General features: G+C 70.4%; 194 protein-coding genes, 15 tRNA genes, 3 rRNA genes, 1 other RNA gene, 8 pseudogenes and 1 riboswitch (2 of these 222 only partly in view). Of the genes and pseudogenes, 108 read left to right on the forward strand and 113 right to left on the reverse strand.

The features are described 5' to 3' along the window. From rpsF to rplI, 4 genes are all read left to right on the forward strand, one after another. Positions 1-155 carry the 3' portion of a 30S ribosomal protein S6 gene (gene rpsF, locus OG542_RS20465; RefSeq protein WP_030847098.1) on the forward strand. 136 nt of this gene lie to the left of the window's left edge, so 155 of the gene's 291 nt are visible here — the last part of the coding sequence; the start codon falls outside the window, past its left edge; it ends in the stop codon at positions 153-155. A 76-nt stretch (positions 156-231) separates the two neighbouring features. Beyond that, positions 232-828, forward strand: coding sequence for a single-stranded DNA-binding protein (locus OG542_RS20470; protein ID WP_184593846.1), 597 nt, complete (start codon positions 232-234; stop codon positions 826-828). Between the two features lie 44 nt (positions 829-872). Then, entirely contained in the window at positions 873-1,109 is a 237-nt protein-coding gene (gene rpsR, locus OG542_RS20475) for a 30S ribosomal protein S18 (protein WP_003949403.1), read from the forward strand. A gap of 18 nt (positions 1,110-1,127) precedes the next feature. Then, complete coding sequence (gene rplI, locus OG542_RS20480) at positions 1,128-1,574, forward strand: 50S ribosomal protein L9 (RefSeq protein WP_193479136.1); 447 nt, start codon at positions 1,128-1,130, stop codon at positions 1,572-1,574. A 201-nt stretch (positions 1,575-1,775) separates the two neighbouring features. On the opposite strand, the gene OG542_RS20485 is transcribed toward rplI, so the two are convergent. Further along, the gene (locus OG542_RS20485) at positions 1,776-3,113 is read right to left on the reverse strand and encodes an MATE family efflux transporter (protein ID WP_328412810.1); all 1,338 of its coding nucleotides are present in this window, start codon (positions 3,111-3,113) and stop codon (positions 1,776-1,778) included. Between the two features lie 460 nt (positions 3,114-3,573). On the opposite strand from OG542_RS20485, the gene dnaB reads away from it, so the two are divergent. Together dnaB and OG542_RS20495 are read left to right on the forward strand one after the other, a co-directional pair. Next, on the forward strand, positions 3,574-5,055 hold the full coding sequence (dnaB, locus tag OG542_RS20490) for a replicative DNA helicase (protein ID WP_193479134.1): 1,482 nt from the start codon (positions 3,574-3,576) through the stop codon (positions 5,053-5,055). An 80-nt stretch (positions 5,056-5,135) separates the two neighbouring features. Then, a complete protein-coding gene (locus OG542_RS20495) occupies positions 5,136-6,521 on the forward strand; it encodes a serine hydrolase domain-containing protein (RefSeq protein ID WP_328412812.1) in 1,386 nt (461 codons plus the stop codon). Between the two features lie 57 nt (positions 6,522-6,578). Here OG542_RS20495 and OG542_RS20500 read toward each other — a convergent pair whose 3' ends face one another. Beyond that, positions 6,579-7,031 carry a GNAT family N-acetyltransferase gene (locus OG542_RS20500; protein ID WP_311126620.1) on the reverse strand — a complete coding sequence of 151 codons (453 nt, stop codon included), beginning with the start codon at positions 7,029-7,031 and terminating at the stop codon, positions 6,579-6,581. A gap of 39 nt (positions 7,032-7,070) precedes the next feature. Beyond that, complete coding sequence (locus OG542_RS20505) at positions 7,071-7,535, reverse strand: MarR family winged helix-turn-helix transcriptional regulator (RefSeq protein WP_311126619.1); 465 nt, start codon at positions 7,533-7,535, stop codon at positions 7,071-7,073. Positions 7,536-7,677: 142 nt separating this feature from the next. On the opposite strand from OG542_RS20505, the gene OG542_RS20510 reads away from it, so the two are divergent. Then, the gene (locus OG542_RS20510; protein WP_328412816.1) at positions 7,678-8,886 is read left to right on the forward strand and encodes an MFS transporter; all 1,209 of its coding nucleotides are present in this window, start codon (positions 7,678-7,680) and stop codon (positions 8,884-8,886) included. A gap of 15 nt (positions 8,887-8,901) precedes the next feature. After that, a pseudogene (locus OG542_RS20515) lies at positions 8,902-9,147 on the forward strand (heme-binding protein); the annotation flags it as partial. An 86-nt stretch (positions 9,148-9,233) separates the two neighbouring features. On the opposite strand, the gene OG542_RS20520 reads toward OG542_RS20515, so the two are convergent. Further along, a complete protein-coding gene (locus tag OG542_RS20520) occupies positions 9,234-10,100 on the reverse strand; it encodes a GNAT family N-acetyltransferase (RefSeq protein ID WP_328412818.1) in 867 nt (288 codons plus the stop codon). A 554-nt stretch (positions 10,101-10,654) separates the two neighbouring features. Between OG542_RS20520 and OG542_RS20525 the strand changes: the two genes are divergently transcribed. After that, entirely contained in the window at positions 10,655-12,256 is a 1,602-nt protein-coding gene (locus OG542_RS20525; protein ID WP_328412820.1) for a globin domain-containing protein, read from the forward strand. Between the two features lie 13 nt (positions 12,257-12,269). On the opposite strand, the gene OG542_RS20530 is transcribed toward OG542_RS20525, so the two are convergent. The 5 genes from OG542_RS20530 to OG542_RS20550 all read right to left on the reverse strand — a co-directional run bounded on the left by OG542_RS20530 (position 12,270) and on the right by OG542_RS20550 (position 16,021). Further along, positions 12,270-12,752, reverse strand: coding sequence for an NUDIX domain-containing protein (locus OG542_RS20530; protein ID WP_184593824.1), 483 nt, complete (start codon positions 12,750-12,752; stop codon positions 12,270-12,272). An 88-nt stretch (positions 12,753-12,840) separates the two neighbouring features. Next, positions 12,841-13,746 (reverse strand): LysR family transcriptional regulator, encoded by a 906-nt coding sequence (locus tag OG542_RS20535; protein WP_311126615.1) that lies wholly within the window; start codon positions 13,744-13,746, stop codon positions 12,841-12,843. A 197-nt stretch (positions 13,747-13,943) separates the two neighbouring features. Next, the gene (locus OG542_RS20540) at positions 13,944-15,149 is read right to left on the reverse strand and encodes a cystathionine gamma-lyase (RefSeq protein WP_328412822.1); all 1,206 of its coding nucleotides are present in this window, start codon (positions 15,147-15,149) and stop codon (positions 13,944-13,946) included. Next, on the reverse strand, positions 15,146-15,637 hold the full coding sequence (locus OG542_RS20545) for a low molecular weight protein-tyrosine-phosphatase (RefSeq protein WP_328412824.1): 492 nt from the start codon (positions 15,635-15,637) through the stop codon (positions 15,146-15,148). Before OG542_RS20545 ends, OG542_RS20540 begins: the two co-directional genes overlap by 4 nt. A 6-nt stretch (positions 15,638-15,643) precedes the next feature. Continuing rightward, positions 15,644-16,021: a phage holin family protein gene (locus tag OG542_RS20550; RefSeq protein WP_189727216.1), complete on the reverse strand. Its 378-nt coding sequence runs from the start codon at positions 16,019-16,021 to the stop codon at positions 15,644-15,646. Positions 16,022-16,081: 60 nt separating this feature from the next. On the opposite strand from OG542_RS20550, the gene OG542_RS20555 reads away from it, so the two are divergent. The 4 genes from OG542_RS20555 (at position 16,082) to OG542_RS20570 (ending at position 18,372) form a co-directional block, all read left to right on the forward strand. Continuing rightward, on the forward strand, positions 16,082-16,399 hold the full coding sequence (locus OG542_RS20555) for a cupin domain-containing protein (RefSeq protein WP_184593813.1): 318 nt from the start codon (positions 16,082-16,084) through the stop codon (positions 16,397-16,399). Positions 16,400-16,555: 156 nt separating this feature from the next. Further along, the gene (locus tag OG542_RS20560; protein WP_020271174.1) at positions 16,556-16,768 is read left to right on the forward strand and encodes a DUF5326 family protein; all 213 of its coding nucleotides are present in this window, start codon (positions 16,556-16,558) and stop codon (positions 16,766-16,768) included. 336 nt (positions 16,769-17,104) lie between these two features. After that, on the forward strand, positions 17,105-17,839 hold the full coding sequence (locus OG542_RS20565; RefSeq protein WP_311130337.1) for an IclR family transcriptional regulator: 735 nt from the start codon (positions 17,105-17,107) through the stop codon (positions 17,837-17,839). A gap of 98 nt (positions 17,840-17,937) precedes the next feature. Further along, on the forward strand, positions 17,938-18,372 hold the full coding sequence (locus tag OG542_RS20570) for an SsgA family sporulation/cell division regulator (RefSeq protein WP_311126611.1): 435 nt from the start codon (positions 17,938-17,940) through the stop codon (positions 18,370-18,372). A 190-nt stretch (positions 18,373-18,562) separates the two neighbouring features. Here the strand turns inward: OG542_RS20570 and OG542_RS20575 are convergent, their stop codons facing one another. Then, the gene (locus OG542_RS20575) at positions 18,563-20,194 is read right to left on the reverse strand and encodes a YibE/F family protein (RefSeq protein ID WP_328412827.1); all 1,632 of its coding nucleotides are present in this window, start codon (positions 20,192-20,194) and stop codon (positions 18,563-18,565) included. A gap of 254 nt (positions 20,195-20,448) precedes the next feature. Between OG542_RS20575 and thiC the strand changes: the two genes are divergently transcribed. Then, positions 20,449-22,251: a phosphomethylpyrimidine synthase ThiC gene (thiC, locus tag OG542_RS20580; protein WP_328412829.1), complete on the forward strand. Its 1,803-nt coding sequence runs from the start codon at positions 20,449-20,451 to the stop codon at positions 22,249-22,251. A 261-nt stretch (positions 22,252-22,512) separates the two neighbouring features. On the opposite strand, the gene OG542_RS20585 is transcribed toward thiC, so the two are convergent. Continuing rightward, positions 22,513-23,310, reverse strand: coding sequence for an NPCBM/NEW2 domain-containing protein (locus OG542_RS20585; RefSeq protein WP_328412831.1), 798 nt, complete (start codon positions 23,308-23,310; stop codon positions 22,513-22,515). Positions 23,311-23,710: 400 nt separating this feature from the next. Further along, on the reverse strand, positions 23,711-24,001 hold the full coding sequence (locus tag OG542_RS20590; protein WP_328412833.1) for a hypothetical protein: 291 nt from the start codon (positions 23,999-24,001) through the stop codon (positions 23,711-23,713). 406 nt (positions 24,002-24,407) lie between these two features. Between OG542_RS20590 and OG542_RS20595 the strand changes: the two are divergent. Further along, positions 24,408-25,141: pseudogene (locus OG542_RS20595) on the forward strand (phosphotransferase); the annotation flags it as partial. A gap of 135 nt (positions 25,142-25,276) precedes the next feature. On the opposite strand, the gene OG542_RS20600 reads toward OG542_RS20595, so the two are convergent. Next, the gene (locus tag OG542_RS20600) at positions 25,277-26,707 is read right to left on the reverse strand and encodes a recombinase family protein (protein ID WP_408057775.1); all 1,431 of its coding nucleotides are present in this window, start codon (positions 26,705-26,707) and stop codon (positions 25,277-25,279) included. On the opposite strand from OG542_RS20600, the pseudogene OG542_RS20605 reads away from it, so the two are divergent. Further along, positions 26,683-26,793 (forward strand): annotated as a pseudogene (locus OG542_RS20605) (thiamine biosynthesis protein ThiC); the annotation flags it as partial. The gene OG542_RS20600 and the pseudogene OG542_RS20605 overlap by 25 nt on opposite strands. A 144-nt stretch (positions 26,794-26,937) precedes the next feature. Here the strand turns inward: OG542_RS20605 and OG542_RS20610 are convergent. From OG542_RS20610 to OG542_RS20620, 3 genes are all read right to left on the reverse strand, one after another. After that, positions 26,938-27,807, reverse strand: a complete 870-nt coding sequence (locus OG542_RS20610; protein WP_328412837.1) for a hypothetical protein — start codon at positions 27,805-27,807, stop codon at positions 26,938-26,940. 183 nt (positions 27,808-27,990) lie between these two features. Then, positions 27,991-29,082 carry a metallophosphoesterase family protein gene (locus OG542_RS20615; protein WP_328412839.1) on the reverse strand — a complete coding sequence of 364 codons (1,092 nt, stop codon included), beginning with the start codon at positions 29,080-29,082 and terminating at the stop codon, positions 27,991-27,993. 308 nt (positions 29,083-29,390) lie between these two features. After that, on the reverse strand, positions 29,391-30,503 hold the full coding sequence (locus OG542_RS20620; RefSeq protein WP_193479117.1) for a LacI family DNA-binding transcriptional regulator: 1,113 nt from the start codon (positions 30,501-30,503) through the stop codon (positions 29,391-29,393). 431 nt (positions 30,504-30,934) lie between these two features. Here OG542_RS20620 and hisC point away from each other — a divergent pair, with 431 nt between their 5' ends. Next, the gene (gene hisC / locus OG542_RS20625; protein WP_311126608.1) at positions 30,935-32,014 is read left to right on the forward strand and encodes a histidinol-phosphate transaminase; all 1,080 of its coding nucleotides are present in this window, start codon (positions 30,935-30,937) and stop codon (positions 32,012-32,014) included. Positions 32,015-32,037: 23 nt separating this feature from the next. Here the strand turns inward: hisC and OG542_RS20630 are convergent, their stop codons facing one another. Beyond that, positions 32,038-32,424, reverse strand: coding sequence for a cyclophilin-like fold protein (locus OG542_RS20630; protein WP_328412842.1), 387 nt, complete (start codon positions 32,422-32,424; stop codon positions 32,038-32,040). Positions 32,425-32,563: 139 nt separating this feature from the next. Between OG542_RS20630 and OG542_RS20635 the strand changes: the two genes are divergently transcribed. The 4 genes from OG542_RS20635 (at position 32,564) to OG542_RS20650 (ending at position 39,767) form a co-directional block, all read left to right on the forward strand. Next, positions 32,564-34,072, forward strand: coding sequence for a cytochrome ubiquinol oxidase subunit I (locus OG542_RS20635; RefSeq protein WP_193479114.1), 1,509 nt, complete (start codon positions 32,564-32,566; stop codon positions 34,070-34,072). 20 nt (positions 34,073-34,092) lie between these two features. After that, positions 34,093-35,097, forward strand: coding sequence for a cytochrome d ubiquinol oxidase subunit II (gene cydB / locus OG542_RS20640; protein ID WP_193479113.1), 1,005 nt, complete (start codon positions 34,093-34,095; stop codon positions 35,095-35,097). Positions 35,098-35,109: 12 nt separating this feature from the next. Further along, positions 35,110-38,598 (forward strand): thiol reductant ABC exporter subunit CydD, encoded by a 3,489-nt coding sequence (gene cydD, locus OG542_RS20645; RefSeq protein ID WP_328412844.1) that lies wholly within the window; start codon positions 35,110-35,112, stop codon positions 38,596-38,598. A 116-nt stretch (positions 38,599-38,714) separates the two neighbouring features. Then, positions 38,715-39,767: a M23 family metallopeptidase gene (locus OG542_RS20650; protein WP_328412846.1), complete on the forward strand. Its 1,053-nt coding sequence runs from the start codon at positions 38,715-38,717 to the stop codon at positions 39,765-39,767. A 37-nt stretch (positions 39,768-39,804) separates the two neighbouring features. Here OG542_RS20650 and OG542_RS20655 read toward each other — a convergent pair whose 3' ends face one another. The 4 genes from OG542_RS20655 to OG542_RS20670 all read right to left on the reverse strand — a co-directional run bounded on the left by OG542_RS20655 (position 39,805) and on the right by OG542_RS20670 (position 44,225). Continuing rightward, positions 39,805-40,674 (reverse strand): Cof-type HAD-IIB family hydrolase, encoded by an 870-nt coding sequence (locus OG542_RS20655; protein ID WP_230529386.1) that lies wholly within the window; start codon positions 40,672-40,674, stop codon positions 39,805-39,807. A gap of 105 nt (positions 40,675-40,779) precedes the next feature. Further along, complete coding sequence (locus OG542_RS20660) at positions 40,780-41,682, reverse strand: LLM class flavin-dependent oxidoreductase (protein ID WP_311126601.1); 903 nt, start codon at positions 41,680-41,682, stop codon at positions 40,780-40,782. An 83-nt stretch (positions 41,683-41,765) separates the two neighbouring features. Next, entirely contained in the window at positions 41,766-42,314 is a 549-nt protein-coding gene (locus OG542_RS20665; protein ID WP_328412848.1) for an RNA 2'-phosphotransferase, read from the reverse strand. Between the two features lie 153 nt (positions 42,315-42,467). After that, entirely contained in the window at positions 42,468-44,225 is a 1,758-nt protein-coding gene (locus OG542_RS20670) for an SDR family oxidoreductase (RefSeq protein ID WP_328412850.1), read from the reverse strand. Positions 44,226-44,393: 168 nt separating this feature from the next. Here OG542_RS20670 and OG542_RS20675 point away from each other — a divergent pair, with 168 nt between their 5' ends. The 6 genes from OG542_RS20675 (at position 44,394) to OG542_RS20700 (ending at position 48,666) form a co-directional block, all read left to right on the forward strand. After that, a complete protein-coding gene (locus OG542_RS20675; protein ID WP_328418026.1) occupies positions 44,394-45,362 on the forward strand; it encodes an ABC transporter ATP-binding protein in 969 nt (322 codons plus the stop codon). Then, positions 45,352-46,269: an ABC transporter permease gene (locus OG542_RS20680; RefSeq protein ID WP_261681004.1), complete on the forward strand. Its 918-nt coding sequence runs from the start codon at positions 45,352-45,354 to the stop codon at positions 46,267-46,269. Before OG542_RS20675 ends, OG542_RS20680 begins: the two co-directional genes overlap by 11 nt. Then, a complete protein-coding gene (locus OG542_RS20685) occupies positions 46,266-47,177 on the forward strand; it encodes an ABC transporter ATP-binding protein (RefSeq protein WP_261681005.1) in 912 nt (303 codons plus the stop codon). Before OG542_RS20680 ends, OG542_RS20685 begins: the two co-directional genes overlap by 4 nt. A gap of 9 nt (positions 47,178-47,186) precedes the next feature. After that, positions 47,187-47,906: an ABC transporter permease gene (locus OG542_RS20690; RefSeq protein ID WP_311126598.1), complete on the forward strand. Its 720-nt coding sequence runs from the start codon at positions 47,187-47,189 to the stop codon at positions 47,904-47,906. Positions 47,907-48,008: 102 nt separating this feature from the next. Continuing rightward, a complete protein-coding gene (locus OG542_RS20695) occupies positions 48,009-48,293 on the forward strand; it encodes an SGM_3592 family protein (protein WP_328412852.1) in 285 nt (94 codons plus the stop codon). Positions 48,294-48,561: 268 nt separating this feature from the next. Further along, positions 48,562-48,666: transfer RNA gene (locus tag OG542_RS20700), tRNA-OTHER, on the forward strand. 36 nt (positions 48,667-48,702) lie between these two features. Here the strand turns inward: OG542_RS20700 and OG542_RS20705 are convergent. The 9 genes from OG542_RS20705 to OG542_RS20745 form a co-directional block, all read right to left on the reverse strand. Continuing rightward, positions 48,703-49,506, reverse strand: coding sequence for an HAD family hydrolase (locus OG542_RS20705; protein ID WP_328412854.1), 804 nt, complete (start codon positions 49,504-49,506; stop codon positions 48,703-48,705). Then, entirely contained in the window at positions 49,503-50,780 is a 1,278-nt protein-coding gene (gene serS, locus OG542_RS20710; protein WP_193479103.1) for a serine--tRNA ligase, read from the reverse strand. The genes OG542_RS20705 and serS overlap by 4 nt, the downstream gene beginning before the upstream one ends. A gap of 552 nt (positions 50,781-51,332) precedes the next feature. Beyond that, positions 51,333-52,265, reverse strand: a complete 933-nt coding sequence (gene pheA, locus OG542_RS20715; RefSeq protein WP_311126594.1) for a prephenate dehydratase — start codon at positions 52,263-52,265, stop codon at positions 51,333-51,335. A gap of 62 nt (positions 52,266-52,327) precedes the next feature. Next, the gene (gene efeB, locus OG542_RS20720; protein WP_328412857.1) at positions 52,328-53,617 is read right to left on the reverse strand and encodes an iron uptake transporter deferrochelatase/peroxidase subunit; all 1,290 of its coding nucleotides are present in this window, start codon (positions 53,615-53,617) and stop codon (positions 52,328-52,330) included. Between the two features lie 6 nt (positions 53,618-53,623). After that, positions 53,624-55,624, reverse strand: a complete 2,001-nt coding sequence (locus OG542_RS20725; RefSeq protein ID WP_328412859.1) for a copper resistance CopC/CopD family protein — start codon at positions 55,622-55,624, stop codon at positions 53,624-53,626. A gap of 13 nt (positions 55,625-55,637) precedes the next feature. Then, entirely contained in the window at positions 55,638-56,123 is a 486-nt protein-coding gene (locus OG542_RS20730) for a copper chaperone PCu(A)C (protein WP_328412861.1), read from the reverse strand. Then, complete coding sequence (locus OG542_RS20735; RefSeq protein WP_193479098.1) at positions 56,120-56,773, reverse strand: SCO family protein; 654 nt, start codon at positions 56,771-56,773, stop codon at positions 56,120-56,122. Before OG542_RS20735 ends, OG542_RS20730 begins: the two co-directional genes overlap by 4 nt. Positions 56,774-56,868: 95 nt before the next feature. Further along, positions 56,869-57,612, reverse strand: a complete 744-nt coding sequence (locus OG542_RS20740) for a YcnI family copper-binding membrane protein (RefSeq protein ID WP_328412863.1) — start codon at positions 57,610-57,612, stop codon at positions 56,869-56,871. 161 nt (positions 57,613-57,773) lie between these two features. Then, complete coding sequence (locus tag OG542_RS20745) at positions 57,774-58,589, reverse strand: hypothetical protein (protein WP_328412865.1); 816 nt, start codon at positions 58,587-58,589, stop codon at positions 57,774-57,776. A gap of 244 nt (positions 58,590-58,833) precedes the next feature. On the opposite strand from OG542_RS20745, the gene OG542_RS20750 reads away from it, so the two are divergent. After that, entirely contained in the window at positions 58,834-59,301 is a 468-nt protein-coding gene (locus OG542_RS20750) for an ATP-binding protein (protein WP_328412867.1), read from the forward strand. A 120-nt stretch (positions 59,302-59,421) separates the two neighbouring features. Here the strand turns inward: OG542_RS20750 and OG542_RS20755 are convergent, their stop codons facing one another. Beyond that, positions 59,422-62,415: a glycine--tRNA ligase gene (locus OG542_RS20755; protein WP_328412869.1), complete on the reverse strand. Its 2,994-nt coding sequence runs from the start codon at positions 62,413-62,415 to the stop codon at positions 59,422-59,424. Positions 62,416-62,649: 234 nt separating this feature from the next. On the opposite strand from OG542_RS20755, the gene OG542_RS20760 reads away from it, so the two are divergent. Continuing rightward, positions 62,650-63,474: a triphosphoribosyl-dephospho-CoA synthase gene (locus tag OG542_RS20760; RefSeq protein WP_328412871.1), complete on the forward strand. Its 825-nt coding sequence runs from the start codon at positions 62,650-62,652 to the stop codon at positions 63,472-63,474. A gap of 54 nt (positions 63,475-63,528) precedes the next feature. On the opposite strand, the gene OG542_RS20765 is transcribed toward OG542_RS20760, so the two are convergent. Together OG542_RS20765 and OG542_RS20770 are read right to left on the reverse strand one after the other, a co-directional pair. After that, the gene (locus OG542_RS20765; RefSeq protein ID WP_408057776.1) at positions 63,529-65,031 is read right to left on the reverse strand and encodes an aminopeptidase P family protein; all 1,503 of its coding nucleotides are present in this window, start codon (positions 65,029-65,031) and stop codon (positions 63,529-63,531) included. 67 nt (positions 65,032-65,098) lie between these two features. Continuing rightward, positions 65,099-66,613 (reverse strand): PP2C family protein-serine/threonine phosphatase, encoded by a 1,515-nt coding sequence (locus OG542_RS20770; RefSeq protein WP_328412875.1) that lies wholly within the window; start codon positions 66,611-66,613, stop codon positions 65,099-65,101. A gap of 501 nt (positions 66,614-67,114) precedes the next feature. Between OG542_RS20770 and OG542_RS20775 the strand changes: the two genes are divergently transcribed. Together OG542_RS20775 and OG542_RS20780 are read left to right on the forward strand one after the other, a co-directional pair. Then, positions 67,115-67,780, forward strand: coding sequence for a bifunctional DNA primase/polymerase (locus tag OG542_RS20775; RefSeq protein ID WP_311126584.1), 666 nt, complete (start codon positions 67,115-67,117; stop codon positions 67,778-67,780). Positions 67,781-67,835: 55 nt separating this feature from the next. Beyond that, a complete protein-coding gene (locus tag OG542_RS20780; RefSeq protein WP_328412877.1) occupies positions 67,836-68,471 on the forward strand; it encodes a hypothetical protein in 636 nt (211 codons plus the stop codon). A gap of 243 nt (positions 68,472-68,714) precedes the next feature. Here the strand turns inward: OG542_RS20780 and OG542_RS20785 are convergent, their stop codons facing one another. The 3 genes from OG542_RS20785 to OG542_RS20795 all read right to left on the reverse strand — a co-directional run bounded on the left by OG542_RS20785 (position 68,715) and on the right by OG542_RS20795 (position 71,422). Then, the gene (locus OG542_RS20785; protein ID WP_193479088.1) at positions 68,715-69,680 is read right to left on the reverse strand and encodes a DUF5926 family protein; all 966 of its coding nucleotides are present in this window, start codon (positions 69,678-69,680) and stop codon (positions 68,715-68,717) included. Positions 69,681-69,802: 122 nt separating this feature from the next. Beyond that, complete coding sequence (locus OG542_RS20790) at positions 69,803-70,441, reverse strand: ATP-binding protein (RefSeq protein ID WP_184593748.1); 639 nt, start codon at positions 70,439-70,441, stop codon at positions 69,803-69,805. A gap of 153 nt (positions 70,442-70,594) precedes the next feature. After that, the gene (locus OG542_RS20795; protein ID WP_328412880.1) at positions 70,595-71,422 is read right to left on the reverse strand and encodes a glycerophosphodiester phosphodiesterase; all 828 of its coding nucleotides are present in this window, start codon (positions 71,420-71,422) and stop codon (positions 70,595-70,597) included. A 287-nt stretch (positions 71,423-71,709) separates the two neighbouring features. On the opposite strand from OG542_RS20795, the gene OG542_RS20800 reads away from it, so the two are divergent. The 3 genes from OG542_RS20800 to OG542_RS20810 all read left to right on the forward strand — a co-directional run bounded on the left by OG542_RS20800 (position 71,710) and on the right by OG542_RS20810 (position 74,183). Continuing rightward, a complete protein-coding gene (locus OG542_RS20800) occupies positions 71,710-73,167 on the forward strand; it encodes a S1C family serine protease (RefSeq protein WP_328412882.1) in 1,458 nt (485 codons plus the stop codon). A gap of 63 nt (positions 73,168-73,230) precedes the next feature. Next, positions 73,231-73,317 (forward strand) — tRNA-Ser (locus tag OG542_RS20805). 107 nt (positions 73,318-73,424) lie between these two features. After that, positions 73,425-74,183, forward strand: a complete 759-nt coding sequence (locus tag OG542_RS20810) for a glycosyltransferase family 2 protein (RefSeq protein WP_328412884.1) — start codon at positions 73,425-73,427, stop codon at positions 74,181-74,183. 19 nt (positions 74,184-74,202) lie between these two features. Here OG542_RS20810 and OG542_RS20815 read toward each other — a convergent pair whose 3' ends face one another. The 3 genes from OG542_RS20815 to OG542_RS20825 all read right to left on the reverse strand — a co-directional run bounded on the left by OG542_RS20815 (position 74,203) and on the right by OG542_RS20825 (position 75,748). Beyond that, a complete protein-coding gene (locus OG542_RS20815; protein WP_328412886.1) occupies positions 74,203-74,958 on the reverse strand; it encodes a PIG-L deacetylase family protein in 756 nt (251 codons plus the stop codon). Positions 74,959-75,027: 69 nt separating this feature from the next. Beyond that, a complete protein-coding gene (locus OG542_RS20820) occupies positions 75,028-75,237 on the reverse strand; it encodes a ferredoxin (protein WP_328412888.1) in 210 nt (69 codons plus the stop codon). 43 nt (positions 75,238-75,280) lie between these two features. Further along, positions 75,281-75,748 carry a hypothetical protein gene (locus OG542_RS20825; RefSeq protein WP_328412890.1) on the reverse strand — a complete coding sequence of 156 codons (468 nt, stop codon included), beginning with the start codon at positions 75,746-75,748 and terminating at the stop codon, positions 75,281-75,283. Positions 75,749-76,126: 378 nt separating this feature from the next. Here OG542_RS20825 and OG542_RS20830 point away from each other — a divergent pair, with 378 nt between their 5' ends. Next, entirely contained in the window at positions 76,127-80,272 is a 4,146-nt protein-coding gene (locus tag OG542_RS20830) for an nSTAND1 domain-containing NTPase (RefSeq protein WP_328412892.1), read from the forward strand. Positions 80,273-80,447: 175 nt separating this feature from the next. Here OG542_RS20830 and OG542_RS20835 read toward each other — a convergent pair whose 3' ends face one another. The 4 genes from OG542_RS20835 to OG542_RS20850 all read right to left on the reverse strand — a co-directional run bounded on the left by OG542_RS20835 (position 80,448) and on the right by OG542_RS20850 (position 83,009). Further along, complete coding sequence (locus OG542_RS20835; RefSeq protein WP_328412894.1) at positions 80,448-81,020, reverse strand: GNAT family N-acetyltransferase; 573 nt, start codon at positions 81,018-81,020, stop codon at positions 80,448-80,450. A gap of 35 nt (positions 81,021-81,055) precedes the next feature. Next, on the reverse strand, positions 81,056-81,613 hold the full coding sequence (locus tag OG542_RS20840; protein WP_328412896.1) for a DinB family protein: 558 nt from the start codon (positions 81,611-81,613) through the stop codon (positions 81,056-81,058). A 9-nt stretch (positions 81,614-81,622) separates the two neighbouring features. After that, positions 81,623-82,081: a hypothetical protein gene (locus OG542_RS20845; RefSeq protein WP_328412898.1), complete on the reverse strand. Its 459-nt coding sequence runs from the start codon at positions 82,079-82,081 to the stop codon at positions 81,623-81,625. A 61-nt stretch (positions 82,082-82,142) separates the two neighbouring features. Continuing rightward, positions 82,143-83,009, reverse strand: coding sequence for a bifunctional DNA primase/polymerase (locus tag OG542_RS20850; protein ID WP_328412900.1), 867 nt, complete (start codon positions 83,007-83,009; stop codon positions 82,143-82,145). Between the two features lie 354 nt (positions 83,010-83,363). Between OG542_RS20850 and OG542_RS20855 the strand changes: the two genes are divergently transcribed. From OG542_RS20855 to OG542_RS20880, 6 genes are all read left to right on the forward strand, one after another. Beyond that, entirely contained in the window at positions 83,364-83,690 is a 327-nt protein-coding gene (locus tag OG542_RS20855; RefSeq protein ID WP_328412902.1) for a hypothetical protein, read from the forward strand. Between the two features lie 161 nt (positions 83,691-83,851). Beyond that, on the forward strand, positions 83,852-84,781 hold the full coding sequence (locus OG542_RS20860) for a bifunctional MaoC family dehydratase N-terminal/OB-fold nucleic acid binding domain-containing protein (protein ID WP_328412904.1): 930 nt from the start codon (positions 83,852-83,854) through the stop codon (positions 84,779-84,781). Next, positions 84,778-85,209 carry a MaoC family dehydratase gene (locus tag OG542_RS20865; protein WP_328412906.1) on the forward strand — a complete coding sequence of 144 codons (432 nt, stop codon included), beginning with the start codon at positions 84,778-84,780 and terminating at the stop codon, positions 85,207-85,209. The genes OG542_RS20860 and OG542_RS20865 overlap by 4 nt, the downstream gene beginning before the upstream one ends. A 76-nt stretch (positions 85,210-85,285) precedes the next feature. After that, positions 85,286-86,494, forward strand: coding sequence for a lipid-transfer protein (locus tag OG542_RS20870; protein ID WP_328412908.1), 1,209 nt, complete (start codon positions 85,286-85,288; stop codon positions 86,492-86,494). 96 nt (positions 86,495-86,590) lie between these two features. After that, on the forward strand, positions 86,591-87,151 hold the full coding sequence (locus OG542_RS20875) for a SigE family RNA polymerase sigma factor (RefSeq protein ID WP_328412910.1): 561 nt from the start codon (positions 86,591-86,593) through the stop codon (positions 87,149-87,151). Positions 87,152-87,288: 137 nt separating this feature from the next. Continuing rightward, positions 87,289-88,968, forward strand: coding sequence for a long-chain fatty acid--CoA ligase (locus OG542_RS20880; RefSeq protein ID WP_328412912.1), 1,680 nt, complete (start codon positions 87,289-87,291; stop codon positions 88,966-88,968). 96 nt (positions 88,969-89,064) lie between these two features. Here OG542_RS20880 and OG542_RS20885 read toward each other — a convergent pair whose 3' ends face one another. From OG542_RS20885 to OG542_RS20895, 3 genes are all read right to left on the reverse strand, one after another. Then, on the reverse strand, positions 89,065-90,495 hold the full coding sequence (locus OG542_RS20885) for a recombinase family protein (RefSeq protein WP_328412914.1): 1,431 nt from the start codon (positions 90,493-90,495) through the stop codon (positions 89,065-89,067). 157 nt (positions 90,496-90,652) lie between these two features. Beyond that, positions 90,653-91,219: a GNAT family N-acetyltransferase gene (locus OG542_RS20890; RefSeq protein ID WP_328412916.1), complete on the reverse strand. Its 567-nt coding sequence runs from the start codon at positions 91,217-91,219 to the stop codon at positions 90,653-90,655. Between the two features lie 132 nt (positions 91,220-91,351). Further along, positions 91,352-92,563 carry an MFS transporter gene (locus OG542_RS20895; RefSeq protein WP_328412918.1) on the reverse strand — a complete coding sequence of 404 codons (1,212 nt, stop codon included), beginning with the start codon at positions 92,561-92,563 and terminating at the stop codon, positions 91,352-91,354. Positions 92,564-92,739: 176 nt separating this feature from the next. On the opposite strand from OG542_RS20895, the gene OG542_RS20900 reads away from it, so the two are divergent. Continuing rightward, a complete protein-coding gene (locus OG542_RS20900; protein WP_328412920.1) occupies positions 92,740-93,318 on the forward strand; it encodes a TetR family transcriptional regulator in 579 nt (192 codons plus the stop codon). Positions 93,319-93,340: 22 nt separating this feature from the next. On the opposite strand, the gene OG542_RS20905 is transcribed toward OG542_RS20900, so the two are convergent. Together OG542_RS20905 and OG542_RS20910 are read right to left on the reverse strand one after the other, a co-directional pair. Next, positions 93,341-98,011 carry a PAS domain-containing protein gene (locus OG542_RS20905; protein ID WP_328412922.1) on the reverse strand — a complete coding sequence of 1,557 codons (4,671 nt, stop codon included), beginning with the start codon at positions 98,009-98,011 and terminating at the stop codon, positions 93,341-93,343. Positions 98,012-98,351: 340 nt separating this feature from the next. Next, positions 98,352-98,867, reverse strand: a complete 516-nt coding sequence (locus tag OG542_RS20910; protein WP_311126554.1) for an SSI family serine proteinase inhibitor — start codon at positions 98,865-98,867, stop codon at positions 98,352-98,354. 165 nt (positions 98,868-99,032) lie between these two features. Between OG542_RS20910 and OG542_RS20915 the strand changes: the two genes are divergently transcribed. The 3 genes from OG542_RS20915 (at position 99,033) to OG542_RS20925 (ending at position 100,476) form a co-directional block, all read left to right on the forward strand. After that, positions 99,033-99,123 (forward strand) — tRNA-Ser (locus OG542_RS20915). A 184-nt stretch (positions 99,124-99,307) separates the two neighbouring features. After that, positions 99,308-99,380, forward strand: a tRNA-Arg gene (locus OG542_RS20920). Positions 99,381-99,822: 442 nt separating this feature from the next. Then, positions 99,823-100,476, forward strand: a complete 654-nt coding sequence (locus tag OG542_RS20925; RefSeq protein ID WP_328412924.1) for a class I SAM-dependent methyltransferase — start codon at positions 99,823-99,825, stop codon at positions 100,474-100,476. Between the two features lie 48 nt (positions 100,477-100,524). Here the strand turns inward: OG542_RS20925 and OG542_RS20930 are convergent. Beyond that, positions 100,525-101,859: pseudogene (locus OG542_RS20930) on the reverse strand (MFS transporter). A 136-nt stretch (positions 101,860-101,995) separates the two neighbouring features. On the opposite strand from OG542_RS20930, the gene OG542_RS20935 reads away from it, so the two are divergent. Continuing rightward, positions 101,996-102,355, forward strand: a complete 360-nt coding sequence (locus tag OG542_RS20935; protein ID WP_184593660.1) for an ArsR/SmtB family transcription factor — start codon at positions 101,996-101,998, stop codon at positions 102,353-102,355. Positions 102,356-102,795: 440 nt separating this feature from the next. Beyond that, positions 102,796-103,062 (forward strand): hypothetical protein, encoded by a 267-nt coding sequence (locus tag OG542_RS20940; RefSeq protein ID WP_328412926.1) that lies wholly within the window; start codon positions 102,796-102,798, stop codon positions 103,060-103,062. Between the two features lie 18 nt (positions 103,063-103,080). Here OG542_RS20940 and OG542_RS20945 read toward each other — a convergent pair. Next, positions 103,081-103,313, reverse strand: a pseudogene (locus OG542_RS20945) (NUDIX domain-containing protein); the annotation flags it as partial. A 35-nt stretch (positions 103,314-103,348) separates the two neighbouring features. Here OG542_RS20945 and OG542_RS20950 point away from each other — a divergent pair. After that, a complete protein-coding gene (locus OG542_RS20950) occupies positions 103,349-103,900 on the forward strand; it encodes an NUDIX hydrolase (protein ID WP_328412928.1) in 552 nt (183 codons plus the stop codon). On the opposite strand, the gene OG542_RS20955 is transcribed toward OG542_RS20950, so the two are convergent. Beyond that, the gene (locus tag OG542_RS20955; RefSeq protein ID WP_311126549.1) at positions 103,842-104,318 is read right to left on the reverse strand and encodes a MarR family winged helix-turn-helix transcriptional regulator; all 477 of its coding nucleotides are present in this window, start codon (positions 104,316-104,318) and stop codon (positions 103,842-103,844) included. The two genes, OG542_RS20950 and OG542_RS20955, sit on opposite strands and share 59 nt — an antisense overlap. Positions 104,319-104,421: 103 nt before the next feature. Here OG542_RS20955 and OG542_RS20960 point away from each other — a divergent pair, with 103 nt between their 5' ends. From OG542_RS20960 to OG542_RS20995, 8 genes are all read left to right on the forward strand, one after another. After that, on the forward strand, positions 104,422-104,808 hold the full coding sequence (locus OG542_RS20960; RefSeq protein ID WP_328412931.1) for an HGxxPAAW family protein: 387 nt from the start codon (positions 104,422-104,424) through the stop codon (positions 104,806-104,808). Between the two features lie 154 nt (positions 104,809-104,962). Further along, complete coding sequence (locus OG542_RS20965; RefSeq protein WP_328412933.1) at positions 104,963-105,835, forward strand: DUF2797 domain-containing protein; 873 nt, start codon at positions 104,963-104,965, stop codon at positions 105,833-105,835. A gap of 155 nt (positions 105,836-105,990) precedes the next feature. Further along, the gene (locus OG542_RS20970) at positions 105,991-106,731 is read left to right on the forward strand and encodes a response regulator transcription factor (protein ID WP_193482962.1); all 741 of its coding nucleotides are present in this window, start codon (positions 105,991-105,993) and stop codon (positions 106,729-106,731) included. After that, positions 106,728-108,383 (forward strand): sensor histidine kinase, encoded by a 1,656-nt coding sequence (locus OG542_RS20975; protein WP_328412936.1) that lies wholly within the window; start codon positions 106,728-106,730, stop codon positions 108,381-108,383. The genes OG542_RS20970 and OG542_RS20975 overlap by 4 nt, the downstream gene beginning before the upstream one ends. Positions 108,384-108,397: 14 nt before the next feature. Next, positions 108,398-109,843, forward strand: coding sequence for a bifunctional glycosyltransferase family 2/GtrA family protein (locus OG542_RS20980; protein WP_328412938.1), 1,446 nt, complete (start codon positions 108,398-108,400; stop codon positions 109,841-109,843). After that, on the forward strand, positions 109,840-112,062 hold the full coding sequence (locus tag OG542_RS20985) for an ArnT family glycosyltransferase (RefSeq protein ID WP_328412940.1): 2,223 nt from the start codon (positions 109,840-109,842) through the stop codon (positions 112,060-112,062). The genes OG542_RS20980 and OG542_RS20985 overlap by 4 nt, the downstream gene beginning before the upstream one ends. Before the next feature lie 118 nt (positions 112,063-112,180). Next, on the forward strand, positions 112,181-113,677 hold the full coding sequence (locus OG542_RS20990) for an MFS transporter (protein ID WP_328412942.1): 1,497 nt from the start codon (positions 112,181-112,183) through the stop codon (positions 113,675-113,677). Between the two features lie 126 nt (positions 113,678-113,803). Beyond that, positions 113,804-114,559 (forward strand): TetR/AcrR family transcriptional regulator, encoded by a 756-nt coding sequence (locus OG542_RS20995; RefSeq protein ID WP_311126542.1) that lies wholly within the window; start codon positions 113,804-113,806, stop codon positions 114,557-114,559. A gap of 13 nt (positions 114,560-114,572) precedes the next feature. On the opposite strand, the gene OG542_RS21000 is transcribed toward OG542_RS20995, so the two are convergent. Next, complete coding sequence (locus tag OG542_RS21000) at positions 114,573-115,043, reverse strand: PPOX class F420-dependent oxidoreductase (RefSeq protein ID WP_261679335.1); 471 nt, start codon at positions 115,041-115,043, stop codon at positions 114,573-114,575. Positions 115,044-115,053: 10 nt separating this feature from the next. Next, positions 115,054-115,407, reverse strand: a complete 354-nt coding sequence (locus OG542_RS21005) for an STAS domain-containing protein (protein WP_408057872.1) — start codon at positions 115,405-115,407, stop codon at positions 115,054-115,056. A 216-nt stretch (positions 115,408-115,623) separates the two neighbouring features. On the opposite strand from OG542_RS21005, the gene OG542_RS21010 reads away from it, so the two are divergent. Both OG542_RS21010 and OG542_RS21015 read left to right on the forward strand, forming a co-directional pair. Next, positions 115,624-116,346 (forward strand): ANTAR domain-containing protein, encoded by a 723-nt coding sequence (locus tag OG542_RS21010; protein WP_193482969.1) that lies wholly within the window; start codon positions 115,624-115,626, stop codon positions 116,344-116,346. A gap of 56 nt (positions 116,347-116,402) precedes the next feature. Next, positions 116,403-117,113 carry a GAF and ANTAR domain-containing protein gene (locus OG542_RS21015; RefSeq protein ID WP_328412948.1) on the forward strand — a complete coding sequence of 237 codons (711 nt, stop codon included), beginning with the start codon at positions 116,403-116,405 and terminating at the stop codon, positions 117,111-117,113. Here OG542_RS21015 and OG542_RS21020 read toward each other — a convergent pair. The 3 genes from OG542_RS21020 to OG542_RS21030 all read right to left on the reverse strand — a co-directional run bounded on the left by OG542_RS21020 (position 117,096) and on the right by OG542_RS21030 (position 121,055). Then, entirely contained in the window at positions 117,096-117,917 is an 822-nt protein-coding gene (locus tag OG542_RS21020) for a YceI family protein (RefSeq protein ID WP_328412950.1), read from the reverse strand. The two genes, OG542_RS21015 and OG542_RS21020, sit on opposite strands and share 18 nt — an antisense overlap. 89 nt (positions 117,918-118,006) lie before the next feature. Continuing rightward, the gene (locus OG542_RS21025) at positions 118,007-120,553 is read right to left on the reverse strand and encodes an MFS transporter (protein WP_328412952.1); all 2,547 of its coding nucleotides are present in this window, start codon (positions 120,551-120,553) and stop codon (positions 118,007-118,009) included. Positions 120,554-120,566: 13 nt separating this feature from the next. Further along, positions 120,567-121,055, reverse strand: coding sequence for a MarR family winged helix-turn-helix transcriptional regulator (locus tag OG542_RS21030; RefSeq protein WP_328412954.1), 489 nt, complete (start codon positions 121,053-121,055; stop codon positions 120,567-120,569). 214 nt (positions 121,056-121,269) lie between these two features. Between OG542_RS21030 and OG542_RS21035 the strand changes: the two genes are divergently transcribed. Beyond that, positions 121,270-121,470, forward strand: coding sequence for a hypothetical protein (locus OG542_RS21035; RefSeq protein ID WP_328412956.1), 201 nt, complete (start codon positions 121,270-121,272; stop codon positions 121,468-121,470). Between the two features lie 393 nt (positions 121,471-121,863). Here OG542_RS21035 and OG542_RS21040 read toward each other — a convergent pair whose 3' ends face one another. The 8 genes from OG542_RS21040 to OG542_RS21075 all read right to left on the reverse strand — a co-directional run bounded on the left by OG542_RS21040 (position 121,864) and on the right by OG542_RS21075 (position 126,814). Further along, a complete protein-coding gene (locus OG542_RS21040; RefSeq protein ID WP_184593621.1) occupies positions 121,864-122,766 on the reverse strand; it encodes an RNA polymerase sigma factor SigF in 903 nt (300 codons plus the stop codon). 268 nt (positions 122,767-123,034) lie between these two features. After that, positions 123,035-123,901, reverse strand: a complete 867-nt coding sequence (locus tag OG542_RS21045) for an RNA polymerase sigma factor SigF (protein ID WP_184593619.1) — start codon at positions 123,899-123,901, stop codon at positions 123,035-123,037. A gap of 154 nt (positions 123,902-124,055) precedes the next feature. Further along, entirely contained in the window at positions 124,056-124,349 is a 294-nt protein-coding gene (locus OG542_RS21050; RefSeq protein WP_328412958.1) for a Dabb family protein, read from the reverse strand. Then, positions 124,349-124,525, reverse strand: a complete 177-nt coding sequence (locus tag OG542_RS21055) for a hypothetical protein (RefSeq protein ID WP_328412960.1) — start codon at positions 124,523-124,525, stop codon at positions 124,349-124,351. Before OG542_RS21055 ends, OG542_RS21050 begins: the two co-directional genes overlap by 1 nt. A 116-nt stretch (positions 124,526-124,641) precedes the next feature. Beyond that, a tRNA-Ser gene (locus tag OG542_RS21060) sits at positions 124,642-124,726 on the reverse strand. Between the two features lie 45 nt (positions 124,727-124,771). Next, positions 124,772-125,203: a tRNA adenosine(34) deaminase TadA gene (gene tadA, locus OG542_RS21065; RefSeq protein ID WP_328412962.1), complete on the reverse strand. Its 432-nt coding sequence runs from the start codon at positions 125,201-125,203 to the stop codon at positions 124,772-124,774. Between the two features lie 56 nt (positions 125,204-125,259). After that, positions 125,260-125,796: a tRNA adenosine deaminase-associated protein gene (locus OG542_RS21070; RefSeq protein WP_328418028.1), complete on the reverse strand. Its 537-nt coding sequence runs from the start codon at positions 125,794-125,796 to the stop codon at positions 125,260-125,262. Between the two features lie 784 nt (positions 125,797-126,580). Further along, entirely contained in the window at positions 126,581-126,814 is a 234-nt protein-coding gene (locus OG542_RS21075) for a hypothetical protein (RefSeq protein WP_311130334.1), read from the reverse strand. Between the two features lie 131 nt (positions 126,815-126,945). Here OG542_RS21075 and upp point away from each other — a divergent pair, with 131 nt between their 5' ends. Beyond that, complete coding sequence (gene upp / locus OG542_RS21080; RefSeq protein WP_193482977.1) at positions 126,946-127,581, forward strand: uracil phosphoribosyltransferase; 636 nt, start codon at positions 126,946-126,948, stop codon at positions 127,579-127,581. Between the two features lie 50 nt (positions 127,582-127,631). Here the strand turns inward: upp and OG542_RS21085 are convergent, their stop codons facing one another. Together OG542_RS21085 and OG542_RS21090 are read right to left on the reverse strand one after the other, a co-directional pair. Continuing rightward, positions 127,632-128,249, reverse strand: coding sequence for a LytR C-terminal domain-containing protein (locus OG542_RS21085; protein WP_328348076.1), 618 nt, complete (start codon positions 128,247-128,249; stop codon positions 127,632-127,634). Between the two features lie 130 nt (positions 128,250-128,379). Then, entirely contained in the window at positions 128,380-128,676 is a 297-nt protein-coding gene (locus OG542_RS21090) for a type II toxin-antitoxin system VapB family antitoxin (protein WP_003999914.1), read from the reverse strand. A gap of 106 nt (positions 128,677-128,782) precedes the next feature. Between OG542_RS21090 and OG542_RS21095 the strand changes: the two genes are divergently transcribed. Beyond that, complete coding sequence (locus OG542_RS21095) at positions 128,783-130,402, forward strand: helicase HerA-like domain-containing protein (protein WP_328418030.1); 1,620 nt, start codon at positions 128,783-128,785, stop codon at positions 130,400-130,402. Positions 130,403-130,436: 34 nt separating this feature from the next. Here OG542_RS21095 and OG542_RS21100 read toward each other — a convergent pair whose 3' ends face one another. The 4 genes and pseudogenes from OG542_RS21100 to OG542_RS21115 all read right to left on the reverse strand — a co-directional run. Beyond that, a complete protein-coding gene (locus OG542_RS21100) occupies positions 130,437-130,577 on the reverse strand; it encodes a hypothetical protein (RefSeq protein WP_311126533.1) in 141 nt (46 codons plus the stop codon). A gap of 78 nt (positions 130,578-130,655) precedes the next feature. Further along, positions 130,656-130,994: a hypothetical protein gene (locus OG542_RS21105; protein ID WP_328412964.1), complete on the reverse strand. Its 339-nt coding sequence runs from the start codon at positions 130,992-130,994 to the stop codon at positions 130,656-130,658. Positions 130,995-131,117: 123 nt separating this feature from the next. Continuing rightward, positions 131,118-131,711, reverse strand: a complete 594-nt coding sequence (locus OG542_RS21110) for an HhH-GPD-type base excision DNA repair protein (protein WP_328412966.1) — start codon at positions 131,709-131,711, stop codon at positions 131,118-131,120. 50 nt (positions 131,712-131,761) lie between these two features. Further along, a pseudogene (locus OG542_RS21115) lies at positions 131,762-132,313 on the reverse strand (IS630 family transposase); the annotation flags it as partial. Between OG542_RS21115 and OG542_RS21120 the strand changes: the two are divergent. The 3 genes and pseudogenes from OG542_RS21120 to OG542_RS21130 form a co-directional block, all read left to right on the forward strand. After that, positions 132,312-132,755, forward strand: a pseudogene (locus tag OG542_RS21120) (GNAT family N-acetyltransferase); the annotation flags it as partial. The pseudogenes OG542_RS21115 and OG542_RS21120 sit on opposite strands and share 2 nt — an antisense overlap. Then, positions 132,752-133,219, forward strand: a complete 468-nt coding sequence (locus OG542_RS21125; RefSeq protein WP_328412968.1) for a cupin domain-containing protein — start codon at positions 132,752-132,754, stop codon at positions 133,217-133,219. The pseudogene OG542_RS21120 and the gene OG542_RS21125, both read left to right, overlap by 4 nt. A gap of 219 nt (positions 133,220-133,438) precedes the next feature. Continuing rightward, the gene (locus tag OG542_RS21130) at positions 133,439-135,271 is read left to right on the forward strand and encodes a copper resistance CopC/CopD family protein (RefSeq protein ID WP_328418032.1); all 1,833 of its coding nucleotides are present in this window, start codon (positions 133,439-133,441) and stop codon (positions 135,269-135,271) included. Here OG542_RS21130 and OG542_RS21135 read toward each other — a convergent pair. Continuing rightward, a complete protein-coding gene (locus OG542_RS21135) occupies positions 135,171-136,148 on the reverse strand; it encodes a DUF72 domain-containing protein (protein WP_328412970.1) in 978 nt (325 codons plus the stop codon). The two genes, OG542_RS21130 and OG542_RS21135, sit on opposite strands and share 101 nt — an antisense overlap. A gap of 212 nt (positions 136,149-136,360) precedes the next feature. Between OG542_RS21135 and OG542_RS21140 the strand changes: the two genes are divergently transcribed. The 4 genes from OG542_RS21140 to OG542_RS21155 all read left to right on the forward strand — a co-directional run bounded on the left by OG542_RS21140 (position 136,361) and on the right by OG542_RS21155 (position 141,631). Continuing rightward, positions 136,361-136,846, forward strand: coding sequence for an MSMEG_6728 family protein (locus OG542_RS21140; RefSeq protein ID WP_328412972.1), 486 nt, complete (start codon positions 136,361-136,363; stop codon positions 136,844-136,846). Positions 136,847-136,994: 148 nt separating this feature from the next. Beyond that, entirely contained in the window at positions 136,995-139,169 is a 2,175-nt protein-coding gene (locus tag OG542_RS21145) for a hypothetical protein (RefSeq protein ID WP_328412974.1), read from the forward strand. A 4-nt stretch (positions 139,170-139,173) separates the two neighbouring features. After that, positions 139,174-140,796: a type 1 periplasmic-binding domain-containing protein gene (locus OG542_RS21150; RefSeq protein WP_328412976.1), complete on the forward strand. Its 1,623-nt coding sequence runs from the start codon at positions 139,174-139,176 to the stop codon at positions 140,794-140,796. Positions 140,797-140,980: 184 nt separating this feature from the next. After that, positions 140,981-141,631 (forward strand): restriction endonuclease, encoded by a 651-nt coding sequence (locus tag OG542_RS21155; protein ID WP_193483009.1) that lies wholly within the window; start codon positions 140,981-140,983, stop codon positions 141,629-141,631. A 70-nt stretch (positions 141,632-141,701) separates the two neighbouring features. Here OG542_RS21155 and OG542_RS21160 read toward each other — a convergent pair. Further along, a tRNA-Ser gene (locus OG542_RS21160) sits at positions 141,702-141,789 on the reverse strand. Between the two features lie 72 nt (positions 141,790-141,861). Between OG542_RS21160 and ffs the strand changes: the two genes are divergently transcribed. From ffs to OG542_RS21190, 6 genes are all read left to right on the forward strand, one after another. Next, positions 141,862-141,960, forward strand: an RNA gene (gene ffs, locus OG542_RS21165) — signal recognition particle sRNA small type. A gap of 46 nt (positions 141,961-142,006) precedes the next feature. Continuing rightward, positions 142,007-144,451 (forward strand): DNA polymerase III subunit gamma and tau, encoded by a 2,445-nt coding sequence (locus OG542_RS21170; RefSeq protein ID WP_328412981.1) that lies wholly within the window; start codon positions 142,007-142,009, stop codon positions 144,449-144,451. A gap of 107 nt (positions 144,452-144,558) precedes the next feature. After that, positions 144,559-145,809 carry a phosphoribosylamine--glycine ligase gene (purD, locus tag OG542_RS21175; RefSeq protein ID WP_328412983.1) on the forward strand — a complete coding sequence of 417 codons (1,251 nt, stop codon included), beginning with the start codon at positions 144,559-144,561 and terminating at the stop codon, positions 145,807-145,809. A 380-nt stretch (positions 145,810-146,189) separates the two neighbouring features. After that, positions 146,190-148,094, forward strand: coding sequence for a hypothetical protein (locus OG542_RS21180; protein WP_328418034.1), 1,905 nt, complete (start codon positions 146,190-146,192; stop codon positions 148,092-148,094). 223 nt (positions 148,095-148,317) lie between these two features. Next, complete coding sequence (locus OG542_RS21185) at positions 148,318-149,793, forward strand: N,N-dimethylformamidase beta subunit family domain-containing protein (protein ID WP_328412985.1); 1,476 nt, start codon at positions 148,318-148,320, stop codon at positions 149,791-149,793. A 70-nt stretch (positions 149,794-149,863) separates the two neighbouring features. Next, positions 149,864-150,763 carry a phosphoribosylaminoimidazolesuccinocarboxamide synthase gene (locus tag OG542_RS21190; protein ID WP_328412987.1) on the forward strand — a complete coding sequence of 300 codons (900 nt, stop codon included), beginning with the start codon at positions 149,864-149,866 and terminating at the stop codon, positions 150,761-150,763. 59 nt (positions 150,764-150,822) lie between these two features. On the opposite strand, the gene OG542_RS21195 is transcribed toward OG542_RS21190, so the two are convergent. The 8 genes from OG542_RS21195 to OG542_RS21230 all read right to left on the reverse strand — a co-directional run bounded on the left by OG542_RS21195 (position 150,823) and on the right by OG542_RS21230 (position 155,474). Beyond that, a tRNA-Gly gene (locus tag OG542_RS21195) sits at positions 150,823-150,898 on the reverse strand. 22 nt (positions 150,899-150,920) lie between these two features. Further along, entirely contained in the window at positions 150,921-151,541 is a 621-nt protein-coding gene (locus tag OG542_RS21200) for a response regulator transcription factor (RefSeq protein WP_328412989.1), read from the reverse strand. Beyond that, positions 151,538-152,860 carry a sensor histidine kinase gene (locus OG542_RS21205; RefSeq protein ID WP_328412991.1) on the reverse strand — a complete coding sequence of 441 codons (1,323 nt, stop codon included), beginning with the start codon at positions 152,858-152,860 and terminating at the stop codon, positions 151,538-151,540. The genes OG542_RS21200 and OG542_RS21205 overlap by 4 nt, the downstream gene beginning before the upstream one ends. Before the next feature lie 22 nt (positions 152,861-152,882). Then, positions 152,883-153,698: an ABC transporter permease gene (locus OG542_RS21210; protein ID WP_328412993.1), complete on the reverse strand. Its 816-nt coding sequence runs from the start codon at positions 153,696-153,698 to the stop codon at positions 152,883-152,885. Continuing rightward, positions 153,695-154,666 carry an ABC transporter ATP-binding protein gene (locus OG542_RS21215; RefSeq protein WP_328412995.1) on the reverse strand — a complete coding sequence of 324 codons (972 nt, stop codon included), beginning with the start codon at positions 154,664-154,666 and terminating at the stop codon, positions 153,695-153,697. The genes OG542_RS21210 and OG542_RS21215 overlap by 4 nt, the downstream gene beginning before the upstream one ends. Before the next feature lie 130 nt (positions 154,667-154,796). Then, a tRNA-Gly gene (locus tag OG542_RS21220) sits at positions 154,797-154,869 on the reverse strand. An 81-nt stretch (positions 154,870-154,950) separates the two neighbouring features. Next, positions 154,951-155,022 (reverse strand) — tRNA-Gly (locus OG542_RS21225). Between the two features lie 134 nt (positions 155,023-155,156). Then, positions 155,157-155,474, reverse strand: a complete 318-nt coding sequence (locus OG542_RS21230) for a histone-like nucleoid-structuring protein Lsr2 (RefSeq protein ID WP_261680213.1) — start codon at positions 155,472-155,474, stop codon at positions 155,157-155,159. 322 nt (positions 155,475-155,796) lie between these two features. Here OG542_RS21230 and purS point away from each other — a divergent pair, with 322 nt between their 5' ends. Genes purS through purL form a run of 3 tightly spaced genes read left to right on the forward strand, consistent with a single transcriptional unit; the run spans position 155,797 to position 159,010 of the window. Beyond that, positions 155,797-156,060: a phosphoribosylformylglycinamidine synthase subunit PurS gene (gene purS, locus OG542_RS21235; protein ID WP_010045045.1), complete on the forward strand. Its 264-nt coding sequence runs from the start codon at positions 155,797-155,799 to the stop codon at positions 156,058-156,060. Then, entirely contained in the window at positions 156,057-156,737 is a 681-nt protein-coding gene (gene purQ, locus OG542_RS21240; protein ID WP_193483504.1) for a phosphoribosylformylglycinamidine synthase subunit PurQ, read from the forward strand. The genes purS and purQ overlap by 4 nt, the downstream gene beginning before the upstream one ends. Beyond that, positions 156,734-159,010 carry a phosphoribosylformylglycinamidine synthase subunit PurL gene (purL, locus tag OG542_RS21245; RefSeq protein ID WP_328412998.1) on the forward strand — a complete coding sequence of 759 codons (2,277 nt, stop codon included), beginning with the start codon at positions 156,734-156,736 and terminating at the stop codon, positions 159,008-159,010. The genes purQ and purL overlap by 4 nt, the downstream gene beginning before the upstream one ends. A gap of 119 nt (positions 159,011-159,129) precedes the next feature. Here the strand turns inward: purL and OG542_RS21250 are convergent, their stop codons facing one another. Beyond that, positions 159,130-159,708, reverse strand: a complete 579-nt coding sequence (locus OG542_RS21250) for a hypothetical protein (RefSeq protein WP_328413000.1) — start codon at positions 159,706-159,708, stop codon at positions 159,130-159,132. Between the two features lie 210 nt (positions 159,709-159,918). Here OG542_RS21250 and OG542_RS21255 point away from each other — a divergent pair, with 210 nt between their 5' ends. The 6 genes from OG542_RS21255 to purM all read left to right on the forward strand — a co-directional run bounded on the left by OG542_RS21255 (position 159,919) and on the right by purM (position 165,615). Continuing rightward, positions 159,919-160,422 carry an ArsR/SmtB family transcription factor gene (locus tag OG542_RS21255; protein ID WP_328413002.1) on the forward strand — a complete coding sequence of 168 codons (504 nt, stop codon included), beginning with the start codon at positions 159,919-159,921 and terminating at the stop codon, positions 160,420-160,422. A 20-nt stretch (positions 160,423-160,442) separates the two neighbouring features. Continuing rightward, entirely contained in the window at positions 160,443-161,276 is an 834-nt protein-coding gene (locus tag OG542_RS21260) for a M23 family metallopeptidase (RefSeq protein ID WP_328413004.1), read from the forward strand. 10 nt (positions 161,277-161,286) lie between these two features. Then, positions 161,287-162,084: a maleylpyruvate isomerase family mycothiol-dependent enzyme gene (locus OG542_RS21265; protein ID WP_328413006.1), complete on the forward strand. Its 798-nt coding sequence runs from the start codon at positions 161,287-161,289 to the stop codon at positions 162,082-162,084. Between the two features lie 37 nt (positions 162,085-162,121). Continuing rightward, the gene (locus tag OG542_RS21270) at positions 162,122-162,898 is read left to right on the forward strand and encodes an META domain-containing protein (RefSeq protein WP_193483498.1); all 777 of its coding nucleotides are present in this window, start codon (positions 162,122-162,124) and stop codon (positions 162,896-162,898) included. Between the two features lie 63 nt (positions 162,899-162,961). Next, positions 162,962-164,491, forward strand: a complete 1,530-nt coding sequence (gene purF, locus OG542_RS21275; protein ID WP_311126507.1) for an amidophosphoribosyltransferase — start codon at positions 162,962-162,964, stop codon at positions 164,489-164,491. 44 nt (positions 164,492-164,535) lie between these two features. Further along, a complete protein-coding gene (gene purM / locus OG542_RS21280) occupies positions 164,536-165,615 on the forward strand; it encodes a phosphoribosylformylglycinamidine cyclo-ligase (protein WP_328413009.1) in 1,080 nt (359 codons plus the stop codon). 84 nt (positions 165,616-165,699) lie between these two features. Here the strand turns inward: purM and OG542_RS21285 are convergent, their stop codons facing one another. Continuing rightward, entirely contained in the window at positions 165,700-165,954 is a 255-nt protein-coding gene (locus OG542_RS21285; protein WP_311126505.1) for a DUF3073 domain-containing protein, read from the reverse strand. 320 nt (positions 165,955-166,274) lie between these two features. Then, positions 166,275-167,378: a Leu/Phe/Val dehydrogenase gene (locus OG542_RS21290; protein WP_328413011.1), complete on the reverse strand. Its 1,104-nt coding sequence runs from the start codon at positions 167,376-167,378 to the stop codon at positions 166,275-166,277. A 223-nt stretch (positions 167,379-167,601) separates the two neighbouring features. Here OG542_RS21290 and OG542_RS21295 point away from each other — a divergent pair, with 223 nt between their 5' ends. After that, entirely contained in the window at positions 167,602-168,447 is an 846-nt protein-coding gene (locus OG542_RS21295) for a hypothetical protein (RefSeq protein WP_193483493.1), read from the forward strand. A 596-nt stretch (positions 168,448-169,043) separates the two neighbouring features. Beyond that, on the forward strand, positions 169,044-169,250 hold the full coding sequence (bldC, locus tag OG542_RS21300) for a developmental transcriptional regulator BldC (RefSeq protein WP_003949541.1): 207 nt from the start codon (positions 169,044-169,046) through the stop codon (positions 169,248-169,250). Between the two features lie 380 nt (positions 169,251-169,630). On the opposite strand, the gene OG542_RS21305 is transcribed toward bldC, so the two are convergent. The 3 genes from OG542_RS21305 to hrpA form a co-directional block, all read right to left on the reverse strand. Continuing rightward, positions 169,631-169,840, reverse strand: a complete 210-nt coding sequence (locus tag OG542_RS21305; RefSeq protein WP_311126503.1) for a DUF6274 family protein — start codon at positions 169,838-169,840, stop codon at positions 169,631-169,633. Positions 169,841-170,049: 209 nt separating this feature from the next. Continuing rightward, positions 170,050-170,124, reverse strand: a tRNA-Asp gene (locus tag OG542_RS21310). 94 nt (positions 170,125-170,218) lie between these two features. Further along, on the reverse strand, positions 170,219-174,187 hold the full coding sequence (hrpA, locus tag OG542_RS21315; protein ID WP_328413014.1) for an ATP-dependent RNA helicase HrpA: 3,969 nt from the start codon (positions 174,185-174,187) through the stop codon (positions 170,219-170,221). Positions 174,188-174,338: 151 nt separating this feature from the next. On the opposite strand from hrpA, the gene OG542_RS21320 reads away from it, so the two are divergent. Then, complete coding sequence (locus tag OG542_RS21320; protein ID WP_328413016.1) at positions 174,339-175,850, forward strand: FAD-dependent monooxygenase; 1,512 nt, start codon at positions 174,339-174,341, stop codon at positions 175,848-175,850. 11 nt (positions 175,851-175,861) lie between these two features. On the opposite strand, the gene OG542_RS21325 is transcribed toward OG542_RS21320, so the two are convergent. The 4 genes from OG542_RS21325 to OG542_RS21340 form a co-directional block, all read right to left on the reverse strand. After that, positions 175,862-175,935: transfer RNA gene (locus OG542_RS21325), tRNA-Phe, on the reverse strand. A 24-nt stretch (positions 175,936-175,959) separates the two neighbouring features. Continuing rightward, positions 175,960-176,034, reverse strand: a tRNA-Asp gene (locus tag OG542_RS21330). A 37-nt stretch (positions 176,035-176,071) separates the two neighbouring features. Then, positions 176,072-176,144 (reverse strand) — tRNA-Glu (locus OG542_RS21335). An 80-nt stretch (positions 176,145-176,224) separates the two neighbouring features. Next, on the reverse strand, positions 176,225-177,799 hold the full coding sequence (locus OG542_RS21340; protein WP_328413018.1) for a metallophosphoesterase family protein: 1,575 nt from the start codon (positions 177,797-177,799) through the stop codon (positions 176,225-176,227). Positions 177,800-177,881: 82 nt separating this feature from the next. Here OG542_RS21340 and OG542_RS21345 point away from each other — a divergent pair, with 82 nt between their 5' ends. The 4 genes from OG542_RS21345 to OG542_RS21360 all read left to right on the forward strand — a co-directional run bounded on the left by OG542_RS21345 (position 177,882) and on the right by OG542_RS21360 (position 181,637). Beyond that, complete coding sequence (locus OG542_RS21345) at positions 177,882-178,232, forward strand: metallopeptidase family protein (RefSeq protein WP_311126499.1); 351 nt, start codon at positions 177,882-177,884, stop codon at positions 178,230-178,232. Between the two features lie 87 nt (positions 178,233-178,319). Further along, entirely contained in the window at positions 178,320-178,853 is a 534-nt protein-coding gene (locus tag OG542_RS21350; RefSeq protein WP_311126498.1) for a hypothetical protein, read from the forward strand. 333 nt (positions 178,854-179,186) lie between these two features. Continuing rightward, positions 179,187-181,349 carry a DEAD/DEAH box helicase gene (locus OG542_RS21355; protein ID WP_328413021.1) on the forward strand — a complete coding sequence of 721 codons (2,163 nt, stop codon included), beginning with the start codon at positions 179,187-179,189 and terminating at the stop codon, positions 181,347-181,349. 215 nt (positions 181,350-181,564) lie between these two features. Then, positions 181,565-181,637: transfer RNA gene (locus OG542_RS21360), tRNA-Lys, on the forward strand. A gap of 59 nt (positions 181,638-181,696) precedes the next feature. On the opposite strand, the gene OG542_RS21365 is transcribed toward OG542_RS21360, so the two are convergent. After that, a complete protein-coding gene (locus tag OG542_RS21365) occupies positions 181,697-182,557 on the reverse strand; it encodes an RNA polymerase sigma factor SigF (protein ID WP_311126496.1) in 861 nt (286 codons plus the stop codon). A 204-nt stretch (positions 182,558-182,761) separates the two neighbouring features. Further along, a complete protein-coding gene (locus OG542_RS21370) occupies positions 182,762-183,265 on the reverse strand; it encodes a MarR family transcriptional regulator (RefSeq protein WP_193483485.1) in 504 nt (167 codons plus the stop codon). Between the two features lie 144 nt (positions 183,266-183,409). Between OG542_RS21370 and OG542_RS21375 the strand changes: the two genes are divergently transcribed. The 5 genes from OG542_RS21375 (at position 183,410) to OG542_RS21395 (ending at position 187,574) form a co-directional block, all read left to right on the forward strand. Continuing rightward, the gene (locus OG542_RS21375; protein ID WP_328418036.1) at positions 183,410-184,579 is read left to right on the forward strand and encodes a PP2C family protein-serine/threonine phosphatase; all 1,170 of its coding nucleotides are present in this window, start codon (positions 183,410-183,412) and stop codon (positions 184,577-184,579) included. A gap of 139 nt (positions 184,580-184,718) precedes the next feature. Beyond that, positions 184,719-185,636 (forward strand): STAS domain-containing protein, encoded by a 918-nt coding sequence (locus OG542_RS21380; protein ID WP_328413023.1) that lies wholly within the window; start codon positions 184,719-184,721, stop codon positions 185,634-185,636. Then, on the forward strand, positions 185,633-186,052 hold the full coding sequence (locus OG542_RS21385) for an STAS domain-containing protein (RefSeq protein ID WP_230529737.1): 420 nt from the start codon (positions 185,633-185,635) through the stop codon (positions 186,050-186,052). Before OG542_RS21380 ends, OG542_RS21385 begins: the two co-directional genes overlap by 4 nt. Further along, entirely contained in the window at positions 186,052-186,495 is a 444-nt protein-coding gene (locus tag OG542_RS21390) for an ATP-binding protein (protein WP_311126493.1), read from the forward strand. The genes OG542_RS21385 and OG542_RS21390 overlap by 1 nt, the downstream gene beginning before the upstream one ends. Beyond that, a complete protein-coding gene (locus OG542_RS21395) occupies positions 186,495-187,574 on the forward strand; it encodes an ATP-binding protein/SpoIIE family protein phosphatase (RefSeq protein ID WP_311126492.1) in 1,080 nt (359 codons plus the stop codon). The genes OG542_RS21390 and OG542_RS21395 overlap by 1 nt, the downstream gene beginning before the upstream one ends. A gap of 18 nt (positions 187,575-187,592) precedes the next feature. Here the strand turns inward: OG542_RS21395 and OG542_RS21400 are convergent, their stop codons facing one another. The 3 genes from OG542_RS21400 to OG542_RS21410 form a co-directional block, all read right to left on the reverse strand. Further along, a complete protein-coding gene (locus OG542_RS21400) occupies positions 187,593-188,117 on the reverse strand; it encodes a MarR family winged helix-turn-helix transcriptional regulator (protein WP_328413026.1) in 525 nt (174 codons plus the stop codon). Positions 188,118-188,235: 118 nt separating this feature from the next. Then, the gene (locus OG542_RS21405; protein WP_311126490.1) at positions 188,236-188,877 is read right to left on the reverse strand and encodes a GTP cyclohydrolase II; all 642 of its coding nucleotides are present in this window, start codon (positions 188,875-188,877) and stop codon (positions 188,236-188,238) included. Positions 188,878-189,042: 165 nt separating this feature from the next. Further along, complete coding sequence (locus tag OG542_RS21410; RefSeq protein ID WP_328413029.1) at positions 189,043-189,558, reverse strand: MarR family winged helix-turn-helix transcriptional regulator; 516 nt, start codon at positions 189,556-189,558, stop codon at positions 189,043-189,045. Between the two features lie 90 nt (positions 189,559-189,648). Between OG542_RS21410 and OG542_RS21415 the strand changes: the two genes are divergently transcribed. The 4 genes from OG542_RS21415 (at position 189,649) to OG542_RS21430 (ending at position 193,545) form a co-directional block, all read left to right on the forward strand. After that, complete coding sequence (locus tag OG542_RS21415) at positions 189,649-190,776, forward strand: dihydrofolate reductase family protein (protein WP_328413031.1); 1,128 nt, start codon at positions 189,649-189,651, stop codon at positions 190,774-190,776. Positions 190,777-190,868: 92 nt separating this feature from the next. Continuing rightward, positions 190,869-190,942 (forward strand) — tRNA-Met (locus tag OG542_RS21420). Positions 190,943-191,237: 295 nt separating this feature from the next. Continuing rightward, a riboswitch (cyclic di-AMP (ydaO/yuaA leader) is annotated at positions 191,238-191,394 on the forward strand. An 11-nt stretch (positions 191,395-191,405) separates the two neighbouring features. Continuing rightward, on the forward strand, positions 191,406-192,437 hold the full coding sequence (locus OG542_RS21425; RefSeq protein ID WP_328413033.1) for a M23 family metallopeptidase: 1,032 nt from the start codon (positions 191,406-191,408) through the stop codon (positions 192,435-192,437). Positions 192,438-192,600: 163 nt separating this feature from the next. Beyond that, positions 192,601-193,545 carry an aldo/keto reductase gene (locus OG542_RS21430; RefSeq protein ID WP_328413035.1) on the forward strand — a complete coding sequence of 315 codons (945 nt, stop codon included), beginning with the start codon at positions 192,601-192,603 and terminating at the stop codon, positions 193,543-193,545. A gap of 27 nt (positions 193,546-193,572) precedes the next feature. Here the strand turns inward: OG542_RS21430 and OG542_RS21435 are convergent, their stop codons facing one another. The 4 genes from OG542_RS21435 to OG542_RS21450 form a co-directional block, all read right to left on the reverse strand. Beyond that, positions 193,573-194,964 (reverse strand): PrsW family intramembrane metalloprotease, encoded by a 1,392-nt coding sequence (locus OG542_RS21435; RefSeq protein WP_311126485.1) that lies wholly within the window; start codon positions 194,962-194,964, stop codon positions 193,573-193,575. Between the two features lie 58 nt (positions 194,965-195,022). Next, positions 195,023-195,886 (reverse strand): tRNA (guanosine(46)-N7)-methyltransferase TrmB, encoded by an 864-nt coding sequence (trmB, locus tag OG542_RS21440; RefSeq protein WP_328413037.1) that lies wholly within the window; start codon positions 195,884-195,886, stop codon positions 195,023-195,025. A 98-nt stretch (positions 195,887-195,984) separates the two neighbouring features. After that, positions 195,985-197,181, reverse strand: a complete 1,197-nt coding sequence (gene lhgO, locus OG542_RS21445; protein WP_408057777.1) for an L-2-hydroxyglutarate oxidase — start codon at positions 197,179-197,181, stop codon at positions 195,985-195,987. Between the two features lie 79 nt (positions 197,182-197,260). Next, positions 197,261-198,685 (reverse strand): MFS transporter, encoded by a 1,425-nt coding sequence (locus OG542_RS21450; protein ID WP_328413041.1) that lies wholly within the window; start codon positions 198,683-198,685, stop codon positions 197,261-197,263. Positions 198,686-199,410: 725 nt separating this feature from the next. On the opposite strand from OG542_RS21450, the gene OG542_RS21455 reads away from it, so the two are divergent. Both OG542_RS21455 and OG542_RS21460 read left to right on the forward strand, forming a co-directional pair. Then, positions 199,411-201,525, forward strand: a complete 2,115-nt coding sequence (locus tag OG542_RS21455; protein ID WP_311126482.1) for an asparagine synthase-related protein — start codon at positions 199,411-199,413, stop codon at positions 201,523-201,525. 7 nt (positions 201,526-201,532) lie between these two features. Then, positions 201,533-201,779, forward strand: a pseudogene (locus OG542_RS21460) (ATP-binding protein); the annotation flags it as partial. A 51-nt stretch (positions 201,780-201,830) separates the two neighbouring features. Here the strand turns inward: OG542_RS21460 and OG542_RS21465 are convergent. Both OG542_RS21465 and OG542_RS21470 read right to left on the reverse strand, forming a co-directional pair. After that, positions 201,831-203,804: a sigma-70 family RNA polymerase sigma factor gene (locus OG542_RS21465; RefSeq protein WP_328413043.1), complete on the reverse strand. Its 1,974-nt coding sequence runs from the start codon at positions 203,802-203,804 to the stop codon at positions 201,831-201,833. Between the two features lie 235 nt (positions 203,805-204,039). Then, positions 204,040-204,810, reverse strand: a complete 771-nt coding sequence (locus OG542_RS21470; RefSeq protein WP_328413046.1) for a TetR/AcrR family transcriptional regulator — start codon at positions 204,808-204,810, stop codon at positions 204,040-204,042. A 331-nt stretch (positions 204,811-205,141) separates the two neighbouring features. Here OG542_RS21470 and OG542_RS21475 point away from each other — a divergent pair, with 331 nt between their 5' ends. Both OG542_RS21475 and OG542_RS21480 read left to right on the forward strand, forming a co-directional pair. Continuing rightward, a complete protein-coding gene (locus tag OG542_RS21475) occupies positions 205,142-206,566 on the forward strand; it encodes an NAD(P)/FAD-dependent oxidoreductase (RefSeq protein ID WP_328413048.1) in 1,425 nt (474 codons plus the stop codon). 172 nt (positions 206,567-206,738) lie between these two features. Next, positions 206,739-208,406 carry an ATP-binding SpoIIE family protein phosphatase gene (locus tag OG542_RS21480; protein WP_328418038.1) on the forward strand — a complete coding sequence of 556 codons (1,668 nt, stop codon included), beginning with the start codon at positions 206,739-206,741 and terminating at the stop codon, positions 208,404-208,406. A gap of 15 nt (positions 208,407-208,421) precedes the next feature. On the opposite strand, the gene OG542_RS21485 is transcribed toward OG542_RS21480, so the two are convergent. Next, a complete protein-coding gene (locus OG542_RS21485) occupies positions 208,422-209,687 on the reverse strand; it encodes an MFS transporter (RefSeq protein ID WP_328418040.1) in 1,266 nt (421 codons plus the stop codon). Between the two features lie 122 nt (positions 209,688-209,809). Here OG542_RS21485 and OG542_RS21490 point away from each other — a divergent pair, with 122 nt between their 5' ends. The 4 genes from OG542_RS21490 to rrf all read left to right on the forward strand — a co-directional run bounded on the left by OG542_RS21490 (position 209,810) and on the right by rrf (position 216,179). Next, entirely contained in the window at positions 209,810-210,358 is a 549-nt protein-coding gene (locus tag OG542_RS21490) for a MarR family winged helix-turn-helix transcriptional regulator (RefSeq protein ID WP_184593498.1), read from the forward strand. Between the two features lie 663 nt (positions 210,359-211,021). Then, a 16S ribosomal RNA gene (locus OG542_RS21495) occupies positions 211,022-212,547 on the forward strand. 302 nt (positions 212,548-212,849) lie between these two features. After that, a 23S ribosomal RNA gene (locus OG542_RS21500) occupies positions 212,850-215,971 on the forward strand. Positions 215,972-216,062: 91 nt separating this feature from the next. Continuing rightward, positions 216,063-216,179 (forward strand): 5S ribosomal RNA (rrf, locus tag OG542_RS21505). Together the 16S, 23S and 5S rRNA genes form the textbook arrangement of a ribosomal RNA operon. Before the next feature lie 58 nt (positions 216,180-216,237). Here the strand turns inward: rrf and OG542_RS21510 are convergent. From OG542_RS21510 to OG542_RS21525, 4 genes are read right to left on the reverse strand one after another with little or no spacing between them, the layout of a single operon-like run. After that, positions 216,238-216,909, reverse strand: a complete 672-nt coding sequence (locus OG542_RS21510) for a response regulator (RefSeq protein WP_193479594.1) — start codon at positions 216,907-216,909, stop codon at positions 216,238-216,240. After that, positions 216,906-218,150, reverse strand: a complete 1,245-nt coding sequence (locus OG542_RS21515; RefSeq protein ID WP_328413051.1) for a sensor histidine kinase — start codon at positions 218,148-218,150, stop codon at positions 216,906-216,908. The genes OG542_RS21510 and OG542_RS21515 overlap by 4 nt, the downstream gene beginning before the upstream one ends. Before the next feature lie 23 nt (positions 218,151-218,173). Beyond that, on the reverse strand, positions 218,174-218,953 hold the full coding sequence (locus OG542_RS21520) for an ABC transporter permease (RefSeq protein WP_311126477.1): 780 nt from the start codon (positions 218,951-218,953) through the stop codon (positions 218,174-218,176). Then, positions 218,950-219,870 carry an ATP-binding cassette domain-containing protein gene (locus OG542_RS21525; RefSeq protein ID WP_328413054.1) on the reverse strand — a complete coding sequence of 307 codons (921 nt, stop codon included), beginning with the start codon at positions 219,868-219,870 and terminating at the stop codon, positions 218,950-218,952. Before OG542_RS21525 ends, OG542_RS21520 begins: the two co-directional genes overlap by 4 nt. Before the next feature lie 94 nt (positions 219,871-219,964). Between OG542_RS21525 and OG542_RS21530 the strand changes: the two genes are divergently transcribed. Continuing rightward, on the forward strand, positions 219,965-220,507 hold the full coding sequence (locus OG542_RS21530) for a GNAT family N-acetyltransferase (RefSeq protein WP_328413056.1): 543 nt from the start codon (positions 219,965-219,967) through the stop codon (positions 220,505-220,507). A gap of 11 nt (positions 220,508-220,518) precedes the next feature. On the opposite strand, the gene OG542_RS21535 is transcribed toward OG542_RS21530, so the two are convergent. From OG542_RS21535 to OG542_RS21565, 7 genes are all read right to left on the reverse strand, one after another. Continuing rightward, complete coding sequence (locus OG542_RS21535) at positions 220,519-222,048, reverse strand: type IV secretory system conjugative DNA transfer family protein (RefSeq protein ID WP_328413058.1); 1,530 nt, start codon at positions 222,046-222,048, stop codon at positions 220,519-220,521. 11 nt (positions 222,049-222,059) lie between these two features. Beyond that, positions 222,060-223,469 (reverse strand): ATP-binding protein, encoded by a 1,410-nt coding sequence (locus OG542_RS21540; RefSeq protein ID WP_184599264.1) that lies wholly within the window; start codon positions 223,467-223,469, stop codon positions 222,060-222,062. 6 nt (positions 223,470-223,475) lie between these two features. Continuing rightward, entirely contained in the window at positions 223,476-225,032 is a 1,557-nt protein-coding gene (locus OG542_RS21545) for an SCO6880 family protein (protein ID WP_193479600.1), read from the reverse strand. Then, positions 225,029-226,363: a hypothetical protein gene (locus OG542_RS21550; protein ID WP_328413060.1), complete on the reverse strand. Its 1,335-nt coding sequence runs from the start codon at positions 226,361-226,363 to the stop codon at positions 225,029-225,031. The genes OG542_RS21545 and OG542_RS21550 overlap by 4 nt, the downstream gene beginning before the upstream one ends. Beyond that, complete coding sequence (locus tag OG542_RS21555) at positions 226,353-227,183, reverse strand: hypothetical protein (RefSeq protein WP_328413062.1); 831 nt, start codon at positions 227,181-227,183, stop codon at positions 226,353-226,355. Before OG542_RS21555 ends, OG542_RS21550 begins: the two co-directional genes overlap by 11 nt. Before the next feature lie 208 nt (positions 227,184-227,391). Further along, positions 227,392-227,700, reverse strand: coding sequence for a hypothetical protein (locus OG542_RS21560; protein ID WP_003991275.1), 309 nt, complete (start codon positions 227,698-227,700; stop codon positions 227,392-227,394). A 535-nt stretch (positions 227,701-228,235) separates the two neighbouring features. Continuing rightward, positions 228,236-228,388: the 3' portion of a TetR/AcrR family transcriptional regulator gene (locus OG542_RS21565; RefSeq protein ID WP_184599268.1), read on the reverse strand. The gene runs 450 nt beyond the window's last position; the window shows 153 of its 603 coding nt (coding positions 451-603); the start codon falls outside the window, past its right edge — the gene reads right to left on this strand; the stop codon is at positions 228,236-228,238.

A 228,388-nucleotide genomic window follows, 5' to 3' on the forward strand; every position in this document is an offset into this window, starting at 1 on the left:
GTCGTCTCGCGTACGAGATCAAGAAGAAGCCCGAGGGCATCTACTCGGTCATCGACCTGCAGGCCGAGCCTGCGGTCGTCAAGGAGCTCGACCGCCAGATGAACCTGAACGAGTCGGTCCTCCGGACCAAGGTCCTCCGCCCCGAGACCCACTGAGCCCTCCCGCTCAGCTGGTCCCGGGATTCGAGTAGCAGCACAAGCAGCCAGCAGCAAACCCGCCGAGAGGTTCCCCATGGCAGGCGAGACCGTCATCACGGTGGTCGGCAATCTTGTCGACGACCCCGAGCTGCGCTTCACCCCCTCCGGTGCGGCCGTCGCGAAGTTCCGTGTCGCGTCCACTCCCCGCACCTTCGACCGCCAGACGAACGAGTGGAAGGACGGCGAGAGCCTCTTCCTGACCTGCTCGGTCTGGCGTCAGGCGGCTGAGAACGTCGCCGAGTCGCTCCAGCGAGGCATGCGCGTCATCGTGCAGGGCCGGCTGAAGCAGCGGTCCTACGAGGACCGCGAGGGCGTCAAGCGCACGGTCTACGAGCTGGACGTCGAGGAAGTCGGCGCCAGCCTGCGCAACGCCACGGCCAAGGTCACCAAGACCACCGGCCGCGGTGGCCAGGGCGGCTACGGCGGCGGCAGCGGTGGCGGTGGCGGCCAGGGTGGCGGCGGCTGGGGCGGCGGCCCCGGTGGCGGCCAGCAGGGCGGCGGCGCTCCCGCTGACGACCCGTGGGCCACCGGCGCTCCCGCCGGTGGCAACCAGGGCGGTGGCGGCGGCTGGGGTGGAAACTCCGGCGGCGGCCAGCAGGGCGGCGGCTACTCGGACGAGCCCCCCTTCTAGGGCGGGTTCGCACCCAAACTTCTTGATCACACAGGAGAATCACCATGGCGAAGCCGCCTGTGCGCAAGCCGAAGAAGAAGGTCTGCGCATTCTGCAAGGACAAGGTCACGTACGTGGACTACAAGGACACGAACATGCTGCGGAAGTTCATTTCCGACCGCGGCAAGATCCGTGCCCGCCGCGTGACCGGCAACTGCACGCAGCACCAGCGTGACGTCGCCACGGCCGTCAAGAACAGCCGTGAGATGGCGCTGCTGCCCTACACCTCCACCGCGCGATAAGGGAAGGGTGACCGACACATGAAGATCATCCTCACCCACGAGGTCTCCGGCCTCGGCGCCGCGGGCGAAGTCGTCGACGTCAAGGACGGTTACGCTCGCAACTACCTGATCCCGCGGAAGTTCGCTATCCGCTGGACCAAGGGCGGCGAGAAGGACGTCGAGCAGATCCGTCGTGCTCGCAAGATCCACGAGATCCAGACCATCGAGCAGGCCAATCAGGTGAAGGCCCAGCTCGAGGGCGTCAAGGTCCGCCTGGCCGTCCGTGCCGGCGACGCCGGTCGCCTCTTCGGTTCCGTCACCCCGGCCGACATCGCCTCGGCGATCAAGGCTGCCGGTGGCCCCGAGGTCGACAAGCGCCGCATCGAGGTCGGTTCGCCGATCAAGTCGCTGGGCGCTCACCAGACGTCCGTGCGTCTGCACCCCGAGGTTGACGCCAAGGTCAGCATCGAGGTCGTCGCGGCCTGAGTGCCGCGCTCGCTGATGCAGTGAGCGATGGGGCCGCACCCTTCGGGGTGCGGCCCCATCGTCGTATCCGGACGCGTCTCGTCGTATCCGGATGCGGCTCGTGGCATCGGGATGCGGCGCGTGGCATCGGGATACGCCGTATCTGGTTTCACGTGAAACACCGTGTTTCACGTGAAACAGTCCATCGGCCGAGGCCGTTCGTCAGCGGGTCGCGCCCGTCACGATCCAGCGGCCTGAGCGGCTCCGGAGCCACAGGGTCAGCATCCGCATGGTCATCATCAGCGTCATGGTGGCCCAGAGGGCGGTGAGTCCACCGCCCAACACCGGAACCAGCAGGGCGACCGGGGTGAAGACCGCCAGGGTGAGCACCATCGCCCAGGCGAGGTAGGGACCGTCGCCGGCGCCCATCAGGACTCCGTCCAGGACGAAGACGATGCCGGAGATCGGCTGCGAGAGGGCGACGATGACCAGGGCGGGCAGGGCCGCGTCCTTGACCGCCGAGTCACTGGTGAACAGGGGCAGGAACGCCGGTCGGGTGAGGATGACCAGGACACCGAGGACGACCCCGACGGCGATACCCCACTCCACCATGCGACGACATGCGGCGCGGGCGCCCTGTGTGTCACCTGCTCCGAGGTAGCGCCCGATGATGGCCTGCCCTGCGATGGCGATGGCGTCGAGAGCGAAGGCGAGGAGATTCCACAGGGAGAGGATGATCTGGTGAGCGGCGATGTCGGCATCCCCGAGTCGGGCGGCGACCGCCGTGGCGATCATCAGGATCGCCCGCAGGGAGAGGGTGCGAACCAGCAGGGGCACACCGGCCTGAGCGGAGGCCCTGATCCCGGCGGCGTCCGGGCGCAGGGAGGCCCCATGCTTCCGCGCTCCACGCAGAACCACCGCGAGGTAGACCGCGGCCATGCCGCACTGGGCGATGACGGTGCCCCAGGCGGAGCCGGCGATCCCCAGGCCTGCTCCGTAGACGAGGCCCGCGTTGAGCGCGCCGTTGGTCACGAAACCGATGATGGCGACGTAGAGCGGGGTCTTGGTGTCCTGCAGGCCGCGCAGGATGCCTGTCGCGGCGAGGACGACGAGCATGGCCGGTATGCCGAGCATGGAGATGCGCAGATATGTGATCGCATAGGGGGCTGCCGCGTCCGAGGTGCCGAAGAGGTCCACGAGGTGGGGTGCCGTCGGCAGGGCGACGGCGACGACACCGGCACCGAGGAGCAGAGCCAGCCAAATACCGTCCATGCCCTGACGGATGGCGGCCGGGAGATCACCCGCGCCGACGCGGCGGGCGACCGCCGCTGTTGTGGCGTAGGCGAGGAAGACAAAGATGCTGACGGAGGTCATCAGCAGGGCCGAGGCGACACCGAGACCGGCGAGTTGGGCCGTGCCCAGATGGCCGACGATGGCGGTGTCGGTCATGAGGAAGAGGGGCTCGGCGACGAGGGCGCCGAAGGCCGGCACGGCGAGTGCGACGATCTCTCGGTCGTGCTGTCTCCGGCCGGCTCGAGGGCGCGCAGGGGCCTGTGTCATGTGCACCAATCTAATCGTCCACAGGTAAGAGATGCAAAGCTTTTGTGACCCTTACCATTCGTCCAGAGGTGCGCACTGCTGTGCACCATTCGAAGCGATCTTGGGCCGGTTGGGGAAGTTTTTCTTCTGCACAACCGGTGGACGGCAAAGCCGCAGGTCAGCGCGGTTTCTCTGGAATGGGTGGGTGCTTGTTCACAGGCCTGTCCACCGAGTCGTGCACAGGTTTCGCCGAGTTCTCCACAGCATCTGGGCCGTCGTCCACATGGCCTGTGGATAACCAGATTGGCTGACGGTGCCGACGGGCCTACGGTAGTCCGGCGCCCGCTCCGTCCGTCGGTTGTGAAAACGTCACAAAACCGGCGTCCAGTAACCGGAGTTGGGCCTCTCATTTGTCAGTGCCGTGCCGTAGAAAAGAGAGGCACGGCGAGGTCTGCTGCGGCGGACGGGAGGAGGTGGCTCGGTGAGCATTTCCGAGCCCTTGGACGACCCGTGGGCCGACAGTGGGCCCAGTGATCGTCTGCCCTCCTCCCGCCGGCGTGGTGACGGCGGGCGGGGCCGCGACGAGCAGCACGAGCGCGGCAGGGACAGCGGCGAGTGGGACGGTGGCGGAAGCACGTCGTTCGAACGGGTACCGCCGCAGGACATCGAGGCCGAGCAGTCCGTCCTCGGCGGCATGCTCCTGTCCAAGGACGCCATCGCCGACGTCGTCGAGATCCTCAAGGGTCACGACTTCTACAAGCCGGCCCACGAGACGATCTATCAGGCCGTCCTCGACGTCTATGCCAAGGGCGAGCCGGCCGACCCCATCACCATCGCCGCCGAGCTCACCAAGCGCGGTGAGATCAACAAGGTCGGCGGGGCCTCGTATCTGCACACCCTCGTCCAGACGGTGCCCACGGCGGCGAACGCCGCCTATTACGCGGAGATCGTCCACGAGCGTGCCGTCCTGCGGCGCCTGGTCGAGGCCGGTACGCGCATCACCCAGATGGGATACGCGGCCGACGACGACGTCGACGAGATCGTCAACCGCGCCCAGGCAGAGGTCTATGCGGTCACCGAGCAGCGCACCAGCGAGGACTACCTGCCGCTCGGCGACATCATGGAGGGCGCGCTCGACGAGATCGAGGCGATCGGCTCGCGCAGCGGTGAGATGACCGGCGTGCCCACTGGGTTCACGGACTTCGACTCGCTCACCAACGGCCTGCACCCGGGCCAGATGATCGTCATCGCCGCGCGTCCTGCCATGGGTAAGTCCACGCTCGCGCTGGACTTCGCGCGAGCCTGCTCGATCAAGAACAACCTGCCGAGCGTGATCTTCTCGCTCGAAATGGGGCGCAACGAGATCGCGATGCGTCTGCTGTCAGCCGAAGCCCGGGTCGCCCTGCACCACATGAGGTCCGGCACGATGACGGACGAGGACTGGACGCGTCTGGCCCGTCGGATGCCGGACGTCTCCGCGGCGCCGCTCTACATCGACGACTCCCCGAACCTGTCGATGATGGAGATCCGCGCCAAGTGCCGCCGCCTCAAGCAGCGCAACGACCTCAGACTGGTCGTCATCGACTACCTCCAGCTGATGCAGTCCGGTGGGTCCAAGCGGGCCGAGAGCCGCCAGCAGGAGGTCTCGGACATGTCCCGTAACCTCAAGCTGCTGGCCAAGGAGCTGGAGCTCCCGGTCATCGCGCTCTCCCAGCTGAACCGTGGTCCCGAGCAGCGCACGGACAAGAAGCCGATGGTCTCCGACCTGCGTGAGTCCGGCTCCATCGAGCAGGACGCCGACATGGTCATCCTGCTGCACCGCGAGGACGCCTACGAGAAGGAGTCACCGCGCGCGGGCGAGGCCGACCTGATCGTGGCCAAGCACCGAAACGGCCCGACGGCGACGATCACGGTCGCCTTCCAGGGTCACTACTCACGGTTCGTCGACATGGCGCAGACCTGACCTGAACGCGGTCCTGCGATCGCGACGCCAGCCCGGAATGTGCTCGACGCGGCGAGGCCGGGACGGGTGGACTGGGGCCCATGACGACATCTCAGGGAGAGCTGCTTCCCGGCACGCGTCGCGCACTGCTGCACCGGATCGCCGTGGCCCAGGCCGAAGGACGGGCGCCGTCGCTCGTCGCGGCCGTCGTGCGGGACGGGAAACCGGTGTGGACAGGCGCGCGGACCTCGGTGGAGGGACATGCGCCGGACGAGAACGTGCAGTACCGGATCGGCTCGATCACCAAGACCTTCACGGCGGTTCTCGTCCTGCGGCTGCGCGACGAGGGCGCGCTGGACCTCGGGGATCCGCTGGAGAAGCATCTGCCGGGCACCGGTGTGGGGGAGGCGACCGTCGCCGAACTGCTCGCGCACGCTGGAGGGCTGGCGGCCGAGACGCCGGGGCCGTGGTGGGAGCGGAGCCCCGGATCGCTGCGGCCCGAACTCGCCGACGTGCTGGGCGAACGGCCCCTGCTGTCTCCGCCCGGCCGCCGGTTCCACTACTCGAACCCGGGCTACGCGCTGCTCGGCGCGCTCATCGAGAAGCTGCGCGGCGCCTCCTGGGAGGAAGTCCTTCGGCGCGAAGTGCTCGAACCCCTGGAGTTGCACCGCACGAGTGTGCGGCCTCAGGCGCCCCATGCGGGTGGCTGGGCGGTGCATCCCTGGGCCGACGTGATGCTCCCGGAGCCCACCGAGGACCTGGGGCGCATGGCCCCGGCAGGTCAACTGTGGTCGACCACGGGTGACTTGGCGCGCTTCGCGGCCTTCCTGGTCAACGGTGACGAGCGGGTGCTGAGCGCCGAGTCGCTGGCGGATATGAGGACACCGGCAGCGCCCCACGACCCGGCGGACGTGGCGAGCGGTTACGCCTACTGCCTGGGGATGGAGATCCGGCGGCGGAACGGGCGGTCCCTCGTCGGGCACACGGGTTCGCTGCCCGGCTTCCTCGCGTGCCTCATGATCGGTGTCGAGGAGGACGTGGCGGCGGTCGTCCTGGCCAACTGCACCTCGGGCCCGCTGCTGTTCTCCGTTGTCGCCGACCTGGTCCGTATCGTCGCCGAGGCGGAACCACGCATCCCCTCCCCGTGGAAGCCGCTGAGCGATGTCGACCCGTCGATGCTGGAACTGACGGGCCAGTGGTACTGGGGGACGCACGCCTTCGCGCTGCGGCTGACGGCCGACGGGCTTGTCTCGCTGGGGCCGCTGTCCGGCAGCGGCCGCCGCTCGCGGTTCCGCCCGAACGGCGACGGCACATGGACAGGGCTGGAGGGCTACTACGCCGGCGAGCTCCTGAAGGCCGTACGGCGGCCGGACGGATCCGTGAGCCATCTGGACCTCGGGTCGTTCGTGTTCACGCGTCAGCCGTACGACGAGGGGGCTCCTGTGCCGGGTGGGGTCGACTCGGAGGGGTGGCGCGGGATCGGGTAGGCAGCGACGACAAGGGGGCTCTGTTTCACGTGAAACAGAGCCCCCCGAGCGTGCCGGTCACAGCGGGAGCTTGAAGCCCGTGTGGGAGGCCGTGAAGCCGAGTCGCTCGTAGAAGCGGTGGGCGTCGGTGCGCGATGTGTCGGAGGTCAGCTGGACCAACTGGCAGCCCGAGTCCCGGGATTCGCTGATCGCCCACTCGATGAGCTGTGTTCCCAGGCCGCTGCCGCGCTCATCGGCGTGGATGCGCACGCCCTCGATGATCGACCTGGTCGCACCGCGCCGGGACAGCCCGGGAATGATCGTGAGCTGTAGCGTGCCGACGACCCGGCCCTCCCGGACCGCCACGACCACACGCTGGTTCAGGTCGGCGTTGAGCCGCTCCAGCGCGGTCAGGTACGGGGCGAGGTCGTCCGGTGACTCGCGCTGTGCGCCCAGGGGGTCGTCCGCGAGCATTTCGACGATCGCCGGAACATCGTCGGCCACGGCGGCACGTATCTCAAGATCTCCCATGGACGCACCCTACGCAGAGATGACCGGCGCAGAAGTATCCTAAGCGGGCACCGGGGCCTTCAACGTCTCGACAACCCGGACCAGTGGGGCCAGCTCGGGGTTCTTCGCCGCCTCGTCCAGAGCCTCACGCAGGGCGGCGTCACTGGTCGGCCGCGCCGTTTCCAGCAACTCCAGGCCCTCCTCGGTGACGTTCGTGTAGATGCCCCGGCGGTCGGTGGGGCACAGATAGCGCTCCAGGAGCCCGCGGTCCTCAAGGCGGGTGACCAGACGGGTGGTGGCGCTCTGGCTGAGCACGACCGCGTCGGCGACCTGCTTCATCTGCAGATGGCCTCCGTCCCCGTCGTGCTGCCGGCTGAGCACGTCAAGCAGGGAGTACTCCCGCGCGCTCAGGTCGTGCTTGGCCTGAAGGGCGCGCTCGATGTGGCCCTCGATCCTCCCGTGCAGGAGGGAAAGGGCGCACCAGCCCTGGGCGAGCGCGGTGAGCGCGGGATCCGTCGCTGTCATTGGCGTTTCCTCCGTCCCGGAGCGGCTGACACCCAGGATAGAGCAGCATCGCGATTGACGGCGTTTGCCTATAGCCCGCGTGTGCAATTATTGTCGGCGCACGCAAAGCGCTCCTGCAATCTTCTGGGAAGGTAACCCCTCCATGCCTCTCGCGCTTCTGGCCCTCGCGATCGGGGCCTTCGGGATCGGAACGACAGAATTCGTGATCATGGGCTTGCTGCCCCAGGTCGCGGGCGACTACGGGGTCTCGATCCCCACCGCCGGATATCTGGTGACCGGCTACGCGCTCGGTGTCATGTTCGGCGCCCCGCTGATGACCGTTCTCGGCACCAAGGTCTCCCGCAAGCGGATGCTGATGGCGCTGATGGGCCTGTTCATCGTCGGCAACCTGCTCTCGGCGCTCGCCCCTGCCTTCTCCGTCATGCTGATCGGCCGGATCGTCGCCTCGCTGGCCCATGGCGCGTTCTTCGGTATCGGCTCGGTCGTCGCGGCCGAACTGGTGGCCCCGGACAAGAAGGCCGGAGCCATTTCGATGATGTTCACCGGCCTGACCGTCGCCAACGTCGTCGGCGTCCCGCTGGGCACGCTCGTCGGACAGTCCGTCGGCTGGCGCGTGACCTTCGCCATCGTCGCCGCCCTCGGCGTCGTCGGTCTGGCCGGCATCGCCCGGCTCGTCCCCGACATGCCCAAGCCGGAGGGCGTGCGCCTGCGGCACGAGCTGGCCGCCTTCAAGAACGTGCAGGTGCTGCTCGCGATGGCGATGACCGTCCTCGGCTTCGGCGGTGTCTTCGCGGCCATCACCTACATCGCGCCGATGATGACCCACGTCACCGGCTTCGCCGACGGTTCCGTCACCTGGCTGCTGGTCCTTTTCGGCCTCGGCATGGTCGGCGGCAACCTCCTCGGCGGCAAGTTCGCCGACCGCGCCCTGATGCCCATGCTGTACGTCTCCCTGGGCGCCCTGGCCGTAGTCCTGGCGCTGTTCACCCTCACCGCGCACGACAAGCTGCTGTCGGCCGTCACGATCGCGCTGATCGGCGCCCTGGGCTTCGCCACCGTCCCGCCGCTCCAGAAGCGGGTCCTCGACCAGGCGCACGGCGCACCGACCCTGGCGTCCGCCGTGAACATCGGCGCCTTCAACCTCGGCAACGCCCTCTCCGCATGGCTCGGCGGCCTCGTGATCGCGGCGGGCTTCGGCTACACCGCACCCAACTGGGTCGGTGCCGCCCTGGCCGCGGGCGCCCTGCTCCTGGCCTTCCTCTCGGCCGCTCTGGAGCGCCATGCCGGTGCCCCCAGCACCGTCGTCACGCGAGCCGCGCCGGCCGAGCAGCGGACCGCCGTCCACCACTGAGCGACCGGGCCTGCCACCAGCGCCCGCAAGGCCTACACGGCTCTCCAGCTGAACGCGCCCACCGCCGACCTCGTCGAGGCCGTGCAGCCCGGCGGCCCCTTCCACACGCTGCCGACCGCGCTCGACCGGCCGCTGCTGTTCATCGCGGGCGGCGTGCCGGTGCACCGCGAAGGTCGCCTGATCGGCGCGATCGGCGTCGGCGGTGGTGCCCCGGAGCAGGACCACACCTTCGGCACGACCGCCGTGGAGGCCCTCGCCTGACCCGGCCCCGCAACGCGCCGGTTCCCCGATCCCCGGGGAGCCGGCGTCGCTGTATCCGGCGTCCTCAGCCCGCGTATCCGGGGCCCTCAGCCCGCCGCGACCGTGACCGGTGCGAACCGGCGGGTCCAGTCTCCGGGCAGCTCGGTGATCCCGTACGACATCACCGAGTTGAAGGCGATGGGTGCCAGGCCGCGCTCCTTCGCCCAGGTGAGGAGCTCTTCGTGCCGCACGTCGATATCGGTGCGCAGAGGGCGGTCGGTGTGGGCCGCGAGGGAGGCGATGAGCGCCTTGGCGACCGCCGTGTCGCGAGCGATGAGCGGGCCGACGACGTGAGTGTCCATGTTGGGCCAGGCAGCCGCGTACCCGATGATCCGCCCGTCCTGCTCGGCCACGCGCAACTGGTCGGCGAAGGCGGGCAGTCGCGTGACGATGTGCGTGCGGTCGGTCCCGAACGCCTGCTCGTCGAGCCGGAGGATGGCGGCGAGGTCCTCGGCGGTCGCGGCACGGGTGGCGACCTTGGGATCCGGTCCGCCGGGAGTGAAGTGCCCGCACACCATCTCCGCCCGCCCGGCGACCTTGAAGCCGAGTTCCTCGTAGAGGGGGCGGCCGTTCGGTGTCGCGTGCAGGGTGAGGGGCGTGGGGCCCATCGCTGAGACGATATGGCGCATCAGCCGGCGGCCCACGCCCTGTCGCGCATGCCGTTCGGCGACCAGGACCATGCCGATCGCCGCGAGGGCGGGGTGCTCGTGCGGCCCGTACTCGGTGACGACGCAGGCGCTCACGAGGCCGCCGTCGGGGTCATCGACGCCGTAGCCCTTCCCGGCTGTGAGGAGGAAGCCCCACTTGTGCTCCTCCCGTGGCCACCCCCGGTCCTGAGACAAGTCGGCGCAGGCGTCGAGATCGCGGAGCGTCAGACGGCGGATGGGCAGAGAGGCAAGGGAAGGAGTCGGCACGCAGGTCAGGCTGTCCGACAGGGGCCCCTGACGTCCACCTCTTTCCCCGGACCCATACGAGCTTTTGGCCAGTTGTAGCCGTCTGCACAGAGAGCGGTCAGACGCCAGACGTTTCACGTGAAACACGGGCGCGATGTCCAGTAGTTGGCGGTACTGATGATTCGCGCGGTGCCCTCATTCGTGACGAGGGAAGGGGGGACTTGTGTGCACGGCGGTGGCCGGTAGGGTCGACTCCGGTTCGCATTCGGGGCGGGTGACCCGTTCCGTGCGGGCCGAGTGCAGGGCAATGCAGCCTAGTGGGACGGAGAGATCGAAGACCCGCGTTTTCGGTTACGCGACTGAGCCGTCCAGACGAGTGGGAAGCTCGGGTGAGAGCACTGCGGGCAATGTCACACTCTTGCCTACTTGTCCGTACGGAGCCGAAATACGGGTTGAATATGGCCGCATTGGCCACGACATGGATGGGAACGCAGACCGTCCACGGGGGAAAGCAGGCACCTTCCTACTAGGGAAGTGCGCAGACCGACCGAAAGATGCTCGAGGCGAGGCACACCATGGACGCTCCGACCACCACGTCGGCCGACAACGGCACTTCCGGCGGCGGAGGCGGTTGGTTCACGCCCCGCAAGAAGCCGACGACGACGCCGGACAGCGAACCCGGTACGCCAGAGGGGCGTCGCCCGGCCGCGATACGCCCCGTGGGCAGGCCCACGGCCGCACCGGAGACCCCGGCCGACGGCACGGCGGTGCCGCCCGCTTCGACGACCGGCAGCGCGAGCACCGGTGGGCCGGAACAGGGGCGTGAGCCCCCGGAAGCGATACCCACGCCCGCCCCCCTGGCCGCACAGCACGCCTCGTCCCCGGCGGCAGCAAGCGTCGGCGCGGCCTCGTCAGCAGGTCCCGTGCCCACAGCGCTCACACCGGCGCCCTTCGCCTCCACCGCTCCCTCCGCAACCGGCCCCGACGAGTTGCGGGTCCCCGCCCAGCGGCACACCCCCGCCTCGGCCCCGGGCCAAGCCGCCTCCGCCCCGGCCAGGGAAGCGTCCCCGGACGCCATCCTCATCCGCCGCGCCATGGCCGAGGTCGCACCTGTGGCCGAGAAGGTCACGTCGTACTTCTACGCCCTGCTCTTCGTCCGCTACCCGGACCTGAGGCCGCTGTTTCCGGCCGCGATGGACACCCAGCGGGACCGGCTGCTCAAGGCGCTGCTCACGGCCGCCGAGCACATCGACAACACCGACGTCCTCGTCGACTACCTGCAGAACCTCGGCCGGGGCCACCGGAAGTACGGAACGCGGGCCGAGCACTACCCGGCCGTCGGCGAATGCCTCATCGGTGCGCTGAGCAAGTACGCCGCCGAGGTCTGGAACGAGGAGATGGAGGCGGCCTGGATCCGGGCGTACACCACCATCTCGCAGGTCATGATCGACGCGGCGGCAACGGATGAACTGCGTGCCCCGGCCTGGTGGTACGCCGAGGTCGTCACGCACGACCTCAGAACTCCGGACGTCGCGGTCATCACCGTCCGCCCCGACCAGCCGTACCCGTTCCTCGCCGGGCAGTACACGAGCGTGGAGACGCCCTGGTGGCCCCGGATCTGGCGGCACTACTCCTTCGCTTCGGCGCCCCGCTCCGACGGCCTGCTGTCGTTCCACGTGAAGGCCGTCCCGGCGGGCTGGGTCTCCAACGCCCTGGTGCACCGCGCCCGACCCGGCGACATCATCCGGCTCGGCCCGCCCGCCGGCGCCATGACCGTCGACCACACCACTGAGAGCGGCCTGCTCTGCGTGGGCGGTGGCACGGGCATAGCGCCCATCAAGGCACTGGTCGAAGACGTCGCCGAGCACGGGGACCGCCGGTCGGTCGAGGTCTTCTACGGGGCCCGCACCGATCACGACCTGTACGACATCGACACCATGCTCCGCCTCCAGCAGAGCCATCCCTGGCTCGCGGTCCGCGCGATCATCGACCAGCAGGCGCACCAGCAGCTGCCGGACGCGATACGCGCCTACGGGCCATGGGACGAGTTCGACGCGTATCTCTCCGGCCCGCCCGGGATGATCCGCAGCGGTGTGGACGCCCTGAGGGACGTCGGCATCCCGTCGGACCGCATACGGCACGACTCCGTGGAGGAACTGGTCGCGGCCGGGTCCTGAACCGCAGTCGGCGTCAGCCCAGGTCGGGGGCGTGCATGGCGCGTACGCCCTCGATGTTGCCGTCCAGGTAGTGCCGCAGAGACAGCGGCACCAGATGGACGGAGGCGATCCCGACGCGGGTGAAGGGCACGCGCACGATCTCGTACTCGCCGACGGGTTCGTCCACCTCGGGGCCATGGCGGAGGGACGGGTCCATGGACTCCAGGTGGCAGACGAAGAAATGCTGCACCTTCACACCGGTCGCGCCGCCGTCCTCTCCGATGTGCTCCATCGTGTCCACGAAGCAGGGCACCACATCGGTGATCTTGGCGCCGAGTTCCTCGTACACCTCTCGGTGCAGGGCGTCGACGACGGTCGAGTCGTCGGGCTCGACCCCGCCGCCGGGAGTGAGCCAGTAGGGATCCATGCCCGGCTTGGTGCGCTTGATCAGGATCAGGTCGTCACCGTCCAGCAGAATGGCACGGGCGGTGCGCTTGACCACGGGTCGGACGGTCATGTGTGAAATGTGGCCCGGCTGGTTCCACGTGAAACATCGCGAAACGTCACCGGCCGAGCCCTCAGAGTGAGGCACGGTCCCGGGCGCCTCAGCACCAGTCGGTCGAGGCGCGCTGCAACCACTCGTGGGCCCGCGCTATATGAGGCATCGCGAGCGTCCCGGTGCGGACCACCAGGAAGTAGGTCCGCAGCGGCGGCACCGCCGGCTCGTGCAGGGCGACGACGTCACCCCGCTCCAGCGCGGCCGCACACAGATAGCGTGGGAGCACCGCCAGGCCCGCCCCCGCGACCGCGCATGCCAGGACCGCGCGCAGGTCGGGAACGATGACCGTGCCCGGGGCGGCGGGGCGCGAGTCGAAGACGGAGGCCCAATAGCGGGAGAGGAAGGGCAGGGACTCGTGCACCTCCACCACGGGCACCTGCTCCAGGGACGGTTCCGGCTTACGGTCCGGCTGCCCTGCGCCTGTCTGTTCGGCCCAGCGTGGGGCGGCGACCAGGACATGCTCCTCGTCGCAGAGCGCAGTCGCCGTGAGCAGGGCGCCCCTCGGCTGGGCCGTGCTGATGGCCAGATCGTGATGCCCGGCGGACAGTCCTTCCAGCGTTTCCTCGGCGTTGCCGAAGGAGGCGCGCAGGGCGAAGCCCTGACCGTCCTCGCCGATCAGCTCCGTGAGCGCGGGCAGGGCTCGTTCGGCGGTGAACTCCGGAGGTCCGGCGAGATGCAGCGTCCGTAAGGAGGAGTCGTCGTCGAGGCCGGTCTCCGTTATCTCCACCAGGGCGTCGAGATGCGGTGCGGCCTTGTGGGCGAGTTCGTCGCCGATGCTCGTCGGGGTCACGCCGCGGGCCTGCCGCAGGAACAGGGGGCGGCCCAGCTGCCGCTCCAGCGTCCGTATCTGCGAGGTGACGGCGGGCTGGGAGAGCCCGAGCAGGGCGGCGGCGCGGGTGAAGGAGCCGGCCCGGTGCACGGTCACGAAGGTCCGCAGCAAGGCCAGATCCACCGCATGCTCTCCCCTCTTCGGCCCCGCTCCTGGCCCTCCGGCCGCGCTCAACTATAAATAAGTCGATAGGTCTCTGTCGCTACTGTGATTGGACACTGACAGAGAGTCAACTAGCCTTGGTCGCGCGGTTCTTGCGCGCGGAACCGGGGGACGGTCCGAGCCATGAGGGGGGAGGCTCGGACCGTCCGTGGGGATGCTCAGGCCGTCGACATGTCCAGTGCGCGCAATACGTCCGCCACCAGGTCCTCCGGGTCCTCGGCGCCGACCGACAAGCGGATGAAGCCCTCCGGGACCGCGTCGCCGCCCCAGCGGCCACGTCGTTCGGCCGTGGACCGTACTCCGCCGAAGCTCGTCGCGTCGTCCACGAGCCGCAGCGCGTCGAGGAAACGGTCGGCGTGCGCACGCGTGGGCAGGGTGAACGACACCACGCAGCCATAGCGCCGCATCTGCTGAGCCGCGATCTTGTGCGCGGAGTCGTCGGGCAGTCCGGGGTAGCGCAGTCCGGTCACCTCAGGACGCTCGCGCAGCGCTTCGGCGACCGCCAGGGCGGTCGTGCTCTGCCGGTCGACGCGCAGCTGCAGCGTCGCGATCGAACGGTGCGCGAGCCAGGCCTCCATGGGCCCGGGAATCGCTCCGACGATCTTGCGCCAGCGGCGTACGGCGGCCATGGCCTCGGCGTCACGGCCGACGACGTAGCCCAGGAGGATGTCGCCGTGCCCCGTGAGCTGCTTGGTGCCGCTGGCCACCGCGAAGTCGGCGCCGAGCTCCAGGGGGCGCTGGCCGAGCGGTGTCGCGAGGGTGTTGTCGACGGCCACCAGGGCACCACGCGCGTGTGCGGCCTCGGCGAGCCGCCTGATGTCGCACACGTCGAGCCCGGGGTTCGACGGCGTCTCGATCCACAGCAGCTTCGCGCCGTCCAGTACGTCGAGCTGGGCGTCGCCGCGGGTCGGCGCGGTGCGCACCTCGATGCCGTACGTCTCCAGCTGGGCGCGCACCAGGGGCAGCGCCTGATAGCCGTCGTCGGGCAGGACACACACATCGCCGGCGCGCAGCTGGGAGAAGAGCACCGCCGAGGTCGCGGCCATGCCCGACGCGAAGACGAGCGTCTCGACATCGTCCCGGCCGGGCGCCTCCAGCTCGCCGACGGCGCGCTCGAGCAGTGTCCAGGTCGGGTTCTCGTCACGGCCGTAGGTGTACGGGCCGGTCGGGTCGCCCGGCAGATGGAAGTGGGCGGCGAACACCGGTCCGGGCAGCGTGGGCTCGTACTTGACCGCCTCGGGCAGCCCGGCCCGTACCGCCCGCGTGCCGTCACCGGCGTCGGCGGCGACCGGGCCCGCGTCGATCGACGCCCGGGCCGTCTCGCCGGTCGGTCCGCCGTGGTCACCCGTCGCGGATTCACTCATGCCACTCGTCCCTCCACGTCCGCCCGCACCGCGGCGAGCAGACCGGCGCTCGCCGCCTTCACCATCTCAAGGCATTCCCCGAAACCGTCCGCGCCCCCGTAGTAGGGGTCCGGTACGTCCAGGTCGTCGCCGGCGGCGGAGTCGTACGAACGGAGGAGCCGCACCTTCCGCGCGTCCTCTTCCGTGGGCGCGAGGCGGCGCAGGGCGCCGAGGTGGCCGGAGTCGAGGGCGACGACCAGGTCGAGGCGGGAGAACCACGACGGCTGGAACTGCCGGGCCGTGTGGCCGGTGGCGTAGCCGTTCTCCTCCAGGACGGCCACCGTACGCGGGTCGGCGCCGTCGCCCTCGTGCCAGCCGCCCGTGCCGGCACTGTCGACCTCGACCAGGCCGTCGAGTCCGGCCTCCGCCACGCGGGCCCGGAAGATGACCTCGGCCATCGGGGAACGGCAGATGTTGCCCGTGCAGACGAAGCAGACTCGGTACGTCATACGCGCTCAGTCTCCGTCCGGCAGGACGACGTTCAGCGCCCAGGAGACGACAGAGATGATCAGGCCGCCCAAGACGGCCGTCCAGAATCCGTCCACCTGGAAGCTCAGGTCGAACTGGTCGGCCAGCCACGAGGTGAGCAGCAGCATCAGCGCGTTGACGACCAGGGTGAACAGGCCGAGCGTCAATATCAGCAGCGGGAGGCTGAGCAGTTTGACGAGCGGCTTGACCAGGAAGTTCACCAGGCCGAAGATCAGCGCGACGATGATCAGGGTGCCGATCTTCTTGCCCGTGCTGTCACCGGTCAGGGTGATCTTGTCGAGCAGCCATACGGCGACCGCCAGGGCACCGGCGTTGGCGATCGTCTTGACTACGAAATTCTTCATGTGTCTGATCGTGGCAGACCTGATCGGGCACGGGCACTAGAGGCAGGGGCGGACTAGGCGATGAAGGCATTCCGGCTGGACGAACTGGAGGCGGAGCGCGCCGCCAACGAGGGCGCCTACCTGCAGTTTCTGCGGGCGCAGAACATGTCGGTCGGTCTGTACGCCCTCGATGCGGGCGAGCAGGATCCACAGAAGCCGCACAATCAGGACGAGGTCTACTTCGTTGTGAGCGGCCGTGCCGCGATCACCGTCGGCCTGGAGACGACCCAGGTGGCACGCGGCAGCGTGGTCTACGTGCCGGCGGGCGTCGCCCACAAGTTCCACCACATCACCGAGGACCTCAGGGTGCTGGTGGTGTTCTCTCCGCCCGAGAGCTGACGGACCGTCTCGGGGTTCCCTAGGGGTTCGGTCAGGGGAGGACAAGGGGTGCGAAGCCCCCGCCCGACCCCCTCCCGGACCTAGCATCGAGTGCAGAACATCAGGAGACCGACAGGACCCGGCACTCGAACGGGTGGAGAGGTAAGGACGAGGGCGATGCGAGAGATCTTCACGGGACTGCCGTGGTGGGTGAAGTGGATCGCGGTGCCGGTCATCGCCCTGGTCGTGTTCGGCGGGCTGATCGCCAGTGTGGTCGGGTTCGTCATCGGACTGCTCTTCAAGGTGCTGGTCTTCGTGGCGCTGGTCGGCGGACTGATCTACGTCGTACGGAAGTTCACCTCGAGTTCCTCGTCGCGCAGCGACTGGTGAGACCGGTGGGAAACCGGTGGGGGTAGCGGGAAACGCTTGGAATCACCCGTTCCCTCGGGCGGGGGAAGTTTCCCGGCAGGGCCGTCTGCGTGCGGTGGCAGACGAATAGAGTCCGGCTCGACGCGGGGACATCCCCGCGAGCGGCATAGACCCCCACCCGTGTTCCTCCGCACGGGTCGGCCCCTCGCGCTTCGGGAGTGACCCTTGACCCCGGCTGACACCGCACCGGCCCACCTGCGCAGCGTTCCCGCGCAACCACGCTCGGCGGCACCCTCCGAGTCACCGCCTCCCACCACACCACCGCCTCCTGCCGTACCCCCGCCTCCGGCGACCCTCATCGGATCCGTACAGCGCGCCATGCGCCTGCTGGAAACCGTCGCCGGGCACGTCTACGGCGCCCCCGCCAAGCAACTGGCCCGCGAGACCGGGCTGGCGCTGCCCACGACCTACCACCTGCTGCGCACCCTCGTGCACGAGGGCTATCTGCGCCGTGACAAGGGCCTGTTCTTCCTCGGTGAGGCCGCCGAGCGGCTGAGCAGCAGCGGGGCGCGGCAGAAACGTCGCAGCACGGTGGTCGACACGCTCGCGCAGTGGCGTGACCTGCTCGGCGTCCCTGTCTACTACGCGGCGTACCGCGAGGGCGAGATCGAGGTCATGTGCGTCTCCCAGACCCCGGGCATCCCGGCGGTCGAGGAGTGGGCCGACTTCCGGGAGACCGGGCACGCGCACGCCATCGGCCAGTGCCTGCTGTCCCAGCTGGACGGGGAAGCCCGCCGCGACCACCTCGACCGCTACCCGGTGCAGCCCCTCACGCCGTACACGGTGCGGGACAACCACAGCCTGCTCCGGCGTCTGGAGCGGATGCGGCGGATGGAACCCGTGACCGAGCGTCAGGAGTACGCCTTGGGCGCGGTCTGCGCGGCGATCCCGCTCACTCTCGGCACCACGGCCGCGACGATGGCCATCTCCCTGCCCGCCCACCAGGAGGACCGGCTGATGCCCGCGGCCCGGCAGTTGCAGAGTGAGATCGGGCGGCGACTCGGGTCGCTGGCGCTCTCTATCAGTATGTGAAAACTCACTCCTTGTGATCTGCTGTGTACGTTCAGCAAGATTCCACCAAGTGTCAGAGGTTCGTTCCCGGCCAGTCACGGCGAATGACGGGGTTAGCGATGCGCGAGTCCGTACAAGCAGAGGTCATGATGAGCTTTCTCGTGTCCGAGGAGCTCTCCTTCCGCATTCCGGTGGAGCTGCGCTATGAGACCGGTGATCCCTATGCCGTCCGGCTGACGTTCCACCTGCCCGGTGACGCCCCGGTGACGTGGGCTTTCGGCCGGGAGTTGCTGATCGACGGCGTCGGCCGACCGTGCGGCGAGGGCGATGTGCGGGTCGCCCCCGTCGAACCGGACACGCTGGGCGAGGTGCTGATCCGGCTTCAGGTAGGCAGCGACCAGGCGTTGTTCCGGTCCTCCACGGCACCGCTCGTCGCCTTCCTCGACCGCACCGACAAGCTGGTGCCGCTGGGCCAGGAAGGCTCGCTCGCCGACTTCGACGCCCACCTCGACGAGGCGCTGGACCGCATCCTGGCGGAACAGGGCGCCGGGTGAGACACCCGTCGGGCGACACGGTGGAGTAACGCTTCACCGGATGCCGCCGAGCCGCGCGGGAACGCTTCGCCGCACGGCGGGGCAGCGGCTTTCGGCGTCAGAGCGGCTGGAACCGTCCGAAGTACCCGGGATACCCGAGGCCTCAGAGGCGCCTTGGCTCAGAGACGTCGGCCTCGCGGGCCTCGAACCGTCAGCGCTTACGCCTCCGGCCCCTCCCCCCGCGTGCCGGGGCCGGGACCGCCGAGGCTTCCACGGCGCGCTCTTCCCCGGTGCGGTCGGCCGAGACCACGAGCGCGGCCAGCACGGTGGTGACCGGCACCGAGGCGACCAGGCCGATCGAACCGACCAGCGTGCGCACGATCTCCTCCGCGACCAGCTCGCTGTTGGCGACCGTCCCCACACCGCTCTGCGCGATGGAGAACAGCAGCAGCAGCGGCAGCGCGGCACCCGCGTAGGCGAGGACGAGCGTGTTGACGACCGAGGCGATGTGGTCGCGGCCGATCCGGATGCCCGCGCGGTAGAGCCCGCGCCAGCCCATCGACGGATTGGCCTCGTGCAGCTCCCAGACCGCCGAGGTCTGTGTGACCGTCACGTCGTCGAGCACACCGAGCGAACCGATGATGACGCCGGCGAGCAGCAGGCCGCTCATGTCGATCGTCGGATAGAGGCCGTGGATCAGACCGGTGTTGTCGTCGGTGTTGCCGGTGAGCGCGGCCCAGTCGATGAACAGCGAGCCGAGGATGCCGATCAGCAGCAGGGAGATGAGAGTGCCGAGCACCGCCACGGAGGTCCGTGCGGACAGTCCGTGACACATGTACAGGGCGATGAGCATGATGGCGCTCGCGCCCACCACCGCCACGATCAGCGGGTTCGAGCCCTGCAGGATCGCGGGCAGGATGAAGAAGGTCAGCACCAGGAAGCTGATGGCCAGTGCGACGAGGGCCATGACCCCCCGCATCCGCCCGACGACCACGACGGCGAGCGCGAAGATGCCGGCCAGCAGGCCCATGGGAAGACGGCGGTTGACGTCGGTGACCGAGTACTGCAGGTCCTTCGGCGCGGAGGGCTCGTAGGCGACCACGACCTTCTGGCCCTCGTGCAACTGGCGGGACTGGTCCGGCTGGATGATCTCGGTGAAGGTGCGGCCCTTGTCCTTGCCGCTGTCGACCCGGATCGTCGCCCGCTTGCAGGTGCCCTTCTCCTGTTGCTCCGCGGAAGAGCCCTCGGCGGTGGAGGTGTCGCCGGTCGGCGGGACTCCCGAAGCGCCGGCCTCCTTGCAGCTGATCTCCACGACCTTGGTGACCGAGGCTTGTTCGGTCTGCCGGTCGAAGCCGACGCCGGTGCGCTCGTGCGGTGGGGCGCCGCCCGGCCACAGCACGACGAGACCGACCAGCACGGCCGCGCCGAACGGGATCAGGATCGCCGCGATGATCTTGCGCAGATGCATGGAGACGGGCGCGGCCGGGCCGTGGCTGTGCGAGTGCCCGTGCCCGCCACCTGGCGCGGGGCCGGAGCCGTGTCCGTGGCCATCGCCTCCGCCGGTTCCGGAACCATGCCCGTGCCCCCCTCCGGCGCCCGGTCCCTGCCCGTCGTCGGGACCATGCCCACCGGCTGACCCGCCACCCTGGCCGTTGCCCGGCCCGTATCCCCCGGCAGAGCCGGAACCACGCTCACCGCCGGCCCCGGGCCCGTAACCGGCCCCGGGCTCATACCCGGCTCCGGGGACGAAATCGTGGCCGTCTCCCCGGCCGCTGCCGTTTCCGGCGCGGGATCCGCGAGGCGGCTCGGGCGGTGGGTAAGGGGGACGCTGCGTCGTGGTCACCGACCGATCATCGCAAGAACGAGGGGGGCCCTCTGTTCACCGCGCCAGAATTGCCGCTAGCGTGGAGGCACCTTTTGTACACGCGGGAGCTCGGAGCACCGGGCTGAGAGGGCGCTGACCTCCGTCCCAGCGATGTTTCACATGAAACATCACCGAAGTCGAGTGATGTTTCACACGGAACGTCGGCAGACGGAAGCCGCTGCGTCGACCGCCGAACCTGTTACCGGGTAATGCCGGCGTAGGGAGTAGGTCTCATGACCAACAAGGACGCACGCACGCCTGCCTCCGTTCCGGACACACAGTCCGAGGAGGCCGGGAAGTCCATCGGCTGGCACAAGGCGTACGTCGAGGGCTCTCGCCCCGACCTGCGCGTGCCGGTCCGTCAGGTGCATCTCACCAACGGGCAGGCGGTCACGCTGTACGACACGTCGGGCCCGTACACCGATCCTTCCGTCGACACCGACGTCCGCAGGGGCCTGCCGCCGCTGCGCGAGAACTGGATCATCTCCCGCGGTGACACCGAGGAGTACGCGGGCCGTCCCGTCCGTCCCGAGGACGACGGCATCAAGCACACCTCGCCCCGCGGCGGCCTCCGCAATCTCGACGCCGTCTTCCCCGGTCGCCCGCGCCAGCCGCGTCGCAGCCGGGGCGGCGAGGCGGTCACGCAGCTCGCGTACGCCCGCCGCGGCGAGATCACGCCCGAGATGGAGTACGTGGCCATCCGGGAGAACGTTTCGCCCGAGGTGGTCCGCGACGAGATCGCAGCGGGCCGGGCGGTGCTGCCGGCCAACGTCAACCACCCGGAGATCGAGCCGATGATCATCGGCAAGCGGTTCCTGGTGAAGGTCAACGCCAATATCGGCAACTCGGCGGTGACGTCCTCCATCGAGGAGGAGGTCGAGAAGATGACCTGGGCGACCCGCTGGGGCGCCGACACGGTCATGGACCTGTCCACCGGCCGCAACATCCACACCACGCGTGAGTGGGTGCTGCGCAACTCCCCCGTCCCCATCGGCACCGTGCCGCTCTACCAGGCCCTGGAGAAGGTCGACGGCCGGGCCGAGGATCTGACCTGGGAGGTCTACAAGGACACGGTCATCGAACAGGCCGAGCAGGGTGTGGACTACATGACGGTCCACGCGGGCGTGCGCCTGGCCTATGTGCCGCTGACGGCCAACCGCAAGACGGGCATCGTCTCCCGCGGCGGCTCGATCATGGCCGCCTGGTGCCTCGCGCACCACAAGGAGTCGTTCCTGTACGAGAACTTCGAGGAACTGTGCGAGATCCTCGCCGCGTACGACGTCACGTACTCACTCGGCGACGGCCTGCGGCCCGGCTCCATCGCGGACGCCAACGACGAGGCACAGTTCGCGGAACTGCGAACTCTCGGGGAACTCAACCGGATCGCCAAGCGTTTCAACGTACAGACCATGATCGAAGGCCCGGGCCACGTCCCGATGCACAAGATCAAGGAGAACATCGACCTTCAGCAGGAGATCTGCGATGAAGCTCCGTTCTATACGCTCGGCCCGCTGACCACGGACGTCGCGCCGGCGTACGACCACATCACCTCCGGCATCGGTGCCGCGATGATCGCCTGGTGGGGCACGGCCATGCTGTGCTACGTCACGCCCAAGGAGCACCTGGGCCTGCCGAACCGTGACGACGTCAAGACCGGCGTCATCACCTACAAGATCGCCGCCCACGCAGCCGACGTCGCCAAGGGACACCCGGGTGCCCAGGAATGGGACGACGCGCTGTCCGACGCCCGCTTCGAGTTCCGGTGGGAGGACCAGTTCAACCTCGCCCTCGACCCGGACACGGCACGGGAGTTCCACGACGAGACCCTGCCGGCGGAACCCGCCAAGACGGCTCACTTCTGCTCGATGTGCGGTCCTAAGTTCTGCAGTATGAAGATTAGCCAAAGCATCACAGAACGGTTTGGTGGTGATGTGGGTGAGGGGGCCACGACTGAGGAGGTCGCCGAGGGCATGATGCGTAAGTCACAGGAGTTCGCGGAGGCGGGGCACCGCGTGTACCTGCCGATCGCCGACTGAGACTCCCCTGCGGCTGGTCCGCGCCTCCGGCTGGCCTCAAACTCGGTCGGGAGCGCGGACCGTAGCCGTCTTCCTCGGCGAGGGCTGAACGCTGGGAGTCAACGTTTCGGTCGATGTGCCCACAACATCGGGGCGGGATGGGCCCTTTGCTCGGCGAGTACGATGCCAACGTGGCTCCCGTCTGCGCGCATCTCCTCGAAGTGAGGAAGGCGGGAAGGACGTCGGCTTGGCCATTCCCAACCCCACTGATCAAGATGCCATCTACGTCACACACTTCACCGTGAAAGGCGGATCCTTCGGTGCGGCATTGATGGGGTGCGCATTTCCGAACTTGACCCCGTAGAAGAGATCACAGGCTTCATCCCATGTGAGATTTCTCAAGCCCTTCGCGTCATTTGTGATCGGCATGGACCGATCGTCGCTGACACACTCCCAGTCGCCGACACTCCTGACACTCGCAGGATCTGAGGAGTCTTCAAACCCCTTGGCCTTGCAATAGGACGGAATATCAGGTAGTTCGCCCAACACGCGGACGCGTGGGGCCGATGTGCTAAGCCGAGCGTCTCCCCACACGCCGTAGCTATATGTGTCTATATCCTTGGTCGAGACGTAGGAAATTTTCAGCATCAGCCGCAGTTTTCCTGATACATTCATGGAGATCTTGCTAGACTCTCCGACTTGCATCCTTTCCTCGTGTAGCCTACTTCCGTCTGCGAAGACCTCAAACTTCAATTCCGCTGCACTCGGAGAATCATCACGTAGCCCGATAGTGGCATCAATGCTGCGCCACTTTCGCCCAAGGTTGTATTCGGCATCGCCATAGGGTACGGAGCTCTTATCGGCTCGCATGACGACGCTATGCGGATACTGCTTGCCATTGCTTTCTGCAGGCTCGTTCGCTACTCCAAATTCGGACCTCAATGGATCCATATTGCTTAGGTATTCTACTTGAGTCCCTTGGTTGAGCATTGCTGCTTCCGAGGTGGAAGTAGTGGAAAAAGAAAGCCCGATCATCGCGGCAAGCATAATGGTCGCAAAGTTTCCCATCTTCGTTTTCATGGCCACATCTTTCTCTGTGTGCCATTCGTAAATGGGCCGCAGGCTGTCGCCGCGAAGGCGATCGCGGCGATTACAGTGCTAGCTACGAAAGACCTAGTCAGCTGTGGCTTCGCAGAGGCCCCTTTGGGGCGTCGGTCCATCATCCTCAGCTCCTCGACGAGATTCACGCAGTCATGCGTGCGCCATCCGGTCCAAGCTCGCCAGCCACGGCTCCGCTATGACAGGACGGCAATAACCGAAATGATGACGATGAGTGCCACGACTATCGCTGCCACGATCACGAGCGTTTTGAGACCTGGAGACATCTGTCGCTGGGGCGGTTTGGGAAGCCAGTCCGGCCGGTGCGGCTCTTGCCTTCGTCGTTCCCGGTCTGGTTCAGGTGGCTGATTGCTCATCGAACTCACAACTCCTGCCGGAGGACCTGCCCGTACTCGTCGACCGTGAGAGTAACTGCCTTTTTGCCCGACTCGGACACAATCCAGAGGACGAGCCACACCAGACCCCAAAGTCCGCACGTGAAAAACGTGATGAGCAAATGTAGCTTGTGATCGACTTCCTTGCCGTATCTAATTACGGCAGTGTAGTCACTTTGAGACTCTACTCGGCCCCCACTTGCCACCTCTTGCTGCACTGCCGAAGCCAGATGGCTCTTTCGCGCATCTGAGCTTGCCTGGGGAAGCTCATCACTCATGACTGCCTCCTGTATCGACTAATCGAAGCGTAGGAACGCGTTCACTTACGGAGGGGGTCACGGCCGGGGGTCGGCCTGCGTCCCTGGCGGTTACTGCGCCAGGGGCAGGTGATCACCCCACCATCATGCCGCCGGCGGGTTGGCAGTGCATCTTGAAGCGTGAGGACCGAGGCACGGCAGCGGCCACCAGGGCAGACAACGACCAGATAACCGGGCCGCGCCTGGAGTTCTTATTAAGGGGCGGATCCCAGCGAAGCGAACCGCCCACTCGGTGGTGCGTGAAGTTGCCTCTCGTCGCAGCTCCAGCAAGTGGGTACGGTCGTGGTCGTGTCTGGCGCACGCCGGGGTTGGTCACCAGTAGGCGTGCGCCGGTTGATCGCGCGCGACTAGGGGAGCTGGTACGGGCATGGCGCTTGACGCTGCTCGATCGCGGGAGGGGTTCACATCAACGAGGGCCGCGCAGGTGATGAGCGCGGCATGCCGGGCGGCTGGGTTGGGTGACAGAGGGGCAGAGCTGATCCATCTGGGAGAGAACGCGCTCTTCCGCCTTGACGCAGAGCCAGTGATCGTACGAGTGGCGCGGGGAGAGCAATGGCTGCACAAAGCCCGTGTCGAGGTGGCCGTTTCAAATGGTTGGCCGAGGAAGGGTTCCCTGCCGCGCGCCTGGTCGACGGGCTGGAGCAGCCGTTCCTGATCGCTGGCCACCCAGTGACCTTCTGGCGGCTCATCGTCGAGGGCAGCCGTAAGGCCACGTATGGGGAACTCGGTGGCATTCTGCGGGACCTGCACTCCATGACGTTGCCGGCCGGCCTGGAGCTTCCCTCGTTCAACCCCTTCGACAAGCAGGAACTGCGGATCAGCCAGGCGGCGATCCCGGAAGACGACAGGGTCTTCCTCCGTAAGCGCTGGAGCGAGCTGCGCGGCCAGTTCGAGGAGTTGGGGTTCGAGACTCCGAAGGGGCCGGTGCGCGGTGACGCTCACGTGCAGAACCTAATGGTGAACGACCGGGGAGAAGTCATCCTGATCGACTTCGAAGCCTTCTGCTTCGATCACCCCGAGTGGGACCTGATGGTCACGTCGGTGGAGCACCACAGCCTGGGGTGGCAAACCGACGAACAGTACGCCGACTTCGTGAGGGCAGTGCTACTTCGGCGAAGGCCAGCGCTGAGCGCGAGGAAGCAGCAGTACGAGCGTGGATCGAGCGGTAGCTACGCGACTCTCCCCCACTCTCCGGTGATCAGCTGCGGAGCGTGGGGGAGATCCTCGGACTTCAGCTCATTCGGAAGTCCGCCACACAGGCTTGAGTAGCTCAGGGTCGAATGTCTTGTTGCCCTTGCCACCTGGCACTGCGATCACGGCGCTCAGCACCTTCTTGATTGCCTCGCGCTTCTGCGTGAGCGTCTTCGACCCCCACGAGTTCCTGACGTCTTCCTTGGCCTCCTCGGCCTCGGCCTTCAATGCTTCGTGCGCCCGCTGGTCCGCACGAAGATCCTTGATCCGCCGTTCGAGGACCGGGAGATTACGGAAGAACGTCTCATCGTCGATGTCCGTGTCCTCGTCGTCGTGCCAACGCCGCTCCAGCTCGTTGCGGCTCCTGACGGCTCGCTCCAGGACATAGGCCTTGTCCCAGTCCGGAACGTCTTGGGCCTTGCTCGCCGCATCGCGCTCCAGCTTGGCGATGACCAGTTCCTCGATGGCCTTGTCCGTCTTGTCGCCCCGCTTGTAGGTCTTGTTGCAGCCGCCGTCCACGGTCTTCTTGCACATGTAGGCGTGCCGGTACTTGAGCCAGTCGTTCGCCTTCATTCCGATCATCTTGTTGTTGCAGACCGTGCCGTCCACCAGCACGAGGCCACATCGCAGGATGCCGGTCAGCAGGTACTTGTGGACCAGGCCACCGCGCGGCATCCCGGTTCCGCGGCCACGCTCCCTGATCTTGGCCGTGACCGCGAACCACTCCTTCGGAGTGATGACCGGATCCCACTCGCCCGTGATCGGCTGATCGTCGCCGTCGCGGACGAGCTCGCCCTTGATCTCGCGGTATCCACACAGCCGCGCGTTCACCAGGACCTGCTTGACGGTCTGGTACTGGAAGGCGTTCCCGCGACTCGTGATGTACCCGGCCTCCTTCCATCGGCGCGTGATCTCGGAAATGGAGGCACCCGCAATCACGTCCTTCACTGCCTGGCGGATGGCCTCTGCCTCGTCCGGGCGCAACGAGACCTTGTCGTCCTCCCATCCGAAGGGGCGCCATGACGCTACCGACTGCCCACGGATCGCCCGGCTGCGGTGGCTGTTCCTGCTCCTACGCTCCTTCTTCCTCGTCTCGCTGAGGGACATGGCGACCCCCAACAGCCCCTTGATCTCGAAGCCTTCGGCGTAGAGGTCCTGGATGCCGTTCGAGTCGTGGTAGACGCGTCCTTCCTGCGTGGTGAACGCCTTCAGGTACCGCTCCCAGTCACTCGGGCGCCGGTACAGCCGGTCGTCGTTGACTGCCATGACGCCGTGGATCGGGTACCCGTCCGGCGTCGTCCCGGCAGCAAGATCGGCGAGCAGCTGCTCGAAGTCATCGCGAACGATGTTCTCCTTGCTCGCGCTCTTGTCGTTGTCCGTGTAGCGGTAGACGACGAGCCATCCGAACCTTCGGGCGGTCTCGGTCATGTCCCGGTGCTGGTCCTCGACGCATCCGCCGTGAACACGGCGGCACACGGACCGAGATCGAGGAGGGCATGGCCCAGAAGTCGAAGGAGTTCGCGGCGAGCGGGAACCGGGTGTATCTGCCGATCGCGGACTGATCCGGCCGCACACAGGCCGCGAGGACCGAGGGCTGGGGACACATGGTCCCCGGCCCTTGGTCCCTGGCCTGTGGATCGGAACGCGGAGCGGAACGGGCACGACGTCACCTGGCCGGACATCGCCTGTCCGGTCCGGGACCCCGGCTACTCCGGCTGGTGTTCCGGTCCTCCGTAGTCCGGGCTGGTGTAGTCCGGGCTGCTGTAGCTCGGCCGCGAGCCGCCGCGGTGGCCTTCGTCCGGGCTGGTGAAACCCGGGCGGTCGTAGCCGAGGTGCGGGATGCGGCTGATCGGCGTGGACGAGGAGGTGTGGTGCAGCGCGGCGGCCGCGTCCGGGCTGACGAGTGCCTCCCGCAGGAAGGGCAGGATGCCCCGCTCCAGCAGGGCCTCGTGCCAAGCCTCCCTGGCCAGGGCCACCTCCCCTTGCAGTTCGTCGTACGGACCACCTTCGGCCGTCGGCTTGTTGCGCAGGGCGGTGAGCAGCAGTCCCACCGCGGCGACGAGGATCGCGACCGCGGTCACGGCGCCGAACACCCAGCCCGTGGTGAGCATGGTCCGGGCGAACGCCTGCTGGGGGTCGAGCATCTGCAGGATGTAGCCGACGAGCAGGAAGATCGCGGCGGCGGTTCCGGCCAGGACGGGTGCGAGGACGGCGACGATGGCGACGGCTCCCGCGCCGGCGGTCTCGGCCACCTCTCCCATGGCGGCCGCCAGCCCGGCCGGGCCCGTGCCCGGCTCGGAAGAGCGGGACTCGCGCACGGCCGGCGGGCTGGACGATGCCGGCTCGCGCAGTTCCTCACGGACCTTGACGTAGTGCTGGTATTCGGTCGACGCGGCTGCCGTGATGAGCGTGGTGGCGTTCAGCGCCATGGTGCGCAGTTGTTCCGAGTTCAGCCGCTGTCCGACAGCGGCCAGTTCCGGACGGTGTGGTGCGGAGCGCAGCACCTCATCGAGGATCCGCTCGTATTCCTGGCGGTCCTCGCTCAGCAGGTGCTGCGGAACGCTGTTCATGTGCATCCCCCGATGCTCCGTAGGGCTTGGGGCTCGGCATGCTGACGAGCCGTCGGGCAGAAACGGAGGGGAGCCTGCTACGGATAAGCCGATGGTAGAGCCGTGGAGGTAGGCGGTGACAGGGGGTTTACCGAAATTGGCCCTTCACCCGTCCGGTCCTGTGACGGGAAACGCCTGCCCGGTGAACGTTCACGTATCCAACGGCAGTTGCTGGACCAGCAGTTTTCCGGCCATGGTCACGCCGCCGTCCATCGCGATGGCGAGTCCGTCGGCGTAGAGGTGCGGTCCCTCGATCACCGGGTCGCTGTTGTCCTCGTCGTCTTCTGAGCCGACCTCGCCCAGCAGATACGGAATCGGGCTGTGCCCGTGAACGATGCGGGTGCCACCGTACGTATCGAGCAGGGAGCGCACGGCGTCCGCGCCGCCCTCGTCGCGGAAGGAGAACCGCTTGGTGAACTTGCGGAACAGGTCCCAGACCTCGTCCGCGTCGTTGCGTGTGATCGTCTCGCGGACGACGTCGTTGACCTCTTCGATGGAGCGGCCGTAGTCGAGGTAGGCGGTGGTGTCGGAGTGGACGAGCAGGTGGCCGTCGACCTCCTCGACGGCGTCGAGCCGGGCCATCCACTGCAGGTGGTGGTCCTGGAGGCGGTCCATGTCGGTCTTCTGGCCGCCGTTGAGCAGCCAGGCCGCCTGGAAGGTGGCGGTGCCCGCGCCGGAGTTGACGGGGGTGTCGCCGAACCGCTTGGCGCCGAGCAGCAGCAGCTCGTGGTTGCCCATGAGCGCCTTGCAGTAGCCGCCGGCTGCCGCGGCCTCGGCGGACAGCCGCATCACCAGGTCGATGACGCCGATGCCGTCCGGGCCGCGGTCGGTGAAGTCGCCGAGGAACCACAGCCGGGCGGTGCCCGCGCACCAGTGGCCGTCGGTGTCGAGGAGGCCCTTCTCCTGCAGAGCGGCCACCAGCTGGTCGAGGTAGCCGTGTACGTCGCCCACGACGTACAGCGGGCCCTGTCCGGTGTTCGGGGGCGGGGCCGCGGCGGTTTCGGGGTCGACGGTCACCTGGACAGTGTCACCCCGGTTGACCACGGGAAGGTCGCGCTGGGTCGGCGTGTATCCCTCGGGATAGGTCTCCTCGGGAGGCGGAGCGACCTCGCCGGGGCTCGCGCTCTGGACGTACGGACCGGTCTCGTGGACGTACGCGGGCACCCGGAAGTCGCGCAACGTCGCCGTGCGCTCCACCTCGGGTCCCTGACCGGCCCCCTGAGTCATCGACCCCTCCACCATCAAGCCGCATCTGCACCGCATCGGACTGCCTGGTCGTAGCGGCCCGCCGGTGTCGTGGGCCCATCATAGGAATGCGGATCGCGCCATGTGATGACCCAGGGGTGGTGAATCAGAGCAAGAGTCCAGTTCACTGCGGCTTTCGCCCCGATTGGGCCGGGCTTTGACCACCGTGTGACCGTCCTCGCTCTCCTTCTCTTCGCGAGAACGATCCCTTCTCTCCGGGGGACCGGCCCTGTTTCTCCAAAGGACGGGACTTCCCCTCGCCCCGGGTCCGAGGTGCCGGACCCGGGGGTTGCCGGGTACCGGACCTAAGCCCCTTCGGGGGATCGCGGCGGGCTGACCGTCGTGCGCGGCGGGCGTCGCTGGGACGACGTGCGCACGATCAGCTCCGTCGGTATCACCTGCTCCACCGGGCGGTCGGATTCCACTCCCTCGATGGCGTCGATGAGGAGCTGCACCACCGCCGTGCCGATGCGGCGCGGTTTCAGGGAGAGCGTGGTGACGGGGGGCTCGGTGTTGGCGTACACGGTGGACTCGCTGCAGCAGACCAGCAGCAGGTCGTCCGGTACGCGCAGGCCGTAGCGGCGGGCGGCGGCGAGCAGGTCGGTGCCGTTCGGGTCGAACAGCCCGTAGACCGCGTCGGGCCGGTCGGGGCGGGCGAGGAGCCGGTCGGCGGCGACGGCGCCCGCGCACGGATCGTGCGCCGGATAGGCCTCGTACACCGGATCCTGGCCGACACGCTCGCACCAGCGCAGGTACGCGGTGGTCGACAGGTGGGTGTACGTGTCCGTCGTCGTGCCGGTCAGCAGGCCGATGCGGCGGGCGCCGGCGTCGGCCAGGTGGTCGAGGATGCCGAGGACGGCGGCCTCGTGGTCGTTGTCGACCCATGCCGTGACCGGCAGGGAGCCGGCCGGGCGGCCGTCGGAGACGACCGGCAGCCCCTGCCGGACGAGTTCGCTGACGACCGGGTCCTGGTCGGAGGGGTCGATGACGACCGTGCCGTCCAGGGCGACGTTCGACCACACGTCGTGGCGGGAGGTCGCGGGCAGGATGACGAGGGCGTAGCCGCGGGCGAGCGCGGCGGAGGTGGCGGCTCGCGCCATCTCGGCGAAGTACGCGAACTCTGTGAAGGTGAAAGGTTCATCCCCGTACGTCGTCACGGTCAGGCCGATGAGTCCCGACTTGCCGGTACGGAGTGTCCGGGCGGCGGCCGAGGGCCGGTAGCCCAGCCGGTCGGCCACCTCGCGGACATGGCGCCGGGTGGCGTCCGGGAGCCTGCCCTTGCCGTTGAGGGCGTCGGAGACGGTCGTGATGGAGACTCCGGCGGCGGCGGCCACGTCCCTGATACCCGCCCGGCCCGGCCGACTGCCTCGACGTGAGGTTTCCGCGCGGCTCACCTGGTGCTTCCCTGCTGCTGTCATGGCGAGCCGATAGTAGGGCTCATGCGGTGGGGTAGTGCGGACGCATATGCACACGTTGACAGGCACGTTTTTGCATGATCATTTATCCCCAATTGCTTTGGAAACCAAGGGAGTTAAGCGCTCCCATGCCAGTACGTGACTTGTCGGCGCGCACAGGCCTGCCAAGTGGGCGAGGTTGCGAAGAGGTCTCAACTCACCTGCACGGGGGATGCGCGCCACGGCGTGCACCACCGGCGCGTAGATATATGTACGGCGCGCCCCCGAATTCGTACGCCTTCGTGCGGCGATGCCCCTGATGCCGGTGGGGCGTGGGAGGCCGGCGTTCACCGCTCCGCCGTGGGTGTACGCAGCGGGGCCGAATCCTCATAGGGTGAGGAGTATTGGATGTCGGCGGCGGTCATGGGCCGCCGGTCTTCGCGAGGAGGACTGCGGTGAGCGAGACGAGCCCCAAGCTGCGCGGCGAGCTGGAGGGAATCCCCACCTACAAGCCGGGCAAGCCCGCTGCGGCAGGCGGGCCGGTGGCCTACAAGCTGTCCTCCAACGAGAACCCCTACCCGCCGCTGCCGGGCGTGATGGAGACCGTGACGGCGGCGGCCGGCAACTTCAACCGCTACCCGGACATGGCCTGTACGGGGCTGATGAACGAGCTGTCCGAGCGGTTCGGCGTGCCCCTCTCCCACCTGGCCACCGGCACCGGGTCGGTCGGTGTCGCCCAGCAGCTGATCCAGGCCACCTCGGGTCCCGGCGACGAGGTGATCTACGCCTGGCGGTCCTTCGAGGCCTACCCGATCATCACGCAGATCAGCGGCGCCCGGTCGGTCCAGGTGCCGCTGACCTCCGGTGACGTGCACGATCTCGACGCGATGGCCGACGCGATCACCGACCGGACCCGGCTGATCTTCGTCTGCAACCCCAACAACCCGACCGGCACGGTCGTGCGGCGAGCGGAGCTGGAGCGCTTCCTCGACCGGGTGCCGGGAGACGTGCTGGTGGTGCTCGACGAGGCCTACCGCGAGTTCATCCGCGACCCCGAGGTGCCGGACGGTGTCGAGCTCTACCGCGACCGGCCCAATGTCTGTGTCCTGCGGACCTTCTCCAAGGCGTACGGCCTGGCCGGACTGCGCGTCGGGTTCGCCATCGCCCACGAGCCGGTGGCGGCGGCGCTGCGCAAGACGGCGGTGCCGTTCGGGGTGAGCCAGCTCGCACAGGAGGCGGCGATCGCCTCGATGCGTGCCGAGGACGAACTGTTCGGCCGGGTCGGTTCGCTGGTGTGTGAGCGTGTACGCGTGGTCGACGGGCTGCGCGCCCAGGGCTGGACGGTGCCCGAGACCCAGGCCAACTTCGTGTGGCTGCGGCTGGGGGAGCGCACGGTGGCGTTCGCGCAGGCGTGTGAGCAGGCGGGCGTGGTGATCCGGCCGTTCCCGGGTGAGGGTGTGCGGGTCACGGTCGGTGAGACCGAGGCGAACGACATCTTCCTGAAGGTGGCGGAAGGGTTCCGCAAGGAGCTGTAGCGCTCCGCGAGCCAGGCCCTGGGTCAGGCGTCTACGAGTTCCACGCGCACGGGGTCGCCGCCCCGCACGGTCGCGAGCAGGCCGGGGTCGCCGTCGATGCGGCCCAGGACGTTGCACGGGCTTGCGAGGCGGCACTCCTCGCCCTGTGAGATCGGCGTGGGCCCGTAGGGGAGGGCGAGGGCGTCGCCGTCGGTCCAGAAGGTGACCGTGCCCGGCTCGACGACCTGTCGGGCGTCTGTTTCACGTGAAACAGACACTCCTGTGTCGAAGTACACCTCCTCGCCCCAGGTGCGGGCGGTGGAGACGAGGGGCAGTTCCTGGGCGAGAGCCTGGGTGGTCGGGGTGTCGTCGAGGGTCGCGGTGAGGTGCCCTGCGGGCCAGGAGATCCGTATCCGTAGCGGTGTCTGCATGCCGTCGATTCAACAATATGTTGAAGTTCGCGCCAAGGGGTCGACCGCGACAGGGGCCCCCTTTGGGGCTCGAAAGTCCGTGCTGCATAATGGCTTGTGAATGTGAACGCTTTCACAAGCGTAGTTAAGGAGCGGCGACGTGGACCTGGCTTTGGCGCCGGAGACCCTGGCGCGATGGCAGTTCGGCATCACCACCGTCTATCACTTTCTGTTCGTTCCCCTGACGATCTCGCTGGCCGCCCTCACGGCCGGACTGCAGACCGCCTGGGTGCGGACAGAGAAGGAGAAGTACCTCCGGGCGACGAAGTTCTGGGGCAAGCTCTTCCTGATCAACATCGCGATGGGCGTGGTCACCGGCATCGTGCAGGAGTTCCAGTTCGGCATGAACTGGTCCGACTACTCACGCTTCGTCGGTGACGTCTTCGGTGCGCCACTCGCCTTCGAGGCGCTGATCGCCTTCTTCTTCGAGTCCACCTTCATCGGCCTGTGGATCTTCGGCTGGGACAAGCTGCCCAAGAAGATCCACCTGGCCTGCATATGGATGGTCTCGATCGGCACGATCCTGTCGGCGTACTTCATCCTCGCGGCCAACTCCTGGATGCAGCACCCGGTCGGCTACCGGATCAACGAGGCGAAGGGGCGCGCCGAGCTCACCGACTTCTGGCTGGTGCTGACCCAGAACACCGCGCTTGCCCAGGTCTTCCACACGCTCACCGCTGCCTTCCTGACCGGCGGCGCCTTCATGGTCGGCATCGCCGCCTTCCACCTGGTCCGGGGGAAGCACGTCCCCGTGATGAAGACCTCGCTGCGGCTGGGCCTGGTCACCGTCGTCATCGGCGGCATGCTCACCGCGATCAGCGGCGATGTCCTCGGCAAGATCATGTACGAGCAGCAGCCGATGAAGATGGCCGCGGCCGAGGCACTCTGGGACGGCGAGGAGCCCGCGCCCTTCTCGATCTTCGCCGTCGGCGACGTCGACAAGGGACACAACAAGGTCGCCATCGAGATCCCCGGCCTGCTGTCCTTCCTCGCCAAGGACGACTTCACCTCGTACGTCCCCGGCATCAACGACGTCAACAAGGCCGAGCAGGAGAAGTACGGCCCCGGCGACTACCGGCCCAACATCCCGGTCGCCTACTGGGGCTTCCGCTGGATGATCGGCTTCGGTATGACGTCGTTCGCCATCGGCCTGGCCGGACTGTGGCTGACCCGCAAGAAGTTCCTGCTGCCACAGCATTTGAGGGTGGGCGAGGACGAGGTGCCGCATCTCGTGCTCCTGCCGAAGAAGGCGCTCGGTCCGACCCTCACCAAGTGGTACTGGCGCATGGCGATCCTCACCCTGGGCTTCCCGCTGATCGCCAGCTCCTGGGGCTGGATCTTCACCGAGATGGGCCGCCAGCCGTGGGTCGTCTACGGCCTGTTCCAGACGCGTGACGCGGTCTCCCCCGGCGTCTCCCAGGCCGAGGTCATCACCTCGATGGTCGTCTTCACCACGCTGTACGCGATCCTCGCCGTCGTCGAGGTCAAGTTGCTGGTCAAGTACGTCAAGGCGGGCCCGCCCGAGCTCACCGAGGCCGACCTGAACCCGCCCACGAAGATCGGCGGCGACTCCAGTGACGCCGACAAGCCGATGGCCTTCTCGTACTAGGCCGAGGGAGCTGCACAGTCATGGAACTGCACGACGTCTGGTTCGTCCTGATCGCCGTCCTGTGGACCGGCTACTTCTTCCTGGAGGGCTTCGACTTCGGGGTCGGTGTGCTCACGAAGCTGCTCGCCCGCAACCGGCCCGAGAAGCGGGTGCTGATCAACACCATCGGACCCGTCTGGGACGGCAACGAGGTCTGGCTGCTCTCGGCGGGCGGTGCCACCTTCGCCGCCTTCCCCGAGTGGTACGCGACGCTCTTCTCCGGGTTCTACCTGCCCCTGCTGCTCATCCTGGTCTGCCTGATCGTCCGGGGTGTGGCCTTCGAGTACCGCGTCAAGCGGCCCGAGGAGAGCTGGCAGCGCAATTGGGAGACGGCGATCTTCTGGACCTCGCTGCTCCCCGCGTTCCTGTGGGGTGTGGCCTTCGGCAACATCGTGCGGGGCGTGAAGATCGACCAGGACTTCAACTACGCCGGCGGCGTCCTGGATCTGCTCAACCCGTACGCGCTGCTGGGCGGTCTGGTCACGCTGGCGCTGTTCACCTTCCACGGGACGGTGTTCGTCGGGCTCAAGACCGTCGGGGAGATCCGGGAGCGGGCACGGACGCTGGCGCTGCGCGTCGGGCTGGTGACCGCCTTGCTGGCCCTCGCCTTCCTGCTGTGGACGCAGGCCGACCGCGGTGACGGGGCGTCGCTCGTCGCGGTGGTCGTGGCCGTCGCGTCTCTTCTCGTGGCGCTGGTCGCGGCACGGGCCGGGCGTGAGGGCTGGGCGTTCGCCCTGTCGGGGCTCACCATCGTGGCCACGGTGGCGATGCTCTTCCTGACGCTGTTCCCGAACGTCATGCCGTCGACGCTGAACCCGGAGTGGAGCCTGACGGTCACCAACGCCTCGTCCAGCCCGTACACACTGAAGATCATGACCTGGTGTGCCGGGATCGCCACCCCGATCGTCCTGCTCTACCAGGGCTGGACGTACTGGGTGTTCCGTAAGCGGATCGGTACGCAGCACATCGCCGAGACCGCGCACTGAGGTGTGTTTCACGTGAAACCAATCGATCCGCGTCTGCTCCGGTACGCCCGTGCCACCCGGGTCTTTTTGGGGGCGGTCGTCGCCCTGGGCGCCGTCGGGGCGGGGTTGGTCATCGCGCAGGCGATGCTCATCGCCGAGGTGGTGGTCGGCGCCTTCCAGCACCGCATGGCTGTGGCGGAACTCGGCACTCCCCTGCTGCTGCTGGCCGCCGTCGCGGCCGGCCGGGCGCTGGTCGGCTGGCTCACCGAGCTCGCCGCGCACCGGGCGAGTGCGGCGGTGAAGTCCGAGCTGAGGGGGCGGCTGCTGGAGCGTTCCGTGCGGTTGGGACCCGGATGGCTGAGCGGGCAACGGACCGGTTCGCTGGTCGCCCTGGCCACCCGGGGTGTCGACGCCCTCGACGACTACTTCTCGCGGTATCTGCCGCAGTTGGGTCTCGCGGTGGTCGTGCCGGTGGCGGTGCTGGCGCGGATCGTCACCGAGGACTGGGTCTCCGCGGCCATCATCGTGGGCACCCTGCCGCTCATCCCGGTCTTCATGGTGCTGATCGGCTGGGCCACCCAGTCCCGGATGGACCGTCAGTGGCGGCTGCTGTCCCGGCTGTCCGGGCACTTCCTGGACGTCGTGGCGGGGCTGCCGACGCTGAAGGTCTTCGGCCGGGCCAAGGCACAGGCCGAGTCGATCCGGCAGATCACCGGCGAGTACCGGCGGGCGACCATGCGGACGCTGCGGATCGCCTTCATCTCCTCCTTCGCACTGGAGCTGCTCGCGACCATCTCGGTGGCGCTGGTCGCCGTGACGATCGGCATGCGGCTGGTGCACGGCGAGATGGACCTGTACATCGGCCTGGTCATCGTGATCCTGGCACCGGAGGCGTATCTGCCGTTGCGGCAGGTCGGGGCGCAGTACCACGCGGCGGCGGAGGGGCTCGCCGCGGCCGAGGAGATCTTCGAGGTCCTGGAGACGCCCGTTCCGGCGTCCGGGTCCGAGGCCGTGCCCGCGGGCGCGCTGGCGTTCGAGGGAGTGACGGTCCGGTACCCGGGGCGCGCGGCGGAGGCCGTGGCGGACGTGTCCTTCACCGTCGAGCCCGGGGAGACGGTCGCGCTCGTCGGGCCGAGCGGGGCCGGAAAGTCGACGCTGCTCAGTGTGCTGCTGGGCTTTGTGCGGCCGGCCGAGGGGCGGGTGCGGGCCGGGGGAGTCGACCTGGCCGATGCCGACCTGGAGCAGTGGCGTTCCCGGATCGCGTGGGTGCCGCAGCGTCCGCATCTGTACGCCGGGACGCTCGCCGAGAACGTACGGCTGGCGCGGCCCGACGCCGACGACGACGCTGTACGGCGGGCGCTGCGGGACGCCGGGGCACTGGAGTTCGTGGATGCCCTGCCGGAGGGCGTGGACACCGTGCTCGGCGAGGACGGGGCCGGGTTGTCGGCCGGGCAGCGGCAGCGGCTCGCGCTGGCCCGGGCGTTCCTCGCGGACCGGCCCGTGCTGCTGCTCGACGAGCCGACGGCCGCGCTGGACGGGGCCACCGAGGCCGAGGTCGTGGCCGCGGTACGGCGCCTGGCGGCCGGGCGGACGGTGCTGCTCGTCGTGCACCGGCCGGCGTTGCTGGGGGTGGCGGACCGAGTGGTGCGCCTGGCCGGGCCCGAGACGACCGCTGTGCCGCTCGCTACGGCCTCGGCCCCCAAGCCGGGCTCCGTCGAGGGCGCTCTGCCCGCCCCGGTCGATCCGGCCGAGCCCGACGGGGAATCCGCCTCGGGCGATGTCCTCACACGCGTTCGCGCCATGTCCGGCGCCCGGCGCGGACGGCTGGGACTCGCGCTGCTGCTCGGCAGCCTCGCGCTCGGGAGCGCCGTAGGGCTCATGGCCACCTCCGGGTGGTTGATCTCGCGGGCCTCGCAGCAGCCGCCCGTGCTCTATCTGATGATGGCCGTGACGGCCACGCGGGCCTTCGGCATCGGCCGGGCCGTGTTCCGGTACGCCGAGCGGCTGGTCTCGCACGACGCCGTGCTGCGGATGCTGTCGGACACCAGGGTCGCGGTGTTCCGACGGCTCGAGCGGCTGGCGCCCGCCGGGCTGCGCCGGACCCGCCGGGGCGATCTGCTCTCCCGGCTCGTCGCGGACGTGGACGCGCTGCAGGACTACTGGCTGCGGTGGCTGCTGCCGGCCGGGGCGGCCGTCGTCGTGTCGGCCGCGTCCGTCGGCTTCACGGCGTGGCTGCTCCCCGAGGCCGGGGCCGTGCTCGCGACCGGGCTGCTGGCGGCGGGCGTGGGTGTGCCGCTGATCACCGGTGCCGTGGCGCGGCGGGCCGAGCACCGGCTGGCCCCCGCCCGCGGCGTACTGGCGACGCGGGTGGCCGATCTGCTCACCGGCACCGCGGAGCTGACCGTCGCCGGTGCCCTGCCCGCACGGACCGCCGGGGCACGCGAGGCCGACGGGGCGCTCACCCGGATCGCCTCGCGCGCCGCCACCGCCACGGCCCTCGGCGACGGGCTCACCGCGCTGATCTCCGGACTGACCGTCACGGCCGCCGCCCTGGTCGGCGCTCAGGCGGTCGCGGCCGGGCGGCTGGACGGCGTGACCATGGCCGTCGTCGTCCTCACCCCGCTGGCCGCCTTCGAGGCCGTGCTCGGGCTGCCGCTCGCCGTGCAGTACCGGCAACGGGTGCGCCGGAGCGCTGAGCGGGTGTACGAGGTGCTGGACGCCCCGGAGCCCGTGGGGGAGCCGGAGCGGCCCCGCCAGGCGCCCGCGTCGCCGTTCCCGGTCGCCGTCAAGGGGCTGACCGCGCGGTACGAGGGGCAGGACCGGGACGCGCTCGCCGGGCTCGACCTGACCCTTGAGGAGGGCCGCAGGGTCGCCGTGGTCGGACCGTCCGGCTCCGGCAAGACGACGCTGGCGCAGCTGCTGCTCAGGTTCCTGGACGCGCGGGCGGGTGCGTACACGCTGGCGGGCGTGGACGCGTACGCGCTGCACAGTGACGACGTCCGGAAGCTCGTCGGGCTGTGCGCGCAGGACGCGCACCTCTTCGACAGCTCGCTGCGCGAGAACCTGCTGCTCGCCAAGAAGGACGCCACCGAGGACGAGCTGCGTGCCGCGCTGGGCCGGGCCCGGCTGCTGGACTGGGCCCAGGGCCTGCCCGACGGGCTCGACACGCTCGTCGGGGAGCACGGGGCGCGGCTGTCCGGAGGGCAGCGGCAGCGGCTGGCGCTGGCCCGCGCGCTGCTCGCCGACTTCCCCGTCCTGGTGCTCGACGAGCCCGCCGAGCACCTCGACCTGCCGACGGCGGACGCGCTCACCGCCGATCTGCTGGCCGCCACAGAGGGCCGTACGACCCTGCTCATCACGCACCGGCTGGCGGGCCTGGAGGCGGTCGACGAGGTGCTCGTGCTGGATCAGGGACGGGTGGTGCAGCGCGGGTCGTACCCGGACCTGGTGGCGGTGGACGGGCCGTTGCGGGAGATGGCGGAACGGGAGGCGGCGTCGGAGGAGCTGGCGGGGGCGCGGTAGCGGCGTGCCCCACACCCGGTCGGGTCCGCGCGCACTGATCCATTCGGAGGAGCCGGTCCCCCAGCTGTACGACGTGAACAGGACCGGGCCCGCCGGGCTGGGCGAGGATCGCTGACATGCGCTCATACCGTCGCTGTCGCCTGCTTGTTCCGGTCCTGCTGTGCGCGCTGGCGGCCCTCGCGGCACGGCCGACGGCGGCGGACAAGGAGCCCGGGGCAGGCGGGGACACGGGCATCAGCGCCGAGGTGGCGCGGCTGTACGAGGACGCCGCGGTGGCGACCCAGCAGTACGAGGCCGGCCGCAAGGAGGCCGATGAGCAACGGGCCAAAGCGCAGCGGGCGGAGGCTCTCCTGGACACTCAGCGGCGGCACATCGCGGGCCTGAACGAAGATCTGGGCCGGATCGCCCGTGCCCAGTACCGGAGCAGCGGTGGTCTGCCGGTGGCCGCACAGCTGATCTTCGCCGACAGTCCCGACGACCTGATGCGAGGTCAGCATGCCTTCTCGCAGACGAACCTCGCCGTGAACAACGCGATCTCCAAGAGCCGCCGGGCCGAGGCACGGCTCACCGCGGACGAGGCCAAGGCCGCAGCCGAATGGCAGGCGTTGGAGAAGCGGAACATCCAACTGGCCGACCTGAAGGCGGGCATCGAGCTGAAGCTCGAAGAGGCGCGCTCGCAGCTCCAGGGGCAGGCGGACGCCTCGGTCGCCGCCGGGGCATGCCGGGGGGCCGTCCGGCTCGACCAGCCGGAGACCGCGTTCACGAGTGCGTGGGTCGCGCCCGTGGAGACGTACGAGCTGTCCGCGTCCTACGGCAGCGGCGGGGCGCGGTGGTCGAGCCGGCACACCGGGCAGGACTTCGCGGTGCCGATCGGCACGCCGGTGCGGTCCGTGGGGACGGGCCGGGTGGTGAGGGTGTCCTGCGGTGGCCCCTTCGGCATCGAGATCGTGCTGAAGCATGCGGGCGGCTACTACACGCAGTACGCCCATCTCGCTTCCGTCGCGGTCGACCAGGGGGAGCACGTCAGCCCCGGCCAGTGGATCGGCCAGTCCGGCACCACGGGCAACTCCACCGGACCGCACCTGCACTTCGAGACCCGGGTGACACCGGAGATGGGATCGGCGGTGGACCCGGTGTCGTGGCTGGAGGCGCGCGGGGTGTCGCTCTGACGGAGCGCTCGACCGCTTCCGAAGGAGCAGGCGACACCTACACCCGCTCGGCCACCAACTGCTCGATCACGACCGCGACCCCGTCCTCGTTGTTCGCGACCGTCCGTCCCGAGGCCGCGGCGATCACGTCCGGGTGGGCGTTGCCCATCGCGTACGACCGGCCGGCCCAGGTCAGCATCTCGACGTCGTTCGGCATGTCGCCGAAGGCGACGACCTCCTCGTGCGAGATGCCACGCTCGGCGCAGCACAGGGCGAGCGTGCTGGCCTTGGACACACCGGGGCCGCTGATCTCGAGCAGGGCGCTGGGGCTGGAGCGGGTCACATCGGCGCGGTCGCCTATCGCGAGCCGGGCCAGGGTCAGGAAGGCGTCGGGGTCGATCTCCGGGTGGTATGCCAGGATCTTCAGCACCGGCTCCGCGGCCGCCCGGTGGTCCGGGCCCAGGAGTGTCTCCGCCGGGGCGAGGCTGTCGGGGATCTCCATGTGCAGCTTCGGGTACGCAGGCTCCTGGTAGAAGCCGTAGGTCTGCTCCACCGCGTACACCGTGCCCGGCGCCGCGTCGCGTAGCAGCCGTACGGCGTCCAACGCGTTCTCCCGCTCCAGCTCCCGTACCTTCACGAACTTGTGGGCGCCGGGGCCGCCGTGCAGGTCGACCACGGCGGCGCCGTTGCCGCAGATCGCCAGCCCGTGGCCGTGCACGTGGTCGCTGACGACGTCCATCCAGCGGGCCGGGCGGCCGGTGACGAAGAAGACCTCGATGCCCGCCTCCTCGGCGGCGGCCAGCGCGGCCACCGTGCGGGGGGACACCGACTTGTCGTCGCGCAGCAGGGTGCCGTCGAGGTCGGTGGCGATCAGCCGCGGCGGGAGGGTCTCGGCCGCGGTATCGGGCTGTCGGGTCGCTGAGGTCACCGGGTCATTGTCCCGCAGATACCCGCACGGGCGTGCGGGGCTCCGCGCAGGTGAGTGAATGCCGCTCTCACCAGGGCTTTCCCGAGGAACCCGGCCCCAGGGGCCTCAGCGCAGCTGCGCCGGCGCCTCCATGGCGATCTGCTCGAAGACCTTCTCGTCCGCCGCGAAGGGCGAGTCCGGAATGGGCCAGTGGATCACGAGCTCCGTGAAGCCCAGTTCCGCGTGCCGGCCGGCGAAGTCGACGAAGGCGTCCAGCGACTGGAGCGGTCCGGTGCGGTCCGGCGTGAACCCGCTGAGCAGGACCCGGTCGAGTCCGGTCATGTCCCGGCCGACCTCGGCGCAGGTGTCGGCCAGCTTCTCGGTCTGCCCGCGCATGGCCTGAATCGACTGTTCAGGGGTGCCGTTCTCGTACAGCTTGGGGTCGCCTGTGGTCACCCAGGCCTGGCCGTACCGGGCGGCGAGCCGCATCCCGCGAGGACCGGTCGCGGCGACCGCGAACGGCAGCCTGGGGCGCTGCACACAGCCGGGGATGTTCCGCGCCTCGTGAGCCGAGTAGAAGTCGCCCTCGTACGACACCGCGTCCTCGCTGAGCAGCCGGTCGAGCAGCGGGACGAACTCGGCGAACCGGTCGGCCCGCTCGCGCGGCGTCCACGGTTCCTGGCCGAGCGCGGTGGCGTCGAAACCGGAGCCGCCCGCGCCGATGCCCAGCGTGACCCGCCCGCCGGAAATGTCGTCCAGGGAGATCAGCTCCTTGGCGAGGGTCACCGGGTGCCGGAAGTTCGGCGAGGTCACCAGCGTGCCGAGCCGGAGCCGCTCGGTGGCGGCCGCGGCGGCGGTGAGGGTCGGCACGGCACCGAACCACGGGCCGTCCCGGAAGCTGCGCCAGGACAGATGGTCGTAGGTGTACGCGGTGCGGAAGCCGAGCTGCTCGGCGCGCGTCCAGGCCGTACGGCCGCCTTCGTTCCAGCGACGGTACGGGAGGATCACGGTGCTCAGATGCAGACTCATGGCAACGAGCCTAAAGGAGCCCTGCGGGTCGCTCGTGTTTCACGTGAAACAGTCACCGTCGGCGGTTGGTCACGCACATCAGGTCAGTGGGGTGCGGGGAAGCGGAGATACCGCGGCGGTACGGCCTCGGTCAGCCACACGCCGTTCGCGCTCACGCGGAAGACATGACCGTCGCGGTGCATGGCGGCCGTGTCCACCGTCAGGACGATCGGCCGGCCACGGCGGGCACCGACGCGGGTCGCAGTCTCGCGATCGGGTGAGAGATGCACATCGTGCCGGTTCATCGGCCTGAGCCCCTCGGCGCGGATCGCGTCCAGGTGGCGGGCGACGGTGCCGTGGTAGAGGTGCGCGGGCGGGGTCGCCGGCGGAAGCCCGAGGTCGACCTCGACGCTGTGGCCCTGGCTGGCGCGGATCCGGGTGCCTTCGACGGCGAAACGGCGCTTGTCGTTGGAGGTGACGACATGGTCCAGTTCCTCGCGGGTGAACCGGAAGCCGTGCGCGGCGGCCGCGGCCATCAGCGTGTCGATCTCCACCCAGCCGCCCTCGTCGAGCGCCAGCCCGATCAGCTCCGGCTGGTGACGCAGATGCTTCGAGAGGTACTTCGACACCTTGACGGTGCGTCTTTCGTCCATCCCACCAGAGTGCGGGAGAGACGGGAATCACGCGATCGAGTATTGCTTCCGAGGTTTGATCCACAGACAAGTACGGTTATCCACAGGGGGAATTGCGGGTTCTGTGGACAACAGGCCCTCAAAAGCGCGGACTTGGGCCCTCCGCACGGGCTGTCACACCGGCGGCTTCACCCGCGCGATCCCCCGCAACACCCCCGGGGCCAGCCGCGACAGCACCCGCGCACCCCGGGCCTCCGGCGTGACCGGAACCACCGCCGCGTCGCGCACCACCGCCCGCAGGATCGCGGCGGCCACCTTCTCCGGCGGGTAGTTCCGCAACCCGTACAGACGGGCGGCGCGCTGCTGGAGCCTCGTCTCCTCCTGGGCGTCGACCCCGGCGAAGTGCGCCGTCGACGTGATGGCGGTGTTGACGATGCCGGGGCAGACCGCCGTCACGCCGATACCCCGCCCGGCGAGCTCCGCCCGCAGGCACTCGCTGAGCATCAGCACGGCCGCCTTGGAGGTGCTGTAGGCGGGCAGTGCCCGGGACGGCTGGTACGCCGCCGCAGAGGCCACGTTGACGATGTGGCCGCCCTGCCCGCGCTCGGCCATCCGCCGGCCGAAGAGCCGGCAGCCGTGGATCACGCCCCACAGGTTGACGTCAAGGACCTTCTTCCAGTCCTCCGGCGTGGTGTCGAAGAAGGACCCGGACAGTCCGATCCCGGCGTTGTTGACCAGGACGTCCACCACGCCGTACTCGAGGGTGACCTTCTCGGAGAGCTTCTCCATGGTCTGCTCGTCGGAGACGTCTGCCGTCTCCGCCCAGGCCGCTGAGGCGCCCATGAGACGGGACGACTCGGCGGTGCGGGCCGCCGCCTCCGCGTCCCGGTCGACGGCCACCACGCGCGCGCCCGCCTCCGCGAACGCGAGCGCCGTCGCCCGCCCGATGCCGCTGCCCGCCCCGGTGACCAGCACGAGCTGCCCGGAGAACCGCTCGGCGTGCTTCCCGCTCGTCGCCGCCGGGAGCCGGCCGTCCTCGACGGACGTCACGAAAGCCCCGATCCACGAAGCGAGTTGATCCGGACGGGTACGCGGGATCCAGTGCCCTGCGGGGAGCGTCCTGCGGGTCAACCGCGTAACCCACTGCTCCAGCTCGTCGTGGAGCCGCTCCGACAGGAACCGGTCCTCCAGGGGCGTGATGAGCTGTACGGGCGCGTGAGCGTGCGCGTCCGGACGCGGCCTGCGCAGCCGGGGCCGCACGTTGTCCCGGTACAGCCAGGCACCGTGCGCCGCGTCCGACGGCAGGGACGAGGTCGGGTAGCCGCCGCGCGGGACCTTCTCGACCCGCTCCAGGATCTTCGGCCAGCGCTTGCCGAGCGGGCCGCGCCAGGCCAGCTCGGGCAGCACGGGCGTGTGCAGCAGGTACACGTACCAGGACTTCGCGCCCTGCCCGAGGAGCTGGCCGACCCGGCGTGGGGTGGGCCGCTTCACGCGCCGGTTGATCCAGTGGCCGAAGTGGTCGAGGGACGGCCCGGACATCGACGTGAAGGAGGCGATGCGCCCCTCGGTGCGCCGGACGGTGGTGAACTCCCAGGCCTGCACCGAGCCCCAGTCGTGCCCGACCAGGTGCACGGGCCGGTCCGGACTGACCGCGTCCGCGACGGCCAGGAAGTCGTCCGTCAGCTTCTCCAGCGTGAACCCGCCCCGCAGCGGTCGCGGCGTCGTCGACCGGCCGTGGCCGCGGACGTCGTACGCCACCACGTGGAACTGCCCGGCGAGACGCGCGGCGACCTCGGACCACACCTCCTTGCTGTCGGGGTAGCCGTGCACGAGGACGACCGTCGGGCGACGCGGATCGCCCATCTCGGCCACGCACAGCTCGACTTCGCCGGTCCGTACCCAGCGCTCCCGCGCGCCCGTGAGCAACGTCATCCGGCGAATCTGGCAGTTGTTAGAGACTTCGTCAATAGGAGGTTCCCGGTCGTGGTAACTCTCGAGAACCAGGCCCCCTAGGGGCCCGTAATACTCAGGGCTGACCCGAATACAGCTCTGCGGAGTGACGACCGCCGTGCTCACGACCCCTACCTTCGGAGGGTGACTGTGATCGCGACCGAAAGCCTGAGCAAGCGGTTCCCCAGGGTGACCGCGCTTGACCGGCTCTCCGTGGACGTCGGGCCCGGTGTGACCGGACTCGTCGGAGCCAACGGAGCCGGCAAGTCCACACTGATCAAGATCCTTCTGGGTCTGTCCCCCGCCACCGAGGGCCGCGCCGACGTGCTCGGCCTCGATGTCGCCACCAAGGGCGCCGACATCCGCGAGCGGGTCGGCTACATGCCCGAGCACGACTGCCTGCCGCCGGACGTCTCTGCCACCGAGTTCGTCGTCCACATGGCGCGCATGTCCGGTCTGCCGCCCACCGCAGCGCGCGAGCGCACGGCCGACACGCTGCGCCACGTCGGGCTGTACGAGGAGCGCTACCGCCCCATCGGCGGCTACTCGACCGGCATGAAGCAGCGCGTCAAGCTCGCCCAGGCCCTGGTGCACGACCCACAGATGGTCTTCCTGGACGAGCCGACCAACGGCCTCGACCCGGTCGGCCGCGACGAGATGCTCGGCCTGATCCGCCGGATCCACACCGACTTCGGCATCTCGGTCCTGGTCACCTCGCACCTGCTGGGCGAACTGGAACGCACCTGCGACCACGTCGTCGTCATCGACGGCGGCAAGCTCCTGCGCTCCAGCTCCACCACGGACTTCACCCAGACCACGACGACGCTCGCGATCGAGGTCACCGACACCGACGAGCACCCGGACGGCACCCGCGCGGTGCGCGACGCGCTGCACGCGCGCGGGGTGAGCGTCGAGGACGGCAGCGGCCTGCCGGGCGCCGGCCATGTCCTGCTGCTGACGGCCCAGGGCGAGCAGACGTACGACCTGGTCCGGGACGTGATCGCCGACCTCGGACTCGGCCTGGTGCGCATGGAGCAGCGCCGGCACCACATCTCCGAGGTCTTCACGAGCAGCGACGAGCACGAGCAGCGGAAGGAGGCGGTCGGCCATGGCGGTTGAGCACTCCACGGGGACATCCGCCCCGGCACCGGGTGACCAGACCCGCATCCACAACATCGGCTACCGCAGCTACGACGGCCCCCGCCTGGGCCGCGCCTACGCCCGCCGCTCCCTGTACTCGCAGTCCCTGCGCGGCTCCTACGGCCTCGGCCGCTCGGTGAAGTCCAAGGTGCTGCCGATGCTGCTGTTCGTGGTGATGTGCGTGCCCGCGGCCATCATGGTCGCCGTCGCGGTCGCCACCAAGGCCAACGCCCTGCCCGTGGACTACACGCGCTACGCGATCGTCATGCAGGCGGTCATCAGCCTGTACGTCGCCTCGCAGGCGCCCCAGTCCGTCTCGCGCGACCTGCGCTTCAAGACCGTGCCGCTGTACTTCTCGCGGCCCATCGAGACCGCCGACTACGTCCGCGCCAAGTTCGCGGCGCTGGCCTCGGCGCTGTTCGTCCTCACGGCCGCTCCCCTGCTCGTGCTCTACGTGGGCGCGCTGCTGGCCGAGCTCGACTTCGCCGACCAGACCAAGGGATTCGCACAGGGACTGGTCTCCGTGGCACTGCTCTCACTGCTGTTCGCCGGTATCGGCCTGGTCATCGCGTCCTTCACCCCGCGCCGCGGCTTCGGCATCGCGGCCGTGATCGCCGTGCTGACCATCACCTACGGCGCGGTCTCCACCCTGCAGGCCATCGCCGATGTCCAGGGCAGCAGCGACGCCGTGCCGCTGATCGGGCTGTTCTCGCCGATCACGCTGGTCGACGGGGTGCAGTCCGCGTTCCTGGGCGCGACCTCCGCCTTCCCCGGCGGGGTGGGCCCGAGCAACGCCGAGGGCGTCGTCTTCGTCCTCGTCGCCCTGGGCCTGATCGCGGCGAGCTACGGCCTCCTGATGCGCCGCTACAAGAAGGTGGGACTGTGACCACGCTCTCCATCGACCACGTGTCCCGCTGGTTCGGCAACGTGGTCGCCGTCAACGACATCACCATGACCATCGGCCCCGGCGTCACGGGCCTCCTCGGCCCCAACGGTGCCGGAAAGTCCACCCTCATCAACATGATGGGCGGCTTCCTGGCCCCCTCCACCGGCACGGTCACCCTCGACGGGCAGCCCGTGTGGCGCAATGAGCAGATCTACCGGCACATCGGCGTCGTCCCCGAGCGGGAGGCGATGTACGACTTCCTCACCGGGCAGGAGTTCGTCCTCGCCAACGCCGAGCTGCACGGCCTAGGCGCCAAGGCGGCGCAGAAGGCTCTGGCCACGGTCGAGATGGAGTACGCGCAGGACCGCAAGATCCAGACGTACTCCAAGGGCATGCGCCAGCGCGTGAAGATGGCCTCCGCCCTGGTCCACGACCCGTCCCTGCTCCTGCTGGACGAACCCTTCAACGGCATGGACCCGCGCCAGCGCATGCAGCTGATGGACCTGCTGCGCCGCATGGGCGACGAGGGCCGCACGGTGCTGTTCTCGTCCCACATCCTCGAAGAGGTCGAGCAACTCGCCTGGCACATCGAGGTCGTCGTCGCCGGCCGGCACGCCGCCAGCGGTGACTTCCGCAAGATCCGGCGCCTGATGACCGACCGGCCGCACCGCTACCTGGTGCGTTCCAGCGACGACCGCGCCCTCGCGGCCGCGCTGATCGCCGACCCATCGACGTCCGGGATCGAGGTCGACCACGCCGAGGGCGCACTGCGCATCCAGGCCGTCGACTTCGGCCGCTTCACGGCCTTGCTGCCGCGTGTGGCGCGCGAGCACGGCATCCGCCTGCTCACGGTCTCGCCGTCCGACGAGTCCCTCGAGTCCGTCTTCTCGTACCTGGTCGCGGCGTAGGAGGCCCTGATGTATGACCCCACAGTCGCCCGACTCACCTACCGGGCCCTGCTCGGCCGGCGCCGGGCCCTCATCCTCGGTGCCCTGCCCCTGCTGTTGATCGTCATCGCCGTGGCGGTGCGCGGTCTCACCGGGGCGGACGACCAGACGGCCTCGGACCTGCTGGGCGGGCTCGCGCTCGCCACGATGGTGCCGCTGATCGGCGTCATCGCCGGCACCGGCGCGATCGGGCCGGAGATCGACGACGGCTCGGTGGTGTACCTGCTATCCAAGCCGATCAAGCGGCCGACCATCATCTTCACCAAGCTGATCGTCGCCGTCGCCGTGACGATGGTGTTCTCCGCGGTGCCGACGCTCATCGCGGGAATCATCCTGAACGGCAACGGCCAGCAGATCGCCGTGGCCTACACGGTGGCGGCGCTGGTCGCGTCCATCGCGTACGCCGCCCTGTTCCTGCTCCTCGGCACGGTCTCCCGGCACGCGGTGGTGTTCGGTCTCGTCTACGCGCTGGTCTGGGAGGCCCTGTTCGGCTCCCTGGTGCCGGGCGCCCGCACGCTGAGCGTCCAGCAGTGGTCGCTGGCCGTGGCCCAGAAGGTGTCCGGCGGGGACCTGGTGACCTCGGACGTCGGCCTGACGACGGCGACGGTGCTGCTGGTGGCCGTCACAGTCCTGGCCACCTGGTTCGCCGGTCAGAAGCTGCGCTCGCTGACGCTCGCCGGCGAGGAGTGACGTCGCCCGGCCTTGACGGGGGCTTCACCTCTGTCGGGGCACACTGGGCAAACGGGATGTAGGGGAACCACACGGGAGTTGGACGGCTGGGAGGAGACGGGAATGGCGGGCGAGAGGGCTCAGTACGAGGACGGCGGTCAGGCCGGGTCCGAGCCAGGAGCCGGGCCCGGGTCCGGGATCGGGTCCGGAGACGATGCTTGGGACGACCTCGTTCTGGACGACGACTTCATACGCTCCGCCGAGACCTCCGAGCCGTCCGCCCGGGCCCGGATGCTCGCCGAGCGCTGGCGCCGTGAGAAGCCGGAGCCGCAGCCCTGGCGCTCCGACGAGCCGCCCGCGGGCTGGTTCTTCAGCAAGGTCCGGCGGCGCAGGTGGCGCAGGCGCTGAGGCCGGGCGATTTAATCGGTGGCGTCCAATTCGCCCGGCGGGCAGAGTGGTTGTGTTCACCCCGCCGGGCCAGGAAGTCCGGCGCCGAGTTCTGGGAGAGGAGCGGGACGATGCCTATGCACGGCAGTACGTCCAGCTCCCTTCAGGGCAGCCCGCGGCGGGCTCCGGAGTAGTCGCTACCCCACTCCGTAGAGCTTGCCCCATACGGGGAGCTGCCCGGGGCGGCCGCTTCGAGCACGCGAATCGCACTCGCGTGGGCCGCCCACCCGGAGGATTGGCCGAGCGGTAAGGCACCGGCTTGCGCTGTGTTTGATCAGAAGCGAGTCGTGGTCGGGCGATAACGCCCGCGCACGTTCGATCCGTGCATCCTCCGCCGTACGCAACACCCGAATACGCAAGACCCGAAGGCTCAGCCCAGCAACCGCTCCAGCACCACCGCGATGCCGTCCTCCTCGTTCGAGGACGTCACCTCGTCGGCCACGGCCTTCAGCTCCTCATGGGCGTCCGCCATGGCGACACCGTAGGAGGACCAGGCGAACATCGGTATGTCATTGGGCATGTCGCCGAAGGCGATCGTGTCCGCGGCCTTCACCTTGAGCCGGCGGGCCGCCAGGGACAGACCGGTGGCCTTGGACAGGCCCAGGGGGAGGAGCTCGACGATCCCCTCGCCCGCCATGACGACACTGACGAAACCGCCGGCGGTGCGCGTGGCCACCTCGCACAGCTCGTCGTCCGACAGCGTCGGGTGCTGTATGTACAGCTTGTTCAGGGGCGCGGTCCACAGGTCCGACGCGTCCGTGAAGGGGGTCGCGGGCAGGTTGCCGTGGGCCGCGTAGCCCGGGCCCACCAGCACCTCGCCGTCCAGGCCGTCACGGCTCGCCGCCAGGTACAGCGGGCCGGCCTCCGCCTCGATCTTGGCCAGCGCCACCCCGGCCAGCTGCCGGTCCAGCGTGACCGACGTCAGCAGGCGGTGGGCACCGGCGTCGTACACCTGCGCGCCCTGGCCGCAGACGGCCAGCCCCTGGTAGCCGAGGTCGTCGAGGATGTGCCGGGTCCACGGGACCGCGCGGCCGGTGACGACGATGTGCGCGGCGCCCGCCGCGGTGGCCGCGACGAGCGCGTCACGGGTGCGCTGCGACACCGACTCGTCGGAGCGCAGCAGCGTCCCGTCGAGGTCGGTGGCGATCAGCTTGTATGAGAAACCGGTGGTCACTTGGACACCGGCTCCAGGACCTCCCGGCCGCCCAGGTACGGACGCAGCACCTCGGGCACCCGCACCGAGCCGTCGGCCTGCTGGTGGTTCTCCAGGATCGCCACGATCGTGCGCGGTACGGCGCACAGGGTGCCGTTGAGCGTGGCCAGCGGCTTGACCTGCTTGCCGTCACGGACGCGGATCGACAGCCGGCGGGACTGGAACTCGGTGCAGTCCGAGGTCGAGGTCAGCTCGCGGTACTTGCCCTGGGTCGGGATCCACGCCTCGCAGTCGAACTTCCGGGCGGCCGAGGAGCCCAGGTCGGCGCTGGCCACGTCGATCACGCGGTACGGCAGCTCCAGGGAGGTCAGCCACTGCTTCTCCCACGCAAGCAGCCGCTGGTGCTCGGCCTGCGAGTCCTCCGGGGCGACGTAGGAGAACATCTCGACCTTGTCGAACTGGTGCACGCGGAAGATGCCCCGGGTGTCCTTGCCGTGCGAACCGGCCTCGCGGCGGAAGCAGGGCGAGAAGCCCGCGTAGCGCAGGGGGAGGCGGTCGGCGTCGAGGATCTCGTCCATGTGGTACGCCGCCAGCGCCACCTCGGACGTGCCGACCAGGTAGAGGTCGTCGTCGGCGAGGTGGTAGACGTCCTGGGAGGCCTGGCCGAGGAAGCCCGTGCCCGCCATGGACTGGGGACGGACCAGGGCCGGGGTGAGCATCGGGGTGAAGCCGGCCGCGGTGGCCTGGGCCATCGCCGCGTTCACCAGGGCGAGCTCCAGGAGCGCGCCGATGCCCGTCAGGAAGTAGAAGCGCGAGCCGGAGACCTTGGCGCCGCGCTCGACGTCGATCGCGCCGAGGATCTGGCCGAGCTCCAGGTGGTCCTTGGGCTCGAAGCCCTCGGCGGCGAAGTCGCGGATCGTGCCGTGCGTCTCCAGCGTGGCGAAGTCCTCCTCGCCGCCCACGGGCACGTCCGGGTGGACGAGGTTGCCGAGCCTCTGGAGCAGCTCCTGGGTCTCGGTGTCGGCCGCGTCGCGGTCCGCGTCGGCCGCCTTGACGTCGGCGGAGAGCTGGCCCGCCTTCTTCAGCAGCTCGGCCTTCTCGTCTCCGGCCGCCTTGGGGATGAGCTTGCCGAGCGCTTTCTGCTCGGCGCGCAGCTCGTCGAAGCGGACGCCAGACGACCTGCGCCGCTCGTCGGCAGACAGGAGGGCGTCGACGAGCGCGACGTCCTCTCCACGGGCGCGCTGGGACGCGCGCACACGGTCGGGGTCCTCACGAAGCAGGCGAAGGTCAATCACGCGCCCAAGGCTACCGGTGCGCGATGACCGCCCACGACTCACTATTCCAGCTGAGCATTACGTACCGTTATGGGGGAATTACGCGCAGTGTCAATAAAAGGCGCACCTCTCCCCGGAACGAGGCACTCCCGAGGCGCCGCGTTGACTCGAATCCCTTGCGGGAGACGGGACTTGGGGTCAGGTTGTCCACAGGGATCCACACCTGCCGAAGAGTTATCCACAGGCTGTGTGGAAGGTCTGTGGACTTCGGAATTGATCACTCCGGAAGGTCCGCTCACCCCTCAGAATTCCCGGCGCAAACCCGCTCTATCCTCACTTTCGAGTGGAATCAGGTCACCCCGAAGAGTTACGCAAAGGAAAACGGTGGACGAAGGGTGACCTGCCCGTCGATGGACGCATCAGGGGCCTGTAGGGCGATTTGTCGACTGACTCACGCTTCGTTGTCGACTTGTCCCCAGGTCGAGAAGCCAACCTGTGGATAACTTCTGTGGATAACGACAATCAGCAGGTACGACAGCCCGGGACCGGTCTGAAACCCCGCCCGGAACCGGCCTAGAACCGGCCGTCCTGGCACCGCGCCACCCAGTCCGCCGCCTCCACGAACTCCTCGTCCGAAGTCCCCAGCCGCGGCGGCTGGACATCCCCGGGCCGCACGTCCGCGCGCGGATAGGAGCCGAGGAAGCGAACCTGGAGGCAGATCCGCTTCAGGCCCTTCAGGGCATCGGCCATCCGGCGGTCGGAGATATGGCCCTCTGCGTCGATGCAGAAGCAGTAGTTCCCGATGCCCGCGCCGGTCGGCCGGGACTGGAGCAGCATCAGGTTGATGCCACGTGTGGCGAACTCGCCCAGCAGGTCGCGCAGACCGCCGGGGTGGTCGTCGCGCTGCCACAGCACGACGGACGTCTTGTCCGCGCCGGTCGGCGCCGCGGGCCGGGCGGGCCGGCCGACCAGCACGAAGCGTGTCTGGGCGTTCTCCGCGTCGTGGATCCCGGTCTCCAGGGCCTCTAGGCCGTAGCGGGCGGCCGCGAACTCGCCGGCGAAGGCGGCGTCGTACTGGCCCTCCTGGACCAGCCGGGCGGCGTCCGCGTTCGAGGCGGCCGACTCCCAGTGCGCGTCCGGCAGGTGCTTCTTCAGCCAGTTGCGCACCTGCGGCTGGGCGGCCGGGTGGGCGGAGACCGTCTTGATGTCCGACAGCTCGGTGCCCGGGCGGACGAGCAGTGCGAAGGTGATCGACAGCAGCACCTCGCGGTAGATCATCAGCGGGGCGCCGGCGACCAGCTCGTCGAGGGTGGTGGTGATGCCGCCCTCGACGGAGTTCTCGATCGGCACGAACGCGGCCTCGGCCTCGCCGGTTCGTACGGCGTCGAGCGCGGACTGGACGGAAACGTACGGGGTGAGTTCCCGGGTGGCGGCCTCGGGAAGCGTGCGCAGGGCGACTTCGGTGAAGGTGCCCTCAGGGCCGAGATACGCATAGCTCGCTGGCATGACCTCACCCTAATGGGCCCGCGGAATCGGCATCCCCCACAAGACCGTCCAGGGGCCAACTCTCACCCCTCCAGCAACTTCTGCCCCACGTACTCGCCCTTTGCGGCCCCGCCCGGCACCGCGAACAGCCCGCTCGACTCGTGCCGGATGAACTGCGAGAGGGCGTCGCCCCGGTCGAGCTTGCGCTGCACCGGCACGAAGCCGCGCAGCGGATCGGCCTGCCAGCAGATGAAGAGCAGACCCGCGTCGGGCACCCCGTCGGTGTCGATGCCGTCGTGGAAGGAGAACGGGCGGCGGAGCATCGCCGCGCCGCCGTTCTGGTCGGGCCGGGTGATCCGGGCGTGGGCGTTGATCGGGACGACCAGGTTGCCCTCGGCGTCGGTCTTCTCCAGGTCCATCGCGGTCGTCTCGGTGCCCCCGGACAGTGCCGCCCCGTCGGACTTGCGGCGCCCGATCACGTCCTCCTGCGCCTTGCCGGAGAGCTTCTCCCAGTCGTCGAGGAGCATGCGGATCCGGCGTACGACGGCGTAGGAGCCGTTCGCCATCCAGGCCGGTTCGCCCTGCTCCGGCACGAAGATCCGCTGGTCGAAGTCGGACTCGGCCGGCTTCGGATTGCGGGTGCCGTCGATCTGGCCCATCAGGTTGCGGGCCGTCATGGGGTGGGCGGTGGCGCCTGGCGAGCGGTTGAAGCCGTTCATCTGCCAGCGGACCCGGGCCGCCGAGCCGGTGTCCTTCTGGATCGCGCGCAGGGCGTGGAAGGCGACCAGGGAGTCGTTGGCTCCGATCTGCACCCACAGGTCGCCGTTGCTGCGCTTCTTGTCGAGGCGGTCGGAGGAGAACTCGGGCAGCGGGTCGAGGGAAGCCGGGCGCTGCTTCTCCAGGCCCGTCCTGGCGAAGAAGCTGTGGCCGAAGCCGAAGGTGATCGTCAGCGACGAGGGTCCGGCGTCCCGGGCCACGTCGGTGTCGTCGTGCCCGCTCGGCTCGCCGGCCATCAGCCGCCGGGCCGTCTCCGACCAGCGGCGCAGCAGGGCGGCGGCCTCCTTGCGGCCGGCGCCCGCCGCCAGGTCGAAGGCGACGACGTGGCCGCGGGCCTGGAGGGCGTCGGTGATACCGGGCTGATGTTTCCCGTGAAACATCGCCCGGTCGGCGCCGAGCGAGGTGAGCGGCGTGGCGGCCTCGGAGGGGGCGGCGGCGTATCCCCCGGCCGCGCCCGCAGTACCGAGCACGAGCCCGGTGGCACCGGCGGTGCCGAGCATCCGGCGCCGTGAGATGCCCTCCCCGGCGGAGGCCGCGTCGGTCTCCCCCGGGGCGGTGCCGGGAGTACGGGCCTCCGGAATGGACTGGTCAACCATGGTGGTTCAGCCGATCTGCGCGTTCTTGGAAACGGTCACCTCGTCGATGTCGGAGGTCCGCACGGTCACGTCGACCTGCCAGTCGCCGGCCATGGGGATCTGCACTCCGTTCGCCGACCAGTGTCCGGTAGCGATGTGGTCGGGGCCGACGGGCAGGGGCCCGATGTCCTTGGCTTTCAGGGTGAAGTCGACCTTCACCTCGGGGATGTCGAAGGCCCGGCCGTTGGGCCGCTCCACGTAGACGTGCATCTCGTTGTCGCCCACGCGCGCGGGGTCGAGGTCGACCGTGACGACGCCCTTGCCGTCCTCGCCGCCGGTGTCGAACGGCATGTTCAGGGTCAGCGCCCCGGATGCTCCGGCGTCGGCGGAGGCGGATGCGGAGGACGAGGCGGCCGCTTTGGCCTCCTGCTCCGTACGGCCCGGCTCGGTCTGCGTCAGCACGGTGGTGACGGCGAGCAGGACGACCGCGATGCCGGCCTCGGCCAGCACGGAGCGGCGCAGGCCGAAGCGGTTCGGATCGGCGTCCCGCAGCCGCTTCTGCCGGGCGGTGTCCCGAGCGGCCCGCTGCCGGGCGAGCTGCGCGGCGCGCTCGGCGTCGGCGGGCCCGGTGTCGGCCGGCTCGGTGTCGTCGGGCTCGGGAACAGGCTGTTCGTCGGCGTCCCGGTCGGTGTTCGTGCCGGTCGGGTCATCGCCGGAGGCATCGGCAACTGTGTCGCCGGAGGAGCCAGCCCCCGCGCCGACTCGCGTCTTTTCCCGCTCCGCCGATGCCGGCACGGCCTCCATCAGCCGTCCTGTCCAGCGTCGCGAGATCCCCGCGACGCCGACCAGGACGACCACGAGGGCGATCTTGGCCAGGAGCAGCTGCCCGTACCGGGTGTCGGTGAAGGCCGACCAGGAGCCGAGCTGGCGCCAGGACTGGTACGTCCCGGTCGCGATCAGCGCGAGCACGCTGCCGAAGGCGACACGGGAGAAGCGGCGTACGGCCGACGCGTCGACGGGCGCGTCGGCCGGTGCCCGGTACAGGGCGACCAGGAGCGCGCCCAGCCCGCCTAGCCACGCGGCGACGGCCAGCAGGTGGATGACGTCGACCGGCATGGAGAGGGACGCCTGGAGCCCGACCGAGGCGTGCTCCGACATCGCCCAGCTCGCGGCGAGCCCGGCCGCCACGACGACGCCGCCGATCGCGAGACCGAAGGTCAGATCGTGCTTCTCCTGGGCGTCTTCACGCTTGTCGTACGCCCCGAACAGCACGGAGATGAACAGTGCCGCCGCGGCGAGCAGCAGCAGCCGGGACACCAGGGCCGCGCCGGTCTTGGTCTCGAGCACCTGTCCGAGCAGGGAAAGGTCGACGATGTCGGCGACCTTTCCGGAGCCGGTGTAGGAGCCGCGCAGAAGGAGCAGGGCGAGGGTCGCGGCGGTGAGCGCGAGCCACCCGGAGACGACGAACCGCTGCACAGGCCGCACTCCGGAGCCGCGTCGCCAGCAGGCGAGGACGAATGCGGCGCCGCCGGCCATCACGATGAAACCGGCGTACGACACATACCGCCCGAAGCCGTACAGCCAGCCGACGACCCCGTCGTCGGTCGCCTGCTGGGAGACCGTCGCGGATGTCTTGGAAGGAGCGCCGATGGAGAAGGTGTAGGCGCCGGCGACGGGATGGCTGTCCGCGGAGACGACCTGGTAGGCCACCGTGTACGTGCCGTCGGGCAGGCCCGGCTTCAGCGGCACGGCATACGTCGTCCCGCTCACGTTGGACGGCTCGGCCGTGTCGACGCGCTTGCCGTCCGGGTCGAGTACGCGCAGCGAGTCGTCGGACAGCGCTACCTGCTCGGAGAAGGTGAGCGAGATCCGGGCCGGGGCCTCCTGGACCACCGCCCCCTGCCCGGGGTCGCTGCCGGTCACCGCGGCGTGCGCGGAGGCCGGGCCCGCTCCCGCGAGGAGTGCGCAGGCCGCGGCCAGGAGCAGCAGCACCAGGTTCCGGACGCGGGGGGCGATGGTCTGCGTCACAGGGGTCCCTCCCTCAGTGTCCGGTCTTCGGGTGGTAGGTCGCCGACTTCACCGGCATCTCGACCTTGACGGGCCCCGAGCGGGCGAACCGCAGCTCGACGGTGACCGTCTGGCCTTCCTTCGGCTTGCGCTTCAACTGCTCGAACATCAGGTGGTCGCCGCCGCTCTTCAGCACCAGTTCACCGTGGGCGGGGACCTTCAGGTCCTTGACCTCCCGCATGGCTCCGCCGACGGTCTCGTGCACGGTGACCTGCCCGGCGACATCGCTCGTGACCGAGGTCAGCTCGTCGGCGGCACCGCCCTTGTTGGTGACGGTGAAGAAGCCTGCCGCCATCTCGTCGGAGACCGGCTGCGGCATGTACGCGGAGCCGACGGAGAGTTCCGCCTTCCCGTCCGCGGAGCCGCTGCCGGAGTCGGATCCGGAGTCCGAGCCGCCGCAGCCCGCCAGGGCCAGCGCCCCGGCCAGGACGAGGGCCGCCGGGCCGAGTCGACGCCTCACGGGTTCGCTCCCTTGACGATCGCGGGGAGATCCTTGGTGTAGTCGTCGACGGTGGCGCCCTCGCCGTAGAGCACATAGCCGCCGTCGGTCTTCGGCGAGAACGCGATGACCTGGGTGCCGTGCTCGGAGATGACCTTGCCGTTCTTGTCCTTCCTCGGCGCGTCGATGGAGATGCCGAGGGTGCGGGCGCCGGCCTGGATGGTCGCGAAGTCGCCGGTGAGGCCGATGAACTGGGGGTCGATGCCCTTGAGCCACTTGCCGAGCTCGGCCGGGTTGTCGCGGTCCGGATCGGTGGTGACGAACACGACGCGCAGGTCGTCCTGTTCGGCCTTGGGCAGCTGCTTCTTGGCCACGGCGATGTTGCTCATGGTCGACGGGCACACGTCGGGGCAGTGGGTGTAGCCGAAGTAGATCAGCGTGGGCTTGCCCTCGGTCTCCTTGCGGAGGTCGTACTTCTTGCCCTGCGTGTCGGTGAGGACCAGGTCCGGCTTCTCGAACGGCTTGTCGAGGACGGTGGCGGCCTTCTCGGTGCCGGCGTCCTCCGACACCACGGCGACGGGCTTGTCGCCGTCACCGCCGCTGCCGCAGGCGGTCAGGGTCAGAGAGGCGGCGGCGAGCAGAGCGGCCGCGGCGAGAGTCTTGGTGCGCATAGAAAGGAATCCCAGATGTCGGTGACCCGGCGCGCACCGGAGTGTTCCCGTCCGAGGGGCGGGGACCCGGCGCGCGCCGTGCAACGGAAGCAGCGTCAGGCGTTGGAGCGCCGGCGCCCGGCGAGCACGCCGTAGGCGACGCCCGCCGCGCCGACCACGATGCCGACGATGCCCAGGACGCGGGCGGTGGTGTCGGTGCCGTCGGAGGAGCCGGTGTCGGCGGCGGCGGTTTCGGCGGAGGCCTTCTCGGCCGACTCCGAGTCGGAGGCCTCCTCGCCCGACGAGCCGTGGTGCCCGTCCTCGGAGGCGGCGGACAGCTCCAGCACCGGGGCGGGGTTGTCGGGCTCCTCCTGGCCCTCCTGAGGCACCTCGATCCAGCGGACGACCTCCTTGTTGGAGTACGTCTGGAGGGCCTTGAAGACGAGTTCGTCGGCGTCCTCGGGCAGGGTGCCGATGGAGACCGGGAACTTCTGGAAGAAGCCGGCCTTGATGCCGTCACCGTCGGCGGTCCAGGTGACCTTGGTGACGGCCTCGGAGATCTTCTCGCCGTGCATCTCCAGCGGCTTGTCCAGCTTGGACTTGGTGACCTTGATGTCCCAGCCGGGGACCGGCTCCGGCATGACGGAGGCCAGCGGGTGGTCGGTGGGGAAGTTGACCTCGAGCTTGGTGGTCGAGGCGTTGTCGCGCTCGTTGGGGACCTTGAAGTCCACGACCGCGTAGCCGCCCTTGGCGGCCGTCCCCTCGGGCTGCACGGAGACGTGCGCGAAGGCGGGTGCGGACAGGGCGAGAACGGTGACACCGGCGGCGGCACCGGCCGCGGCGATACGGGAAACCTTCATGGAAGGGAGCACTCCGCTGTGAGTCGGGTCGGGATGAGGAAGAGGGATACGCGTACGCGCGCGTGCCGCACGACGGCGGCCCCTCCTCCGAGCCGTCCGGGAATCCGAGGATTCAGAAGAATCCGGAGGATCCGAAGAAGCGGAGTGGTGGTCGCGTCGCGTCAGGCGGCGAGGGCGAGTGCGGATGCGGGAGCCGTGCCGGCAGGCGGGCCGCGCCGGATCACCGTGTGCTGCAGTGCGGTGGTGCACGGCATCTCCGGCACGGGCCGCCCGGCGGGCGCGGGGCACGGACGGGCCTGCGGCGCTCCCGGGAGGCCGGCACGCAGGGCGCGCACCAGAGCGAACGCCGCCCGCAGGGAGCGCACCAGCGCCCCTTCGGTGACGCCCTGCGCCGACAGTTCGGTGAGCCGCAGCAGCGCCAGGTCGCCGTGGCGCAGCAGCCAGCCGGCGGCGATCGCCGCGAGGACATGGCCGAGCAGCATCGGCAGGGACGGCCACAGCGAGGCCGCTGCGGCGTCCGTGGTCACGTGTGTGTGGGCGCCGCCCGTCGGCTGGAGCCGGGCGTCGGTGAGGATCTTGTGGGCCTGCGCCGGGCTGATCGCCGCCGCCGTGGTGCCGCACAGGAGCCGCGCGGCCTGCTGGACCAGCGCGGCGTCGCTCGTGCCCGCCGGCACCGAGGACGTGGTGGCGGCGGCCGTGCCGTGCTGGCCCAGTCCGAACAGGGTGTGCAGGACCGTCTGGCCGATCGCGAGCAATGCCGCGATGCCCGGCAGCGAGCGCACGCGCCCCGCGAGCGGGGCCGCCACCGCGACCACCCCGAGGAACCCGGCGCCCAGCGTCCACAGCGGAATGCCCTCGCACGACGCCAGGGCGTGACCTGCCCCGGCCAGCACGACACAGACCGCGGCGAACACCGCGGCCCGCAGGATCCGGAGCGGGTGTCCGGAGCGCGTCGCGCGCGCGTGGGGGGCAGTCATGGCGGGCTCATCATCGCACTGGCGCCGCGGGCCTCGTGCGGCAGGTCCGCAAGATGCCGTACGACCGGAACGTCACCCTCTGGCCCCGCGCGCCCCCACTAACACCGATGTTCGCTCCTACATACACCGATCAGGATCAGCGCACATCCGCCGTATGGGCGGCATCACGTCAACTTCACGCTTACATGCGGGGGCTCGGGGCAATACGTAACGGTATGTCGAGCCGCAGCCAGGAGGCTGGAGCATGAGCATCTGGTGGTCACTCCATCTGCGGCGCGAAGCTGCCAGCGTGCCGCTCGCCAGGCGCCTGCTGATCGGCACGATGGAGACCGCGGGCGTCGACCCCGACATCTCCTACGACCTCTCCGTCGCCCTCAGCGAGGCCTGCGCCAACGCTGTGGAGCACGGTGGGGACATGGCCCGCGGCCCTGGTTCCGAGGCGTACAGGGTCACGGCCTACCTCGACGGCGAGAAGTGCCGGATCGAGGTCGCCGACGCGGGCCCGGGTTTCCCCGCGTCCTCCGCCTCTCGGCCCCGCCCGCCGATCCGGCCCGCGCACTCCGACGCGGAGAACGGCAGAGGACTGTGCCTCATCGAGGAGCTCGCCGACCACGTCCACATCGGCAACAAGCCGGGCCGGGGCGGTGCCGTGGTGAGCTTCGACAAGGTCCTCAAGTGGCGCGAGGGCGCCGCGCCGCTGATGGCTGTCTGACCCTGCGGTGGTGTTTCACGTGAAACACCACCGCCCTGTGAAGCACCACCGCCGTGTGAATCACCACCGCTGCGTTTCACGTGAAACGTCCCACTGACCCGTCTCCTGCCACGTCCGCCCCTACAGCGCACTCCAGTCCAGCGTCGTCCGCGCCAGCCCCGCCACCTGCGTGAGCAGCGCCAGCCGGGCGGCACGGACCGCCGGTTCGGGGTCCATCACCAGTACCTCGTCGAAGAAGGCGCTGATCGCGTCGACCAGCGGTCCGGAGACCTCGATCAGCGCCCCGAGGTCGTCCTCGCGGCCGTGCAGCGCCTGGCGTACGGCCTCGGCGCTCTCGGCGAGGCGCAGCTCGGCGGGCGCGGTCAGCAGGGACAGGTCCGCTGCCTCGACGCCGCCCTCGGGGAGGATGCGCACGACCCGCTGGAACGCGGCGGCGAGTGCCTCGAACGCCTCCGTGCCGATGTGCCGCTCCAGCGTGGCCAGCGTCCGGTCGCCATGGGCGGGCCGGTCGGCCCACACCAGGACGGCCTGGACGAGCCGGTGTTCGTGCCCGGCGTCCGTGAGCTGCTGCTCATAGCGCCGGGTGATCAGTTCGGCGGCCTCGGCGACCCGCTCGGCGGGTACCTCGACGCCCTGCGCGGCGTACCGTACGGCCGCCGCGCGCAGGCCGTCGCGCACCCGGACCCCGGCCACGGCGGGCAGGCTCCGCAGCACATTGAGCAGCCCGATCGCGGCCCGGCGCACCCCGTATGGATCGGAACTCCCGGTCGGCGCGGCGCCGATCACGAACATGCCGGTCACCAGGTCGAACCGGTCGGCCAGCGACAGCACGGCACCCGCGTCCATGGTGGGAAGGGCGCCGCCGGCGGAGCGCGGCAACTCCATCTCCGCGAGGGCCCGGGCGACCTCCGCGGACTCGCCGGCCCGGCGGGCGTACTCCTCGGCCATCACCCCGGCCAGCCCCGAGAACTCGATCACCATCTGGGACGCCAGGTCGAACTTCGCCAGCGCACCGGCGCGGCGGACGACGTCCACCGCCTCCTGAGCCAGCCCGGCGCGCCCGGCCAGATCGAGGGAGAGGACGGCGAGGCGCTCGGCGCGGTCGGCTACCGTACCGAGCCGGTCCTCGAAGGTCAGCTTGTCCAGCCGGCTCCGGAACTCCGCCGGCGGCACCTTCAGGTCCGCCCGCCAGAAGAACGCGGCGTCCTCGTAACGGGCCCGCAGCACCGCCTCGTTGCCCGCCCGCACCACGTCGTCGTCGCACAGGGCGTTGGCGAAGGTGACGAAGTGCGGCATGAGTCGTTCGCCGTCCAGCACCGGCAGATAGCGCTGGTGCTTGCGCATCACCGTGGTCAGGACGCTCGCGGGCAGTTCGAGATAGCGCTCGTCGAACGACCCCCGCACGGCGTACGGGAACTCCAGGATGTCGGTGATCTCGTCGATCAGGCCGGCCTGGCCCTCCACGTCGATCCGCCCGCCGACTTCGGCCGCCGCCTCCAGGGCACCGCGGACCACCGCGCCGCGCCGGGACTCCCGGTCGAGCAGGATGCCGTGCATGTGCAGGAAGTGCGGGTAGCCCTCGGCGGAGGTCACCCGGACTTCCGGATAGGGGGCCTGGCGCTGCACCCGCGTCGTGTCGCCCGCGGTGAGGGAGGAGACCACCACGGGCAGGGGAGTACGCCCCAGCAGCGCGAGCAGCCAGCGCACGGGACGCGAGAACGACAGCCCCGGGTCGCTCCAGCGCATGTTGCGCCCGGCACGCAGCCCGGAGACGACCTCGGCCAGCAGCTCGCTGAGCACCTCGACGGCCGAGCGCCCCTCCTCGTGACGGGTGAGCGTCACATACTCGACCCCGTTGACGTCGACGATCCGCACGTCCGTAGGTTCGGCGCCCTGGCTGCGGGCAAAGCCCAGCAAAGCCGGAGTGGGAGCGCCGTCCTTGAAGGCGGCGGCGACCTTCGGCCCGCGCACGGTCCGCATCGTGTCCCGTTCACGCGGCTGCACACCGTCGACCGTGATGACGATCCGGCGCGGTGTGGCCATCACGGTGATCGCGCCGTGCCCCAGCCGGGTCGCGGCCAGCTTGGCGGTGACCGACTCGCGCACCGCCTCGGTGGTGGCGGGCACGTCGGCGTACGGCAGTTCCTCCACGCCGATCTCGAACAGCAGCGTCTCGACGCCGGGCACCTTGGGCAGCGCGGGCCGCTCGGCCGGGGCCGGTGCGGCCGCCATGCCGAGCGGATACTCCAGCGCGGCCCGCCGCCGCTCCCACAACTTCGCCGACTCGTGCGTCAGCCCGCGCATCAGCGAGAACGCCTTGGCCCGCTCGGTGGTGCTGATGGCGCCGCGAGCGTCGAGCACGTTGAAGGTGTGACTGCACTTGAGCACGTACATGTACGCCGGAACCGGCAGCTCCAGGTCGAGCAGACGCCGGGCCTCGGCCGCGTACGCCTCGAAGAGCCGGTGGTTGGTGTCGAGGTCGGCGTCGTCGAGGTAGTAGCGGCTCATCTCGTACTCGTTCTGGCCGAACACCTCGCCGTACGTGATGCCCGGCGCGTAGACGATGTCCTTGAAGTGGGACACGCCCTGAAGGTTCATCAGGATGCGTTCGAGGCCGTACGTGATCTCCACCGACACCGGATCCAGGGCGACACCGCCCACCTGCTGGAAGTAGGTGAACTGGGTGATCTCCATGCCGTCCAGCCAGACCTCCCAGCCCAGCCCCCAGGCGCCGAGCGCGGGTGAGGCCCAGTTGTCCTCGACGAACCGCACGTCGTGCGCGCCGAGGTCGACGCCGAGCGCCCTGAGGCTGCCCAGATACAGCTCCTGAGGGTTGCCGGGGTCGGGCTTGAGGATGACCTGGAACTGGGTGTGCGTCTGGAGCCGGTTGGGGTTCTCGCCGTAGCGCGAGTCGTCCGGCCGCACGCTCGGCTCCACGTAGGCGACGCTCCACGGCTCGGGACCGAGTACGCGCAGCGCCGTGGCCGGGTTGGCCGTACCGGCTCCGACCTCGGTGTTCAACGGCTGCGTGATCATGCAGCCGTTGTCGCTCCAGTACTTCTGCAGGGTGAGGACGGCGTCCTGCATGGTCAGCGCCGTCTGGACGTTCTTCATGATCGAATCGCCTGTTCCCCGAGTCGGCCCGGCAAGGTCGGCCATGATCTCACACGCCAACTACCGCTGACCTGCTGTTTTTTGACCCGCGGCGCCGTTGGCCGGATGCTTCCGGTCGATTCACAGCGGGCTCTCAGCCCGGACTCACGAACTTGACGGGTGGCCTCCTTAGGTTCTCCGTTCCATGACGGGAAACCACAAGACACGTCCTCCCCTTCTTCCTGAGGTACGGCGGTGAACAGCCGTGCGGACGAGTTGCTCGCGCAGGCCGCCGTCGACGCACTGGTCGGCCAACTGGCCCTGGCCCCCAAGCCGGGCCTGCCCGACCCGCGCGACCTGACCGCCCGGGCCACCCGCCGGGACCACAGCTCCCTGCGCTGGTCGGCCAGGGCACTGCTGCCCGGCCTCACGGCGATGGCCGCAGCGGCCCGCCGCACGGGCGAGCCCAGCGCCCGGCTCCGGGCGGAACTGGGCGCGATCGGCCGCTCCACCGAACACACGGTGGGCCTGACGGGCGGCGGCCACCGGGGCGCCCTGTGGACGCTCGGCCTGCTGATCGCCGCGGCGGCCCTGAAACCGGGGGCGCGACCGTCCGACACGACGGCCCTGGCCAAGCAGATCGCCGCCCACCCGGACCGCCGCGCCCCGCGCCGCCCCTCACGCGGCTCCACGGTGTCGGCCCGCTACGGCGCGGCGGGTGCGAGGGGCGAAGCCAGGGCCGGCTTCCCCCACGTCCGCCGCGCCCTGACCACCCTCGCCACGTCCCGCGCCCAAGGCGCGAGCGAGCCCGAGGCCCGCCTGAACGCCCTGCTCACGGTGATGTCCACACTCCAGGACACCGAACTCCTCCACACCGCGGGCCCGATCGGCCTACGCCATGTCCAGGCGGGAGCGCGGGGTGTGCTGGAAGCGGGCGGTACAGCCACGGAGCAGGGGGCGGCGGCCCTGACGGTCCTGGACACAGACCTTCAGGCGCGTGCCTGGATTCCCAGGGGCAGCGCCCCGCTACTCGCAGGCACGCTGTTCCTGGATGCCTTGGGGGCGCGGGGCTGTGTCTGATTGCGGCTCCGCCGCGTGGGCGCGACCAGCCCCCCACGCACCCGCGGACGAAACTCAACCCTTGACGGAGGCCATCCACGCCTCGACTTCATCCGACCGCCGAGGCAGCGCCGCACTCAGATTCCGGTTCCCGTCCTCGGTCACGAGGATGTCGTCCTCGATCCGCACACCGATACCCCGGTACTCCTCCGGCACGGTCAGATCGTCGGCCTGGAAGTACAACCCGGGCTCGACGGTCAGACACATCCCCGGTTCCAGCACACCGTCGACGTACGTCTCGGTCCGCGCGGCAGCGCAGTCGTGCACATCCATCCCGAGCATGTGACCCGTGCCGTGCAACGTCCACCGCCGCTGAAGCCCCAGCTCAAGCACCCGCTCCACCGGCCCCTCGACGAGCCCCCACTCGACCAGCCTCTCCGCCAGCACCCGCTGCGCGGCATCGTGGAAGTCCCGGTACTTCGCGCCCGGCTGCACGGCCGCGATCCCGGCCTCCTGAGCCTCGTACACCGCGTCGTAGATCTTCTTCTGGAGCTCGCTGAACCGCCCGTTGACCGGCAGCGTGCGCGTCACATCCGCCGTGTAGTACGTGTGCGTCTCCACACCCGCGTCGAGCAGCAGCAGATCGCCCGACCGCACGGGCCCGTCGTTGCGCACCCAGTGCAGCGTGCAGGCGTGCGGCCCGGCCGCGGCGATCGTGCCGTAGCCGACGTCGTTGCCCTCCACACGCGCGCGGAGGAAGAACGTGCCCTCGATGTACCGCTCGGAGGTCGCCTCGGCCTTGTCGAGGACCTTCACCACGTCCTCGAAGCCGCGCACGGTCGAGTCGACCGCCTTCTGCAGCTCGCCGACCTCGAAGTCGTCCTTGACCAGCCGCGCCTCGGAGAGGAAGACCCGCAGCTCCTCGTCGCGCTCGGCGGTGACCTTGTCGGTCAGCGCGGCCTCGATGCCGGCGTCGTACCCGCGTACGACCCGCACCGGACCCGTGGCCTCGCCCAGCGCCCCGGCCAGCTCGCGCACATCGGAGGCGGGGATGCCGTACAGCTGCTCCGCCTCGGTCAGGGAGTGGCGGCGGCCGACCCACAGCTCGCCCTGGCCGTTCAGCCAGAACTCGCCGTTCTCCCGGTCGGAACGCGGCAGGAGGTAGATCGTCGCCTCGTGGCCCTCGCCCTTGGGCTCCAGGACCAGGACACCGTCCTCCGTCTGGTTGCCGGTGAGGTAGGCGTACTCGACGGAGGCGCGGAAGGCGTACTCGGTGTCGTTCGAGCGGGTCTTCAGGTTGCCCGCGGGGATCACCAGTCGCTCGCCCGGGAAGCGCGCGGACAGCGCGGCCCGGCGGGCGGCGGTCTCGCCGGCCTGGGGGACGGGCTCGAGGTCACGCAGCTCGGTGTCGGCCCAGCCGCTCTTCATGTTCTCGGCAAGCTCGTCGGACACGCCGGGGTACAGTCCGTTCTTCCGCTGCTTGATCGGCTCTTCTTCGGCAGTCTCCGGCCGCGCTGCGGTAGCAGCATCATCAACGGCGCCCGAAAGCTCTTCTGCCACGGCGGTCAACCTCCTCATTGCGGCTCCTGGCCATCGTCCACTGTACGGCGGCGCGGACGACGGCTCAGGGCGATGACGAGGAGCGTTACTCGAATCGCACCGCCAGCAGCACGACATCCTCCGCACCGTCGGCCGCGTCCAGCCCGTCCGGCAGCACGCTCCGCAGGACGTGGTCGGCGATCGCGCCCGGGTCGCACCGCAGCGCCCGTGGCACTCCGGCCGCCGCCGCGTGCAGCCGGGCGAAGGCGCGGTCGGTGGCCTCGCCGGTGCGGTGCAGCAGCCCGTCGGTGTACAGCAGAACCGTCTCTCCGGGCTCGGCGAGGATCTCCACGCTCGGCGCCTCCCAGCAGGCGAGCATGCCGAGCGGAGCGGAGACCGACGTCTCCACGAACTCCGTGCGGCGCTGTCCGATCAGCAGTGGCGGGCTGTGCCCGGCGCCGGCCAGCGTGATCTTGCGGGCGGCCGGTTCGCAGTAGCCGAACAGCGCGGTGGCCGAGCGGGCCGGCTCGGTCAGCCGCAGCAGCAGTTCCAGGTCGGACAGGACCGCGACCGGATCCTCCCCCTCCATCACGGCGTACGCGCGCAGGGAAGCCCGCAGTCGTCCCATCGCGGCGACCGCGCTGGGTCCCGACCCGGTGACGGAGCCGACGGCGAGGCCGAGGGCGGCGTCGGGCAGCGGCAGCGCGTCGTACCAGTCGCCGCCGCCGCGCGGGCCGGTGCGGTGCCGGGCGGCGAGCTGCACGCCGGGCACCCGCGGCAGCCGCGAGGGGAGCAGCTCGTCCGACATCGTCGCCATGGCCGTGCGCGTGCGCTCGAGTTCGAGGAGCCGGGCGAGGTGTTCGGCGGCGTACTTGGCGTACAGGCCGACGAGGTGGCGCCGGCGCTCGTCCGGCTCGGCGGGTTCGTCGTAGAGCCAGACGGCGGCCCCGAGGCGGCCCGCGGTCCCGGTGGACAGGGGGAGGGCGTAGCTGGCGGCGTAGCCGAGACGGGCCGCGACCTCGCGGTGGCGGGGGTCGAGCCCCTCCGTGGCGAACAGGTCGGGCTCGGCGATCCCGTCCTCGCCGCCCGGCAGCCCGTCGAGGATCCGGCCGTAGGACAGGGCGCTGCGCGGCACGGTCTCGATGTGGCCGAGGTCGGCGCGGGCCAGGCCCAGGCCGATGGTGGTGTCCGGGCCGAGGCCGTCGCCCGGTTCCAGTACGACGAGGCCGCGCCGGGCGCCCACGAGGGCGGCGCCGGCCCGCAGCACTTCCTGGAGCGCCTCGTCGAGCGCGGCCGTACGGGCCAGGCGCTCGGTCAGTTCGTGGAGGGTGGTGAGGTCGGAGACCCAGCCGGCGAGACGGTCCTGCAGTACCGCGCCGGGTGGGGCCGGGGTGTTTGCGGGGACAGCCGGGGAGGTACCCGGCGCGCTGGGCGCGACAGTGTGTGCGGGTGCCGGAACCGTTGAATCGATTCCAGCCACTTTCGGAGGGTGCGGGGCGTTCATGGTCTCCGGCCTTCCGACCGGCGCGTACTGCTCAAAAGCATCGCAAACCCCCATGTCATTCTGCGCCGCCAGCAGTGTCTCCACATGTACACGCACTCGTGAGGAGATGTCCAGCATTGTCCTGCCGGGATTCCTGGTGTCCGTGAACCCCGAGGGAACAACTCCCCTTCCCCTCCCTGAAATGTAAAGTTGGCTTAAAACTGCCGCAGGGGACGGCTTATTGCGGTCGACTGGCCCTGATCGACGGAGCGTCACGACGGTCGTGATGGGTACGTACTCGGTGAAGGCCAGGGGTGGTTGGGAATCACCCGGGAACCTGGCGGCGGACCCGGGCGTCCTATCCACCGACGACCGTGCCCCATCCTCCCGTGGCGGAGGCGGAGAGAAATACGCGCGACGGCAAACGCCATACTTCGCCACCCCTACGCCACGCCCGTGCTTTTGATACACGCAGTATGGGCGGGACGGCCGCGGAGGCACCAAAGCTCGACCCATAGGGGTTCCCCCTGCTCACGGCAGGGGTGTGATGCGCCAACAGGTACGCACAGTGAAGTGATCGACACATGTTGTGATGGACCACGGTGTTGCCAGGCGTGCAACGGAAAGGAACGAGCGCTCATGCGCGAGATCCTCGGAAGGCGACGCAGGCTCCTGTCCAAGCGCGGTGACGGGACGCCTGAGCTGATCGGCGCGGCCCTGACCTACGCGACGGAATGGCAGTGGCCCGTACTCCCGGGCGTAGCCGCGGACCCGCAGGGGACGGGCCGTTGCGGCTGCCCCGACCCCGAGTGCACGGTGCCCGGCGCGCACCCCTTCGACCCCGGCCTCCTCGCGGCCACCACCGACGGACGCATGGTCCGCTGGTGGTGGGGCAACCGGCCCACGGCGCCGATCGTGATGGCCACCGGCGGCAAGGCGCCCTGCGCGGTGTCGCTGCCCGCCCTGCCGGCCGCCCGCGCCCTCGAGGCGCTCGACCGCATGGGCATGCGGCTCGGCCCGGTCGTCGCCTCCCCCGCCCGCTGGGCGATCCTCGTTAAGCCGTACTCCATGGAGCAGCTCGGCGAACTGCTCTACGCCAAGGACTTCGTGCCCGGCTCCCTCCGCTTCCACAGCGAGGGCGGCTATCTGGCCCTGCCGCCGTCCGAGACGGGCCAGGGCGAGATCCGCTGGGAGCGGGCGCCGCTGCCCGGCTCCTCCTCTCCGTGGGTGCCCGATGTCGAGGCCGTGGTGGACGCCGTGGTCGAAGCCCTCACTCGTACGGGTGTGAGCGCGCCCGAGTTCTAGGACCGTCGGGCGCGCCGGGCCCGGCGTCGGCCTCGGGGCGTTAAGTTCCGGGTTCATGCCGCGTCATGCCCGGGGCCGCTCCCGGGACCCCCGAAAGACCAGACTGCTCGCCCTCGCGGGCGTCGTGGCGGTGTGCGCGGTCGCACTGCCGCTGGCGGTGGCGTCCGCGGGGTCCGTACATTCCGTGCGTTCGGAGGGAGCAGCCGCCGAACGCGGTGGCCCCGCCGTCGGTTCCGAACAGGACGAGGTACGTCCCTCCCCGGGCGCCGACGACAAGGCGATCGGGGCTCCCAAGGGTGAGCCCTCCGCCGTTCCCACCCTGCCCACACTCGGCCAGGGCCTGGCGACCGCCGTGCGCTGCGGTCCCGAAGTCTCCTCGCCCGACGGCATCGAGGCGCAGACCTGTGTCGTGACGCAGGGTGCGCAGACCTGGGCGCGGACCTACTACCGCAATGCGACCGGCGAGGCGCTGGACGCCGTACTGACCATGATGGAGCCCGGCGCCCGGACCGTGCGGATGACCTGTGCGGTGAGCGCCGAGGACGAGCCGCGGACGTGCGAGACGCCCCGGGAGCAGGTGCGGGGGAATCTGGCGGCGTACACGGCGGTCGCGGAGTTCGCCCGGCGGGCGGGACAGGGTCCGCTGCTGCTGCGCTCGGGGAGCAACTCACCCGCGTGGACGGGTAGTTGACGAGCGGCGGCGTTCGGTGAACGGTCGCACGGACGAAAAGACCCGGTTGCTGGCGACGGGGGATGCACCAGCAACCGGGCTACGGGAACGGTAACAAGAGATCGGCGGTTCGCAAATTCGATCTCGCCCTTTCCAGTCACCGACTGGCCTGTCGCCAGCGGGAGTTGTGAGGGGAGTCACCCGTCCTGAGGCGCGCGGGTCCGGTCGGCCGGGGCGGCGGCCGGCCGGACCCGGTGGCGAGCGTCAGCTGAGCGTGACCTGCCGGTTGGTGAGGCCGCCGCGGGCGCGGCGCTCGTCCGGGGTGAGCGGCGCGTCCGTGGCCAGGGCGGCGGCGAGGCGCTCGGCGAACTCCGCCGCCGGCTTCTCCACATCCTCGGCCGTGACCCCGCTCGGCAGGTCCCACACCGGCACCGTGAGCCCGTGAGCGCGGAAGGAGCCCACCAGGCGGGTGCCCTCGCCGAGGCTCGAGCGGCCCGCGGCGTGCAGCCGGGCGAGAGCGTCCAGAAGCTGCTCCTCGGCGTGCGGCATGACCCACCGCAAATGGTTCTTCTCCGGCGTCTCGCACCAGTAAGCGGCGTCCACGCTCTGGAGCTTGACGGTCGGGATGGCCGCTGCGTTGGCCCGCTCCAGGGAGGCGGTCACCTCCGGCGTGGCGTTCTCCGTGTCCGGGACCCAGAACTCGAAGCCACTGTGCACTTCTGGCGCGAAGGTGCCCTCCGGGTCGAGCAGATCCTGCAGCCGCGGACCGCCGGCCGGGGCGCGGCGGCCCTGCACGGGCGTACCGGGCTGTGCCTCCAGGGCGCGCTGGAGGGTGTCGGCGAGGTCGCGGCTGATGTCGCCGGACGAGGTGTCGTTCTGCAGGCCGAGCAGGACCGAGCCGTCGTCGCGGCGCAGGGCGGGCCAGGCCATCGGCAGGACCGTGGCCAGGGTGACCGCGGGGACGCCCTCGGGCAGGCCGTCCTTGAGGGGCAGTTCGACCGTGGCCGCCGGGACCAGCTCGCGCAGGGCCACCCAGTCGCACTCGCCGGGCAGGCCCTCGAAGGGGCGGTGCACCAGCTCGGTCGCGGCGTGGGACGCGGCCCGGCCGTGACAGGCCTTGTAGCGGCGGCCGCTGCCGCAGGGGCAGGGCTCGCGGGCGCCTACAACCGGGACCTCGCCATCCGTGATCTGCGGGCGCTTGGCCTTCGTCTGGGGTCGCTTCTTGGCCATCGATGGTCTCCCGGTTACGGCTCGTCTCGTACGGTCGCGAGCCTAGCCGTTCGGGCCTCGGGCGACGGGATCCTGTGGACAACACTCGGTCCAGCGCGGCGGACGGGAGCTCGGTCCAGCGCTCAGTCCATGTCGTCGAAGGCGTCCGCGAAGTCGAGCCCGGGTATCTGGGATACCGCCGGGGCCGCGACGCGCGTCACGAAGTCGTCGCGGCGGTGGCCGGCGTCCGGGTCGTACACGTCGTCGTGGACGATGACCCACACCGTGACCTCACCGCGGATGTCGTCGCGGACGCCCCAGTCGTCGGCCAGCGCCGTGATGATGTTCAGCCCGCGGCCGCCGTGTGCCGTGACCGACGGGGTCGCCGGGGCGGGGCGGGTCGGGCCGCCGCCGTCCGTGACCTCGACGATGAGCCGGCCGGCCGGGTCCACGCGCCACGCGGCGAGAACGTCGCCGTCACCGGACAGGGCGTCGCCGAGAGGCCTGCCGTGTTTGCACGCGTTGCTCAAAAGTTCGGAAAGGATCAGTACGGCGTCGTCGATGACCGAATCCGCTACGCCACCGCTGCGCAACTGTGCACGCATACGGTGCCTTGCTTTCCCCACGCCCGCAGGGCCATGGGGTACGGCCATGCTCGACGACGTGGGCACCTCCTGTGCCACCACCAACGCCACCCCCGAGACCTCCTTCGCCCCACGCCACGGTGTGGATGCCCCATTGGCCTGTACCGGAAACCGGCCAATCAACGTCCTGTGACGCATTCACCACGATCGAATACGGACCGAACGCGCCGGAGCACTCCCCGTAATCACGTGGCTTGAATTCGTCGGTGTGGCCGAGATGGGAGGATCCCGCCCGTCAAGGCATGGGGTCAAGAGGTGTGCGTGGGTCTGGTGGGACTTGTGTGGCCAGCCTCAGCGGCCGAGGCGGTCCAGCACGGCGCGCGGACGATTGGTGATGATGGCGTCGATCCCGAGGTCGATGCAGAGATCCACGTCCTCCGGCTCGTTCACCGTCCACACATGCACCTGGTGGCCGGCCCGCTTCAGGCGCTCCACATAGACGGGGTGGTTGCGCACGATCCGGATCGAGGGGCCCGCGATGTCCACGCCCGGGGGCAGCCGCCCGTCGCGCAGCCGGGGCGAGACGAACTGCGTCAGATAGACCGTCGGCAGGGTCGGCGAGGCGGCCCGCACACGGTGCAGCGAGCGGGCCGAGAAGCTCATCACCCGCACCCGGGACTCCTCGGCGGCGGCCGGGGCGTCGAGGCCGAAGCGCTTCAGCAGGGCCAGCAGCCGCTCCTCGACCTGTCCCGCCCAGCGCGTGGGGTGCTTGGTCTCGATGGCCAGTTCCACCCGGCGCCCGGCGTCGGCGACTAGTCCGAGCAGCCGCTCCAGGGTGAGTACGGAGGTCGCCTCACGGTCCTCCGGGGTGTGCTCCCAGTCGGGTTCCTCGTCGCGCCCCTTCCAGGCCTCGCGCGTCTTCCACGAGCCGAAGTCCAGGGCGGCGAGATCGGCGAGTTCCAGGGCGGAGACCGCGCCGCGGCCGTTGGACGTACGGTTGATCCGGCGGTCGTGCACGCACACCAGGTGGCCGTCGGCGGTGAGGCGCACATCGCACTCGAGGGCGTCCGCACCGTCCTCGATCGCCTTGGTGTACGCGGCCAGGGTGTGCTCCGGGGCCTCCTCGGAGGCTCCGCGGTGGGCGACGACTTGAATCACATGCTGCCGTGCGTGGGTCACCGCGTCATGGTGCCACCGAGTCCGGGTACGCGTCCGGTCGTACGGACCCGACGGATTCACAGGTCCGTGCGGAGGCGTTGGAATTGCATCCCTTTCGCCAGTAATGACCTATATAAAGAATGGCCGCGGACCCACAGCCACCGCTTATGGTGCTCTGACGTCCCGTGGGAAAAGCTGACGGCATACAAAGGGACAAGCACAGCTGTATCGCGCCGGACCGTCGCCAGCGTGAAAAGCGTGACCGAGTGCGACCCAGGAAAAGCAGCCGTGGATCGAGGAGAGAAGCTGTGAGCACCGAGAACGAGGGCACCGCGGTACCCCCCGCCCCGTCCGCACCCCCCGTGCCGGTGGATGCTCCCGCTGCTCCGGCGCCCCAGGGGCCGTACGGGCAGGACGCCCAGGGGCAGGACGCCCAGGGGCAGGCCGCTCATGGAGAGGGCGCTTCTGGTGGCGCCGTGCATCCAGGCGGTTCCTCCTCCGCCCCCGACCCCTCATGGCCGCCGCCCCCGCCCCCGGCCACCCCGTCGTACGGCGACGGCGGTGCCGGATCGTCGTACGGCGACGGCGGTTCCGGTTACGGAGCGGGCGGCTGGGGTTCCTCCTACCAGCAGCCGGCGCCGAAGCCCGGCCGCCGCCGCAGTGGCCTGGTCGTCGCGATCCTGGCGGCCGCGCTGGTCGCGGGCGGTCTGGGCGGCGGCCTCGGCTACACCCTGGCGAAGAACAACGACGAGAACTCCGGCTCCACGACGGTCTCCGCCTCCACCAGCGGCGGCGACCTCAAGCGCGACCCGGGCACGGTCGCGGGCGTGGCAGCCAAGGCGCTGCCGAGCACGGTCACGATCGAGGCCGAGAGCAACAGCGGCGAGGGCGGCACCGGCACGGGCTTCGTCTTCGACAAGCAGGGCCACATCGTCACCAACAACCACGTGGTGGCGGGCGCGGTGGACGGCGGCAAGCTCACGGCGACCTTCCCGAGCGGCAAGAAGTACGACGCCGAGGTGGTCGGCCACGCGCAGGGCTACGACGTGGCGGTCGTGAAGCTCAAGAACGCCCCCTCCGACCTGAAGCCCCTCACCCTCGGCGACTCGGAGAAGGTGGCCGTCGGCGACGCGACCATCGCGATCGGCGCCCCCTTCGGGCTGTCCGACACGGTGACGACGGGCATCATCAGCGCCAAGAACCGCCCGGTGGCCTCCAGCGACGGCAGCGGCAGCCAGGCGTCGTACATGAGCGCCCTGCAGACCGACGCCTCGATCAACCCGGGCAACTCCGGCGGTCCGCTGCTGGACGCGCAGGGCAACGTCATCGGCATCAACTCCGCGATCCAGTCCACCGGCAACGGCGGCTTCGGCACCGGCCAGTCCGGCTCGATCGGCCTGGGCTTCGCCATCCCGATCAACCAGGCCGAGTACGTCGCCCAGGAGCTGATCAAAACCGGCAAGCCGGTGTACGCGAAGATCGGCGCGTCCGTCTCCCTGGACGACAGCTCGGACGGCGCGCAGATCACCGACCAGGGCGCGGGCGGTGCCGCACCGGTCGAGCCCGGCGGCCCGGCCGCCAAGGCGGGCCTCAAGCCCGGCGACGTCATCACCAAGCTCGACGACCGGGTGATCGACTCCGGGCCCACCCTGATCGGCGAGATCTGGACCCACAAGCCCGGCGACAAGGTCACGATCACCTACGAGCGCGGCGGCAAGCAGCAGACGGTCGACGTCACCCTGGGTTCGCGCACCGGCGACAACTGATCCCCACCCGCGCGCACCGACCCGTTACCCTTGTCCCCGCGCCGCCGATCACGGCCGGCGCGGGGAGGCGTGCCCGAGCGGCCGAAGGGAACGGTCTTGAAAACCGTCGTGGCAGCGATGTCACCGTGGGTTCAAATCCCACCGCCTCCGCGCAGGTCATAGATGTCGCGGGTGAGAGGGGCTGTCGAGCGTGCTCGGCAGCCCCTCTCGCGTGGTCGACGCGCGTTTGTCGCGTGTTCGTCGTGGAGAGGGGGCGCGTGAGCCGGCGCATCGTCGTCGTCACCGCTGTGCACGGCCCGTCGGCCCGGTTCCTGCCGGAGGCCCACAGATCCCTGCGCGAGCAGCGGCTGCCGGAGGGCTGGGAGTGGCACTGGGTGATCCAGGAGGACGGGGAGGGCCAGGACGTAGCGCCGTACGTGCCCGATGACGCGCGCGTGACGTTCCGGCAGGGCCGGGCCGGTGGGCCCGGGGTGGCTCGCACCATCGCGCTGGCGCATGCCGACGGCGCGTATGTGAAGGTCCTGGACGCCGACGACCAGTTGCCACGGGGCGCGCTCGCGCGGGATCTGGCGGTGCTGGAGGGCGACCGCACCCTGGGCTGGGCGACCTCGCGGGTGCTGGATCTCCTGCCGGATGGGTCGACGGTGGGGTTCGCGGGCGACCCTGACCAGGGGCCGATCGAGCGCGGGACCGTGCTCGACCACTGGAAGGCGAACGGTTTCCTCGCGCAGGTCCATCCGGCGTCGCTGTGCGTGCGGCGGGAGTTGCTGCTGGCCCTGGGCGGGTGGATGGCTCTGCCCGCTTCGGAGGACACGGGTCTGCTGCTCGCGCTGAACGCCGTGAGCCGCGGGTGGTTCTCGGGGGAGGTGGGGCTGCTGTACCGGAAGTGGGAAGGGCAGGTGACCGGGCAGGCGGCCCATGTGGACCGGGCCGAGCGGGAGGCCCGGATGGCCGTCGTGGAGGCCCGGGCCCGGGCGCTGTCGGCGCTGCGGTGGAGTTCTTCGGTGGGGCACTGACCAGCGCCCGGGTCCTGGCCTAGGGCAGGAGTTCCGTGTGCTGCGGTGCCGTGCCTATGGGGTCGTGGCGGATGTACCACTCGGTGCCGAGGAGCGGCCCCCGCTCGGGCACCGGGAGGGCTGCGATCAGGCCCGGGGCGGCTCCCCGTGCCACCTCGGTGCGGTGGGCCAGGACGGCGGCGGTCTTCTGCTCCAGCCAGGGGGTGACGTCGACGGCCGCCGTGATCCGGTCGTCCGGGACGGTGTGCATCGTCTTGCCCGTGGGGGCCAGGTGCCCGCCCCACGCCCGGACGGCGGAGTGCGGGTGCGTGGCCAGGTACAGGGCGCTCGGCTGCCAGGGCTCGCCGGCGTCCGGGTGGAGGCGTTCGAGTCCGGCGGCGTGGACCGCGAGCAGGGTCACGCGGTGGGTGTGCACATGGTCCTCGTGACCGGTCAGACCGCCGTAGGCGTCGTGAGTGACGACGATCTCCGGGCGGAAGTCGCGGATCTGTGCGACCAGTTCTCCCACCGCCTCGTCGAGCGGGGCGTCGCACCAGCGCGGTCTGCCGGGGGCCGAGTGCGGCACGCGCGAGTCGGCGTAACCGAGCATGCGCGGCCTGCCCGCGCCGAGGATGCGGAGTGCCTCGGCCAGTTCCGTGGCGCGTGGGGTGTCCGACGCCCAGGTCGCGGTGACGACCGCCGTGCGAGCGCCCGCGGACGCGTGCCGGGCGAGGACGCCGCCCGCCATCAGGGACTCGTCGTCGGGGTGGGCGAAGACCGCGAGCAGGCTCGGCATCGGCGACTGCATTGGCGACGGCGACTGCATTGGCGACGGCGACTGCATCGGAAACGGCAACGGCCCTCGCTACGGCCGGTCCGGCGACGAGGGCGCGTCAGTGATCAGGATGGCCTGGCTGGGGCACTTCTCCGCCGCTTCCAGGATCCCCGGGTCGTCCGTGCGGTCCTGGCCCGGGCGGACGACGCCGAACCCGTCGACGAACTCGAAGACCGCCGGGGCCCGGTGGGCGCACTCGGCGGAGCCGTAACAGAGTTCGCGGTCGACAGAGACCTTCATGACCCTTCCTCTGCCCAGCACGCCCTCGGCTGAACCGGCCCGGCTAGCGGGCGCCGGCTACGGCGAGCCACTGGGCGACCCGGCGGACGGCGGGCTCGTCGAGCCGTTCGACGAGGGCCTGGACGGTCGTGTCGTCCTCGGGCGTGAGGTCGTAGAGACCCGCCTTGCTCAGCCCGGCCATGAGGACCTGGTGGCGGCGGCCGGTCATGCGCTCCGCGAGCAGGGTCGGTTCGCCGGGGGACCCCGCCTCCGGGCTCGGCTGAGGTGAAGCCGCCTGCCTCAGCGCTGGGTCGAACAGCTGCCACGCGCCGTCCTTCGGTCCCCAGAGCGCGACGGTCACCTCGTCGCCGCGGGCGCGCATGGTCTGGGTCATCTCGCCGAGCGCGTACAGCACGGGCGAGCGGTGGGGCGACTCCGCGGCGGCCCGCCAGGACTTCGCGGCCGGCCGGTAGAGCATCGCCACCCAGCGTGGATCGCCCTGCGGCTCCGGGCTCTCGGGACGTGTCTCCATCGCGCTCACCCCTGTACGTCGCTGGTACGTCGCTCCGGAAGCGGTACGGCAGGCGCCGACCATAGCTGACGGATCGTCAGTTATCCAGGGTCGGCCGGAGTCGGAGAGCGCGGTCCGCAGGGGAGGTCACCACGTCGTCCGACACCGGTCCCTCCCCTCGTGGGGACCGGTGCCGAACGGTGGAGCTGCCGTCGTCCGGCGCGGCGGAAGCGGACGGACGCGGATGGAAGCTGACCGGAACGGTGCGTTGCTGCGTCCGGATCCTGCCATTTCCGGCTGCTGAAGAGGAGATTCCGGTGCCGGACGGACGGCATTACCGCAGGTCAGCCATATAGAGTGAGTTTTCCGGTCCGGACGTCCAGGCGTGACAAGTAAGGAGTGGAGACCTTGAGTTCCGACTCGGGGGCACGCACCGCCTTCGCGGAACGCCTCGCACTGCTCTACAAGGAAGCCGGGAACCCTCCACTCAAGCGTGTGTCCGAAGCGGTCGTCCGGCTCCAGCGGGTCGACGAACGCGGGCGGCCCGTGCGGGTGTCCGCCCAGCGCATCAGCGACTGGCGGCGGGCCCGGAACGTACCCGCCCAGTTCGCCGCTCTCGCGGCCGTGTTACACGTACTGATCCCCGAGGCGCGACGCTCGCGGCCCACGCCGGTGTCCCCGGGCCTGTACGACCTCGGCCAGTGGCAGCGGCTGTGGGAACGGGCGGTGGCCGACCCGGTCGCCGAGCGCCCCGAGGCGTCCCCGGCCCAGGAAGGGCCTGCGGCCGAGGCCCCGCCCGCGCCCGGCGGGGTGTGCCCGTACCGCGGGCTGGCCTCCTACCGCCGGGAGGACGCCCGCTGGTTCTTCGGCCGGGAGCGGGACACGGACGCGCTCGTCACGCAGCTCGGGGCCGTGGCGCAGGCGGGCGGCCTGGTCATGCTCGTGGGCGCGTCGGGAGCGGGGAAGTCCTCGTTGCTGAACGCCGGTCTGGTGCCCGCCCTGCGGGACGGCGCGCTGGGCGGCGACGACGGCGCGGAGCACGGCCGGGCGCGAAAGGTCGTGCAACTCGTCCCGGGCGGCGATCCGCTGGCGGAGCTGACCCGGTGCATCCCCGAACTGGGGCCCGTCCTCCTGTCCGAGGCGGGAGGGGCCTCCCCCGGCGTCCCCTCCCCCGGCGTCCCCTCCGCCACGGAACCGGAAGCGAGGGCCGAGGAGCCCGACGGCTCAGCCGTGGAGCACGAGGACCAGGGGCCATCCGGCGTTACCCCCACCGCGGACGCCGTCCGTGCCGCCGTCGCCGCCTGGGCGCGGCGCGAGGCGCCCTCCGGCGCGCGTCCGGTCGTCATCGTGGACCAGTTCGAGGAGACGTTCACCCTCTGCCCCGACGAGGCGGACCGGCGTGCCTTCATCGAGGTCCTGCACGCCGCGTGCTCACCCACCGGACGGGACGAACCGGCCCCGGCGGTCGTGGTCCTGGGCATACGCGCCGACTTCTACGAGCGGTGCCTCAGGTACCCCGAACTGGCCGACGCGCTCCAGCACCGGCACATGGTGCTCGGGCCGCTCACCACCGCGGAGCTGCGCGAGGCGGTGACCGGACCGGCCAAGGCCGTCGGGCTGGAGCTGGAACCGGGCCTGGCGGAGCTGATCGTCCGGGAGGTCAGCGCCGACGGCCCGCGCGGTGGGGGTCCCTCCCACGCCTCTCGGGCCGTGGGGGAGCACGACGCGGGCGTGCTGCCGCTCCTCTCGCACGCACTGCTCGCCACCTGGCAGCGCAGAAAGGCGGGCCGGCTGACGCTGGCCGGCTACCGCGCGGCCGGCGGCATCCAGGGCGCGGTCGCGGCGACCGCCGAGCGGGCCTGGTCCGGCCTCGACCCGGCGGCGCGCACGGCGGCGCGGCTGCTCCTGCTCCGGCTGGTCCGGCTGGGCGAGGACACCCATGCGACCCGCAGGCGGGGGACCCGGCGGAAGCTGGCGGAGGAGTCGACCGACCCGGGCAAGACCGAGGAGTCCCTGGAGGCGCTGGTCCGCGCCCGGCTGGTGACGCTGGACGCGGAGACCGTGGAGATCACCCACGAGGCGCTGCTGCACGCCTGGCCGCGCCTGCGCGACTGGATCGACGACGACCGGCAGGGCAATCTGCTGCGCCAGCGCCTGGAGGAGGACGGCCGGGCCTGGGAGGAATCGGACCGTGACACCTCACTGCTCTACCGGGGCTCCCGGCTGGAACAGGCCCATGGCTGGGCGAAAACCGCCGGGGACACGTTCCTGACCCGGAGCGCGGTGGAGTTCCTGGCCGCCTCGGTCAGGCTGCGCAGGCGCATCATCTGGATCAGCCGGGGCGCGGTGGCGACGCTGGTCGTCCTGGCGATGCTGGCCGTGGGGTCCGCCGTAATCGCCTCGAAGCAGCGGGACGACGCCGTGTTCGAGCAGGTGCTCGCCCAGGCCGATCGGGTCCAGTACACGGATCCGTCGCTGTCCGCGCAGCTCGACCTGGTGGCCCACCGGCTGCGGCCGGACGACAAGGGCGCGAACAGCCGCCTGATCTCCATCGTGAACGCCCCGCTGGCCACGCCGCTGGTCGGGCACACGGGCGCCGTCTACCTCACGACCTTCAGCCCGGACGGGCGGACCCTGGCCACGGCCAGCTACGACCGGACCGTACGGCTGTGGGACGTGGCCGACCCGAAGCGTCCGAAGCCCCTGGGCGAGCCTCTCACCGGCCACACCAGCTGGGTGAGCAGCGCGGTCTTCAGCCCGGACGGCCGTACCCTGGCCAGCGCGTCCGACGACGGCACGATCCGGCTGTGGGACGTGACGGACCCCGGCCGGCCGAAGCGGCTCGGCAAGCCGTTGACCGGCCATGACAGCACGATCTACCTGGTCGCCTTCAGCCCGGACGGGCGCACGCTGGCCTCCGTCGGCGACGATCACACCGTCCGGCTGTGGGACGTGGCCGATCCGCACCGGCCACGGGCGCTGGGCAAGCCCCTGACCGGGCACAAGGCCGCCGTGCGCTCGGTGGCGTTCAGCCCGGACGGCAAGACGCTGGCGGCCGGTGGCGACGACGGGGCGATCAGGCTGTGGGACGTGACCGACCCCCGGCGCCCGCAGCGGGCCGGGGAGCAGCTGACCGGCCACACCACCACCGTGCACTCCGTGGCCTTCAGCCCTGACGGCCGTACGCTCGCCAGCGGCAGCTCGGACAACACCGTACGGCTGTGGAACATGGCCGATTCACGTCGCCCGGCCCCGATCGGTACGCCGCTCACCGGCCATACCGGGCCGGTGTGGTCCGTGGCCTTCAGTCCCGACGGGAACATGCTTGCCGCCGCCAGCGCGGACAGCACCGCGAGCCTGTGGAAGGTCAGTGATCCGGCGTACCCGTCGCAGGTCGGCGGGCCCCTGGCGGGCAGCAGCGGCGAGATGTACGCGCTCGGCTTCAGCCCCGACGGGCGCACCCTCGCCACCGGGGCGGGCGACAACAAGGTCCGCCTGTGGTCGCTGCCGACGTCGGACATGATCGGCCGGACCGGAGTGTTCCGCCCGGACGGGCGGGTGCTCGCCACTGCGGCGCTCGACGGCCGGGTGCGCCTGTGGGACGTGCGGACGCCCGGCAGGCCCGTGCGGATGGGCGAACCGTTCCGGCCGGACGGCGGCGTCCGCTCCCTCGAATTCTCCCCGGACGGCCGCACCCTCGCGGTGGTGACGGGCAGCCGGGCCCTGCAGCTGTGGAACCTCCGCGATCCGGAACGCCCTGTCCCGCACGGGTCCGCCATCCCGCTGAGCATCAAGTTCGCCGACCCACTGGCCTTCAGCCCGGACGGGCAGGTCCTGGCGACCGCCTCCGACGACCGCACCATCCAGCTGTGGAACATCGGGGACCCGGCCCGTCCCCGACCGCTCGGCGCGCCCCTCACCGGTCACAAGGGCTACGTCAACTCCCTCGTCTTCAGCCCGGACGGCCGTACGCTCGCCAGCGGCAGCGCGGACGGCACCATCAGGCTGTGGAACGCGGCCGACCCCGGCCGGCCGACCCTGCTCCGCGCACCTCTCAAGGGCCACCTCGGAGCCGTCAACGCCCTCGCCTACAGCCCCGACGGCCTGACACTGGCCAGCGCCGGCGACGACAACTCGGTCCGCCTCTGGGACATCGAGGACCCCGCCGAGGCCTCCGAACAGGCCCGCCTCACGGGTCACACGGAAGCGGTCGTGTCACTGACGTTCAGCCGGAGCGGCCGCACCCTGGCCAGCGGCGGCGACGAGAGCACCGTCCGGCTGTGGAACGTCTCCGACCCCTCCGCGGCCACCGCGATCGGCCAGTCGATGAGCCCCCACGCCAAGACCGGCAATTTCCTGGCGTTCAGCCCGAACAGCCACATGCTCGGGGTGTCGAGCGGCGCCGACAGCATCCGGCTCTGGAACCTGGACACCGACGAGGCCGTACGCCGCATCTGCTCGATGACCCGGGGTGTTCTGACGCCGGACACCTGGCGCGAATACCTGCCCCGGCTCTCCTACGATGCGCCGTGCGCGGACCGATGAGACCGGTACGGCAACAGGGCGGAACCGCACGGCAGTTGAGTGATACGAGTCACAACCCGGCTTTTCCTGACGGACAGTCGGCTTCTCCCGCGTAAGCGCTTGTTACCCTTGGCCATAGCCCGACCGCTGGTGCATCCCCCGTCGCCAGCGGTCGGGCATTCGCATGCCGGTCCGCTCAGCGCAGTCCGAGGCGCATCAGGATGCGGGGATGGCCGGCCAGGACCGATGTGGTGGGGGCCGCGTAGGCGAACCCGGCTCGTTCGAAGTTCTTCCTCAGGCCGGCGTAGGCCATCGTCAGGTCGACCTTGGCGTCGCCGTTGTCGAGAGGGTAGGCCTCGATCGCCGGTGCGCCCTGGGCGCGGGCGAAGTCGACCGCGCCGGCGATGAGCGCGTGCGAGATGCCCTGCTTGCGGTGGCCGGGGCGGACCCGGACGCACCACAGCGACCAGACGGGCAGGTCGTCGACGTACGGGATCTTGCGGTTGCGGGCGAAGGCGGTGTCCGAGCGCGGTGCGACGGCCGCCCAGCCGACGGGTTCGTCACCGTCGTAGGCGAGCACGCCCGGGGGAGGGCTCGCACCGCACAGCTCCGCGACGTAGTCTCCGCGGGCCGGGCCGCGCAGTTCCTGGTTGAGCTTGGAGGGGATCCGGTAGCTCAGGCACCAGCAGACATTCGCCCCGGGCGACTTCGGCCCGAGCACGGCACGGACGTCGTCGAAATCCGTGGCCGGGCGGACATCGATCGTCATGGCACCACGATGGCACGCCCCTGGCGGCTTCGCCGCTAAACAGTGGACCGAGCGGCAGAGGCCTGCCCCGACGCCGACGCCACCCGCAGCAGCCGCAGCTGGCCGATCTCGGTCACGTTCTTCATCAGCTCGGCGTTCACCCAGGCCACCATGTGCGCGACGGTGTACTCGGGGTCGCCCTGTGACGGGAACGAAGCCGTGGCGTCCAGATCGCTGTCGGTGAGGCCGTCCAGGACCGCCAGCCACTGGGTGCGCAGGTCGCGCAGCCACTCGACGGTCGGGGCGCCCTCGCCGGGCCAGGCGATGTCCGTGCGGTCGCGGGGCGGCAGGCCCCGCACGTGGTCCAGGGTCACGCTCCACCACCAGCCGATGTGCCAGCTCACCCAGCCGATCGTGGGGACCGGCACCGGGTCGGGCTCGGTGTCCGCCCAGTCCGGCACCCAGGTGCCGTCGGGGGCCCTGCGCATCGTCCAGCAGAGGGGTGCGGGCTCCCAGAGGAAGTCTCCGGGCTCGAGCCGCTCCAGGTGGTACTCGAACAAGGACCAGGTCAACTCGAACTGCCAGCGCGGCAGTTCCGTACGGGAAACGCTCATCGGTCGACCCTACGCAAGCGCCCGGGTGTCACGGGCCAGTCCCGTCCAGTCGATGTCCCGCAGCGCTCGCTCGGTGTCGCAGCCCGACGGCAGGTGAGGGGCCGGCTGGAACCAGAGAACGGCCAGGCGTGAGCGGTACAGGACCGGGTCGTGGGCCGGATCGAGGGCGGCGGAGTGGAACGTGCCGAGGCACGCCACGGCGGGCAGGACCTCGACGGGACCGAGGCCGCCCGCGTACTGGTCGGGGTGCTCGCGCGGGGGCGGGACGAGGTGGACGGGCGTGCCGGGGTGGGACCGCTCGGCGGCGCGCAGCAGCTCGCGGATCCGCAGATCGTTGACCGGCTTGCAGGGATAGCCCTCCAGCAGGTCGCCGTAGGTCGAGAGCAGATCGCCGTACGTCGACGAGAACCGCAGTTCGGCGAGGTCCACCGAGCGGCCGGAGGCGAGAGTGAGGCGTGCGAGCGCCATGGCCGGCGGTCTGGCGTGCTGGTGCATGGAGGTCTTTCGGTGCTGGTGGACGAGGCCCTGCTCACGGGCGGTGCCCCGTCATCCGGGCCGCTGACGCGATCGTCGCCCGGGCCTCACGCTCGGACAGGCCGGTGTGGAGAGCCGCTTCGACCAGGGGGTCCACGAGCGCCGGGCCGATGCCGTCCTCGTACGCCCGGCAGGCCGCCCAGAACAGCCGGGTGTTGCGCTGGCCTTCGTGCGCGCCGAGGACGAACTGGACCAGGCCCTGGCCGTGCCCGCCGGCCGACGGGGGTGTGGGGTGGTGGGCGCGCGGCGGCGGGAGCAGCAGCCGCAGCAGGGAGCGCGGGCAGAGGGCGGGCGCCAGGTGCGCGGTCCCGGGGGCGGCGGCGTACACGCCCTGGTCCGTGCGGGAGCCGGGGCCGACGAGATAGCCGCCGGCGCCCCGGATGTCGATGCCGGGGGCCAGACGGCCCGCCGAGTTGGGGACGACCACGTCGGGCGGGCCGCTCAGCCACAGGTGACGCCCGCCGGACGGGGTCAGGACGACCACCGTCGGGGGGATGGTGAACAGATGCCGTAAGGCCAGCTCGCGCAGGGCGGCCGAGGAGTCCGTGCCGGTCTTCACGTCCAGGTCGATGCCGATCAGCTGGTGCGGGGGCAGCCCGCAGGCGATGCCGTAGCCGGTCGCCCAGGGCGCCGCGGCGAACAGTTCGCGGATGCGGGAGGGGTCGCTGGAGGCGTCGTACACGCCGTGGCCGAGTCGGCCGCACGCGCCGTGGCAGAGGGAGGGGACGGGGTCGTCGCGGTGCGGGGAGCGCAGTGCCGGGAGCTTGGTTCGGGACAGGGGGATGACGGCCAGTCCGCGTTCGGCGGCTGACAGGGCGTGTGCGAGGGCCAGCGTCGTGGCCTGCCGGTCGGTGGTGGCCATGCTTCTAGTTTCGTACGTACGTTCGAAAAAGGAAAGAGGGGGTGGGTGTGACGCGCCGGTGCGCGTGTCTGTGTGCGAAACGTGCCGGAACGCTTCGCCCCTTGTGGCACCAGGGCTCGAACCGTCTCTTCCATCCCGTTTCAGTACTGAAGTGACGTAATGGGGTTTATCGACATGTCATCACGCTTGAGTGCGAATAGGGGCTTCCGGTGTGGTTCGCCGGGGATTCGGTGGGCAACTCTGGACTCGCGACGTCGAGCAACGGACCAGGGCGGTCGGCCAACTTCTCTGGATACAGCAGTACTTCAGCAGTGCTTCAGCAGTACTTCCGCAGGTCCTTGGAGGGACAACACCATGGCAAGCATCCGTACCGCCCGCGTCATCGCGGCAGCCTCCGCCCTTCCGCTCGCGGCCGCCCTCTTCTGCGGTGTCGCGACGGCGGACAACGGCTCCTTCGCGGACAACGGATCGATCGCGTCCGTCACGGAGGCCGAGGCGGGCGTCCTCGGCAGCGGCGTCGGCGGCGACAACTACGGCACCTCGTCCACCACCAATCAGCAGGCCGTCGGCGAGGGCGCCTCGAACCAGAGCAACACCGCCCAGGTCAACGGCTCCGCCTTCACGGCCGTCAACCAGGGCAACGACAACACCGCCGTCAGCTTCACCCCGCTGTGGTGGTGAGCTGAGCGGGCCGGTGTACCGGCATCGGCCCGCCTTGCGTGTGGGTGTGCTTCGTGGGGTGACAAGCGTCTGAGCGGCGGTACTTCGGTGCCGCCGCACAGGCGTTTTCGGCATCTGCCGGGCCTTGACTGGGCAACTGATCTGACGGACAGTCAGAAACTGTGAACGGTGAGCCGGAGGTCCACGAGGAGTTCGAGGCGCGCCTGAAGGCCTACGAGGGCCGCCCGGCCGCCGCCACCGGGGTCGGCCGGGACCCCGTCAACGAGCCGATGATCAGGCATTGGTGCGAGGCCATGGGCGACACCAGCCCCGCGTACACCGGACCGGACGCGATCGCTCCCCCCACCATGCTCCAGGCGTGGACCATGGCGGGCCTGACCCGCCGCCCGGAACGCACGGCGGCCTACGACGAACTGCTTCGCCTGCTCGACGAGTCGGGCTACGACGCCGTCGTCGCCACCGACTGCGAGCAGGAGTATCCGCGCCCCCTGCGCCCCGGCGACGAGATCACCTTCGACTCGGTGATCGAGTCGGTCTCGGGCCTGAAGACCACGAAGCTGGGGGCGGGTCACTTCGTCACGACCCGTACGGACATCCGGGCCGGCGGCGAACTCGCCGGCACCCACCGCTTCCGCATCCTCAAGTACTCCCCCGCACACCGGCCGAAGGGCCCGACGCCCGGACCGGCGAAGGAACGCCGCCCTCGCCCCGTGATCAACCGCGACAACGCCGGCTTCTGGGAGGGCGTGGCCCGGCACGAACTGCTCATCCAGCGCTGCACCGGCTGCGGCGACCTGCGTTTCCCCTGGCTGCCGGGCTGCAACAGCTGCGGCTGCCCGGAGTGGGACACCGTCGAGGCGAGCGGCGAGGGCACGGTCTATTCGTACGTGGTCATGCACCACCCGCCCTTTCCTGCCTTCGAGCCTCCCTACGCGGTCGGGCTGATCGAGCTGGCGGAGGGCGTGCGGATCGTCAGCAACGTGGTCGGGGTGCCGTACGACAAGGTGCGGATCGGCATGCCGGTCCGGCTCGAGTTCCGGCGGTACGACGACGCGTTGGTACTGCCCGTCTTCCAGGGGGTGACGCGGTGAACGCCGGCGACCGCCTCCCGTCCCTGGAGATCCCGATCACCCGCACCCTGATCGTCGCCGGGGCGATCGCGTCCCGCGACTACCAGGACGTGCACCACGACCCGGATCTGGCCCGGCAGAAGGGCTCCCCCGACATCTTCATGAACATCCTGACGACCAACGGCCTGGTCGGCCGGTACATCACGGACCACTTCGGTCCCGGGGCCGTGCTGCGCCGGGTGGCCATCCGGCTCGGCGCGCCCAACCATCCCGGCGACACGATGGTGCTGACGGGCACGGTCGAGGAGGTCGTCGAGGAGGCTGACGGCGACACGGCGACGGTCCGGGTCGTCGGCACCAACGGCATCGGCAAGCACGTCACCGGCACGGTGACGGTCACGGTTCCGGCGGGAGCGGGGACGGCGTCGGCTCCCGGTGGACCCTCGTGATCGACGAGGTCCCCCTGGCCGCCGTGCGGCGCGGGCACCCCCGGCACCCGCCCGGCATGAGTCCAGGAGGCCCGGCATGAGTCCGCGCAGGAGCGACACCCTCGGCGGGCGGGCGGCCATCGCCGGCATCGGGGCCACGGAGTTCTCCAAGGACTCGGGCCGCAGCGAGCTGCGCCTGGCCGTCGAGGCGGTGCGGGCGGCGCTGGCGGACGCCGGGCTCACCCCGGCCGACGTCGACGGGATGGTCACGTTCACCATGGACACCAGCCCCGAGATCACCGTGGCCCAGGCGGCGGGCATCGGCGAGCTCACCTTCTTCTCCCGGATCCACTACGGCGGCGGCGCGGCCTGCGCGACCGTCCAGCAGGCGGCCCTCGCGATCGCGGCGGGCGTGGCGGACGTGGTCGTCTGCTACCGGGCGTTCAACGAGCGCTCGGGCCGCCGCTTCGGCTCCGGGGTCCGGCACCGCGAGCCGTCGGCCGAGGGCGCGGCGCTCGGCTGGTCGCTGCCGTTCGGCCTGCTCACCCCGGCCTCCTGGGTAGCGATGGCGGCCCAGCGCTACCTCCACACGTACGGGCTGACGCCGGAGGTGTTCGGGCACGTGGCCGTGGCCGGACGCGCGTACGCGGCGACCAACCCGGCGGCGTACTTCCACGGCCGGCCCATCACCCTGGCCGACCACGCCGCGTCCCGCTGGATCGTCGAGCCGCTGCGGCTGCTGGACTGCTGCCAGGAGACAGACGGCGGACAGGCCCTCGTCGTCACCTCCGTGGAGCGGGCCCGCGACCTGCCCCACCCGCCCGCCGTGATCGCCGCGGCCGCCCAGGGCGCGGGACGCGCGCAGGAGCAGATGACCAGCTTCTACCGCGACGACCTGACCGGCCTGCCCGAGACGGCGGTGGTGGCCCGGCAGCTGTGGCGGACCTCCGGACTCGCACCGGCCGACATCGACGTGGGGATCCTCTACGACCACTTCACGCCGTTCGTGCTGACGCAGCTGGAGGAGTTCGGCTTCTGCGGCCCCGGCGAGGCCCCCGGCTTCGTGGCCGAGGGGCGCCTGCCGCTCAACACACACGGGGGACAGCTGGGGGAGGCGTATCTGCACGGGATGAACGGGGTCGCGGAGGCCGTCCGGCAGATCAGGGGGACGGCGGTGAACCCGATCCCCGGAGCGGAACGGGTCCTGGTGACGGCGGGGACGGGCGTGCCCACGTCGGGACTCGTACTCACCGCCGACCCGCAGGGGACAACCCGCAGTACCCCGGTCCCGCCGCTCCACCTGTAGGAGGTGCAACGGGCCCTACCCCTACAACCTGAGGGGGACCCCGCTTCGGGACCTGCGGCCGATCCGCTCGACCTGGCCCGCTCATAGCGTTGAGCCATGACCACACTCGTCTGCACCAGCGCGTCGAGGGCCGCTGCACCAGCGGCGCAGACCCTCCCGTACCCGTCGTTCTCGTCGTACGTCAGGGCCCGCCAGCCGGTGCTGCTGCGTACCGCCCGCTCGCTCACCGGTAACCCGAGCGACGCGGAGGACCTGTTGCAGACCGCGCTCACCAAGACGTACGTCGCCTGGGAGCGGATCGAGGACCACCGCGCCCTCGACGGCTATGTGCGCCGGGCGCTGCTGAACACGCGGACGTCGCAGTGGCGCAAGCGCAAGGTCGACGAGTTCGCCTGCGACGAGATGCCCGAGCCGGAGCCGGTGACCGGCCGCGACGACCCGGCCGAGCAGCAGGCGCTGCGCGACGCGATGTGGCGGGCGATCATGCGGCTGCCCGCCCGGCAGCGGGCGATGGTGGTCCTCAGGTACTACGAGGACCTGAGCGAGGTCCAGACGGCCGAGGTGCTCGGTGTCTCGGTGGGCACGGTGAAGTCGGCCGTCTCACGCGCGCTGGGAAAGCTCCGCGAGGACGCTGATCTGGGACTTGTCCGCCAGTGAGCCCTGCCGCGCAGGCCGCCTCGGCCGCCGCTGAACCCCTCGGTCCGCTTGGCGTGATGTGATCGATCGCCCGGTCCTAGTGACATACCGCGTGGTATGTGCGCAGAATCAGCGCAACCTTTACCACCGCGTAGGCAATGTCGCCCCGGGAGGACGCCGTGCTGAGCACGATGCAGGACGTACCGCTGTTGATCTCGAGGATCCTGACCCACGGGTCCACGATCCACGGGACATCGCAGGTGACCACGTGGACCGGTGAGGACGAGCCGCACCGCCGCTCCTTCGCGGAGATCGGCGCCCGCTCCGCCCAGCTTGCCCACGCGCTCCGGGAGGACCTCGGCGTCGCCGGCGACGAACGGGTCGCGACGCTCGCCTGGAACAACGCGGAGCATGTGGAGGCCTACTTCGCGATCCCGTCCATGGGCGCGGTCCTGCACACCCTGAACCTCCGCCTTCCGCCCGAGCAGCTGGCCTGGATCGTCAACCACGCCGCCGACCGTGTGATCATCGCCAACGGTTCGCTGCTCCCCCTGCTCGCCCCGCTGCTCCCGCACCTGAAGACGGTCGAGCACGTGGTCGTCACCGGCCCCGGGGACCGCTCCCTGCTCGCGGACGCCACCGCGCGGGTGCACGAGTACGAGGACCTGATCGCCGGGAAGCCGACGTCGTACGACTGGCCCGAGCTGGACGAACGCCAGGCCGCCGCCATGTGCTACACCTCCGGCACCACCGGCGACCCCAAGGGCGTGGTCTACAGCCACCGCTCCATCTATCTGCACTCCATGCAGGTCAACATGGCCCAGTCGATGGGCCTGACCGACGAGGACACCTCGCTGGTCGTCGTGCCCCAGTTCCATGTGAACGCGTGGGGTCTGCCGCACGCGACCTTCATGACCGGCGTGAACATGCTGATGCCGGACCGCTTCCTCCAGCCCGCTCCGCTCGCCGCGATGATCGAGAGCGAGAAGCCCACCCACGCGGCCGCCGTCCCCACCATCTGGCAGGGCCTGCTCGCCGAGCTGACCGCGAACCCGCGTGACGTCTCCTTCCTCGGCCAGGTCACCATCGGCGGCGCGGCCTGCCCGCCCTCCCTCATGGAGGCCTTCGACAAGCTGGGCATGCGGGTCTGCCACGCCTGGGGCATGACGGAGACGTCCCCGCTCGGCACGATCGCCCGCCCCCCGGCCAGTGTGGTCGGCACGGCGGAGGAGCTCGCCTACCGGCTCACCCAGGGCCGCTTCCCGGCCGGTGTCGAGGGCCGCCTGACCGGCCCCGGCGGCGAACGCCTCCCCTGGGACGGCGAGTCGGCCGGTGAGCTGGAGGTACGCGGCCCGTGGATCGCCGGCGCCTACTACAACGGCCCGGACGCCGACCCGCTCCGCCCCGCCGACAAGTTCAGCGAGGACGGCTGGCTCAAGACGGGCGACGTGGGGACCATCTCCCCCGACGGCTACCTCACCCTCACCGACCGGGCCAAGGACGTCATCAAGTCCGGCGGCGAGTGGATCTCGTCGGTGGATCTGGAGAACGCGCTGATGGCCCATCCCGAGGTGGCCGAGGCGGCCGTCGTCGCCGTTCCCGACGAGAAGTGGGGCGAGCGCCCCCTGGCCACGGTCGTCCTCAAGGAGGGCGCCACCGCCACCTTCGAGACCCTGCGCGCCTTCCTCGCCGACGAGGGCCACATCGCCAAGTGGCAGCTCCCGGAGCGCTGGACGGTCATCGAGGCGGTCCCGAAGACGAGCGTCGGGAAGTTCGACAAGAAAAAGATTCGCGAAGCACATAGGTTGGGTCAGCTCGACATCACCAAGCTCGGCTGACCTGGCGGTTCCTTGCTTACAGGTGCAGCCGAAACGGCGAGCAGACGAAGAGGCCCCGGCGTTCACCGCAGGGGCCTCTTCGGGTTTCAGCGTCGGCTAGGCAGCCCACACAACGTCCAGCAAGTCGGGATTGAACTTACGGGCTCCTCGTCCCGCCGGGTGCACCATGACGGCCCGTACGTGCTTCATGATCACGGCGCGCTGTCGTTCAATCGGCAGACGCTCGAACTCCTCAGACAGGTCCACGACGGCGGCAGAGGCTTTGACTTGCTCGACGGTGTGCCTGTCGCGCTCGTACTCCAGCTCATCACGTTCCTTCTCCAGAGGCTCCAGCATGGCGATAGCGGTAGCCGCAGAGATGCGCTTCGAGTTCATGGCGGAGATCAGTTCACTGATCTCCAGTCCTACTTCCGCCAGTCGGGCAGATCCCGGCCACTCAACTGCGCCATGTGCAGGTGTCTTCATTCTTGCCTCAGCGTCGTGAATGAGATTGATGATGTGCTTGTCCATCGGCTCACCAGCGCGGGACACTTTTCCGCAGCCGCCGTCCTGAGTGGCCGGGCAGCGGTAGAAAAATCGGCTCCCTTTGCTTCCTTCTTTCCAGGAAGAGCGTATGTTCGCCAGCATGCGTGTCCCGCACTCGGAGCACCGGAGGATGCCGCTGAGCAAGTACTTGTGGTTGTTAGTCATGTTGGAAGTCTTGAATTGCGACTTGATGCCCTGAAGAACGGCGACGACGGCGTCAAGCTTTTCGGGAGTGCAGATCGGCTCCCAGACTCCCATGACGGGCTTGCCGTCCGGGCCGATGTGCTTCTGTCCCTTCACAGCTCGGAAGCCGGCCAATCGAGGATTGGTGAGAATGCTCTTTAGGGCAACGCGAGAGATCGGCTTTCCTGTGTTTCGTGAGGACTGGATTCCTTTCTCCTGCCACTCCCTATGGATCGTTGAAAGCCGCGTCCCGGCCAACAGGTCGTCATGAGCCTTCGTGATCAGCGCGGCCTGTTCCGGGGCAAGGGTGATCCGGTCGGCCTTCCAGCCGAACGGCGGGAAGCCGCCGCCGTTCTTCCCGGCGTCCGCGAGTTCGCGGTGTTTTCGAGCGATGCGCCTACCCGTATCGGCGCTGGCCTTGTTGGCGAACGCCACCATGACGCGCGCCATCGTGCGCCCGTCTGATGTCGACAGGTCAATATCGTTCGTGACCGTGCAGAAGACGAGTTCCGGACGCTCCTCGAATACGTCGATCAGCCGTTCAAGGTCGCGCGGCTGTCGGGCCAACCGGTCGAGGTCGTAGGCGATCACACCGTCTATGACGCCCGACTGGAGGTCGACAAGCAGCCGTTCGAATTCGGGGCGAACCACGTTGCGCTTGAAGGCGCTTACGTCATTGTCGATGTAGTCGCGCGCCACCTCCCACCCAGGGCGCACCCCGGCAACCTGCCGGTAGTCGTGGCGCTGGCGCTGGACGCCCAGCTCTTCGCCGTCCTTGTCGAGGCTGATCCGGGCGTACCCCCCGAGCTTCACGACCACCTCGAACCCCCTCCGCACCCGAACGGGCGCCGTACACACGGCTGGCGGCATGCCTGACCTGTGTTGATCGCTGTCGTGAGGCTAGCGCAGAACAGGAGTGTTCAGTGAAGGTTCTTGAAGAAGGTGTTGCGAAGGCAGTATCGGGGCGACCTAGACATCACCAGGCTCGGCTGATCCCGCCGAGCACCCCGGAGCCCCTGGCCACCTGCCAGGGGCTCACCCCCCGCACGGCGCTCCATTCGTCCTCGAGCACGCTGAAGACCAGCGAGTCCCGCCAGCCGTCGCGGAGGAGCTGGGTGTGCCGCAGGCGTCCCTCCAGCGTCATGCCGAGCTTGGCCAGCACCCGCGCGGAGCCGAGATTCCGCGGGTCGCAGGTGGCATGGACGCGATGAAGCCGCAGCGTGCGCGAGAAGCAGCGCCCGATCTCCGTCCCGATGCCCCGCCCCCATACGCGCGGATGCACGATGTAGGAGATCTCGCCCTGGCGCTGGGGTGCGCTGCGCACCCGCAGTTCCCCCATCCCCACCACCTCCCGCCCCAGGCGGGCCGCACAGGGGAACCGGCGCTGGGGGCTGTCCGACCAGGCGGCGACCGCGCCCGCCACGAACTCCCGCGTCTCGTCCGGCGTGTTCGGCCCCCACGGCTGATACCGGCAGGCCTCGGCCAGACCCGCCCAGGTGTGGACGGCGGCCCAGTCCTCCGAAACGATCCTGCTCAGGGTCACGGTTCCCGACGCACAAGACGATCATGTCCACCTCGGCGTGCGGCTATCCGCGGCTCTTTCACCCGCGGGGAGTCCATCTGCCCGTCCGGCGCCCCACGTTCTCGTCCCGCGTTCTCGCCCTTCGGCATCGCCTCACCGCCGAGCCGAGGTCAGCCCCCACCCCAGCACCAGCCACACCCCCGCCACCGCGCACACCCCGCCCCAGCCGAAGTGGCTGAAGGCGGCCCCGCCGAGAGCCGAGGCGGCGGCGCCGCCCGCGAAGCCGGCGACCACATAGGCGGTGTTGGCGGTGGCCGGGGTGGACGTGGTGGTCAGGGCCAGGGTCTGGTTGGCGACGTGGGAGGCGACGAGCGCCGCGTGGATCGCGATCGCGGCGGCGAACAGCGCGGCCAGAGCATGCCCGCCCAGCCAGAACAGCGGCACGGACACCGCCGCGAGCAGATACGCGGACCGCACGACACGCCCCGCGCCGAACCGGTCCACGAACCCGCCCGCCAGCGGAGCCACCGCACTCGCCGTCAGCCCGAAGAGCCCGAAGAGACCCGCGGTCGCGGTGGACAGCCCGTACGCGGGCCCGGTCAGCAGCAGGGAGAGCGCGGTCCACAGCGCGCTCCACGCGCCGAACATCCCGGCCTGCCGCAGGCACGCCCGCCACAGATCGGGCGAGTGGCGCAGCACGGAGGGCAGCGCGGCGAGTCCGCCGAACAGCGGGCCTTCCCGCCGCCGCCGCGACGGCAGGACGAGCGCGGTCGCGAGCCCCAGGACGAGGGTGAGCACGGCCGCACCAGCGAACACCCAGCGCCAGCCGAAGGCCTGCCCGGCCAGTCCGCCCAGGACCCGGGCCCCGACGATGCCGGTGAACAGGCCCGCGATGACGGCCGCGACATGACGGGCACGCCGGTCGGCGGGGGCGCGTTCGGCGACCAGCGGGACGAGCAACTGGGGGATGACGGTCGTGGCCGAGGCGACGAACATGGCGACCGCGAGGGCGGTGATGCCCGGGGCGGCCGCACTGGCGCCCAGCGCGAGGGTGGTGACGAGCGTGAGCCCGGCGACCAGCCGGCGCCGGTTCGCGGTGTCGCCCAGCGGGGCGAAGAACAGCAGGCCGACCGCGTAGCCGAGCTGGGCGACCGAGGCGATCCAGGCGACGGCCGAGGGGGCCGAGCCGAAGTCGCGGGCCATGAGCGAGAGCAGTGGTGCGGCGAGGTAGATGTTGGCGGCGGTGACCGCGCTGCACACGGCGATCAGGGTGAGGAAGAGGCCGGGGGCGGGCGTACGCGCCTGCCGCAGGGGGGCCTGGGCCTGGCCGGTCCGGCGGGACGTGGTCGTGGTCGCTGACGGCATGGAAGGGGACTCCTCGGAGTCTGCTTGGAGTCGGGCTTGGAATCGGGCGTGGAGTCGGGCTTGGAGTCCGCTCTAACAACTAACTGGTTGGTTGGATAACGAGGCAACAGTGTGAGCCGCCCTTCGATTCCCTGTCAACCAAACGGTTGGTTACTCGGCGCGCTACCCTCTCCCCCATGGCACCAAGGGACCCCGAGGCCACCAAGGCCCGGATCTTCGAGGCGGCGGTCGCCGAGTTCGCCCGGCACGGCATCGCCGGCGCCCGCATCGACCGCATCGCCGCCGAGGCGAAGGCCAACAAGCAGCTGATCTACGCCTACTTCGGCAACAAGGCGGAGCTGTTCGCGATCGTCCTCGAGAAGAAGATGCTGCATGTCGCCGAGGACGTCCCGGTCGACCCGGACGACATCGAGAGCTGGATCGACCGCGTCATGGACTACCACGCAGCCCACCCGGAGCTGCTGCGCCTGCTCTTCTGGGAGGGCCTGGAGTACGGCAGCGCCGAACTGCCTCACGAGTCCGCCCGCCAGAAGCACTACGTCCGCAAGGTCGCCGCCCTCCGGGACGGCCAGGACCGGGGCGTCATCACGGACGCCGTCCCGGCGGCCGACCTGCTGTTCCTGCTGACCGCCCTGGCCAACTGGACCGCCGTCGTCCCGCAGATGCGGCGCATCCTGGTCGGCGACGGCGAGGACGCCCAAGACCGCCTGCGCGCGTCGGTCAAGGAGGCCGCGCGCAGGCTGACGGCCCGGTAGGACCGGCCGGCCGGTCCCTGGCTCAGTTGGTCCCGATCCTGCTCAGCAGCTCGACGATCCGGGTCTGCACCTCGCCGCTGGTGGACCGCTCCGCGAGGAACAGCACCGTTTCCCCGGAGGCCAGCCGCGGCAGGTCGGCCTGGTCGACGGCGGCCGTGTAGACGACGAGCGGGGTGCGGTTCAGCTGCCCGTTCGCGCGCAGCCAGTCGATGATCCCGGCGAACCCGGCCTGTCGCCGGTGCACCTGCATCAGGTCCATCACGACCAGGTTCGGCCGGAAGTCGCTCGCCAGCGTCACCGCGTCCGCGTCGCTCGCGGCCCGCGCGACCTGCATCCCGCGCCGCTCCAGCGTCGCCGTCAGCGCCAGCGCGATCTCCGCGTGCTCCTCGATCAGCAGCACCCGCGGCGGGTGCTGCTCACTGTCGCGCGGGGCCAGCGCCTTCAGCAGCACGGCCGGATCGGCACCGTAGGCCGCGTCCCGCGAGGCCTGTCCGAGCCCGGCCGTCACGAGGACCGGCACCTCCGCGGCCACGGCGGCCTGGCGCAGCGACTGCAGCGCCGTACGGGTGATCGGCCCGGTCAGCGGGTCGACGAACAGCGCGGCGGGGAACGCCGCGATCTGCGCGTTGACCTCCTCGCGCGAGTTCACGATCACCGGCCGGTAGCCACGGTCGCTCAGCGCCTGCTGGGTGCTGACGTCCGGCGCGGGCCACACCAGCAGCCGCCGCGGGTTGTCCAGCGGCTCCGGCGGCAACTCGTCGTCCATCGGCTGCGGCCGCGGCGGATCGGCCACCTCGACGGCACCCCCGGGCCCGTCCAGCGGCTCGGGCCCTTCGGCGGCGTTCTCGTCGGGAGCGCCTATGGCGTACGACCGACCGCCGCCCTCGGTCAGCTGCGCGAGCCGGGACTGACCGGCGAGGGACGGCTGCGCCGGAACGGGCGCGGGCGCCTGGGCGGCGACCGGCGGGGGTGTCGCCTCGCTCGTCGGATGCGGGCGCGCGGCCTGCTCAGGACGCGCTGCCTGCTCGGGGCGCGGACCCTGCTCGGGGCGCGGACCCTGCTCCGGGCGGGACGCCGATTCCGTACGCGTGGCCTGATCGGTACGCGTGGCCGGGTCGGGCGGTGTGCCGAGCTTGCGGCGCCGGCCCGATCCGCCCGGCTGGTGCGGGGGAGGCGTCGCCGTCGGCAGGGGGACGGACATGGCCGGCGGCTGCTGGACCTGGGCTGCCTGCCGGTTGAACGGCACGCCCTGCCCCAGCGTCCGCACGCTGATCGCCCGCCCCTGCGTCGAGTTCGGATCGACGGGCGCCGAGGCCTCCGCTGGCAACGGCTGGGCCGCCCGCTGCGCCTGCGCCGCGCCCTCCGGCGGCAACGGGGTGCCCGGGGCTGGAGTGCCCGGGACCGGGGTGCCCGGAGCCGGGGTGTTCGGGACCGGGGTGCCCGGAGCCGGGGTGTTCGGCTGTGGGGCCTTAGGGGGTGTGCCGTTCGGCGGTACGGCGAAACCGGCCCCCGCGCTGTCGTCGTCGGCGGCGGGCCAGGGCTGGGGGGCGGGGGTGCCGCCCTGAGCCGGGGTCCCCTGAGCCGGGGTCCCCTGAGCCGGGGTCCCCTGAGCCGGGGTTCCCTGGGCGGGAGTGCCCTGAGTCGGGGTGCCTTGGGCCGGTGTTCCCTGCCCCGGGGCGGCCTCGGCGGGGAGCGGCTGCCCGGCGGAGGGCTGCTGCGCCGGTGCGGCGACGCCCTGCTGCGGCAGGGGCCGCGCGCCCTGGGCCGGAGGCTGCAGCGCCTGCCCCGGGAGGGCCGCCTGCACGCTGTGCCCGAGCCCGCCCTGCACGGGGAGGGACACGCCCTGCGGGGCATTTCCCTGGGGGGTGTTCCCCTGGGGCTGAACGGCGTTGCCCTGCTGCGGCGGCACGGCCGCACCCGGCGCGCCCTGGGCAGCGGCCACCCCGGCCTGGACGGGCGCGCCCTGCCCCGGCGGGACCTGACCGGCGGCGTCCTGCTGCGCGGGAACCCCCTGCCCGGGACTCGCAGCCACGGAACCAGGCGGTACGGCAGCAGCCGGTACAGAACCCGCCGGTACGGCACCCGCCGCACCGGGCGCCTGCACCGCGGCCCCCTGGCCCTGCTGCGGCACCACGGCCCGCCGCCGACGGCCCGTCGGCGCACTCGTGGGATGCGGCTGCGGCGGGGTGTGATCGGCGGACTGGTCGTGCGGTACGGCGTCGTGCCGCCCTTCCTCGGCCACCCCGTCACCGGAGGCGGCAGCCGCGGCAACCGCCACGGCCTCCTGCCCCTGGTCGGTCTGTCCGGACTGAACCCCCTGGTGGGCCGGTTCGTCCGGGGTCGTCTGATCGGCCTCGGCCGGCGGCAGGGCGAACACCGGACGCGGCCCCGCGGCGGCCTGCTGCGCTGCCCGCTCGTTGGCGGCGGCCAGCGCACGCCGCCGACGCCCGGTCGGCTGCTGGGCCTGTCCCGGTGCCGCATCGGCCGCACCGGAGCCGGCGTCACCGGACGGCGCGGGCAGCGCCGGCGGCAGCGCCCGCTGCTCACCGGGTTCCCGCCGGGCCCGCTGTCCGGAGGCGTCGGGCACGCCCTGCGGCGGAACGGTCCCGCCAAGCCCCGTACCCACGGCGGCGGTCCCGGCCGCATGCTCGGCGGCCGTGACGACGGCCCCCTCGGCGACACCCTGGACGGCACTCCCGACGGCCCCCGCGGCGACGGCCTCCGCAGCGGCGCCCTCGGCAGGACGCCCGCGCCGCCGCCCGGTACCGCCCGAGCCGGCACCCTCACCGGAAGCCGGCGCCGGAAGAGCGGCCGGTTCCCCGGCGGCCCGCCTCCTGCGCCGCCCGGTAGCACCACCGGACCCACCGGGCCCATCAGCCTCGTCGCCCTCAGCTGGAACATCCCCGTCCAGGAAGGCATCGGTGGAGGACCGCCGCGCCCGGCGCCGCCCCCCGCCAAAGGTCTGCTCATCGGAGGCCCCGGGAACGCCCTCGTCCACTGCCTGGGCGGCCGCATCCGCGGCAACGGCCCCGGCCCCGCCCCCGATCGGCACCTCGAGGACGTACGCGCTCCCGCTCATCCCTGGCACGTCATGCGTCTGCAGCACGCCGCCATGAGCCCGGACGATCCCCCGCACGATCGGCTCGTGCACGGTGTCGCCACCGGCGTACGGCCCGCGCACCTCGATGCGTACGACCTCGCCGCGCTGCGCCGCCGCCACCACGACGGTGTTGTCCAGATAACCGCCCGCCGACAGGGGTGTGTTGCCGGTCGCGTCGACCCCCGCCACGTCCGCGACCAGATGCGCGAGGGCGGTGGCGAGCAGCCGGGGATCGACCTCGGCCTCGATGGGCGGCGCGTGCACGGCGAACTGCACCCGCCCGGGCCCGATGAGCTCGACGGCCCCGTCGACCCCGGAGGCGACGACGGCGTCCAGCATCACCTTCGTACGGGCGATGTTCTCGCTGCCCGTGTCGAGCCGCTGGTAGCCGAGGACGTTGTCGATCAGTGTCGTGATCCGCGAATAGCCGGCGGACAGGTGATGCAGCACCTGGTTGGCCTCGGGCCACAGCTGCCCGGCGTCGTCGGAGGCCAGCGCGGCCAGCTCGCGGCGCAGTTCCTCGAGCGGCCCGCGCAGCGACCGCCCCAGCAGGGTCAGCAACTGCTCGTGCCGGGCGGCGAGCGCCTCGTACCGGTCCTTCTCCCGCTCCCCGAGCGCGGCGTACCGATCCTCGTTCGCGCCGAGTTCCTCGGCGTGCCGCTCGCTCAGCTCCTCCAGCTCGGTGACGTGCCGCTGGCGCAGCGCGGTCAGCTCGGAGGCGTGCTCCTCGGCGACCCGCTCCAGCTCTTCCTCGTGGCGCTTGGCCGCCGCTTCCTTCTCCTCGACGACCGCGTCGTACGGCCGCCGGTCGGTGAAGGTCATCACGGCGCCGACGAGCTGGTCGCCGTCCCGCACGGGCGCGGTCGTCAGATCGACCGGCACCTTGCCGCCGTCCTTGGCGTACAGCACCTGCCCGCGCACCCGGTGCTTGCGCCCGGAGCGCAGGGTGTCGGCGAGCGGCGACTCCTCGTACGGGAAGCTCGACCCGTCGGCACGCGAGTGCAGCACGAGGTCGTGCAGTTCACGCCCACCGAGATCGCTGGCCCGGAAACCCAGTATCTGAGCGGCGGCCGGATTGACGAGCACGATCCGCCCGTCGGTATCGGTCCCGACGACGCCCTCGGACGCGGCCCGCAGAATCATCTCGGTCTGCCGCTGCGACCGCGCGAGCTCGGCCTCGGTGTCCACGGTCCCGGACAAGTCACGCACGACGAGCATGAGCAGCTCGTCGCCGGTGTAGCCGTAACCGTCGTAGGCCTGCTGCCCGTTCTCCAGATTCGCACTGGTGACCTCGACGGGGAACTCGGTTCCGTCCGTCCTGCGGGCGATCATCCGGGTCGGTTTGGTCCGGGCATGCGGATCGAGATGCTCCGGCCGTCGCATGGAGCCGGGGATGAGCTTGGAGTCGAACTGCGGCAGCAGATCGAGCAGCCCGCGCCCCACCAGAGCGGTGCCCGGAGTCTCGAAGGCCTCCAGGGCGATGGTGTTGGCGTTGACGACCGTCCCGTTGGCATTGACCAGCACCAACGCGTCGGGAAGCGCATCCAGTATGGCTGCGAGGCGAGCAGCGCCTCGGGATGGCCTGCTGCTCACGAGACGCTTCCTCCCTGTTACCGCACCTTGCCGACCGCTCGGGCCATCTTGCCAACCGTCCCGCAGCGTGTCACGCGAGGGAGTCTAAGGGTTGCGGTTGCGCTCGCGACGCCGGATGAGAGCGAGGTCGCACGAGCAAGTGACCCCGAACTGACGACCGAGTAACCGTCAAACGCCCGCCCTCCTGCGACGACGTCGCGGGACCTTCGCGGGACCTTTACGACGGCGGTGTTTCTGTACCTTTTGCCGGACCGGCGGGATAGAGGGCGCGGAGGGGCGAAATCCGGACGAGATACGGACGAGTCGATGCAGGAGTCGATGCGGGAGTCGATGCGGGGACTCAGGCGCCTCGCCCAGCCCCCATGTCCGGCAGAAGCGGCACGAGCCGGTCCCAGCGGGAGATCTGGCAGCCGTCACGGCGGTCGTACGTGGCGTCGACGGAGCGCCCGGCCCAGGTGCCGGTGACGTGAGCGGTGGCCGGCCCGCCGTATTGCATGGTGCAGAAGCCGCCCTTCGGGGCGGGAGCGAAGACCTCCTGCCCCCACCGTGTGTCCCGCTCCAGGGCGGCACAGGCGCCGCGCGGGTCGGGATGGCTGCCGCCGTCGGGTCCGCAGTACAGCTCGAAGGTCCCGTCGGCCCCGCCGCCCGCGTTCCGCACGGTGATGGTGAGGTGATCCCGTTCCTTGCTCCTGCCGTCGCCGAGCCCGGCCTGGCCGTACGCGGCCGGGGACACCGCGGCCAGTGAACCGAGGGCGGCGACGGAGGCGGCGGCACCGAGGACGAGGCGCCGCAGACCGGGGCGGGGGGTGGTCCGGGGCGCGGTTCGGGCCGTGGCCCGGGAAATGGCAGTCGACATGCCCTGACTAACGCGGCGCGCCCCGGGACGTTGCGCGACAGCCCGGTAAGGCTTTTGCCCTGCGACCTTCCCGCCTAGTACCGTGGGGGGCGATTGGTGACACGGCGCTCGACTGTGTCATCATCGGCAAGCACCGACTCGCGCTCGCGCGGGAGGATGCTGCGTGGAGGCGTCGCCTAGTCCGGTCTATGGCGCCGCACTGCTAATGCGGTTTGGGTCTTAAAGCCCATCGAGGGTTCAAATCCCTCCGCCTCCGCACCTGATCACGAAGCCCCGGTCACCCGACCGGGGCTTCGCTGTCGTACCGGCCGGAACAGCCGTTTCCGCAGCTCACAAGGGGTACGGCAAACGGATTTCACATGGCGGCGGCAGTCATGTAATGTTCTTCCTGTCGCCGCGAGCGAGCCGGAAGGCCCGAGAGCGGCGATAAAACAGAACAAGCACTCGTAGCTTAACGGATAGAGCATCTGACTACGGATCAGAAGGTTGCAGGTTCGAATCCTGCCGAGTGCACATAGATCAGAGGCCCCGGAGAGATCCGGGGCCTCTGGCGTTTCTGGGCATCGTCTCGATCTTGTAGCGGATCGTCCTCCCCGCGGTGTGGTGGCGAGGACTGCGGGAATCAATACGGTGTGAGCCCGTGGGTGCGTCGTGTCGGCCTGGCCGTCTGGTTGGTGGCGGCCGTGATCGTCGTGCTGATCGCCGGCTTCTGGGGCGTTCAGAGGCTCTGAGCCGGTTGGCGGGCGTGCGAGGCCAGCGCGTCGGGCTGTGATCGTAGGTGACTACGCTGCACTCCTCGGTGAGCAGGGGGCGGGCCGGCACGGACCCCGGCATCGCGATCCAGCCGGGGAAGTCTGGCCGTCGAGGCGTTGTTCGACACTGGCGTCCGTGCGTGGCGCCGAAGCTCCGGTTCCGAGAGCCGACGATGTCAGTGCCGGCTGACAGGATCGGCCGCATGACGAACTCTGCCGCTATCAGCGCGTATTGGGACGCTGCCGCCGACGCCTTCGACGACGAGCCGGACCACGGCCTGCGCCATGAGACGACCCGAAAAGCGTGGAAGGCGTGCCTGGACGCCTGGATGCCGCCCACTGCCGCGGACGTCCTCGACGTGGGGTGTGGCACCGGGTCGCTCTCCCGCCTCCTGGCCGAGGCCGGGTATCGGGTCACCGGGGTGGACCTCGCCCCGAGGATGGTCGATCAGGCCCGGGGCAAGTTCATGGCGGCGGGCCTTGAGGGACGCTTCCTGGTGGGTGACGCCGCCAACCCGCCCACCGAGCAGGACAGCTTCGACGTCGTCCTGTCACGCCACCTGTTGTGGACCCTGCCCGACCCCGACTCCGCACTGCGGGCCTGGATCTCACGGCTTCGTACGGGTGGCACGCTGATCCTGGTCGAGGGCCGGTGGCGGGAGGCCGGTCAGACCGGGCGGCCCTATGTAGCGGGAGCTGAGACCCTGCCTTGGCATCGCGGCATCGCCGCCGAAGACCTGGCCGCTGCCGTCCGGCCCTTGGTGGTCGACCTACGCGTGGAAGACCTCAGCGACAAGCCCGGCTTGTGGGGGCACCCGGTCAGCGACGAACGGTATGCGCTGATTGCCCGGGTCTGATCGGGGGGATGGCCGCCGAGGGGCTGGAGAGCCATCGGCCGCTGCTCCTCACCGGTGGGCGTGAAGCCCGTCGGTCAGGGAGTGATGGCTGTGCCGCCAGGCGCCCCGTATGCGTATGGCATCCACAAGGTGTGGATGGTCCGCGTGGAGGTCGCTGTGCTCATCCTCGACAGGGCCCGGCTCCTGCGCCGGCCACAGCCGCACCGCCGCAAGCCCGGCCGTGAGGGTGATCAGGCCCAGTGCCGCCACCGCCGACTGCAGGCCGGCGGCCGCGCCGAGCCAGCCGCCAGCGGATACGTCAGCAGCCAGCAACTGTGCGAGAGGGAGAACTGCGCCGCGAAGGCAGCGGTGCGCGCCTCGGGCGGGGTTGAGCGGCGGATCAGTCGGCCGGTCGGAGTGAGCACCATCGAACTGAGAGCGCCGAAGGCCGCCCAGGTCAGCAGCAGCGCGGGCCAGCGCCAGGTGTCGCCGCCGACTGCCGTGAGCCCGCCGAGTGCAGTGAAGACGAGCGGGAGCAGCAGAGCGCCGCGCAACATCACCGTGCGGTCGCAGACCCGGTCGAGAACTCGGGGCAGCAGCAAGGCGGCGACCATCGAACCCCCGCCGTACGCGCCGAGCGCGAGCGACACGTCGGCCGCGCCGCGATCCAGCTCGTCGCGGACGTAGACGACGGTGTTGACGGTGACCATCGCACCCGCCGCCGCGACCGCGAGGTCCAGGGCGAGCAGGGCGCGCAGCTGAGGGCTGGTGAAGAACAGACGGGTGCCTGTGGGCCTTGGCATACGCGCTGCCGCGGCGCGGCACGGGGACGACTTGCTTCGGCAGGATCGTCGAGACGACAAGAACCGCCGAAGCCAGGAAGCCCGCCACGGTGCCCAGGAACAGCCAGTTGTAGGTCATCAGCGACAGCAGGGCGGCGGCGAGCGCCGGGCTGAACAGGCTCTCCGTGTCGTAGGCGAGGCGGGACAGCGACAGTGCCCGCGTGTAGTCGCGCTCGGCGGGCAGCACGTCCGGGATGACCGCCTGGAACGTCGGCGTGAACGCGGCCGATGCCGACTGGAGCAGGAAGATCAGGACATACACCTGCCCCACCTGGTCCACGAACGGCAGGGTCAGCGCCACCGCGGCCCGGATGAGGTCCGCGCCGACCATCAGTGCCCGGCGTGGCAGCCTGTCGGCGACCGCGCCGATGGCCGGTGCGAGCGCCACGTACGCCACCATCTTGATCGCCAATGCGGTGCCGAGGACCGATCCCGCGTCGGCGCCGGCGATGTCGTACGCCAGCAGACCGAGCGCGACCGTGGCCAGGCCGGTGCCGACCAGGGCGATCACCTGGGCGGTGAAGAGGTGCCGGTACGTGCGGTTGCGCAGGACGGAGAGCATGCAGCGATCCTCGGCGGGTCGGAGGCGGGCGCGGCCACCTCTCACTGTATCCATAGGTGCGCACTTGTGCACATATAGATTCTGGATTGGCCCGTGGGCGGCGACGTCGGCTCATTCCGGCCTCTACGCTGTGTGCATGCCTGCTCGCGAGTCCATGCCAACTGCACCCGGTGCGCATCTGCGCCCCCCGGACAGCGCGCGTCTCGCGGAGGCGACCGAGGTGTTCGCGATGCTCTCCGACGTGACTCGACTGCACCTGCTCTGGCTGATCGCCCAGGGGGAGTCGGACGTCGGCTCACTGACCGAGCGATGCGAGGCGTCCCGGACAGCGGTGAGCCAGCACCTCGCGAAGCTGCGGCTGGCGGGACTGGTGGAGACACGGCGCGATGGGCGGCACGTCTACTACCGCCTGCGCGACGGGCATCTGCGACGGCTCGTGATGGAGGCGCTGAGCCACGCCGACCACCGGGTCAGCGGACAGGCCCCGCACGACTGACCTGCCAGAGCACCGGGTGCCGGTCAGCTTGCGGACGGCCCCCTCTGCCCGGCGCCCTTTGCGGCGACCGAGTGGCGAAGGGGCCGATCCACCTCCTTGCTCTTACTGCTGGGCGCCAGCCCGGCGGCGTGCGAAGTAGACGGCACCGCCCACCACGACCAGGACCGCGGCGCCGATGCCGATCCATGCACCGGCCGACATGCCGCTGTCCTCGTCCTGATCGGGCATGACCGGGCGTGGGCAGGGGTGGGATCTCCAAAGAGACGGCTCGTCTGGATTGTCTCTTCCGTGGCTGCCCCTGCCGAGTGCACATAGATTCAGAGGCCCGGGAGCGATCCGGGGCCTCTGGCGTTTCGGTGGCGGGTTACGTGCTGAAAGTGGCGGGTTACGTGCTGAAAGGGGACGCTGGAGCCAGGGGCAACGTGAGGGAGAGGCACCCCATGGCCCAGACCAGCCCAGATCACAAGGCGCACCCGCCGTTCCTTTCCCGCCCCGGCGTCCGCCGCTTCATACCGTTCGTTCTGATCACCGCGGTCGCTCTGGTCTTCATCTTCGAGAACCGCACGAGTGTCGAGATCCGTCTTCTCGTACCGATGGTGACCATGCCGCTGTGGGGCGCTCTCTTGATCGCCTGGGGGCTTGGCATGCTCGCCTGCTTCTTCACCGTGCGCCGCCGGTCGAACCGGCACTCGCGGCGGCCGGTGTAGCTACGGGGCAGGCATCGGTCAGCGAGTCGCTTCGTCCAGGAGCAGGTGCAGCAGGCCCACCAGCGATCCGCTGCTCACGATCTCGCGGCGGTCGATCATGCCGCGGATCTCTGCGAGGGGGACCCACTCGATGTGATGCCTTTGGCCGGCTCGGCGTAGATGAGGGGCTTGATGAGGCCCGGGCGCCAGCCTGTCTCCTCCAGGACCTCGCGGGCGGCTGCCTCCTCGGGGGTCTCGCCGTCCTCGACCAGGACCGAGCCGGACGCCCCGCTGCGATCGTGGGGCCATGAGTGAACTGGTGGAGCGGGTGGACGAGCGGGATCGCGTGCTCGGCGTGGTGGAGCGGAGCGAGGCCATCGAGAGGCACTGGCTGCACCGTGTCGCGACGACCGTCTGCCGTGATCCGGAGGGCCGCATCCTCGTACATCGGAGACAGGAGGGCGTGTCCCGGTTTCCGGGGCAGTACAACTGGCTGATCGGCGGCGCCGCGGAGGTCGGGGAGTCGTACGAGGAGGCGGCAGCGCGTGAACTCACCGAGGAACTGGGCGCCCGGGCGCCGGTGCGGTTCCTCTTCAAGTTCTTGTGTGACGGGCTGATCAGTCCCTACTGGCTGGGGCTGCACGAAGCCGTGGTCACCGAGGTGCTCGCGCCCGATCCGTCGGAGATCGCCTGGCACGGATGGGTCACCGAGCGCGAGTTGCGGGAGGCACTCGGGCAGTGGACGTTCGTCGACGATGGAGTCGATGTCTTCAGGCGCTGTCTGGCTCGGCCGGTCCCCGTCAGTCGGGGCGGCAGTGCTCGTCCAAGTAGTTCGCCGCCAGGGTGCTCGCGCGGGTGAACCAGTCGTTCAGCACCGCGATCTCGGCGGGGGAGTAGTCCGCGAAGAGTTCCGTCAGGCGGGCGTAGTACGGCTCGTAGACCTCGCGGACGCGGGCGACGGCGTCGGGTCGGGCGGCTACGCGGATGCGGCGGCGGTCGGTCGGGTCGGGGCGGCGGGTGATGTAGCCAGCGCGTTCCAGGCGGTTGAGGATGCCGGTGACCGCGCCGGTCGTGACGTGGACGCGGGCTGCCAAGTCGCCTGCGGTGAGGAGGTTTTCGCCGGCCTCCATCACATAGGCGAAGCAGGTGAGGTCGGTCACGTTCATGCCGACCTGCTGGGCGATCTCGTGCTGTCCGACCAGGTGGGTCGCGATGAGGTGGTCCATCGCCGACAGTGCCTGCTCCGGCGTGGCGGCCGGACGCGGCTTGGCTTGCATTCCCAATTCCCTTAGCTCGTGAGAGGTTTGGGCCCTAAACGGCTTGGTGGTAAGGGGTTCGGGGGCTCCCCCGGAGTCCATGTGTGTGATGAGGGGGCAGCGCGTGAGCGCACATCAGTATGACCACGGGCACACGTTCGCGGGATGGGTCGGATGCGCGATCGGGAGCGTCGCGGCCGGTGTGGCGGGTGCCGGGGTGGTCATGGTCTCGGGCTTGCTGATCGCCGGTGGGATAGCGATCGGGGTCGTGGCTCTGCTCGTCACCTGGGCGCTGCACCTCTCCGGGTGGGGGAAGGGGCCCGGCCTCCGGCCCCGGGAGGAGTGGGGCTGGCGGGTGCGGGACTCGTCGGCGCCGGGTGGGCACGACGAGTGCCTGGGGTGCCGGCTGGCCAGGCGGCGGCGGCTGGTGCACGCGGCCGGGGTCGTGCCCGTGCGTGCGGGTGGGGAGACGGAGGCCGCTGCGGCCGTGGGGGCCGATTCCGTGCGGTGATTCCTCCCTCGTGAGGTGGTCTTTCGTCCGTGAGGTGACCGCTCCTCCGTGAGGTGGTCCCTCCCGTCGGACGGCTTGTCGTCGTCCCCGTTGATCGTCCCGGCCGGGCGCCGCGCGGCGCCGTTGTCAGTGGTGCCCTCTAGTCTCGGCAGAGATGGCACAGGCATGGAAGTGCTCGGGGCTGCGGTGGTCGCCGGACGGTCCCGTGCTGGTGTGGGACGGTGGGCGGCGCAGTGCGCTGACCTGGGGGAAACGCGTGGCCTTCGGGGTCGCGGAGGGGGGCGTGCGGACGTGTGTGGGGGCTCGGGGGCATGCGTGTCCGGCGCGGGTGGCTGTGCCGGGGCGGAGTACGGGGGCGCGGTGCGAGGAGTGTGCGCGGCTGGACCGGGCGCACTCCGTGGCCGCCGACACGATCGCGGACGATCCGCGGCCGTATCACGTCTATCTGGCGTGGTTCGGGCCCGGCATGACCAAGGTCGGGATCACGGCGGTGGAGCGGGGGTCGGCCCGGCTGCTGGAGCAGGGTGCCGTCTGCTTCAGCTGGCTGGGTGCCGGGCCGCTCATGGCCGCGCGGCGTACCGAGGAGTTGCTGCGGGCGGCGCTGGGGGTGCCCGACCGGATTCCATACGCCGAGAAGCGGGCCGTGCGGGCCGCGTTGCCGCAGGCGGCGGCCGATCGGGCCGGTGAGGTCGCCGAGTTGCATGCGCGGGCGGTGGGGCTCGGGGGGTGGCCGGAGTCGCTCGTGCGGGAGCCGCTGCGGGTCGTCGATCATGTTGATGTGTTCGGGCTCGACGGGTTGCCCGGTGCCGTCGGGGGTGTGAGTGAGCTTGTTGCCGGTGGGGTCGTGAGCGGGGAGCTCGTGGCTGCCGCCGGGCCCGATCTGCATCTGGCCACCGGGAGTGGGGTCGTCGTACTCGATACGCGGCTGATGCCCGGGTGGGAGCTGGTGCCTGCCGCGGGTGGTGAACTGTCCGTGCCCGTAAGGGTCCGGGAGGCGCCGGGTGGTGTGCAGGACGGGTTGTTCTAACCCCCGCTGCCAGCGGACACACAGCTTCCCCAGCACCATGCACCGTGACTCGTCCCGGCATTCCCAGGCGCTCCCTGAGAACCGCCTGTGCCTTTCTCAGGGAATTCACAGGTTGCGGAAAGGGTGCTCTCAGAGGTCCCCGACATCGTGTTCACATGACCACGACCTCGCCCCAGGGGCGCACCGAACTGCTGAGGCCGGACGGGAGCCCCGTCCGCGTGCTTGTAGTGGACGACGAGCTGTCGATCACCGAACTGCTGTCCATGGCCCTTCGCTACGAGGGATGGCAGATCCGGAGCGCCGGGGACGGCCAGGGCGCCGTCCAGACCGCGCGGGACTTCCGGCCCGACGCCGTCGTGCTCGACATGATGCTGCCCGACATGGACGGGCTGGCGGTTCTCGGGCGGCTGCGGCGGGAGCTGCCGGACGTGCCCGTGCTCTTCCTCACGGCCAAGGACGCCGTCGAGGACCGCATTGCCGGGCTGACGGCCGGCGGCGACGACTACGTCACCAAGCCGTTCAGCCTCGAAGAGGTCGTCGCGCGGCTGCGCGGGCTGATACGGCGGTCCGGTGCCGCCGACCGGCGCTCCGACTCCACGCTGGTCGTCGGCGACCTCACCCTGGACGAGGACAGCCACGAAGTGACCCGGGCCGGGGACAACATCCACCTGACCGCGACCGAGTTCGAGCTGTTGCGGTTCCTGATGCGCAATCCGCGGCGCGTGCTCAGCAAGGCGCAGATCCTGGACCGTGTGTGGTCGTACGACTTCGGCGGGCAGGCCAATGTCGTCGAGCTCTACATCTCGTATCTGCGGCGGAAGATCGACGCCGGGCGCGAGCCGATGATCCACACCCGGCGTGGTGCGGGTTATCTGATCAAGCCCGCCGTGTCATGAGCGGGCGACGACGGCCGCGTACGCAGCAGAGAGCGGGCAAGCAGGCGCGAGCGGGCAAGCCCCGCACTCTGCGGACGCGACTCGTCGTCGCGTCCGTGGTGCTGATCGCCGTGGTGTGTGCGGTGATCGGGACCGTGACGACGCTCGCGCTCAGGTCGCACCTGTACGAGCAGTTGGACGCGAAGGTCGACGACGCCGGCAAGCGGCTGTCGGGACCCATGAAACCCGGGGGCGGGCGGGACGGAGACGGGAACGGCGAAAACGAGCAGGGCGAGGAACAGCAGGACGCCGGGTCGGCGGACAGGATCACCGGCTTCGCCAGAGGGCCCGCGCAGCCGGACACCATCGCCGCCGAAGCCGGCGCCGACGGCAGCGTCACCCACGCGGTCCTCGCCAGGGAGACCTCCAACGACAACGGCCCCTTCCAGCCGAACCTGGCCGTCCCGCTCACCGACGAGCAGAAGGCCGCCCTCGCCGAGGTGCCGACGACGCACCGTATGTACACCATCGACGTCCCCGGCCTCGGCGAGTACCGCGTGCAGTACGTCACCGAAATCGACGGCGGAGGCAGCTACTACGTCGCCCTGCCAACCGAGTCGGTCAACACCACCATCAACACCCTCATCCTCGTCGAGGTGAGCGTCACCGGCGCCGGACTGGTCGCCGCCGCCATCGCCGGCTCCGTCCTCATCGGCGTCGCCACCCGCCCCCTCCGCCGAGTCGCCGCCACCGCCACCCGCGTCTCCGAACTCCCCCTGCACACCGGCGAGGTGAACCTCAGCGAACGGGTGCCCGACTCCGAGACCGATCCGCACACCGAGGTCGGCCAGGTCGGTGCCGCGCTCAACCGGATGCTCGATCACGTCCACGGGGCGCTGCACGCACGGCAGCAGAGCGAGACGCGGGTCCGGCAGTTCGTCGCCGACGCCAGTCACGAGCTGCGCACTCCCCTCGCCTCCATTCGCGGGTACGCCGAGCTGACCAGACGCGGAAGAGAGGACGTCGGGCCCGACACCCGGCACGCGCTCGGGCGGATCGAGTCCGAGGCCGGGCGGATGACGCTGCTCGTCGAGGATCTGCTGCTGCTCGCCCGGCTCGACGCGGGGCGGCCCCTGCAGTTCGAGCAGACCGACCTCGTACCGCTCGTCGTGGACACCATCAGCGACGCCCGTGCCGCCGGCCAGGACCACAACTGGCGCCTCGACCTGCCCGACGAGCCCGCGCTCGTGCCGGCGGACGCGGCCCGGCTGCAACAGGTCCTCGTCAACCTGCTCGGCAACGCGCGCACCCACACACCGCCCGGTACGACCGTCACCGCGCGGGTGCAGCGGCGCGGGCCCTGCCTTTGCGTGGACGTGGAGGACAACGGGCAGGGCATTCCGGCCGAGTTGCTCCCGCATGTCTTCGAGCGGTTCGCGCGCGGCGACTCCGCGCGTTCCCGCACCACCGGTTCGACCGGTCTCGGCCTCGCCATCGTGCAGGCCGTGGCGACCGCGCACGGCGGTGCCGTGACCGTCGACAGCGTGCCCGGACGAACCGTTTTCACGGTGCGCCTGCCCGCGCTCCCGGCCCGGCCGCAGCCGGAAATGAGCTGGCAACAGCACTCACAGGCACGCCACAGCGTCACCACATCGGTACAACAGGGCGCCTGACGAGAGTCGGTTCCATGCGAACCGACTCTTCTCCCGGCACCCTGCCGGCGCGGGAGCACCTCCCGGCCGCACCAGCCGGTACGCCTGTCCTGGACGTAGTGATCCCCGTCTACAACGAGGAGAAGGACCTCCAGCCGTGCGTCCGCAGACTGTACGAGCACCTCGTAAGGACGTTCCCGTACGCGTTCCGCATCACGATCGCGGACAACGCCTCCACGGACACGACTCCGCGAGTGGCGGCGCGGCTGGCGGCGGAGATTCCCGAGGTCACCCTCTTCCGGCTGGAGCAGAAGGGCCGCGGCCGGGCGCTGCGGGCCGTCTGGTCGGCCTCCGACGCCCCGGTGCTCGCGTACATGGACGTGGACCTGTCCACCGACCTCAACGCCCTGCTCCCGCTGGTGGCGCCGCTGATCTCCGGCCACTCGGACCTAGCGATCGGCTCCCGGCTCGCCCGCAGCTCGCGCGTGGTGCGCGGCCCCAAGCGGGAGTTCATCAGCCGGGCCTACAACCTCATCCTGCGCGGCTCGCTCCAGGCCCGCTTCTCGGACGCCCAGTGCGGGTTCAAGGCGATCCGCCGTGACGTGGCGCAGGTGCTGCTGCCCCTCGTCGAGGACACCGGCTGGTTCTTCGACACCGAGATGCTGGTGCTCGCCGAGCGCGCGGGGCTCCGTATCCACGAGGTACCGGTCGACTGGGTCGACGACCCCGACTCGACCGTGCACATCGTCAAGACCGCGACCGACGACCTCAAGGGCGTGTGGCGGATCGGCAGGGCCCTGGCCACCGGCTCGCTGCCGCTGGACCGGATCACCCGGCCGTTCGGGGACGACCCGCGCGACCGCGAGATCAAGGACGTACCGAAGGGCCTGGCCCGCCAGCTCGTCGGGTTCTGCGTGGTCGGCGCCCTGTCCACCCTCTTCTACCTGCTGCTCTACAGCGGCTTCCGCGCCTTCGCCGGGTCGCAGTTCGCCAACGCGCTCGCCCTGCTGGTCTCGGCGATCGCCAACACGGCGGCCAACCGGCGGCTCACCTTCGGAGTGCGTGGACGCGGCGGGGCCGTACGGCACCAGGCGCAGGGCCTGGTCGTCCTCGGCATCGGACTCGCCCTGACCAGCGGCTCGCTCGCCGCGCTCAACGCGGCCACGTCCGAGCCCGCGCACTCGACCGAACTGGCGGTGCTCATCGCCGCCAACCTCGCGGCGACCGTGCTGCGCTTCCTGCTCTTCAGGGCGTGGGTGTTCCCGGACCGGCGCGACGGCGACCCGGCGCCGGCCGCCTCGCACACTCCGGTCCACCCCCTGTCCTCGCCGACCTTTTCCACAGTGCGCCACGACCCGTACGGGCCGCTCCCGCAGCGCACCCCCCGGTACACGCACGACACCGCTCAGTGGGGGAGGGACGCCACCGTGCAGCTGCAGCCGGTGCGCCCGCACGACACCGACCCGAGGGACTCCCGATGACGATCCACTACGACCAGCGGACCGCGGACAGAGACACGAGTACCAGCGCCCGGACCCGTCCCCCGACCCCACCGGCATCCGTTCCCGGCGCCGATGAACCCAAGAAGCCCTTCGTGCGACGCCTGTGGCACGGCCGCCCCGAGGACCCCCGCTGGGCCCGCCCGGCCTTCCTCGGCCTGCTCCTCGTGACCGCCGCGCTCTACCTCTACAACCTGAGCGCCTCCGGCTACGCCAACTCCTTCTACTCGGCGGCCGTGCAGGCCGGCAGCCAGTCCTGGAAGGCGTTCTTCTTCGGCTCGCTGGACGCGGCGGGCGCCATCACCGTCGACAAGCCCCCGGCCGCGCTGTGGCCGATGGCCCTGTCGGTGCGGCTCTTCGGACTCGGTTCCTGGGCGATCCTGGCCCCCGAGGTCCTCATGGGCGTCGGCACGGTCGCCGTCGTGTACGCGGCGGTGCGCCGCCGGTTCAGCCCCGCGGCCGGTCTGATCGCGGGCGCGGCGCTCGCGCTCACCCCCGTCGCGGCGCTGATGTTCCGTTTCAACAACCCGGACGCGATGCTGGCGCTGCTGATGGCCGCCGCCTGCTACTTCGTCATCCGGGGCCTGGAGGACGGCCGGACGAAGTGGCTGCTGTGGGCCGGTGCCGCGATCGGCTTCGCCTTCCTCGCCAAGACCCTCCAGGCCTTCCTGATCCTCCCGGCGCTGGCGCTGGTCTACGGTCTCTGCGCCCCGGTGACGGTGAGGAAGCGGATCGGCCAGCTCGCGGCGGGCCTGGTCGCGATCGTCGTCTCCGGCGGCTGGTGGGTCGCGATCGTCGAGCTGTGGCCCGCGTCGTCCCGGCCGTACATCGGCGGCTCGCAGAACAACAGCTTCCTGGAGCTGACCTTCGGCTACAACGGCCTGGGCCGCCTCAACGGCGACGAGACCGGCAGTGTCGGCGGTGGCGGCGGGGGCGGCAACGGCGGCGGTGCCTGGGGCGAGACCGGCTGGGACCGGATGTTCAGCTCCTCCATCGGCGGCCAGATCTCCTGGCTGATCCCGGCCGCGCTGATCCTGCTCGTCGCGGGCCTGGTGGCCACCCGGAAGTCCGGGCGGACTTCGGCCACCCGGGGCGCGTTCCTGGTGTGGGGCGGCTCGCTGCTGATCACCATGGTGGTCTTCAGCTACATGCAGGGCATCTTCCACGAGTACTACACCGTGGCCCTCGCTCCCTACATCGCCCCGCTGATCGGCATGGGCGCGGCCACGTTGTGGGAGCGGCGCGGGCAGGCGTGGGCGTCGCTGACCCTGGCGGCCGCGATGACGGCCACCGCGGCCTGGGGATACGTCCTGCTCAACCGCTCCTCCGACTACCTGCCCTGGCTGAAGTGGCTCGTCCTGGTCGGCGGTCTGACCGCGGCTCTCGGCCTGATCTTCGCCGGACGGCTGGGCCGTCGACTGGCCCTGGGAGCGGCCGGGCTGGGCCTCGTCGCCGCGCTGGCCGGTCCGGCGGCGTACACCCTCACCACGCTGAACGAGGGGCACTCCGGCTCGATCGTCACCGCGGGTCCGGCGGTCTCGGGCGGTCGTGGCGGCCCCGGCGGTGGCGGCGGCATGGGCGGTGCCCCCGGCGGGGGCCGCATGCCCGGCCAGAACAACCAGCAGGGCCAGAACAACCAGCAGGGCGGCCAGAACCGGCAGAACGGCAACGGCTTCCCCGGCGGCGGCATGCCGGGCGGGCAGAACGGCAACGGCAACAACCAGGGCCAGGGCCAGAACCAGCAGCCGGGCGCCCCCGGCGGCCGGACCGGCGACGGCGGTGGCATGGGCGGCGGCGGTGGCGGCATGGGCGGCGGCGGTGGCGGCATGGGCGGCCTGCTCAACGGCGCCAGCGTCAGTTCCGAGGCCAAGGAGCTGCTGGAGAAGAACGCGGGCGACTACACCTGGGTCGCGGCGGCCATCGGCGCCCAGAACGCGGCGAGTTACCAGCTCTCCACCGGAGACCCGGTGATGGCCATCGGCGGCTTCAACGGCACGGACCCGTCCCCGACGCTGGCCCAGTTCAAGCAGTACGTGACGGAAGGAAAGATCCACTACTTCATCGGCTCGGGCAGCGGCGGCATGGGCGGCAGCAGCGACGGCACGTCCTCCCAGATCACCTCCTGGATCGAGGCCACCTTCAAGAAGGTCACGGTCGGCTCGGCCACCTTCTACGACCTCACGCAGAAGGCGAGCGGCTGACAGTCCCCCGAGGACGGTGGAGTACGGCTGAGTACGGCGAAGGGCGGTGACCGAGTGTCATCGCCCTTCGCCATATCTCTGTTGTACGCCGTATGGGAACTGTTCTACGGTGTACAGCATGACGACGTCCCCACAGGAACAGGCCCCACCCCAGACGGCTTCCGGCGGCCACCCCCAACGCTGGCTGATCCTCGGTGTCATCTGCCTCGCGCAGCTCACCGTGCTGCTCGACAACACGATCCTGAACGTGGCGATCCCCTCGCTCACCCGCGAGCTGGACGCGACGACCGCCGACGTCCAGTGGATGATGAACGCGTATGCGCTGGTCCAGTCCGGCCTGCTGCTCACCGCGGGCAACGCCGCCGACCGCTACGGCCGCAAGCTGCTGCTGATGGCGGGCCTGGCGATATTCGGCGTGGGCTCGCTGGCGGCCGGCCTCTCCCAGAGCCCGGCCCAGCTGATCGCGGCCCGCGCGGGCATGGGCGTCGGCGGCGCCTTGCTGATGACCACGATCCTCGCCGTCGTCGTGCAGATCTTCGACGACGAGGAGCGGGTGAAGGCCATCGCGCTGTGGTCGACGGTCAGTTCGCTCGGCTTCGCGGCCGGGCCGCTGATCGGCGGTGTGATGCTGAACCACTTCTCGTGGGGCGCGATCTTCCTGATCAACATCCCGGTCGCCGTGCTCGGCCTGGTCGCGGTCGCCGCGCTCGTCCCCGAGTCCAAGCACACGGCGGGCGACCGGCCCGACCTGGTCGGCGCGGTGCTGTCGACCATCGGCATGACGGCGTGCGTGTACGCGATCATCACCGGGCCCGAGCACGGCTGGGCGTCCGGCCAGGTGCTGGTCTCCGCGCTGATCGGCCTGGCCGTACTCGGTCTGTTCGTCATGTGGGAGCTGCGCATCGACAACCCCATGCTCGACATGCACTTCTTCCGCAACCAGAAGTTCGTGGGCGCGGTCGCGGGCACGATCCTCGTGGCGTTCGGCATGACGGGGTCGCTGTTCCTGCTGACGCAGCACCTCCAGTTCGTCCTCGGCTACGAGCCGCTGGACGCCGGGCTGCGGACCGCGCCGCTGGCGCTGACCGTCGTCGCGCTCAACTTCACCGGGATCGGGGCGAAGCTGGTGCTCAAGGCCGGTACGCCGGCGGCCATCGCGCTCGGTATGACCCTGGTGTCCGCGGGGCTGGCGGCGATCGCGCTGTTCGGCGGGCACGGGTACGGCGGGATGCTGGTCGGTCTGATCGTCATGGGCGCGGGTGTGGCGCTGTCCATGCCGGCCATGGCCAACGCGATCATGAGTGCGATTCCGCCCGAGAAGGCGGGGGTCGGCGCGGGGATCAACGGAACGCTCGCGGAGTTCGGCAACGGCCTCGGTGTCGCGGTCCTCGGCGCCGTGCTCAACTCGCGGTTCGCGTCGCTGGTCGCCGTGTCCGCGGCGTCGTTGCCGGCGGCGCTGGCGGCGGCGGACTCGGCTGAGGAGAAGGCGCGGATCTCTGACGCGTTCGCCTCCGGCCTGGAGAGCAGTCAGTTGGTGGGGGCGGTCGCTGTTCTGTTGGGTGGTTTGGTCGCGGCGGCGTTGTTGCGGCGGGCCGAGCGGGCAGAGTCCGCCTAGGAGGTCAGGGGTGCGGTTGTGTTGCGGGTGCGGGCCCGTTGTGGCTGGTCGCGCAGTTCCCCGCGCCCCCGAGCAAAGACAGGGCGCCTAGCATGATCGGCGTTGGAACGTTGAGGAAGGTGCGCCATGGCGAAAGCAGCCGACAAAGCCGCGCGGAGCAGTGTGTGGCTGGACGGCAAGGCGCACCGGCGACGCGGTGGCGGGCAGCCGTCGGGGCTGGACCGGGATCGGATCACCGAGGTCACGGCCCGGCTCCTGGACGCCGAGGGCCTGGCCAAGTTCTCGATGCGGCGGCTGGCCGGCGAGCTGAACGTCACCGCGATGTCCGTCTACTGGTACGTCGACACCAAGGACGACCTCCTCGAACTCGCCCTGGACGAGGCCATGGGCGAGATGCGGCTGCCCGACGCGGAAGCCGACGAGGACTGGCGCGACCAGCTGCGCGCCCTCGCCCGGGAGTACCGCGGCCTGCTGGTGCGCCACCCCTGGGTGTCGCAGCTCGTCGGCACCTATCTCAACATCGGTCCCAACAACCTGGCGTACTCGAGGGCCGTGCAGCGCGTGGTCCGCAGGACCGGGCTGCCCGCGAACCGACTGACGAGCACGATCTCGGCGGTCTTCCAGTTCGTCTACGGGTACGGCACGCTCGAGGGCCATCTCTCCACCCGGGCCGCGGCCACCGGCATGACCCTGGACGAGTACTTCCAGGACGCCATGAGCACGGCGACCGAGTCCCCGCAGGCCGCCGACCTCATCCGGGACTCCCAGGAGATGATGGCGGCCCGCGGCGGCGACACGGTGGCGGAGATGCTGGAGCGGGACTTCGAGTTCGCGCTGGAACTGCTGATCGCCGGCATCGAGACGATCGTCGCCCGCGCCTGAACCGCCTGCGCGGCTACTCCCCCTCGACCAGCCGCGCCGGGAACCCGCCGGTCGCCACCGGCCCCCACCGCTCCGGTGTGATCCGGATGATCGACTTGCCCTGCTTGGCCATGGCCGCGCGGTACTCGTCCCAGTCCGGGTGCTCACCGGCGATGTTCCGGTAGTACTCCACGAGCGGTTCGACGGAGTCGGGGGTGTCGATGACCTCGGCGGTGCCGTCGATCTGTACCCACGGGCCGTTCCAGTCGTCGCTCAGGACGATCAGGCTCACGCGCGGGTCCCGCTTGGCGTTGCGGGTCTTGGCCCGCTCCGGGTATGTGGAGACCACGATCCGGCCGGAGTCGTCGACGCCGCAGGTCAGCGGCGATCCCTGAGGGCCGTCGTCGGCCCGCCGGGTCAGCAGGATCGCGTGGTGCCGGGGTCGTACGAAGTCGAGCAACTCGTCGAGGGAGACACGGGTGTTCGTCGCGATGTTCGGTGCCATGGGCGGCAGCCTACGACGCCATGGCCTCGGCGAGGTTGTCGTACACGGGGACGTCCCGGCGCAGTCCGGTCAGCTCCAGGACGCTGCTCGTGACGCCGTCGGGCCGGGCCACCAGACGCACCCGGGCCTCGGGGCGCAGCCGGTGGCGGATGTCGTTGATGAGGCGGACGCCCTGGGAGTCCATGAAGGACGTGCAGGAGAGGTCGAGGACGAGCAGTTCCAGCCGGTCACCACGGTTCCGGGCCGCGGACATGATGAGCGGGAGCAGCTCGGTGGCGTTGCAGAAGTCGATCTCCGCGGGCATCGTGAGGCAGACACGGCCGGGCAGGTCCCGTGGTTCGGTGGGATTCGGGATGAAAGTCACAGCACTCACCTGGCAGACGTTCGTCCGGATTCCGGTAAGGCCGCTTCCTGACCCTTGGGCCCATTCCACCACGCCGGGGCACGGCTGCGGAAGCGCCTGTCGCGGCCGTCGGCCGGACGTCACCTGGACGCAACCGAGCAGCTAGAGTGCTGTCCGTCCTGTGCTCGCAGTCGGGAATGTGCTGCGGAGCTCTCCTGCGCACGGCCATGGCCGTGCATGCCGAAGAGGTTCGTGGTGGCTGCGTCCGAGTTTCCTGATTTGCCCCGTTTTCCGGTTGGCTTCGAGCTGGCCGATGCCCTGACGGTGGCGTCTCAGCAACTGCACGAGACGCCCACTCCCCACAGCACGCTGCGTACGGCCGTCCGGCTGGCCGTGCACCTGATGCCCGGGGCCGAGCACGCCGGCGTCTCCGTGCTCGAGCGCGGCAGCCGGCTCCGTACGCTCGCCTGGACCGACGAGGTCGTGCGCTCCGCCGAGGCCCGGCACACCGGCCGCGAACAGCACGGGCACTGGGAGCGGTTGTGGAACAGCCCGGTGGCGCGGATAGGGGACAGCGACGCGGACGACGGCTGGGACGTGCTGTCGGCCCTGGGGCTGCGCTCGGCGCTGTCGCTGCGGCTGCGCGCCGACCGCCGCAGGCTGACCGTGCTCACGGCCTACGCGCGCAAGCCGGACGTCTTCGACGAGGACGCGACGCGCATCGGCCGGCTGTTCACCGCGCACGTCAGCATCGCCCTGGACTCCGCGACCGTGCGCGAGCAGCTCACCGAGGCCATGCACACCCGGGACCTGATCGGCCAGGCCACCGGCATCCTCATGGAGCGCCAGGGCATCGACGCGGCCGCGGCCTTCGAGAGCCTGGTGCGGGCCTCCCAGCGGGAGAACGTGAAACTGCGCGATCTCGCCCGCCGGATCGTCGGCACGCACAACACCACCTGAGGGAGCCGGGTCATGTCGGGGGCGTGCGAGGGCGGCGACGGGATACACGTACGGTCATGAGCTCCGAGACGTCCGACACGCTGGACCAGGCGATGGTGCGCAGCAGCGGTCTCGACACCCTGCTGCACGATCTGACCGACCGTGCGGTGCGGGAGGTGCCGGGCGCCGCCGCGTGCAGCATCACCGTGCGTCGCGCCGACCGGCTGCTCACCCTGGCCGGCAGCGACGGCCTGCCCAGCGGCCTGGACCTGCGCCAGTACGAGAACGGCTCGGGCCCCTGCGTCGAGGCCGCCGAGACCGGCGCCGAGCAGTACGCCCCCGACCTGCCGGCGGAGTCCCGCTGGCCGTCGTACACCCGGTACGCGCTGTCCGTGGGCGTCCGGTGTGTGCTGGCCGTGCCCATCGACGTCGAGGGCGAGACGGGCGCGGCGCTCAACTTCTACGGCGAGGAGTCCGGGGCGCTGGGCGCGGCCCGGGAGCCGGCCCGAACCTTCGCGGCCCGGGCCGGGGACGCGATCAGCGTGGCACTGCGGATCGAACGTCGGCGCCAGTCCGCGGCCGACGTGCGCACCGCGCTGCTCTCCCGCAGCGTCATCGACCAGGCGATCGGCATCCTCATGGCCCGGGAGCGGATCGACGCGCGCATCGCGCTGGAGCGGCTGCGCCGGGTCTCGCAGGACCGGAACGTCAAACTCCGCGACCTGTGCGACCAGTTGGTGGCGAGAGTGTCCCGGCCGTCGGACCCGGCCTCAGGCCGCCGGAAGTGACTCGCCCTGCACGGCCTGGATGTCCAGCTCCACCTTGAGCGTCGTGCCGATGGCGGCGATGCCCGCCTGGAGGACCTGGTTGTAGTTCATCGCGAAGTCCTCGCGGTGCAGCTCGGTCGTGGCGCGGAACGCCGCGCGGGTGCCGCCCCACGGGTCCGGGCCCGTGCCGAGGTAGGCCAGATCGAGGTCGACCGGCCGTACGACACCGTGCATGCCCAGCTCGCCGTGGACCGTCCACCGGTCGGACCCGGCCGCCGTCAGCCCGGTCGACCGGTAGGTGATCTCGGGGAACCGCTCGGCATCGAGAAAGTCCGGCGACTTCAGATGCCCGTCGCGCATGCCGTTGCCGGTGTCGACGGACGCGGCCCGGATCACCGCCTCCACACGGGACTTGGTGACGTCGTCCGGGGCGATCTCGATCGTGCCGGAGAACTCCGTGAACCGGCCGTGCACGCTGGAGATGCCCAGGTGCTGGGCCACGGCGGCCACGCTGGAGTGCACCGGGTCGACGGTCCACGGTCCGGGCGGCGGCAGTTCGGTGCCACCCTGCCGCGCCAGCGTCACCGTGCCGACCTCGGCCCGCCCGCTCGCGGTGACGATCACATTGGAGGCCGCGGGCGCGTACCCGACGGCCGTGACGATGACGGTGTACGCCCCCGCCTCCAGCGGCGTCGCGTCCCGTACGGCGCCCTCCGCGTCGGCCTCGGCACGCAGCGCCTGCGCCCCGGTCATGTCGGCCACGGTGACGACCGCGTGCGACACGGCCCAACCGTCCCGGGTACGGATCCTCGCGGTCAGTCCCATCTCAGCTAACTCCTCTAAAAGAAACCGGCCCGTGGCAGCAGACGCACCTCCGCTCGGAGCGCGCCCACCGCCACGGGCCGGGGCTTGTCCTACTCGCCGGGGTGGGCGAGTTCGATGTCGTGGGCGTCGTCGCCGCGGCCGGCCACCGTCAGGGCGGTGGCCACCGGCGGGTAGCCCGTGGCGATGACGGTGTACTCGCCGCCGTCCAGGTCGGTGAAGGCGTACGCCCCGTCCGTGCCGGTCGTGGCCGAGCCGACGACATTGCCGGCCTGGTCGACCAGCGTCACCCGGGCATCGGCCAGCGGGCCGTGCGGGGCCCGGACGACACCCTGGACGCGGGCGCCCGAGTCCAGGTCCATCTCGACCCGGGTGACCCCGGTGCCGCCCACCTCGACGGGCAGGGCCCGCGGCCGGTACCCGGCGGCGTTCACCGCGACGGTTACCGCCCCCGGCACCAGTTCGGCGAAGGTGAACTCGCCCTGCTCACCGGTGGTCCCGGTGGCCAGCAGGTCACCGCGCACGTCGGTCACGATGACCATCGCGTCCTTGACCGGCTGCCCGTTCTCGGCGGCCCGCACCAGACCGGTCAGCCCGCTGGTGCCGCTGAGCAGGATGTCGTAGGCGACCGGCTCGCCGTTCACCACGACCGTGGACGCCTGCGGCTGGTAGCCGTCGGCGGAGGCGATCAGGACGTACGATCCGGAGCCCGGGGCGTCCACCGCGTACGAGCCGTCGGTTTGCGCCACGGACCGCCCCAGCTGACGCCCGGCCAGCGAGATCAGCGTGACGGCGGCCTGCGGCACGGGCGCGGACTCGGAGCCGCGGACAAACCCCTGAACGGGAACGCCGGGGACACCGCCGGAGGCCTCCTCCGGACGGGCCGCCGTGGCGACGGCGGCGAGCCGCTGCGTGCCCTCGGGCCCGGTGCCGTCGGCGGCCTCGTTCTCCGCCACGGCCCAGCTCGGCACGGCCTTCTCCGCGGCGGGAGCCACGGCCTCGGCGGAAGCCACGGTCTCGGCAGGCGTCTGCGGCTCGGCGGCCTGCGCCAGCCCACCCTTCGTCTTCAACGGGACCTCCTTGATGAACAACGACACCAGCAGCGCGAGCAGCGCCAGCGGAGCCGAGTAGAGGAACACGTCCGCGACACCGTGGCCGTAGGCGCTCTCCACGACGGTGCGCAGCGGCGCGGGCATCGCGTCGAGGTCGGGGATGCCGCCCCCGCCCGTGCCGGCGTGGCCGAGGGCCGCGCCCTCGGGGCCGAGGTCGGCGAGGCCGTCCTTGACGTAGTCGGTGATCTTGTTGCCCAGGACCGCGCCCAGCGCCGAGACGCCCACGGCACCGCCCAGGGACCGGAAGAAGGTCACCGTGGAGCTGGCGGAACCCAGGTCGCTCGGCTCCACCTGGTTCTGCGTGCAGAGCACCAGGTTCTGCATCATCATGCCGATGCCGAGACCCAGCAGCGCCATGAAGGCCGCGATGTGCCAGTACTCGGTGTCGTACCGGATCGTGCTCAGCAGGCCGAGGCCCGCGGTCACCAGCACACCGCCGGCGACCAGCCACGCCTTCCAGCGCCCGGTCCGGGTGATGACCTGGCCGGAGACGGTGGAGGAGACGAACAGCCCCGCGATCATCGGGATCGTCATCACACCGGACATCGTCGGCGACTTGTCCCGCGCCAGCTGGAAGTACTGGCTGAAGAACACGGTCCCCGAGAACATCGCGACACCGACGAACAGGGAGGCGATGGAGGCCAGCGTGATGGTCCGGTTGCGGAACAGCCGCAGCGGAATGATCGGCTCACTGGCCTTCGCCTCGACGAGGACGAACACCGCCAGCAGCACCAGCGAACCGCCGACCATCGCGTACGTCTGCCAGGACAGCCAGTCGTACTTGTCACCGGCGAAGGTCACCCAGACCAGCAGCAGGCAGACGGCCGCGCTGATGAAGAAGGCGCCGGCCCAGTCGACCTTGACCTTCCGCTTCACCACGGGCAGGTGCAGGGTCTTCTGCAGCACGATCAGGGCGATCACGGCGAAGGGCACGCCGACGTAGAAGCACCAGCGCCAGCCGAGCCAGTCGGTGTCGGTGATGACACCGCCGACCAGCGGACCGCCGACCATGGCCGTCGCGAAGACGGCGCCCAGGTAGCCGTTGTAACGGCCGCGCTCACGCGGCGAGATCATCGCCGCCATGATGATCTGGGCCAGCGCGGACAGTCCGCCCATGCCGATGCCCTGGACCGCGCGGAACGTGATGAGCATGCCGGGGTTCTGCGACATGCCCGCCGCCGCCGACCCCAGCACGAAGATGACCAGGGCGAGCTGGATCAGCAGCTTCTTGGAGAACAGGTCGGCGAGCTTGCCCCACAGCGGCGTGGACGCGGTCATCGTCAGCAGGGACGCGGTCACGACCCAGGTGTAGGCGCTCTGGCCCCCACCGAGGTCGCCGATGATCCGGGGCAGGGCGTTGGAGACGATCGTCGACGACAGGATCGCGACGAACATGCCGAGCAGGAGGCCGGTGAGGGCCTCCATGATCTGCCGGTGCGTCATCGGAGCGCCGTCGCCGGAGGGACTGTGCGAGCCTCCCCCGTGCTTGGCATGAGCCCGCACACCGGCTGGTGTGGTCGTTGCCATGGGCTTCCTTTTCTTACGTGCTTGCGGGTGTACGGGTGGTCTGTTCGACAGCGGGTGGTGCTGCCCGGGGCGCGGGCCGGCAGTCGAAGCTCTCCCGCAGCCGCGCCATCAGCTGCGTCAGCCGGCGTACGTCCTCGTCGGACCAGTCGCTCAGGCGCTCTTCAAGCACCTCGGTGGTCCGCCGGGACAGCTCGTCGAGCTGTGCGTCGCCCGCGGGCGTGAGGCGCAGGATGCGTGAGCGCTTGTCCGCGGGGTCGGGGGAGCGTTCGATCCAGCCCCGTTCCACGACGTGCGCGACATGGCGGCTGGTGACCGACATGTCCACCGCGAGCAGCTCGGCGAGCTTGCTCATGCGCATGTCGCCATGGCGGCCCAGCAGGGTCAGAACGGCCGCCGACCCGCCGGGGCATTCGGCCGGCATGATCCGGCCGAGCTCCCGCTTCACGGCGCCGAAGGCACTGAACTGGCGGACCAGCTCTTCGTACTGCGCCCTCTCGGCCATGACACCTCCCGATTTCGTTGCTTAGGGCAACCATAGAAGCTGTTGGTTGCTGAAGGCAAATAAAGGAGATGAATACGGCGCCAAAAGTTGGCAAAGGCAAGTATTGCGTCAGTAAATGTGCCGGTGGCGAGGGTGGCGGTACCGGTCGCCCCGGGCAAACGGAAGGCCAACCCCCACTTGGGGAGCCCCGGCGTTTTCGCTAGGGTCTCGGGCCATGGCTAACAACCAGGCCCCCCAGGGCAATCACGACCCTGCCGGCAACACCCAGATGTTCCGCGCGTTCGTCGACGAGGCGCCGCAGGGGCGGCAGGCCGCGGCGACGTCTGCCGGCGGCGGGCCGCGCATCGGTCTCATCCTCGGCGTCGTCGTCGCCGTAGCGGTTGTCGCGGCGGTGGCTTGGCTGGCGCTGGCGTAAGTCGCTGGGTACCCGGCGTTTCCGCTGAGGCCGGGGCGTTGCACGGCTCGGCGCGACGAGGTGCTCTGCGTCGTCGCTCGGGCCGGGTGGGTCCGCAACCCGGCGGAGCGGGGGTGCCGCTGCGCCCACCCGTGCCGCCCCTAGCGGCACGCATGCCCGCAGCTGGGGCGGAACGCGCCCGCACCCGCGTACGGCGAGAAGGGGCCGTGTCGGGGGGTGTCCGCCCGCAGCGGTTGGCGCGTCAACGCCAGTCAGTCGGCGTGAGACTCCATCGCGCCGTTCCGAGGACGGACACCCCCCCGGCGCGGCCCCGACCCACGACGAAGCCGTAGGCGGCCACACGACGAAACCGCAGGCGGCCACACGACGAGAGTCGTGGGCCGCCCCGTGCCGTCAGTCCGAGATCAGCCCTTCCCGCAGCTGCGCCAGCGTCCGCGTCAGCAGGCGGGAGACGTGCATCTGCGAGATGCCGACCTCCTCGCCGATCTGCGACTGGGTCATGTTCGCGAAGAACCGCAGCATGATGATCCGCCGCTCACGAGGCGGCAGCTTGGCCAGCAGCGGCTTCAGGGACTCGCGGTACTCCACGCCCTCCAGCGCGGTGTCCTCGTACCCCAGCCGGTCCGCCAGCGAGCCCTCGCCGCCGTCGTCCTCCGGAGCCGGCGAGTCCAGCGAGGACGCCGTGTACGCGTTCCCCACCGCCAGCCCGTCGACGACGTCCTCCTCGGACACCCCGAGCACGGCCGCGAGTTCGGGGACCGTAGGAGAGCGGTCCAGCTTCTGCGAGAGCTCGTCACTGGCCTTGGTCAGGGCGAGCCGCAGCTCCTGCAGGCGCCTCGGCACCCGCACCGACCACGACGTGTCGCGGAAGAACCGCTTGATCTCACCGACCACCGTCGGCATCGCGAACGTCGGGAACTCCACCCCGCGTTCGCAGTCGAACCGGTCGATCGCCTTGATCAGCCCGATCGTGCCGACCTGGACGATGTCCTCCATCGGCTCGTTCCGCGAACGGAACCGAGCCGCGGCGTACCGCACCAGCGGCAGATTGAGCTCGATCAGCGTGTCACGGACGTACGCACGCTCGGGGCTGTCCTCGTCGAGCGCGGCCAGCCGCAGGAACAGGGAGCGGGACAGGGTGCGGGTGTCGATGGCGCCCGCGGCCGGCAGGGCCGGGACGGGCTCGGCCACCAGTGCCGGAGCATCATCGATGGGGCCGAGTGAGTCGAGAGCATGGGGAGCTGTCTCGCTCTCCGCGAGCGTGAGCACCTTCGAGCTGCCCTGTTCTGCGGACATGCCACCCCCTTTGGGTCGCGGGACGGTCGCGGCGAACGCTCCCGTCTGAGGAACGCAGCCTTCACCTGAATACCGGCGCCGAAGCCCCGGCAAACGCGCTTCACGCAGAATGTCACATGTCGGCAACACGCTGTAGTGACATGTCGACATCTGAGACGCGAATAAGCCCTGCAAACAAGGGGTCTGACGACCTTTCGGCACGCAACTGCCGGGAACGGCCCTGATGAGCGATTCCCTCGCCTCAGTGACCTCTCGCTCCTGTTTGCGGTTACGCGTCGATCCTGTTCGCAGACCGCAACCGTTGGAAGCTACGCGCGAGTAGCCGCGAGACATGCATCTGCGAGACGCCGAGTTCCGCACTGATCTGAGACTGCGTGAGATTGCTGTAGTACCGCAGCAGCAGAATCCGTTGCTCTCTTTCGGGCAGTTGTACGAGCAGATGCCGTACGAGATCCCGGTGCTCCACGCCGTCCAGCGCGGGATCCTCGTAGCCGAGCCGGTCCAGCAGCCCCGGCAGTCCGTCGCCCTCCTGCGCGGCCTCCAGGGAGGTCGCGTGATACGACCGTCCGGCCTCGATGCAGGACAGCACCTCGTCCTCGGTGATGCGCAGTCGCTCGGCGATCTCCGAGGTCGTCGGCGTGCGCCCGAAGGAGGTGGTCAGGTCCTCGGTCGCGCTGTTGACCTGCACCCACAGCTCGTGCAGCCGGCGCGGCACGTGGACCGTACGGACGTTGTCGCGGAAGTACCGCTTGATCTCGCCGACGACCGTCGGCATCGCGAACGTCGGGAACTGCACGCCCCGGTCCGGGTCGAAGCGGTCGATGGCGTTGATGAGCCCGATGGTGCCGACCTGGACGACGTCCTCCATCGGCTCGTTGCGGGAGCGGAAACGGGCGGCCGCGTAGCGCACGAGCGGGAGGTTGGCCTCGATGAGCGCCCCGCGCACCCGGTCGTGCTCCGGCGTACCCGGCTGGAGTTCCTTGAGCTGGGAGAAGAGGACCTGCGTGAGGGCGCGGGTGTCGGCGCCACGGCTCCGCTGGGGAGTTGCCTCCGAGGAGGGTGCCTGAGGCGCAGTACTGGCCAGCACGGTCAACTCCACCTCGTCATCCGTCAACCCATCAGTCGACTCTTCCATCAAAAGCGGTCATAGCATCACAAGACATGTCCACTGTGTGCAAGCACCCCATAACTACGTGTTGAGGGATGAAAAGCCGCATGAATCGCCGCACACCACGGAAGAACCCCCCGTCGAAGCGACGGGGGGCTCGAAGTGTTGGGGGTCGCGGGCCTCAGAACTCGTAGTCCGCGATCACCCACGTGGCGAACTCGCGCCACTGCGCCACACCCGCCTGGTGGTCGGGATGCTCCACGTACCGGCGCAGCGCGTCCGCGTCGTCGAAGGCCGAGTTGATGGCGAAGTCGTGGGCGATGGGGCGGTCGCTGACGTTCCAGCCGAGCTCCCAGAAGCGGATCTCGGGGATCGCGCCGTCGAGTGAGCGGAAGGCCTCGACGCCCTTCGCGACGCGCGGGTCGTCGCGCTCGACGCCCTCGTTGAGCTTGAAGAGCACCAGGTGGCGGATCATCACTTTCCTCCGTTGGCGACCCAGGTGGCGAAGTCGCCGAGGGCGCTGGCCGCGTCCGATACGCCCTGGAAGCCTATAAGGACGTAATCGGCGGCCGTCCTCGGGTCGGTGATGATCACGTACAGCCCAAAGACCACGACGACGTAGACGGCGACCTTCTTCGCGTTCACCGCCATCGCGGCCTCCCCTGTCACTGGTGTCCCATGCAGCGCACATGATCGCACGAAGGCCCGAGCGCACGAAGGGGCAGATCGCACGAAGGGCCCCGTCATCAGACGGGGCCCTTCTCAAGCGGTAGCGGAGGGATTTGAACCCTCGGTGACTTGCGCCACACTCGCTTTCGAGGCGAGCTCCTTCGGCCGCTCGGACACGCTACCGAGGGAGACATTACAGCAAGGTGCGGCGTGCTTTGAAATCGGTATTCAGCGGTTGCGGAAGAACTCGGTGAGCAGCCTGGAGCACTCCCCGGCGAGCACGCCCTCGATGACCTCGGGCCGGTGGTTGAGCCGCCGGTCGCGGACCAGATCCCAGAGGGAGCCGGCCGCGCCGGCCTTCTCGTCACGGGCGCCGTAGACGAGACGGTCGACGCGGGACTGCTGGATGGCGCCCGCGCACATCGTGCAGGGCTCCAGCGTCACCACGAGGGTGCAGCCGGCGAGCCGCCATTGGCCGAACTCGGCGGCGGCCCGGCGGATGGCGAGGACCTCCGCGTGGGCCGTCGGGTCGCCGCCGGCCTCGCGTTCGTTGTGCCCGGCCGCGAGCACGGTCGTGCCGTCCGGGGCCAGTACGACGGCGCCGACGGGGACGTCCCCGCCCCGGACGGCCCCGGCGGCCTCGTCCAGGGCGAGTCGCATCGCGGGCCGCCAGGGGTCACGTACCGGATCCGGTGGTCCTGGGCCGACGGGACCGGTCAGCGGACGGTCTCCAGGGTCTCCGAGGCGCCCAGGGACTCGGCGATCTCGGTGACGGCCTCCGTCGACATCAGGCGCAGCTCCTTCTCGCTGACGCCGAGGTCGTCGAGGATCTGGGGGTCGCCGACCGGGCCGTGCGGGACGGCGTCGGCCGAGGCTGTGGCCCCGTCGTCGGCCTCTTCGTCGGCCTCGTCGGATTCACCGTCCTCGGTCCCGTCGAGGTCGAGGGCGTCCAGGTCGTCCCCGTCGTCGGGATCCCGGCCGAGCAGCTCGTCGGTGAGCAGGATCTCGCCGTAGCTGCTGCGGGCAGCGGCGGCGGCGTCCGAGACGTAGATACGAGGGTCGTCCTCGCCGTCCACGCGGACGACGCCGAACCAGGCGTCCTCCTGCTCGATGAGCACGAGCACCGTGTCCTCGTCGGGGGAGGATTCACGGGCCAGGTCGGCCAGATCCGACAGGGTTTCCACATCGTCGAGCTCTGTGTCGCTCGCTTTCCACCCGTCTTCGGTGCGCGCGAGCAGTGCGGCGAAGTACACCGTGACTCTCCCACTGGTCATAGGCGTGCCGGTTGGGGGTCCCCCCGGCGGAGGTTGAGGGCGGGGAGTGCTCGTCCGAGCCCCGCCCACTCGGAATCGTGGCAGAAACAAGGCGTTCAGGGGACGTCTTCGGCACCCTGTGTCCGGCAGTTTTGATCGCACGCTCGTTGCCGCCACCTGCGGATCGTACGCGGCTTTCCCCCACTCCACGCACGGTCAGCGCGACAACGCCCGCGCGGTTCGTGATCTTCTCCAACGGTTTCCCCACCCGTTTCCTACCGGCGGAACCCGCGCGGGTCCCACGGTCGGACGCGTGTGGTTCCCACCGGGGGAATGTGTGTCGGCCCTACCGGTGAAAGGCGTCCCGGTTCCACCGGCGGACGCGCGGCCCTGTGCGGCGGACGCGTCCGGGTCCCACGGGCGAACCCGTCCGGGTGCCACCGACGGACGCGTGCGGATGCCACGGGCGGACCCGTTCGGGTCCCACAGGTGGAACGCGTGCGCGTTACGCGGGCGGAATGCGTCTGGGTCCCACCGGCTGATCGGTACGGGCGTCACGGTGGACCGTCTGGGGCCCGCGGGCTGATCGGTACGGGCGTCACGGTGGACCGTCTGGGGCCCGCGGGCTGATCGGTACGGGCGTCACGGTGGACCGTCTGGGGCCCGCGGGCTGATCGGTACGGGCGTCACGGCGGACCCGTCTGGGGCCGCGGACGGAATCGTGCGGGGCCTACCGATGGCAGGCGTGCGGGTCCACCGGCGGACCCGGGCACGCGGGACGGGGTTACCAGCGGAACGTGCGCATGCGCATGGCGTGTCGCAGGCGGGCCGTCTTGGCGCGGCGGGGCTGGACGCGGTCGCGCAGTTCGCGGGCCTCGGCGAGGTCGCGCAGGAAGCGGGCGCGGCGCCGGCGGCGCTCGGCGGACGACATGTCCGGCTCGTCCGTCCGGTCGGCCGCCGGGTCCGCCCCGGGCCATGCGCGCGGCGACAGATCTTCTCGGTAATCCCGGTCGGGCATCTGGCTCGTCACCCCCAGTTCGTCCTTCCCGCCTTCCCCCGGACGGGCGATTGACGCCGGTGAACAGGTGACAGCCCCTCGGCGGGCTTGCCGTGCGGCCCGGCTCACCCGGCCCGGCTACTGTTGTGGACATGCGTCTCCACGTCGTCGACCACCCACTGGTCGCCCACAAGCTCACCACGCTGCGCGACCAGCGCACCGACTCCGCGACCTTCCGCCGCCTCGCCGACGAGCTGGTCACCCTGCTCGCCTACGAGGCCACGCGCGACGTGCGCACCGAGCTGGTCGACATCCGGACGCCGGTGGCCACGACCACGGGCGTCAAGCTCTCACACCCGCGCCCCCTGGTGGTGCCGATCCTGCGGGCCGGGCTCGGCATGCTGGACGGCATGGTCCGGCTGCTGCCGACCGCCGAGGTGGGCTTCCTCGGCATGATCCGCAACGAGGAGACGCTCGAGGCCTCCACGTACGCGACGCGGATGCCGGAGGACCTGTCGGGACGTCAGGTGTACGTGCTGGACCCGATGCTCGCCACCGGCGGCACGCTGGTCGCGGCGATCCAGGAGCTGATCAAGCGCGGCGCCGACGACGTGACCGCCGTGGTGCTGCTGGCGGCCCCGGAGGGCGTCGAGATCATGGAGCGCGAGCTGGCCGGCACCCCGGTGACGGTCGTGACCGCCTCGGTCGACGAGCGCCTGAACGAGCACGGCTACATCGTGCCGGGCCTCGGCGACGCGGGTGACCGGATGTACGGGGCGGCTGAGTAAGACGCCCCAGGGCCTAAGACACCCCAGGGCCTAATACACCCCCGGACCCCTCAGCAGCCCTTCTTCGACGTAGGCGCCGGCTCGGGCCTGGCCAGCTTGGTCAGGGCCCGGTCGGCGTCCGTCTTCTTCGCCAGTTCCTTGAAGCCGTCGCCGATGACGAGGTCGACGGCGGCACCCTTGCGCGCGGCCTCGGTACGCCGTTCGGCGTCCGGGAGCTGGGTGCCGAGCACGGGCAGCGAGGTGTCGAGGGCGGCGGCGGGGCCGAGCAGCACGCCGGTTCCCTTGACCTTCTTGTCGTACTGCTTGGTCGCGTTGCCCACGTCGCCGATCTTGAAGCCGCGCTTCTTCAGCTCGTCGGCGGTCTTCTTCGCCAGGCCGCCGCGGGTGGTGGCGTTGAAGACGTTGACCGTGATCGTGCGCGGCTCGGGCAGCGCCTTGGCGGCGGGCGAGGCGCTCGCCTTGGTCCTGGGGGCGCAGTCCGTGCCGTTGCCGGCTGCCGAAGCCTTTCTGCCGCCGCCGGTGAAGACATCGATGAGCTGCAGAGTGCCCCAGCCGCCCACGCCGAGCACGGCGACGGAGGCGACGACCACGACGACGAGCCGGCCGCGCCGCCGGGGTCCGCGCATCCGGGGGTGCTTGTTGCCCGTGATGCGGTACTTGCCGCCCATGCCGGGGGGAGTCAGCATGCTCATGAGCGCAGCGTAGTGCGCCTGGGCGACGATGCCTACTAGATGATCATTCGACATCGCCCAGACGATCCAGACGAACCCGAAAGGGCCAACCCGTTACCGGCGGGGCTCAGTCCAGCTCGAGCACGCGCGCGTGCAGCACCTGGCGCTGCTGGAGCGCCGCCCGCACCGCGCGGTGCAGGCCGTCCTCCAGGTACAGATCGCCCTGCCACTTCACGACGTGCGCGAAGAGGTCGCCGTAGAACGTCGAGTCCTCGGCGAGGAGGGTCTCCAGGTCCAGCTGCCCCTTGGTCGTCACGAGCTGATCGAGGCGGACCGGGCGCGGCGCGACGTCCGCCCACTGCCGGGTGCTTTCCCGGCCGTGGTCGGGGTACGGCCGGCCGTTTCCGATGCGCTTGAAGATCACACGGAAAGCCTACCGGGCAAGACGTTCCGGGCGCAGCCATGGCGCCGTAGTGCGACGCTGAAAAAAACCCCACAAGGCGGTACGAACCGGGAACAGGGGCGTGAATATGCCGGACCGCGAGACCATGCCGTCGGCCCCGGCTGCGGAAGTGTCGGAGCGCGCTGCCGCCCTCCCCCAGGAGGCCCTGAAGATCGCCTCCGGCTACGCCTTCTCCGGACCCGCCCTGCAGCTGGGCGCCCTGCTGTGGGACGGGCGGTGCCTGCCGGACGCGCAGATCCGGGTGCCGCTGACGATGCTCAACCGCCACGGCCTGGTCGCGGGCGCCACCGGCACCGGCAAGACCAAGACGCTCCAGCTGATGGCCGAGCAGCTGTCCGCCCAGGGCGTGCCCGTCTTCCTCGCCGACATCAAGGGCGACCTCTCCGGGATCGCGGCGCCGGGCCGCTCGGACGCCCGGGTCGAGGGCCGGGCCGAGGACGTCCACCAGCGCTGGACGGCGACGGGTTTCCCGGCCGAGTACTACGCCCTCGGCGGCATCGGCCGCGGCATCCCCGTCCGGGCCACGGTCACCGGCTTCGGCCCGGTGCTGCTGTCCAAGGTGCTGCGGCTGAACCGGACCCAGGAGCAGTCCCTCGCCCTGATCTTCCACTACGCCGACAGCAAGGGCCTCGAGCTGATCGACCTCAAGGACCTCAGGGCGGTCGTGACCTTCCTGACCTCGGACGAGGGCCGGCAGGAGCTGAAGACGATCGGCGGTCTGTCGGCCGCCACGGCCGGGGTGATCCTGCGGTCCCTAACGGCCTTCGAGGCGCAGGGCGCGTCCGGCTTCTTCGGGGAGCCGGAGTTCGACACGGCCGAGTTGCTGCGGACGGGTGAGGACGGACGCGGCATCGTCTCCGTCCTGGAGCTGAACGCCGTACAGGACCGGCCGCAGCTGTTCTCGACCTTCCTGATGTGGCTGCTCGCCGACCTCTTCCACGATCTGCCCGAGCTCGGCGACGTCGACAAGCCCCGGCTGGTCTTCTTCCTCGACGAGGCGCATCTGCTCTTCGACGACGCCTCCGAGGCGTTCCTGGAGTCGATCACGCAGACCGTGCGCCTGATTCGCTCGAAAGGGGTCGGCGTCTTCTTCGTGACGCAGACCCCGAAGGACGTACCCGCCGACGTCCTCGCCCAGCTCGGCAACCGCGTCCAGCACGCCTTGCGCGCCTTCACTCCCGACGACCAGAAGGCCCTGAACGCCACGGTGAAGACCTTCCCGAAGTCCCCCTACGACCTCGAAGAGGTGCTGACCGGCCTGGGGACGGGCGAGGCGGTGGTGACCGTGCTGAGCGAGAAGGGCGCACCGACGCCCGTAGCCGCGACCCGGCTGCGCGCGCCCGAGTCCCTGATGGGCCCGGTCGGCCAGGAGGCCCTGGACCGGGCGGTGGAGGAGTCGCCGCTGTACGAGCGGTACGCGCGGGCCGTGGACCGGGAGTCGGCGTACGAGCGGCTGACGGACGACCGGGTCGGCCGGGGTGGCCGGGGGGCGAAGGGGCCGGACGAGATGCGGGACGCCACCGCCCCGGTGGAGGAACGTGCGGAGGAACGGCCGTCCGCCGTGGAGCAGGTGGTGGGCAGCGGGGTGTTCAAGTCCCTGGCCAGGTCCGTGGGGACGCAGATCGGGCGGGAGATCACGCGGTCACTGTTCGGGACGGCCCGTCGTTCGGGGCGGCGGAGGCGTTGACGCTCGGCTGACCGCCTCCGCCGCCGCGGGTCGGTCAGCCGCGTTCCCGTTCCTCGGGGGGCTGCTGGGTCCTGCGTGTGTCCGGCGTGGACTTGGGCCGGGGCGGCTTGCGGGTGCTGCGGGCGGCCTCGGCGCGCAGAAGGGCGCGCAGGACCGCGTACGGGTCTTGGAGCATGGCTGTTTTCCTCGCTGTTCCTCGTCGCGTTCGTTCCGGCTGGTCGCGTGCGGGCTGAGGGACCGGTGTCCGGTCCGGTCAGCAGCGCAGGACCTCGGAACGCGGCGGGCGAGGGGCGTGCGGCGGGCCCGGCGGTACGGGCATGGGCCGCGGTGCGGTGTACGCGGGCCCGGGGGCCGGGAGCGGGGCGGGGCGCAGCGGGACGGCGGTGCGCCGGGCGGCCCGGGCCGACGGGCGCAGGGCGGTGTCGAGGACATCGCACTCGACGGCCGTGCTCTCTCCGGAGACGGTGGCCGTCGGCCCCGTGTGCGCCTCGGCGTGCGCGCCCGGCACGAGCAGGGCGAGCAGCAGGACGAGCACCCGCGGCCACGCGTTCCGGCGGGTGCCGCGGGGGACCGGCTGCGGTGCGGGGGTCACGGGAGGTCGTTCCCCGTCGCGGGTGGGGTGTGACCGTGGTGCATGGTCCATGCTCGGACCGGGCCGGAGCGGCCCGCCACCCGGGGCGGGCCAGGAGGCTGACGCCTGCTTGCCGGCGGGCTGTTACTCCCCGGCGGCCTTCGCCGCCTTGGCCGCCGCCTTCATCTCCTGCTTGTGCGCCCGTACCTTGACCAGCGACTCGGGGCCCGTGATGTCGGCGACGGAACGGAAGGACTGCGGCTCGCCGTAAGCGCCCGCGGCCTCCCGCCACCCCGTCGGCCGCACCCCGAGCTGCTTGCCGAGCAGGGCGAGGAAGATCTGGGCCTTCTGCTTGCCGAAGCCCGGCAGCCCGGCCAGCCGCTTCAGCAGCTCCTTGCCGGTGCCGACGTCCTTCCAGACGGCCTCGGCGTCACCGTCGTAGTGCTCGACGAGGTACTGGCACAGCTGCTGGATCCGCTTGGCCATGGAGCCCGGGTAGCGGTGCACGGCCGGCTTCTGCGAGAGCAGCGCGGCGAAGGCCTCGGGTTCGTGCGCGGCGATCTCGTGCGCGTCCAGGTCGTCCTTGCCGAGCCGCTGGGCGATCGTCGCCGGACCCTTGAACGCCCACTCCATCGGGACTTGCTGGTCCAGCAGCATCCCGACCAGTGCGGCGAGCGGACTGCGGCCGAGCAGCGCGTCGGCCTCTGGGTCCTGGGCGAGGTGAAGAGTGACGTCCATGCCCCGATCATCCCCCGGCCCGGGCCCGGCCGCGTCCGCAGCCAAAGCCCCTAGTGATCTGAGTCAGAGATTCGTCGGCAGTAGGCGGCGACTTTGTCGAGGATCTCGTCGGCGTTCTTCGTCCAGATGAACGGTCTGGGGTGCTCGTTCCACTCGGTGAGCCAGGCCCGGATGTCGCGTTCGAGGGCTTGGACGGAGCGGTGGACGCCGCGCTTGAGCTTCTTCTGGGTCAGCTCGGCGAACCACAGCTCGACCAGGTTCAGCCAGGACGCGCTGGTCGGTGTGAAGTGCAGGCGGAACCGCGGGTGGGCCAGCAGCCACCGTTTGATGTCGGGCGTCTTGTGAGTCGCATAGTTGTCCAGGATCAGATGAACCTGCAGATCAGCCGGGACTTCCCTGTCCAGCTTCGCGAGGAACTTCTTGAACTCCGCTGCCCGGTGGCGGCGGTGGAGGGAGCCGATAACCTTGCCGGTGGCGACCTCCAGGGCGGCGAAGAGGGTCGTGGTGCCGGCCCGGACATAGTCGTGGCTGCGGCGTTCGGGAACGCCGGGCACCATCGGCAGAACCGGCTGCGACCGGTCCAGGGCCTGGATCTGCGAGCGGCAGGTGGCCGAGACCTACGCCCACCTGGACACTCTCGCCACCCACCACGCCTTCCTCGTCGTCCGGGACGGCGAGCCGGTCGCCCTCCTCCAGACCTACGAGCCCGAGTCCGACCGCGTCAGCGAGTGCTACGACGTCCGGCCCGGCGACATCGGCGTCCACCTGCTGCTCGCCCCCGCCGGGCCGGGCGGCACACGCTCCGGCTGGACCGCACGGCTGGTGTCGTCCATCGCCGGGTACGTCCTGCTGGGCCTGGACCGACGGCGGGTCGTGGTCGACCCGGACGTGCGCAACGAGAAGGCCGTCCCCCGCTTCCTCGAACTGGGCTTCACGGCGGGGCCGGTGGTCGTCCTGCCGGAGATCGACCTGCCGGACGTGTACCTGCCGGAGAAGAAGGCCCAGCTCGCCTTCCTCGACCGGGAAGTACTCTTCCCCGGGTGACTCCCGACGAGCTCATCGCCCACTACGGACTGGAGCCGATCCCGCGCGAGGGCGGCCTGTTCCGGCAGACCTGGGCCGGTCCCGAACGCCCCGACGGCAGACCCGAGGGCACGGCGATCGTCGCGCTCCTGACGGCGGACGCCTTCTCCGCCCTCCACCGCCTGCCGACCGACGAGGTCTGGCACTTCTACCTCGGCGATCCCCTGGAGCTTCTCCTGCTCGCCCCGGAAGGCAGCACGCGGACGGTGGTGCTGGGCCCGGACGTCCTCGGCGGCCAGCACGTGCAGTTCACCGTCCCGGCAGGTACGTGGATGGGCGGGAGGACCCGCGGGCAGTGGACCCTCTTCGGCTGCACGATGGCGCCCGGCTTCACGTTCGAGGGCTACGAACACGGGGAGGCGCGGGAACTGACGGCGCGCTACCCGGCAGAGGCGGACAGGATCGCAGGGCTGTCGGCTCCTTAGGGGCGCGGGGCTGTATCGATGTGCGGCTCCGCCGCGCGGGCGCGAACAACCCCCACACACCCGCGGCCGCCACACAACACGAACCACCCCCCACTGAGCGCCGAACGACTCCCATCCGTACGTATCCCGAGGCCGGAAATCCCGAACACGGAGAACCACGTGGACCCACGGCGGAACGAGGAGCGCAATGTCGGACATCCCCGGCGAATTCAGGCCCTGGTGCTGCTCGGCACCGTGCTGGTCCTGCTCCTCTTCAGCGCAGCCCCCGCCTCGGCCCACGCAGCCCTCCGCACCACCGACCCCGACGATGGATCCGTCGTACGACAGGCCCCCCGCAGCGTCACCCTGACCTTCACCGAATCCGTAGGCCTGCTCGACGACTCCTTCCGGGTCTTCGGCCCCGACCAGCGCCGCGTCCACACCGGCGAGGCCACGCACGCGGACGGCCGCTCCGACACGGCCCGGGTCGGCCTGCCCGGGAAGCTCGCCCAGGGCACCTACACGGTGGCCTGGCGGGTGGTGTCCGCCGACAGCCACCCGGTCTCCGGGGCTTTCTCCTTCTCCGTCGGTAAACGGTCCGCCACGACCACGCAGATCGACACCGGCCCGGACGAGGACCCGCTGACCGGTGGCCTCTACGACGCCGCCCGCTACCTCGCCTACCTCGCCGCCGCGCTGCTCGTCGGCGCGGCGGCGTTCGCGCTTCTGTGCCGGCCCGCGGACCGGTCCCCGCTGCGCAGGCCGCTGGTGACGGCCTGGTGGACGATGCTGGGCTCGACGGTCGTCCTCCTCCTGCTGCGCGCCCCGTACGAGGCGGGCGCGGGCCCGGCGGCGGCCTTCGACGCCTCCGCCCTCGCCCGCACCCTGACCGGCCGCCCGGGCAAGGCCCTGCTAGCCCGGCTGGCCGTTCTGCTGCTGACCGCCGTGTTCCTGGTGTGGCTGTCCAGGAGCCGTGAAAGCCGTGAAAGCCGTGACCGCCGGGAGCCCGTGGCGCTGGCGGCGGGCACGGCCCTGGCCGTCGGACTGGCCCTGACCTGGGCGGCGGCCGAGCACGCCTCCGCCGGGATCCAGGTGCCGCTGGCGATGACGTCGTCCGTGCTGCATCTGCTGGCGACCGGGGTCTGGCTGGGCGGCCTCGTGGCACTGCTCCTGACCCTGCGCCGCTCGTCCGGCGAGGACCTGACGGAGGTCGTGCCCCGCTTCTCCCGTATCGCCTTCGCCTCGGTGACGGTCCTGGTCGTCACCGGCGTGTACCAGTCCTGGCGCGGCCTCGGCTCCGTCTCCGCGCTGAGCGGCACGTCGTATGGCCGGCTGCTGCTCGCGAAACTGGTCGCGGTGACCGCGCTGGTGCTGGCGGCCGGGTACTCACGCCGCTGGACGGCACGCCTCGCGGCACCGGCGACCGCCCGGCCCGTGGCCGTACGGGAACGGGTCGCGCAGCCGGTCGGCGCCCCGCCGCCGCCGGAAGCGACCGCAGAGCCCGGCACGCGGGACGCCGAGGAGCCGGAGCAGCCGGAGGCGCCGGCCCCCGAGCTGGGGGACGGGGACGGGAACGCAGACGTGCGGCGGCGTGGTCTGCGCCGCTCCGTCCTCATCGAAGTCGCCGTCGCCGCGGTGGTGCTGCTGATCACGACGCTGCTCACCACCACGCTGCCGGGCCGCGCGCAGGCCGAGGCCGCGCAGCAGGCCCCGGTGGGCGCGCTGCCGCCCACGACCCTGGTCACGGTGCCCTACGACACGGGCCTGGACTCCCTGACCGGTCGCGGCACGGTTCAGGTCACCGTGGACCCCGGGCGTGTCGGCGAGAACGGCATCCAGGCCGTGGTCCACGGCTCCGACGGGGGCCCGATCACCGTCCCCGAGGTCCGCATCACCTTCACGCTGTCCTCCAAAAAGGTCGGCCCGATCGACGCCGAACTCACCGACGTCGGCTACTGGACCACCAACTCCGTCAACCTGCCCCTCCCCGGGACCTGGACGATGAAGACGACCGTGCGGGTGTCGGACGTCGACCAGGTGACGGTGTCGAAGCAGGTGCGGATCGTGTCCTAGGCACCCGGCCCGCTCCGGGGTCCGCCCCGGCCTCGCCGTCGAGGAGCCGTGTCATGCACTCGGCGGCGCGTACGGCGGCGTCGCCGCAGCAGTTGTTGAACAGGACGTGGACCTGCTCGGCCCGCTCCGCCAGCCGGCGCACGCGGGGCAGCCACTCGGCGAGTTCCTCCTCGCCGTACGCGTACCGGAACCGGTCCTCCTTGCTCCCGGCCCCCCAGGCGGTGCTGCGGCCGTGGAACCGTACGACGGACAGCCGCGGCGAGGTCACGGCCGTCACGGGCGGGACCGAGGAGGGGAGCGTCTGCGTCATGTCGACGGCGACCGCGGCCATGCCGTACCCGGCGAGCAGCGCGCTCGTATCCTCGGCCCGGTCCGGCTCCCACCACGCGGGATGCCGGAACTCGACCGAGACGGGCCACCCCCGTGTCCGCTCGGCGCACTCCCGGAGATACGCCTCCGCCCGTTCCCCGGGCCGGAACCAGGGCGGGAACTGGAACAGCACGCTCCCGAGCCGCCCGGCCCGCCGCAGCGGCTCGATCCCCGCCGCGAACCGGGCCCACACCTCGTCGAGCACCTCCGGGTCCCGGTGATCGGCCCGCAGCCCGCCCGGCAGGACCGCCCCCCTGGTGGGGTGCCCGGTCAGCAGCGAGAACGCCTTCACGTCGAACACGAACCCGTCCGGTGTGCGCTCGGCCCACAGCCGGCTGTTCCGCACGCCCGGCAGCGCGTAGTACGAGGCGTCGACCTCGACGACCGGGAACCGCTCGGCGTAGTGCCGTAACCGTCCCTCGGCGTCCCGCCGCCCGACCGGGTACCAGCCGCTGCCGACCAGCGCCCGGTCGGTCCAGGAACACGTGCCCACGAGGATCCGACCCATGGGGGAGGGGGTACCCGGGCCGGGCTCCGGCAGGCTCGCGATCGGAGTGACCAGGCAATCGTCGCGCTCGTCCCGGGACAGGGATGATTCGCCCCGAGAGGGAGATGACCGATCATGGAGCAGCCCCCTGAGCCGGTCGGCCGGACCGGCGAGGCCGTAGGCCAGGTGCGGACCCACCACCGCGCGACGCGGTAAGGGCCAGGGACGACGGAGTGCAGACCTTCCTTCCCTACCCCGGCTTCCGGGACTCGGCCCTGGTCCTGGACCGCCGCCGGCTCGGCAAACAGCGGGTCGAGGCGCTGCAGGTGCTGCGCGGCCTGGTCGTGCCGGACTACGCGTGGCGCCGGCATCCGGCTGTGCGGATGTGGGCCGGCTACGAGGAGGCGCTGGTCCGCTACGGCCTGGAGATCTGCCGCGTCTGGCGTGAACAGGGCCATCAGGATACCTGCGCGGCCAGCCTCGTCGCCGACCTCGCGGCGACCCGCCCCCACGCCCCGGTACGGGACCAGCCCCTGCTGGCCGCCGAGGGCGAACTGCCTCCCTGGCTGGGCGACGACACCTTCCATCGCAGCCACCGCTCGGCCCTGGTCCGCAAGGACGCGACCACGTACGCGGAGCTGTTCCCCGGGGTCCCCGACGACCTTCCCTACGTCTGGCCCACGTCGGACCGGACCGACGAGCGACCCGCGGAGGGGTGACCCCCGCCACGGTCCGCGCGGCCACCGGCAACTTCCTTCCGTGCAGCCCCCGTTGTCCGGCCAGAGGTTCCGTGTTCCACTGGATCTTTTCTGGCACAGCGGTCACCGGTCACCCGCCCCGGGCGGGCAGGCACTCCATGGGGGCTCCGTGTGTGAAGAACTGGGGTTCGAGAAACTCCTCGGCGAGGAGGGCTTCTTCGCACGGCTGCTCGGACGGACGCCGTCGGGGGCCGGCCGGGACCTGCTGTACGGCCCCGACCTCCCCGTCGTCCTGCTCACCGGCGGCCCGGGCATGGGCAAAGGCCGCCTGCTGCGCGCGGTACGGGACCGCTTCGCCGCCAAGGTGCCGGTGATCCACCTGGACTGCGCCTCACCGGTGTACGCGGACCGCGCGGACCCGGAGCCCGGCGCCCGCTCGGCCACGACCGAGGCCCTGGTCGAGGTCGCCCGCCGGCTGTGCACCTGGCAGGGCACGGGCGGCCCGTTCGCCTTCCCGCGGCTCTTCCCGGGACTGGCCATGATCGCGACCGGCGTCACGGAGGGCACGCCCGAGGCGGTCGCGACGGAGGCCGAACGCTACGAGGGTCTGGCCCAGAAGCAGCGCCTGCGCGGCCTGGGTGCCGGCGACTTCTGGCGGGGCGTGCTGCGCGGTGCCATCCGGAACCTGCTGACGACCCTGTCCGGGCAGGCGCTCGACCCGTACTCGGCGGCCGTGAGCAACGCCCTGCTGGACGCCCTCTTCGAGCGACTGGCCCCCCGGGGCAGGGCGGAACTGGAGCGGCTCTACGGCGCGTATCCCGGCGCGGCCGGCCAGCCCAGGATCGGGTTGCGCATCCTCGCCGCCGACTTCCGGGCCGGCGGTGAGGCACGCGAAGTGGCAGAAAGCTTCCTCTTCCGGGCGCTGCGCGAGGACCTCGAGGCCGCCTACGCCTCGCCCTCCGGCTGGCTGCGCCGGGTCGGCCGCCCGGCCCTGCTGCTGGACCACGCCGAGTCGCCCCTGGGCGAGCGCCTGCTGCGCGCCGTCCTCACCGACCGCCGGGCCGGGCAGCGCGACCGCGTGGTGATCGTGGGCACGGCACGCCGTCCGGACGGCGGCGCCTTCCTGCACGGCGGTCTGCCGCCCGAGGAGGCGACGCCCCCGGCGGAGTACCGGCCGGCCGACGGCGCCCCGCCCGCCTGGTCCCGGCGTACGGACGGGGCCGCGGACCGGGCGCCCCTGGCCGACGGCGTGGTCCTGCTGCGGATGCCGCTGCTCACCGGCGACCAGCTCCGCCGCGAGACCGTACGAAGACAGCAGCGCGCCGAGCCTGAGGGCGGCACGAACCGCCGCCGAATCGACGCCGCCGTGGCCCGGCTGAGCGGCGGCCGTCCGCACACGGTCATCCGGCTGTCCGCCGCCGCGGCGGCCTTCCGCATGCCGGCGGACGCCAACGACCGCGCCATCCTGGACGCCCCGCTGCGACTCCACGGCGACGACACCCCCGAACGCCCGGTCGCGGACGTACTGCTCCGCGAACTGATCCTGGAGCAGTTACCCGTACGGCTGCCGACCGAGCACCAGGCCCAGTGGCTCGACCTGCTCTCCCACCTGTCGGTGGCCCACGACACGGAGTGCGCGGACGTCCTGCTCCGCCACCACCAGACGGGCCACGTCCACCACCTGACCGCCCATCACGTGTCCCAGCTCCTCACCGACACCGGATGGCCCGCCTGCGAACGCCACTTCATCGGCGACTTCGGCCTCCGCCAGCTGCTGGTGCACCGGCTCTACGGACTACGCCCCGGTGGCGCCGCCTGGTACGCCGACCACCATCTGCTGCGCGACCACTACGCGCAACGCGCGGCGGGGGAGGCACCGGATGCCCAGGGCGACGGGGCCTTCCGCTCGCTCACCGCACACCGGATGAACCACCACCTGGTGTCCGGAGGCGCGGACGACGTGGTCAGCCACCTCGCCGCCACACTCCCCGGCCGCCCCGGCGCGTGGTGCGCGGATCTTCTGGAGATCGCCCAAGCCCCCTATCCGGGCGGGGCGGACGCCCGGCGGGAGCGCGCCCAGGGCCTGGTGGCGGCGGACGGCCCGCCGCTGCGCCGGACCGTCGACCAGCTGCTGCACGCCGTGTGGCTGTGCGAGGAGCGGACCAGACCGACCGGCAAGGAGACGGCCCGCACGCTGGCCAAGCTGCTGGACCTGCTCTCGATCATGGACTTCGAGGGCGCGGGCCGGCTCAGCAGGACGGCGACGGACTGGAGCGGCCTGGCGGAGAACGAACAGCCCCTGCTGCGCTGCACCTGCACCGAACAGCTCCGGCGAAGGAGATGACGGCATGCCCAGATGGCGGAAGATCCTCTACTCGGTGTTGCTCGTAGGGGCGATCGTGGCAGGCGTGGCCCTCACCACCTCCCTCCTCCGCAGGCCGGACACCTGCGCCGACGGCGTCGAGCGGATCGAGGGCGAGTGCGTCGGCGTCAACGGCGAGGGCTACGACTTCGGCACCCCGGAGATCGCCGACGTGGCCCGGGCCATCGCACGCGAGAACCAGCGGATCGCGAACCAGCCGCATGTCACGGTGGCGATGATGCTGCCTCTCCAGTCGGACCGCGAGGCCCTGCGCCGGCAGATGCGCAGCGACCTCCAGGGCGCCTACCTGGGACAGCGGCAGGCCAACGAGGGCGAGGGCGAACCCCCCAGGATCCGCCTGGTGCTGGCCAACCCCGGGCAGGCCTACGGCCGTCAGGCGGAGGTCGTGGACACCCTCCTGCGGATGGCCGCCTCCCCCGAGGACCGGCTGCGCGCGGTCACCGGCTTCAACCTGAGCCTCGCCGCCACGGAGACGGCGGTGAAACGCCTGACGGAGAACAAGATCCCGGTGCTCGCGGCCCGGATCAGCGGCGACCGGATCGCGAACGAGGACCGGCCGGACGGCATGGCCGCTCTGAAGTTCCCCGGCCTGGCCCGCATCCTTCCCACCAACCACGACGCGGCCCAGGCCCTGGCCAACTTCAACGGCGAGCGGGGCCGCCGGAACCTCAGGACGGTCCTGGTCTACGACAAACGCCCCGACGGCTACAACGAGTCGCTGGCCAGGGCGTTCAGCAGGATCAAGGAGAAGGGCCCGGCCGGCCCCGCCGCGATGTCCTTCGAGTCCCCGTCCATCGACGAGGCGGGCTCGACCGGCAACCAGTTCACCCAGACGGCCAACAACATCTGCGACTCCGAGGCCGACACGATCTACTTCGCGGGCCGCACGCTCCACCTGCGCATCTTCGCCCTCAAACTCGCCCAGGTGGGCTGCGAGAACCGCCACTACACCATCGTCAGCGGCTCCGACGCGGCCTCGCTGCGCCAGGCCATGACGGAGAAGGACTGGGCGCGGCTCCGCGGCGACGACGGCACGGCGAAGGTGACGGTGCAGTACGCGGCCCCCGCACACCCCGACGCCTGGACCACGGAACTGACGGCGTGGAGAAAGAACCACACGGCAACCCAAGGCAACAAGCCGTCCGCCCAGGACCTCCCCCAATACCTCACCGAACCCCAGGCGGCCCTGGACACCTTGAGAAACCAGATCAAGGACACCCGGCGCGAAGGCATCGCTCTCGGCTCCACCCCGAACCTGGACGACTCCCGCACGATGCTCGTCTACGACGGCCTCATCACCATCGGCAAGGCCCTCCACCAGGCCCAGCGAGGCGCCCCCGAGACGACCGCCCCCACCCGCGAGGACGTGGGCCGCCAGTGGTCCCTCCTCCAGTCCCGCCACCGCGTCCAGGCCACCAGCGGCCTGATCTGCCTCACCACAGGCGGCAACGCCTACGACAAACCGGCCGCCATCGTCGAACTCGACCCGGGCCGAAAAGGCGAGGGCACCCTGAAGTTCGTCGGCTTGGGCTGGCCGACGGGCAAGCCCCAGCCGAAGAACTGCGTCATCCCCAGCACGACGCCTTGATCCGCCCCGATACCGAAGTACTCCTCAGTGAGCCAGATCCGGACATGGCCGACTCGCGCCCTACTCGTGCTGCCCCGAGCTGCCCAGACTGCCGTACGCGGACTCTCGGGGAGGGGCTTCGATCGTGGCTGGCGTGGCTGGGCGCAAACGGGGTGCGGCCGCTCGAAGGCGGCGGGCGGCACGGCTGAAGGCGGTGGTGATCGGCGGCGGCCTGGTCCTGGCCCTGCTGGCGGTGTTCTGGTCGGCCGTGTGGCCCTACGTCACGGGCGCGCTGATCGTCGGCTGCGTCGGAGCGGCAGGCTGGTGGCTGTGGCGTACGGACCGGCTCGTGCGCGGCCGGGACCGTCTCTGGCGGCATCAGGAGGCGGTACAGGCCGGCCATCGGACACTCGCCGAGGTGGACGCGATGACCGGCACCGAGTTCGAGGAGCTGGTCGCAACCCTCTGCCGACGGGACGGATGCACCGACGTCCGGCGAGTGGGCGGCGCCAACGACAACGGCGCCGATGTCGTCGGCCGCCTCCCGGACGGCCGGAGCATGGTGATCCAGTGCAAGCGCTACGCCCCGACCAGCACGATCGCGAGCCGGGAACTACGAGATCTGCTGGGCGCCAAGGTGCACTTCGGTGCCGACCTGGCCGTCTTCGTCACGACCACGCGCTTCAGCCGCCCCTCCGAGAGCTTCGCGGTGCGGCACGACATCCTCGCCGTCCACCGAGATCACCTCGGCCTGTGGAACAACGGAGCCTCACTGCTCTCCCTGACCGAGGTGAACGGCCAAGGCCAGGGCGACTCCCGCCACCGAGCCCGCTGGAAGCGGGCCTACGAGAGATGACCGCCCCGACAACGCCGAAGGGCCCCGCTGCAAGCAGCGGGGCCCTTCGACATCGTGCCCGGTGAGGCACTGGCGGAGGATACGAGATTCGAACTCGTGAGGGGTTGCCCCCAACACGCTTTCCAAGCGTGCGCCCTAGGCCTCTAGGCGAATCCTCCGCCGGAAACATTACATGACCGAGAGGAGTGCTCGCGAACTCGTTCCCTGCCCCTGACATCAGGTAGCCTTGGCGCAGCCCCTCACGCGGCGCTATCTGACTGAACTCCCCCAGGGCCGGAAGGCAGCAAGGGTAGGTTGGCTCTGGCGGGTGCGTGGGGGGCGTTTGCGTTCCCGGGGCGGGGCTCGTTGTCAGTGGGCGCCTATAACCTCGTATGCGTGTCGTCTCTCGCTCTGTACCGCCGCTATCGCCCGGAGACCTTCGCCGAGGTCATCGGGCAGCAGCACGTCACCGACCCGTTGCAGCAGGCGCTGCGCAACAACCGGGTCAACCACGCGTACCTGTTCAGCGGGCCGCGCGGGTGTGGCAAGACGACCAGCGCGCGGATCCTGGCGCGGTGTCTGAACTGCGAGCAGGGGCCGACGCCCACGCCGTGCGGTGCGTGCCAGTCCTGTCAGGACCTCGCGCGCAACGGCCCCGGCTCCATCGACGTCATCGAGATCGACGCCGCGTCGCACGGTGGCGTGGACGACGCCCGTGACCTGCGCGAAAAGGCCTTCTTCGGACCCGCAAGCAGCCGCTACAAGATCTACATCATCGACGAGGCCCACATGGTCACGTCGGCCGGCTTCAACGCGCTGCTGAAGGTCGTCGAGGAGCCGCCGGAGCATCTCAAGTTCATCTTCGCGACCACCGAGCCCGAGAAGGTCATCGGGACGATCCGGTCGCGGACCCATCACTACCCCTTCCGGCTCGTGCCGCCCGGGACCCTGCGGGACTACCTCGCCGAGGTGTGCCAGAAGGAGACCATCCCGGTCGAGGACGGGGTGCTCCCGCTCGTCGTGCGGGCCGGTGCCGGTTCCGTGCGTGACTCCATGTCCGTGATGGACCAGCTGCTCGCCGGTGCCGCGGCGGACGGTGTGACGTATGCCATGGCGACCGCCCTGCTCGGGTACACCGAAGGCTCCCTCCTCGACTCCGTCGTCGAGTCCTTCGCCACCGGCGACGGAGCCGCGGCCTTCGAGGTCGTCGACCGCGTGATCGAGGGCGGGAACGACCCCCGTCGTTTCGTCGCCGACCTGCTGGAGCGGCTGCGTGACCTGGTGATCCTCGCCGCCGTTCCGGACGCGGCGGAGAAGGGGCTCATCGACGCCCCCGCCGATGTCATCGAGCGCATGCAGGCCCAGGCCTCCACCTTCGGCCCCGCCGAGCTGAGCCGGGCCGCCGACCTCGTCAACGACGGACTGACCGAGATGCGCGGCGCCAACTCGCCCCGTCTCCAGCTCGAGCTGATCTGCGCCCGAGTCCTGCTCCCCGCCGCCTACGGCGACGAGCGGTCCGTCATGGCCCGCCTGGACCGCATCGAGCGCGGCGTGAACTTCTCCGCGGGGCCCGCCGGCATGCCCGCCATGGGCTACGTGCCCGGGCCCGAGGGGCATGGTGGGGCGGCGGCAGCGGCTGCTCCGGTTCAGCCCGGTGGCGGTCCGGCCGCGGCCCGTGCCGCCGTACGGGCTTCCGGAGCACCGGGTGGCGGGAGCAGCGACGGCGGTGCCGGTAGCGGTGGCGGAGATACGGCGGCTGCGGCCGGGCACGTCCCCGACGCTCCTGGTACTTCGGGCTCCCCCGGTGCCCCCGCCGAGCGGCGGCCGGTCGCCTCCGGCCCCGCCGCCAGCGGGCACACCGAGCCGCCCCAGCCTCCCGAGCCGTCCCAGGCACCCCCTGAGCCCACGGCGCCCGCACCCGCGGCGCCCGCACCCGCGGCCCCGGCACCCGGCGCCTGGCCCACCGCCGCCTCCGCGGGCAGCGGCGGCCGTCGCCCCGGCGGCTGGCCCACGGCCGCCCCGGGCGCACCAGGCCCCGCGGCTGGGCACACCCCGGCAGCCGGCACCCCCGCGCCGAGCGCCCCCGCCCCCAGCACCCCACCGGAACCCTCGCCCTCGCCCTCGGCCCCCGCGCCGGCCACCCCCGCCCCCGATCCCGCAGGTGGCGGTCTCGACCCCCGCATGCTCTGGCCGAACATCCTGGAGGCCGTCAAGAACCGTCGGCGCTTCACCTGGATCCTGCTCAGCCAGAACGCCCAGGTGGCCGGCTTCGACGGCACGACCCTCCAGCTCGGCTTCGTCAATGCGGGTGCGCGGGACAACTTCCTGAGCAGCGGCAGCGAGGACGTGCTGCGGCAGGCGCTGGGCGAGCAGTTCAACGTCCAGTGGAAGATCGAGGCGATCGTCGACCCCTCCGGGGGCTCCGCGCCCCAGGCTCCGGGCGGCCCCTCCGGCTTCGGAGGAGGCAACGGCGGCCACGGCGGCGCCCCCGGCGGCAGCGCCAGTGGCTACGGCGGCGGCAGCTACAGCTCCGGTGGTGGCGGCTACAACGCCGGCGGCAGCGGCGGCAGCGGCGGTACGGCAACCGCCCAGCGCCCCGCCCCGTCCCGGTCGACCGCCCCGTCCACCCCCGCCCAGCAGTCGAGCGCACCCTCTCCCGCCCCCGCGGCATCCGCCCCCGCGCCCCAGCCCTCCGCCCCGAAGCCGCGGTCCGTGTCCGTCGAGGACGACATCCCCGAGGACGACGACCCCGACCTCGACGAGTCGGCCCTCTCCGGGCAGGACCTGATCGTCCGGGAGCTGGGGGCAACGGTGGTGGACGAGTTCTCGAACGAGCCCTAGCCGGCCGGTCAGTCCCCCTGCTTCGGAGGAACCTCCAACCCAACACCCCCACCCCCTTCGGAAGCCCGCACAAAGGAAACCCGGCGCTTCCCGTTAGGCTGACCCCTGTGAAGGTCCTCGTCATCGGCACCGGCGCCCGCGAACACGCCCTGTGTCACTCCCTGTCCCTCGACCCCCACGTCACCGCGCTGCACTGCGCTCCCGGCAACGCCGGCATCGCCGAGGTCGCCGAGCTGCACCAGGTCGACGCCCTGGACGGCGCCGCCGTCACCGCGCTGGCCACCCGGCTCGGCGCGGAGCTCGTGGTCGTCGGACCGGAGGCGCCGCTGGTCGCCGGTGTCGCCGACGCCGTGCGCGAGGCGGGCATCCCGGTCTTCGGCCCCTCCGGCCGGGCCGCGCAGCTCGAGGGCTCCAAGGCCTTCGCGAAGGACGTCATGGCGGCGGCCGAGGTGCCCACGGCGCGCTCGTACGTCTGCACCACGGCGGACGAGGTCGACGTGGCCCTCGACGCCTTCGGCGCTCCGTACGTCGTCAAGGACGACGGGCTCGCCGCCGGCAAGGGCGTCGTCGTCACCGACGACCTCGAAGCGGCCCGCGCCCACGCCGCCGCCTGCGAGCGCGTGGTCATCGAGGAGTTCCTCGACGGCCCCGAGGTCTCCCTGTTCGCCGTCACCGACGGCGAGACGGTCGTGCCGCTCCAGCCCGCCCAGGACTTCAAGCGCGCGCTGGACGGTGACGAGGGGCCGAATACGGGCGGCATGGGGGCGTACTCCCCGCTGCCGTGGGCCGACCCGAAACTGGTCGACGAGGTGCTGCAGACGGTCCTGCAGCCGACCGTGGACGAGATGCAGCGCCGCGGCACGCCGTTCTCCGGCCTGCTCTACGCCGGTCTCGCGATCACCTCCCGCGGTGTCCGCGTGATCGAGTTCAACGCCCGCTTCGGCGACCCGGAGACCCAGGTCGTCCTGGCCCGTCTGAAGACGCCGCTGGCCGGCCTCCTGATGGCCGCCGCCACCGGCAACCTCGCCCACCTGGAGCCGCTGCGCTGGAGCGACGACGCGGCCGTGACCGTGGTCGTCGCCTCGCACAACTACCCCGGCACCCCGCGCACCGGCGACCCGATCACCGGCCTCGACGAGGTCGCCGCCCAGGACGCGCCGCACGCGTACGTCCTGCACGCCGGTACCAGGAGCGACGGGGACGCGATCGTCAGCGCGGGCGGCCGCGTCCTGTCCGTCACGGCCACCGGCAAGGACCTCGCCGAGGCCCGCGACCGCGCCTACACGGCCGTCGGCCGCATCCGCCTCGACGGCTCCCAGTACCGCACAGACATCGCCGCGAAGGCGGCAGGCGCGTAACCGGACCCCCGCACGACCGGACCTAGGCCCGACCGGCCCCACACACAACAGGGGAACCACCCCCATCAACGGGGGAAACCACCCCGCCGCCGATGAACCCCACAGGCCCCGAATCCGTCTCAGGATCCGGGGCCTGAAGTGTTCGGTAGGTGGGGGCCTGACCCTCGCTTTCCGTCATCCACCTCTCCCCAAAGCCATTCCATCGAGTGACCGATGCCCTATCCGGCTGACGGGGGGCTGAGCCCCAACTAGGGTGCGGCGCAAGCGTTCCGGCACTTGGCCCACCGGCATTGCGATGTCAGTGGCGGGTGCCACAGTGGGGGAGTGTGCAAGGAAAGCGTCAGGTCAACGGGGAGGGGGTGAGGTCGGTCGTGACCGGAATGGGTGTGGAAGCAGGCGCGCAGGTCGCGCGGGCACGGGCACTCGTCGTGCTGCGCATCCGCAGCCGCGCGCTGGCCGTCGCCCTGCTGCCCGCGGCCGTCGCCGTGATCCTGCTCGCGGGGGCTCTCTCCGGCCGCCTCGTCGGTCCCGGCTGGGACGCCGCCCGCTGGTTCCTGACGCCGGTCGCCGTCCTCGTGCTGCTCGCCGCCGCCGGGATCGCCCTGGTCGTCGCCCGGGCCCGTCCGGCCATGAGCCCGACCGTCCCGATCGCCGAGGAGGCGGCTCCCGACCTGTACCGGATGGTGCGCGACCTCGCCGACCGCCTCGAGGTCCCCGCCCCCTCCGCGATAGCGCTCACACCGGACTGCGACAGCTGGCTGGAGGACCGCACCCACCCGGCCCACGGACCGCCTCCGGCCGAGGAGCACGGCGACATAGCGGGTGCGGGGAAGCACGCGCACCGTCGTCACCCCGTCGCGCCGGTCCTCGTCCTCGGCTCTCCCTTCCTGTGGTGGATGCGGGTCGGCGAGCTTCGCGCGGTCCTCGCCCCGGTCGTCGCCGGTACGGGCCCCTCCGCCCACCCGGACATAGCCGCGGCCCGGCGCTTCGTCCGTGGCCTCGACGCCGCGGTGGCCGTGAGCTCGGCGCCCCGCCGCGACCCGGTCTCGCGAGCCGTGCTGGCCGGTGTCGGCTGGGTGGCCCGGCTGCTGCTGCGCGCTTGCCGCCTTCATGCCGCCGAGCTGGAGCGGGGCGTGGCGGCCGCGGCCGCGGAGCGCGCACAGGCTGTGGATTACGGGCTGCGGATCGTCGCCCAGGAGCAGGTGGGCCTGGCGTACGCGGGCTGGGACCGGCTGCTGACCCGCGTCGCGCTGCCCGCCTGGCGGATGGGCCGCTGGCCGTCCCGGCTGGACGCCGGCGTGGTGGCGGCGCTCACGGAGCTGTCCCGGCGCGACCGACTGGCCGAGGGCTTCGCCTCCCGTCTCGGGGAGCGGCCCGCCTGCGATCTGCTCGAGGAGCCGGGCGCGGTCGACGAGTCCGCCTCCCTCCTCGCCGCCCGCCTCTTCCACGGCGGCCCCGCCGGCCCCGGGCCCGACTGGTCGCCGGTGGACTGGAGCGATTATCCGGAGGAGGTCGTGGACCGTAAGTGGCGCATCGACGCGGCCCGGCTCCACCGCGTGCTGGACGCGATGGGCGTCCGCCCCGCCACCGGCCCCGCGGCCCCCGCCACCGGCAGCCCGACCCTGTCCCGCGTCCTGGACCACCTGACGGACCCGGCCGGCGAAGGATCCCTGACCCAGAGATGCACCGACCCGTCCCGCGACGCGTCTCTCACCCACAGAAGCACCGACCCGTCCCGCGACGCGTCTCTCACCCACAGAAGTACGGAACCGTCCGGCGGAGCGCCCTTCCCCGCCACACCCCCGGAACCACCCCCTCCTTTCGACGACGACGAAGAAGACCTCTCCGGCACCACCCCCCGCAGTGCGAACCTGGCCGCCCGCCTCAGCACCGAACTGGGCCGCGAGGAGGCATCCGCGGCGCCCAGCCCGTCGGCCTCCGCCACCGCCTCGACCGCGGCCTCACCAGCCGCCGGCTCCCCGGACCCCCTCGCCCTCTGGGACGACCGAGCCCTCCCCCTCTTCCCCCTCCAGCCCCCGCGCACGGCCCGTGAACTGCTCGCCGACCACCTCACGGCGATGATCTGCTGTGCCGCGATGGACACCGCCGGCGCGACGCCCGGCCTGGACTGGCTGGACGGCCCCACGCTCCTCCACAACGGCGAGCGCACGGCCGATCTCGCGCCCAAAATCCTCACCCTGATCGAGGAGGGCGACCCCACCCCCTTGCGCGCCTGGCTGGCCGAGCTGGGGATACGCCCGGAGAAGCCGGTCCGGCTCGTCTGACCGCCGGAGCACCCTCTTCCACTTCTGGCCAATTCGAAACGAACAGTGACGAAGTGCGCGCTTTATGTGATGTGCTTGGACCGTTCGCGTACATGGCAAGGGCTGACGACATACGACAAGCACATAAGCGCGACGGCACCACGCGAGGACGCACTCACCACACTCACCACACGCACCACACCAGTACGCACCACCACGGGGGCGAAGGGGAGGGGAAGCAGCCATGGCTTCGGAGCAGATCCGCCGCTGGGAGTCGGGAGCGCTGGCGCACGCCGTGACGGATCCCTTCGGGCAGGGCCCCGTTCCGTGGCTGCGCGGCACCGTGACGTACTTCGACGACACCGGCCAGGTCGTCCCCTGGTACGTGGACCAGGACGCGCCCCACGCCCCGAGGAAAGCCGCCCGCTCCAACGGCCCCCGCGCGGCCGACGACGTCCACCGCCAGATCAAAGGCTTGACCTCCACCGGCGCGGTCGCGCCCGGTGAGGCCATCGACTTCCACATCACCGTCGACCCGCCCCAGGAGTTCGGCGTCGACATCTACCGCATCGGCCACTACGGCGGTGACGGCGCCGCCAAGATCACGACCAGCCCGCGTCTGTCCGGCATCGTGCAGCCCGCGCCGCTCACCGCGGACCGGACGGTCTCCTGCCACCACTGGTGGCTGTCCTGGCGGCTCCAGGTCCCGTCGTACTGGAACATCGGCGCGTACGTCGCCGTCCTCACCACCGCCGACGGCTACCGCTCCCACGTCCCGTTCACGGTCCGCCACGACCAGCCCGCCGACCTGCTCCTCGTCCTGCCCGACATCACCTGGCAGGCGTACAACCTCTACCCGGAGGACGGCCGCACCGGCGCCAGCCTCTACCACGCCTGGGACGAGAAGGGCCGGCTGCTGGGCGAGTCGGAGGCCGCCACGACGGTCTCCTTCGACCGTCCGTACGCGGGCGCGGGCCTCCCTCTCCACGTCGGCCACGCCTACGACTTCATCCGCTGGGCCGAGCGCTACGGCTACGACATCGCCTATGCCACGGCCAGCGATCTGCACTCGGGCCGCGTCGACCCCACTCACTACCGCGGCCTGGTCTTCCCGGGCCACGACGAGTACTGGTCGGCCGCCATGCGCGGCAGTGCGGAGCTCGCCCGCGACGCCGGAACCTCGCTCGTCTTCCTCTCCGCCAACTCCATGTACTGGCAGGTGGAGTTGGGCCCCTCCCCGTCCGGCGTCCCCGACCGCCTGCTGACCTGCCGCAAACGCAGGGGCCCGGGGAAGCCGGTGCTGTGGCGGGAGATCGACCGGGCGGAGCAGCAGCTCATCGGCATCCAGTACGCGGGGCACGTCCCCGAGCCGCAGCCCCTGATCGTGCGCAACGCCGATCACTGGCTGTGGGAGGCGTCCGGCGCGCACGAGGGCGACGAGATCGCCGGCTTGGTGGCGGGCGAGGCCGACCGCTACTTCCCGCGCACCCCGCTGCCCGAGCACGAGGAGCGCGTGCTGCTCGCGCACTCCCCGTACACCGACAAGGAAGGCGCCCGGCGCCACCAGGAGACGTCCCTCTACCGCGCCCCCTCCGGTGCCTGGGTCTTCGCATCCGGAACGTTCGCCTGGACCCCGGCCCTGGACCGCCCGGGCCACGTCGACCCCCGCATCCAGCGCGCCACCGCAAATCTTCTGGACCGCATCTGCAAACGCGACTGACCCACTGTCCGTGATCACTCCCCGGATACGGGAGAATCGACCCCATAGGACAGAACCACGGGGAGGAACCGTGTCCGGATTCGTAGAAAAGCCCGAGCCGATCCAGGTTCCGGGCCTGGTGCATCTGCACACCGGCAAGGTGCGCGAGCTGTACCAGAACGAGGCGGGCGACCTCGTGATGGTCGCCAGCGACCGCATCTCGGCGTACGACTGGGTGCTGCCGACCGAGATCCCCGACAAGGGCCGGGTCCTCACCCAGCTGTCCCTGTGGTGGTTCGACCAGCTCGCCGACCTGATCCCGAACCACGTCCTGAGCACCGAACTGCCCCCCGGCGCCCCCGCCGACTGGGCGGGCCGCACGCTGGTCTGCAAATCCCTGCAGATGGTCCCCGTGGAGTGCGTGGCCCGCGGGTACCTCACCGGCTCGGGCCTGGTCGAGTACAACGAGTCCCGCACGGTCTGCGGCCTCGCCCTCCCGGAGGGCCTGGTCGACGGCAGCGAACTGCCCGGGCCGATCTTCACCCCGGCCACCAAGGCCGCCGTCGGCGAGCACGACGAGAACGTCTCCTACGAGGAGGTCGCCCGCCAGGTCGGCGCGGACACCGCGGCCCGACTGCGCCAGGCGACCCTCGCCGTCTACGCCCGGGGCCGGGACATCGCCCGGGAGCGGGGCATCATCCTCGCGGACACGAAGTTCGAGTTCGGCTTCGACGGCGACGGCCTGGTCCTCGCGGACGAGGTCCTCACCGCGGACTCCTCCCGTTTCTGGCCGGCCGACCAGTGGGAGCCGGGCCGCGCGCAGCCGTCGTACGACAAGCAGTTCGTCCGCGACTGGCTGACCTCGGCGGAGTCCGGCTGGGACCGCAAGAGCGAGCAGCCCCCGCCGGCGCTGCCGCAGCAGGTCGTCGACGCCACCCGAGCCAAGTATGTGGAGGCGTACGAGCGCCTGACGGGCTTGACCTGGGCCTAGGCTGTGTCCGATCCAGGACATGAAGAAGCCCCCCGGCGGAACCGGGGGGCTTCTTCATATGGAGCGAACGACGAGGTTCGAACTCGCGACCTCAACCTTGGCAAGGTTGCGCTCTACCAACTGAGCTACGTTCGCATGCGCCGTGGCGCGAGACCCACTATACCCAACCTCGCTCCCGTGCGAGCCGCACCGCCGCATGCCGGTTCTCCGCCCCCAGCTTCGACACCGCCGACGACAGGTAGTTCCGTACGGTCCCCTGCGACAGCGCGGCCCGCTCGGCGATCTCCGCCACGGGCGCCCCGTCGGCGGCGAGTTCCAGCACCTCCGCCTCCCGCGCGGTCAGCGGCGAATCCCCGGCGGCGATCGCGTCGGCCGCCAACTCCGGATCGACGTAACGGTTACCGGCGTGCACGGTACGAATGAGTTCCGCGAGCCGCTGCGCGCTCACGGTCTTCGGCACGAACCCCCGCACCCCGGCCTCCAGCGCCCGCTTCAGATGCCCGGGCCGCCCGTGGCTGGTGACGATGAGCACCTTGCAGCCGGGCAGTTCGGTGCGCAGGGATGTGGCGACCTTCACACCGTCGGCGCCGGGCATCTGGAGATCCAGCACCGCGACGTCGGGCTCGTGCGCCCGGGCCATCGCCATCGCCTCCGGCCCGGTGGCCGCCTCGGCGACGACCGTGATGTCGTCCTCCAGCGACAGCAGTGCGGCGAGCGCGCCACGGATGAGGTGCTCGTCGTCGGCGAGCAGCAGCCGCACGGGCTCCGCGGCCTTCATGGCGTGACCTCACTCACGGATCGCACAGCGGCGACGGACGCCGTGCCGGAGGGGGCAGCAGGGCCGGAAGGGGCGGCCGGCGACGGCAGCGGAATCTCCGCCGTCAGTCGGAACAGCCCCCGCTCAGCGGGCCCGGCCTCCAGCGTGCCGTCGATCTCCGCCAGCCGCTCCCGCAACCCGGCGAGCCCCGAGCCGGACGAGGCAGAAGAGCCGGAGGAGCTGGAAGCGCCGGACAGCCCGCTCTCAGCCTCCGTGACCACCCCGTCGTTCTCCACGGACAACACCACGCACCCCTCCACCACTCGCAGCCGCACCGCACACCGCCGTGCGTCACCGTGCCGCAGGACATTCGTGGCGGCTTCCCGCACCACCCACCCCAGGGCGGACTGCACCGCGACCGGCAGTCCGGCCGCCGTCGCCCCGCTCACCGTGCAGTCGATGCCGGCCGCGGCCAGCACCCCTTGCGCCCCGGCGAGTTCCGTTGCGAGGTCGGCCTCGCGGTAGCCGCGGACGACCTCCCGTACTTCCCGCTGTGACTCGTGCGCGAGCCGCTGCACCTCGACCATCTGCGCCACGGCCTCCGGCCTTCCCCGCTGGGCCAGCTGCACGGCCAGTTCGCTCTTGAGCGCGATCACGGCGAGGTTCCGCCCCATGACGTCGTGCAGATCACGCCCGAACCTGAGCCGCTCCTCGGCGACGGCGAGCCGGGTCCGGGTCTCGCGCGCCTCGTCGAGTTCGTAGACGATGTTGAGCAGCCAGACGGAGATGACGGCAGTGAAGGCGATGAGCCCGCCGCCCATCAAGACCATCGCGGCCGTGAGGAACGCGGTATCCGCCGGGGAGCCCCCTGCGACCTGCACGATCCAGGCGCCCGCCGCGAAGCCCCCGACGACCGCGAACACATGCCGCCGCTGCCGGATGCCGAGCGCGATGATGCCGACGCCGACGATCAGAGCGACCCCGACGGCCCCGCCCGCGGCGCCGTCGACGCTCTCGCCGTCCGGTCCGTGCTCGACGATGCCGAACGCGGTGGCGGTGACCGCGATGGTGACGGCGGCCACCGTCCACAGCAGCCGGACGGGCTGGGGCCGCCTGCCACGCGTCCAGTCCAGTGCCCGAGACACGGTGACGAGGCAGACCGCGCTGTGCGCGGCGACCATCATCAGCAGCAGACCTCCCAGCCGCGCGCCTACCGGTGCGACCGTGAGCCCGACCGTGGCCAACTCGACCATCGCGAAGGAGTGGAACGACCATCGCGTGTACGTCTCGACCTTCTCCGGCGTGGTCTTCCGCCGCCACCACCTGCCCGGCCCGCGCATCAGCCCGTCCCTCCCCCGTCGGTCAGCGTCGCGGTTCCCAGCGGAACCATCGCCGTACAGCAAACACCGCGATGACGATCCAGGCCATCGCCGTCGCGACGGAGCCCAGCGTCTCGTACGCCGACAGATCGCCGGTCCAGCCGCCGCGCACCAGGGTGACGACGGGCGTCAGCGGCAGCAGTTCGCAGAGGGAGGCCAGCCGGTCCGGCAGCAGCTCCAGCGGGACGAACATGCCGGAGCCCATCATCGAGACGACCAGCAGTGGCATGGGCGTGACCTGGGCGCTCTCGCCGGTCCGGGTGTAACTGGCGGTGACCGCGGCGAGGGCGGCGCACAGCACGAGCCCCAACAGCAGGCCCACGAGGGCCAGATGGGGCGCGGACGGCGCGGACATGTCCAGCAGCACGGTGCAGCCCGCCGCGAGTAGCAGGCACTGCACGAGCCCGGTGACGGCGGCGGGCATGGCGGAGCCGGCCAGGATCTCGGCGTCACGCGGTTCACCGGTGCGCAGCCGCTTGAGGACGAGTTCCTCGCGCCGGACGACGAAGACGCCGACGAGCACCGAGTAGACGGCGAACAGCAGGGAGAAGCCGATCGCGGCGGGCAGCACCAGGGTGCCGGCGTTCAGCCCCGCCTCCGCGAGGTCCATCTCCTGGGCCGCCGACCGCACGCTGACCGGCAGCATCAGCGGCACGAACAATGCGGCGACGAGCGCGCCCCTGCTCCGCCCGAGCAGGGTCAGCTCGGCGCGGGCGAGTGCCGTCATGCGGCTCATCGGCGTGGTGTCCGCGGCCTTGGTGCCGAGCCCCGGGCGTGGCGTCGTGTGGGTGGCACTCATGCCGCGTACTCCTTCGTCGTCCTGGCCGTGGCCGGCCCCGCGGATGCCTCCTTGGCGATCCCGAGGAACGCCTCCTCCAGGGAGGCCGACCGCACGTCCAGGCGGCGCAGCTCCACCCGGGCCTGCGCGGCCCACAGCAGCAGCCCGGTGGCCGCACGCTGCAGTTCATGGGTGCGGAGCCGGACGATCCGGCCATCGGTCTCGTGCCCGGTCACGCCCAGCTCACCGAGCGGCGGCAGATCGCCGACGAAGTAGCCGTCGGGCAGCTCGAAGGAGATCCGCGACGGCTCCGCGGCGGTCACCTCGGCCGGAGTCCCGGTGGCGGCGATGCGACCCTCGTGCATGATCGCCAGCCGGTCGGCGAGGTTCTCGGCCTCTTCCAGGTAGTGCGTGGTCAGCAGCACCGTCGTGCCGCCGTCGCGCAGGGCGCTCACCAACTTCCACGTCTCCCGGCGGCCTTCGACGTCCAGTCCGGTGGTCGGCTCGTCCAGGAAGAGCACCTCGGGGTCGCCGAGCAGTGCGAGCGCCAGATCCAGGCGGCGCCGCTGGCCGCCGGACAACTGCTTGACCCGGATGCCGGCCTTCGACTCCAGTCCGACCAGCGCCAGGGCCTCCGACGGCGGCCGCGCCCCGCTCACGCACCCCGCCCACATCCGCGCGGTCTCTGCGACGGTCAGCTCGGACGGGAAGCCCCCTTCCTGGAGCATCACGCCGGTGCGAGGCCGGACGAGGGCCCGGTCGGTGTACGGGTCGTGCCCCAGGACCCGCACCCGGCCGTCCGCCGGCGCCGCGAGTCCCTCCAGCAGTTCGACGGTCGACGTCTTGCCCGCGCCGTTCGTGCCCAGCAGCGCGAAGATCTCCCCGCGTCGTACGGAAAAGCTGACTCCGCCCACCGCCTCGAACCCGCCCCCGTACACCCGCCGCAGGTCAGTGACCTCAATCACGTGTTCGTGACCGTTGTTTTCCATGCCTTCAGGCTTCCGCCCCGAGGGACCGGGCAGCAGTGCGTGCTGTCATCACTCGGCATGACAAATGTCAGGAGAACACTCGGGGGACACGAAAAGACCCCGGTCCATCAGGACCGGGGTCTCATTCCCGAGCGGACGACGAGGTTCGAACTCGCGACCTCAACCTTGGCAAGGTTGCGCTCTACCAGCTGAGCTACGTCCGCAATTGCCCCCGATCGGCTCTCACCGATCGGTGCGGGCACCAGCCTACCTGATCCACAGGAGTGGTCGGTACGGTGATGCAGAGCGGGTGACAGGAATCGCACACTGCGCCTTCCCCCTGGAAGGGGGATGTTCTACTACTGAACTACACCCGCATGTTTCCGTGAGCTGGGCCTTTCGGCCTCGCCCCTCGGCGTGCTCCAGACTCTAACTGATCAGCCCGGGTGCTGCGCAAGTCGGTTGCCGCGAGGGGTGGATGGCCGGCCGTCGGGCGGGGCTCACCGGGCCGTCATTGCGCGGCCGTGAACGCCTCGTAGACCTTCTTGGGGATGCGCCCGCGCGCGGGGACCTCCATCTTGTTGGCCTGGGCCCAGGCCCGCACGGCCGACGGGTCGGGGGCGACCTCCGTCTGCCGGTACGCCTTGCCCGAGCGGGACCGCTTGCGGCCGGCGTCCACGTAAGGCGCGAGCGCCTTCCGCAGTTCGTCGGCATTGCCTTCGTTCAGGTCGATCTCGTACGACTTGCCGTCCAGTCCGAAGGCGATCGTTTCCGCCGCTTCCGAGCCGTCGATGTCGTCAAAGAGAGTGACCACGACCTTCTGCGCCACGAATATCGGTCCCTTCCTGCGGCACTTGCCAATTCATTTGTACAGTGCCGTGCAATGCATTGTGAAGCCCGACTAAATCCTTCCGCGTGTCCAAAATCAAGAGGGAGCGGAGCGACTTCGTTGGAAGGGTGGTGGTGGGAGGCGGGTGGGCGCAATAGGTTTCGGGTGACGACCCGGAATCTTTCCCGGAAATTTTCGTGTGTGGACCCGCCGATGCGGGATCGTGATGACCGTCACGTAGTTTCCTACAAGTCGACGCGCGTAGAAATTTTGTACGGGTAGTCTGAAGGAACCTGCTCAGCACCACACACCGGGAGTGCCAGTGGCACGCGTCGTAGTCGACGTCATGCTCAAGCCGGAGATCCTCGACCCCCAGGGCCAGGCGGTGCAGCGCGCACTGCCGCGGCTGGGTTTCGAGGGGATCTCGGACGTCCGCCAGGGAAAGCGTTTCGAACTGGAAGTTGACGGGCCGGTCGACGAGGCCGCCCTCGCCCGCATTCACGATCTTGCGGAGTCCTTCCTCGCGAACACCGTGATCGAGGACTTCACCGTCCGGGTCGAGGAAGTCGCGGAGGCCGTGAAGTGACCGCTCGTATTGGCGTCGTCACTTTTCCCGGCAGTCTGGACGACCGGGACACGCAGCGCGCGATCCGGGTCGCGGGTGCGGAGCCGGTCGCCCTGTGGCACAAGGACAAGGACCTCAAGCAGGTCGACGCCGTGGTGCTGTGCGGTGGTTTCTCCTACGGCGACTATCTGCGCGCCGGGGCCATCGCCCGTTTCTCGCCGGTGATGGAGCCCCTGCTGGAGCAGGCGAAGGCCGGTCTGCCGGTGCTCGGTATCTGCAACGGCTTCCAGATCCTCACCGAGGCCCATCTGCTGCCGGGCACGATGCTGCGCAACGACCACCTGCACTTCATCTGCCGTGACCAGAAGCTGCGCGTGGAGAACGCCGAGACCTCCTGGACCACCGACTACACGGCCGGCCAGGAGATCCACATCCCGCTGAAGAACAACGACGGGCAGTACGTCGCCGACGCGTACACGCTCGACCAGCTGGAGGCCGAGGGACGCGTCGCCTTCCGGTACCTCGACTTCAATCCCAACGGTTCCCAGCGGGACATCGCCGGCGTCACCAACGCGGCCGGGAACGTGGTCGGCCTCATGCCGCACCCCGAGCACGCCGTCGAGCAGCTGATCGGTACCGGTCGTACCGACGGTCTGCCGTTCTTCACCTCGATCCTCAAGAAGCTGGTCAACGCATGAGCCGGACGCCTCTGGACACGGTCGAGCACGCGGCCGAGACCCCCGACGTCGAGCTGCCCTGGGCCGAACTCGGCCTGAAGAAGGACGAGTACGAGCGGGTCGTGGAGATCCTCGGCCGCCGGCCCACCGGGGCCGAGCTCGCCATGTACTCCGTCATGTGGTCCGAGCACTGCTCGTACAAGTCGTCGAAGGTGCACCTGCGCCAGTTCGGCGAGAAGGCCCCTCAGTCCGACGCGATGCTCGTCGGCATCGGCGAGAACGCCGGTGTCGTGGACGTCGGCCAGGGCTACGCGGTCACCTTCAAGGTCGAGTCGCACAACCACCCGTCGTACGTGGAGCCCTACCAGGGCGCGGCCACCGGTGTCGGCGGCATCGTGCGCGACATCATCGCGATGGGCGCCCGCCCGGTCGCCGTGGTCGACCCCCTGCGCTTCGGCGCGGCCGACCACCCCGACACCAAGCGCGTGCTCCCCGGTGTCGTCGCCGGCATCGGCGGCTACGGCAACTGCCTGGGGCTGCCCAACATCGGCGGCGAGGTCGTCTTCGACTCCTGCTACCAGGGCAACCCGCTGGTCAACGCCGGTGCCATCGGTGTGATGCGGCACGAGGACATCCACCTCGCGAAGGCGTCCGGCGCGGGCAACAAGGTCATCCTCTACGGGGCCCGGACCGGCGGTGACGGCATCGGCGGCGCCTCGATCCTGGCCTCCGAGACCTTCGACGACGCCAAGCCGAGCAAGCGCCCGGCCGTCCAGGTCGGCGACCCCTTCCAGGAGAAGCTCCTCATCGAGTGCACCCTGGAGGCCTTCCGGGAGAAGCTGGTCGTCGGCATCCAGGACCTCGGTGCGGCGGGCCTGTCCTGCGCGACGAGCGAGCTGGCGTCGAACGGCTCCGGCGGTATGCGCGTCACCCTCGACGACGTCCCCCTGCGCGACTCCACCCTCTCGCCCGAGGAAATCCTCATGAGCGAGTCGCAGGAGCGCATGTGCGCGGTCGTCGAGCCGGAGAAGGTCGACCGCTTCCTGGAGATCTGCGAGAAGTGGGACGTCATCGCCACCGTCATCGGTGAGGTGACCGACGGCGACCGCCTGGAGATCTACTGGCACGGCGGCAAGATCGTCGACGTCGACCCGCGCACCGTCGCGCACGAGGGCCCGGTCTACGAGCGCCCCTACGCCCGCCCGTCCTGGCAGGACGCGCTGCAGGCGGACGACGCGAACAAGCTGCCGCGCCCGAAGACCTCCGAGGAGCTGAAGGACCAGGTCCTGAAGCTGGTCGGCTCCCCGAACCAGGCGTCCAAGTCCTGGATCACCTCGCAGTACGACCACTTCGTGCAGGGCAACACGGTCCTCGCCCAGCCCGAGGACTCCGGCATGATCCGGATCGACGAGGAGTCCGGCCTCGGCGTGGCCCTCGCCACGGACGGCAACGGCCGGTACGCCAAGCTCGACCCGTACCACGGCGCCCAGTTGGCGCTGGCGGAGGCGTACCGCAACGTCGCCACGACCGGCGCGAAGCCGCTCGCCGTCTCCGACTGCCTGAACTTCGGCTCGCCCGAGGACCCGGCGGTGATGTGGCAGTTCGCGGAGGCCGTGCGCGGTCTGGCCGATGCCTGTCAGCAGCTGGGCACCCCGGTGACCGGCGGCAACGTCTCCCTCTACAACCAGACGGGCGAGGCCGCCATCCACCCGACCCCGGTGGTCGCGGTCCTCGGCGTGATCGACGACGTGGCCCGCCGCACGCCGGTCGCCTTCCAGGAGGAAGGGCAGCTGCTCTACCTCCTCGGCGACACGCGTGAGGAGTTCGGCGGTTCGGCCTGGTCCCAGGTCGTCCACGACCACCTCGGCGGCCTGCCGCCCAAGGTCGACCTGGAGCGTGAGCGGCTGCTCGCGGAGATCCTGATCGCCGCCTCGCGCGACGGCATGATCGACTCCGCGCACGACCTGTCCGACGGCGGTCTGATCCAGGCGGTCGTCGAGTCGGCGCTGCTGGGCGGCAAGGGCGCCCGACTGATCGTCCCGGACGGTCTGGACGCCTTCACCTTCCTCTTCTCCGAGTCGGCGGGCCGCGCGGTCGTGGCCGTGCCGCGTTCGGAGGAGCTCCGCTTCACCGACATGTGCGGGGCGCGGGGCCTCCCGGCCACCCGCATCGGCGTCGTCGACGGCAGTGAGTCCGATGCAAACGCGGTGGTGGACGTTCAGGGTGAGTTCGCGCTCTCCCTGTCCGAGCTGCGCGAGACGCACGAGCGGACGATTCCGGCCCTGCTGGCCTGACCCCGAGGCAGTCGTGCCTGTGCCCCGTCGAGGTCCCACTCGACGGGGCACAGGTGTCTGCTGGGCAAGCAGACCGGCCGGCAGCCGCTCGACTCCTCGATACCGGTTCGCTCACGTCGTCACTGGTGCACTGCGCTGTTCTTCAGGGCCCGGGTGATCGCCTCGGGTGAGTCCGCCGAGATGTAGACCGTGTCGACGTCGAGGCTCTGCCCGTCGCCCAGCTCGACCGGCAGGGGCTCCTCCAGGAGGACCCGCATGTTGACGGAGCTGCCGATCGAGCACGCCACGGCCGAGGCCTCGTTCGGGACGCGGCGCAGCCCTCGTCCCTCGATCGTGCGCATGGCCTGGTTCGCCGACCCCACCATCGGGCGCGGCAGCTCCAGGCCGCCCATGAACCCGGTGCGCAGCGCGACCCGGTCGGCCGAGACGGTGTGCGGATTGCGGGCCATCGCGGCCAGGACGCCGAAGCCGGTCAGGATCAGCGCCAGCTCCAGCACCGCGTGCGGAATCCGGCCGGCCGGCGGAAAAATCCCGGAGACGAGGAAGGCCAGCGGGATCTCCGCCAGGGTCAGGACCATGACCATGGAGCGCACTTCGGAGGAGTGCCGGATCGCCGTCGTGCCCGGCGGTGTGCCGAGGGGGCGCCGAGTGATCACCGCCAGCAGAGCGCGGGCCAGGATCCCGGCCCTGTGTCCCATGCGCGGCTTGGACGTCACTGCTAACCCACGGTGATTCGACACGCTGTCTCCAGCCTCCGGCGATGCGGCAACGGGTCGGTTCTAACCGCGTACACCCACCTGGTGCCAGGCCTTCCACGCGAGTGCGTACCCGAGGGAGCTCCGTCTGACTGCGCGGCCTTCGCAGCATGAGGGTTGCATGCAATTACGTAGTTCCGTAATATCGGAGGAGTGGAACTCGAAGAACGCGTAGCCGCCCTCGAGCGCCGATTGGCTGCCCTGGAAGGCGCCCACCGCGCCGGACCCAGCCTCGACGAGAGCGACTTCTGGGCCCTGAACGGGCTGAAGAAGCAGCTGTCCGAGCTGGGCGCGGCCGACGGAGGCGTCCTCTACACCGGCTCCGTACGCCTGCCGACAGGCGAGCCGTACGCGTGGCAGATGGCAGTCCTGACGGAGGGGCTGCTGGAGGAGGACTGGACGGCGGCTTCCGAGTCGTTCGCGGCGCTCGGCCACCCGGTCAGGCTCCGGCTGCTCCGCGAGGTCCTCGGCGGCCGGCGCACCGCGGCCGAACTCGCCGAGCTGGACGAGATCGGCACGACCGGCCAGATCTACCACCATTTGCGCCAGCTCACCGGCACCGGCTGGCTGCACACGACCGGCCGGGGCCGCTACGAGGTGCCGCCGTCGCGGGTCGTGCCCCTGCTGGTGGCGGTGGCGACGGCACGTCCGCAATAACGAGAGAACCGGGGGACAGGATGTCCGCACGCAAGCTCGGCATGGTGGCCTTCCAGGGCCTTCAGCTGGCCTTCATCGGCCTGGTGATCGCCCACATCTGCTTCGGCTGGGGCTACCCCATCCTGTGGAACTGCCTGCTGCTGGTATTCGCGTACGTCGTCGTCACCGTCGCCAACCGGTGGGGTGGCGCCCCCGACAGCCCGCGCCGGGCCCGGGAACGCCTCGACGTCGCCCCGCCCGTGACCGGCCGCTGGTCCGCGCTGAACAGCCCGGCCGACCGCACCCCGAGCCACGGCATTCACGCACACGGGCAGACGTACGCGATCGACATCCTCGCCGAGCCCGAGCCGGGCTCCCGCCCCGCCTTCCGGTGGCTGTGGCCGCTCGCCCGTCGCCCCGAGGACTTCCCGGCTTTCGGCGCCGAGATCCTCGCGGTCGCCGACGCCACCGTCGTACGGGCCGCAGACGGGCAGCGCGACCACCTCAGCCGCAACTCACTGCCCGGGCTGCTGTACCTGATGCTCATCGAAGGCCAGCTACGAGAGATGTCCGGAGTCCGCCGCATCCTCGGCAACCACATCGTCCTCGACCTCGGCAACGGCACCTACGCCGCCTACGCCCACCTGCAACGCGGCTCCCTCACCGTCCGCGAGGGCGACCGGGTCCACGCCGGGCAGGCGCTCGCCCGCTGCGGCAACTCCGGCAACTCCTCCGAGCCGCATCTCCACTTCCAGCTGATGGACGGCCCCGACCCGGACGGCGCCCGGGGCGTGCCCTTCACCTGGACCGGCATCGGCGTCCCCGGCAACGGGCAGACCTTCGAGGCACCCCCGGCTGTCACAGCCCCCGCCTAGGCTGACCCCCATGCCCCCGGCCAAGAAGCGCCCCCGCGCGTACGACCCCACCAAGACCCGAGCCGCCGTGCTCGCCCAGTTCGGGAACATACGCCGGGCCGTGGGCACCCTCGGCCCCGACCGGCTGGCCCTGCCCACGCGCCTCGGCGACTGGACCGTGCGTGAGCTGGCCGCGCACTGCGCCATGGCCCTGGACGCCGTGGACCGGCTGCTCGGGGAGCCCGAGCCCGCGCGGCAGGACGGCCGGCTGCTCGACTGGCCGTTCGCCATAGCCGACGACGCCCCCGCCATCGCCGGCACCGCCCGCCGCCTGGCCGAGGAGCACCCGGACCTCGACGCCCACCTCGCCGACGCCGAGCACCGCTTCACCGCGCACCTCGACGCGCACCCCGCCGGCCGGCTGCTTCCCACCAGCGCGGGCGCCCTGCCCCTGGCCGACTACGTCGTCACGCGCACCGTCGAACTCGTCGTCCACACCGACGACCTCAACGCCGCCGTCCCCGGCCTGGACATCCCCTGCGACCGTCAGGCCCTCGCCGCCTGCACCCGGCTGCTCGCCGACGCGCTCGCCGCGAAGGCGCCCGGCGGTTCGACGGAGGTGCGGGTGCCGCCGTACGCGGTGGTGCAGTGCGTGCAGGGTCCGAGGCACACCCGGGGCACCCCGCCCAACGTCGTCGAGACGGACCCGCTGACCTGGATCCGTTTGGCGACCGGGCGGCTGACCTGGAAGCAGGCGCTCCAGGACGCCCACGTCAGCGCGAGCGGCGAGCGGGCCGACCTGGACGCGTACCTCCCCTTGATGAGGTAAAGGGAACCGATCCCCCCGGGTGCCCCGTCGAAGTGGCATGGACAGGCAGAAGCAGCGCATGACCCTGACGGCCGCCGCCATGCTCGTCCCGCTCATGGCGGCCTGCGGCAGTGAGAAGGCGGACAGCGGCAGCGGTTCGGTCGGTGCCGACAAGCCGGCGGTGACCGGCATGCGGTGGAGCGTGGACAGCGTCACCGCTGACGGCACCACCCAGAAGGCACCCACCGGCGCCCACGTGACCATCGACAAGGGCCGGGCCGAGGGCAGCTTCGGCTGCAACAACTTCGGCGCCGACGCCACCGTCGACGGCGACCGCATCCGGCTCAGCAAGACCATGGCCACGGAGATGGCCTGCGAGAACAAGCCCATGGCCTTCGAGGAGACCCTGGCCCGCACGCTCTCCGACCAGGAGTTCAAGGCGAAGGTGGACGGCGACCGCCTCACCCTCACCACCGACAAGGGCGACACCGTCCGTCTCACCAAGGCCAAGGACGCCGAGCTGACCGGCACCAAGTGGACCGTCACGACCCCGGAGGCCGACGGCCGCGCCCACCTCACCTTCGACGAGAAGAAGGGCACCGTCTCCGGAAGCCTCGGCTGCAACAAGGTCAACGCCAAGGCCACCGTGCGCGACGGCCATATCACCCTGGGCCCCCCGGCCACGACCCGAATGATGTGCGAAGACTCACTCATGGCCGACGAGAAGACCCTGCTGCGTCTTTTCGACGGGAAGCTGAAGTACGGAGTCGATCACCAGACTCTCACGCTGACCAGCGCAAACGGTACGAGCGTGCGAGCCGTCGCCGAACAGTGATCCACCAAAAAGTCCGGAATCCCCAATTCGGACCAGTGGTCGACCTCGCCTACACTCGGTGGCGTGCCACGTGGTGACGGACGACTCAACCACGACCTGCTCCCCGGTGAGAAGGGCCCCCAGGACGCTTGTGGCGTCTTCGGTGTCTGGGCTCCGGGCGAAGAGGTCGCCAAGCTCACGTACTTCGGGCTCTACGCCCTCCAGCATCGAGGCCAGGAATCCGCGGGAATCGCGGTCAGCAACGGCTCTCAGATCCTTGTCTTCAAGGACATGGGCCTGGTCTCCCAGGTCTTCGACGAAACCTCCCTCGGCTCGCTCCAGGGACACATCGCGGTCGGACACGCCCGCTACTCGACCACCGGTGCCTCCGTGTGGGAGAACGCCCAGCCGACGTTCCGTGCCACCGGGCACGGCTCCATCGCGCTCGGCCACAACGGCAACCTGGTCAACACCGCCCAGCTCGCCGAGATGGTCGCCGACCTGCCCAAGCAGGAGGGCGGCCGCACCCCGCGCGTCGCGGCGACGAACGACACCGACCTGCTCACCGCACTCCTCGCGGCCCAGGTCGACGAGGACGGCAAGCCGCTGACCATCGAGGATGCCGCCCATCGCGTCCTCCCGCAGGTCAAGGGCGCCTTCTCCCTCGTCTTCATGGACGAGCACACGCTGTACGCGGCCCGCGACCCGCAGGGCATCCGCCCGCTGGTCCTCGGCCGCCTCGAGCGCGGCTGGGTCGTGGCCTCCGAGTCCGCGGCCCTCGACATCTGCGGCGCCAGCTACGTCCGCGAGATCGAGCCGGGCGAGTTCGTCGCCATCGACGAGAACGGCCTGCGCTCCTCCCGGTTCGCGGAAGCGAAGCCCAAGGGCTGCGTATTCGAGTACGTGTACCTGGCCCGCCCGGACACCGACATCGCCGGCCGGAACGTCTACCTCTCCCGCGTGGAGATGGGGCGCAAGCTCGCCAAGGAAGCACCCGCCGAGGCCGACCTCGTCATAGCGACCCCGGAGTCCGGCACCCCCGCCGCCATCGGCTACGCGGAGGCGAGCGGCATCCCGTTCGGCGCCGGCCTCGTGAAGAACGCCTACGTCGGCCGGACGTTCATCCAGCCCTCGCAGACCATCCGCCAGCTGGGCATCCGCCTGAAGCTGAACCCGCTGAAGGAAGTCATCAAGGGCAAGCGCCTGGTCGTCGTCGACGACTCGATCGTGCGCGGCAACACGCAGCGGGCCCTGGTCCGCATGCTCCGCGAGGCGGGCGCCGCCGAGGTCCACATCCGGATCTCCTCGCCGCCCGTGAAGTGGCCCTGCTTCTTCGGCATCGACTTCGCCACCCGCGCCGAGCTCATCGCCAACGGCATGACCGTCGACGAGATCGGCACCTCGATGGGCGCCGACTCCCTGGCGTACATCTCCATCGACGGCATGATCGAGGCGACCACCATCGCCAAGCCGAACCTGTGCCGCGCCTGCTTCGACGGTGAATACCCGATGGAGCTCCCGGACCCCGAACTGCTCGGCAAGCAGCTCCTGGAGACCGAGCTGGCCGCCGGCCCGGCCGCCACGGCCGCCGCCGACGCGATCCGCCGCCCGTAGTCAGCCCGTATCACCTGCCGTACGACACGAAAGCTCTCACAGCCATGTCTGAGACCCACAGTGCCGAAGGCGGCGCCAGCTACGCAGCCGCGGGCGTCGACATCGAAGCGGGCGACCGCGCCGTCGAGCTGATGAAGGAGTGGGTGAAGAAGGCCCAGCGCCCCGAGGTCCTCGGCGGCCTCGGCGGCTTCGCCGGCCTCTTCGACGCCTCCGCTCTGAAGAACTACGAGCGTCCCCTGCTGGCCTCCGCCACGGACGGTGTCGGCACCAAGGTCGACATCGCCCGGCAGCTCGGGATCTACGACACGATCGGCCACGACCTGGTCGCCATGGTCATGGACGACATCGTGGTCTGCGGCGCCGAGCCGCTGTTCATGACCGACTACATCTGTGTCGGCAAGGTCCACCCCGAGCGCGTCGCCGCCATCGTCAAGGGCATCGCCGAGGGCTGTGTGCTGGCCGGCTGCGCCCTGGTCGGCGGCGAGACCGCCGAGCACCCGGGCCTGCTGGGCGAGGACGACTTCGACGTCGCCGGCGCCGGTACGGGAGTCGTGGAGGCCGACCGGCTGCTGGGCGCGGATCGTATCCGTACGGGTGACGCGGTGATCGCCATGGCGGCCTCCGGTCTTCACTCGAACGGGTACTCCCTCGTCCGTCACGTCCTGCTGAACCAGGCGGGCCTCGCGCTGGACACCCACATCGAGGAGCTCGGCCGCACCCTCGGCGAGGAGCTGCTGGAGCCGACGAAGATCTACTCGCTGGACTGCCTGGCCCTGACGCGCACCACCGAGGTGCACGCCTTCAGCCACATCACCGGCGGCGGACTCGCGGCCAACCTCGCCCGGGTGATCCCGGACGGCCTGCACGCGATCGTCGACCGCTCCACCTGGACCCCGGCCCCGATCTTCGACCTCGTCGGCCGGACGGGTCAGGTCGAGCGCCTGGAGCTGGAGAAGACCCTGAACATGGGCGTGGGCATGATCGCGATCGTGCCGCAGGAGTCCACGGACGTGGCCCTGGCGACCCTGGCCGACCGCGGCGTGGACGCCTGGGTGGCAGGCGAGATCACGGACCGGGGCGAGCACACCACCGGCGCCGCCCTGATCGGTGACTACGCGAGCTGAGGCACTGGGGGTCGTAACCCTGCGGGCAGCACAGAACCCGGTCGGTGACCGGAGTCACCGACCGGGTGAGTGCTCAGTGCAGGGTCAAGCGCCGCGACGGTGTTGTGAGGACTGGTCTTCCTCGTCCTCGTCGTCGTCCTCATAGAGGTCGGCGTACCGTGCGTACAGGTCCTCATCCTGATCATCGTCCTCGACCACCGGCTCGCCGTTAGGCGGCTGCGGATTCGAAGGCGATGCACCCAGCTCCTCGGCCAGGCGTGAGAGGTCAGTCCCACCGCTGTTGTACTTCAGCTGGCGGGCGACCTTCGTCTGCTTGGCCTTGGCCCGGCCGCGCCCCATGGCTCGACCCCCTCAACGACGGGGCTCGACGGCCCCAGAGTCTTGACACGCGTTCATGGTCCGGCACGGGCTCTCCGCAGAGAGACCGTGTCCGTAGGGCTTCCACGGTACCTGAGCCCGCGCCCATACGGTACGTCGCCCGCATGACGTGCCCGCGCCCAGGACCCTCGAGGCGCCCCGTCCTCGCTGGTCAACCGCGATTTTAACCACTTATCGGCGGTCGACCCGCCGGTAGAAGTGAGAGTTCTCTCTAACTGCCCACCGACGGGTACCGGCCAAACGTACGAGACCCCTCCGGGTCGGTCCCGAATTCCGCTCCGTCAGCGCGCCCGGCGGGCCATGGCCGCGTCGTGCATCCGCTGCTCGGCGATCCGGTCGGCCGCGGCGGCCGGCGGAATCCCGTCCTCCTTCGCACGTGCGAATATGGCCAGCGTCGTGTCGTAGATCTTCGCCGCCTTCGCCCTGCACCGCTCGAAGTCGAAGCCGTGCAGCTCGTCGGCCACCTGGATGACACCGCCGGCGTTCACCACGTAGTCCGGCGCGTAGAGGACCCCGCGGTCGGCGAGGTCCTTCTCCACCCCCGGGTGGGCGAGCTGGTTGTTGGCGGCGCCGCAGACCACCTCGGCGGTGAGCACCGGCACGGTGTCGTCGTTCAGGGCGCCGCCCAGCGCGCAGGGGGCGTAGATGCCCAGCCCGTCGACCCGGATCAGCTCGTCGGTGTCCTTGACGGCGATCACGTCCCGGTGCCGCTCTGTGATCCGCCGCACGGCGTCCTCGCGCACGTCCGTGACGAAGACCTCGGCGCCCTCCTTCACCAGGTGCTCAACCAGGTGGTGGCCGACCTTGCCGACACCGGCGATGCCGACCCGCTTCGCGCGCAGCGTGGGGTCGCCCCACAGGTGCTGGGCGGAGGCGCGCATGCCCTGGTAGACGCCGTAGGCGGTGAGGACGGAGGAGTCCCCCGCGCCGCCGTTCTCGGGGGAGCGGCCGGTGGTCCAGCGGCACTCGCGGGCCACGATGTCCATGTCGGCGACGTACGTACCGACGTCGCAGGCGGTGACGTAGCGGCCGCCGAGGGAGGCCACGAAGCGGCCGTAGGCGAGGAGCAGCTCCTCGCTCTTGATCCGCTCCGGATCGCCGATGATCACGGCCTTGCCGCCGCCGTGGTCGAGGCCGGCCATGGCGTTCTTGTACGACATCCCGCGCGCGAGGTTCAGCGCGTCGGCGACGGCCTCCGCCTCGTTCGCGTACGGGTAGAAGCGCGTACCGCCGAGCGCGGGGCCCAGGGCGGTGGAGTGGAGGGCGATGACGGCCTTGAGGCCGCTCGCGCGGTCCTGGCAGAGCACGACTTGCTCATGACCTCCCTGGTCCGAGTGGAACAGGGTGTGCAGTACATCAGCAGGCGCGCCGGCTACGTCGGTCACTGTGGTGACTCCTGAGTAAGTTGCGGCGGGTGGGGCTGGGCTCCCGTGTGGGTGGCGGAAGCTGTTGAGCATGAGATTAGGGCCTGGTGCGCCCGTCGGCGGCACCGCGCACAGGATGCCCTCCGTGCGGAGTACGGCCGTGGGACGATTTGCATAGTCTTCCCGTGCGTTTGTGAGTGGGTTCCGCAGGTTTTCGCGACGGAGCGCGGGGGAGGGAGCAGGCGTGCCCAAGGTGTCCTCGGTGATCGTCCCCTACGCGACCTACCTGCGCGTGTACGAACCGCTGGCCGCCTTCCCCGAGCCGGAGCGCAGCCACTGGGCCCGCTACGCGCGCCGTACGGACCGTCCCTCGTACCAGGACGAACTCCGTCGCGCCCTGGCCGACTTGGCGCCCACTCCGCCGGTCCCGGTGCCGGTGCACGAGAGCGAGGACGCCTTCGTGCTCGATGTCGAGGGCGTCGTCTGCGTCTGCCCCTGGCGCACCCGGCTGCGCGGCTGGCAGGCCCTGGACGACCTCTCCGAGGAGCTCCCGCAGCCCGTCCTGGACGTGGTCCTGCCGCCCTTCCTGCGGAACCAGGCCACCCAGGACTACGAGCGCTGGCTGGCGGACAACCCGGACGCCCGGCCGTGGATCCGTACGGCGACCTGGCAGGTGCCGATCAACTGGTTCGTGCTGGTCTCCGACGAGGAGCGCGAGTACGACAAGGGCGCCTCGGTCGACAGCCCGCCCGTGCTGCGCTACCGCACGCCGATGGTCCAGGCCCGGCGGCGCGTGGCCCGGGGCCTGCGGGCCCTGAAGGAGGCCATGGACGAGGGGCCGCTGATCGACGGCCTGGTGGACGTCGGGCGCTGGCTGGAGGAGTTCCACCCGCGCTCGCTCGTGGAGCTGGACTACGGCGGTCTGGTGCACGCCGTGCCGGCCGGGGCGCTGGAGGACGACCACTCGGCGGCGGACGTGGCCGAGGGGATCGCCGCGCTGCGCCGGGGCGACGGGACGGCCGCCGGGGCGGCTTACGGGCGGCTGGTGGAGCGGTGGCGTTCCGTGCGGGATCTTCGGTCGGCCAACTGACCTCTGACCTTGCGATCCCTACGGACGGCTCGCGGTCGGTCACGAACTGACGTTTGACGAACCGCCCGATTTGAGGTTTTGTCCTCGCACCGAGTTCCTGAAGCGGACTGTGCGTTTCCTGAGGCTTCGTCAGCAAGGGACGTAGGACCCGATCCGGGCGTACCTCTCAAGTAGGCCAAGCGTGACGGACTACACGTACGTGGCTCTTGCGCCCCTTGCCCCTCCTCATGCCAAAATAGGACAAGGAGTCCGGGGGGCTCCTTCCGTCCCGTAGTGCTGCACTATGGGCGGAATCTCAGCATTGCACGCTTTGGGGGGTCTCGTGACTCCTGATCGCCGCTGTGACTGATCGTCACAGCGGCGTGACTGTCCGCTATGGCATGGTCCATCGGCTTCCGTCGCTGATGAACACCTGGAGGGCAATTCCATCGGTTTGGCCGACGCGGCTGGACAGATGGTGTAGTTGTAGTGCCGAGGACAAGCCGTTCGTCCTATAACCGACTCGACTCGCGTCCGCCATTTCGGGCAACGCGGGTCAAGGTGCAGAATTTAGAGGAAAGAACCGAGAAGGTTCGGTTCTCCCGAGGAGGCCGCTCATGACCGCTCGCACCCCTGATGCCGAGCCGCTGCTGACCCCGGCTGAGGTCGCCACCATGTTCCGCGTGGACCCGAAGACGGTCACGCGGTGGGCGAAGGCCGGCAAGCTCACGTCGATCCGCACGCTCGGCGGGCATCGGCGCTACCGCGAGGCCGAGGTCCGCGCTCTGCTCGCGGGCATTCCGCAGCAGCGCAGCGAGGCCTGAACAATTGAATACCGGACAAACCGGCCGGTCCCCCACTGGCCGCGGCGTCCGGAACCCTAGCTCCAAGCGACGCGGGTCCTGCCCCAACAGGCTCCACGCCCAAGCCAGTCAGAGCTTCGCAGGCATGTAACAGGGTGCGTCGTAGATCGCGTTGGACTCCGCCGGGTCCAGCGCGATCTTTTTTGTGCGCCGACCGTGGGTCTGTCCGGCCTGGTGTGAGCGGCCTTGTCGGAGTCTGAGGAGGGGTGTCGGATCTCCTGTGTGCAGCGCCCCGGGTGGGGTGCAATTGCACATATTAAATTGACCTGTTGTAGGTCGGGTGTAAGTACCTTACTTTCCAAAACTCATGCAGTGACACCCGTCACATACCAAGCGGCTTGTTAGCTCTGACTCCGGTGCGGTAGTGAAGCCTCCGGCTCCAGCACCCCATGCTCAGACGGGTGTTGAGGCCGGCCCGGAGCGGACTCCATCGCCAGCCGCAGCAGGCGGTGGCAGATCGGACAGTGGCGCGTGAGATGCCGGTACGACGACGCGGCCGCCAGGTGCGCGCGGAGCAGGGCCCGCGTCTCGTGCCTAGCCGATGCCGTCATACGCCACCTCCAGAAGGCCGCACGGGGGACGGTCCTGGTTTCTGGGTACCGAGGGAACGTCGGCCCGTCAAGACGGCGTGAGGGAGCTCTGGAGGCTCCTGCGGAGGTCAGGACACACAAAAGAGCCCGGATCCGAAGATCCGGGCTCTTTCCGGGCATGAGAAAGGGCCCGCGTCCCTTGCGGGATGCGAGCCCTGCTCACTTCACTGCGGTCCTGACGGGATTTGAACCCGCGGCCTCCACCTTGACAGGGTGGCGAGCACTCCAAACTGCTCCACAGGACCAGGTTTCGCGGCGCCATTCGTGCGTTGCGCTGCGAGAAGAGACTGTACAGGAGGGGTGGGTCCCGGCGCGAACTCACCCCACGCGCACGGGCGATTACGGGACTTCCGCGTCGATCGCCTTGACGATCCGCTTGTCGGAGACGGGGTACGCCGTGCCCAGCGCATGGGCGAAGTAGCTGACCCGGAGCTCCTCGATCATCCAGCGGATGTCCAGGACCGACGACGGGACCGGCCGGCCCTGCGGCATCTGCTCCAGCAGCCAGGCGTACTCGTCCTGCATCTCGTGGACCTTCTGCATCCGCGTCGTGTCCCGCTGGACGTTGGCCGGCATCTGCTGCAGACGCCGGTCCGCCGCCACCAGATAGCGCATCAGGTCCGCCTGGCGCCGCAGCCCCGCCTCCGTCACGAAGCCCGGCTTCACGAGGGCGTCCAGCTGCTTGCGTACGTCCTGGAGGTTCGGCAGCAGCGCGGGGCTGCGTACGCCCTTCAGGCGTCGCTCACAGGCCTGCCAGGCGGCCAGGACCTGCTGCACCTGGCCGACCGTACGGACCGTCGTGTCGACGATCTCGGCGCGCACCTTGTCGTACAGCTTCCGGTACGACTCCTCGTCCCACGCCGGCCCGCCGAAGTCCGCGATCAGCTTGTCGGCGGCCGCCATCGCGCAGTCGTCGAAGAGGCCCTGGATGGAGCCGTGCGGATTCGCGGACAGCGCCAGCTTCTGCGCGTTCGTCAGCTTCTCGGAGGCGAACTTCGCCGGGTTCACCGGGATGTTGCGGAGGATCAGGCGGCGCGTGCCCTTCCACATGGCCTGCGCCTGCTCCGCCTCCGTGTCGAAGAGGCGTACGGAGACCGTGTCGCCGTCGTCGACCAGCGCCGGATACGCCTTCACCGGCTGGCCGGCCCGCCGGGTCTCGAAGACGCGGGTGAGCGTGCCGATCGTCCAGTCGGTGAGGCCCTTGCGCTCCAGGGACTCGCCGCCCTGGCGTTCCGCCGTGGCCGCCGCGGCCTGGGAGAGGGCCTTGCGGGCCTTCGGCCGCAGCCTGAGCTTCAGCGCCTGAAGGTCCTTGTCCTCCGCGAGCTTGCGACGCCGCTCGTCGACGATCCGGAACGTGACCTTGAGGTGCTCGGGGACCTTGGACCAGTCGAAGTCGTCCGCCTCGAAGGGGACACCGACCATGCGTTTCAGTTCGCGGGCCATGGTCGTCGTGAGCGGCTCCTGGAGGGGGACCGCGCTGTCCAGGAACGCCTTCGCATAGTTCGGCGCGGGGACGTAGTGGCGGCGGATCGGCTTGGGCAGGGACCGGATGAGTTCCATCACGACCTCTTCCCGCAGGCCGGGGATCTGCCAGTCGAAGCCCTCGTCCGTGACCTGGTTGAGCACGTGGAGCGGGATGTGGACGGTCACGCCGTCGGCGTCCGCGCCCGGCTCGAACTGGTAGGTCACCCGGAACTTGAGGTTCCCCTGGCGCCAGGAGTCCGGGTAGTCCGCCTTGGTGACCTCGCTCGCCTTCTCGTTGATGAGCATCTCGCGCTCGAAGTCGAGGAAGTCGGGCTGCTCGTGGCGCTTGTGCTTCCACCAGGAGTCGAAGTGGGCGCCGGAGACGACGTGTTCGGGGAGCCGCTGGTCGTAGAAGTCGAACAGCGTCTCGTCGTCGACCAGGATGTCCCGGCGCCGAGCCCGGTGCTCCAGCTCCTCGACCTCGGTGAGGAGTCTGCGGTTGTCCGAGAAGAACTTGTGGTGCGTGCGCCAGTCACCCTCGACGAGCGCGTTCCGGATGAACAGCTCGCGGCTGACCTCCGGGTCGATCCGGCCGTAGTTGACCTTCCGCTGCGCCACGATCGGTACGCCGTACAGCGTGACCTTCTCGTACGCCATCACCGCGGCCTGGTCCTTCTCCCAGTGCGGTTCGCTGTACGTGCGCTTGATGAGGTGGGCGGCGAGGGGTTCGACCCACTCGGGCTCGATCTTCGCGTTGACGCGGGCCCAGAGGCGGGATGTCTCGACGAGTTCGGCGGACATCACGAAGCGCGGGGGCTTCTTGAAGAGGGCCGAGCCGGGGAAGACCGCGAACTTGGCGTTGCGGGCGCCCAGATACTCGTTCTTTCCCGTGCTCCTCCCGCCCTCGCCCCCGGCCTCCTTCACGTCCTTCATGCCGATGTGGGAGAGCAGGCCGGCGAGCAGGGAGACGTGAATGCGGTCGGCCGGGGCGTCGTCCTCGTTGAGGTGGATGCCCATCTGCTTCGCGACCGTGCGCAACTGGGAGTAGATGTCCTGCCATTCGCGGATGCGAAGGAAGTTGAGGTACTCCTGCTTGCACATCCGGCGGAAGGAGGACGAGCCCCGCTCCTTCTGCTGCTCGCGGACGTGGCGCCAGAGGTTGAGATAGGCCAGGAAGTCGCTGGTCTCGTCCTTGAAACGGGCGTGCTGTTGGTCGGCCTGCGCCTGTTTGTCGGCGGGGCGCTCGCGCGGATCCTGGATGGACAGCGCGGCGGCTATGACCATGACCTCGCGGACACAGCCGTTCCGGTCGGCCTCCAGCACCATGCGGGCCAGCCGCGGGTCGACCGGCAGCTGGGCGAGCTTGCGGCCGGTCTGCGTGAGCCGCTTGCGGAGGTCCTTCTGGGCCGGGTCGAAGGCGCCCAGCTCCTGGAGGAGCTGCACGCCGTCGCGGATGTTGCGGTGGTCCGGCGGGTCGATGAAGGGGAACTTCTCGATCTCGCCGAGGCCGGCCGCGGTCATCTGCAGGATGACGGAGGCGAGGTTCGTACGGAGGATCTCCGCGTCCGTGAACTCCGGGCGGGCGTTGAAGTCGTCCTCGCTGTAGAGGCGGATGCAGATGCCGTCGGACGTACGGCCGCAGCGGCCCTTGCGCTGGTTGGCGCTGGCCTGCGAGACCGGCTCGATGGGGAGGCGCTGGACCTTGGTGCGGTGGCTGTAGCGGGAGATCCGGGCGAACCCGGGGTCGATGACGTACTTGATGCCCGGGACGGTGAGGGAGGTCTCGGCGACGTTGGTCGCCAGAACGATCCTGCGGCCGGTGTGCGGCTGGAAGACGCGGTGCTGCTCGGCGTGCGACAGCCGGGCGTAGAGGGGCAGGATCTCGGTGAATCTGTACTGCTTCTTCGTGAGCGCGTCGGCCGTGTCCCGGATCTCCCGCTCGCCGGAGAGGAAGACGAGGATGTCGCCCTTGCCCTCCTTCTGGAGCTCCTCCACGGCGTCGGTGATCGCGGTGATCTGGTCGCGGTCGGCGTCGTCGGAGTCCTCTTCGAGGAGCGGCCGGTAGCGCACCTCCACGGGGTACGTACGCCCGCTGACCTCGATGATCGGGGCGTCGCCGAAGTGCCGGGAGAAGCGCTCGGGGTCGATGGTGGCCGAGGTGATGACGACCTTGAGGTCGGGCCGCTTCGGCAGCAGCTGGGCGAGGTAGCCCAGCAGGAAGTCGATGTTGAGGGACCGCTCGTGGGCCTCGTCGATGATGATCGTGTCGTAGGCGCGCAGCTCGCGGTCGGTCTGGATCTCGGCGAGCAGGATGCCGTCCGTCATCAGCTTGACGAAGGTGGCCTCCGGGTCGACCTGGTCGGTGAAACGGACCTTCCAGCCGACGGCCTCGCCGAGCGGGGTGTCCAGCTCCTCCGCCACGCGCTCGGCGACGGTGCGGGCGGCGATACGACGGGGCTGTGTGTGCCCGATCATGCCGCGGACGCCTCGCCCGAGCTCCATGCAGATCTTCGGGATCTGCGTGGTCTTCCCGGACCCGGTCTCACCGGCGACGATCACGACCTGGTGATCGCGGATGGCGTCGGCGATCACGTCCTTCCTCTGGCTGACCGGCAGCTGCTCGGGGTACGTCACCTCGGGCACGCGGGCGCGCCGCCCCGCCATGCGCTCCTCGGCCTTGGCGACCTCCGCCTCGATCTCGGCGAGCACGGCGGCCTGGGCCTCCGGCTTACGGATCTTGCGCGCACCTTCGAGCCTGCGGCCGAGCCGGTGCGCGTCGCGCAGGGACAGCTCGGTCAGGCGGGGGGCGAGGGCGCCGAGGGCGGGGGCGGAGTGCGTAGACATACGGGACCCAGGATCTCATCCCCGGGAAATCCGTGGCGAACGGTTTTGTCCCGCGGCGCGGAGTGAGGTTTGACCGTTTCTCGTTCGGGCGGCGATTGCATGGCGGTGAGGTCGTACGGCAGCCGCTCACGATTGGAGGGCCTCCCGTCCCATGCCCGAAGCCACCGAAGTCCTGATCGTGGGTGCCGGTCCCACCGGTCTGATGCTCGCCGGAGACCTCGCCGCGGCGGGCGTTTCCGTCACCGTGCTCGAGCGTCGCACCGAAAGGTCGCAGCTGACCCGCGCCTTCGCGGTCCATGCCCGGACGCTCGAACTGCTGGACGCCCGGGGCATCGCCGACGAACTCGTCGCCGGCGGTGTCCGGATCGGCAAGCTCCAGATGATCGGGGATGCCCAGCTCGATCTGAAGCGGCTGCCGAGCAGATTCCCGTACATGCTGCTGACCCCTCAGTACGCGACCGAGGCGGTGCTGGCGAAACGTGCCGAGGCGCTCGGCGCCGATGTGGTGGCCGGCGCGGATGTCACCGGGGTCGAGCAGGACGCCGACGGAGTGAGCGTGACCGTGCGCCAGGCCGGCGGCACACCGCGGACACGGCGTGCCGGTTATGTGGTCGGCGCGGACGGCATGAACAGCGTCGTGCGCCGGGCGTTGGGGTTTCCGTTCCCCGGCCGGGCCGCCCTGCGCTCGGTGATGCTCGCCGATGTCCAACTGGCCGTGCCGCAGGCCATGCCGGTGGCGAACGCGGTCCGGGAGGGGATCGCCTTCGTCTCCCCGCTGGGCGACGGCTGGCACCGGGTGGTCGCCTGGGACCGTGACAGGCAGCTCCCGGTCGAGGCCCCTCTCGATCTGGAGGACGTGCGGACGATCACCCGCAAGGCGCTCGGGACCGACTTCGGCATGCACGACCCGCGCTGGCTGTCCCGCTTCCAGACCGATGAGCGCCAGGTGCCGCGGTACCGGCTCGGGCGGGTGCTGCTCGCGGGCGACGCCGCGCATGTGCATTCCCCGGCGGGCGGTCAGGGCATGAACACCGGCTTGCAGGACGCCGCCAATCTCGCCTGGCGGCTGGCGGCGGTGGCGCGCGGGTGGGCGCCGGAGGGGCTGCTCGACGGGTATCAGGCAGAGCGTCACCCGATCGGGCGGGAAGTGATCCGGGACAGCGGCAGGATGATGCGGCTGGCGCTGATCCATTCGCCCGTGCTGAGCACCGTCATGAACCTGCTCTCCCGCGCCGCCGCCGCCATTCCACCGGTGGCCGACCGTCTGGCGGCCAAGGCGACGGGGCTCGCCATCTCCTACCCGGCACCCACCGGCACCCACCCCCGCACCGGCCGGCGCGCTCCCGACCTGGAACTCGCCCAGGGCACCGGCACCGCGACGCGGCTGTACGAGGCCCTGCGCGCCTGCCGTTTCGTGCTCGTCAGCCGGTTCCCCGAGGTGACGGGCTGGGAGGGACGGGCGATCACCGTCGCCCCGGCCGCCGGCTCGAAGGCCCCGGCGCTGCTGCTGGTCCGCCCGGACGGATACATCGCATGGGCCGCGGACGACCACGACCACGACGCGCTGCTGACTGCCCTGACCACATGGGTCGGCCCTCGGCAGGACGTGGACGACATGACTGAGCCCCTCTCCACTGATGCTGGAGAGGGGCTCATGCCCTGAACGGGCGGCGGTGGCTGGGGCCGGGGTCGAACCGGCGACCTTCCGCTTTTCAGGCGGACGCTCGTACCAACTGAGCTACCCAGCCACGAGGTTTCACGTGAAACCTCAGCGGTCCTGACGGGATTTGAACCCGCGGCCTCCACCTTGACAGGGTGGCGAGCACTCCAAACTGCTCCACAGGACCAAGCTTGTCGTACGACAGTGTCGCACAGGGTGGTGCGTGCCCCCAACGGGATTCGAACCCGTGCTACCGCCTTGAAAGGGCGGCGTCCTAGGCCGCTAGACGATGAGGGCTATCGGCCCGCCTGCGCGCTTCTCAGCGCGTCGGGGACGTGAGAAGCATATGGGATGGCGGGACCTATCGCCAAAACGGTTTAGGGGGAGGCGGAGGGGGTGCCCTCCGTGGGGGTGCTCGGGGACGGGTCCGCACCGGGCTGGTTCTCCTCCGGCAGGTGGCGGCTGACCTCGGCCGTCGTGAGGCCGAGGCCGCCCAGCTCGATCTCGTCCCAGGCCTGGAGCAGACGGGAGTCCCGGTCGAAGTACAGGATCGACGCCTCGATGGGGTCGGGGTGCTTGCCCTCGATGGCGCGCAGGCCGCTGCCGCCGGTGGAGCCCTCGATGCGGAGTCGGGTCCCGTACTTCAGGACCTCCGTCTCGTCGTGGTGCAGATGGCCGGCCAGGACCAGCGGGACCTCGCCGTCGACCTCGCGGGCCGCCGCCGGTTCGTGGGCGACGGCGACGTCCACCGGGGTGCCGGCCGTGCGCTGATCGCGCAGGGCCGTGGCCAGCCGGGCACCGGCGAGTTCCTGGGACTGCAGGGCGCCGAGGCTCTTGGAGCGGTCCGGCGTGAACTGCGGATCGCCGATGCCCGCGAAACGCATGCCCTTGATCGTCTTCGCCCGGCCGTCATCCAGCACGTGGACGTTCTTCAGGCCCTCCAGATACTGCTGGGTGAGCATCGAGTCGTGGTTGCCGCGGACCCAGACGTAGGGAGCCCCCAGGTCCTCGATGGGGTCCAGGAAGCCGTTCTCGGCCGCTGTGCCGTGGTCCATCGTGTCGCCCGAGTCGACGATCACGTCCACCTTGTACTGCTCCACGAGTGAAGCGATGATCTTCCAGCTCGCCGGGTTGAGGTGGATGTCGGAGACGTGCAGGACCCGGAGGGTGGAGGGGTCGGGCGCGTAGGCCGGGAGCGTCGAGGTGGCGTCGTAGAGCTTGGTCACGTTGGTGACCAGGCGGGCCAATTCCTTCTGGTAGACGTCGAATTCGGTGACGATGCTGCGCGCGTTGCCGACCAGGGAGGGGGCCGAGGTGAGCAGCCCGGAGAACTTGGGTTCCAGGACGGAGTCGGGGCGCCAGGTGGCGTAGGCCGTGCCGCCCGAGGCGGCGAGGAGGGTGAGGGCGAGACCGCCGGCGGCCAGGGCGCGCCGGGGGCGGCGGTAGACCGCGAGGCCGAGGGCGGTGGCGCCGGCGACGACGGCGACGCCCGAGCGGACGGCCAGGTCGAGGGTGCCGCGGCCGACGTCCTCGGTGACCTCGTCCTGGAGGCCGGAGAGGCGTTCGGGGTGGTCGACCAGGGCCTGGGAGCGATCCGGGTCGAGCTGGTCGACGTTCACGTCCAGGCGGACGGGAGCGATGTGGCTGTCCAGCGCCAGGGCGCCCAGCGGCGAGACATTGATCTTGGTGCCGCCGGTGAAGGAGGGGCGCAGGGTCATGGTGGTGTTCATGGGGCCGACCGGGACCCGTACGTTGCCCACCACCAGCAGCCCCAGCCAGGCGCCGAGGAGGACGACGGTCACGAGTCCGGCCGCGCGGGCCCACGGGTGCGGCTGCCGTACGAGCTCGATCGTGGTGGGCGCCTGACGGGAGCGATAGCGGCGGGCCAGAGCGCGCGGGGGCTTGCGGATCGGGTTCAGGACACTCCGGACTGCGGCGGGGACGCGGGCCATTGATCCCGTATGCCCAAGTCCCGGGCCGGATATGCGACGCCGGATGGCTCTCGTACGGCGGGTCGTGGCCGACAATGGGCCTGTGCTGGAGATGACGCGCGAGGAGTTCGAGGAACTGGTTGCCGAGGCGCTCGACCGGATCCCGCCGGAGTTGACGCGACTGATGGACAACGTCGCGGTGTTCGTCGAGGACGATCCGCCGGCGGACGATCCCGAGCTGCTCGGGCTCTACGAGGGGACTCCGCTGACCGACCGGGGGGAGTGGTACGCCGGTGTGCTGCCCGACCGGATCACGATCTACCGGAACCCGACCCTGCGGATGTGCGAGTCGCGGGAGGACGTCGTCGCGGAGACGGAGGTCACCGTGGTGCACGAGATCGCGCACCACTTCGGCATCGACGACGAGCGCCTTCACGCCCTGGGCTACGGCTGAGCGTGATGTGAACGCGGGGCGCGTGTCCTCTTGCGGGCGGCGGGAGTTGGAGGTGTTGACTCCATCACCCTTCCCGGAGGTGGCCCCGTGCGCCCCTTGTACGTACCCGTCCGCCTGGCCGCCACGGTCGTGGCCGTCGCCGCTGCCGCCGGCTGCATGAGCGTCGGCGACGACGGCGCGGGCGGGAGCGCCAAGCCGTCGCACTCCGCGGGGCAGCGCGCCGGGGAAGGGCCCGACGGCGGGCCGGCGGTGTCGGGCGGCGGCGCCGGGGCCGGTGCGGCGGCGGCCGACGGCAAGCACCGGCGCGGCAAAGGGAAGAAGGGCGAGAAGGGCGAGCGCGGCAGGCCCGGGGAGGCGGCATCCCCCGAGGCGTCGCCGTCCGCCGCGGTGAGCGCGTCCGCGCCGGGAGGCGGCAAGCCGGGGAAGCCGCCCAAGCCGACGCCGAGGCCGCCGGCGCCGCCCACTCCCACCCGGACGGCCGAACCGGAGCCCACGCCGACACCGCCCGAGCCGACCGCATCACCGGAGCCGACGCCGGAGCCGTCGTCGTCGGCGCACGAGCCGCCGGGGCCGCAGCTGGCGCAGCGGGAGCCGGCTCCGGAGGCGGGGTCACCGGCGTAGCCACGCGGTGAGCTCCGTCACGGCGGGAACATGCCGGGAACATGGTGCGGGGGTGGTTGGTTGGAAGCCGACGGGAGGTTCTCCGGGCCAGTGGCCGAAGGAGGGCGTCCCTGTCTGTCTCCTGCGGAGTCCGGTTTGCCTTGCGGGGCCCGGAGTGCGTATGGTGGCAGATCGTTTGAACCCATTCTTGCCCGGCGCCACTACAGAGCGCGCCGTGTGGCGCGTACTCTCCCTTGCCGTGGTGGACCGCATTGAGGCGGTCGTATTGCGAATCGCGAATCACGGAGTTGACGGGCGCGTGCCGACGGAGACTCCGGAAGGTTTCGCATTCGCATGTCCATCGCCAGTACTGATCACGTCGTCGTGCCCGAGAACGAGGCCGTCGAAGACAACACCCCCGACATCACCTTCGCCGACCTCGGCCTGCCCGAGGGCGTCGTGCGCAAGCTCGCACAGAACGGCGTGACCACCCCCTTCCCCATCCAGGCCGCGACCATTCCGGACGCCCTGGCCGGCAAGGACATCCTCGGCCGAGGCCGCACCGGCTCCGGCAAGACCCTCTCCTTCGGTCTGCCGGCCCTGGCGACGCTCGCCGGCGGCCGCACCGAGAAGCACAAGCCGCGGGCCGTCATCCTCACGCCGACGCGTGAACTCGCCATGCAGGTCGCCGACGCGCTCCAGCCCTACGGCGACGTCCTCGGCCTGAAGATGAAGGTCGTCTGCGGCGGTACGTCGATGGGCAACCAGATCTACGCCCTGGAGCGCGGCGTCGACGTCCTCGTCGCCACCCCGGGCCGGCTGCGCGACATCATCAACCGCGGCGCCTGCTCCCTGGAGAACGTGCAGATCGCCGTCCTCGACGAGGCCGACCAGATGTCGGACCTGGGCTTCCTGCCCGAGGTCACCGAGCTGCTCGACCAGGTCCCGGCGGGCGGTCAGCGCATGCTGTTCTCGGCCACGATGGAGAACGAGATCTCCACGCTGGTCAAGCGCTACCTGAGCAACCCGGTCACGCACGAGGTCGACAGCGCCCAGGGCAACGTCACGACCATGTCGCACCACATCCTCATCGTGAAGCCCAAGGACAAGGCGCCGGTGACCGCCGCGGTCGCCTCCCGCAAGGGCCGCACGATCATCTTCGTCCGCACCCAGCTGGGCGCCGACCGTATCGCCGAGCAGCTCTGCGACTCCGGCGTGAAGGCCGACGCGCTGCACGGCGGTATGACGCAGGGCGCCCGCACCCGCGTGCTGGATGACTTCAAGAAGGGCTACGTCAACGCGCTCGTCGCGACCGACGTCGCCGCCCGCGGCATCCACGTCGACGGCATCGACCTGGTGCTGAACGTGGACCCGGCCGGGGACCACAAGGACTACCTGCACCGGGCCGGCCGTACGGCGCGTGCCGGGCGCACGGGCACGGTCGTCTCCCTCTCGCTCCCGCACCAGCGGCGTCAGATCTTCCGGCTGATGGAGGACGCGGGCGTCGACGCCACGCGTCACATCATCCAGGGCGGCGCGGCCTTCGACCCGGAGGTCGCCGAGATCACGGGCGCCCGGTCGATGACCGAGGTCCAGGCCGAGTCCGTGGGCAACTCCGCGCAGCAGGCCGAGCGTGAGGTCGCCCAGCTCACCAAGGAGCTGGAGCGGGCGCAGCGGCGTGCGAACGAGCTGCGTGAGGAGTCCGACCGGCTGCTCGCGCGGGTCGCGCGCGAGCGCGGCGAGGAGCCCGCGGCGGTCGGCGAGTCCGGCAAGACCGAGGACGTTCCGGCCGGCGTCGAGGTGTCGGTGCCGGAGCAGCCGACCGCGCAGGACGTGGCGCGCGAGGAGCGCGCGGTGTCGGCGGCGCCTTCCGCGTCTGCCCCGTCGTACGAGCGTCGGGAGCGGCGCGAGGAGCGTGGCGGCGGCTACGGGCGTGACCGGTACGCCGACCGGGAGCGGTCCTTCGACCGTGACCGTGGTGGTGACCGCGGCGGGCGTTCCTTCGACCGTGACCGTGGTGGCGACCGCGGTGGCCGGTCGTTCGAGCGGCGTGACGAGCGCGGCGGCGGGTTCAACCGTGACCGCGACCGTGACCGCGGTGGCGACCGTGGCGGTGACCGTGGTGGCCGTTCCTTCGACCGCGACCGTGGCTTCCGTCGGGACGACCGTGCCGACCGGGGCGAGCGCGGGGGCTTCCGGCGCGACGACCGCGGCGGGCGTTCCTTCGACCGTGACCGTGGTGGCGACCGTGGCGGCCGGTCGTTCGAGCGGCGTGACGAGCGCGGCGGCGGCTTCAACCGTGACCGTGGCGGCGACCGTGACCGTGGCGGCTTCCGCCGGGACGAGCGCGGTGGGCACCGTGGCAGCGACCGTCCCTTCAACCGCGACCGCCGGGACGACCGTCCGGGCTACCGCGCCGGCGGGCACGACCGCCCGAACGGCCGTCGTGACGACCACCGCGGCGGCGGCTCCTTCGGCCGCCGCGAGGACAAGCCGCGCTGGAAGCGCAACGGCTGACGCAGACGCGTGACGAGCGCCGTGGTTCCGTCCGACGGGCGGGCCGCGGCGCTCTGCTGTCGGTCCCGTACGGTGGTGTGTGACCGTCACGGAGTCAGTTCCCCCTCCGTGCCGGACTCCACCGGGGCTCCACCGGGACTCCGGCACGGCCGAGATCCGATACCCGATCGGAGACTCGCCGTGGTCCGGCTATGCTCGTGGGGGCAACATCGCCTGGGCCCTTAGCTCAATTGGCAGAGCAGTGGACTTTTAATCCATTGGTTGTGGGTTCGAGTCCCACAGGGCCTACCGAAGAGCCCCAGTTCAGAGAGAGTCTGAACTGGGGCTCGGTTCGTTTTCCGGGCGTCTCAGCCGGTAGCCAGCATCCCCGCCCGCAGCCGTGCCACCGTCCTGGAGATGAGGCGGGACACGTGCATCTGGGAGATGCCGAGGCGGGTGCCGATCTCGGCCTGGGTGAGTTCTTCCACGAAGCGCAGGTGGAGGATGAGTCGCTGGCGTTCGTCGAGTTCGGCGACCAGGGGAGCGAGGGCGTGGAAGTCCTCGACCAGTTCCAGGGCCGGGTCCTCCTCGCCGATGAACTCCGAGAGCGTCGCGTCGCTTTCGTCCGCGTCGCCGCCGACCGTCGCGTCGAGGGACGAGGACAGGTAGCCGTTCGCCGCGACCTGGGCCTCGACGACCTGCTCCTCGGTGAGGTTCATCAGGGCCGCCAGTTCCGCGACCCGGGGCGCGCGGCCGAGGCGGGAGGCCAGTTCCTCGGTGGCCTTGGCGAGTTCCGTACGGGCCTCCTGGAGGCGGCGCGGCACGTGCACGGCCCAGGACGTGTCGCGGAAGAACCGCTTGATCTCGCCGATGATGTAGGGCACCGCGAAGCTGGTGAACTGCACCTCGCGGGAGACCTCGAAGCGGTCTATCGCCTTGATCAGCCCGATGATGCCGACCTGGACGACGTCCTCCATCGCCTGGCCGCTGCCGCGGAACCGGCGGGCCGCGAACCGCACCAGCGACATGTTCATCTCGATGAGCGTGTTGCGCGCGTACTGGTACTCGGGAGTGCCCTCCTCCAGTACCGCGAGCCGGTCCAGGAACTGTCCGGTCAGCCCGCGCGCGTCCTGCGGGGCGAGCTTCTGCGGCTCGGCGATCCGGGGCAGCACCTCACTGGTCTCGGTGCCGGAATCCGTCGTGGTACCGATGCGCGTGGTCGCCGTCACGGGCCCTCCCTCGTAGTCCCGGCCCGCTCCGTCCCCCGACAGGCCACCTCTAGCGCCGCTACCCGCAGTCGCCCGGCTCATGCCCCGCATATGCCCCATCGAGACGTTGACCACAGTCCGCGCAGGTCGGGGCGGTGTCGGGGTACCCGCAGGGGTCTGTGACGGCACGGGGCAGGAGGGCGGGGCGGCATGGCGGGGAGGGATTCAGGCAGTCCGGGTGCCGGGCGGGCGGGAGTCGTCGGCGTTGTCGGAGGCATCGTGTATCCGGGCCGCCGCCACGTCGCAGAACGCCTCGAGACCCTGCAGCAGCGCGACCCGCTTGGCCGCGGGCATCTGGTCGAGCACCGCGCGCAGCGCCTGCTCCCGTCGTACGCGCAGATCGGCGAGGAACGTACGGCCCCGGCTGCTGAGGCGCAGGCGTACCTCGCGCCGGTCCACCGGACTCACCACGCGCTCGACGAACCCGGTCGCCTGCAGCCGGTCGCACAGCCGGCTCGTCGAGGGCGGTGTGGAGGCCAGGGAGTCGGCGAGCGTGCGCAGGTTGATGCCCTCGTGGTGCTCGAGGATGAGCAGCACGCGCAACTGGGAGGCGGAGGCGGGTGCCGTCGAGGCCCGGCCCCAGAGGACTTCCAGCAACTCCGCGGCCGTGGAGGTCACACGTGCGACCTCTGCTGGCTCAGGGCGGGGTCGGAGGGAAGTCACAGTCACACTCTCGCAGGCACCGGGATGGCCGCCAGCGTACTAGGCGCGCGGGGAGCCAGGGGTGACCCCGGTCAGGGGCACAGCCGCCCACCGCGCATTAAAACCGCATTCAGACCAAGGATTGGTGTGTCGACCCTCGTGACGACGATCGTGAACAGATTCGTGGCCGCCGAGCGCGCCCTGCGCACGGCGGCACCCCATCAACTGCTGGACGCGGTCCGTCGTGTACTGACCGATCAGTACGCGGCGGACTCCGTCGAGCTTTTCCTGGCCGACTACGGGCTCACGGTGCTTCAGCCGGTGTCCGTGCTGCCGCACACCCTCCAGCCGGTGTCCGTGCACAACAGCCCGGCGGGCCGGGCCTTCGGGGCTCAGGAGCCCTGTGTGGAGGCCCTTTCGGGTGACTCGGCGGACAGGGTGCGTGCGCATCTGCCGGTCACCGTGCGCGGCGACCGGCTCGGTGTGCTGACCGTGGTCCTGCCGGGCGGCGAGCACACCGACGGCTGCCTCGGCGAACTGGCCGAGATCGCCCAGGTGCTGGGGCACGAGGTCGTCGTGGCCGAGCGGGACACCGACCTGTACCTCCAGGCACGCCGCAGGGACCGTCTCACCCTGGCCGCCGAGATGCAGTGGCAGCTGCTGCCGGGCCGCTCCTGCTCCCGCCCCGAGTACGAGCTCGGCGCGCAGCTGGAACCGGCGTACGCGATCTTCGGCGACAACTTCGACTGGTCCGCCACGGCCGACCGGCTCAGCCTCTACGTCACCAACGGCATGGGCGAGGGCATCGAGGCCTCCCTGCTGACGAACCTGGCGATCAACGCCCTGCGCAACGCGCGCCGGGCCGGTCTCCCCCTCGCCGACCAGGCCGCCCTGGCCGACCAGGCGGTGTACGCGCACTACCGGGGCCGCTGCTACCTGTCCGTGCTCATGCTCGACTTCGACCTGGCCACCGGGCGGGTCCGGGCGGTGGACGCCGGGTCCCCGCGACTGCTGCGGCTGCGCCGGGGTGCGGTGAAGCGGGTGGACTTCGACGCCCAGCTGCCGCTCGGCATGTTCGAGGAGACCGACTACGTGGCCCAGGAGTTTTGGGCCGAGCCGGGCGACCGGCTCGTCTTCGTCAGCGACGGGGTCTACGACGTCGCGTCCCCGGGCGGAGAGGCGTACGGCGACATCGCCCTGGCCCGGGCGATCCAGTCGACCCGGCTGCTTCCGGCCGCCGATGTGCCCCGGGCCGTCCTGCGCGAACTGAACGGCCATCGCGGCAGGCCCGTCGCGGACGACGACGCCCTGGTGGTGTGTCTGGACTGGCGTGGGCGATGAGGGACGGGGAAGGCGCAGGTCGGGGCCGGCGGTGGGCAGTTGTTTGGTGTTGCCCCGCGTCGGCACTAATGTTTGTCATACGGCAAGTAACGGCTGAGGCGCCGTGACGTGGCCTCGGTCTGGTCCGTGCAAGGGAGCGATGCAAGTGTCGGAGTCGGAACAGAACGCGGAACAGGAGCCGGCCCATTACCAGGTGAGCGCCTTCCTCGAACGGCGCCGGGAGCAGGTCGCCCAACGCTGGGCGGACGCCGCGCTGTTCCGCACCGTCTTCACCGTGTCACGGGACGAGGCCGTGGACGCGGGCAGGTCCGTGGCCGCCGCGCTGGCGGCGGTGGCGGCTTCCGGGCGGATCGAGGACATCCGGGCGCCCGGATTCGAGTCGGTGCGCGACCAGTTGGGCCGGATGGCGGCCTCCCGCACCCGTACGGGGATCGACTCGGACGGGGTCGCCGAGGAGGTGGCCGCCCTGCGCGACCCGGTGGTCGAACTGCTGCGCGCCGAGTTCGCGGACCCGTACGCCCCGGAGGCCCAGGACGGCGTGCTGGCCCTGACCGTGCTGATGGGCACGCTGCGCATGGTCGTGATGGAGACCTTGGTCAGCGCGGGCGAGGAAGTGATCGCACGGCAGCGCGAGCAGCTGCTCGAAGTGGCCACCCCGGTGATCAAACTCTGGGAGAGCACCGTCGCCGTGCCGCTGATCGGCACGCTGGACAGCGCGCGCAGCCAGGTGGTCATGGAGAGCCTGCTGGACGCGATCGTCGCCGAGCGCGCCCGGTTCGCCATCCTCGACATCACCGGCGTGCCCACGGTCGACTCGCTGGTCGCCCAGCATCTGATGAAGACGGTGGCGGCGGCCCGGCTGATGGGCGCCGAGTGCATCGTCTCCGGGATCCGGCCCGCGATCGCGCAGACCATCGTCCATCTGGGCATCGACCTCGGCACGGTGCTCACGCGCTCGAGCCTGGAGGACGCGCTGGCCTACGCGCTCAGCCGGCAGGGCGTCGAGATCGCGCCGCTCCGGTCGGCCGGCCCGGCGGCCGAAGCGGTGGTGCGGTGACCGGGTTCGGGCCGGCGGTGCCCGGACCCGCGGGGGGACACGCCTTCACGGTGCCGGTCCTCCAGCTGGGCGACACCCTGCTGGTCACCCTCCAGGGAGAGCTGCACGACGGGATGGCCGAGCAGCTCCAGCAGGACATCACGGCCCGGATCGCGCATACGCGGGTGACCGGAGTGGTCATCGACATCTCCGGCGTGGACATGGTCGACTCGTTCCTGGGGCGGGTCCTCGCCGAGATCGCCGCCGGAGCCGGACTGCTGGCCGCCCGTACGGTGCTGGCCGGGATGCGCCCGGCGGTGGCGATCACCCTGGTCGAGCTGGGGCTCACCCTGCCGGGACTGCGTACGGCCCTGGACGTCGAACGCGCGATGGAGCTGCTCGCCGCCGGTGAGCGTCACAGTGAGGGGAGTCCCTGATGCAGGCCTCCCGCCATGCCGCGCCGACGAGCCTGCCGATCGGCTCGGACGCCGATCTGGCCTGGGTACGGCAGCAGGTGCGGCAGGCAGCCGCCGAGCTCGGCTTCGGGCTGGTGCAGCAGACCAAGCTCGTCACGGCGGCCAGCGAACTGGCCCGCAACACCCTCGTCCACGGCGGGGGCGGCCATGTGGAGATCACCCCGCTGGGCCTGGGGTCGTCGAACGGGCTGCGGCTGGCCTTCGTCGACACCGGGCCCGGCATACGTGACCTGGACCAGGCGATGACCGACGGCTACACCAGCGGGGGCGGGCTCGGTCTCGGCATGAGCGGGGCCAAGCGGCTGGTCCACGAGTTCGAGGTGGACAGCCGGCTCGGCGAGGGGACCACCGTCACCGTCACCGCCTGGGCCACCGCCGTACCGCCGTCCCGGCCGGGGTCCTGATGAGCAGGGTGTGGGACGTGCCGGTGGACGACTCGACCCGGGTGCGGGACGTCCGTGTGGCGGCCGAGGAGGCCAGCGCCTGCGCCGGGCTCCCCGGGCCCCGCACCGCGACCGCCGCGCTCGTGGCGACGGAGCTGGCGACCAACCTGTTGCGGCACGCGGACGGCGGGCGCGTCCTCATCAACCTCGTCGAGCACGGGTACGACGGCACCCCCGGGACGTCCGTGCAGCTCGTCTCGCTCGACCACGGCCCCGGCATCCCGGACATCGCGGCGGCGATGCGCGACGGCTACACCACCGCGTCCTCCCTGGGCGCCGGCCTCGGCACGTGCCGGCGCATAGCGAACGACTTCGACCTGCACAGCGCCCCCGGGCGGGGCACCGTGGCCGTGGCCCGCATCGGCCCCGAGCGGGCCGCCAAGGGGGCGCAGCCCCCGCCGGGCCCGCGCGTGGGCGGCGTCAACGTCCCCCTCGGCCGGGCCGAGTACTCCGGCGACGCGTGGAGCCAGGTGTACGGCGGCGACCGCGTGACCCTTCTGCTCGCCGACGGGCTCGGGCACGGGCCCAAGGCCGCCGAGGCGTCCGGCGCCGCCGTGGCCGAACTGCGCGGGGTGGCCGACCTGCCGCCCGCCGAGATCCTGCGGCACCTGGGCAGGGCCCTGCGGCCGACCCGTGGCGCGGCCGTCTCCGTGGCTCAACTCGACCTGCGGTCTGGGCAGTTGAGCTTCGCCGGGGTCGGCAACGTCGGCGGCCGTCTGCGCACCGACGGCACCTGGAAGCCGCTGCTGTCCCACCCCGGCATCGTGGGCGCGCAAGCCCCGGCGTCCGTGCCCGTGCAGCGCCTTCCGTGGCGGGAGGACAGCCTGCTCGTCCTGCACAGCGACGGTCTGCCCGGCCGCTGGACGCCGCCCGACGACGGCGTGCTCCTCTCCTGCGACCCGGCTGTGGTGGCCGTGGCGGTGCTGCGGGACGCCGGGAGTGCGGCCCTGCCGGTGCGGGACGATACGTGTGTGGCCGTACTGGGTGCTGGTACTGGTGCTACTGCCGGTGCTGGTGGCCGGCCCGGCTCGCGGGCCTGAATTCACCTTCTGCCGCCCTCACTGCCCGTCAGCCCCGCCCGTCCCGTCAGTTCCGTCAGGGTGCGGCGCGGCCGCTTCCCGTGCCGACAGAAATCCCCGCAACCCCCGGCTCAGAGCCACCCGTTCCGCCGGTTCCATCGCCGCCAGCGCCGTGGCCAGGGCCTCGGTCCGGCGGCCTGCGACATCGCTCAGGACATGCCGGCCGTGCGAGGTGAGCAACAGCTGTACCTCGCGGCGGGTGCCCGGGTGCGGGGCCCGTTCCAGCAGGCCGGCCGCCGCGAGCCGGTCGCAGAGCCGGCTGGCCGTGGGGAGGCCGATGTCCAGCTCGTCCGCCAGGGCCGTGACGTTCAGGCCGGGCGTCGCCTCCACGGTGCGCAGCGCCCGCAGCTGGTGCGGGGACAGGCGCAGGGACGCCGCCTGGGCGGCGACCGACCACAGGTCCGTCAAGCTGTCCACAGCATCGGCGATCCACGACGCGACGGCCTCTGGGCCGTCGCCCGGTCCCCTCGCCAGGGGATCGCCGGGGGCGCCGAGATCGGTCACGAAACGTCACTTTCCATCAGCTACGGGTACTACGTAGATCGCCCTCTTTCAAAGGCTGTACCCGATGAGCCGAGGGGCAAGCAAGCCTCGGTTCAGCACCGGCCCGGCCGGGCCCCGTTCAGCCGGCGCTGAGCTCCGTCAGCGCGGCGAGGGGCAGCGTGTGCTGGGTCTGGAGCACCTTGGCGCGCAGGTAGCGGACGTTGTGCGCGGTGGTGAAGACGCCCGTGGGGACGCGGTCGCGGACGTCGACGCCCAGGGTGCGCAACTGGTCCGCCTTGTCGGGGTTGTTGGAGAGCAGGTCCAGCTCCTTGATGCCCAGGGCCCGGAGCATCTGAGCCGCCGCCGTGTAGTCGCGGGCGTCCTCCGGCAGCCCCAGCGCCGCGTTCGCCTCGTACGTGTCGAGGCCCTCGTCCTGGAGGGCGTACGCGTCGAGCTTGTTGTAGAGGCCGATGCCCCGGCCCTCCTGGCGGAGGTAGAGGAGCACGCCGCCGCGGTCGGCTATGCGCTCGACCGCCTCGCGCAGTTGCGGACCGCAGTCGCAGCGGGCCGAGCCGAACACATCCCCGGTCAGGCACTCGGAGTGCAGCCGCACCAGCGGGGCCGGGCCCGGCTCGCCCAGGACGACGGCCACGTGTTCCTGGTTGTCGGCCAGTCCGTGGAAGGTGACGACTTCGGCGTCGACCTGGTAGCCGTCGTGGAAGCGAAGCGGTACCCGGACGCGTGAGCGCGGGGTGGCGAGGGCGGCGGGGGTGTCGGGCATGCGGGGCCTCCGGGTTCCGTTCCTGTTCGGCTGCACAGCCGTCTGCTTCAGATTTGAAGCAGATCCACGGTTCGGAACACTACCCTTGCTTTAAATTTGAATCAACGAGTCCGGCCCCTTGTGACGTGCCTCACTCAAGTGCCACAGGGGGGACCGCGTGCCGCCTCACGAACAGGCCGTGGAGGACCTCCGCCGCCAGGGCACGTCGTCCGACGTCGGCCGTGTTCCGTCCTCCTGAAGCCCCTGCGCGATCGCCGCGGAGATCTCCTCCAGCTGCGCCACCTGCTCCTCGCTGAGCCGGTCGAACACAAAGTTGCGCACGGTCTCGACATGCCCGGGCGCCGCGCGCTCCAGTACGGCGAACCCCGCGTCGGTCAGTGCGGCGATGCTGCCCCGCTTGTCGTGCCGGCAGGCCTCGCGCCGCAGCATGCCGTCCTTCTCCAGCCGCGTCACCGCGTACGTCAGGCGGCTGCGCGTGATCTTCAGCCGCTCGGCGAGATCGGTCATGCGCAGCCGCTGTTCGGGGGACTCCGACAGGACGGACAGGATGGAGTAGTACAGGTGCGGCATGCCGGCGTCCTGCTGGAGCTGCCGGTCGATCGCGTCCTCCAGGAGCAGCGAGGAGGCGATGTACGCGCGCCAGGCGCGTTGCTCCTCGGGGGTGAGCCAGCGAGTCGTCATGCCGCCAGTGTAGGTTTGTTTCAAACTTGAACCAAGACCCGGCGAGTTCGATCCCGCCGGTCCGCCGTCCCACCCGACCGGGGAGCGTCGATGCCTCACCCGTACGTCCTGCTGTCCGCCGCCGTCTCCCTCGACGGCTACCTGGACGACACCGGGCCCGAACGCCTGCTGCTGTCCGGCCCGGCCGACTTCGACCGGGTCGACGAGGTCCGGGCGTCCGTCGACGCGATCCTGGTCGGCGCCGGCACCATCCGCGCCGACAACCCGCGCCTGCTGGTCAACTCGGACGAGCGGCGCGCCGCCCGCACAGCCGCCGGCCGGCCGGCATACCCCCTCAAGGTGACCGTCAGCGGCTCGGGCGACCTCGACCCGGAGGCGCGGTTCTGGCACACCGGCGGCGAGAAGGTCCTCTACACGAGCGACCAGGGCGCCGAGCGTGCCCGGGCCCTCGGCCTCGCCACCGACGTGGTCCCCCTCGGCACCGACCTCGACTGGCGGCGGCTCCTCACCCACCTGCACGACGTACGGGGTGTGCGACGGCTCATGGTCGAGGGCGGCGGCCTGATCCACACCCAGCTCCTCACCCAGGGCCTCGCCGACGAACTCCAGCTGGTCCTCGCCCCGCTCTTCGTGGGCGATCCGAAGGCGCCCCGCCTCTTCGGGCCCGGCGGCTACCAGGGCGGCCGGCTCCGGCTGCTGGAGACGCGGCCCATCGAGGACGTCGTCCTGATGCGGTACGAACCCACCGCCCCCGGTACCGGCTCCCTCGCCACCGCGGCCGACCACCACTGGCTGGCCCTCGCCTGCGAACTGGCGGACCTCTGCCCGCCGTCGGACACGGCGTTCAGCGTGGGCGCGGTGGTGGTCGCGGCCGACGGTACGGAACTGGCCCGCGGCCACTCCCGCGAGGGCGACGACCCGGTCGCGCACGCCGAGGAGGCGGCCCTGGCGAAGCTCGACCCGTCCGACCCGCGACTCGCCACCGCCACGGTCTACAGCAGCCTGGAGCCCTGTGCCCGCCGCGCCTCCCGCCCCGCACCCTGTGCCCGGCTGCTCCTCGACGCGGGCGTACGCCGAGTGGTCACCGCCTGGCGCGAGCCGGACACCTTCGTCCCGGACGCCGACGGCAGCGGCGTGCTGGCGGCCGGCGGGGCGGAGGTCGTCGCACTCCCGGAACACGAGCACCGGGCCAAGGCCCCGAACCGCCATCTGCTGTAGGGGAGGCGAGGGCGGACCCCGCACCGGCAACCTGCTCAGCATGGGGTGGTCACGAGTGGTCCCGCGGATGGCGTACACTGGAATCACAACGACGCGGGGTGGAGCAGCTCGGTAGCTCGCTGGGCTCATAACCCAGAGGTCGCAGGTTCAAATCCTGTCCCCGCTACTGAAGGCCGAGGGCCGGAATCCGAAAGGGTTCCGGCCCTCGGTGTATTTCCGGGTTTCCGCACCTCCGTTACTGCCAGTGAGCGCAGCTCATCGCTCCGCATGGCAACTGACACACCGTCAATACCCAGCAGTCACTTACGGAGCGGTCAACTCGCCCGATTTGGGCCGGTCATGGCAGGTAAGTCCGCACGAAAAAGGTTAATGATCAAGTGGAATCGCTGGAATCCACTCCCCGGGTCTATTAACGTTCGATAACGCAGCGCGGTCGTCCCAGCCGTCACAGAAGGCGGCTCCGTGCGCACGCGCCGAATCCCGAAAGGGAACCGGGGAACCACCACTTGGGGTGAATCGGGCGTAAACCGCCGTGGAAGCACGGTTGTTATACGCGCGTAGGAGACCTTCCTGCTCCGAACCCGTCAGCTAACCCGGTAGGCGAGAAGGAAGGAAAGGAGTACGCCCACGTGGCGTCCAACCGGCCTGCCCCCGCGGCCCCGTTCGCGCGCAACCAGCGCGACACCGAAAAATTCGGCTACGGCGGTCAGCGCACCGACGAGGGCCCGTTCCAGGAGTGGAACCCCACCGAGGAATCCATCCGTCCCGTCCGTGGCCGGCATCGCGTCACCAAGCAGCGAGGCGGAGGCCTCGCCCGCAGCTCCACCGTCCTGGGCGTCGGCGTCATAGCCGCCGTGGGCGCGGGCGGCATGGCCAGCGCCCAGACCGGCAAGCCGCCGGTGTCCATCTCCGTGCCGGACCTGCCCTCGGTGGGTTCCCTCATCTCGGACGACGACACCCCCGCGGGTTCCTCGACTCCGCTCAGCGGTCTCGGCACGGTCACGGCGGACACCGAGGAGAACTCCTCCGGTGCCGGCGAGGCGCTGCGCGCCCGGATCATGGCCCAGGTCGAGTACCAGCAGGACCAGATCGACACCAAGGCCGCGCAGGACGCCGCCGACGCCGCCGAGAAGGCGGCCGCTGAAGCCGTGGCCAAGGCGGAGCAGGAGGCCAAGGCCAAGGCCGCCGAAGCCAAGAGGAAGGCGGAGGAGGAGGCCAAGAAGAAGGCCGAGGCCGAGCGGCTCGCCGCCCTCGCCAAGCAGTTCACGCTGCCGACCTCCTCGTACACCCTCACCTCGAGCTTCGGTCAGGCCGGCGCCTACTGGTCCTCCGGCTACCACACGGGTCTCGACTTCGCCGCTCCCACGGGCACGCCGATCAAGGCGGTGCACAGCGGCACCATCACCGAGGCGGGCTGGAACGGCTCGTACGGCTACAAGACCGTCCTCACCCTCGATGACGGCACGGAGATCTGGTACGCGCACCAGTCCTCCATCGGCGTCAGCGTCGGCCAGAAGGTCAGCACGGGCGATGTCATCGGCCGCGTCGGTGCCACCGGCAACGTCACCGGGGCCCACCTGCACCTCGAGGTTCACTCCGGTGGCTCCAGCAGCGGCATCGACCCGATGGCGTGGCTGCGGGGCAAGGGACTGAACCCGTAAGCGGCAGAAGCCAGTCGAAGCACCGGTAGCCCTGACGACGACCCCCCGACGTCAGGGCTACCGGTCTTCGGTGTGTGCGTCGCCGGTGTGTACGGGGGGCGTTTACAGGACCTTTGCGTCCGCCCTGGAATGAGCCGCTCCGGCACGGCCGTTGACGAGGAGCATGACTTCTCTTCGCAAGCTCGGCTCCTCCGACCTCGAAATCTTCCCGCTCGCCCTCGGCGGCAACGTCTTCGGCTGGACCGCCGACGAGGACCGGTCGTTCGCCGTCCTCGACGCGTACACCGCCGTCGGCGGCAACTTCGTCGACACCGCCGACGTCTACTCGGCGTGGGTGGACGGCAACCAGGGCGGCGAGTCCGAGACCGTCCTCGGCAAGTGGCTTCAGGCGCGCGGCAACCGCGCCGACGTCGTCGTGGCCACCAAGGTCAGCCAGCACCCCGAGTTCCAGGGCCTGTCCGCCGCCAACATCAAGGCCGCTGCCGACGCCTCGCTGCGCCGCCTGCGCACCGACTACATCGACCTCTACTACACCCACTTCGACCAGCCCGACGTGCCGGTGGAGGAGATCATCGGGGCGCTCGACGACCTGGTGAAGGCCGGCAAGGTGCGGCACATAGCCGCCTCCAACATCTCGGCGGAGCGGCTGCGGGCCTCCCTGGAGTTCTCCGACCGCGAGGGCCTCGCCCGCTATGTGGCGCTCCAGCCCCACTACAACCTGGTCTCCCGCGACACCTACGAGGGTGAGCTCCAGGACCTCGCCGAGCGCTCCGGCCTGGCGGCCGTCCCGTACTACGCGCTCGCGTCCGGCTTCCTCACCGGCAAGTACCGGCCCGGCACGACCGTCGACAGCGCGCGGGCCGGCGGTGCCGCCAAGCACCTGGAGACCGAGCGGGGCCTGCGGGTCCTCGACGCCCTTGACGAGATCGCCGCGGCCCACGACGCCCCCGTCGCGACGGTCGCCCTGGCCTGGCTCGCGGCCCGGCCGACGGTGGCGGCGCCGATCGCGTCCGCGCGGACGGTGGAGCAGCTGCCGGCGCTGGTCGAGGTCGGGGAGCTCACGCTGACGGAGGCGGAGGTCGGCCGTCTCACGGAGGCTTCGGCCTGAGCGGTCCGCGTGGGCCGGCCGCCTCGGCTACGACCGGTACGGGTTGTACGCGGGGTACGCCGTCTCGTACGCGGGGTACGGCGTCGCCGGGGCGGAGTAGTACGGCGTCGTCGGATGGCCGTACCCGTACGCCCCGTACACCGGCCAGGGCGGTGCCGCCACCGGCACGGGAGGGGCCGTGATCCGCGCCGCGTGGTCCAGCGCGGGGCGGGCCGCCTCCCGGCGCCGCCACAGTTCCTCCAGCAGTTCCCGTTCCCGTACGACGAAGTCGGCCCCGGCGCGGCCGCGGCGGCCCCGGTGCCGCAGGAACGCCAGAGACGTGGCGTAGGCCTCGTACTGCGCCACCGCCCGCGCCGCGGTCTTCCCCGCGTGGCGGCGGGCGTACTGGCGGGCGATGCGCCGGGCCCGCATCGAGCCGAGCGCGTACGGCTCGGCCGGAGTCAGCCAGCCGGCGACGGCGTACGGGGGCAGCTCCGTCCGTACGGTCCTCAGCTCCCGCTGCCGCGTCCAGATCACCAGCCATGTCAGCAGCCCGAAGATGGGCACCATGAACGCCGCGTACACGGCGAAGAACCCGTACTCGCCGAACGCCGACGAGCCGTTCCACATCGCGTGCATGCCCATCGCGAGCAGCAGCCCGGAGAGGGGGAAGGCAACGCGGCGGATGTGCCGGCGGTCCGCCGAGAGCGCGGAGATGCCGAAGCCGATGCCCGTGAGGACGGTGAAGAGCGGGTGCGCGAACGGCGACATGACGATCCGCACGAAGAAGGTCGCCGCCGTGACGGAGGCGATGCCGCTGTGCCCGGCGAGCTGGTCGGTGCCGAAGGCGATGCCCAGGTAGAGGATGTTCTCCGTGAACGCGAAGCCGGTGGCCGTGACGCCGGCGATGACGACTCCGTCGACGATGCCGGTGAAGTCACGCCGACGGAAGAGGAAGACCAGTAAGACGGCGGCCGCCTTGGCCGACTCCTCGACCACCGGCGCGATGACGGTCGCGCCGAGGGTGTCCGCTCTCGTCGGGTCCGCGGTCGCCGTCGCTATCCACTGGGTCGCGAAGCTGTTGGCGACGATCGCTATCAGCGCCGCCGCGCAGGCTCCCCAGGCGAAGGAGAACAGCAGGTTCCGCCAGGGGCCCGGTTCGACCCGGTCCAGCCAGCGGAACGCGGCTATCAGCAGGGGGACCGGGAGGACGGCCAGCCCGAGCCCCACCAGGAACCCTTCCGTGCCGGTCTCCTCGCGGACCAGGGCGAGGATGACGAGGCCGGAGATCACGAGGAGTGTGGACAGCGCGCCGTAGCGCACCCAGGCGCGCTGCCACCAGTGGGCGTGCCGCAGAGGTCCGCCGGCAGAGAGGCCGGCGAGGGGCACGCCGTCGGGGGGACCGCTGGGGTACGACGGATGTGGGGGGCAGGTGGCCACGGCATTGACCCTAACGACGGATGGGCGCTGTCCGCAGGCGGGAGAGAACCGGAGGCGGTCAGGCGCCGGCGGGGGGTTGCTCCACGTGCTGTACGCGACGGAAGAGGAGGTCGTTCACGACATGTCCCTTGTCCAGTCCCTGGCCCTCGAAACGGGTCAGGGGGCGGAAGTCGGGACGGGGCGCGAAACCGCCGTCCGCCTGCGTGTTCTCGAAGTCGGGGTGTGCGGTGAGGACCTCGAGCATCTGCTCGGCGTACGGTTCCCAGTCGGTGGCGCAGTGAACCGTCCCGCCGGGCTTGATGCGGGTCGCGGCGAGGGTCAGGAAGTCGGGCTGGATGAGCCTGCGCTTGTGGTGCCGCTTCTTGGGCCAGGGGTCGGGGAAGTAGACGCGGAGGCCGTCGAGGGAGTCCGGGGTGAGCATCTCGCGGAGCAGGATGATCGCGTCACCGTTCGCGACCCGGATGTTGGACATGCCGTCCCGGTCGGCGAGATTGAGCAGATTGCCCTGGCCGGGGGTGTGGACATCGACGGCGAGGATGTTGGTGCGGGGGTCGGCGGCGGCCATCTGGGCGGTCGCCTCGCCCATGCCGAAGCCGATCTCCAGGACGACGGGATTGTCGTTGCCGAACAGCTCGGCGAGGTCGAGCCTCTGGTGCCCGTCGATGTCCAGTCCCCACTTGGGCCACAACCGCTGCAGCGCGTCCGCCTGCCCCGCGGTCACCCTGCTGCGCCGCGGCTGAAAACTCCGGATACGCCGCTCGAAGTGCGATCCGGCGGGATCGGCCTTCGGCCCGTCGGGAAAGCGCGGCTCACCCTTGGCCCGCGTGTGCCGGATGGAAACACCGGGCGCGTGGTCGGGGTGCTCGCCGTCGGGGGTGGTGGGCGGCTGGGGGCTTTCGGGGGTATTCACGGAGTCAGACACAGTGAGGCCGATTTTACGGCCGTCGCGTAAGGGGATGCGGTGGGGGCGAGGCCGCGGCACCCCGCTCCGCCGCCTCGCGGACCCGCCCGGACCCGGCGTCACAGCCCGCTCAGCGCCCTCCGCGCCACCTCCCGACCGATCGGCAGGGACGCCGTAGCCGCAGGTGAGGGAGCGTTCAGCACGTGCACCGTGCGAGCACCCTCGCGGATCAGGAAGTCGTCCACCAGCGTGCCGTCCCGCAGGACGGCCTGGGCCCGCACCCCCGCGGCCGTCGGCACCAGATCCTCCTCGGACACCCCGGGCAGCAATCTGCCCACCGCGTCCGTGAACGCCGCCTTGGACAGCGACCGCCGCAGCTCACCCGCCCCGTACCGCCAGTGCCGGCGCGCGATCCGCCACGATCCCGGCCAGGTCAGGGTCGACCCCAGCTCGCGCCAGCGGACCGTGCCCCATCCATAGCCTTCGCGGGCCAGCGCCGGCACCGCGTTGGGCCCGACGTGGACACCGCCGTCGATGCCGCGTGTGAGATGCACCCCGAGGAACGGGAACGCCGGGTCGGGGACGGGGTAGACCAGGCCCCGTACGAGCTCCGGCCGGGCGAGTTCGTAGTACTCGCCCCGGAACGGCACGATCTGGACGTCCGGGTCGTCCCCGGTCAGCCGGGCGATCTCGTCGCTGTACAGGCCCGCGCAGTTCACCAGGACCCGGCCGCGCACCACGTCCCCGGCCGCCGTGAGCGCGGCGACGCCCAGCTCGGGGCGGCGGTCGATGCGCACGACCCGTGTGCCGTAGCGGATCTCCGCGCCCGAGCCGTGGGCCAGCTGGCGGGCGACCGCGACGAAGTCGCAGATGCCGGTCGTGCCGACGTGTATGGCGGCGAGGCCCCGCACCTCCGGCTCGTACTCCATGATCTGGGACGCGCACAGCTCCCGCACCGGGATCCCGTTCTCCCGGCCGCGCTGCACGAGGGCGTGCAGGCGGGGCAGCTCGGAGCGGTCGGTCGCGACGATCAGCTTGCCGGTGACGGAGTGCGCGATGCCGTACTCGGCGCAGAACTTGACCATCTCGGCGGCGCCCCGCACGGCGTAGCGCGCCTTGAGGGAGCCGGGGCGGTAGTAGACGCCGCTGTGGATGACGCCGCTGTTGCGGCCGGTCTGATGCCGGGCGGGGCCCGGTTCCTTCTCCAGCACCGTGACACGTGTGCCGGGTGCGGCGCGGGTGATCGCGTACGCCGTCGACAGACCGACGATTCCGCCGCCGATCACCAGCACGTCACAGTCGTATGCGGGCCGCACGAGCACCACCTCCCACCTCGATAGTGCACTGCGCCACTGACATCGCCTTCAAACGCGGAGACGGCGGCGAGCCCGCCTCTCAGGCGGGAGCCACCAGCAACGGCCGGGCACGCTCGCGGAGCTCCACCACACGCGGCTCGTCCCCGTACGGCTCCAGCCGGTGAAGAAGATCCTTCACGTACTCCGTGGTCCGGGCGGAAGAGATGCGCCCGGCGACTTCCACCGCCCGCACCCCCTGTTCGCACGCCGCGTCCAGATTCCCCGACTCCAGTTCGGCCACCGCCGAGACGACGAGGCGCAGCCCGTGCGAGCGGACGAACTCCTCCGTCGGCTTGGAGAGCGCCTGCTCGGTGAAGCGGCGGACCTGGCGGGGCGCCTTGAGGTCGCGGTAGCACTCGGCCGCGTCGGCGGCGAAACGGTCGTAGGAGTAGAAGCCGAGCCAGCTCGGGTCGTTGTCGCCGGGACGGGCCCGCTCCAGCCAGCTCTCGGCCGCCTTCAGGGCGCCGCCGGCCGCCTGGGCGTCGTTGGCGCGGGCATGCGCGCGTGCCTCGACGAGACGGAAGAAGCTCATGGTGCGGGCCGTCGCCAGGCCGCGGTTGCGTTCCAGGGCGGCCTGGGCGAGGTCCACGCCCTCGTCACCGAAGCCGCGGTAGGTGGCCTGGAGGGACATGGAGGCCAGGACATAGCCCCCGAGGGGGACGTCCGCCGCCGCCCGGGCCAGGCGCAGGGCCTGGATGTAGTAGCGCTGGGCCGCTTCCTGCTGGCCCGTGTCGAAGGCCATCCAGCCCGCGAGCCGGGTGAGTTCCGCGGAGGCGCCGAAGAGGGCCCGGCCGACCTCGTCGGAGTAGGAGCCGAGCAGCAGGGGGGCCGCCTCCACCCTTAAGCACTCGGGGACCATCGACGAACGCCAGTCGCCGCCACCGTACTTGGAGTCCCAGCGCCGCGCGTCCTCGGCGGCCTCCCGCAGCTTCTGCACATCGCTGTGGCCGACTTTGAGCGGTGCGCCGGAGACCTCGCCGGGGTCCACGTCACGCGCGACCGAGCTGTCGGCCGGGGTTATCAGCCATCGTGAGGCGGGCGTCGCGTACGCGCTCACCGCGAACGATCCGGCCAGCGACTGCCAGATGCCGCCGGATCCGGCCCGGCGGCCGGCGAGGTCGAGGCGGTACAGCTCCGTCGCGGACCGCACCGCCTGGCCGACGTCCCGTGGGAAGGCGAGGCCGACTTCGGGGGCTGGATCGGCGTCCGCCAGGCCGATCTCGTGGAGCGGCACCGGGCGGCCGAGCTTCTGACCGATGGCGGCGGCGATGAGGTGGGGCGCCGCACCCTGCGGCACCATGCCCTTCGACACCCAGCGCGCCACCGACGTCTTGTCGTAGCGAAGCGTCAGACCGCGCTGAGCGCCGAGGTCGTTGACGCGCCGGGCGAGGCCCGCGTTGCTGATTCCCGCGAGGGCGAGAACGGCGCCGAGTTTTTCGTTCGGCCCGCGTTGCTCCCTGGACATGAGCCACCCCTCGACACAGACGGCTGCCGGGCCTGGCATAACCACCCGGCATTCGTAAACCCAGCGTAGTTCGCCGCATCCCAAGCGTTAAGGGGCATTGTTCCGGTTGGCGGGATTGTGGTCCGTACTGAAGTGCGGTTCAGATACAGGCTGTTGCTGCGTGCTCCCACTGTGTGGCCGTGCGCCCGCCCGTGCGCTCTTCTCCAGCCATCGCGGGAGCGGTTCCATGGTCATTGCGTGGGTCGGCCCGCTGTACTGGATCCAGTGGGCTGGGGGACACCGCCGCCTCCATCCCCGCGGGCGGCGGAAGGGTCCGGGAGGCGTGCTCCGTCTCCCGGACCGCGCGATCGGGCGGTGCTACGCCGAGCCTGTACGGAGCGTGTTCGACGCTGTCCGTGTAACGGCGATTCGGCTGAAAATCGACCCCGCCGGTCGAGGGGTATCAGGGCCCCGACCACGGCACTTGAGGGCGCATCAGGCGTATTCAGGGCGCGTATCGGGGGCGCATTCGCGCCGCAGTCGTGTCGGAGACGTGTCGCTGACGTGCCTTGCGTCCTGGCCGTCTTTTCTGCGTTCGGGGCGTTCGGGGCGGTGCGGGTGTCGCCGCCGGGGCGCATTCAACGGAGCGCAAGCGGCGTCGGGACCCTCTGGAGTGCTTCCTTCATGGCAGCATGGTGAACCGGTTCGTACGGTGCACTGGTTGTCCACAGCCTGTGGAGGCGGCGATGCGGTGGTTGGTGGGATGGAGCAGCACCGCCGCGGGAGCACTCGCTGCCGGTGCGGCGGGGGCCACGGGGCAGGACGGCGAGACCGTGCACCCGGTGGGTTCCCAACTCCTGTGGGGCGACCCCGATCCGCTCTGGGCGGTCGGCGACTGGCGCCCCGACGAGGTGCGGGTGGTGAGGGCCGACGACCGGACCCGCATCGCCGTCCTCGGCATCTGCGGCGCCACCGACGAGCAGCTGCGCGTCGCGCTGTTCGCCGCGCGCGGCGGGGCACTTCGGCATCTGACCGCCTGGCCGGGCAGCTACACCGCGATCGTGCAGGTCGGCAGGAGGCTCACCGTCTGCGGCGATCTCGCGGGCGCGCGGCCGGTGTTCCACACGCCCTGGGCCGGCGGTACGGCGTACGCGACGGCCGCGCTGCCGCTGGCCGACCTCATCGAGGCCAACCTCGACTTCGGGCACCTCGCCGCGCTGCTGGCCGCCCCTGACGTGCCCGCCGCGCTGCACGACTCCACGCCGTACGACGGCGTGAAGCGCATTCCGCCGGGGCATGCACTGATCCTGCGCGCCGGTGCGCGGGAGATCGCCGGGTACGAGCCCGTCGCCTCGCTGGCGGTGGCGGCGCCTCCGGCCGATCCCGACAGCGCGGTCGACGCCGTGCGCGACGCGCTCGTGGAGGCCGTACGGACAAGGCTGTCCGCGCCGCGGCACGTCCCCGGGGCGGACATAGACCCCGGCCCCGTGCCCGGCATGGGACCCGCCGAGCGGCGTGCCGCGCGCGGGATGCCCGTCCCGGGGATCGGCGCGGACCTGTCCGGCGGACCGGCCTCGGGGACGCTGGCGCTGCTGGCCTCGGGGCTGCCCGGGATGCCGGGCACGGTGCTGGGACACGGCACGGGCGCGGGGGAGCGGCTGCTGGCGGTCACGTTCAACGACCTCGCCGTCACAGGGCAGGAGGCCGAGCTGGAGCGGGCCGGGGCTCTGGCGGCGAACCCGCGGCTGCACCACGTGGTCGTGGCGGGTGGCGAGGAGACCCTTCCGTACGCCGACCTGGACGGCCCGCTGACCGACGAACCCGGCCCGTGCCTGGTGTCGGCGGCCCGGCACCGGGCGCGGCTGGCGTCCGGCAGCGCGGACCATTTCACGGGCTACGGGGCCCGTCAGGTCCTGGACGCCCATCCGGCCCGGCTGGCCGACCTGCTGATGGACCGCCGGCGGCGTCATCTCGTGCGGCCGGTCGCCGCGCTGGCCAAGGCGGACGGTTCGGTGCTGGTCCCCGCGCGCGTGTACGCGGCGGCGCGACGGCTGTCCCGTATGCCGTACCGGTCGGGTCTCGAGTCCCTGGCCGAGCGTCTGCTCGACCACCGGTCGGACGACGGCCTCGACGCGCCCGGTGGCGCGCTGGAGGCCTCGCTCGCCGCGCTGACCTGGGGCAGACCCGGGCCGGCCGCGCGCTGGCTGACCGGTGAGGCACTGGCTGAAGTATCGGTTCGCCTTCAGGCGTCCACGCACCGGTCGGAGCTGGTGGGGCCGGGGCAGCGGCCAGGCGACTTCCGCGCGCGTGCGGCGCTGGCACGGCACGCGGCGGACCTGCGGGTACTGGAGCAGGCCGCGGAGATCCGCTTCCAGCGGCTGCACGCGCCGTTCCTCGACAACCAGGTCGTGCGCGCGGCCCGGGCGCTGCCCGAGGCGTTGCGGGTACGGCCCGGGGCGCGGGCGGCGATCCTGCGTACGGTCCTGGAGGGGGCCGGAGTGCGGGAGCTGCCGCCCGGGTGGGGCGTCCCGACCCAGGCGACCGAGGCGGCCGCGGCCCGAACGGGCCTGAGAGTGGCGGCGGACTCCTTGGTGACGCTGTTCGACACGCCCCTCCTGGCGGAAGCGGGCCTGGTCGAGGCCCGCGTGGTCCGCAAGGCCCTGCGCTCCGCGGCGGCCGGCGAACCCCTCCCCCTGGACGGCCTCGCGGACCTGGTCTCCCTCGAACTCTGGCTCCGCCGCCTCCTGGCCCGCCGCGGCACCTGCTGGACGGGGACCCCGGCACGCCAGCGAGCAGTACCGGCGGGGATCGCCCCGCAACGGGGGGCGTTGGGGGCAGGTGCCGGGGGGCGGCGGGTGTAGCGCGTGCCGTACGCACATGGTGGTCGACGCCCCCGGCGACCTGGACGGCGTCGACGACGACCGCGGAACTGCGCACCCTCAGCCGTCGCGCCGGAGACCGCTGGCCGCGGGCCCGGGTGTGCAGCGCGGCCGCCGAGGCCGCCATGGCGCGCGGCCGTTTCGAGGAGGCCAAGGGGGAGTACGAGGAGGCTCTGCGGCTGGCCTACGAGGTGGGCGCGTACGCCGAGTCACCCTTCCTCATCGCCCGGCTCGCCGTCCTGCGCGAGCTGGGACGAGGCGCGGAGCTCGTACGCCGCTGAGCCACGCTAGGCGCAGGTGAACCTCGACTCCGCCCAGTCCGCCAGAGCCACGTTGTCGAGGGCGCCGCGTGGTTCCACCACCAGCCGTACGGTGCTGCGGCCGGCGAGATTCACATGGACGGGGACGGCCGGGTCCCCGCCCTCGACCAGCCCGGACCGCCACAGCCGGACCCCGTCGGCGTAGACGGCGAAGTGCACCTTGCCGAGCCTCAGCGTCAGGTCGTCCACACCTACGAGCGCGTCGTACGAGGAGCAGGACCGGTTGAGGTCGATGGTGACGGAGGAACGGCCGTGCACGGTGACGCCCTGCGTGTACCGCTGGTCGCCGACCGACATGCCGTACCGCTTCCAGACCCAGCTGCTCGCCCCGATCCGCATCTCGGGCTTGGTGCCGTCGCCGCTGATGTCGTACGACAGTTCGCTCCACTGGTAGACGGCCGGAGCGGGCGGCGCCTCGGTCGGGGGCGGCGTGGGCGTGGGTGCCGGGGGTGGTGTCGGCCTCGGGGACGCGGGCGGCGGGGTGGGCTTCGGTGCCGGTGTCGCGGCCGAGGACCGTGTGGGACGCGGGCCGGTCCCTGGGGTGGTCGGCGTCGGCGCGGGCGTCTCGGCGCGCGCGGGCACGATCCCCGGGGGCCGCGGCCCGGGCCCCCGCTTCGGGGGAGAGGGCGAGGGTGTGGGTGTGGGCTCGCCGGGCCGCACCACCGGTGACGTCGGGGAAGCCGGGGAAGGGGGAGCTGTCTTCGCTTCCTCCTTCGACTTCTCGCTGCCGGCCAGAACCATCACCACCGCGGCCACGACACCCACGGCGACCACACCGGCCGCGATACCGGTCTTCACCGGTCCGCCGACCGCCTCGGAAGCCGCCGCGCCGCCGCCGCTTCCCGCCCCACCGGACGAACCGGCCCCAGCTGCCCCACCGGACGAACCGGCGCCCGCGCCCGCTGCCGCGCCGGACGAGCCTCCGCCCGCCGTCGCGGCCGCACCCGCGGCACCACCGGCAGCTCCCGCTCCTCCGGCGATGAGCCCGGCCACCTTGGCGTACCCGGCGGCACCGAACCAGCCGAGGACGGCGACCGGTACGACGGCGGGGATACCACCGGCCACTTCCGCGATCTGGCTTGCGGCCAGCCGGCACTTCGCGCACTCGTCCAGGTGCTTGCGCAGCCCTCGCTCGGCACGTGTGCGCAGCCGGCCGCGGGCGTAGGTGCCCAGCTGGTCGGCGTAGCGCGCGCACTCCTCGTCGCCGGCGAGCGTGGCGCTGACGTGGGCCTGGAGGTAGGCCTGCTTGAGGCCCTCACGGGCCCGGCTGGCGAGCACCCGGGTGCCGTTGGCGTCCAGGCCGAAGAGCGTGGCGACCTCGCTGGGCGACTCGTCCTCGACCTCGGTGTGCCACAGCACGGCCTGCCACCGCTCGGGCAGCGACCGGAAGGCCCGCATGGCCATGGACCGCTCGGCCTGGTGCATCGCCCGCACGTCCGCGCCCAGTTCGAGCGTGTCGCCGTCGGACACGTCGGGCCCGTGCGCGGACTGGGCGGCGAAGACCGCGAAGTCGTCGACGAGCTGTTCCCGCCGCGCCGACCTCGTCCAGGAGGCGGCGACGCGCCGGACGGAGGTGAGCAGGTACGCGCGGACGGCGTGCTGTGGACCGGAGCCGCCGCGCACCGCCTGGAGCATGCGGGCGAAGACCTCGGCGGTCAGGTCGTCCGGGGTGTGCGCGTCACGGCAGCAGGTCCGGGCGTACCGGCGCACGGCCTGCGCATGCCGTCGGTACAGCTCCTCGTACGCCGTGTCGTCGCCCGAACGCATCCGGTCGATGAGCTCGGTGTCGGACGGCGGGAGGTCGCGGGGTGGCGGCACGACGCTGTCCTCGCGCCGGTCGCGCTGTGCCGGGACCGAGCCGTCGGCGGGGTGCCCGCCCGGCGGGACGCTCGCGCGCCCGCCCTGGCTCGGCACGTGTTCGTCCCGCCCGTCAACGCTCATCGCGGAAAGCCCCCGCCAGCCGCCCAACCCGTCCAGACCACCGGGTCAGAGTGCCACAGGGGCTCTTGGTCGGGACCCCGGAATTCGGACGATCACTCATCCGTGCGGATTTACCGCACGCCAGTACTAGCCATCACGCTTTCGGGGAAGACTCCCCTTTCGGCCCGGACCCGGAAGTCCGGCCCGGCCCCGGACATCTCGCCCGGGCCCGAATGCCTCGTACAGCCCCGCAAGCTCACGGCCGCGAGCGCAGCCCCTCCAGCAGGATGTCCAGCAGCCGGGCCGAGGCGGCCGCCTGCTGTGCCGCGTCCGGTAGCGAGGGCGCGGCCGTCGCGATCACCAGCAGGACGTCCGACACCGACACGTCCGGCCGCAGCTCACCCGCCGCACGCGCCCGCTCCACGAGCTGACCCACGACCTCGAGCAGCGCCGACGCCCCGGCGTCGTCCTCCGCGGCGACCGCCGGTACCGAGGCGACCGCCGCCGGCTCCTCAGGAACCAGCCGCAGCTCCGTCGTGCCCGGCTGCGTCCGCTGCTGCGGCACCCGCGCCTGACCGGCACGGTCCTCCTCGACCGAGACCCGCAGCACCTGCGGCGGCAGCAGCCGCCCGGCGCCGGAGGCCACCGACGTACGCAGGAAGCGCGACAGCGCCGACCACGGCTCGTCCTCCTGCCCGAGCGCCGCACGCGCCTGGTCGGTCAGCCGGGAGGTCTCCTCCTCGGCTATCCGCCGCACCAGGACGTCCTTGCTCGGGAACCGCCGGTACACCGTGCCCACACCGACCCGCGCGCGCCGCGCCACGTCCTCCATCGGCGCGCCGTACCCCAGCTCGCCGAAGACCTCGCGCGCCGCACGCAGCACGTGCTCCAGATTGCGCTGTGCGTCCACGCGCAGCGGTGTCGTGCGCGGGCCGTCCCCGCGTCCGCTGCCCACCGCCGCGCTCAACGTCGCGCCACCCGCCGCCAGAGCGGATGCGGACGACCAATGAGAATCCTGAACATGCATACGCATTCCCCCGGTAATGACGTCTCCCCCCGGAGACACTCCCCGCCATTCGATGCCGGGGCGGGAGAACAGGCCCGGGTCCGCGGGCCCGCCCGTCGCGGACCCGGTGAGCACATCCCCCTACACCCCGTCGACACACGAACATAGTTGAGAGGGAGTCAATTCAGAAGGGGCACGTTCCGCACGGAGCGCCCACCGATCGGAGTACGGGCCGTATACGTCCTGAATGTGCCCCCGCACGCCCCCCGAACCACCCCCACTGACCTGCGCGTATCCATCACAGCTCGATAATCCGGCCAACTCCGCGCGCTCTCCCGCTCCGGTCACACAAATGGTCGAGGCTGTGGACAAACGCAAGCGGCGGGTGCGTCATGGGAGAGTGAAGGAACGTGCGCGCATTCTCGTTGTCGGTGGTGGCTACGTCGGGATGTACACGGCCCTGCGCCTGCAGCGCAGACTGAAACGGGAACTGGACCGGGGCGAGGTGGAGATCACGGTCGTCACACCCGACCCGTACATGACCTACCAGCCCTTCCTCCCCGAGGCCGCCGCCGGCGCCATCTCGCCCCGCCACGTCGTCGTACCGCTGCGCCGCGTCCTCGACCGGTGCCGCGTCGTCATCGGCGAGGCGACCGCCGTCGACCACGCGAAACGCACCGCCACCATCAGCACCCTCGCCACCGAGGAGGAGGGCACGGGCGGAGAGCGGCTGACCTACGACGAACTCGTCCTCGCCCCCGGCTCCGTCTCGCGCACCCTGCCGGTCCCCGGCCTCGCCGAGCACGGCATCGGCTTCAAGACCGTCGAGGAGGCCATCGGCCTGCGCAACCACGTCCTCGAGCAGATGGACATCGCCTCCTCCACCCGCGACCCCGCGATCCGCGACGCGGCCCTCACCTTCGTCTTCGTCGGCGGCGGCTTCGCCGGTGTGGAGGCACTCGGCGAACTGGAGGACATGGCCCGCTACGCCGCGCGCTACTACCACAACGTCCAGCCCGAGGACATGAAGTGGATCCTCGTCGAGGCCTCGGACCGCATCCTGCCCGAGGTCGGCGAGGAGATGGGCCGCTACACCGTCACCGAAATGCGCCGCCGCAACATCGACGTACGCCTGCGGACCCGCCTTGACTCCTGCGCGGACCGGGTGGCGGCCCTCAGCGACGGCGCCCGCTTCCCCACCCGTACGGTCGTCTGGACGGCCGGCGTGAAACCCCACCCGGTACTCGCCGCCTCCGACCTGCCCCGCAACGGCCGCGGACGGCTCAAGTGCACGCCGGAACTCACGATCGAGGGCACCACGCACGCGTGGGCGGCGGGAGACGCCGCGGCGGTCCCCGACGTCACCGCCGAGAAACCCGGCTCCGAGTGCGCCCCCAACGCCCAGCACGCCGTCCGCCAGGCCCGGGTCCTCGGCGACAACATCGTGCACGCCCTGCGCGGCGAACCCCTCACCACCTACACCCACAGGTACGTCGGCTCGGTCGCCTCCCTGGGCCTGCACAAGGGCGTCGCCCACGTCTACGGACGCAAGCTCAAGGGCTACCCCGCCTGGTTCATGCACCGCGCCTACCACCTCAGTCGCGTGCCCACCTTCAACCGCAAGGCGCGCGTGCTCGCCGAATGGTCCCTGGCCGGTCTGTTCAAACGGGAGATCGTCTCCCTGGGTTCACTCGAACATCCCCGGGCGGAGTTCGAACTCGCGGCCGGTGGAAAGCCTTCCCAAGACCCCCCGCACAACCCGAAGGGGTCGTCCTGACCGGACCCAGGAACTCCAGCGGCCGGCCCGGCGTCTGACGGATGTTGGTCCGGTCCGCGCCCTGCCAGACTGGTCCACCACCTCGGGCGTGCCACCCCACGTCCTGGTGCGGGCCTCCGGGCCCCGGCCGGTTCCGGTGCCGGCCGCCGACCACTACACGAGGCAAGGATTCGTGAACTTCACGCGCTGGAGCGCCCGGCTCCCCGGAACGCAGCGCCGCGCCGCAGCGCGGACCGAGCAGACGGCCTCCCCGGACCGGCGGGGGGACGGCTCCGTACCCGCCGCCCGTGCCGAACAACTGACCGACGAGACACCGTCCGTACCCGCCGTCGACGAACTGCGGGTGCGAGAGGTCCTCGACCGCGTCCCCTCCCTCGTCGCCCTGGTCCACGGCCCCGACCACCGCATCGCCTACGTCAACGACGCCTACACGACGGCCTTCGGCGTCCGCCCCCTGGGCGAACGCGCCCGCGAGGCCCTCCCTGAACTGGACGCACTGGGCCTGTTCCCCCTCCTGGACCAGGTCCAGCGCAGCGGCAAGCCCCGCACGGTGAAGTCCCGCAAGGCCCCCGACGGCCGCTCCTACACCTTCACCTGCACCCCGGTCGCCCAGGGCGACGGCAAGGACGGCAACGACGGCCGGGGCGTCCTCGTCTTCGCCACCGACGTCACCGACCACGCCGAAGCCGCCGAACGCCTGCGCGCCAGCGAACGCCGCCAGCGCGAGACGGCCGTGACACTGCAGAGATCACTGCTCCCCCAGGAGCTCGAAGAACCCGACGACCTGCGCGTCGCCGCCACCTACCACCCCGGCGGCACCGAGGCCGCGGTCGGCGGCGACTGGTACGACGTCATCACCCTGGGCGGCGGCCGCACGGCCCTGGTCATCGGCGACGTCATGGGCCGGGGCGTCCGGGCGGCAGCGGTGATGGGCCAGCTCCGCACGGCGGTCCGCGCCTACGCCCGCCTCGACCTGCCCCCGCACGAGGTCCTGCAACTCCTCGACGGCCTGGCATCCGAGATCGACGCCAACCAGATCGCCACCTGCGCGTACGCGGTCCACGACCCGAACGAGGGCAAGCTGGTCTACGCCTCGGCCGGCCACCTCCCCATCCTGGTCCGCGACGAGAACGGCGCGGTCCTGCGCGCCGAAGAACCCACCGGCCCCCCGCTTGGCACCGGCGGCTGGATGCACTCCTCCGGCTCGATCCCCCTCAGCCCCGGCTCCACGGCCGTCCTCTACACGGACGGCCTGGTGGAGCGCCGGGACGCGGACCTGGACGAGGGGATCGCCGCGCTGGAACGCGCCCTGGCCGGAGCCACCGGCACGCCCCAGGTCGTCTGCGACCGTCTGGTCCGCTCGGCCGGCGTGACACCCGACCACGACGACGACGTGGCCGTCCTGGTCCTCCAGCACCCCGCCCGCACAGGTCCCGAGGGCGAGCTCTTCCGCAACGCCGCCCTGGAACTCCTGGGCGGCGTGGAAGCGGCCCCACGCGCGCGTGCCTTCGCCTCCGGCGTCCTGACCAGCTGGCGCTTCCCCGCCGACCTGCACGACCTGGGCGTCCTGGCCACCAGCGAACTGGTCGCCAACTCCCTCCAGCACGGCACCCCGCCGATGCGCCTGCGCCTGCGCCGCACCGACCGCCGCCTGATCATCGAGGTCACCGACGGCGACGACCACCTCCCCAGACGCCGCCGAGCGGAACCGGGCGACGAGTCGGGCCGCGGCATCGCCATCGTCGCCACGATCGCGTCGAACTGGGGCTGCAGACGCACCCCGGGCGGCGGCAAGGCGGTGTGGTGCGAGTTCGCCCTGCCCCGCACACAGACGACCTAGCCGACGGGCAGCGGATCAGACGTCAGCGGAAACGGGAGCCCCACCCCGCGCCACGACCCGGCTCTTCCCGAGCCACGGCCGATCCTGCACGTCGGTCAGCTGCCGCCCCAACCGCACGGCGAGGACGGTGATCCCGAGGGAGAACAACAGGAACGCCACGATGTACGGCGCGTGCAACGAGGCCCCCAACGGCCCGCCCACCGCCGGCCCGACGGCCAGCGCGAGCTGCTTGACCAGGGCGAACGCCGAGTTGTACTGCCCGGCCATCCCCTCCGGCGCGAGATCCGCGACCAGCGGGGCCACGGTCGGCGACAGCATCGCCTCGCCCAGCCCGAACAACGCGTACGTCGAGACGAACGCGGCCGTCGCCATCTCCTGGCTCCCGTGCCCGAGCCCCGCGTACCCGGCGACGGCCCACGCCACGGCCCAGATCAGTCCCACGGCCGCGATCACCCGCGACCGCCTCCGCCGCTCCACGAACCGCAGCACGGCGAACTGCGCGATGACGATCACCAAGGTGTTCGCCGCCAGCGCCGTCCCCAGCGCCGACGTCGAGATCCCGGCGGCCTCGACCCCGTACGCGCTCAGCCCCGACTCGAACTGCCCGTAGCAGGCGAAGAACAACACGAAGCCCAGCACACACAGCTGCACCATGGCCCGGTTGCCCAGCAACTGCTTCCAGCTGCCCCGCCCCGACGCCACGGGCGCGTCCTCGATCCGCGGTGCGTGCGGCATCCGCACGGTCACCATCACCACGACCAGCAGCAGGAACATCGCCGCCTCGATCGCGAAGAGGAGGGTGAAGGAGGCGGCACTGGTCGTGTCGACCAGATGACCACCGATGAGGCCACCGACACCGAGCCCGAGGTTCTGCAGGAAGAACTGCATGGCGAAGGCCCGCGACCGCGTCTCCGCCGTCGAGCAGTCCACGATCATCGTGGCCAGCGCCGGCTGCATCACGGCCTGCCCGGCTCCCAGCAGGGCAGCAGACACCAGCACGGCCGCCGCACTGCTCGCGATCCCCAGACTCAGGGCACCTACGGCGGCGGTGATCAGGGCGGTGAGCAGTACCGGCAGCGGGCCGCGCCGGACGATGGTCCGCCCGGCGAACGGCAGCACGACCAGCGCCGCCACAGCGAAGACGGCGAGCACGAGCCCCGCCGTCATGGCTCCCAGTCCCCGCACCTGCGCCACGTAGACGTACAGGTAGGGGACGGTGAAGCCGAGCCCGAACGCGCTGAGTGCGTTACCCACGTGGATCCGGCGCATCGCAGCGCCCATCGCCCTGGTCACGTTCACCTCTCTCACAAGTTAGGAGTGAAGGCTTCGAAACTAAAGTTCGAAGCTAAAGAGTACATACCCAAGGACTTCAAGGCAAAGAACGTCCGTGCCATACTGCCGCCATGGGCGACACCCCCGGCCCCAGTGAGCCGACCCTCGAAGAACAGATCGCCGCGTACCAGCGCGAGTTCCAGGACCTCGACCCCCAGGTGGAGCAGATCGTCTCGGCCCTGTCCCGCCTGAACCGCCGCATGAACGTCGCCTACGGCCGTCAGACCTCGGCTCTCGGCATCAGCAACGCGGAGTGGGAGGTTCTCAAGGCCCTCGTCCTCTCCGGTGCTCCCTATCGCCTGGGCCCCAGCGACCTCGCCAAGCGCCTCGGCCTCACCCCGGCCGCCATGACCCACCGCATCGACCGCATGGTCGGCGAAGGGCTGGTTACCCGGGAGCGAGACGAGTCCAACCGCGTACGAGTCATCGTGGAGCTGACATCAGAGGGGCGTGAGAAGTGGCTGGAGGCAATGCGCCTGGCAACGGTCTTCGAGGAGGACCTGCTCCAGGATCTGTCCCCCGTCGAGCGCACCGCGCTCGGCAGCGTCCTCACCCGCCTGTTGCGCAGGGTGGAAGACGCCCAGCCGGACGCCGGCGGCCGCCTCTCGGACCTGGACTGACGCCCACACAAAAGATCTTGACAGGGGCCGCTTGACACCCCCCTGCCCGATCCGTAAAGTTCTTCGGGTTGCCGCGGAGCCGTAACGGTTCTGCGACGACACTTTCGCCGCTCAAGCGGCACCCAACCACTAGCAAGATCGCTCCCAGCGGAGTTGATTTCGGCGTGCCCGAATTCAATTCGAATTGGGACTCGACAGCCTGATCGACTCGACATCGACTCGATTTGGGAATCGGCGAGAGGCCGCGCTAAGGTTGGACACGTCGGAACGGCCCAACAGCCGCAAAGGCAAACCCCCACTGACTGGGGATCAGGCCCGAAAGGATCTGATAGAGTCGGAACCGCCGGAAAGGGAAACGCGGAAGCGGGAACCTGGAAAGCACCGAGGAAATCGGATCGGAAAGATCTGATAGAGTCGGAAACGCAAGACCGAAGGGAAGCGCCCGGAGGAAAGCCCGAGAGGGTGAGTACAAAGGAAGCGACCGTTCCTTGAGAACTCAACAGCGTGCCAAAAGTCAACGCCAGATATGTTGATACCCCGTCTCCGGCCATCAGGCTGGGACGAGGTTCCTTTGAAAAAACACAGCGAGGACGCTGTGAACGGTCGGGCTTATTCCGCCTGACTGTTCCGCTCTCGTGGTGTCGACCGGATTACCGGTACACATTCACGGAGAGTTTGATCCTGGCTCAGGACGAACGCTGGCGGCGTGCTTAACACATGCAAGTCGAACGATGAACCACTTCGGTGGGGATTAGTGGCGAACGGGTGAGTAACACGTGGGCAATCTGCCCTGCACTCTGGGACAAGCCCTGGAAACGGGGTCTAATACCGGATATTGACCATCGCAGGCATCTGTGGTGGTGGAAAGCTCCGGCGGTGCAGGATGAGCCCGCGGCCTATCAGCTAGTTGGTGAGGTAATGGCTCACCAAGGCGACGACGGGTAGCCGGCCTGAGAGGGCGACCGGCCACACTGGGACTGAGACACGGCCCAGACTCCTACGGGAGGCAGCAGTGGGGAATATTGCACAATGGGCGAAAGCCTGATGCAGCGACGCCGCGTGAGGGATGACGGCCTTCGGGTTGTAAACCTCTTTCAGCAGGGAAGAAGCGAAAGTGACGGTACCTGCAGAAGAAGCGCCGGCTAACTACGTGCCAGCAGCCGCGGTAATACGTAGGGCGCGAGCGTTGTCCGGAATTATTGGGCGTAAAGAGCTCGTAGGCGGCTTGTCACGTCGGTTGTGAAAGCCCGGGGCTTAACCCCGGGTCTGCAGTCGATACGGGCAGGCTAGAGTTCGGTAGGGGAGATCGGAATTCCTGGTGTAGCGGTGAAATGCGCAGATATCAGGAGGAACACCGGTGGCGAAGGCGGATCTCTGGGCCGATACTGACGCTGAGGAGCGAAAGCGTGGGGAGCGAACAGGATTAGATACCCTGGTAGTCCACGCCGTAAACGGTGGGCACTAGGTGTGGGCAACATTCCACGTTGTCCGTGCCGCAGCTAACGCATTAAGTGCCCCGCCTGGGGAGTACGGCCGCAAGGCTAAAACTCAAAGGAATTGACGGGGGCCCGCACAAGCGGCGGAGCATGTGGCTTAATTCGACGCAACGCGAAGAACCTTACCAAGGCTTGACATACACCGGAAACGTCTGGAGACAGGCGCCCCCTTGTGGTCGGTGTACAGGTGGTGCATGGCTGTCGTCAGCTCGTGTCGTGAGATGTTGGGTTAAGTCCCGCAACGAGCGCAACCCTTGTCCCGTGTTGCCAGCAGGCCCTTGTGGTGCTGGGGACTCACGGGAGACCGCCGGGGTCAACTCGGAGGAAGGTGGGGACGACGTCAAGTCATCATGCCCCTTATGTCTTGGGCTGCACACGTGCTACAATGGCCGGTACAATGAGCTGCGATACCGCGAGGTGGAGCGAATCTCAAAAAGCCGGTCTCAGTTCGGATTGGGGTCTGCAACTCGACCCCATGAAGTCGGAGTCGCTAGTAATCGCAGATCAGCATTGCTGCGGTGAATACGTTCCCGGGCCTTGTACACACCGCCCGTCACGTCACGAAAGTCGGTAACACCCGAAGCCGGTGGCCCAACCCCTTGTGGGAGGGAGCTGTCGAAGGTGGGACTGGCGATTGGGACGAAGTCGTAACAAGGTAGCCGTACCGGAAGGTGCGGCTGGATCACCTCCTTTCTAAGGAGCACTTCTAAGCCAGGCTTGCCTGGTTCAGAGGCCAGTACATCAGCGAATGTCTGATGCTGGTTGCTCATGGGTGGAACGTTGACTATTCGGCACACTTGATCGTCTTCTCCTTCTAGTACTGCTCTTTGAGTGTGGAACGTTGAGGGGAGCGGGGAGTGTGTCGGGCACGCTGTTGGGTGTCTGAGGGAACGAAATTTCCTCAGTCGCCGGCCCCAGTGAACTCGCCTGTGAAGGGTGGGGTGATGGGTGGCTGGTCGTTGTTTGAGAACTGCACAGTGGACGCGAGCATCTGTGGCCAAGTTTTTAAGGGCGCACGGTGGATGCCTTGGCACCAGGAACCGATGAAGGACGTGGGAGGCCACGATAGTCCCCGGGGAGTCGTCAACCAGGCTTTGATCCGGGGGTTTCCGAATGGGGAAACCCGGCAGTCGTCATGGGCTGTCACCCTTGCCTGAACACATAGGGCAAGTGGAGGGAACGCGGGGAAGTGAAACATCTCAGTACCCGCAGGAAGAGAAAACAACCGTGATTCCGGGAGTAGTGGCGAGCGAAACCGGATGAGGCCAAACCGTATGCGTGTGAGACCCGGCAGGGGTTGCGTATACGGGGTTGTGGGATCTCTCTTTTACGGTCTGCCGGCCGTGAGACGAGTCAGAAACCGTTGATGTAGGCGAAGGACATGCGAAAGGTCCGGCGTAGAGGGTAAGACCCCCGTAGTCGAAACATCAGCGGCTCGTTTGAGAGACACCCAAGTAGCACGGGGCCCGAGAAATCCCGTGTGAATCTGGCGGGACCACCCGCTAAGCCTAAATATTCCCTGGTGACCGATAGCGGATAGTACCGTGAGGGAATGGTGAAAAGTACCGCGGGAGCGGAGTGAAATAGTACCTGAAACCGTGTGCCTACAAGCCGTGGGAGCGTCGCGCATTGAGTTTACTCAATGCGTCGTGACTGCGTGCCTTTTGAAGAATGAGCCTGCGAGTTTGCGGTGTGTTGCGAGGTTAACCCGAGTGGGGAAGCCGTAGCGAAAGCGAGTCCGAATAGGGCGATGGAGTAGCACGCTCAAGACCCGAAGCGGAGTGATCTAGCCATGGGCAGGTTGAAGCGGAGGTAAGACTTCGTGGAGGACCGAACCCACCAGGGTTGAAAACCTGGGGGATGACCTGTGGTTAGGGGTGAAAGGCCAATCAAACTCCGTGATAGCTGGTTCTCCCCGAAATGCATTTAGGTGCAGCGTCGTGTGTTTCTTGCCGGAGGTAGAGCACTGGATAGGCGATGGGCCCTACCGGGTTACTGACCTTAGCCAAACTCCGAATGCCGGTAAGTGAGAGCGCGGCAGTGAGACTGTGGGGGATAAGCTCCATGGTCGAGAGGGAAACAGCCCAGAGCATCGACTAAGGCCCCTAAGCGTACGCTAAGTGGGAAAGGATGTGGAGTCGCAGAGACAACCAGGAGGTTGGCTTAGAAGCAGCCACCCTTGAAAGAGTGCGTAATAGCTCACTGGTCTAGTGATTCCGCGCCGACAATGTAGCGGGGCTCAAGCGTACCGCCGAAGTCGTGTCATTGCAGCATAAGGGCCAACGCCTGCTGTGATGGGTAGGGGAGCGTCGTGTGCCGGGTGAAGCAGCCGCGGAAGCGAGTTGTGGACGGTTCACGAGTGAGAATGCAGGCATGAGTAGCGATACAAACGTGAGAAACGTTTGCGCCGATTGACTAAGGGTTCCTGGGTCAAGCTGATCTGCCCAGGGTAAGTCGGGACCTAAGGCGAGGCCGACAGGCGTAGTCGATGGATAACCGGTTGATATTCCGGTACCCGCTGTGAAGCGTCAAACATCGAGCATCGTGATGCTAAGGCCGTGAAGCCGTTCCGGACCCTTCGGGGAAAGGAAAGTGGTGGAGCCGCCGAACCAAGCGGTTAGTAGGTGAGTGATGGGGTGACGCAGGAAGGTAGTCCATCCCGGGCGGTGGTTGTCCCGGGGTAAGGGTGTAGCCCGTCATCTAGGTAAATCCGGGTGACATGAGGGTGAGACCTGATGCCGAGCCGATTGTGGTGAAGTGGATGATCCTATGCTGTCGAGAAAAGCCTCTAGCGAGTTTCATGGCGGCCCGTACCCTAAACCGACTCAGGTGGTCAGGTAGAGAATACCGAGGCGTTCGGGTGAACTATGGTTAAGGAACTCGGCAAAATGCCCCCGTAACTTCGGGAGAAGGGGGGCCACACCTGGTGAGAACACTTGCTGTTCGAGCTGGGGGTGGCCGCAGAGACCAGCGAGAAGCGACTGTTTACTAAAAACACAGGTCCGTGCGAAGCCGTAAGGCGATGTATACGGACTGACGCCTGCCCGGTGCTGGAACGTTAAGGGGACCGGTTAGTCACTCTTCGGGGTGGCGAAGCTGAGAACTTAAGCGCCAGTAAACGGCGGTGGTAACTATAACCATCCTAAGGTAGCGAAATTCCTTGTCGGGTAAGTTCCGACCTGCACGAATGGCGTAACGACTTCTCGACTGTCTCAACCATAGGCCCGGTGAAATTGCACTACGAGTAAAGATGCTCGTTTCGCGCAGCAGGACGGAAAGACCCCGGGACCTTTACTACAGTTTGATATTGGTGTTCGGTTCGGCTTGTGTAGGATAGCTGGGAGACTTTGAAACTCGCACGCCAGTGTGGGTGGAGTCGTCGTTGAAATACCAGTCTGGTCGTGCTGGATGTCTAACCTGGGTCCGTGATCCGGATCAGGGACAGTGTCTGATGGGTAGTTTAACTGGGGCGGTTGCCTCCTAAAGAGTAACGGAGGCGCCCAAAGGTTCCCTCAGCCTGGTTGGCAATCAGGTGTTGAGTGTAAGTGCACAAGGGAGCTTGACTGTGAGACCGACGGGTCGAGCAGGGACGAAAGTCGGGACTAGTGATCCGGCGGTGGCTTGTGGAAGCGCCGTCGCTCAACGGATAAAAGGTACCCCGGGGATAACAGGCTGATCTTCCCCAAGAGTCCATATCGACGGGATGGTTTGGCACCTCGATGTCGGCTCGTCGCATCCTGGGGCTGGAGTCGGTCCCAAGGGTTGGGCTGTTCGCCCATTAAAGCGGTACGCGAGCTGGGTTTAGAACGTCGTGAGACAGTTCGGTCCCTATCCGCTGTGCGCGTAGGAATATTGAGAAGGGCTGTCCCTAGTACGAGAGGACCGGGACGGACGAACCTCTGGTGTGCCAGTTGTTCTGCCAAGGGCATGGCTGGTTGGCTACGTTCGGGAGGGATAACCGCTGAAAGCATCTAAGCGGGAAGCCTGCTTCGAGATGAGTATTCCCACCTCCTTGAGAGGGTAAGGCTCCCAGTAGACGACTGGGTTGATAGGCCGGATATGGAAGCACGGTAACGTGTGGAGTTGACCGGTACTAATAGGCCGAGGGCTTGTCCTCAGTTGCTCGCGTCCACTGTGTTGGTTCTGAAACCACGAACAGCCCCATGCCAGGTCACGGTATGGTGCGGCAGTTTACAGTTTCATAGTGTTTCGGTGGTTATAGCGTTAGGGAAACGCCCGGTTACATTCCGAACCCGGAAGCTAAGCCTTACAGCGCCGATGGTACTGCAGGGGGGACCCTGTGGGAGAGTAGGACGCCGCCGAACAATCATTCAAAGGAAACCCCGCATCTTCGGATGCGGGGTTTTCTGCGTTTCAGGGCCGTCACGACGGCTCAACCAATTTCGTGTCGTACGCCAGGATGACCGCCTGAATACGGTCCCGGGAGCCTGTCTTCGCGAGGATGCGGCCCACGTGGGTTTTCACCGTGGACTCCGCCAGGTGGAGGCGGGTGGCTATCTCCGTGTTCGTCCAGCCCTTGCCGATGACCGTGAGGATTTCCCGTTCCCGGTCGGTGAGGGAAGCGAGGCGTGAGTCCTCCTGTGTCAGGTCCTCGGCCGAGGGGTCGGTCGGCAGGTGGTGGACGTAGGCGTCCAAGAGGCGGCGGGTCAGGCTGGGAGCTACGACCGCGTCGCCGGTGGCCACCGCGCGGATGCCGGAGAGGAGTTCCTCGGGCTGGGCGTCCTTGACCAGGAATCCGGAGGCGCCGGCGCGGAGGCCGGCGTAGGCGTATTCGTCCAGGTCGAAGGTGGTGACGATCAGGATGCGGGTGCGGTCGCCGGCGGCGGCGATGCGGCGGGTCGCCTCGATGCCGTCCAGGCCGGGCATGCGGATGTCCATGAGGACGACATCGGGGTGGAGCTCCGCCGTCATGCGGACCGCTTCGCTGCCGTTGGCGGCCTCGCCGACGACCGTCATGTCGTCCTGGCTCTCCAGGAGCATGCGGGAGCCGAAGCGCTGGAGGGGCTGGTCGTCGGCGATGAGGACCGTGGTCACTGCGGGGTTTCCTCCGGGAGGTGGAGACGGACGCGCCAGCCCTGCTCAGGGTGGGGACGAGGGCCGGCCTCAAGTGTGCCGTCGTACAGGGCGGTTCGCTCGCGCATTCCTGGTAGTCCACGACCGTCTCGGGGAGGCACGTCCGTCCCGCGGCCGGTGCCTGTGTCCGTGATCTGTACGGTGACGGCGGCCTTCTCCTCGTAGGACAGCTCTATCTCCGCTGTGGCGCCGGGGCCGGCGTGTTTGAGGGTGTTGGTGAGGGCTTCCTGGATGACGCGGTAGACGGTGAGCTGGCGGCCTGGGGGGAGTGTGGGGGTGCCGTGGGTGGTGGTGTGGACGGGTAGGCCTGCGGAGCGTACGCCGTCGAGGAGCCGGTCGAGGTCGGTGAGGCCGGGTTGGGGTGTCAGTTCTGCTTGGTTCTTCTCCTCCTCTCGCAGGACGTCGAGGAGGCGGCGGAGTTCGGTCAGGGCCTGGCGGCTGGTGGTGGCGATGGCGTCGAGGGCCTGGGCCGCGCGTTCGGGGGACTTGGCGGCCGCGTATCTGCCGCCGTCGGCCAGACCTGTGATGACGGAGAGGTTGTGGCCGATGATGTCGTGCATCTCGCGGGCGATGCGGGCGCGTTCGGCGGCGGTGGCGAGTTGGGCCTGCTGGTCGCGTTCGGTCTCCAGGCGGCGGGCGCGGTCCTCCAGGGCCTCGGTGTAGTTGCGGCGGGTGCGGACCGTGATGCCGATGAGGGCGGCCACGGTGATGGACATCAGCAGGGAGCCGATCTGCTGTTCCCAGCTGCCCTCTCCGTAACGTGCCGTCGACACGAGCACCGGGGTGATCACCAGGGCTGTCGCCCACCACAGGTCGTGCAGGGTGCGGCGGAGGGCGACGTGGTAGATGAGGACCAGCTGAAGCAGGGACGCCTGGAGGGCCGCGCCGGTCCACGCGTTGACGAGGGCGAAGGGGGTTAGCGCGGCGAGGACGGCCCCGGGGTGGGTGCGGCGCCGGAGCAGGGGGACCGAGAGGCCGAGGCTCAGGGTGAAGAGGAGCCAGCCGGGGACGTCCAGGTTGTGGGCGTTGTGGCGCCAGCCACCGCCGCCGTAGTCGATCAGGGCGGCTATCACCCAGAAGCCGGTGAAGTGCAGGTCCCACAGCAGTGGGTGGCGTTGGTCGAAGGCGCGTACCCGCCGGGTGATGCGGTGGGCGTACTCGGTGAGGGGCTCCGGCGCCCGGTCTTCCGTCACGGGGTCCATCGTGAAGGTTCCGATGCCGCGTGTCAGACGTCTCGGCGGCGTAGGACCGTCGCCGCTACCGCGAGGGTCGCCGCCGTCCACAGGAGCATGGCCAGCAGGGCCGCGCTCGGGGACGTCGCGCCGGGCAGGGGCTGGGCGGTGGTGAGGGCTTCCAGGGCCTTGCCGGGGAAATGGCGGACGGCGTCGTCGACGATCTCGTACGGGAGCATGGCCAGGATCTCCGGGAGGATCATGACGAGGCCGATGAAGGCGCCGATGGCCATCGGGACGGAGCGGACCAGGGCGCCGATGCCGAGGGCGAGGACGGCGAGCAGGGTGAGGCCGGCCGCGTTGCCGGCGAGGGCGCGCAGGACGCCGGGGTCGCCGAGGGAGGCGGACTGGTCGGTGCCGGAGAGGAAGGACTGGGCGAGCGGGAACGTGAGGAGGTTCGTCGCCAGGGTGAGGGGGAACGCCACCGCGGCCAGGACGGCGGCCTTGGACCACAGGACGGGCAGGCGGCGGGGGACGGCGGTCATGGTGGCCCGGATCTGGCCGGTGGAGTACTCGCCTGCCGTGGCCAGGATGCCGAGTACGCCCAGGTTGATCTGCGCGAACTGGGTGCCGAGGAGGACGAAGAGGACCGTGTCCATCTCGCCTTCGCCGCTGCCGTCGTAGGCGGCGCCCAGCCCCGCGCCCATGGCGGCGGTGAGGGCGCTGGTCACGGCGAGGGTGATCCAGGTGGAGCGCAGGGTCCGGAGTTTGTGCCACTCGGAGCGCAGGACGCGGGCCGGGGTCACGCGGTAGGGGAGGGCCGTCGTGGTCATGCTGCCGCTCCTTCCAGGGTCGCCGTGTACTCGACCGCGTCGCGGGTGAGGTCCATGAAGGCCTCCTCGAGGGAGGCGGTGCTCGGGGTCAGTTCGTAGAGGGGGATGCCGTGGGCGGCCGCCGCGCGGCCGATGTGTTCGGCGCCCGTGCCGCGGATGTGGAGGGTGCCGGGGGTGTCGGTGGTGATGTCGACGCCGGGGGCGGTGAGGAGGCGTACGAGGGTGTGGGCCTGCGGGGTGACGACCTTGGTGGTGCCCGCGCCGGAGTCGCGTACGAAGTCGGTGACCGTGGTGTCGGCGAGGAGGCGGCCACGGCCGATGATGACCAGGTGTTCGGCGGTGAGGGCCATCTCGCTCATCAGGTGGGAGGAGACGAAGACCGTGCGGCCCTCGGCGGCGAGGGACTTGAGGAGGGTGCGGATCCACAGGACGCCCTCGGGGTCGAGGCCGTTGACCGGTTCGTCGAGGACGACGGTGGCCGGGTCGCCGAGGAGGGCCGCGGCGATGCCGAGGCGTTGGCCCATGCCGAGGGAGAAGCCCTTGACTCGGCGGTGGGCGACGTCCGTGAGGCCGGTGAGGGCGAGGACCTGTTCGACGCGTGCGCGGGGGATGCCGTGGGTGTGGGCGAGGGCGAGCAGGTGGTGGTAGGCGGTGCGGCCGGGGTGGACCGAGCGGGCCTCCAGCAAGGCGCCGACCTCGGTGAGGGGCGCGGGGTGGGCGGCGTAGGAGCGTCCGCCCACGGTCGCGTGGCCGCGGGTGGGGGCGTCGAGGCCGAGGATCATCCGCATGGTCGTGGACTTGCCGGCGCCGTTCGGGCCGAGGAAGCCGGTGACGGTGCCGGGGCGGACGGTGAAGGACAGGTCCGTGACGACCGTCCGGTCGCCGTAGCGTTTGGTCAGTTCGTGTGCCGTCAGCATGCTTCGATGCTCGTGCGTGCGGGGGCGGTGGGCGTCGGACCTGCGGCGGTAATCGGGGTGAGGGGTGTCGTACCCGGGTACTACCGTGGCCCGCATGAGCTATGTGATCCGGTCCGTGCGTGCTGATGAGTGGCCTGCGGCGAAGGAGCTGCGGCTCGCGGCCCTGCGGGACCCGGTGGCGCACCTCGCCTTCCTGGAGACGTACGAGGAAGCCGTGGCCAAGCCGGACTCCTTCTGGCAGGAGCGGACGATGGGGGCCGCCGAGGGGGCGGACCGGGCGCAGCAGATCATCGCCGAGGGGCCGGACGGGCAGTGGGTGGGGACGCTGACCGTGCTCGTGGAGGAGCCGGGGACGACGGACTGGGCCGGGTTCGAGGTGGAGCGGAAGCAGGGGCACGTCGTCGCGGTGTTCGTACGGCCCGAGGAGCGCGGGAGCGGGCTGACCGAGGTGCTGTTCGACGCGGCCCTGGAGTGGTCGTGGGCGCAGGGCCTGGAGCGGGTGCGGCTGATCGTGCACGAGGAGAACGGGCGGGCGCAGCGGTTCTATCGGCGGGCGGGGTTCCTGCCGAGCGGGGTGACCGTGCCGCTGGGGGACGCGGGGGAGCGGGAGTTGGAGTTCGTGCTCGAACGGGAGTGAGACCCGGGGGCCTAGACCGGCAGCTCGTCGTGTGGCCAGCGGGCGCGGCCCTGTTCTCGGGACCGGAGCAGGGCCAGGGTCGGCATGCCCCGGTCCGCTCCGGTGGCCAGCAGCTCCGGCAGCTGGGGAAGCGGAGCCACGGCTGCGACGTCGTCCAGGACGAGCGTCATTGGTGGGTCGAGGCGACCGGAGGATGACCGTTCGGCCATGTGCCGGCCGCGCTCGACCACGCTGGAGACGAGGGCCGTCAGGAGGGGCATCGCGCCCGGCTTCGTCCTGGGGTCCTCGATGGATTCCCCCACCACATAAAGCGTGCCCCCTTCGTGGACGAAGGAATCCAGGGCGAGGGCATCACTTCGATTGGGAGTGCAGGCCTCACGGATGTTGACCGTGGAGAGGGCCGTGAGGGCGCGGGTGGTCAACTGCTGGGCCATGTCCCGGCGTTCGGGGTGGGCGGTGAGAGCGCCTTCGAGTTCGCCCGCGGAGCCGGGGGCGGCCTTGGGATTCGTACGGAGGATGCGTACGGCGTCCTGGATCTGGGTGCCCTGGGACCAGCGGTGGACGTGGCGGATGGTGCGGCCGTCGATGGCCGCGGCGTGCAGATAGCTCCGCAGGAGTATCTCGGCTGTGTCGCTGAGGGCTTGGTCGAGTTTGGCGGTGGGGCGGACGGGGGTGAGGAGGGCGGTGGCTCTCGCGGTCGCCGTTGCCTTGTCCTCGCAGCCGGCTGTGGGGGACCAGTGGAGGCGGGACGGGGTGTCGCAGAGGTGGGTGGGGTCGTAGAGGTGGGTGGGGCCCAGCTTGGCTCTGGCGTCTTTTGTGTCATGCCAGAGGGCGGGGTTCGACGTGACGACTAGGGCTGCGCCCTCCGCGTCGCGTACCGCCTGGGCTGCGGTGGCTTGGCGGGTTTCCCTTGGGGCTACGAGGATTTTCTCCCACCCGCCCGCCCGTTCCTGGGCGAACGGAGATGCCGGGGGCGCGGGGACGGTTGCCGTAGCACCTGTTGCCGGCTCCGGAGGGTGGGAGCGAGGCGTCGGTACCTCGTGCTGCACCGCCGTGGATACGTGGTCCGGTGCTGGTGCCGGCACCTCGTACTGCGTCGGCGTCGGTGTGTCGTGTACGGCATCCACCGTCGGCGCCGGCCGTTCCTCCGCCGCAAGGATCTTCTCCTCCCGGCGCCTCGCCCGAACCGCCCTCCAGCGGGCCAGTGTGCCCATCACGAACACCGTCAGGACGACCAGGATCATCAACTGGCCGATGAACAGGCCCCAGAACAGGCCGTAGCCCGAGAGTTCGCCGGGGGGTGTGTCCGGCCAGGCGCCGGGGATGTCGTGGGGCTGGGCGATGAGGCCGCGCATGGCGAGGGGGGTTCGGGTGAAGGTGACGCCGGACGGCCAGGAGCCGTGGGCGAACCAGGCGGCGAGGCCGGTGGCCGTCCACACCAGCAGGGTCATGCCGAGGAGGAACGCGAGTATGCCGATCAGCAGGCCGTCGGGGATGCCTCCCTGGCCGTCCCGCTGGGTGCGGCGGTCGTCCGGTCTCACGCGTTCTCCCTCTACGCCACCGTCGATTCGGAGTCGCCCAGGTGGTGTTCCACGAAGGCCGCGGCCCGTTCCTCCGCCTCGAGTTCGGCGGCGCGCAGGGCGTCGTCCTCGAGGTCGGCGGAGGACTCGGTCATCGCGCGGTCGGTGAAGACCAGCGGGCGTTCGGTCTCCGTGATCAGGTGTTTGACGACCTGGACGTTGCCGTTGACGTCCCAGACGGCGATGCCGGGGGTGAGGGTCGGGATGATCTCGACCGCCCAGCGGGGGAGGCCCAGCACTCTGCCCGTCGCCCGCGCCTCGTCCGCTTTCTGGGCGTAGATCGTCCTTGTCGACGCCATCTTCAGGATGGCCGCCGCCTCTCTGGCCGCCGCGCCGTCGACGACGTCCGAGAGGTGGTGGACGACCGCGACGAAGGACAGGCCGAGCCGTCGGCCGAACTTCAGCAGGCGCTGGAACAGCTGCGCCACGAAGGGGCTGTTGATGATGTGCCAGGCCTCCTCGACCAGGAAGATGCGCTTCTTCCGGTCGGGGCGGATCCAGGTGTGCTCCAGCCACACGCCGACGATCGCCATGAGGATGGGCATGGCGATGGAGTTGCGGTCGATGTGGGACAGGTCGAAGACGATGAGCGGGGCGTCCAGGTCGATGCCGACCGTGGTGGGGCCGTCGAACATGCCGCGCAGGTCACCGTCGACGAGACGGTCCAGGACCAGCGCGACGTCCAGGCCCCAGGCCCGTACGTCGTCTATGGCGACGTTCATCGCCTCGGCCGACTCGGGTTCGGGGTGCCGTAGCTGCTCGACGATGTCGGTGAGGACCGGCTGGCGGTCGACGATGGTCTCGTTGACGTAGGCGTGCGCGACCTTCAGGGCGAAGCCGGAGCGCTCGTCCAGGCCGTGCCCCATCGCGACCTCGATGATCGTCCGGAGCAGCGCGAGCTGGCCCGTCGTCGTGATCGCCGGGTCGAGGGGGTTCAGGCGGATCCCCATGTCCAGCGCGGCCATCGGGTCCAGGCGGATGGGGGTTATACCCAGCTCCTGGGCGATGAGGTTCCATTCACCCACGCCGTCCTCGCCCTGGGCGTCCAGGACGACGACCTGGCGGTCGCGGAAGCGGAGCTGGCGCAGGACGTACGTCTTCTCCAGCGCCGACTTGCCGTTGCCGGACTCGCCGAGGACCAGCCAGTGGGGGGCGGGGAGCTGCTGCCCGTAGAGCTGGAAGGGGTCGTAGATGTAGCCCTTTCCGGAGTACACCTCGCGGCCGATGATGACGCCGGAGTCGCCGAGGCCCGGGGCAGCCGTCGGCAGGTAGACCGCCTGGGCCTGGCCCGTGGACGTGCGCACCGGGAGCCTGGTCGTCTCGACCTTCCCGAAGAGGAAGGACGTGAAGGCGTCGGTGAGGACGGACAGCGGGTCCCGCATCAGGTCCTACCTCCGAATGCCGGTGGCGAAGGGAAGGGTGTTCACGAAGGCGCGGTGGTGCTCGCGGTCGCACCATTCCAGCTTCAGGTACGACTTGCCTGCCGAGGCCCTTATCGTTCGTTTGTCGCGGGCGAGGGCGTCGGGGGTGCGCGAGGAGACGGTGATGTAGCCGACGAGGTTGACGCCGGCCGCGCCGCTGGCGAGGTCCTCGCCGCGCTGGTCGAGCCGGGAGTTCGCGGCGACGTCGCGCGGGTCGACGGTGCGGTTCATCTTGGCGGCGCGGGACGCCTCGGCCTCGTCGTTGGTCTTCTCGGTGAGCATGCGCTCGATGGCGACCTCGGTGGGTTCGAGGTCCATCGTGACGGCGACCGTGCGGATGACGTCCGGGGTGTGGACGAGGAGCGGGGCGAGGAAGTTGACGCCGACGGGGGTCATCGGCCACTCCTTCACCCAGGCGGTGGCGTGGCACCAGGGGGCGCGGGTGCTGGACTCCCGGGTCTTGGCCTGGAGGTACGTGGGCTCCATGGCGTCCAGTTCGGCCGGCCAGGCATTGCGTTTCGACATCGCCTGGATGTGGTCGATCGGGTGGTCCGGGTCGTACATGGAGTGGATCAGCGAGGACAGCCGGCCCTGGCCGAGCGGCTGCCGTACGCGGATGTCGGCCTCCTGCAGGCGCGAGCAGATGTCGGTCAGCTCGCGGGCCATGACGACGGCGAGTCCGGCGTCCCGGTCGACCTTGCGGCCGTGGCCGCGGGCGGCGCGGGCCATGGCGTTGGCCTCGGCGGCGAGCTCGCGCGTGTAGTGCATGCAGGCGACGAGGTAGGCGCGGTGCTGCTCGCTGCTGGTCGACACCATCGACTGGAGCTGGTCGTACGACTGCCGCAGCCACGGCGGTGACTTCTCGTCGCCGCGCACGGAGACGTCCTTGGCGTGCGCGTCCGGGTCGGCGGGGAGGGTGCGGGCGAGCATCTGCAGGCGGGTGACGAAGCCGTCGCCGTTGGCCACGTGCTTGAGCAGTGTGCCGAAGCGGTCGACCAGGGCTTCCTGGTCCTCGGAGTCGCGCAGGCCGACGCCGGGGCCCTCGATCTCGATGGCGGCGGTGACGGTCTTGCGGTCGGCGTGCAGCAGTACGGCGATCTCGTCGGGCCCGAAGGGGGCGGCCAGCCAGGTGACGCGGCCGATGCCCGGGGGCGGTCCGACCTCGACCTCACGGCCGTCCAGTCGCGTGCCGGCCTCGACGGCCGTCGAGCGGTAGGTGGTGCCCTGCTTGAGGGTCCGCTTGTAGCTGCGGTTGATCTCGAACCACTTGTAGAAGGTGCGGTGCTTGAACGGCACGTACACCGCGGCCAGCGCCAGCATCGGGAACCCGGCCAGCAGCACGATGCGCAGGGACAGCACGGGGACGAGGAGTCCGCACATCATGCCGAGGAACGCGCCCACGACGATCAGGGCGATCTCGCCGGTCTCGCGGTTGCGGCCGATGATCGCGTTCGGCCGGGCGCGGCCGATCAGATATGTACGGCGGGGCGTGACCGGATGGGACACGTGGGACTCGGTCGTCAACGCCCTTCACCTCCCGTGCGGTTGCTGCTGCTGTTGCGGGTGTTGCTGGCGTGGGGGGTGTTGACGGGGCTGCTCGAGCGGGGTGCGGGCGCGGCGGAGGGGACGGATCCGCCGCCGCCGTTCGAGGGGCGCGAGCTGTGCGCGGCGACACCGCCGGAGGCGGGGTTCGAGGGGCGGGGAGCGGAGGACTGGCCGCCTGAGCCGCCCTTGTTGTCCGCGCGGGAGCTGTGGGTCTTGATGCCCTGCGCGACCAGGGTCGCCGGGGAGCTGATGACCGCGGCGGCCTTGCCCTCGGCGCCCTGCATGAGGCGGTTGTTGCGGGAGCCGGCGATCTCGTCGCCGAAGCCGGGGACGAAGCGGTAGATCATCGCGCTGGCGAAGATGGCGAGCAGGATGATGGCGAGGCCGGAGACGACGGCGGAGAAGGCGTCCGGGCCGTCGTCGGCGGAGAGCGCGCCGGCGAGGCCGAGCACGATGACGATGACGGGCTTGATCAGGATCACCGCGATCATGATGCCCGCCCAGCGGCGGACGTGGCCCCACAGGTTCTTGTCGACGAGGCCGGCGTAGACGACGGTGCCGAGGAGGGCGCCGACGTAGAGCAGGGCGGCGCGGATGACGAGCTCCAGCCAGAGGACGCCGGCGGCGAGGATGCTGACCAGGGAGACGACGATCAGCATGATCGGGCCGCCGCCGATGTCCTCGCCCTTCTTGAGGGCCTCGGAGAACGTGCCGAAGAAGGCGTCGGTCTGGTCGCCGGTGGCTTTCGCGAGGACCTCGGTGATGCCGTCCGTGGCCGATACGACGGTGTAGAGGATCAGGGGGGTGAAGGCGGAGGCCAGCACGGTCAGCCAGAGGAAGCCGATGGCTTCGCCGATGGCGGTGCTGAGGGGGACGCCGCGGACGGCTCGCTTGGCCACGGCCATGAGCCAGAGCAGGAGCGTGAGGACCGTCGAGGCGGCGAAGACGACGGCGTACTGCTGGAGGAACTTGGGGTTGGTGAAGTCGACGTTGGCCGTCTCCTTCACGGCGACGCTGAGCTTGTCGACGGTCCAGGAGGCGGCTTCGGCGCAGCCCTTGGCCAGGGAGGAGAGGGGGTCGAGGGTGGAGGTGGGGTCGAGGCGGGAGGTGCCGCCTCCGCCGCTGCCGCTGCCGGTGTCGCCTTCGCAGATCTCTCTGGCCCTGCCGGAGAGCAGGGAGCAGTTGTCGTCGCTGGGCGTGGGCGAAGGCGTGGGCGCCGCGACCGCTCGGGTGGCGAGCAGGACCACGGTGGTCTGTACGGCTGTGAGGGTGGCGGCGAGCTTGACTGCGCGGCGCGGGCTACCGGGCATACGTGAACCCTCCGAACTCCTCGACGGCCTTCGAGATGTCGTCCGACGTCGACACCTTGTTGTCGCCGTTGACCGGCGCGGGGCCTTCCTTCTGGGAGAAGCTGTCGACCTTCCAGTCGCCGTCGGTCCAGCGCAACCGCAGGGTCATGGTGAACCAGTCGTTGGTGACCGGGTTCTGCGAGCTCTCCCCCGTCATCCCGAACACGCCCGTGCACCAGACCTCGACGGTGGCGGCGCTGCCCGAGTATTCGGTGGTCCTGGTGCCGACCGGCATGGTGCGGGAGACATACGTGCTGCCCTTCGGCGCCTCGCCGTTCTCGTCCAGGCCGACCTTGTCGAGGAACGCCTTGTCGTACACCTGGTCGAGGTTTCTCTCCAGTTCGGAGACACGGCCGGTGTCGAACACCTGGCGGACGATCTCGGTGCGCCGCACGGGCTTGAGGATGTCGGCCGAGACCAGCACCACGGCGTAGTTGGCCGCCGCGCTCTCCGCCCCCTCCTGGTTCTGTGCGAAGCCCGACGGGATGCCGCCCGACTTGGACTGGACGGGGCGTTGGCCCGAGGGCGCCGTAGCCGCTGTCTCCGGCTTATTCGCGGTCGAGTCGTTCTTGTCGGCATCGCCGCCCCCGCGGTTCGCGAAGGCGATTGCCGCGAGGAGGAGGACCACTACGCCGACCACCGTGACCAGGCTGCGGGACGAGGAGCGGGGGGTGCGGCGGGGGGTGCCGTAGGCGTCGGGGTCGGAGTCGGGCAGGCGGGTGCGGGTCTGGCCCGTGCCGCCGTAGCCGCCCGAGGCCTCGTTCTCGTCACCGAGACTCATGCCGCGTACGCCCCCTCGACGTCGTGCGGAAACACTTGGTACCGGTCGTACTTCTCATACTCCTCGTACGACGGTAGCCGTGCTGGTTCCCGCGCGGGCGCGGTGTGGTGACTCGACATCAGGGAAACGCAACCTCAGCCGGTGGGCACGACGGGCGGGTGGGATGGAGAGGAGCCGGGCGTGCCCGGCCGGGCGGACAGTGCCCGGGCTACACGGCCATGCCGTACACGATGGTGAACAGCGTGCCGAGGGAGCCGATGATGAAGACTCCTGTGAGGCCGGCGATGATGAGGCCTTTGCCCTGTTCCGCGCTGAAGGTGTCCCGGAGGGCAGTGGCACCGATGCGCTGCTTGGCCGCGCCCCAGATGGCGATGCCGAGGCAGAGCAGGATGGCGACCGCCATCACGACCTCGATCATCACCTTGGCCTCGTTGCCCAGGCTGCCGAAGGGGCCCCAGTCCGGAGCGATCCCGCCGATGATCGTGTTGATGTCTCCCTTGTCGGCCGCAAAGAGCATGTAAGTCACCGCCCCTGTTGGGTAGTTCCGTACCCTCTGCGGTCGTGCAGAGGTCAGGCCTCATTCTCGCCGACAATGACGCTGTCGGATGTCGACTTGGCGTCATTGATTGGCGGGTTTCGTACGAATACCTTGCCACCGTTCCGTGCCGGCCCCTAGGGGAGGCGACGGACGGTGCGCGAAGGATCGTATGGTCACTCTGTGTATCACGGCAGGTCACGACGGGCAATGAGGCCTGAGCGAAACCTGTCGTGAGGTTCCGTCGTTGTGCCTTTTTACGGCCTGTGTCACCTTTACAGACCGTTTTTGACGGTCGGTCGGGTGAAGGTCGCGCCCGTGTTCTCCGGGTGAAGGCTACCGAACGCGGCGAACGGGCCGCGGCTGGGATGTCGCGGCCCATTCCTCTCCTGCCGGCCTCGGGGGCTCCACGGCCCCAGGCGGCGTCCTTCGGTGACGGTCCGTCACGGGGTGGGAGGGGGCCGCCGGTGAAGGCGCCGAGTCCCTCGTGGGTGCGGCTCGACCCGAGGGGCCCGGTTCAGCGGGGCTTGAGGCCGTGCAGGAGGAGGTGGACGAGTTCCTCGATGCCGTCCAGGGCCGCCTCGGGGGCGAGCATGCCGCCCGCCGCGAAGGAGGCGATGCCCTGGAGGGTGGCGCCGGTCAGCAGGGTGAGGTGCTGTGGGTCGCCCGC

Origin of the sequence: Streptomyces violaceus (genome assembly GCF_036014075.1) — a bacterium.
In the GTDB taxonomy this organism is placed as follows: domain Bacteria; phylum Actinomycetota; class Actinomycetes; order Streptomycetales; family Streptomycetaceae; genus Streptomyces; species Streptomyces violaceus.

What these genes read in the sequence shown, in the direction of transcription:
- OG542_RS20470 (WP_184593846.1), top strand. Translation starts at nt 232, where the DNA reads ATGGCAGGCGAGACCGTCATCACGGTGGTCGGCAATCTTGTCGACGAC.
- rpsR (WP_003949403.1), top strand. Translation starts at nt 873, where the DNA reads ATGGCGAAGCCGCCTGTGCGCAAGCCGAAGAAGAAGGTCTGCGCATTC.
- rplI (WP_193479136.1), top strand. Translation starts at nt 1,128, where the DNA reads ATGAAGATCATCCTCACCCACGAGGTCTCCGGCCTCGGCGCCGCGGGC.
- OG542_RS20485 (WP_328412810.1), bottom strand. Translation starts at nt 3,113, where the DNA reads ATGACACAGGCCCCTGCGCGCCCTCGAGCCGGCCGGAGACAGCACGAC.
- OG542_RS20495 (WP_328412812.1), top strand. Translation starts at nt 5,136, where the DNA reads ATGACGACATCTCAGGGAGAGCTGCTTCCCGGCACGCGTCGCGCACTG.
- OG542_RS20500 (WP_311126620.1), bottom strand. Translation starts at nt 7,031, where the DNA reads ATGGGAGATCTTGAGATACGTGCCGCCGTGGCCGACGATGTTCCGGCG.
- OG542_RS20505 (WP_311126619.1), bottom strand. Translation starts at nt 7,535, where the DNA reads ATGACAGCGACGGATCCCGCGCTCACCGCGCTCGCCCAGGGCTGGTGC.
- OG542_RS20510 (WP_328412816.1), top strand. Translation starts at nt 7,678, where the DNA reads ATGCCTCTCGCGCTTCTGGCCCTCGCGATCGGGGCCTTCGGGATCGGA.
- OG542_RS20525 (WP_328412820.1), top strand. Translation starts at nt 10,655, where the DNA reads ATGGACGCTCCGACCACCACGTCGGCCGACAACGGCACTTCCGGCGGC.
- OG542_RS20530 (WP_184593824.1), bottom strand. Translation starts at nt 12,752, where the DNA reads ATGACCGTCCGACCCGTGGTCAAGCGCACCGCCCGTGCCATTCTGCTG.
- OG542_RS20540 (WP_328412822.1), bottom strand. Translation starts at nt 15,149, where the DNA reads ATGAGTGAATCCGCGACGGGTGACCACGGCGGACCGACCGGCGAGACG.
- OG542_RS20545 (WP_328412824.1), bottom strand. Translation starts at nt 15,637, where the DNA reads ATGACGTACCGAGTCTGCTTCGTCTGCACGGGCAACATCTGCCGTTCC.
- OG542_RS20550 (WP_189727216.1), bottom strand. Translation starts at nt 16,021, where the DNA reads ATGAAGAATTTCGTAGTCAAGACGATCGCCAACGCCGGTGCCCTGGCG.
- OG542_RS20555 (WP_184593813.1), top strand. Translation starts at nt 16,082, where the DNA reads ATGAAGGCATTCCGGCTGGACGAACTGGAGGCGGAGCGCGCCGCCAAC.
- OG542_RS20560 (WP_020271174.1), top strand. Translation starts at nt 16,556, where the DNA reads ATGCGAGAGATCTTCACGGGACTGCCGTGGTGGGTGAAGTGGATCGCG.
- OG542_RS20570 (WP_311126611.1), top strand. Translation starts at nt 17,938, where the DNA reads ATGCGCGAGTCCGTACAAGCAGAGGTCATGATGAGCTTTCTCGTGTCC.
- thiC (WP_328412829.1), top strand. Translation starts at nt 20,449, where the DNA reads ATGACCAACAAGGACGCACGCACGCCTGCCTCCGTTCCGGACACACAG.
- OG542_RS20585 (WP_328412831.1), bottom strand. Translation starts at nt 23,310, where the DNA reads ATGAAAACGAAGATGGGAAACTTTGCGACCATTATGCTTGCCGCGATG.
- OG542_RS20590 (WP_328412833.1), bottom strand. Translation starts at nt 24,001, where the DNA reads ATGAGTGATGAGCTTCCCCAGGCAAGCTCAGATGCGCGAAAGAGCCAT.
- OG542_RS20610 (WP_328412837.1), bottom strand. Translation starts at nt 27,807, where the DNA reads ATGCACATGAACAGCGTTCCGCAGCACCTGCTGAGCGAGGACCGCCAG.
- OG542_RS20615 (WP_328412839.1), bottom strand. Translation starts at nt 29,082, where the DNA reads ATGGTGGAGGGGTCGATGACTCAGGGGGCCGGTCAGGGACCCGAGGTG.
- OG542_RS20620 (WP_193479117.1), bottom strand. Translation starts at nt 30,503, where the DNA reads ATGACAGCAGCAGGGAAGCACCAGGTGAGCCGCGCGGAAACCTCACGT.
- OG542_RS20630 (WP_328412842.1), bottom strand. Translation starts at nt 32,424, where the DNA reads ATGCAGACACCGCTACGGATACGGATCTCCTGGCCCGCAGGGCACCTC.
- cydB (WP_193479113.1), top strand. Translation starts at nt 34,093, where the DNA reads ATGGAACTGCACGACGTCTGGTTCGTCCTGATCGCCGTCCTGTGGACC.
- OG542_RS20650 (WP_328412846.1), top strand. Translation starts at nt 38,715, where the DNA reads ATGCGCTCATACCGTCGCTGTCGCCTGCTTGTTCCGGTCCTGCTGTGC.
- OG542_RS20660 (WP_311126601.1), bottom strand. Translation starts at nt 41,682, where the DNA reads ATGAGTCTGCATCTGAGCACCGTGATCCTCCCGTACCGTCGCTGGAAC.
- OG542_RS20665 (WP_328412848.1), bottom strand. Translation starts at nt 42,314, where the DNA reads ATGGACGAAAGACGCACCGTCAAGGTGTCGAAGTACCTCTCGAAGCAT.
- OG542_RS20670 (WP_328412850.1), bottom strand. Translation starts at nt 44,225, where the DNA reads ATGACGTTGCTCACGGGCGCGCGGGAGCGCTGGGTACGGACCGGCGAA.
- OG542_RS20680 (WP_261681004.1), top strand. Translation starts at nt 45,352, where the DNA reads ATGGCGGTTGAGCACTCCACGGGGACATCCGCCCCGGCACCGGGTGAC.
- OG542_RS20690 (WP_311126598.1), top strand. Translation starts at nt 47,187, where the DNA reads ATGTATGACCCCACAGTCGCCCGACTCACCTACCGGGCCCTGCTCGGC.
- OG542_RS20695 (WP_328412852.1), top strand. Translation starts at nt 48,009, where the DNA reads ATGGCGGGCGAGAGGGCTCAGTACGAGGACGGCGGTCAGGCCGGGTCC.
- pheA (WP_311126594.1), bottom strand. Translation starts at nt 52,265, where the DNA reads ATGCCAGCGAGCTATGCGTATCTCGGCCCTGAGGGCACCTTCACCGAA.
- efeB (WP_328412857.1), bottom strand. Translation starts at nt 53,617, where the DNA reads ATGGTTGACCAGTCCATTCCGGAGGCCCGTACTCCCGGCACCGCCCCG.
- OG542_RS20735 (WP_193479098.1), bottom strand. Translation starts at nt 56,773, where the DNA reads ATGCGCACCAAGACTCTCGCCGCGGCCGCTCTGCTCGCCGCCGCCTCT.
- OG542_RS20740 (WP_328412863.1), bottom strand. Translation starts at nt 57,612, where the DNA reads ATGAAGGTTTCCCGTATCGCCGCGGCCGGTGCCGCCGCCGGTGTCACC.
- OG542_RS20745 (WP_328412865.1), bottom strand. Translation starts at nt 58,589, where the DNA reads ATGACTGCCCCCCACGCGCGCGCGACGCGCTCCGGACACCCGCTCCGG.
- OG542_RS20750 (WP_328412867.1), top strand. Translation starts at nt 58,834, where the DNA reads ATGAGCATCTGGTGGTCACTCCATCTGCGGCGCGAAGCTGCCAGCGTG.
- OG542_RS20755 (WP_328412869.1), bottom strand. Translation starts at nt 62,415, where the DNA reads ATGAAGAACGTCCAGACGGCGCTGACCATGCAGGACGCCGTCCTCACC.
- OG542_RS20765 (WP_408057776.1), bottom strand. Translation starts at nt 65,031, where the DNA reads ATGAGGAGGTTGACCGCCGTGGCAGAAGAGCTTTCGGGCGCCGTTGAT.
- OG542_RS20770 (WP_328412875.1), bottom strand. Translation starts at nt 66,613, where the DNA reads ATGCTGGACATCTCCTCACGAGTGCGTGTACATGTGGAGACACTGCTG.
- OG542_RS20775 (WP_311126584.1), top strand. Translation starts at nt 67,115, where the DNA reads ATGCGCGAGATCCTCGGAAGGCGACGCAGGCTCCTGTCCAAGCGCGGT.
- OG542_RS20780 (WP_328412877.1), top strand. Translation starts at nt 67,836, where the DNA reads ATGCCGCGTCATGCCCGGGGCCGCTCCCGGGACCCCCGAAAGACCAGA.
- OG542_RS20785 (WP_193479088.1), bottom strand. Translation starts at nt 69,680, where the DNA reads ATGGCCAAGAAGCGACCCCAGACGAAGGCCAAGCGCCCGCAGATCACG.
- OG542_RS20790 (WP_184593748.1), bottom strand. Translation starts at nt 70,441, where the DNA reads ATGCGTCACAGGACGTTGATTGGCCGGTTTCCGGTACAGGCCAATGGG.
- OG542_RS20815 (WP_328412886.1), bottom strand. Translation starts at nt 74,958, where the DNA reads ATGCCGAGCCTGCTCGCGGTCTTCGCCCACCCCGACGACGAGTCCCTG.
- OG542_RS20820 (WP_328412888.1), bottom strand. Translation starts at nt 75,237, where the DNA reads ATGAAGGTCTCTGTCGACCGCGAACTCTGTTACGGCTCCGCCGAGTGC.
- OG542_RS20825 (WP_328412890.1), bottom strand. Translation starts at nt 75,748, where the DNA reads ATGGAGACACGTCCCGAGAGCCCGGAGCCGCAGGGCGATCCACGCTGG.
- OG542_RS20835 (WP_328412894.1), bottom strand. Translation starts at nt 81,020, where the DNA reads ATGACGATCGATGTCCGCCCGGCCACGGATTTCGACGACGTCCGTGCC.
- OG542_RS20840 (WP_328412896.1), bottom strand. Translation starts at nt 81,613, where the DNA reads ATGAGCGTTTCCCGTACGGAACTGCCGCGCTGGCAGTTCGAGTTGACC.
- OG542_RS20845 (WP_328412898.1), bottom strand. Translation starts at nt 82,081, where the DNA reads ATGGCGCTCGCACGCCTCACTCTCGCCTCCGGCCGCTCGGTGGACCTC.
- OG542_RS20850 (WP_328412900.1), bottom strand. Translation starts at nt 83,009, where the DNA reads ATGGCCACCACCGACCGGCAGGCCACGACGCTGGCCCTCGCACACGCC.
- OG542_RS20855 (WP_328412902.1), top strand. Translation starts at nt 83,364, where the DNA reads ATGGCAAGCATCCGTACCGCCCGCGTCATCGCGGCAGCCTCCGCCCTT.
- OG542_RS20870 (WP_328412908.1), top strand. Translation starts at nt 85,286, where the DNA reads ATGAGTCCGCGCAGGAGCGACACCCTCGGCGGGCGGGCGGCCATCGCC.
- OG542_RS20875 (WP_328412910.1), top strand. Translation starts at nt 86,591, where the DNA reads ATGACCACACTCGTCTGCACCAGCGCGTCGAGGGCCGCTGCACCAGCG.
- OG542_RS20880 (WP_328412912.1), top strand. Translation starts at nt 87,289, where the DNA reads ATGTCGCCCCGGGAGGACGCCGTGCTGAGCACGATGCAGGACGTACCG.
- OG542_RS20895 (WP_328412918.1), bottom strand. Translation starts at nt 92,563, where the DNA reads ATGCCGTCAGCGACCACGACCACGTCCCGCCGGACCGGCCAGGCCCAG.
- OG542_RS20900 (WP_328412920.1), top strand. Translation starts at nt 92,740, where the DNA reads ATGGCACCAAGGGACCCCGAGGCCACCAAGGCCCGGATCTTCGAGGCG.
- OG542_RS20910 (WP_311126554.1), bottom strand. Translation starts at nt 98,867, where the DNA reads ATGTCGACTGCCATTTCCCGGGCCACGGCCCGAACCGCGCCCCGGACC.
- OG542_RS20925 (WP_328412924.1), top strand. Translation starts at nt 99,823, where the DNA reads ATGACGAACTCTGCCGCTATCAGCGCGTATTGGGACGCTGCCGCCGAC.
- OG542_RS20935 (WP_184593660.1), top strand. Translation starts at nt 101,996, where the DNA reads ATGCCTGCTCGCGAGTCCATGCCAACTGCACCCGGTGCGCATCTGCGC.
- OG542_RS20940 (WP_328412926.1), top strand. Translation starts at nt 102,796, where the DNA reads ATGGCCCAGACCAGCCCAGATCACAAGGCGCACCCGCCGTTCCTTTCC.
- OG542_RS20950 (WP_328412928.1), top strand. Translation starts at nt 103,349, where the DNA reads ATGAGTGAACTGGTGGAGCGGGTGGACGAGCGGGATCGCGTGCTCGGC.
- OG542_RS20955 (WP_311126549.1), bottom strand. Translation starts at nt 104,318, where the DNA reads ATGCAAGCCAAGCCGCGTCCGGCCGCCACGCCGGAGCAGGCACTGTCG.
- OG542_RS20965 (WP_328412933.1), top strand. Translation starts at nt 104,963, where the DNA reads ATGGCACAGGCATGGAAGTGCTCGGGGCTGCGGTGGTCGCCGGACGGT.
- OG542_RS20970 (WP_193482962.1), top strand. Translation starts at nt 105,991, where the DNA reads ATGACCACGACCTCGCCCCAGGGGCGCACCGAACTGCTGAGGCCGGAC.
- OG542_RS20975 (WP_328412936.1), top strand. Translation starts at nt 106,728, where the DNA reads ATGAGCGGGCGACGACGGCCGCGTACGCAGCAGAGAGCGGGCAAGCAG.
- OG542_RS20980 (WP_328412938.1), top strand. Translation starts at nt 108,398, where the DNA reads ATGCGAACCGACTCTTCTCCCGGCACCCTGCCGGCGCGGGAGCACCTC.
- OG542_RS20985 (WP_328412940.1), top strand. Translation starts at nt 109,840, where the DNA reads ATGACGATCCACTACGACCAGCGGACCGCGGACAGAGACACGAGTACC.
- OG542_RS20990 (WP_328412942.1), top strand. Translation starts at nt 112,181, where the DNA reads ATGACGACGTCCCCACAGGAACAGGCCCCACCCCAGACGGCTTCCGGC.
- OG542_RS20995 (WP_311126542.1), top strand. Translation starts at nt 113,804, where the DNA reads ATGGCGAAAGCAGCCGACAAAGCCGCGCGGAGCAGTGTGTGGCTGGAC.
- OG542_RS21000 (WP_261679335.1), bottom strand. Translation starts at nt 115,043, where the DNA reads ATGGCACCGAACATCGCGACGAACACCCGTGTCTCCCTCGACGAGTTG.
- OG542_RS21010 (WP_193482969.1), top strand. Translation starts at nt 115,624, where the DNA reads ATGCCGAAGAGGTTCGTGGTGGCTGCGTCCGAGTTTCCTGATTTGCCC.
- OG542_RS21015 (WP_328412948.1), top strand. Translation starts at nt 116,403, where the DNA reads ATGAGCTCCGAGACGTCCGACACGCTGGACCAGGCGATGGTGCGCAGC.
- OG542_RS21020 (WP_328412950.1), bottom strand. Translation starts at nt 117,917, where the DNA reads ATGGGACTGACCGCGAGGATCCGTACCCGGGACGGTTGGGCCGTGTCG.
- OG542_RS21025 (WP_328412952.1), bottom strand. Translation starts at nt 120,553, where the DNA reads ATGGCAACGACCACACCAGCCGGTGTGCGGGCTCATGCCAAGCACGGG.
- OG542_RS21030 (WP_328412954.1), bottom strand. Translation starts at nt 121,055, where the DNA reads ATGGCCGAGAGGGCGCAGTACGAAGAGCTGGTCCGCCAGTTCAGTGCC.
- OG542_RS21035 (WP_328412956.1), top strand. Translation starts at nt 121,270, where the DNA reads ATGGCTAACAACCAGGCCCCCCAGGGCAATCACGACCCTGCCGGCAAC.
- OG542_RS21040 (WP_184593621.1), bottom strand. Translation starts at nt 122,766, where the DNA reads ATGTCCGCAGAACAGGGCAGCTCGAAGGTGCTCACGCTCGCGGAGAGC.
- OG542_RS21045 (WP_184593619.1), bottom strand. Translation starts at nt 123,901, where the DNA reads ATGGAAGAGTCGACTGATGGGTTGACGGATGACGAGGTGGAGTTGACC.
- OG542_RS21050 (WP_328412958.1), bottom strand. Translation starts at nt 124,349, where the DNA reads ATGATCCGCCACCTGGTGCTCTTCAAGCTCAACGAGGGCGTCGAGCGC.
- OG542_RS21055 (WP_328412960.1), bottom strand. Translation starts at nt 124,525, where the DNA reads ATGGCGGTGAACGCGAAGAAGGTCGCCGTCTACGTCGTCGTGGTCTTT.
- tadA (WP_328412962.1), bottom strand. Translation starts at nt 125,203, where the DNA reads ATGCGACTCGCCCTGGACGAGGCCGCCGGGGCCGTCCGGGGCGGGGAC.
- OG542_RS21075 (WP_311130334.1), bottom strand. Translation starts at nt 126,814, where the DNA reads ATGCCCGACCGGGATTACCGAGAAGATCTGTCGCCGCGCGCATGGCCC.
- upp (WP_193482977.1), top strand. Translation starts at nt 126,946, where the DNA reads ATGCGTCTCCACGTCGTCGACCACCCACTGGTCGCCCACAAGCTCACC.
- OG542_RS21085 (WP_328348076.1), bottom strand. Translation starts at nt 128,249, where the DNA reads ATGGGCGGCAAGTACCGCATCACGGGCAACAAGCACCCCCGGATGCGC.
- OG542_RS21095 (WP_328418030.1), top strand. Translation starts at nt 128,783, where the DNA reads ATGCCGGACCGCGAGACCATGCCGTCGGCCCCGGCTGCGGAAGTGTCG.
- OG542_RS21100 (WP_311126533.1), bottom strand. Translation starts at nt 130,577, where the DNA reads ATGCTCCAAGACCCGTACGCGGTCCTGCGCGCCCTTCTGCGCGCCGAG.
- OG542_RS21110 (WP_328412966.1), bottom strand. Translation starts at nt 131,711, where the DNA reads ATGGACGTCACTCTTCACCTCGCCCAGGACCCAGAGGCCGACGCGCTG.
- OG542_RS21135 (WP_328412970.1), bottom strand. Translation starts at nt 136,148, where the DNA reads ATGGGTCGGATCCTCGTGGGCACGTGTTCCTGGACCGACCGGGCGCTG.
- OG542_RS21150 (WP_328412976.1), top strand. Translation starts at nt 139,174, where the DNA reads ATGCCCAGATGGCGGAAGATCCTCTACTCGGTGTTGCTCGTAGGGGCG.
- OG542_RS21180 (WP_328418034.1), top strand. Translation starts at nt 146,190, where the DNA reads ATGGGTGTGGAAGCAGGCGCGCAGGTCGCGCGGGCACGGGCACTCGTC.
- OG542_RS21185 (WP_328412985.1), top strand. Translation starts at nt 148,318, where the DNA reads ATGGCTTCGGAGCAGATCCGCCGCTGGGAGTCGGGAGCGCTGGCGCAC.
- OG542_RS21200 (WP_328412989.1), bottom strand. Translation starts at nt 151,541, where the DNA reads ATGAAGGCCGCGGAGCCCGTGCGGCTGCTGCTCGCCGACGACGAGCAC.
- OG542_RS21205 (WP_328412991.1), bottom strand. Translation starts at nt 152,860, where the DNA reads ATGCGCGGGCCGGGCAGGTGGTGGCGGCGGAAGACCACGCCGGAGAAG.
- OG542_RS21210 (WP_328412993.1), bottom strand. Translation starts at nt 153,698, where the DNA reads ATGAGTGCCACCCACACGACGCCACGCCCGGGGCTCGGCACCAAGGCC.
- OG542_RS21215 (WP_328412995.1), bottom strand. Translation starts at nt 154,666, where the DNA reads ATGGAAAACAACGGTCACGAACACGTGATTGAGGTCACTGACCTGCGG.
- purL (WP_328412998.1), top strand. Translation starts at nt 156,734, where the DNA reads ATGAGCCGGACGCCTCTGGACACGGTCGAGCACGCGGCCGAGACCCCC.
- OG542_RS21250 (WP_328413000.1), bottom strand. Translation starts at nt 159,708, where the DNA reads ATGGGACACAGGGCCGGGATCCTGGCCCGCGCTCTGCTGGCGGTGATC.
- OG542_RS21260 (WP_328413004.1), top strand. Translation starts at nt 160,443, where the DNA reads ATGTCCGCACGCAAGCTCGGCATGGTGGCCTTCCAGGGCCTTCAGCTG.
- OG542_RS21265 (WP_328413006.1), top strand. Translation starts at nt 161,287, where the DNA reads ATGCCCCCGGCCAAGAAGCGCCCCCGCGCGTACGACCCCACCAAGACC.
- OG542_RS21270 (WP_193483498.1), top strand. Translation starts at nt 162,122, where the DNA reads ATGGACAGGCAGAAGCAGCGCATGACCCTGACGGCCGCCGCCATGCTC.
- purM (WP_328413009.1), top strand. Translation starts at nt 164,536, where the DNA reads ATGTCTGAGACCCACAGTGCCGAAGGCGGCGCCAGCTACGCAGCCGCG.
- OG542_RS21285 (WP_311126505.1), bottom strand. Translation starts at nt 165,954, where the DNA reads ATGGGGCGCGGCCGGGCCAAGGCCAAGCAGACGAAGGTCGCCCGCCAG.
- bldC (WP_003949541.1), top strand. Translation starts at nt 169,044, where the DNA reads ATGACCGCTCGCACCCCTGATGCCGAGCCGCTGCTGACCCCGGCTGAG.
- OG542_RS21305 (WP_311126503.1), bottom strand. Translation starts at nt 169,840, where the DNA reads ATGACGGCATCGGCTAGGCACGAGACGCGGGCCCTGCTCCGCGCGCAC.
- hrpA (WP_328413014.1), bottom strand. Translation starts at nt 174,187, where the DNA reads ATGTCTACGCACTCCGCCCCCGCCCTCGGCGCCCTCGCCCCCCGCCTG.
- OG542_RS21320 (WP_328413016.1), top strand. Translation starts at nt 174,339, where the DNA reads ATGCCCGAAGCCACCGAAGTCCTGATCGTGGGTGCCGGTCCCACCGGT.
- OG542_RS21340 (WP_328413018.1), bottom strand. Translation starts at nt 177,799, where the DNA reads ATGGCCCGCGTCCCCGCCGCAGTCCGGAGTGTCCTGAACCCGATCCGC.
- OG542_RS21355 (WP_328413021.1), top strand. Translation starts at nt 179,187, where the DNA reads ATGTCCATCGCCAGTACTGATCACGTCGTCGTGCCCGAGAACGAGGCC.
- OG542_RS21380 (WP_328413023.1), top strand. Translation starts at nt 184,719, where the DNA reads ATGCAAGTGTCGGAGTCGGAACAGAACGCGGAACAGGAGCCGGCCCAT.
- OG542_RS21390 (WP_311126493.1), top strand. Translation starts at nt 186,052, where the DNA reads ATGCAGGCCTCCCGCCATGCCGCGCCGACGAGCCTGCCGATCGGCTCG.
- OG542_RS21395 (WP_311126492.1), top strand. Translation starts at nt 186,495, where the DNA reads ATGAGCAGGGTGTGGGACGTGCCGGTGGACGACTCGACCCGGGTGCGG.
- OG542_RS21405 (WP_311126490.1), bottom strand. Translation starts at nt 188,877, where the DNA reads ATGCCCGACACCCCCGCCGCCCTCGCCACCCCGCGCTCACGCGTCCGG.
- OG542_RS21410 (WP_328413029.1), bottom strand. Translation starts at nt 189,558, where the DNA reads ATGACGACTCGCTGGCTCACCCCCGAGGAGCAACGCGCCTGGCGCGCG.
- OG542_RS21415 (WP_328413031.1), top strand. Translation starts at nt 189,649, where the DNA reads ATGCCTCACCCGTACGTCCTGCTGTCCGCCGCCGTCTCCCTCGACGGC.
- OG542_RS21430 (WP_328413035.1), top strand. Translation starts at nt 192,601, where the DNA reads ATGACTTCTCTTCGCAAGCTCGGCTCCTCCGACCTCGAAATCTTCCCG.
- OG542_RS21450 (WP_328413041.1), bottom strand. Translation starts at nt 198,685, where the DNA reads ATGTCCAGGGAGCAACGCGGGCCGAACGAAAAACTCGGCGCCGTTCTC.
- OG542_RS21455 (WP_311126482.1), top strand. Translation starts at nt 199,411, where the DNA reads ATGCGGTGGTTGGTGGGATGGAGCAGCACCGCCGCGGGAGCACTCGCT.
- OG542_RS21465 (WP_328413043.1), bottom strand. Translation starts at nt 203,804, where the DNA reads ATGAGCGTTGACGGGCGGGACGAACACGTGCCGAGCCAGGGCGGGCGC.
- OG542_RS21470 (WP_328413046.1), bottom strand. Translation starts at nt 204,810, where the DNA reads ATGCATGTTCAGGATTCTCATTGGTCGTCCGCATCCGCTCTGGCGGCG.
- OG542_RS21475 (WP_328413048.1), top strand. Translation starts at nt 205,142, where the DNA reads ATGGTCGAGGCTGTGGACAAACGCAAGCGGCGGGTGCGTCATGGGAGA.
- OG542_RS21485 (WP_328418040.1), bottom strand. Translation starts at nt 209,687, where the DNA reads ATGGGCGCTGCGATGCGCCGGATCCACGTGGGTAACGCACTCAGCGCG.
- OG542_RS21490 (WP_184593498.1), top strand. Translation starts at nt 209,810, where the DNA reads ATGGGCGACACCCCCGGCCCCAGTGAGCCGACCCTCGAAGAACAGATC.
- OG542_RS21515 (WP_328413051.1), bottom strand. Translation starts at nt 218,150, where the DNA reads ATGGACCCCGTGACGGAAGACCGGGCGCCGGAGCCCCTCACCGAGTAC.
- OG542_RS21520 (WP_311126477.1), bottom strand. Translation starts at nt 218,953, where the DNA reads ATGACCACGACGGCCCTCCCCTACCGCGTGACCCCGGCCCGCGTCCTG.
- OG542_RS21525 (WP_328413054.1), bottom strand. Translation starts at nt 219,870, where the DNA reads ATGCTGACGGCACACGAACTGACCAAACGCTACGGCGACCGGACGGTC.
- OG542_RS21530 (WP_328413056.1), top strand. Translation starts at nt 219,965, where the DNA reads ATGAGCTATGTGATCCGGTCCGTGCGTGCTGATGAGTGGCCTGCGGCG.
- OG542_RS21540 (WP_184599264.1), bottom strand. Translation starts at nt 223,469, where the DNA reads ATGCGGGACCCGCTGTCCGTCCTCACCGACGCCTTCACGTCCTTCCTC.
- OG542_RS21550 (WP_328413060.1), bottom strand. Translation starts at nt 226,363, where the DNA reads ATGCCCGGTAGCCCGCGCCGCGCAGTCAAGCTCGCCGCCACCCTCACA.
- OG542_RS21555 (WP_328413062.1), bottom strand. Translation starts at nt 227,183, where the DNA reads ATGAGTCTCGGTGACGAGAACGAGGCCTCGGGCGGCTACGGCGGCACG.
- OG542_RS21560 (WP_003991275.1), bottom strand. Translation starts at nt 227,700, where the DNA reads ATGCTCTTTGCGGCCGACAAGGGAGACATCAACACGATCATCGGCGGG.